The organism is Priestia sp. VA7, assembly GCF_055710015.1.
The window spans coordinates 921,070-1,144,635 of the sequence record NZ_JBVQPN010000001.1 but is presented as its reverse complement, the minus strand read 5'-3'; the positions used below and the strand labels follow the sequence as shown (position 1 = coordinate 1,144,635).

The 223,566-nt window shown below is 38.2% G+C and carries 256 protein-coding genes, 1 tRNA gene, 6 pseudogenes, 3 riboswitches and 1 other annotated feature (1 of these 267 only partly in view); of the genes and pseudogenes, 93 read left to right on the top strand and 170 right to left on the bottom strand.

Annotation, left to right across the window (positions count from 1 at the left end):
- Positions 1-14: 14 nt before the first annotated feature.
- Positions 15-830, bottom strand: a complete 816-nt coding sequence (locus AC0C45_RS06095; protein ID WP_013084377.1) for a DUF2935 domain-containing protein — start codon at positions 828-830, stop codon at positions 15-17.
- A 164-nt stretch (positions 831-994) separates the two neighbouring features.
- Here AC0C45_RS06095 and AC0C45_RS06090 point away from each other — a divergent pair, with 164 nt between their 5' ends.
- Entirely contained in the window at positions 995-1,474 is a 480-nt protein-coding gene (locus AC0C45_RS06090) for a hypothetical protein (RefSeq protein ID WP_016766325.1), read from the top strand.
- Positions 1,475-1,745: 271 nt separating this feature from the next.
- On the opposite strand, the gene AC0C45_RS06085 is transcribed toward AC0C45_RS06090, so the two are convergent.
- Positions 1,746-1,979, bottom strand: coding sequence for a hypothetical protein (locus AC0C45_RS06085; RefSeq protein ID WP_034649827.1), 234 nt, complete (start codon positions 1,977-1,979; stop codon positions 1,746-1,748).
- Positions 1,980-2,197: 218 nt separating this feature from the next.
- Between AC0C45_RS06085 and AC0C45_RS06080 the strand changes: the two genes are divergently transcribed.
- From AC0C45_RS06080 to bioC, 4 genes are all read left to right on the top strand, one after another.
- On the top strand, positions 2,198-2,335 hold the full coding sequence (locus AC0C45_RS06080; protein WP_013084380.1) for a hypothetical protein: 138 nt from the start codon (positions 2,198-2,200) through the stop codon (positions 2,333-2,335).
- A 309-nt stretch (positions 2,336-2,644) separates the two neighbouring features.
- On the top strand, positions 2,645-3,823 hold the full coding sequence (bioF, locus tag AC0C45_RS06075) for an 8-amino-7-oxononanoate synthase (protein WP_047933117.1): 1,179 nt from the start codon (positions 2,645-2,647) through the stop codon (positions 3,821-3,823).
- On the top strand, positions 3,820-4,566 hold the full coding sequence (locus AC0C45_RS06070; protein ID WP_237892753.1) for an alpha/beta fold hydrolase: 747 nt from the start codon (positions 3,820-3,822) through the stop codon (positions 4,564-4,566). The genes bioF and AC0C45_RS06070 overlap by 4 nt, the downstream gene beginning before the upstream one ends.
- Positions 4,559-5,383, top strand: coding sequence for a malonyl-ACP O-methyltransferase BioC (gene bioC, locus AC0C45_RS06065; RefSeq protein WP_047933120.1), 825 nt, complete (start codon positions 4,559-4,561; stop codon positions 5,381-5,383). Before AC0C45_RS06070 ends, bioC begins: the two co-directional genes overlap by 8 nt.
- Before the next feature lie 108 nt (positions 5,384-5,491).
- Here bioC and AC0C45_RS06060 read toward each other — a convergent pair.
- The 4 genes and pseudogenes from AC0C45_RS06060 to AC0C45_RS06045 all read right to left on the bottom strand — a co-directional run.
- A pseudogene (locus tag AC0C45_RS06060) lies at positions 5,492-5,929 on the bottom strand (PTS sugar transporter subunit IIA); the annotation flags it as partial.
- A gap of 123 nt (positions 5,930-6,052) precedes the next feature.
- Positions 6,053-7,444, bottom strand: a pseudogene (locus AC0C45_RS06055) (PTS transporter subunit EIIC); the annotation flags it as partial.
- 32 nt (positions 7,445-7,476) lie between these two features.
- Entirely contained in the window at positions 7,477-8,367 is an 891-nt protein-coding gene (murQ, locus tag AC0C45_RS06050) for an N-acetylmuramic acid 6-phosphate etherase (protein WP_013084385.1), read from the bottom strand.
- 447 nt (positions 8,368-8,814) lie between these two features.
- The gene (locus AC0C45_RS06045) at positions 8,815-9,657 is read right to left on the bottom strand and encodes a TrmB family transcriptional regulator (RefSeq protein WP_047933125.1); all 843 of its coding nucleotides are present in this window, start codon (positions 9,655-9,657) and stop codon (positions 8,815-8,817) included.
- A 157-nt stretch (positions 9,658-9,814) separates the two neighbouring features.
- Here AC0C45_RS06045 and AC0C45_RS06040 point away from each other — a divergent pair, with 157 nt between their 5' ends.
- The 3 genes and pseudogenes from AC0C45_RS06040 (at position 9,815) to AC0C45_RS06030 (ending at position 13,410) form a co-directional block, all read left to right on the top strand.
- On the top strand, positions 9,815-10,762 hold the full coding sequence (locus AC0C45_RS06040) for a DMT family transporter (protein ID WP_171776771.1): 948 nt from the start codon (positions 9,815-9,817) through the stop codon (positions 10,760-10,762).
- A 649-nt stretch (positions 10,763-11,411) separates the two neighbouring features.
- Positions 11,412-12,184: pseudogene (locus tag AC0C45_RS06035) on the top strand (alpha/beta fold hydrolase).
- Between the two features lie 425 nt (positions 12,185-12,609).
- A complete protein-coding gene (locus AC0C45_RS06030; protein ID WP_034649810.1) occupies positions 12,610-13,410 on the top strand; it encodes a DUF2935 domain-containing protein in 801 nt (266 codons plus the stop codon).
- 357 nt (positions 13,411-13,767) lie between these two features.
- Here AC0C45_RS06030 and AC0C45_RS06025 read toward each other — a convergent pair whose 3' ends face one another.
- The 3 genes from AC0C45_RS06025 to AC0C45_RS06015 all read right to left on the bottom strand — a co-directional run bounded on the left by AC0C45_RS06025 (position 13,768) and on the right by AC0C45_RS06015 (position 16,148).
- Positions 13,768-14,970 (bottom strand): iron-containing alcohol dehydrogenase, encoded by a 1,203-nt coding sequence (locus tag AC0C45_RS06025; protein WP_237892755.1) that lies wholly within the window; start codon positions 14,968-14,970, stop codon positions 13,768-13,770.
- Positions 14,971-15,062: 92 nt separating this feature from the next.
- Entirely contained in the window at positions 15,063-15,572 is a 510-nt protein-coding gene (locus tag AC0C45_RS06020; RefSeq protein ID WP_047933132.1) for a GNAT family N-acetyltransferase, read from the bottom strand.
- Positions 15,573-15,806: 234 nt separating this feature from the next.
- Positions 15,807-16,148, bottom strand: coding sequence for a hypothetical protein (locus tag AC0C45_RS06015; protein WP_053215332.1), 342 nt, complete (start codon positions 16,146-16,148; stop codon positions 15,807-15,809).
- A 683-nt stretch (positions 16,149-16,831) separates the two neighbouring features.
- On the opposite strand from AC0C45_RS06015, the gene AC0C45_RS06010 reads away from it, so the two are divergent.
- The gene (locus AC0C45_RS06010; RefSeq protein WP_016766338.1) at positions 16,832-17,023 is read left to right on the top strand and encodes a hypothetical protein; all 192 of its coding nucleotides are present in this window, start codon (positions 16,832-16,834) and stop codon (positions 17,021-17,023) included.
- Positions 17,024-17,423: 400 nt separating this feature from the next.
- On the opposite strand, the gene AC0C45_RS06005 is transcribed toward AC0C45_RS06010, so the two are convergent.
- From AC0C45_RS06005 to AC0C45_RS05995, 3 genes are all read right to left on the bottom strand, one after another.
- Entirely contained in the window at positions 17,424-17,591 is a 168-nt protein-coding gene (locus AC0C45_RS06005) for a hypothetical protein (RefSeq protein ID WP_162837691.1), read from the bottom strand.
- A gap of 196 nt (positions 17,592-17,787) precedes the next feature.
- On the bottom strand, positions 17,788-18,171 hold the full coding sequence (locus tag AC0C45_RS06000; RefSeq protein WP_237892757.1) for a hypothetical protein: 384 nt from the start codon (positions 18,169-18,171) through the stop codon (positions 17,788-17,790).
- A gap of 95 nt (positions 18,172-18,266) precedes the next feature.
- Positions 18,267-18,869, bottom strand: coding sequence for a type 1 glutamine amidotransferase family protein (locus AC0C45_RS05995; RefSeq protein WP_047933133.1), 603 nt, complete (start codon positions 18,867-18,869; stop codon positions 18,267-18,269).
- A 226-nt stretch (positions 18,870-19,095) separates the two neighbouring features.
- Here AC0C45_RS05995 and AC0C45_RS05990 point away from each other — a divergent pair, with 226 nt between their 5' ends.
- Positions 19,096-19,809 (top strand): hypothetical protein, encoded by a 714-nt coding sequence (locus AC0C45_RS05990; protein ID WP_237892759.1) that lies wholly within the window; start codon positions 19,096-19,098, stop codon positions 19,807-19,809.
- A 53-nt stretch (positions 19,810-19,862) separates the two neighbouring features.
- Here the strand turns inward: AC0C45_RS05990 and AC0C45_RS05985 are convergent, their stop codons facing one another.
- Both AC0C45_RS05985 and AC0C45_RS05980 read right to left on the bottom strand, forming a co-directional pair.
- On the bottom strand, positions 19,863-20,009 hold the full coding sequence (locus tag AC0C45_RS05985) for a hypothetical protein (RefSeq protein ID WP_016766343.1): 147 nt from the start codon (positions 20,007-20,009) through the stop codon (positions 19,863-19,865).
- Between the two features lie 43 nt (positions 20,010-20,052).
- The gene (locus AC0C45_RS05980; protein ID WP_257061676.1) at positions 20,053-20,973 is read right to left on the bottom strand and encodes a CPBP family intramembrane glutamic endopeptidase; all 921 of its coding nucleotides are present in this window, start codon (positions 20,971-20,973) and stop codon (positions 20,053-20,055) included.
- Between the two features lie 949 nt (positions 20,974-21,922).
- Between AC0C45_RS05980 and AC0C45_RS05975 the strand changes: the two genes are divergently transcribed.
- Both AC0C45_RS05975 and AC0C45_RS05970 read left to right on the top strand, forming a co-directional pair.
- Positions 21,923-22,141, top strand: coding sequence for a hypothetical protein (locus AC0C45_RS05975; protein WP_237892762.1), 219 nt, complete (start codon positions 21,923-21,925; stop codon positions 22,139-22,141).
- A 238-nt stretch (positions 22,142-22,379) separates the two neighbouring features.
- Entirely contained in the window at positions 22,380-23,492 is a 1,113-nt protein-coding gene (locus AC0C45_RS05970) for a type II asparaginase (RefSeq protein ID WP_237892763.1), read from the top strand.
- A 153-nt stretch (positions 23,493-23,645) separates the two neighbouring features.
- On the opposite strand, the gene AC0C45_RS05965 is transcribed toward AC0C45_RS05970, so the two are convergent.
- The 6 genes from AC0C45_RS05965 to AC0C45_RS05940 all read right to left on the bottom strand — a co-directional run bounded on the left by AC0C45_RS05965 (position 23,646) and on the right by AC0C45_RS05940 (position 27,704).
- A complete protein-coding gene (locus AC0C45_RS05965; protein ID WP_075419237.1) occupies positions 23,646-24,032 on the bottom strand; it encodes a hypothetical protein in 387 nt (128 codons plus the stop codon).
- Positions 24,033-24,337: 305 nt separating this feature from the next.
- A complete protein-coding gene (locus AC0C45_RS05960; RefSeq protein ID WP_472927957.1) occupies positions 24,338-25,201 on the bottom strand; it encodes a DUF4097 family beta strand repeat-containing protein in 864 nt (287 codons plus the stop codon).
- A complete protein-coding gene (locus AC0C45_RS05955; RefSeq protein ID WP_016766351.1) occupies positions 25,191-25,754 on the bottom strand; it encodes an HAAS signaling domain-containing protein in 564 nt (187 codons plus the stop codon). The genes AC0C45_RS05960 and AC0C45_RS05955 overlap by 11 nt, the downstream gene beginning before the upstream one ends.
- The gene (locus AC0C45_RS05950; RefSeq protein ID WP_013084425.1) at positions 25,741-26,070 is read right to left on the bottom strand and encodes a PadR family transcriptional regulator; all 330 of its coding nucleotides are present in this window, start codon (positions 26,068-26,070) and stop codon (positions 25,741-25,743) included. Before AC0C45_RS05950 ends, AC0C45_RS05955 begins: the two co-directional genes overlap by 14 nt.
- 282 nt (positions 26,071-26,352) lie before the next feature.
- Positions 26,353-26,508, bottom strand: coding sequence for a hypothetical protein (locus tag AC0C45_RS05945; RefSeq protein WP_280168643.1), 156 nt, complete (start codon positions 26,506-26,508; stop codon positions 26,353-26,355).
- Positions 26,509-26,801: 293 nt separating this feature from the next.
- Positions 26,802-27,704, bottom strand: a complete 903-nt coding sequence (locus tag AC0C45_RS05940; RefSeq protein ID WP_047933150.1) for a LysR family transcriptional regulator — start codon at positions 27,702-27,704, stop codon at positions 26,802-26,804.
- Positions 27,705-28,081: 377 nt separating this feature from the next.
- On the opposite strand from AC0C45_RS05940, the pseudogene AC0C45_RS05935 reads away from it, so the two are divergent.
- From AC0C45_RS05935 to AC0C45_RS05925, 3 genes and pseudogenes are all read left to right on the top strand, one after another.
- A pseudogene (locus AC0C45_RS05935) lies at positions 28,082-28,395 on the top strand (cyclophilin-like fold protein).
- 81 nt (positions 28,396-28,476) lie between these two features.
- Positions 28,477-29,646, top strand: a complete 1,170-nt coding sequence (locus tag AC0C45_RS05930) for an MFS transporter (protein ID WP_237892769.1) — start codon at positions 28,477-28,479, stop codon at positions 29,644-29,646.
- Positions 29,647-29,886: 240 nt separating this feature from the next.
- Positions 29,887-30,168: a YrhK family protein gene (locus AC0C45_RS05925; RefSeq protein ID WP_472927956.1), complete on the top strand. Its 282-nt coding sequence runs from the start codon at positions 29,887-29,889 to the stop codon at positions 30,166-30,168.
- Between the two features lie 88 nt (positions 30,169-30,256).
- Here the strand turns inward: AC0C45_RS05925 and AC0C45_RS05920 are convergent, their stop codons facing one another.
- On the bottom strand, positions 30,257-30,670 hold the full coding sequence (locus tag AC0C45_RS05920) for a hypothetical protein (protein ID WP_472927955.1): 414 nt from the start codon (positions 30,668-30,670) through the stop codon (positions 30,257-30,259).
- 236 nt (positions 30,671-30,906) lie between these two features.
- On the opposite strand from AC0C45_RS05920, the gene AC0C45_RS05915 reads away from it, so the two are divergent.
- The gene (locus AC0C45_RS05915; RefSeq protein WP_013084432.1) at positions 30,907-31,317 is read left to right on the top strand and encodes a YndM family protein; all 411 of its coding nucleotides are present in this window, start codon (positions 30,907-30,909) and stop codon (positions 31,315-31,317) included.
- Between the two features lie 187 nt (positions 31,318-31,504).
- Positions 31,505-31,639 (top strand): hypothetical protein, encoded by a 135-nt coding sequence (locus tag AC0C45_RS05910; RefSeq protein WP_257061667.1) that lies wholly within the window; start codon positions 31,505-31,507, stop codon positions 31,637-31,639.
- Positions 31,640-31,878: 239 nt separating this feature from the next.
- On the opposite strand, the gene AC0C45_RS05905 is transcribed toward AC0C45_RS05910, so the two are convergent.
- The gene (locus AC0C45_RS05905; protein ID WP_047933599.1) at positions 31,879-33,594 is read right to left on the bottom strand and encodes an NAD-dependent malic enzyme; all 1,716 of its coding nucleotides are present in this window, start codon (positions 33,592-33,594) and stop codon (positions 31,879-31,881) included.
- A 325-nt stretch (positions 33,595-33,919) separates the two neighbouring features.
- On the opposite strand from AC0C45_RS05905, the gene AC0C45_RS05900 reads away from it, so the two are divergent.
- Complete coding sequence (locus tag AC0C45_RS05900) at positions 33,920-35,110, top strand: DHH family phosphoesterase (RefSeq protein ID WP_237892771.1); 1,191 nt, start codon at positions 33,920-33,922, stop codon at positions 35,108-35,110.
- Between the two features lie 364 nt (positions 35,111-35,474).
- Here AC0C45_RS05900 and AC0C45_RS05895 read toward each other — a convergent pair whose 3' ends face one another.
- The 8 genes from AC0C45_RS05895 to AC0C45_RS05860 form a co-directional block, all read right to left on the bottom strand.
- Entirely contained in the window at positions 35,475-35,945 is a 471-nt protein-coding gene (locus AC0C45_RS05895; RefSeq protein ID WP_237892773.1) for a DinB family protein, read from the bottom strand.
- Between the two features lie 261 nt (positions 35,946-36,206).
- The gene (locus AC0C45_RS05890; protein WP_013058439.1) at positions 36,207-36,359 is read right to left on the bottom strand and encodes a YjcZ family sporulation protein; all 153 of its coding nucleotides are present in this window, start codon (positions 36,357-36,359) and stop codon (positions 36,207-36,209) included.
- A gap of 287 nt (positions 36,360-36,646) precedes the next feature.
- The gene (locus AC0C45_RS05885) at positions 36,647-36,754 is read right to left on the bottom strand and encodes a YjcZ family sporulation protein (protein WP_016766356.1); all 108 of its coding nucleotides are present in this window, start codon (positions 36,752-36,754) and stop codon (positions 36,647-36,649) included.
- Between the two features lie 201 nt (positions 36,755-36,955).
- The gene (locus AC0C45_RS05880) at positions 36,956-37,294 is read right to left on the bottom strand and encodes a CotD family spore coat protein (RefSeq protein ID WP_053215337.1); all 339 of its coding nucleotides are present in this window, start codon (positions 37,292-37,294) and stop codon (positions 36,956-36,958) included.
- 186 nt (positions 37,295-37,480) lie between these two features.
- Positions 37,481-37,669 carry a hypothetical protein gene (locus AC0C45_RS05875; protein ID WP_013084436.1) on the bottom strand — a complete coding sequence of 63 codons (189 nt, stop codon included), beginning with the start codon at positions 37,667-37,669 and terminating at the stop codon, positions 37,481-37,483.
- Between the two features lie 130 nt (positions 37,670-37,799).
- Entirely contained in the window at positions 37,800-38,543 is a 744-nt protein-coding gene (locus tag AC0C45_RS05870; protein ID WP_016766358.1) for an HAD family hydrolase, read from the bottom strand.
- A 220-nt stretch (positions 38,544-38,763) separates the two neighbouring features.
- Positions 38,764-38,946, bottom strand: a complete 183-nt coding sequence (locus tag AC0C45_RS05865) for a hypothetical protein (RefSeq protein ID WP_025749972.1) — start codon at positions 38,944-38,946, stop codon at positions 38,764-38,766.
- Between the two features lie 132 nt (positions 38,947-39,078).
- Positions 39,079-39,285 (bottom strand): hypothetical protein, encoded by a 207-nt coding sequence (locus AC0C45_RS05860; protein ID WP_016766360.1) that lies wholly within the window; start codon positions 39,283-39,285, stop codon positions 39,079-39,081.
- A gap of 186 nt (positions 39,286-39,471) precedes the next feature.
- Here AC0C45_RS05860 and AC0C45_RS05855 point away from each other — a divergent pair, with 186 nt between their 5' ends.
- From AC0C45_RS05855 to AC0C45_RS05840, 4 genes are all read left to right on the top strand, one after another.
- Positions 39,472-39,636, top strand: coding sequence for a hypothetical protein (locus AC0C45_RS05855; protein ID WP_016766361.1), 165 nt, complete (start codon positions 39,472-39,474; stop codon positions 39,634-39,636).
- Positions 39,637-39,678: 42 nt separating this feature from the next.
- Positions 39,679-39,885: a hypothetical protein gene (locus AC0C45_RS05850; protein ID WP_016766362.1), complete on the top strand. Its 207-nt coding sequence runs from the start codon at positions 39,679-39,681 to the stop codon at positions 39,883-39,885.
- Positions 39,886-40,227: 342 nt separating this feature from the next.
- Positions 40,228-40,437, top strand: a complete 210-nt coding sequence (locus AC0C45_RS05845) for an alpha/beta-type small acid-soluble spore protein (RefSeq protein ID WP_034649774.1) — start codon at positions 40,228-40,230, stop codon at positions 40,435-40,437.
- A gap of 83 nt (positions 40,438-40,520) precedes the next feature.
- Positions 40,521-40,679 (top strand): hypothetical protein, encoded by a 159-nt coding sequence (locus tag AC0C45_RS05840; RefSeq protein WP_013084443.1) that lies wholly within the window; start codon positions 40,521-40,523, stop codon positions 40,677-40,679.
- Positions 40,680-40,897: 218 nt separating this feature from the next.
- Here the strand turns inward: AC0C45_RS05840 and AC0C45_RS05835 are convergent, their stop codons facing one another.
- Positions 40,898-41,530 carry an esterase/lipase family protein gene (locus tag AC0C45_RS05835; protein WP_047933597.1) on the bottom strand — a complete coding sequence of 211 codons (633 nt, stop codon included), beginning with the start codon at positions 41,528-41,530 and terminating at the stop codon, positions 40,898-40,900.
- 181 nt (positions 41,531-41,711) lie between these two features.
- Here AC0C45_RS05835 and AC0C45_RS05830 point away from each other — a divergent pair, with 181 nt between their 5' ends.
- Positions 41,712-42,074 carry a DMT family transporter gene (locus AC0C45_RS05830; RefSeq protein WP_237892775.1) on the top strand — a complete coding sequence of 121 codons (363 nt, stop codon included), beginning with the start codon at positions 41,712-41,714 and terminating at the stop codon, positions 42,072-42,074.
- Between the two features lie 4 nt (positions 42,075-42,078).
- Positions 42,079-42,489, top strand: coding sequence for a YvaD family protein (locus AC0C45_RS05825; RefSeq protein WP_034649771.1), 411 nt, complete (start codon positions 42,079-42,081; stop codon positions 42,487-42,489).
- A gap of 140 nt (positions 42,490-42,629) precedes the next feature.
- On the opposite strand, the gene AC0C45_RS05820 is transcribed toward AC0C45_RS05825, so the two are convergent.
- The 3 genes from AC0C45_RS05820 to AC0C45_RS05810 form a co-directional block, all read right to left on the bottom strand.
- Complete coding sequence (locus AC0C45_RS05820; RefSeq protein WP_047933595.1) at positions 42,630-44,138, bottom strand: glycoside hydrolase family 32 protein; 1,509 nt, start codon at positions 44,136-44,138, stop codon at positions 42,630-42,632.
- A gap of 54 nt (positions 44,139-44,192) precedes the next feature.
- Positions 44,193-45,902, bottom strand: a complete 1,710-nt coding sequence (locus tag AC0C45_RS05815) for an alpha-glucosidase (RefSeq protein ID WP_257061654.1) — start codon at positions 45,900-45,902, stop codon at positions 44,193-44,195.
- Positions 45,903-46,140: 238 nt separating this feature from the next.
- Positions 46,141-47,133, bottom strand: coding sequence for a LacI family DNA-binding transcriptional regulator (locus tag AC0C45_RS05810; RefSeq protein WP_047933593.1), 993 nt, complete (start codon positions 47,131-47,133; stop codon positions 46,141-46,143).
- A 397-nt stretch (positions 47,134-47,530) separates the two neighbouring features.
- Here AC0C45_RS05810 and AC0C45_RS05805 point away from each other — a divergent pair, with 397 nt between their 5' ends.
- The gene (locus AC0C45_RS05805) at positions 47,531-48,760 is read left to right on the top strand and encodes an MFS transporter (protein WP_047933592.1); all 1,230 of its coding nucleotides are present in this window, start codon (positions 47,531-47,533) and stop codon (positions 48,758-48,760) included.
- A 292-nt stretch (positions 48,761-49,052) separates the two neighbouring features.
- On the opposite strand, the gene AC0C45_RS05800 is transcribed toward AC0C45_RS05805, so the two are convergent.
- Positions 49,053-50,048, bottom strand: a complete 996-nt coding sequence (locus AC0C45_RS05800; RefSeq protein WP_237892779.1) for a DUF3231 family protein — start codon at positions 50,046-50,048, stop codon at positions 49,053-49,055.
- Between the two features lie 215 nt (positions 50,049-50,263).
- Positions 50,264-50,755 carry a general stress protein gene (locus tag AC0C45_RS05795; RefSeq protein ID WP_016765098.1) on the bottom strand — a complete coding sequence of 164 codons (492 nt, stop codon included), beginning with the start codon at positions 50,753-50,755 and terminating at the stop codon, positions 50,264-50,266.
- A gap of 215 nt (positions 50,756-50,970) precedes the next feature.
- On the opposite strand from AC0C45_RS05795, the gene AC0C45_RS05790 reads away from it, so the two are divergent.
- The gene (locus tag AC0C45_RS05790; RefSeq protein ID WP_047933590.1) at positions 50,971-51,198 is read left to right on the top strand and encodes a hypothetical protein; all 228 of its coding nucleotides are present in this window, start codon (positions 50,971-50,973) and stop codon (positions 51,196-51,198) included.
- A 12-nt stretch (positions 51,199-51,210) separates the two neighbouring features.
- Here the strand turns inward: AC0C45_RS05790 and AC0C45_RS05785 are convergent, their stop codons facing one another.
- Positions 51,211-51,597 (bottom strand): hypothetical protein, encoded by a 387-nt coding sequence (locus tag AC0C45_RS05785; RefSeq protein ID WP_034649743.1) that lies wholly within the window; start codon positions 51,595-51,597, stop codon positions 51,211-51,213.
- A gap of 21 nt (positions 51,598-51,618) precedes the next feature.
- The gene (locus tag AC0C45_RS05780; RefSeq protein ID WP_034649740.1) at positions 51,619-51,882 is read right to left on the bottom strand and encodes a DUF1292 domain-containing protein; all 264 of its coding nucleotides are present in this window, start codon (positions 51,880-51,882) and stop codon (positions 51,619-51,621) included.
- 595 nt (positions 51,883-52,477) lie between these two features.
- Here AC0C45_RS05780 and AC0C45_RS05775 point away from each other — a divergent pair.
- The 4 genes from AC0C45_RS05775 to AC0C45_RS05760 all read left to right on the top strand — a co-directional run bounded on the left by AC0C45_RS05775 (position 52,478) and on the right by AC0C45_RS05760 (position 55,598).
- Complete coding sequence (locus tag AC0C45_RS05775; protein ID WP_034649738.1) at positions 52,478-52,687, top strand: alpha/beta-type small acid-soluble spore protein; 210 nt, start codon at positions 52,478-52,480, stop codon at positions 52,685-52,687.
- 331 nt (positions 52,688-53,018) lie between these two features.
- Positions 53,019-53,531 (top strand): DUF3231 family protein, encoded by a 513-nt coding sequence (locus AC0C45_RS05770; protein ID WP_013058453.1) that lies wholly within the window; start codon positions 53,019-53,021, stop codon positions 53,529-53,531.
- A gap of 802 nt (positions 53,532-54,333) precedes the next feature.
- Positions 54,334-55,167: a hypothetical protein gene (locus AC0C45_RS05765; RefSeq protein WP_237892781.1), complete on the top strand. Its 834-nt coding sequence runs from the start codon at positions 54,334-54,336 to the stop codon at positions 55,165-55,167.
- Positions 55,128-55,598 carry a hypothetical protein gene (locus AC0C45_RS05760; RefSeq protein WP_459988365.1) on the top strand — a complete coding sequence of 157 codons (471 nt, stop codon included), beginning with the start codon at positions 55,128-55,130 and terminating at the stop codon, positions 55,596-55,598. The genes AC0C45_RS05765 and AC0C45_RS05760 overlap by 40 nt, the downstream gene beginning before the upstream one ends.
- Positions 55,599-55,796: 198 nt before the next feature.
- Here the strand turns inward: AC0C45_RS05760 and AC0C45_RS05755 are convergent, their stop codons facing one another.
- From AC0C45_RS05755 to AC0C45_RS05720, 8 genes and pseudogenes are all read right to left on the bottom strand, one after another.
- Complete coding sequence (locus AC0C45_RS05755) at positions 55,797-56,327, bottom strand: YfiT family bacillithiol transferase (protein ID WP_171776748.1); 531 nt, start codon at positions 56,325-56,327, stop codon at positions 55,797-55,799.
- A 535-nt stretch (positions 56,328-56,862) separates the two neighbouring features.
- The gene (locus AC0C45_RS05750) at positions 56,863-57,060 is read right to left on the bottom strand and encodes a hypothetical protein (protein WP_472927954.1); all 198 of its coding nucleotides are present in this window, start codon (positions 57,058-57,060) and stop codon (positions 56,863-56,865) included.
- A 50-nt stretch (positions 57,061-57,110) separates the two neighbouring features.
- A complete protein-coding gene (locus AC0C45_RS05745; RefSeq protein ID WP_016765106.1) occupies positions 57,111-57,392 on the bottom strand; it encodes a hypothetical protein in 282 nt (93 codons plus the stop codon).
- A gap of 59 nt (positions 57,393-57,451) precedes the next feature.
- The gene (locus tag AC0C45_RS05740) at positions 57,452-57,637 is read right to left on the bottom strand and encodes a hypothetical protein (protein WP_016765107.1); all 186 of its coding nucleotides are present in this window, start codon (positions 57,635-57,637) and stop codon (positions 57,452-57,454) included.
- Positions 57,638-58,305: 668 nt separating this feature from the next.
- Positions 58,306-58,431 (bottom strand): annotated as a pseudogene (locus tag AC0C45_RS05735) (DUF3267 domain-containing protein); the annotation flags it as partial.
- Between the two features lie 65 nt (positions 58,432-58,496).
- Positions 58,497-58,994: an ankyrin repeat domain-containing protein gene (locus AC0C45_RS05730; RefSeq protein ID WP_472927953.1), complete on the bottom strand. Its 498-nt coding sequence runs from the start codon at positions 58,992-58,994 to the stop codon at positions 58,497-58,499.
- Positions 58,995-59,259: 265 nt separating this feature from the next.
- Positions 59,260-59,829, bottom strand: a complete 570-nt coding sequence (locus AC0C45_RS05725) for an MEDS domain-containing protein (protein ID WP_472927952.1) — start codon at positions 59,827-59,829, stop codon at positions 59,260-59,262.
- Positions 59,830-60,255: 426 nt separating this feature from the next.
- Complete coding sequence (locus tag AC0C45_RS05720) at positions 60,256-60,837, bottom strand: manganese efflux pump (protein ID WP_459992298.1); 582 nt, start codon at positions 60,835-60,837, stop codon at positions 60,256-60,258.
- 119 nt (positions 60,838-60,956) lie between these two features.
- Here AC0C45_RS05720 and AC0C45_RS05715 point away from each other — a divergent pair, with 119 nt between their 5' ends.
- Positions 60,957-61,598 carry a DUF1232 domain-containing protein gene (locus AC0C45_RS05715; protein ID WP_016765110.1) on the top strand — a complete coding sequence of 214 codons (642 nt, stop codon included), beginning with the start codon at positions 60,957-60,959 and terminating at the stop codon, positions 61,596-61,598.
- Between the two features lie 43 nt (positions 61,599-61,641).
- Here the strand turns inward: AC0C45_RS05715 and AC0C45_RS05710 are convergent, their stop codons facing one another.
- Positions 61,642-61,914 carry a DUF3973 domain-containing protein gene (locus tag AC0C45_RS05710; protein WP_047930619.1) on the bottom strand — a complete coding sequence of 91 codons (273 nt, stop codon included), beginning with the start codon at positions 61,912-61,914 and terminating at the stop codon, positions 61,642-61,644.
- Between the two features lie 241 nt (positions 61,915-62,155).
- On the opposite strand from AC0C45_RS05710, the gene AC0C45_RS05705 reads away from it, so the two are divergent.
- Entirely contained in the window at positions 62,156-62,443 is a 288-nt protein-coding gene (locus tag AC0C45_RS05705; RefSeq protein WP_257062538.1) for an SPW repeat domain-containing protein, read from the top strand.
- A gap of 272 nt (positions 62,444-62,715) precedes the next feature.
- On the opposite strand, the gene AC0C45_RS05700 is transcribed toward AC0C45_RS05705, so the two are convergent.
- On the bottom strand, positions 62,716-62,988 hold the full coding sequence (locus tag AC0C45_RS05700; protein WP_034649716.1) for a WGxxGxxG family protein: 273 nt from the start codon (positions 62,986-62,988) through the stop codon (positions 62,716-62,718).
- 435 nt (positions 62,989-63,423) lie between these two features.
- A complete protein-coding gene (locus tag AC0C45_RS05695) occupies positions 63,424-64,689 on the bottom strand; it encodes a molybdopterin molybdotransferase MoeA (protein ID WP_472927951.1) in 1,266 nt (421 codons plus the stop codon).
- Positions 64,690-64,803: 114 nt separating this feature from the next.
- On the opposite strand from AC0C45_RS05695, the gene moaC reads away from it, so the two are divergent.
- Both moaC and AC0C45_RS05685 read left to right on the top strand, forming a co-directional pair.
- The gene (gene moaC, locus AC0C45_RS05690) at positions 64,804-65,292 is read left to right on the top strand and encodes a cyclic pyranopterin monophosphate synthase MoaC (RefSeq protein WP_472927950.1); all 489 of its coding nucleotides are present in this window, start codon (positions 64,804-64,806) and stop codon (positions 65,290-65,292) included.
- 12 nt (positions 65,293-65,304) lie between these two features.
- Complete coding sequence (locus AC0C45_RS05685) at positions 65,305-65,817, top strand: MogA/MoaB family molybdenum cofactor biosynthesis protein (RefSeq protein ID WP_016765113.1); 513 nt, start codon at positions 65,305-65,307, stop codon at positions 65,815-65,817.
- 33 nt (positions 65,818-65,850) lie between these two features.
- On the opposite strand, the gene AC0C45_RS05680 is transcribed toward AC0C45_RS05685, so the two are convergent.
- Positions 65,851-66,513 carry a sulfite oxidase-like oxidoreductase gene (locus tag AC0C45_RS05680; protein ID WP_013084470.1) on the bottom strand — a complete coding sequence of 221 codons (663 nt, stop codon included), beginning with the start codon at positions 66,511-66,513 and terminating at the stop codon, positions 65,851-65,853.
- Between the two features lie 75 nt (positions 66,514-66,588).
- Positions 66,589-66,695, bottom strand: a riboswitch (SAM riboswitch).
- Positions 66,696-66,839: 144 nt separating this feature from the next.
- Positions 66,840-67,208: a hypothetical protein gene (locus AC0C45_RS05675; protein WP_459992293.1), complete on the bottom strand. Its 369-nt coding sequence runs from the start codon at positions 67,206-67,208 to the stop codon at positions 66,840-66,842.
- A gap of 402 nt (positions 67,209-67,610) precedes the next feature.
- Between AC0C45_RS05675 and AC0C45_RS05670 the strand changes: the two genes are divergently transcribed.
- A complete protein-coding gene (locus AC0C45_RS05670; RefSeq protein ID WP_472927949.1) occupies positions 67,611-68,195 on the top strand; it encodes a YjgB family protein in 585 nt (194 codons plus the stop codon).
- A 27-nt stretch (positions 68,196-68,222) separates the two neighbouring features.
- On the opposite strand, the gene AC0C45_RS05665 is transcribed toward AC0C45_RS05670, so the two are convergent.
- The 3 genes from AC0C45_RS05665 to AC0C45_RS05655 all read right to left on the bottom strand — a co-directional run bounded on the left by AC0C45_RS05665 (position 68,223) and on the right by AC0C45_RS05655 (position 70,951).
- A complete protein-coding gene (locus AC0C45_RS05665) occupies positions 68,223-69,065 on the bottom strand; it encodes a GNAT family N-acetyltransferase (protein WP_171776742.1) in 843 nt (280 codons plus the stop codon).
- On the bottom strand, positions 69,062-69,730 hold the full coding sequence (locus AC0C45_RS05660) for a cyclase family protein (protein WP_047930625.1): 669 nt from the start codon (positions 69,728-69,730) through the stop codon (positions 69,062-69,064). The genes AC0C45_RS05665 and AC0C45_RS05660 overlap by 4 nt, the downstream gene beginning before the upstream one ends.
- 93 nt (positions 69,731-69,823) lie before the next feature.
- Positions 69,824-70,951 carry a 2-methylaconitate cis-trans isomerase PrpF family protein gene (locus tag AC0C45_RS05655; protein WP_016765119.1) on the bottom strand — a complete coding sequence of 376 codons (1,128 nt, stop codon included), beginning with the start codon at positions 70,949-70,951 and terminating at the stop codon, positions 69,824-69,826.
- A 184-nt stretch (positions 70,952-71,135) separates the two neighbouring features.
- Between AC0C45_RS05655 and AC0C45_RS05650 the strand changes: the two genes are divergently transcribed.
- The 3 genes from AC0C45_RS05650 to AC0C45_RS05640 all read left to right on the top strand — a co-directional run bounded on the left by AC0C45_RS05650 (position 71,136) and on the right by AC0C45_RS05640 (position 73,838).
- Positions 71,136-71,996 carry a LysR family transcriptional regulator gene (locus AC0C45_RS05650; protein ID WP_025750019.1) on the top strand — a complete coding sequence of 287 codons (861 nt, stop codon included), beginning with the start codon at positions 71,136-71,138 and terminating at the stop codon, positions 71,994-71,996.
- A 296-nt stretch (positions 71,997-72,292) separates the two neighbouring features.
- Positions 72,293-73,609, top strand: a complete 1,317-nt coding sequence (locus AC0C45_RS05645) for a CitMHS family transporter (protein ID WP_047930626.1) — start codon at positions 72,293-72,295, stop codon at positions 73,607-73,609.
- A 67-nt stretch (positions 73,610-73,676) separates the two neighbouring features.
- Positions 73,677-73,838 carry a hypothetical protein gene (locus tag AC0C45_RS05640; protein WP_016765121.1) on the top strand — a complete coding sequence of 54 codons (162 nt, stop codon included), beginning with the start codon at positions 73,677-73,679 and terminating at the stop codon, positions 73,836-73,838.
- 105 nt (positions 73,839-73,943) lie between these two features.
- On the opposite strand, the gene AC0C45_RS05635 is transcribed toward AC0C45_RS05640, so the two are convergent.
- Positions 73,944-74,621, bottom strand: a complete 678-nt coding sequence (locus AC0C45_RS05635) for a hypothetical protein (protein WP_472927948.1) — start codon at positions 74,619-74,621, stop codon at positions 73,944-73,946.
- Positions 74,622-74,778: 157 nt separating this feature from the next.
- Here AC0C45_RS05635 and AC0C45_RS05630 point away from each other — a divergent pair, with 157 nt between their 5' ends.
- Positions 74,779-75,021 (top strand): hypothetical protein, encoded by a 243-nt coding sequence (locus AC0C45_RS05630; RefSeq protein WP_047930627.1) that lies wholly within the window; start codon positions 74,779-74,781, stop codon positions 75,019-75,021.
- A 40-nt stretch (positions 75,022-75,061) separates the two neighbouring features.
- Here the strand turns inward: AC0C45_RS05630 and AC0C45_RS05625 are convergent, their stop codons facing one another.
- From AC0C45_RS05625 to AC0C45_RS05615, 3 genes are all read right to left on the bottom strand, one after another.
- Positions 75,062-75,706 (bottom strand): Bax inhibitor-1/YccA family protein, encoded by a 645-nt coding sequence (locus AC0C45_RS05625; protein ID WP_016765124.1) that lies wholly within the window; start codon positions 75,704-75,706, stop codon positions 75,062-75,064.
- Positions 75,707-75,850: 144 nt separating this feature from the next.
- Positions 75,851-76,432 (bottom strand): ATP-dependent Clp endopeptidase proteolytic subunit ClpP, encoded by a 582-nt coding sequence (clpP, locus tag AC0C45_RS05620; RefSeq protein WP_013084484.1) that lies wholly within the window; start codon positions 76,430-76,432, stop codon positions 75,851-75,853.
- Between the two features lie 29 nt (positions 76,433-76,461).
- On the bottom strand, positions 76,462-77,127 hold the full coding sequence (locus tag AC0C45_RS05615; RefSeq protein ID WP_237892790.1) for a sigma-70 family RNA polymerase sigma factor: 666 nt from the start codon (positions 77,125-77,127) through the stop codon (positions 76,462-76,464).
- A 152-nt stretch (positions 77,128-77,279) separates the two neighbouring features.
- Between AC0C45_RS05615 and AC0C45_RS05610 the strand changes: the two genes are divergently transcribed.
- Positions 77,280-77,819 (top strand): DUF2199 domain-containing protein, encoded by a 540-nt coding sequence (locus tag AC0C45_RS05610; RefSeq protein ID WP_472927947.1) that lies wholly within the window; start codon positions 77,280-77,282, stop codon positions 77,817-77,819.
- Between the two features lie 38 nt (positions 77,820-77,857).
- Here AC0C45_RS05610 and AC0C45_RS05605 read toward each other — a convergent pair whose 3' ends face one another.
- The 3 genes from AC0C45_RS05605 to AC0C45_RS05595 form a co-directional block, all read right to left on the bottom strand.
- Positions 77,858-79,108 (bottom strand): C40 family peptidase, encoded by a 1,251-nt coding sequence (locus AC0C45_RS05605; protein WP_205661810.1) that lies wholly within the window; start codon positions 79,106-79,108, stop codon positions 77,858-77,860.
- A 179-nt stretch (positions 79,109-79,287) separates the two neighbouring features.
- Positions 79,288-80,487 carry an MFS transporter gene (locus AC0C45_RS05600; RefSeq protein ID WP_472927945.1) on the bottom strand — a complete coding sequence of 400 codons (1,200 nt, stop codon included), beginning with the start codon at positions 80,485-80,487 and terminating at the stop codon, positions 79,288-79,290.
- Entirely contained in the window at positions 80,456-80,908 is a 453-nt protein-coding gene (locus AC0C45_RS05595) for a MarR family winged helix-turn-helix transcriptional regulator (protein WP_237892792.1), read from the bottom strand. The genes AC0C45_RS05600 and AC0C45_RS05595 overlap by 32 nt, the downstream gene beginning before the upstream one ends.
- Before the next feature lie 254 nt (positions 80,909-81,162).
- On the opposite strand from AC0C45_RS05595, the gene AC0C45_RS05590 reads away from it, so the two are divergent.
- Positions 81,163-81,591, top strand: coding sequence for a hypothetical protein (locus tag AC0C45_RS05590; protein WP_034649688.1), 429 nt, complete (start codon positions 81,163-81,165; stop codon positions 81,589-81,591).
- 21 nt (positions 81,592-81,612) lie between these two features.
- Here AC0C45_RS05590 and sigH read toward each other — a convergent pair whose 3' ends face one another.
- From sigH to AC0C45_RS05570, 4 genes are all read right to left on the bottom strand, one after another.
- Positions 81,613-82,263 (bottom strand): RNA polymerase sporulation sigma factor SigH, encoded by a 651-nt coding sequence (gene sigH / locus AC0C45_RS05585; RefSeq protein ID WP_013058500.1) that lies wholly within the window; start codon positions 82,261-82,263, stop codon positions 81,613-81,615.
- 384 nt (positions 82,264-82,647) lie between these two features.
- Positions 82,648-82,803, bottom strand: coding sequence for a DUF3934 family protein (locus AC0C45_RS05580; RefSeq protein WP_162837669.1), 156 nt, complete (start codon positions 82,801-82,803; stop codon positions 82,648-82,650).
- Between the two features lie 77 nt (positions 82,804-82,880).
- Positions 82,881-83,081 carry a cold-shock protein gene (locus AC0C45_RS05575; protein WP_013058502.1) on the bottom strand — a complete coding sequence of 67 codons (201 nt, stop codon included), beginning with the start codon at positions 83,079-83,081 and terminating at the stop codon, positions 82,881-82,883.
- A 327-nt stretch (positions 83,082-83,408) separates the two neighbouring features.
- Positions 83,409-83,969: a histidine phosphatase family protein gene (locus AC0C45_RS05570; RefSeq protein ID WP_016765131.1), complete on the bottom strand. Its 561-nt coding sequence runs from the start codon at positions 83,967-83,969 to the stop codon at positions 83,409-83,411.
- A 97-nt stretch (positions 83,970-84,066) separates the two neighbouring features.
- Here AC0C45_RS05570 and AC0C45_RS05565 point away from each other — a divergent pair, with 97 nt between their 5' ends.
- Positions 84,067-84,741 carry a hypothetical protein gene (locus AC0C45_RS05565; RefSeq protein ID WP_034649684.1) on the top strand — a complete coding sequence of 225 codons (675 nt, stop codon included), beginning with the start codon at positions 84,067-84,069 and terminating at the stop codon, positions 84,739-84,741.
- Between the two features lie 40 nt (positions 84,742-84,781).
- Here AC0C45_RS05565 and AC0C45_RS05560 read toward each other — a convergent pair whose 3' ends face one another.
- The 3 genes from AC0C45_RS05560 to AC0C45_RS05550 form a co-directional block, all read right to left on the bottom strand.
- Positions 84,782-84,895 (bottom strand): YjcZ family sporulation protein, encoded by a 114-nt coding sequence (locus AC0C45_RS05560; protein ID WP_013058504.1) that lies wholly within the window; start codon positions 84,893-84,895, stop codon positions 84,782-84,784.
- Positions 84,896-85,257: 362 nt separating this feature from the next.
- Positions 85,258-86,646 carry an amino acid permease gene (locus tag AC0C45_RS05555; protein WP_016765133.1) on the bottom strand — a complete coding sequence of 463 codons (1,389 nt, stop codon included), beginning with the start codon at positions 86,644-86,646 and terminating at the stop codon, positions 85,258-85,260.
- Positions 86,647-86,686: 40 nt separating this feature from the next.
- A complete protein-coding gene (locus AC0C45_RS05550) occupies positions 86,687-88,081 on the bottom strand; it encodes an amino acid permease (protein WP_472927944.1) in 1,395 nt (464 codons plus the stop codon).
- A 532-nt stretch (positions 88,082-88,613) separates the two neighbouring features.
- On the opposite strand from AC0C45_RS05550, the gene pruA reads away from it, so the two are divergent.
- From pruA to AC0C45_RS05535, 3 genes are all read left to right on the top strand, one after another.
- Complete coding sequence (pruA, locus tag AC0C45_RS05545) at positions 88,614-90,182, top strand: L-glutamate gamma-semialdehyde dehydrogenase (protein ID WP_016765135.1); 1,569 nt, start codon at positions 88,614-88,616, stop codon at positions 90,180-90,182.
- A gap of 72 nt (positions 90,183-90,254) precedes the next feature.
- Positions 90,255-91,169, top strand: a complete 915-nt coding sequence (locus AC0C45_RS05540) for a proline dehydrogenase family protein (protein ID WP_047930632.1) — start codon at positions 90,255-90,257, stop codon at positions 91,167-91,169.
- Between the two features lie 172 nt (positions 91,170-91,341).
- The gene (locus tag AC0C45_RS05535) at positions 91,342-92,145 is read left to right on the top strand and encodes a YwqG family protein (protein WP_016765137.1); all 804 of its coding nucleotides are present in this window, start codon (positions 91,342-91,344) and stop codon (positions 92,143-92,145) included.
- A gap of 62 nt (positions 92,146-92,207) precedes the next feature.
- On the opposite strand, the gene AC0C45_RS05530 is transcribed toward AC0C45_RS05535, so the two are convergent.
- On the bottom strand, positions 92,208-92,735 hold the full coding sequence (locus AC0C45_RS05530) for a YcxB family protein (RefSeq protein WP_047930633.1): 528 nt from the start codon (positions 92,733-92,735) through the stop codon (positions 92,208-92,210).
- A gap of 172 nt (positions 92,736-92,907) precedes the next feature.
- On the opposite strand from AC0C45_RS05530, the gene AC0C45_RS05525 reads away from it, so the two are divergent.
- On the top strand, positions 92,908-93,294 hold the full coding sequence (locus AC0C45_RS05525) for a VOC family protein (protein WP_013084500.1): 387 nt from the start codon (positions 92,908-92,910) through the stop codon (positions 93,292-93,294).
- A gap of 26 nt (positions 93,295-93,320) precedes the next feature.
- Here AC0C45_RS05525 and AC0C45_RS05520 read toward each other — a convergent pair whose 3' ends face one another.
- The gene (locus tag AC0C45_RS05520) at positions 93,321-93,473 is read right to left on the bottom strand and encodes a hypothetical protein (RefSeq protein ID WP_257061585.1); all 153 of its coding nucleotides are present in this window, start codon (positions 93,471-93,473) and stop codon (positions 93,321-93,323) included.
- A gap of 189 nt (positions 93,474-93,662) precedes the next feature.
- Between AC0C45_RS05520 and spoIIP the strand changes: the two genes are divergently transcribed.
- Positions 93,663-94,847, top strand: a complete 1,185-nt coding sequence (gene spoIIP, locus AC0C45_RS05515; protein WP_257061582.1) for a stage II sporulation protein P — start codon at positions 93,663-93,665, stop codon at positions 94,845-94,847.
- 24 nt (positions 94,848-94,871) lie between these two features.
- On the opposite strand, the gene AC0C45_RS05510 is transcribed toward spoIIP, so the two are convergent.
- The 7 genes from AC0C45_RS05510 to pgaC all read right to left on the bottom strand — a co-directional run bounded on the left by AC0C45_RS05510 (position 94,872) and on the right by pgaC (position 99,729).
- Complete coding sequence (locus AC0C45_RS05510; RefSeq protein ID WP_016765142.1) at positions 94,872-95,021, bottom strand: hypothetical protein; 150 nt, start codon at positions 95,019-95,021, stop codon at positions 94,872-94,874.
- An 82-nt stretch (positions 95,022-95,103) separates the two neighbouring features.
- Positions 95,104-95,661, bottom strand: coding sequence for an EAL domain-containing protein (locus AC0C45_RS05505; RefSeq protein ID WP_472927943.1), 558 nt, complete (start codon positions 95,659-95,661; stop codon positions 95,104-95,106).
- Positions 95,624-96,391 (bottom strand): diguanylate cyclase domain-containing protein, encoded by a 768-nt coding sequence (locus tag AC0C45_RS05500; RefSeq protein WP_472927942.1) that lies wholly within the window; start codon positions 96,389-96,391, stop codon positions 95,624-95,626. Before AC0C45_RS05500 ends, AC0C45_RS05505 begins: the two co-directional genes overlap by 38 nt.
- An 83-nt stretch (positions 96,392-96,474) precedes the next feature.
- A complete protein-coding gene (locus AC0C45_RS05495; protein WP_233334957.1) occupies positions 96,475-96,810 on the bottom strand; it encodes a PAS domain-containing protein in 336 nt (111 codons plus the stop codon).
- A 380-nt stretch (positions 96,811-97,190) separates the two neighbouring features.
- Entirely contained in the window at positions 97,191-98,057 is an 867-nt protein-coding gene (locus AC0C45_RS05490) for a polysaccharide deacetylase family protein (RefSeq protein ID WP_257061569.1), read from the bottom strand.
- Positions 98,054-98,515 carry a poly-beta-1,6-N-acetyl-D-glucosamine biosynthesis protein PgaD gene (pgaD, locus tag AC0C45_RS05485; protein WP_171776736.1) on the bottom strand — a complete coding sequence of 154 codons (462 nt, stop codon included), beginning with the start codon at positions 98,513-98,515 and terminating at the stop codon, positions 98,054-98,056. Before pgaD ends, AC0C45_RS05490 begins: the two co-directional genes overlap by 4 nt.
- Positions 98,473-99,729, bottom strand: a complete 1,257-nt coding sequence (gene pgaC / locus AC0C45_RS05480; RefSeq protein ID WP_128819963.1) for a poly-beta-1,6-N-acetyl-D-glucosamine synthase — start codon at positions 99,727-99,729, stop codon at positions 98,473-98,475. Before pgaC ends, pgaD begins: the two co-directional genes overlap by 43 nt.
- Before the next feature lie 281 nt (positions 99,730-100,010).
- On the opposite strand from pgaC, the gene AC0C45_RS05475 reads away from it, so the two are divergent.
- From AC0C45_RS05475 to AC0C45_RS05460, 4 genes are all read left to right on the top strand, one after another.
- Entirely contained in the window at positions 100,011-100,529 is a 519-nt protein-coding gene (locus AC0C45_RS05475) for a ferritin (protein WP_257061560.1), read from the top strand.
- A gap of 22 nt (positions 100,530-100,551) precedes the next feature.
- On the top strand, positions 100,552-100,752 hold the full coding sequence (locus AC0C45_RS05470) for a hypothetical protein (RefSeq protein ID WP_237892796.1): 201 nt from the start codon (positions 100,552-100,554) through the stop codon (positions 100,750-100,752).
- Between the two features lie 692 nt (positions 100,753-101,444).
- Positions 101,445-102,170, top strand: a complete 726-nt coding sequence (locus tag AC0C45_RS05465) for an AbrB/MazE/SpoVT family DNA-binding domain-containing protein (RefSeq protein WP_237892797.1) — start codon at positions 101,445-101,447, stop codon at positions 102,168-102,170.
- A 250-nt stretch (positions 102,171-102,420) separates the two neighbouring features.
- On the top strand, positions 102,421-103,155 hold the full coding sequence (locus tag AC0C45_RS05460; RefSeq protein ID WP_047930639.1) for a class I SAM-dependent DNA methyltransferase: 735 nt from the start codon (positions 102,421-102,423) through the stop codon (positions 103,153-103,155).
- A gap of 149 nt (positions 103,156-103,304) precedes the next feature.
- On the opposite strand, the gene AC0C45_RS05455 is transcribed toward AC0C45_RS05460, so the two are convergent.
- From AC0C45_RS05455 to AC0C45_RS05445, 3 genes are all read right to left on the bottom strand, one after another.
- Positions 103,305-103,658 carry a Na-translocating system protein MpsC family protein gene (locus AC0C45_RS05455; RefSeq protein ID WP_047930640.1) on the bottom strand — a complete coding sequence of 118 codons (354 nt, stop codon included), beginning with the start codon at positions 103,656-103,658 and terminating at the stop codon, positions 103,305-103,307.
- Between the two features lie 2 nt (positions 103,659-103,660).
- A complete protein-coding gene (locus AC0C45_RS05450; protein ID WP_013084516.1) occupies positions 103,661-104,083 on the bottom strand; it encodes a phosphate-starvation-inducible protein PsiE in 423 nt (140 codons plus the stop codon).
- 387 nt (positions 104,084-104,470) lie between these two features.
- Entirely contained in the window at positions 104,471-105,481 is a 1,011-nt protein-coding gene (locus tag AC0C45_RS05445; RefSeq protein ID WP_280168649.1) for an aldo/keto reductase, read from the bottom strand.
- Positions 105,482-105,787: 306 nt separating this feature from the next.
- On the opposite strand from AC0C45_RS05445, the gene AC0C45_RS05440 reads away from it, so the two are divergent.
- Both AC0C45_RS05440 and AC0C45_RS05435 read left to right on the top strand, forming a co-directional pair.
- The gene (locus tag AC0C45_RS05440) at positions 105,788-106,033 is read left to right on the top strand and encodes a hypothetical protein (RefSeq protein ID WP_013058531.1); all 246 of its coding nucleotides are present in this window, start codon (positions 105,788-105,790) and stop codon (positions 106,031-106,033) included.
- 125 nt (positions 106,034-106,158) lie between these two features.
- Positions 106,159-106,800, top strand: a complete 642-nt coding sequence (locus AC0C45_RS05435; RefSeq protein WP_047930642.1) for a pyridoxamine 5'-phosphate oxidase family protein — start codon at positions 106,159-106,161, stop codon at positions 106,798-106,800.
- Between the two features lie 11 nt (positions 106,801-106,811).
- Here the strand turns inward: AC0C45_RS05435 and AC0C45_RS05430 are convergent, their stop codons facing one another.
- The 7 genes from AC0C45_RS05430 to AC0C45_RS05400 all read right to left on the bottom strand — a co-directional run bounded on the left by AC0C45_RS05430 (position 106,812) and on the right by AC0C45_RS05400 (position 109,385).
- Entirely contained in the window at positions 106,812-106,979 is a 168-nt protein-coding gene (locus AC0C45_RS05430; RefSeq protein WP_013084520.1) for a hypothetical protein, read from the bottom strand.
- Positions 106,963-107,445 (bottom strand): DinB family protein, encoded by a 483-nt coding sequence (locus AC0C45_RS05425; protein WP_171776732.1) that lies wholly within the window; start codon positions 107,443-107,445, stop codon positions 106,963-106,965. The genes AC0C45_RS05430 and AC0C45_RS05425 overlap by 17 nt, the downstream gene beginning before the upstream one ends.
- Positions 107,446-107,471: 26 nt before the next feature.
- The gene (locus AC0C45_RS05420) at positions 107,472-107,966 is read right to left on the bottom strand and encodes a GNAT family N-acetyltransferase (RefSeq protein WP_280168650.1); all 495 of its coding nucleotides are present in this window, start codon (positions 107,964-107,966) and stop codon (positions 107,472-107,474) included.
- A gap of 64 nt (positions 107,967-108,030) precedes the next feature.
- The gene (locus AC0C45_RS05415) at positions 108,031-108,552 is read right to left on the bottom strand and encodes a hypothetical protein (RefSeq protein WP_280168651.1); all 522 of its coding nucleotides are present in this window, start codon (positions 108,550-108,552) and stop codon (positions 108,031-108,033) included.
- 157 nt (positions 108,553-108,709) lie between these two features.
- Complete coding sequence (locus tag AC0C45_RS05410; RefSeq protein ID WP_257061523.1) at positions 108,710-108,844, bottom strand: hypothetical protein; 135 nt, start codon at positions 108,842-108,844, stop codon at positions 108,710-108,712.
- Positions 108,845-108,993: 149 nt separating this feature from the next.
- Positions 108,994-109,152 (bottom strand): hypothetical protein, encoded by a 159-nt coding sequence (locus AC0C45_RS05405; protein ID WP_162267401.1) that lies wholly within the window; start codon positions 109,150-109,152, stop codon positions 108,994-108,996.
- A gap of 62 nt (positions 109,153-109,214) precedes the next feature.
- Complete coding sequence (locus tag AC0C45_RS05400) at positions 109,215-109,385, bottom strand: hypothetical protein (protein WP_016765159.1); 171 nt, start codon at positions 109,383-109,385, stop codon at positions 109,215-109,217.
- Between the two features lie 185 nt (positions 109,386-109,570).
- Between AC0C45_RS05400 and AC0C45_RS05395 the strand changes: the two genes are divergently transcribed.
- Positions 109,571-109,957: a MerR family transcriptional regulator gene (locus AC0C45_RS05395; RefSeq protein ID WP_034649639.1), complete on the top strand. Its 387-nt coding sequence runs from the start codon at positions 109,571-109,573 to the stop codon at positions 109,955-109,957.
- A gap of 36 nt (positions 109,958-109,993) precedes the next feature.
- On the opposite strand, the gene AC0C45_RS05390 is transcribed toward AC0C45_RS05395, so the two are convergent.
- Positions 109,994-110,956: an aldo/keto reductase gene (locus AC0C45_RS05390; RefSeq protein WP_016765160.1), complete on the bottom strand. Its 963-nt coding sequence runs from the start codon at positions 110,954-110,956 to the stop codon at positions 109,994-109,996.
- A 224-nt stretch (positions 110,957-111,180) separates the two neighbouring features.
- On the bottom strand, positions 111,181-111,861 hold the full coding sequence (locus AC0C45_RS05385) for a CPBP family intramembrane glutamic endopeptidase (RefSeq protein WP_237892801.1): 681 nt from the start codon (positions 111,859-111,861) through the stop codon (positions 111,181-111,183).
- 82 nt (positions 111,862-111,943) lie between these two features.
- Here AC0C45_RS05385 and AC0C45_RS05380 point away from each other — a divergent pair, with 82 nt between their 5' ends.
- Both AC0C45_RS05380 and AC0C45_RS05375 read left to right on the top strand, forming a co-directional pair.
- Positions 111,944-112,687, top strand: coding sequence for a MerR family transcriptional regulator (locus tag AC0C45_RS05380; protein WP_280168653.1), 744 nt, complete (start codon positions 111,944-111,946; stop codon positions 112,685-112,687).
- Positions 112,684-113,928 carry an MFS transporter gene (locus AC0C45_RS05375; RefSeq protein WP_257061510.1) on the top strand — a complete coding sequence of 415 codons (1,245 nt, stop codon included), beginning with the start codon at positions 112,684-112,686 and terminating at the stop codon, positions 113,926-113,928. The genes AC0C45_RS05380 and AC0C45_RS05375 overlap by 4 nt, the downstream gene beginning before the upstream one ends.
- Before the next feature lie 49 nt (positions 113,929-113,977).
- Here the strand turns inward: AC0C45_RS05375 and AC0C45_RS05370 are convergent, their stop codons facing one another.
- Positions 113,978-114,274: a hypothetical protein gene (locus tag AC0C45_RS05370; protein WP_047930649.1), complete on the bottom strand. Its 297-nt coding sequence runs from the start codon at positions 114,272-114,274 to the stop codon at positions 113,978-113,980.
- A gap of 122 nt (positions 114,275-114,396) precedes the next feature.
- Here AC0C45_RS05370 and AC0C45_RS05365 point away from each other — a divergent pair, with 122 nt between their 5' ends.
- Both AC0C45_RS05365 and AC0C45_RS05360 read left to right on the top strand, forming a co-directional pair.
- Positions 114,397-114,585 carry a hypothetical protein gene (locus AC0C45_RS05365; RefSeq protein WP_237892805.1) on the top strand — a complete coding sequence of 63 codons (189 nt, stop codon included), beginning with the start codon at positions 114,397-114,399 and terminating at the stop codon, positions 114,583-114,585.
- 86 nt (positions 114,586-114,671) lie between these two features.
- Complete coding sequence (locus AC0C45_RS05360) at positions 114,672-114,953, top strand: hypothetical protein (protein ID WP_028414975.1); 282 nt, start codon at positions 114,672-114,674, stop codon at positions 114,951-114,953.
- Positions 114,954-115,003: 50 nt separating this feature from the next.
- On the opposite strand, the gene AC0C45_RS05355 is transcribed toward AC0C45_RS05360, so the two are convergent.
- A complete protein-coding gene (locus tag AC0C45_RS05355) occupies positions 115,004-116,479 on the bottom strand; it encodes a glycoside hydrolase family 32 protein (RefSeq protein ID WP_034649623.1) in 1,476 nt (491 codons plus the stop codon).
- 327 nt (positions 116,480-116,806) lie between these two features.
- On the opposite strand from AC0C45_RS05355, the gene AC0C45_RS05350 reads away from it, so the two are divergent.
- Entirely contained in the window at positions 116,807-117,280 is a 474-nt protein-coding gene (locus tag AC0C45_RS05350) for a YtxH domain-containing protein (RefSeq protein ID WP_237892806.1), read from the top strand.
- Positions 117,281-117,323: 43 nt separating this feature from the next.
- Here AC0C45_RS05350 and AC0C45_RS05345 read toward each other — a convergent pair whose 3' ends face one another.
- The 3 genes from AC0C45_RS05345 to AC0C45_RS05335 form a co-directional block, all read right to left on the bottom strand.
- Entirely contained in the window at positions 117,324-117,662 is a 339-nt protein-coding gene (locus AC0C45_RS05345; protein WP_257061499.1) for a hypothetical protein, read from the bottom strand.
- 294 nt (positions 117,663-117,956) lie between these two features.
- Complete coding sequence (locus AC0C45_RS05340; protein WP_016765166.1) at positions 117,957-118,217, bottom strand: hypothetical protein; 261 nt, start codon at positions 118,215-118,217, stop codon at positions 117,957-117,959.
- Between the two features lie 136 nt (positions 118,218-118,353).
- The gene (locus AC0C45_RS05335; RefSeq protein WP_013084537.1) at positions 118,354-118,962 is read right to left on the bottom strand and encodes a hypothetical protein; all 609 of its coding nucleotides are present in this window, start codon (positions 118,960-118,962) and stop codon (positions 118,354-118,356) included.
- Positions 118,963-119,136: 174 nt separating this feature from the next.
- Here AC0C45_RS05335 and AC0C45_RS05330 point away from each other — a divergent pair, with 174 nt between their 5' ends.
- Entirely contained in the window at positions 119,137-119,502 is a 366-nt protein-coding gene (locus AC0C45_RS05330) for a DUF3221 domain-containing protein (RefSeq protein WP_034649615.1), read from the top strand.
- An 11-nt stretch (positions 119,503-119,513) separates the two neighbouring features.
- Here AC0C45_RS05330 and AC0C45_RS05325 read toward each other — a convergent pair whose 3' ends face one another.
- The 7 genes and pseudogenes from AC0C45_RS05325 to AC0C45_RS05295 all read right to left on the bottom strand — a co-directional run bounded on the left by AC0C45_RS05325 (position 119,514) and on the right by AC0C45_RS05295 (position 125,386).
- On the bottom strand, positions 119,514-120,446 hold the full coding sequence (locus AC0C45_RS05325) for a patatin-like phospholipase family protein (RefSeq protein WP_013084539.1): 933 nt from the start codon (positions 120,444-120,446) through the stop codon (positions 119,514-119,516).
- 127 nt (positions 120,447-120,573) lie between these two features.
- Positions 120,574-122,247: pseudogene (locus AC0C45_RS05320) on the bottom strand (ABC transporter permease); the annotation flags it as partial.
- Between the two features lie 15 nt (positions 122,248-122,262).
- Positions 122,263-122,484 (bottom strand): hypothetical protein, encoded by a 222-nt coding sequence (locus AC0C45_RS05315; protein WP_472927941.1) that lies wholly within the window; start codon positions 122,482-122,484, stop codon positions 122,263-122,265.
- A complete protein-coding gene (locus AC0C45_RS05310; RefSeq protein ID WP_047930654.1) occupies positions 122,471-123,238 on the bottom strand; it encodes an ABC transporter ATP-binding protein in 768 nt (255 codons plus the stop codon). The genes AC0C45_RS05315 and AC0C45_RS05310 overlap by 14 nt, the downstream gene beginning before the upstream one ends.
- Positions 123,235-123,591, bottom strand: a complete 357-nt coding sequence (locus AC0C45_RS05305) for a DUF1093 domain-containing protein (protein ID WP_047930655.1) — start codon at positions 123,589-123,591, stop codon at positions 123,235-123,237. Before AC0C45_RS05305 ends, AC0C45_RS05310 begins: the two co-directional genes overlap by 4 nt.
- Before the next feature lie 87 nt (positions 123,592-123,678).
- A complete protein-coding gene (locus tag AC0C45_RS05300) occupies positions 123,679-124,713 on the bottom strand; it encodes a sensor histidine kinase (protein WP_280168656.1) in 1,035 nt (344 codons plus the stop codon).
- Between the two features lies 1 nt (position 124,714).
- Positions 124,715-125,386 (bottom strand): response regulator transcription factor, encoded by a 672-nt coding sequence (locus AC0C45_RS05295; RefSeq protein WP_257061484.1) that lies wholly within the window; start codon positions 125,384-125,386, stop codon positions 124,715-124,717.
- Between the two features lie 323 nt (positions 125,387-125,709).
- On the opposite strand from AC0C45_RS05295, the gene AC0C45_RS05290 reads away from it, so the two are divergent.
- On the top strand, positions 125,710-126,528 hold the full coding sequence (locus tag AC0C45_RS05290) for a squalene/phytoene synthase family protein (RefSeq protein WP_472927940.1): 819 nt from the start codon (positions 125,710-125,712) through the stop codon (positions 126,526-126,528).
- Positions 126,529-126,563: 35 nt separating this feature from the next.
- Here the strand turns inward: AC0C45_RS05290 and AC0C45_RS05285 are convergent, their stop codons facing one another.
- On the bottom strand, positions 126,564-128,513 hold the full coding sequence (locus AC0C45_RS05285; protein ID WP_237892811.1) for an FUSC family protein: 1,950 nt from the start codon (positions 128,511-128,513) through the stop codon (positions 126,564-126,566).
- A gap of 156 nt (positions 128,514-128,669) precedes the next feature.
- A complete protein-coding gene (locus AC0C45_RS05280; RefSeq protein WP_013058561.1) occupies positions 128,670-128,930 on the bottom strand; it encodes a metal-sensitive transcriptional regulator in 261 nt (86 codons plus the stop codon).
- A 289-nt stretch (positions 128,931-129,219) separates the two neighbouring features.
- On the opposite strand from AC0C45_RS05280, the gene AC0C45_RS05275 reads away from it, so the two are divergent.
- A complete protein-coding gene (locus AC0C45_RS05275) occupies positions 129,220-129,594 on the top strand; it encodes a NucA/NucB deoxyribonuclease domain-containing protein (RefSeq protein ID WP_257062535.1) in 375 nt (124 codons plus the stop codon).
- Between the two features lie 35 nt (positions 129,595-129,629).
- Positions 129,630-130,037, top strand: coding sequence for a competence protein ComJ (gene comJ / locus AC0C45_RS05270; RefSeq protein WP_016765176.1), 408 nt, complete (start codon positions 129,630-129,632; stop codon positions 130,035-130,037).
- On the opposite strand, the gene helD is transcribed toward comJ, so the two are convergent.
- From helD to AC0C45_RS05255, 3 genes are all read right to left on the bottom strand, one after another.
- Complete coding sequence (gene helD, locus AC0C45_RS05265) at positions 130,031-132,334, bottom strand: RNA polymerase recycling motor HelD (RefSeq protein ID WP_472927939.1); 2,304 nt, start codon at positions 132,332-132,334, stop codon at positions 130,031-130,033. The genes comJ and helD overlap by 7 nt on opposite strands.
- Before the next feature lie 244 nt (positions 132,335-132,578).
- Complete coding sequence (locus AC0C45_RS05260) at positions 132,579-132,704, bottom strand: hypothetical protein (RefSeq protein WP_016765178.1); 126 nt, start codon at positions 132,702-132,704, stop codon at positions 132,579-132,581.
- Positions 132,705-132,842: 138 nt separating this feature from the next.
- Positions 132,843-133,358 carry an enoyl-CoA hydratase/isomerase family protein gene (locus AC0C45_RS05255; RefSeq protein ID WP_016765179.1) on the bottom strand — a complete coding sequence of 172 codons (516 nt, stop codon included), beginning with the start codon at positions 133,356-133,358 and terminating at the stop codon, positions 132,843-132,845.
- Positions 133,359-133,600: 242 nt separating this feature from the next.
- On the opposite strand from AC0C45_RS05255, the gene AC0C45_RS05250 reads away from it, so the two are divergent.
- The 3 genes from AC0C45_RS05250 to AC0C45_RS05240 all read left to right on the top strand — a co-directional run bounded on the left by AC0C45_RS05250 (position 133,601) and on the right by AC0C45_RS05240 (position 135,252).
- Positions 133,601-133,969: a winged helix-turn-helix transcriptional regulator gene (locus tag AC0C45_RS05250; RefSeq protein WP_016765180.1), complete on the top strand. Its 369-nt coding sequence runs from the start codon at positions 133,601-133,603 to the stop codon at positions 133,967-133,969.
- Between the two features lie 15 nt (positions 133,970-133,984).
- Complete coding sequence (locus AC0C45_RS05245; RefSeq protein ID WP_472927938.1) at positions 133,985-134,584, top strand: CGNR zinc finger domain-containing protein; 600 nt, start codon at positions 133,985-133,987, stop codon at positions 134,582-134,584.
- A gap of 113 nt (positions 134,585-134,697) precedes the next feature.
- Complete coding sequence (locus tag AC0C45_RS05240; protein ID WP_034649590.1) at positions 134,698-135,252, top strand: HPP family protein; 555 nt, start codon at positions 134,698-134,700, stop codon at positions 135,250-135,252.
- Between the two features lie 109 nt (positions 135,253-135,361).
- Here AC0C45_RS05240 and AC0C45_RS05235 read toward each other — a convergent pair whose 3' ends face one another.
- The 8 genes from AC0C45_RS05235 to AC0C45_RS05200 form a co-directional block, all read right to left on the bottom strand.
- Positions 135,362-136,576: a cytochrome P450 gene (locus AC0C45_RS05235; protein WP_034649587.1), complete on the bottom strand. Its 1,215-nt coding sequence runs from the start codon at positions 136,574-136,576 to the stop codon at positions 135,362-135,364.
- A 169-nt stretch (positions 136,577-136,745) separates the two neighbouring features.
- The gene (locus AC0C45_RS05230) at positions 136,746-137,141 is read right to left on the bottom strand and encodes a DoxX family protein (protein ID WP_472927937.1); all 396 of its coding nucleotides are present in this window, start codon (positions 137,139-137,141) and stop codon (positions 136,746-136,748) included.
- A 155-nt stretch (positions 137,142-137,296) separates the two neighbouring features.
- The gene (locus AC0C45_RS05225; RefSeq protein WP_415762388.1) at positions 137,297-138,718 is read right to left on the bottom strand and encodes a glycosyltransferase family 2 protein; all 1,422 of its coding nucleotides are present in this window, start codon (positions 138,716-138,718) and stop codon (positions 137,297-137,299) included.
- A gap of 44 nt (positions 138,719-138,762) precedes the next feature.
- The gene (locus AC0C45_RS05220) at positions 138,763-139,986 is read right to left on the bottom strand and encodes a nucleotide sugar dehydrogenase (RefSeq protein ID WP_047930662.1); all 1,224 of its coding nucleotides are present in this window, start codon (positions 139,984-139,986) and stop codon (positions 138,763-138,765) included.
- Positions 139,979-141,505 (bottom strand): glycosyltransferase family 2 protein, encoded by a 1,527-nt coding sequence (locus AC0C45_RS05215; protein ID WP_280168661.1) that lies wholly within the window; start codon positions 141,503-141,505, stop codon positions 139,979-139,981. The genes AC0C45_RS05220 and AC0C45_RS05215 overlap by 8 nt, the downstream gene beginning before the upstream one ends.
- Positions 141,506-141,507: 2 nt before the next feature.
- Entirely contained in the window at positions 141,508-141,708 is a 201-nt protein-coding gene (locus AC0C45_RS05210; protein WP_013084559.1) for a hypothetical protein, read from the bottom strand.
- Between the two features lie 18 nt (positions 141,709-141,726).
- The gene (locus AC0C45_RS05205; RefSeq protein WP_034649577.1) at positions 141,727-142,074 is read right to left on the bottom strand and encodes a DUF2642 domain-containing protein; all 348 of its coding nucleotides are present in this window, start codon (positions 142,072-142,074) and stop codon (positions 141,727-141,729) included.
- Positions 142,075-142,328: 254 nt separating this feature from the next.
- On the bottom strand, positions 142,329-143,003 hold the full coding sequence (locus tag AC0C45_RS05200; protein ID WP_472927936.1) for a C40 family peptidase: 675 nt from the start codon (positions 143,001-143,003) through the stop codon (positions 142,329-142,331).
- A gap of 185 nt (positions 143,004-143,188) precedes the next feature.
- Between AC0C45_RS05200 and AC0C45_RS05195 the strand changes: the two genes are divergently transcribed.
- A complete protein-coding gene (locus AC0C45_RS05195) occupies positions 143,189-144,478 on the top strand; it encodes a globin-coupled sensor protein (RefSeq protein WP_171776720.1) in 1,290 nt (429 codons plus the stop codon).
- Between the two features lie 40 nt (positions 144,479-144,518).
- Here AC0C45_RS05195 and AC0C45_RS05190 read toward each other — a convergent pair whose 3' ends face one another.
- The 3 genes from AC0C45_RS05190 to AC0C45_RS05180 form a co-directional block, all read right to left on the bottom strand.
- Complete coding sequence (locus AC0C45_RS05190) at positions 144,519-145,052, bottom strand: HTH-type transcriptional regulator Hpr (protein WP_171776719.1); 534 nt, start codon at positions 145,050-145,052, stop codon at positions 144,519-144,521.
- 207 nt (positions 145,053-145,259) lie between these two features.
- Positions 145,260-146,123, bottom strand: a complete 864-nt coding sequence (gene rsiV, locus AC0C45_RS05185; RefSeq protein ID WP_034649569.1) for an anti-sigma-V factor RsiV — start codon at positions 146,121-146,123, stop codon at positions 145,260-145,262.
- A complete protein-coding gene (locus tag AC0C45_RS05180) occupies positions 146,120-146,620 on the bottom strand; it encodes an RNA polymerase sigma factor (RefSeq protein WP_047930827.1) in 501 nt (166 codons plus the stop codon). Before AC0C45_RS05180 ends, rsiV begins: the two co-directional genes overlap by 4 nt.
- A gap of 157 nt (positions 146,621-146,777) precedes the next feature.
- On the opposite strand from AC0C45_RS05180, the gene AC0C45_RS05175 reads away from it, so the two are divergent.
- Positions 146,778-148,187 (top strand): polysaccharide deacetylase family protein, encoded by a 1,410-nt coding sequence (locus tag AC0C45_RS05175; protein ID WP_257061453.1) that lies wholly within the window; start codon positions 146,778-146,780, stop codon positions 148,185-148,187.
- On the opposite strand, the gene AC0C45_RS05170 is transcribed toward AC0C45_RS05175, so the two are convergent.
- Positions 148,143-148,517, bottom strand: a complete 375-nt coding sequence (locus tag AC0C45_RS05170; protein WP_472927935.1) for a GerAB/ArcD/ProY family transporter — start codon at positions 148,515-148,517, stop codon at positions 148,143-148,145. The two genes, AC0C45_RS05175 and AC0C45_RS05170, sit on opposite strands and share 45 nt — an antisense overlap.
- Positions 148,518-148,842: 325 nt before the next feature.
- On the opposite strand from AC0C45_RS05170, the gene AC0C45_RS05165 reads away from it, so the two are divergent.
- Both AC0C45_RS05165 and AC0C45_RS05160 read left to right on the top strand, forming a co-directional pair.
- Positions 148,843-149,076: a YczF family membrane protein gene (locus tag AC0C45_RS05165; RefSeq protein ID WP_095378640.1), complete on the top strand. Its 234-nt coding sequence runs from the start codon at positions 148,843-148,845 to the stop codon at positions 149,074-149,076.
- Positions 149,077-149,243: 167 nt separating this feature from the next.
- Complete coding sequence (locus tag AC0C45_RS05160; RefSeq protein WP_472927934.1) at positions 149,244-150,416, top strand: hypothetical protein; 1,173 nt, start codon at positions 149,244-149,246, stop codon at positions 150,414-150,416.
- A 50-nt stretch (positions 150,417-150,466) separates the two neighbouring features.
- On the opposite strand, the gene AC0C45_RS05155 is transcribed toward AC0C45_RS05160, so the two are convergent.
- The 4 genes from AC0C45_RS05155 to AC0C45_RS05140 form a co-directional block, all read right to left on the bottom strand.
- Positions 150,467-151,900: an amino acid permease gene (locus AC0C45_RS05155; protein ID WP_237892823.1), complete on the bottom strand. Its 1,434-nt coding sequence runs from the start codon at positions 151,898-151,900 to the stop codon at positions 150,467-150,469.
- Between the two features lie 231 nt (positions 151,901-152,131).
- Positions 152,132-153,031: an arginase gene (gene rocF / locus AC0C45_RS05150; RefSeq protein WP_013084571.1), complete on the bottom strand. Its 900-nt coding sequence runs from the start codon at positions 153,029-153,031 to the stop codon at positions 152,132-152,134.
- A 436-nt stretch (positions 153,032-153,467) separates the two neighbouring features.
- Positions 153,468-155,546: a gamma-glutamyltransferase gene (ggt, locus tag AC0C45_RS05145; RefSeq protein ID WP_171776715.1), complete on the bottom strand. Its 2,079-nt coding sequence runs from the start codon at positions 155,544-155,546 to the stop codon at positions 153,468-153,470.
- Positions 155,547-155,956: 410 nt separating this feature from the next.
- On the bottom strand, positions 155,957-156,454 hold the full coding sequence (locus tag AC0C45_RS05140; protein WP_230184466.1) for a tetratricopeptide repeat protein: 498 nt from the start codon (positions 156,452-156,454) through the stop codon (positions 155,957-155,959).
- A gap of 174 nt (positions 156,455-156,628) precedes the next feature.
- Here AC0C45_RS05140 and AC0C45_RS05135 point away from each other — a divergent pair, with 174 nt between their 5' ends.
- A complete protein-coding gene (locus AC0C45_RS05135; RefSeq protein ID WP_016765201.1) occupies positions 156,629-156,715 on the top strand; it encodes a YjcZ family sporulation protein in 87 nt (28 codons plus the stop codon).
- Positions 156,716-156,904: 189 nt separating this feature from the next.
- Here AC0C45_RS05135 and AC0C45_RS05130 read toward each other — a convergent pair whose 3' ends face one another.
- The 4 genes from AC0C45_RS05130 to AC0C45_RS05115 form a co-directional block, all read right to left on the bottom strand.
- On the bottom strand, positions 156,905-156,985 hold the full coding sequence (locus tag AC0C45_RS05130; protein ID WP_016765202.1) for a YjcZ family sporulation protein: 81 nt from the start codon (positions 156,983-156,985) through the stop codon (positions 156,905-156,907).
- Positions 156,986-157,312: 327 nt separating this feature from the next.
- The gene (locus AC0C45_RS05125; RefSeq protein WP_034649551.1) at positions 157,313-158,632 is read right to left on the bottom strand and encodes a TrkH family potassium uptake protein; all 1,320 of its coding nucleotides are present in this window, start codon (positions 158,630-158,632) and stop codon (positions 157,313-157,315) included.
- A gap of 3 nt (positions 158,633-158,635) precedes the next feature.
- The gene (locus tag AC0C45_RS05120; RefSeq protein ID WP_013058591.1) at positions 158,636-159,295 is read right to left on the bottom strand and encodes a potassium channel family protein; all 660 of its coding nucleotides are present in this window, start codon (positions 159,293-159,295) and stop codon (positions 158,636-158,638) included.
- Positions 159,296-159,419: 124 nt separating this feature from the next.
- Positions 159,420-159,564: riboswitch (cyclic di-AMP (ydaO/yuaA leader) on the bottom strand.
- Between the two features lie 115 nt (positions 159,565-159,679).
- On the bottom strand, positions 159,680-160,138 hold the full coding sequence (locus tag AC0C45_RS05115) for a carboxymuconolactone decarboxylase family protein (RefSeq protein ID WP_013084575.1): 459 nt from the start codon (positions 160,136-160,138) through the stop codon (positions 159,680-159,682).
- A 120-nt stretch (positions 160,139-160,258) separates the two neighbouring features.
- Here AC0C45_RS05115 and AC0C45_RS05110 point away from each other — a divergent pair, with 120 nt between their 5' ends.
- Positions 160,259-160,714 carry an Lrp/AsnC family transcriptional regulator gene (locus tag AC0C45_RS05110; RefSeq protein WP_013058593.1) on the top strand — a complete coding sequence of 152 codons (456 nt, stop codon included), beginning with the start codon at positions 160,259-160,261 and terminating at the stop codon, positions 160,712-160,714.
- 279 nt (positions 160,715-160,993) lie between these two features.
- Here the strand turns inward: AC0C45_RS05110 and AC0C45_RS05105 are convergent, their stop codons facing one another.
- Positions 160,994-161,896, bottom strand: coding sequence for a peptidyl-prolyl cis-trans isomerase (locus AC0C45_RS05105; RefSeq protein ID WP_237892824.1), 903 nt, complete (start codon positions 161,894-161,896; stop codon positions 160,994-160,996).
- The gene (locus AC0C45_RS05100) at positions 161,893-163,167 is read right to left on the bottom strand and encodes a S1C family serine protease (protein WP_171776712.1); all 1,275 of its coding nucleotides are present in this window, start codon (positions 163,165-163,167) and stop codon (positions 161,893-161,895) included. Before AC0C45_RS05100 ends, AC0C45_RS05105 begins: the two co-directional genes overlap by 4 nt.
- Positions 163,168-163,389: 222 nt before the next feature.
- On the opposite strand from AC0C45_RS05100, the gene AC0C45_RS05095 reads away from it, so the two are divergent.
- Together AC0C45_RS05095 and AC0C45_RS05090 are read left to right on the top strand one after the other, a co-directional pair.
- Positions 163,390-164,061, top strand: a complete 672-nt coding sequence (locus tag AC0C45_RS05095) for a response regulator transcription factor (protein ID WP_013084578.1) — start codon at positions 163,390-163,392, stop codon at positions 164,059-164,061.
- Entirely contained in the window at positions 164,058-165,407 is a 1,350-nt protein-coding gene (locus AC0C45_RS05090) for a sensor histidine kinase (protein WP_237892826.1), read from the top strand. The genes AC0C45_RS05095 and AC0C45_RS05090 overlap by 4 nt, the downstream gene beginning before the upstream one ends.
- 35 nt (positions 165,408-165,442) lie before the next feature.
- On the opposite strand, the gene cuyA is transcribed toward AC0C45_RS05090, so the two are convergent.
- A complete protein-coding gene (gene cuyA / locus AC0C45_RS05085) occupies positions 165,443-166,435 on the bottom strand; it encodes a D-cysteate sulfo-lyase (protein WP_013084580.1) in 993 nt (330 codons plus the stop codon).
- A 150-nt stretch (positions 166,436-166,585) separates the two neighbouring features.
- Here cuyA and AC0C45_RS05080 point away from each other — a divergent pair, with 150 nt between their 5' ends.
- The 3 genes from AC0C45_RS05080 (at position 166,586) to AC0C45_RS05070 (ending at position 168,798) form a co-directional block, all read left to right on the top strand.
- Positions 166,586-167,104: an acyl-CoA thioesterase gene (locus AC0C45_RS05080; RefSeq protein WP_025750103.1), complete on the top strand. Its 519-nt coding sequence runs from the start codon at positions 166,586-166,588 to the stop codon at positions 167,102-167,104.
- Positions 167,105-167,179: 75 nt separating this feature from the next.
- The gene (locus tag AC0C45_RS05075) at positions 167,180-167,860 is read left to right on the top strand and encodes a GntR family transcriptional regulator (protein WP_016765211.1); all 681 of its coding nucleotides are present in this window, start codon (positions 167,180-167,182) and stop codon (positions 167,858-167,860) included.
- Entirely contained in the window at positions 167,857-168,798 is a 942-nt protein-coding gene (locus tag AC0C45_RS05070) for a DMT family transporter (RefSeq protein WP_237892830.1), read from the top strand. Before AC0C45_RS05075 ends, AC0C45_RS05070 begins: the two co-directional genes overlap by 4 nt.
- A 41-nt stretch (positions 168,799-168,839) precedes the next feature.
- On the opposite strand, the gene AC0C45_RS05065 is transcribed toward AC0C45_RS05070, so the two are convergent.
- The 3 genes from AC0C45_RS05065 to AC0C45_RS05055 form a co-directional block, all read right to left on the bottom strand.
- A complete protein-coding gene (locus tag AC0C45_RS05065; protein WP_013084584.1) occupies positions 168,840-169,418 on the bottom strand; it encodes a suppressor of fused domain protein in 579 nt (192 codons plus the stop codon).
- Between the two features lie 223 nt (positions 169,419-169,641).
- Complete coding sequence (locus AC0C45_RS05060) at positions 169,642-170,742, bottom strand: M24 family metallopeptidase (protein WP_472927931.1); 1,101 nt, start codon at positions 170,740-170,742, stop codon at positions 169,642-169,644.
- A 75-nt stretch (positions 170,743-170,817) separates the two neighbouring features.
- Positions 170,818-171,492 (bottom strand): hypothetical protein, encoded by a 675-nt coding sequence (locus AC0C45_RS05055; protein ID WP_047930678.1) that lies wholly within the window; start codon positions 171,490-171,492, stop codon positions 170,818-170,820.
- Positions 171,493-171,804: 312 nt separating this feature from the next.
- Here AC0C45_RS05055 and AC0C45_RS05050 point away from each other — a divergent pair, with 312 nt between their 5' ends.
- Both AC0C45_RS05050 and AC0C45_RS05045 read left to right on the top strand, forming a co-directional pair.
- Positions 171,805-172,761, top strand: coding sequence for an LCP family protein (locus AC0C45_RS05050; protein WP_370511585.1), 957 nt, complete (start codon positions 171,805-171,807; stop codon positions 172,759-172,761).
- Positions 172,762-172,975: 214 nt separating this feature from the next.
- Entirely contained in the window at positions 172,976-173,341 is a 366-nt protein-coding gene (locus AC0C45_RS05045) for a hypothetical protein (RefSeq protein WP_014458652.1), read from the top strand.
- 28 nt (positions 173,342-173,369) lie between these two features.
- Here the strand turns inward: AC0C45_RS05045 and AC0C45_RS05040 are convergent, their stop codons facing one another.
- The 5 genes from AC0C45_RS05040 to AC0C45_RS05020 form a co-directional block, all read right to left on the bottom strand.
- A complete protein-coding gene (locus tag AC0C45_RS05040) occupies positions 173,370-173,888 on the bottom strand; it encodes an NAD(P)H-dependent oxidoreductase (protein WP_472927930.1) in 519 nt (172 codons plus the stop codon).
- A 140-nt stretch (positions 173,889-174,028) separates the two neighbouring features.
- Positions 174,029-174,775 (bottom strand): YwaF family protein, encoded by a 747-nt coding sequence (locus AC0C45_RS05035; RefSeq protein WP_047930679.1) that lies wholly within the window; start codon positions 174,773-174,775, stop codon positions 174,029-174,031.
- Between the two features lie 331 nt (positions 174,776-175,106).
- Entirely contained in the window at positions 175,107-176,630 is a 1,524-nt protein-coding gene (locus tag AC0C45_RS05030; RefSeq protein WP_237892832.1) for an ABC transporter permease/substrate-binding protein, read from the bottom strand.
- Positions 176,630-177,580 carry an ABC transporter ATP-binding protein gene (locus AC0C45_RS05025; RefSeq protein ID WP_013084593.1) on the bottom strand — a complete coding sequence of 317 codons (951 nt, stop codon included), beginning with the start codon at positions 177,578-177,580 and terminating at the stop codon, positions 176,630-176,632. Before AC0C45_RS05025 ends, AC0C45_RS05030 begins: the two co-directional genes overlap by 1 nt.
- Positions 177,581-177,833: 253 nt before the next feature.
- A tRNA-Thr gene (locus AC0C45_RS05020) sits at positions 177,834-177,906 on the bottom strand.
- A gap of 210 nt (positions 177,907-178,116) precedes the next feature.
- On the opposite strand from AC0C45_RS05020, the gene AC0C45_RS05015 reads away from it, so the two are divergent.
- Positions 178,117-179,169, top strand: a complete 1,053-nt coding sequence (locus AC0C45_RS05015) for an aromatic ring-hydroxylating oxygenase subunit alpha (protein ID WP_034649526.1) — start codon at positions 178,117-178,119, stop codon at positions 179,167-179,169.
- A gap of 34 nt (positions 179,170-179,203) precedes the next feature.
- Here the strand turns inward: AC0C45_RS05015 and AC0C45_RS05010 are convergent, their stop codons facing one another.
- On the bottom strand, positions 179,204-180,727 hold the full coding sequence (locus AC0C45_RS05010) for a DHA2 family efflux MFS transporter permease subunit (RefSeq protein ID WP_171776705.1): 1,524 nt from the start codon (positions 180,725-180,727) through the stop codon (positions 179,204-179,206).
- A gap of 264 nt (positions 180,728-180,991) precedes the next feature.
- Between AC0C45_RS05010 and AC0C45_RS05005 the strand changes: the two genes are divergently transcribed.
- Positions 180,992-181,894 (top strand): TetR/AcrR family transcriptional regulator, encoded by a 903-nt coding sequence (locus AC0C45_RS05005; protein ID WP_034649522.1) that lies wholly within the window; start codon positions 180,992-180,994, stop codon positions 181,892-181,894.
- Positions 181,895-181,972: 78 nt separating this feature from the next.
- Here the strand turns inward: AC0C45_RS05005 and AC0C45_RS05000 are convergent, their stop codons facing one another.
- The 7 genes from AC0C45_RS05000 to AC0C45_RS04970 form a co-directional block, all read right to left on the bottom strand.
- A complete protein-coding gene (locus AC0C45_RS05000; protein WP_257062574.1) occupies positions 181,973-182,107 on the bottom strand; it encodes a hypothetical protein in 135 nt (44 codons plus the stop codon).
- 126 nt (positions 182,108-182,233) lie between these two features.
- Positions 182,234-183,055, bottom strand: coding sequence for a carbohydrate ABC transporter permease (locus AC0C45_RS04995; RefSeq protein WP_013058617.1), 822 nt, complete (start codon positions 183,053-183,055; stop codon positions 182,234-182,236).
- 16 nt (positions 183,056-183,071) lie between these two features.
- Positions 183,072-183,974 carry a carbohydrate ABC transporter permease gene (locus tag AC0C45_RS04990; protein WP_034649519.1) on the bottom strand — a complete coding sequence of 301 codons (903 nt, stop codon included), beginning with the start codon at positions 183,972-183,974 and terminating at the stop codon, positions 183,072-183,074.
- Between the two features lie 23 nt (positions 183,975-183,997).
- Positions 183,998-185,239 (bottom strand): ABC transporter substrate-binding protein, encoded by a 1,242-nt coding sequence (locus AC0C45_RS04985; RefSeq protein ID WP_257061399.1) that lies wholly within the window; start codon positions 185,237-185,239, stop codon positions 183,998-184,000.
- Positions 185,240-185,305: 66 nt separating this feature from the next.
- The gene (locus AC0C45_RS04980) at positions 185,306-187,426 is read right to left on the bottom strand and encodes an amylo-alpha-1,6-glucosidase (RefSeq protein WP_047930683.1); all 2,121 of its coding nucleotides are present in this window, start codon (positions 187,424-187,426) and stop codon (positions 185,306-185,308) included.
- 87 nt (positions 187,427-187,513) lie between these two features.
- Positions 187,514-188,530 (bottom strand): LacI family DNA-binding transcriptional regulator, encoded by a 1,017-nt coding sequence (locus tag AC0C45_RS04975; protein WP_472927929.1) that lies wholly within the window; start codon positions 188,528-188,530, stop codon positions 187,514-187,516.
- Between the two features lie 147 nt (positions 188,531-188,677).
- Complete coding sequence (locus tag AC0C45_RS04970) at positions 188,678-189,952, bottom strand: ATP-binding protein (RefSeq protein ID WP_034649510.1); 1,275 nt, start codon at positions 189,950-189,952, stop codon at positions 188,678-188,680.
- A gap of 271 nt (positions 189,953-190,223) precedes the next feature.
- Between AC0C45_RS04970 and AC0C45_RS04965 the strand changes: the two genes are divergently transcribed.
- Both AC0C45_RS04965 and AC0C45_RS04960 read left to right on the top strand, forming a co-directional pair.
- Complete coding sequence (locus AC0C45_RS04965) at positions 190,224-190,988, top strand: sulfite exporter TauE/SafE family protein (RefSeq protein WP_025750122.1); 765 nt, start codon at positions 190,224-190,226, stop codon at positions 190,986-190,988.
- Positions 190,989-191,220: 232 nt separating this feature from the next.
- Positions 191,221-192,573, top strand: a complete 1,353-nt coding sequence (locus AC0C45_RS04960; RefSeq protein WP_128819920.1) for a cation:dicarboxylate symporter family transporter — start codon at positions 191,221-191,223, stop codon at positions 192,571-192,573.
- 27 nt (positions 192,574-192,600) lie between these two features.
- On the opposite strand, the gene AC0C45_RS04955 is transcribed toward AC0C45_RS04960, so the two are convergent.
- Both AC0C45_RS04955 and AC0C45_RS04950 read right to left on the bottom strand, forming a co-directional pair.
- Entirely contained in the window at positions 192,601-192,996 is a 396-nt protein-coding gene (locus AC0C45_RS04955; protein ID WP_016765232.1) for a hypothetical protein, read from the bottom strand.
- A gap of 70 nt (positions 192,997-193,066) precedes the next feature.
- Positions 193,067-194,038 carry an NAD(P)H-dependent flavin oxidoreductase gene (locus tag AC0C45_RS04950; RefSeq protein WP_016765233.1) on the bottom strand — a complete coding sequence of 324 codons (972 nt, stop codon included), beginning with the start codon at positions 194,036-194,038 and terminating at the stop codon, positions 193,067-193,069.
- Between the two features lie 172 nt (positions 194,039-194,210).
- Between AC0C45_RS04950 and AC0C45_RS04945 the strand changes: the two genes are divergently transcribed.
- The gene (locus tag AC0C45_RS04945; protein WP_047930687.1) at positions 194,211-196,253 is read left to right on the top strand and encodes a catalase; all 2,043 of its coding nucleotides are present in this window, start codon (positions 194,211-194,213) and stop codon (positions 196,251-196,253) included.
- Positions 196,254-196,376: 123 nt separating this feature from the next.
- Entirely contained in the window at positions 196,377-197,090 is a 714-nt protein-coding gene (locus AC0C45_RS04940; RefSeq protein WP_013058628.1) for a YoaK family protein, read from the top strand.
- 27 nt (positions 197,091-197,117) lie between these two features.
- Here the strand turns inward: AC0C45_RS04940 and AC0C45_RS04935 are convergent, their stop codons facing one another.
- Positions 197,118-197,615, bottom strand: coding sequence for a GNAT family N-acetyltransferase (locus AC0C45_RS04935; RefSeq protein ID WP_016765235.1), 498 nt, complete (start codon positions 197,613-197,615; stop codon positions 197,118-197,120).
- 200 nt (positions 197,616-197,815) lie between these two features.
- Here AC0C45_RS04935 and AC0C45_RS04930 point away from each other — a divergent pair, with 200 nt between their 5' ends.
- Positions 197,816-198,397 (top strand): YitT family protein, encoded by a 582-nt coding sequence (locus tag AC0C45_RS04930; RefSeq protein WP_013058630.1) that lies wholly within the window; start codon positions 197,816-197,818, stop codon positions 198,395-198,397.
- A 37-nt stretch (positions 198,398-198,434) separates the two neighbouring features.
- Here AC0C45_RS04930 and AC0C45_RS04925 read toward each other — a convergent pair whose 3' ends face one another.
- From AC0C45_RS04925 to AC0C45_RS04895, 7 genes are all read right to left on the bottom strand, one after another.
- A complete protein-coding gene (locus AC0C45_RS04925; RefSeq protein ID WP_171776701.1) occupies positions 198,435-199,403 on the bottom strand; it encodes an LCP family protein in 969 nt (322 codons plus the stop codon).
- Between the two features lie 87 nt (positions 199,404-199,490).
- Positions 199,491-201,413, bottom strand: coding sequence for a lipoteichoic acid synthase (gene ltaS / locus AC0C45_RS04920; RefSeq protein WP_028415048.1), 1,923 nt, complete (start codon positions 201,411-201,413; stop codon positions 199,491-199,493).
- Between the two features lie 406 nt (positions 201,414-201,819).
- Positions 201,820-202,173, bottom strand: a complete 354-nt coding sequence (locus tag AC0C45_RS04915; protein WP_257061391.1) for a cupin domain-containing protein — start codon at positions 202,171-202,173, stop codon at positions 201,820-201,822.
- Positions 202,174-202,225: 52 nt separating this feature from the next.
- Positions 202,226-203,125, bottom strand: coding sequence for a DMT family transporter (locus tag AC0C45_RS04910; protein WP_049166040.1), 900 nt, complete (start codon positions 203,123-203,125; stop codon positions 202,226-202,228).
- A gap of 151 nt (positions 203,126-203,276) precedes the next feature.
- Positions 203,277-204,404 carry an NADH-dependent flavin oxidoreductase gene (locus AC0C45_RS04905; RefSeq protein ID WP_034649493.1) on the bottom strand — a complete coding sequence of 376 codons (1,128 nt, stop codon included), beginning with the start codon at positions 204,402-204,404 and terminating at the stop codon, positions 203,277-203,279.
- A gap of 195 nt (positions 204,405-204,599) precedes the next feature.
- Entirely contained in the window at positions 204,600-204,785 is a 186-nt protein-coding gene (locus AC0C45_RS04900) for a Fur-regulated basic protein FbpA (protein WP_034649488.1), read from the bottom strand.
- Positions 204,786-204,893: 108 nt separating this feature from the next.
- Positions 204,894-205,769: a DUF4405 domain-containing protein gene (locus AC0C45_RS04895; protein ID WP_257062532.1), complete on the bottom strand. Its 876-nt coding sequence runs from the start codon at positions 205,767-205,769 to the stop codon at positions 204,894-204,896.
- Between the two features lie 246 nt (positions 205,770-206,015).
- Positions 206,016-206,247, top strand: a binding site (T-box leader).
- 67 nt (positions 206,248-206,314) lie between these two features.
- Here AC0C45_RS04895 and AC0C45_RS04890 point away from each other — a divergent pair.
- Complete coding sequence (locus AC0C45_RS04890) at positions 206,315-207,685, top strand: amino acid permease (RefSeq protein WP_237892849.1); 1,371 nt, start codon at positions 206,315-206,317, stop codon at positions 207,683-207,685.
- A gap of 42 nt (positions 207,686-207,727) precedes the next feature.
- On the opposite strand, the gene AC0C45_RS04885 is transcribed toward AC0C45_RS04890, so the two are convergent.
- Positions 207,728-208,954, bottom strand: a complete 1,227-nt coding sequence (locus tag AC0C45_RS04885; RefSeq protein ID WP_047930696.1) for a DUF819 family protein — start codon at positions 208,952-208,954, stop codon at positions 207,728-207,730.
- 223 nt (positions 208,955-209,177) lie between these two features.
- Here AC0C45_RS04885 and AC0C45_RS04880 point away from each other — a divergent pair, with 223 nt between their 5' ends.
- Positions 209,178-209,345, top strand: coding sequence for a hypothetical protein (locus AC0C45_RS04880; RefSeq protein ID WP_162837667.1), 168 nt, complete (start codon positions 209,178-209,180; stop codon positions 209,343-209,345).
- A gap of 42 nt (positions 209,346-209,387) precedes the next feature.
- Here AC0C45_RS04880 and AC0C45_RS04875 read toward each other — a convergent pair whose 3' ends face one another.
- The 3 genes from AC0C45_RS04875 to AC0C45_RS04865 form a co-directional block, all read right to left on the bottom strand.
- A complete protein-coding gene (locus AC0C45_RS04875) occupies positions 209,388-209,954 on the bottom strand; it encodes a TetR/AcrR family transcriptional regulator (RefSeq protein WP_047930697.1) in 567 nt (188 codons plus the stop codon).
- A 113-nt stretch (positions 209,955-210,067) separates the two neighbouring features.
- Positions 210,068-210,712 carry a hypothetical protein gene (locus tag AC0C45_RS04870; protein ID WP_237892851.1) on the bottom strand — a complete coding sequence of 215 codons (645 nt, stop codon included), beginning with the start codon at positions 210,710-210,712 and terminating at the stop codon, positions 210,068-210,070.
- Positions 210,709-211,608 (bottom strand): LysR family transcriptional regulator, encoded by a 900-nt coding sequence (locus AC0C45_RS04865; RefSeq protein ID WP_013084614.1) that lies wholly within the window; start codon positions 211,606-211,608, stop codon positions 210,709-210,711. The genes AC0C45_RS04870 and AC0C45_RS04865 overlap by 4 nt, the downstream gene beginning before the upstream one ends.
- Before the next feature lie 161 nt (positions 211,609-211,769).
- On the opposite strand from AC0C45_RS04865, the gene AC0C45_RS04860 reads away from it, so the two are divergent.
- Positions 211,770-212,519 carry a sulfite exporter TauE/SafE family protein gene (locus AC0C45_RS04860; RefSeq protein WP_237892853.1) on the top strand — a complete coding sequence of 250 codons (750 nt, stop codon included), beginning with the start codon at positions 211,770-211,772 and terminating at the stop codon, positions 212,517-212,519.
- A gap of 21 nt (positions 212,520-212,540) precedes the next feature.
- Here AC0C45_RS04860 and AC0C45_RS04855 read toward each other — a convergent pair whose 3' ends face one another.
- The 3 genes from AC0C45_RS04855 to AC0C45_RS04845 all read right to left on the bottom strand — a co-directional run bounded on the left by AC0C45_RS04855 (position 212,541) and on the right by AC0C45_RS04845 (position 214,788).
- Positions 212,541-213,035 carry a GNAT family N-acetyltransferase gene (locus tag AC0C45_RS04855; RefSeq protein WP_034649476.1) on the bottom strand — a complete coding sequence of 165 codons (495 nt, stop codon included), beginning with the start codon at positions 213,033-213,035 and terminating at the stop codon, positions 212,541-212,543.
- 62 nt (positions 213,036-213,097) lie between these two features.
- Positions 213,098-213,739: an NAD(P)-dependent oxidoreductase gene (locus AC0C45_RS04850; protein ID WP_047930698.1), complete on the bottom strand. Its 642-nt coding sequence runs from the start codon at positions 213,737-213,739 to the stop codon at positions 213,098-213,100.
- Positions 213,740-214,125: 386 nt separating this feature from the next.
- Positions 214,126-214,788, bottom strand: a complete 663-nt coding sequence (locus AC0C45_RS04845) for an MgtC/SapB family protein (protein ID WP_034649473.1) — start codon at positions 214,786-214,788, stop codon at positions 214,126-214,128.
- A gap of 111 nt (positions 214,789-214,899) precedes the next feature.
- Between AC0C45_RS04845 and AC0C45_RS04840 the strand changes: the two genes are divergently transcribed.
- Both AC0C45_RS04840 and AC0C45_RS04835 read left to right on the top strand, forming a co-directional pair.
- Positions 214,900-215,709 (top strand): class I SAM-dependent methyltransferase, encoded by an 810-nt coding sequence (locus AC0C45_RS04840; RefSeq protein WP_237892855.1) that lies wholly within the window; start codon positions 214,900-214,902, stop codon positions 215,707-215,709.
- A gap of 43 nt (positions 215,710-215,752) precedes the next feature.
- The gene (locus tag AC0C45_RS04835) at positions 215,753-216,472 is read left to right on the top strand and encodes a poly-gamma-glutamate hydrolase family protein (RefSeq protein WP_171776696.1); all 720 of its coding nucleotides are present in this window, start codon (positions 215,753-215,755) and stop codon (positions 216,470-216,472) included.
- Between the two features lie 60 nt (positions 216,473-216,532).
- Here AC0C45_RS04835 and AC0C45_RS04830 read toward each other — a convergent pair whose 3' ends face one another.
- Together AC0C45_RS04830 and pdxR are read right to left on the bottom strand one after the other, a co-directional pair.
- Positions 216,533-216,838 carry a hypothetical protein gene (locus tag AC0C45_RS04830; protein WP_441342909.1) on the bottom strand — a complete coding sequence of 102 codons (306 nt, stop codon included), beginning with the start codon at positions 216,836-216,838 and terminating at the stop codon, positions 216,533-216,535.
- 231 nt (positions 216,839-217,069) lie between these two features.
- Positions 217,070-218,473 (bottom strand): MocR-like pyridoxine biosynthesis transcription factor PdxR, encoded by a 1,404-nt coding sequence (pdxR, locus tag AC0C45_RS04825; protein WP_171776695.1) that lies wholly within the window; start codon positions 218,471-218,473, stop codon positions 217,070-217,072.
- Between the two features lie 112 nt (positions 218,474-218,585).
- On the opposite strand from pdxR, the gene AC0C45_RS04820 reads away from it, so the two are divergent.
- Positions 218,586-218,984, top strand: a complete 399-nt coding sequence (locus tag AC0C45_RS04820) for a GNAT family N-acetyltransferase (RefSeq protein WP_034649463.1) — start codon at positions 218,586-218,588, stop codon at positions 218,982-218,984.
- 29 nt (positions 218,985-219,013) lie between these two features.
- Here the strand turns inward: AC0C45_RS04820 and AC0C45_RS04815 are convergent, their stop codons facing one another.
- From AC0C45_RS04815 to AC0C45_RS04800, 4 genes are all read right to left on the bottom strand, one after another.
- A complete protein-coding gene (locus tag AC0C45_RS04815) occupies positions 219,014-219,853 on the bottom strand; it encodes a GNAT family N-acetyltransferase (protein WP_047930702.1) in 840 nt (279 codons plus the stop codon).
- Between the two features lie 240 nt (positions 219,854-220,093).
- Positions 220,094-221,497: an alanine permease AlaP gene (gene alaP, locus AC0C45_RS04810; RefSeq protein WP_013058652.1), complete on the bottom strand. Its 1,404-nt coding sequence runs from the start codon at positions 221,495-221,497 to the stop codon at positions 220,094-220,096.
- A 315-nt stretch (positions 221,498-221,812) separates the two neighbouring features.
- Entirely contained in the window at positions 221,813-221,971 is a 159-nt protein-coding gene (locus AC0C45_RS04805) for a DUF1540 domain-containing protein (RefSeq protein ID WP_016765258.1), read from the bottom strand.
- 100 nt (positions 221,972-222,071) lie between these two features.
- Positions 222,072-222,416 carry a hypothetical protein gene (locus AC0C45_RS04800; RefSeq protein WP_230586511.1) on the bottom strand — a complete coding sequence of 115 codons (345 nt, stop codon included), beginning with the start codon at positions 222,414-222,416 and terminating at the stop codon, positions 222,072-222,074.
- A 63-nt stretch (positions 222,417-222,479) separates the two neighbouring features.
- A riboswitch (SAM riboswitch) is annotated at positions 222,480-222,581 on the bottom strand.
- 121 nt (positions 222,582-222,702) lie between these two features.
- Here AC0C45_RS04800 and AC0C45_RS04795 point away from each other — a divergent pair.
- Positions 222,703-222,999 (top strand): hypothetical protein, encoded by a 297-nt coding sequence (locus tag AC0C45_RS04795; protein WP_016765260.1) that lies wholly within the window; start codon positions 222,703-222,705, stop codon positions 222,997-222,999.
- 6 nt (positions 223,000-223,005) lie between these two features.
- Here the strand turns inward: AC0C45_RS04795 and AC0C45_RS04790 are convergent, their stop codons facing one another.
- Positions 223,006-223,458: a GNAT family N-acetyltransferase gene (locus AC0C45_RS04790; RefSeq protein WP_280168671.1), complete on the bottom strand. Its 453-nt coding sequence runs from the start codon at positions 223,456-223,458 to the stop codon at positions 223,006-223,008.
- Between the two features lie 81 nt (positions 223,459-223,539).
- Positions 223,540-223,566, bottom strand: partial view of a hypothetical protein gene (locus AC0C45_RS04785; protein WP_013084629.1) — the 3' end only. Its footprint extends 414 nt past the window's final position; 27 of the gene's 441 nt are visible here — the last part of the coding sequence; its start codon lies off the right edge, out of view; its stop codon occupies positions 223,540-223,542.

Here is a 223,566-nt window from a genome sequence, read left to right as displayed (position 1 = left end):
TGGTTTACCTTACCTTAAAGATAAGAAATTCTTCGTAATGAGCATTGGTTGGCTTCTTGCTGCAATTCCGGAGCATAGTAACTCAATTTTTTAATAAAATAACAAGTCTCAGGAAAATGATGTATCAGAAACCTTAACGTTTCCTTATTTAATAGCTTGTTCTCCTTGTACTTTTCAGTCATAGCATAAACAAACTGGCTCATCTCAATAGTTGTTTTCCCCACTTCTAAAGCAAATTCTGTTTGTCTTGCAAAACCTGGCTGCTTAAACCGCAAATAACCTTTTAAATGATGATTCTGTACAATGAATGCCTGAAATTTCCCGATATATAAATCTGCTTGTTTAGATATCATAATCTCAATCGGATCAAGCAGGTTTTTAAACAAAACAGCATGTCCAAGCTGATCTTCGAGCCATAAATCCATTAATTCGACTAAGCTAAGGGGAACCGGCTCCTTTCCTTTTACTAGATAAGATAAAAATCTTAAATATTCCTGATTTTCACTTAACGTACCATTAAGATAGGTTGGAGATAAGTTTAGATTTACTGCGTTTTCAATTCGAAGAGCCTGAAGAGACCCTTCAAAATCAAAATATCCTTTGGTAATTGGCCAGGCCTTTCTCGAGAATTCTATTAATGCAGGATCGTTGTGCATAACATCAGGGGATAAATAGTTCAGTTGTTTTAGCAAGTCATCAAACAAATGAATATATTGCTTAGCTGTTCGGACGTATTCGACTTCCTTCACCGATAAGTGATCTCGTACAAAATAAGCATGGTCCTGAATTATTTCTAACCAAAATAAATGTTCCTCCCATAATGAAATCATTACTAGCTCTCCCTTCGGTTTCCTTACTACTACATGTTTATTAGAAGCTTTAGAAGAAATGAACCAAAGTAATAAAAAACAGGATCTCTTATTTCATCACATAAACACTCATAAAAAAGGGAATATATATACATATCCATATTTTTAAAAAGGGAGAATATCAGTTGAAGAAAAAAGATAAATTGCTAATCATTTTAATGACGATTTTACCTTGGCTTAGTATTCCGTTTATTGGTAAAAAAGCGCTAAAAAGATTCCTTCCAGGGAGTCTTTTTATGAGTTTGTATCTTATTGCCGAAGGCAGGTTTGCAGAGAAGAAAAAATGGTGGTGGTTTCCGTACTCAATCAAGCCGAATGTTCTAGCAGAATTACCATTAATATTTGGCCCCTTTTTAGTTGGAGCTTTGTGGATATTAAAATATACTTACGGAAAGTTCAACTTATATCTTTTAGTAAATATACTTATTGATTCTTTTTTTACTTACTTCGGACTAAAATGGTTAAAAAAAATAGGATACGTCTCTTTAGCCCGGTTGACTAGATTTCAATTATCCATTGTTTTTTTAATAAAAACGTTTGTGCTGTATGGGTTTCAGATTGTTTATGAAAAGTGTTGCCACCTATCAAAGAATTCGTCTTTATAAATTTTGCAGTCTAAGATAAAAAAACAAAACAAAATGTCTATAAATGGGAGTATATTAAAGAAGAACATTAATGAAATAGATACTAATTGCTAAGTGGAATTATGATTTTTTAGATACTATGTAGTTGTAGTTACCTCAGGAAGCTAATGAATCCTATGTCTTAAGGCTTAAAAAGAGTGAAAATAAGGTTAAATAAAAAAAGAAGTCACCTTTTGGTAACTTCTTTTTTTTACTATGCATATGTGATTAAAACAAATAACATATAAGTGTTTTATTTTTCACTATCTTCCTCAGCAGGTTTTCGTTTATGTTTCTCACTAATAATTTTTTTGTGCAGTATCCTTACCTCATCCACCATCAGCAGCCTCATATCTTTTACAATATATTTTGCTAATTCTTCATCAGAGATATCATCACCCTCAATATCGAGACGAAATTCCTGCCCTTGTATTCCACCGCCATTAGTAAAATCGACTTCAAAGTCAAAAATGACTCTTTTATCCATGTCTAATCCACCTTACTTTATTTTAATTACCTAATATATATTCGGTTTATGAAAACAAATTCCCGATCTAACTATCTAAGGAAGCATATTGTCTGATAAGTCCTGATAAAAGAACTTTTAAGTTCTAGAATGTTATTTAAAAAGGACAATGGGTTGAATAAGCTCCGCTCTATTAACTCATCTTAACAGTGTAACTATATTTGAAGGGAGATTTAAAAATGAGTCAGAAACGCGATAAAGGCAATAGTCAAAAAGGCAAATCAACTAGCAATACGGTAGATCCAGTAATCGCAGCAGAAGACGTGGAAAAAGCAATTTTTCCAACTAACAAGCCTCCTGGCAATGCAAAACCTTAAATAAAAATTAGAGCTGTATTATTAGCTGCCTATTTGGCAGCTTTTTCATTAAGAAAAGAAGTTAATTAATAAATACGAGTAGTGAACAAGGTATTGATTTTTCAGGTTTTATTTGAGTACTAAAGTAAGGTTGCACGTCTACTCATGAGATTAAAAAATGAACTGTAGGAAGCTATGTGGCGACAATTATCTAGTATCTCCTCTTTAAACTATTTTATCTTGACACTGTTCTAAAGGCGTGATTAGATATAATTGTTAACTTTAAATATAATTAAGTTAACATATATTTATTTCGGTGGTGAAAGTGTATTGAATTGGGAAGAAGATATTAAGAGAGAACTTGCCTATTTAGATGAGATTTTTCAAAAACGGCACCTTGTTACTACAGAATTTGCTGAACAACCATGGCTTACAGTCAATGGCCATAGGATGTTAAACCTTGCCTCTAATAACTATTTAGGCTACGCAGGAGATACGGGGCTGAAGAAAGCAATGAGTGATGCTGTGATGACATATGGAATAGGAGCAACGGCTTCACGCTTAATAGTAGGAAATCACTCTCTTTATGAGAAAGCAGAACGAGCACTTGTTAATTGGAAGAAAGCTGAGGCAGGACTTATTATCAATAGTGGTTATAATGCAAACCTAGGAATCATCTCAGCCTTGGTTCCGCGTAATGGCTTCATCTTCAGCGATAAGTTAAATCATGCAAGTATCATTGATGGGGCCCTGCTGAGCCGTGCAAAGCTGCAACGCTATCGCCATAACGATATGAACCACCTAGAAAATTTATTAAAAAAAGTTCCCTTAGAGTCACGGAAGTTAATTGTAACAGATACTGTTTTCAGCATGGATGGTGACTTCGCCAAGCTCAAGGAGCTTGTTAAATTGAAAGAGCAGTATAACGCCCTACTAATGGTTGATGAGGCTCACGCAAGCGGTATATACGGAAAAAATGGTGAAGGATATACGCATTTTCTTGATCTGCAAGATAAAATTGATATTCAAATGGGAACGTTTAGTAAAGCGCTAGGGTCATTTGGAGCTTATGTTACTGGAAAACAGTGGCTCATAGCTTATTTAAAAAATAAAATGCGAGGATTCATTTATTCAACTGCTCTTCCCCCTGCTATACTCGGTGCAATAACGGCTGCGATTAAAAAGGTACAACAAGACATAGAGCGTCGCACACTTCTTCAAGAAAATGCATTATTTTTTAGAAGAGCACTTACATACGAAGGATTTAACACATGCAAAAGTCAGTCTCAAATCATTCCAATTTTAACGGGAGGAAACAAAAGAACAATGCAGTTTGCAGAGCGTTTACAGAAAGAAGGAATTGCTGCTATTGCAGTTAGGCCCCCTACTGTTCCTGAAAACAAAGCAAGAATTCGTTTTACTGTAACAGCAGATCATACTCGAGAAGATTTAGATTGGGCCATAAAAAAAGTTTCTCTAATTGGAAAAGAAATGAGTGTGATTCAATGAAACAATCCACTATTATAATATTTCCTGGATGGGGAATGGAAAAAGCAGCGTTTCACCCAATCAGAAAATCATTGTCTACTATATGTAACGTTTTATGTACAGACTGGAGAGGTGTAAAAGAACTAAGTGACTTTAGAGAGCGAGCAATCCAATTGCTTACTTCCACTCAAGGTACTGTTTATTTAATGGGTTGGTCATTAGGTTCCCTTGTAACGCTTGAACTTGCAAGTTTATACCCTAACAAGATAGAAGGACTCATATTGATTGGCGGAACTAGTCGCTTTACAAATGACGTGCATAATACATTTGGATGGGAGCAACGCATCGTTGAACGTATGAAAAAACAGCTACAGCGTAATAAAGAAAAAACCCTCACTTCATTTTATAACGCTATGTTCACTAAATCTGAAAAAGAAGAGAAGTTTCATCATCAATTTATAGAATTTGCTCAGCGTAATTATCAAGGAGACAGTACGCACTCCCTCCTTACAGGGCTGGATTATTTACTCCAAAAAGATGTTAGAATGCAACTCGATCAAATTCAAACTCCTTGTTTGTTGATCCATGGAAAAGATGATCAAATATGTTTACCTGAGTCTTCTTCTTTCATAGCTGAAAGAATTGGTGGAAAAGCGCAGCTGTGTATTCTAGAAAAAGCTGGCCATATTCCTTTTTTTACAAAGCCTCAGCACTGTACGCAACTTATAGAAAAATTTCTCGAAAAGGAGCTCATTTATGATTAATAAGCAACTTTTAAAGAAAAGGTTCAATAATCATGCTAAAACTTATGATGCTTATGCCGATGTACAAAAAAGCATGGCACACCAGTTAATAGATCAACTTTCCACCAACTTCTTTAACCAGGAAATAGCTATTCTTGAAATTGGCTGCGGTACGGGTTATTTAACACAATTATTGTGCAAAAAATTTCCTAAGGCTGCTATTACAGCAGTTGATTTGTCATCAGGAATGATTGAGTTAGCAAAGAAAAAAGTAACGGAAGATCGAGTTTCATTCATATGCGGAGATATCGAGGAACTAAGTATAGAAAGGCAGTATGACCTTATTATTTCGAATGCAACATTTCAGTGGTTTAATAGTCTCCATACGACAATCAAAAAATTGTATAAACAACTTAAGCCTGCAGGCAGCCTGCTATTTTCAACCTTTGGTAATGGTACATTTCAAGAGCTTCATTCATGCTACAGTCATGCGAAACAAAAGCTTGGTCTTTTCAGTAACAGTTCACCTGGTCAATCGTTTTTTTCTCTTGAAGAGTTGTCTCAAATTTGTGAACAAGCATTAGTTCCATTGAGAGAGCATCCATTTAAACTATCAAAAATGGCGAAACTAGAGGTTCAATACTTTCCGACCGTTCAGGCATTTTTTACATCAATAAAAAAAATTGGAGCAAGTAACAGTAACGAGGAAAACTACTGTCAACGTCCTTCATTTTTTCGTCAGTTAATCAATTTATATGAAAATAATCATCGTGACGAAAATGGCGTAAAAGTAACCTATCATTGCTTAATGTTTAATATTACAAAAACGAACCAATAGCCAATCCAGCCCTGGTTACTCTCTAGAAGTGATGAATTTCCGCCAGTAAAAAAGGGTACTCTTCTATTTAGAAAAGTACCCTTAAATAATCAATTAGATTTAATTAACTTACTGTTTTTTAGAAACTAACTCAATAATATTTGTTATACCTTGCTCATTGTACCCTGTTTTTAATAACTGTATTTGATTATGTTCAGATAAATTTGTAAAAATGATTGGTGTAACAAGTGATTTAGCACTTTGTTCAATGTAGTTTAGGTCTATTTTTAAAAGCGGGGTTCCTTGTTTAACCTTTTCTCCCTCTTTAATTAGACATGTAAACCCTTTCCCATTTAAGTTCACTGTTTCTAACCCTACGTGAATTAATAACTCTAGACCTTGATCTGTTTTTAGACCTATGGCATGTTTTGTAGGAAAGATGCTAACAACCTCCCCATTGATAGGAGAAACAAGAGTATTATTAGTTGGTTCGATGGCAAAACCGTCTCCCATCATCTTTGAAGAAAAAACGGCATCAGGGACTTCTTCTAGAGGCACAATATATCCGTCAAACGGAAGGTTGAATGCGCTTCCTAAAGTTGTATCGTTCATTTCTTTTTTCTCACCTGTTGCAGCAACTTCAGTTTTTGTCTTCGCTTCAGGTACTTCTTTGTTATTAGAGCCTTCTGTAATAGCCTCTTTTGGTATGCCAAATAAATATGTGCAGATGAACCCTCCAGCATATCCTGCAAGTAAGCCGATGATATATTTCAGCCATAAACCATGAGCAATTAATGGAATTAAAGCTAGGCCAGATGGACCGATAGCAATGGAACCAACATTTCCGAACATTCCAATTACAGCTCCTCCAATTCCTCCACCGATACAAGCAGTAATGAACGGGCGTCCTAATGGAAGAATAACTCCATAAATAAGTGGTTCTCCAATACCTAATATTCCGACAGGAAGAGCCCCTTTAATAATGGTAACAAGTGATTTATTTTTACGACAACGAACCCAAAGTGCTAAAGTTGCACCTACTTGTCCAGCACCAGACATTGCAAGAATCGGAAGCAAGATGGTCATACCGGCTGTGTTAATCATTTCAATATGAATAGGGATTAATACTTGATGCAGACCTAGCATCACCAATGGTAAAAATGCCACTCCTAGTACAAAACCTGCAAAAACCCCTCCACGTTCAAGTGTCCAATCTATTCCACCAATTAAATTACTAGAAATGAGACCTGCAAAAGGCATAATAAAGAAAATCGTTAACAATCCGACAATCAGAAGAGCAATTGTTGGCGTTACAATAATATCGATTGCATCGGGAATAAACCTACGTAAGAATTTTTCTAAAAATGAGAGTAACCATACAGCAATCAAAACCCCAATAACCCCGCCTTGCCCAGCAGTTAGAGGCTGATCAGTAAAGATATTCATAATAGGAAATTCTTCTGTAACTCCCGTTAAAAGGGTGATACCCCCGATAACTCCACCTAGGGCTGGAGTAGCTCCAAACTCTTTTGCTGCGTTAATACCTACATAAATAACTAAATAGCTGAAGATTGCATTTTTAATTACATTAAGAATCGTCACGTATTGTTGCCAAGTATCTTTATCAAGATCTCCCGCGGTTATGCTATTGGCTAAAATAGAGGCAATACCAGCTATTAAACCTGCACCTACGAATGCTGGGATTAAAGGTATGAAAATGCTTCCAACTTTTCGTAAAAAATTTTTGAATGGCGTATTGTTTTTCTTTTTTAGCTCAGACTTCATATCTGTACCTTTTGAAGTCAAATCTTCAGATGAAGGAGCTGCAGAATCTTCTTGAAGTACAATACCAAATTGTTCAGCAACTTTCGTAACTACTCCTGGTCCTAGAATAATTTGATACGTATCATCATTGACAACTCCTACCACTCCTTTCACTTGTTTTATACTTGCTTCATCGATTCTATTATGATCCACTGGAGTGACACGGAGTCTTGTCATACAGTGTGTATAATTCGCTATATTAGAACTGCCTCCAAGAGCTTGAAGCAGTTCTTTAGCTGTTTGATGATGTTTACTCATAGTTGTTTCCATCTCCCTTATAGTTTCGCTACTTAATTCACGATCGCTTGACGGATAAATCCTTGTGTTTGTTCTAAGCGATGTAAAGATTCCTCATATGAAAGGCCTGTCAAAATCATGACTATAGCAAGCTTAGAATTACAATTTGCTTTTGCTAAGTACTCTTCTGCCGTATCATACGTGCATGAAGTTGCTTCCATCACAATTCGTTTTGCGCGTTCTACGAGCTTTTCATTCGTCAGCTGAACGTCTACCATTAGATTTCCATACACTTTTCCGATACCTACCATGGAAGCTGTCGAAAGCATGTTACAAACCAATTTTTGTGCTGTTCCAGCTTTTAAACGAGTCGAACCTGTTAATACTTCAGGACCATTTATTACTTCAATTGCAATGTTTGCTACCTTTCCAATATCAGAACCTTTATTGCAACTAACAGCTACTGTCTGAGCTTCAATTGAGTTCGCATATTCTAATGCTCCAATGACATAAGGTGTACGACCACTTGCTGCAATCCCCACAACGATGTCCGCCTTAGTAAGTCGAATGTTTTGTAAGTCTTCCATGCCTAACTCTTTACTATCTTCTGCTCCTTCTACTGCTTTAATAAAGGCTTTTTCTCCGCCGGCAATTAAACCTATTACTTCATCTGGACTTGTACCAAATGTAGGCGGACACTCAACAGCATCAAGCAAGCCGATGCGTCCACTGGTTCCTGCACCTATATAAATAAGGCGCCCCCCTTGTTTCTTAGCTTCTATAATAGCTTCTACAGCTTTTGCAATAGAAGGAAGTTCTTTTTTTATCGCACTCGCAACTTTTTCATCTTCTTCATTCATGGTTGTAAGAAAATCAAAAATGGACATTTCATCCAGATTCATTGTTTTTTCATTACGAGTCTCAGTAGTTAAATGTTCAAGCATTTCTTATCATCCTATCTTTGTTTTTGTTTGAAATCGTTCTCAAGTACAGAATAACGTGTTTGAAATTTAATTTCAACAATTATTTTAAAATGTTAAAATTTAATTTCAAAAACTATAGTAATATGTGACTTTTAACAAACATCATATGACTAAATCTTAGTAAATAAGACAACTTTCGCTGTATAAAGATCAAGCATTTCTTATACCAATACTGACTCCTTGCCTACTGTAGGAAGGATTCTTTTTTACATACGTTCCTAAATAGGCCATTATGGTAACTAAAGATGTATACGATACATCGCTTAAAAACAGAAAAACCACTGACCTCAATCAGTGGTTTTTCTGTTTATTAAAAAGTAGTCAAATAATGCTTCATCCATCTTGAGTAGTTATCCAAAAATCATATGATAAGTAATTTTATTATTAGTATATATGCATTAATACTGGCTATTTAATCAAACCTAATTTTGCTGCTACGCTATAACCTGATGAGTTAAATTTAAATCGATTACGAAGTTCAATAAGATTCGGTCCAAAGCTTGATTCTAGGATTCCTCGATGTTTTTTCATCATTTCATAGATATACAAGTCGTGAATGATTACTTCTGTAATTGGCATAACTAATCCCGGATGCATCGTCCAGGCAGCACGGCTGTCCTTACCAAGTGATAGTATACCTGCAACTACCTCTCGATCATCAGCGCTTAGAACAATCCATCGTCCCCCATATTCATTGGTTATTTCTTCGCTTGCATCATGCTGATGAACCTGCGCAAAATCAAATACTAAATCTCCATAGGACACAATTAAAATTTCTACGCCTCTTTTGGCTGCTGCTTGTAATTCTTCTTTTAATTCCTGGGCATCTTCTGACCATATTTCCAATAGAATACGCCCTGTAGCTTCTTTTATAGCTTCCTTTGTGCGATTTAATATAGGCTCATACCCTGTAATGTTCCAAATATTTTCTCTGTTTAAAGATACATAAGAATAATTTTCGAGAGCTTCCTCAGCTACTTCCAACGAAGATTCAGCTTTACGTTTTTTCAAGTTGATTAATTCATTAGGAGGTAAGGGTGTGTACAGAGCAGGATTTTCATGACTGACCATGATTTCTCCTCGATCTACTAGTCCTCCCAATACTTCATAAATTTTAGATCTGGGCACTCCAGAATTTAATGAAATAGCATACCCTGAAAGAGGAGATTTTTCTAGTAAAGCTAAATATGCTTTTGCCTCATATTCAGTAAAATTAACATCTTTCAAAATTTTTATTATATCTAGTGTCATGATTGGTCCTCCTTGATAATACCGGGATAGAGTCAATAATTTCAAACTAAGTATACCATTAGTGCCCTTGACAGTTGGGTTTAAAAATTATAATTTAATTTTAGTTGCTACAAAAGTAGCTACGTAATAGTTTTTAATACTGCTTGGAGGTGTACTAATGGATACAATGATAGCGAAACAACAAGAAAGCTTAAAAATAAGAAAGGTTAGAAGAGGAAATGGTTTATACATAAGTGCTTCCGTAATAGCCGTCCTTTTATGGAGTACATCGTTTGTGGGGACAAAAATAGCCTATACCTCTTTTCCACCCCTTACATTAGGAGCAGCTCGTTTTGTTATAGCTGCTGTTATTTTAGGACTTATTCTCTTAATCAGGAAAGATAAAATAAAGCCTTCATTCAAGGATATAGGATTAATGTCTATAAGCGGTGTACTAGGCACTACCCTTTATTTTTCTCTGGAGAACATAGGAGTTGAACTAACAACAGCATCGAATGCCGCTATTATTGTAGCGTCGTATCCTGCTATAACGGTTTTAATGGAATTTCTCTTTTTTAGAAAAAAGACATCATGGGTAAAGGCCATAGGAATTGGAGTAGCGATGATAGGTGTATATCAAATATCCTATAGTCCTGAAACTCAGACAGATGATAAACAATTAATTGGCAATATTATATTAATTGCGGCAGGTTTTATTTTTGCTCTCTATAACTTCACAACTCGTAAAGTTGTCAAAAAATATTCCATGATTACGATCTCTTTTTATCAAACTTTGGCGGGAGCTATTACCTTTATTCCATTAGCCTTTATAGAGAAGTCAAGTTGGCAAACACCAGATATAAGATCATTTCTAACCTTATTGTACCTAGGCGTTTTCTGCTCGGTTATCGCTTTTTTATTATATAATTTTGGATTACGCAAATTATCTTCTAGTTCTGCGATGACGTTAATGAATCTTGTTCCTATTTTTGGTGTGTTATTTTCTGTTCTGCTCCTTAATGAAGTGGTAGGCATAAACCAATTTATTGGTGGAATCATTGTCCTTTTAGGTGTAGTTTTGAGTATGAGAGAACCGAGTAAAAAGCATGTTTTAGAAAACAAGTAAAAAATATGCACTATGTACACAAAAGATTCCTGATTAAGCACCAGAAGCTTTTCTTTATATATATAAGTTATCAATAGCTTGCGCAAACTAAAAAAGACGCTATGATAGAGTCAATTACGACTACAATTCAATGAATGGGAGAAGACCATCTCTTTTGACTGGTAAGAGGTGGTCTTTTTCTATTTTTAAACTGTATATAATATATAGATTTAGTTAGGGTACTCACACTTATACGAAATAAGCCAACAAATACACTTAACATGAATAAAGTATGAAAACTTGATCAAACTATGGAATAAATGGAGAGATGTTCATTCTCAATTTCTCATTATGTAGTATAAGCAACCTATAAAAAGAGCTTCCCTTCGGCAGACCGGGGAAGTTTTTCTCTTTATATGATATATTTCATACATTTTTAGTCATCACCATTCACGTTACTAGAATTCTTATTAGCAAGAATACATGACTTTTTTATAGTGAACGTAGTTTCTTCATAATAAATAATAAAAATTTTGTTGATCTCAAACGGTCGAGAATCAACAAGGGACTATATTGAATTAACTGTAAGATAGTAAAGGATTATATCTTTTGTAAATTAGATTAGACTTAACTAAAAAGTACTCATCAACTGATTTTGGAGTGAAAAATAATGGCTTTTATTGAAACAAACACTAATCACTATTTGTATTATGAAGAGTATGGACAAGGCACCCCTGTCATCTTTATTCATCCCCCTGGACTTGGCTATAAAGTATTCCAATATCAACACGAGTTATCCAAACATATGAGAGTCATCTTTCCAGATTTAAGTGGTCATGGAAGAAGCTCAAAACCTAAACAGCCTGTATCAATTTCTTTTTATGCAAAAGAGTTAGTACGTTTTATGGATTCGCTGCATCTAGACAAGGTGATTATATGTGGTTACTCTGCTGGTTGTCTAATTGCTCAAGAGCTAGCTATTCATTATCGCCATCGAATTGAATTATTAATACTTTCAGGAGCTTATCCTATAGTAAGAGATATACCTGGACGGCTATTACATAAAACAGGAATGTATATGGTAAAAGAACATCCGAATATACTAACAACAAGCCTTGCTATAAGTCATACTCGAGACAAAACATTAAGAAAGAATCTAGTTAGTTACATGAGGAAATCAGACCAGGAATGCTGGTATCAGTATTATAATCATTCATTACACTATAACTGTGTAGACAAGCTTCATCGCTTAACGATGCCTTTATTGTTTATATATGGTGGAAAAAAGGATTGGACTGCTCACTATATGAAAGAGTATAAAAATAAGTGTAAGATGCTGAATTCTTTGTTTTACCCAATCAAGGTCACCAACTGCCTACCAAACAGTGGACTCAGTTTAATGAGTTAATTACAGGATTTGTCTTAAATAGATCTCATTTATAAAACAAAGCGAAAAGCCCTTTCTTTAAGTGTTTTTTAACTATTATAAAATACATAACAAACAGAAAAAACTATTGATCTTAATCAGCGGTTCTTCTGGTTGTTGAAAGGTAGTTATAGTGGTGATCGTTCGTCTAGAGTAATTTGCTTAAAAGATTATAAATTAGAAAGCCTCCTGATACGAAATGAATCAGGAGGCTTTTCCTTTAGCGTGTTGTCCACTTGAAGCAATGGGATTAGAGAATCTCTTTCTACTTTACTCTTATAATCGGAAATGAAAAATGAAATATAACTGTTTTTTATAAAATGTAGTTTGGTTTTGATAAAACATTTACCTTAAATGTGCTAGATTTTCTCTTATATATTAATATAAATAAGTTTTCTTTAATATGTATGGAAAGTGACTATCTTATTAAAGGAGGAAAACAATGAATAGTAGCTTTACTCAAAATGCAATTTTTGAACATACATTTTGGATGCAAATTTTGAAAGACCATTCCCAATTTATCTTAGATGCCTTGGCTGAAAAAGAGCAAGAAGAAATCCAGGCGGCTAAAACTTTCATCCAAACTTTTAATAGTTTGTTAGAAGAAGTTAAAGCAGACCATAACAACCTAGAAAGCATTACAATGAAAGCTAAAGCTCAAACAATAGCACTCAAAGAATTTAAACTTTCCTTATTAAGAAAGCATTTAACAACTGACTTCACGATTCACCTTACACCTACTTTTCTAAACCATATGGTCAATGAGCTGGATGAGTATTTATTAATTCTTAGCTACTTAGAACAACAACAAATTCCACCCATCTTTCATGAGCTTCACCATCATTTGTTATGGATATTAGATGCTGCGGGACATGCTGGAGCTATTTCCGATAGTCTTGATGCAGTAGAAAAGCAACTAAAACAAAAGAGTATGCAATTTTCTACCCATTTTGAACATTTTTATCTGAAGGCTGTAGAATTAACTGGTTATTTAAGAACGAACCTTGAATCCTTTCCAGCATTAAAGAGAATGAACAAAGACGTCAAGTTAGAAATAGAGTTATTTCAAGTATTTCTTCATGAGATCGAAGAATTAGAACTATCGAACGAAATGCTTAGTACATTTTCTGCTTTAATGGCTGATCATATGATGAGGGAAGAATGCTACTATTTAACTAAGTTAGCACAATCAACCAATACTGCAAAACCACCTTGTGACCCTACGTCATCTCATTACAAATAGGTGCCAATTTTACCCTTTATATTTGTGAACGATTTAAACGGAGAAATATATCCGATTTTATAAGAAAAGCTATCCCTTTGATTATTTTACAAAAAGGATAGCTTTGAAATGCTTGACGATGGTTTGAGCATCTGCCACGTGCACTTATTAAAAAGTTAGTATGTATTATTATCCTGATTTCTGGAGTACTTTTACTGATTAACACACAAAGAAGTGAAAGACATAAAAGAAGAATATAAACCATTAAGAGAGCGATGATTAAAAAGCACCTAAAAAGAATCCTTTGCTGATTATAAACTGGCTCCCAATTGTTAGACACAGCCTGACAATTGGGAGCCAGTATTTAATCTTTATCTTTTAATTTAAGCTCTCTACTTCAGAATTCCAATTTCTATCTACATGGTTAAAATAGGCTTGTTCAAGAATTTGCATATAATCAGCCTCGGTAATTAAACGGACGTTACTTGACGATGAGTTGTTTTCCATGGCCAACCTTACAATACTCGGAAAGTCTTCTTTCTTTACACCCACTAAATCTTTTAATTTAGGAATGTTTAATAATTCTGTTAAGTCTATAATTCCTTGAATTAATTTTCCAACAGCTACTTCGTCTGAATCTGAATCTTTAGCAAAGCTCATATACCTTGCTAATTTTGCGTGCAGCTGCTTATTCTCCGTAGAATTAAATCGTAATACGTATGGTAAAAATACTGCGTTAGCAACTCCATGCGGGGTATCATAAAGTCCTCCAAGCGCTTCTGCTAGGCAGTGTACTGAGGCAACATCTGCAGATCCAAAACAAAGGCCAGATAAGAGACTTCCTTCCAGCATATCTTGACGAGCCGCTTCATTTTTACCATCGCGGAAAACGATAGGCAATGCCGAAACAATGGTTCTCATTGCTTGAGCCCCAAGCGCTTGTGAAATAGGATTTGTGACTTTACAGGTATAGCCTTCAATCGCATGAACTAATGCATCAATGCCAGTCGCAGCCGTAACAGAAGGAGGAAGACTTAATGTTAGTTCAGCATCAAGAATCGCCAAGACAGGCCTTAATGTACTATGTTTGAGCGTCATCTTTCGGTGTGTAGCTGCTTCCGTGATAACGGCAGAACGAGTAACTTCTGAGCCTGTACCTGAAGTAGTTGGAATACAAATAACTGGTGCAATGTTTGAATACAGAAGTCGACCGTCTGCATAGTCAGATGGTTCCCCGCCGTTTGGGCCGCACAGTGCGATAGCTTTTCCTGTGTCCATTGCACTTCCGCCACCAATGGCAACAACTGCATCTGCACCAAATTCACAAAATAATTTAGCACCTGCCAAACAATTTGTATCTCGAGGATTCTGTTCAATTGAATCAAATACCGACACTCGATAACCAGAAGCCTCCAAGGCAGTTACAATTGGTGAAACTAATCCCGCACGAACTACACCAGGGTCACTAACGACTAAAATTGATGAACCAATATTTAAAGATGTTAGCATGTCTGGTAATTCTTTAGCTTTGCCCATCCCTACCTCGATTTGAGTAGAACAAAAATAGTTATAGGATTTCATTTCTATCTCTCCCTTTGTCTAAAATTAAATGCCTATCTTAAGAAGTACTAGCTTTTTAATTTCATAATAGCAAATGAATTTTAAAAATAAGCTTACTTATTCCATTCCGAAGCTAGTATACCCATAAAATATGTATCTACGTACTTCCCATCCACATAAGCATGATTTCTTAATTTCCCTTCGGTGACAAAACCAATTTTTTCATATAATGCAATGGCCTGTTTGTTTATTCCTCTTGTAGTTAAATAGATTTTATTTAGACGAAGCTGTTTAAATCCTAAATCAATCATTTGCTCCATAGCCATTCGACCGTACCCATGACCTCTAGATTCTGAAGATAGGAGAATTCCTATACTAGCTCTTCCATGTGCGTAGTCTATATCCTTCAGAAATACCCATCCAACTAACTCTTGTTCATCGCTTTCAATTCCTAAAATTAAATCGCTGTTCAATCTTTTCTTTTCTACTTCTTGTACTACTTCTTCATAAGTTAAAGGTGTTCTGCCTATCATTCGTATTGCCCGTTCATCATTTAACCATTTATGTAAGTATTGAATGTGAGTTGTTTCAAATGGGGTAAGGTGTATTCTTTTTGTACTCATTGATTTATCTACTCCTTCTAAAAAGTTAACCACAAACTATAATTCATTCCATACTTGATTCAATAAATATCGCTAGCGAAAGCAAATATACATTTCTGATTACAATATACTTAACAGTCAAATTGAAATAAGTAGATACATAATTGAATGAAACCATTAATCTGTTTAAATAGAACACTTTTGTATGTAATTCTGGAATCAATAAAAAAACCCTCTCTTACATTTTACGTATACTTAATCTTTGTCTTTAATTAGGGTTAATTTATCGGTTTGAGATATTAAATCAATTATCTTATTTCCTTTTTCATAATAAGTAGAGGCCCCTTCTCGGTTCCTTTCCTTCCACCCTTTTGATTTAATTACTAATTTATATCCTGACGGGATGCCGTTTTCTTCAGAAGCTTTAGACCAATCATATATGTTTACACGTTCTTTTCCTTTTACTAGCTTTGCATTTTTAGGGACAGGAAAACTGAAAAATTTATTAGATGGGATATAGGCAAAGAATGTAACAAAATAAAAAATCGCTGCTCCCATTAGTAGAATTGCTAAAACAGTCGTCACGGCTTTTTTCAACTTATTGCCTTTCTTTCAATGACATTTTTACAATGAGATGGATCTTATTGCATTAAGATTCCTTTTGTTTTAGATTTAAGCACCTTTTTGTACATTCGTCCTATATAGCTTTTTCAAACAGGAATAAAGAATACATTCGCTAATTATAAAGAGAAGAACGCTTATAAACGTAGTCGCTAAAAACTCAAAGATGTTAAGAATAGACATAGCGTGTCCCCACCACCAATATCTAAAATCCGTTCCGAACAAAACGAAATGAATAAAAAGAGAAATTGCCTCAACTTCTCCTACTGATCTATAAGAATTTATAATAAGTATTTTTCAAGTAAAGAAACTAATTATGAAAGATAGAATAATGAATACAGAATAAAGAGAACCAGCCAATAAGGCTTCCTATGGGGAATGCATGGTAACCTCCTTTTATATTGATTATTTTACCATTAATTATAATTAAAGGAAGTTAACTTTTAAGGATTTACACCTTAAAAAATATTTAAATAGAAAAAGAATCCTTTTGTAGCATTGTTGACACATTGTTTCTCAAAAAACAGGATTAATTTTCCTCTAATCTAAAGTTCTTACTTCTGACAAACCCCACTACCCCAATCCGATGTAATATGAAGAAGGATTTTTACTTTTTAAGATAGAATAGTTTCTTAAAGAGTCATAAAGGAGTTGATTTCATGTCTAAACAAATAAAAGATAGAAAAGAAATAAAGCTTTTGGATTCTCAAATTTATTTATGTGATGAAATTAGAAAGTTGTTGAAGAAAAAAGAAAAAAGAAGTCTAGCCTTTGAACAAGAGTATACAGAACATGATATATTACACATTGCTTTAAACAGGTTAATGAGTGAGTTAATCTCTAGACATTAAAAACATCACCTATCATTTTTGATATTTTTCGAGATAGATAAGTTTCATATAAATAATAGACAGAATATTTCATTAATAACTTTACTTTGTAAACGCTTTCGTTTATACTAAGTATAGGTTGGATGGCATGAGTGGCTGTCATAGTATTTAGCGTAGGCGGGGCTAATACGAGGGAACAGGACATAGAAGAAATGTCCTTTTTTGTTTGGGCAACATTTCTTAGAAACTAGGAAATGTTATAAAATACTTTCAAACGCTTTTTTTTACTTAGTGTGCCCTATCCAGTCTGGAAATTGAAAAAGACCACCTCTTCCCAGTTACAAGAGGTAGCATTTTTTAAAATTGAATTAACAGTAGTCGTTAGATAATACTTTATTGCATCTTAAGTAAGTTGCTTAATTTAAGAAACAGTATTTATAGACAACATATTCACCGCTTTTTCTAAGAGTAAAATATCTTCTTCAACCATTCTTTTCATATCATCGAGCTCAAGTTGAATATATTCTTCTTTTAAACGTTCTAATTCCCTGACGAACAGGGATCCCGTATAGTACCTATAATTTGTCACTAAGATTTATCCCCTTTGTATGCTCTTAATAGATGTAATTCCCCTTTATTTAGATTAACAACCGATAAAAGCAAGATTTATAAAAAAAATCCTTCCCTGGTGTAGGCAAAGGATTTTTAACTTTATTGGAATAAGGAGAATAGGTTATTAATGTGGTTAGATTTTCAGTTTCATATACATACAACGTTTTATCGTTCTACTTTGATGTTAAATCAAATTTATCTTCTTTCCCATTCCATTTTATTGTCACATTAAAAGGAGCGTTGCTGCTTTGAGTCGCGCATCCGCTGCAGCTCCCATTTAAATTAATTTCCCCTTCTGTCTCGTCATCCGTACCTGACAATGTGCTTGTTTCCCCTTCTACAATATAAGAAACTTTTCCTACTTTCTCCTTGTCTTTTCCTTTATAGATGATACTGCCTTGCCCGTTTTGAGTATTCTCTCCTTTATTTAAAAGATATAAAGCTTTCCAATGATCTCCTTCACCTTCGAAACGCACACTTTCTTCCTTGCTACCACAGCTGCTCAATACTAATAAAAGAATAGACATGAATCCTAAAAACAACAAATTTCTTTTCAATTTTGAATCCTCCTACACGGTAAAAAAGCAGCCATATATCCTATTGAGTAAATTTTTATTACTATCTGGCCTTTTTTTAAGTAATTTAAAGTGAGTTATTTTTCGATATGTTCTCCTGTTATCGGAATAAAACCATTTTTAAATAAAGCGTACCATTCTTCCAGTTCTTTACTCTTTAAAACATTTAATTTATTTAAAATGTCTTTCGAAAATTCTAATGCACCGCTTCCATTAGCTGTAATTAGACAGCTATCACTAACAGATTGTTTTTCTATATAATTTTCATCCCCTCGATAATTAGGTGCTCCTTCTTTCAAATAAGCTAATGAATTACCTGTATGTTTATTCTGATCAAGAAACCCATAGTTCCCTAAAAAGGTCGTTGCATCACAAATCGCTGCAACCGGAATGTTATGTTCAAAACAAAAGCTCACCAGTTTCTTTACCTGATGATTTTTCTTTTCTCTCCATCCCGTTCCCCCAGGTATAATTAACATCGCAAAGTCAAGTTTAAAAGGAAAGTCTTTTAGGCTGTAATCGGGAAGAACGGTCAATCCTCCCATTGAAGTTTTAGGGTGTTTGTCGATTGCCATTGTCTGAACTTGAAATCCTGTTCCCTGTTTATTTAACTCAGCTGTCACATAACTGGCTTCCCAATCAGCAAAACCATCTGTAATAAAGACCATCACTTTTTTCATACACATACCACCCCTAATTCTTGATTAGAAATATAACTAAGCACATGATCAATCACCTATTTTAATTTACCACTATATATATATAGTGTAAAATAAAACCAATATTAAACTATTACGTTTAAAAACATCTATCTATAATTGAACAATGTTTCCATCTAAATCATGGTTTCTCTTCTTCTGTTAAAGGGAATTAAACCCTAAAAGTGAACCTTAAAAGGAGACCACCATGGTTACAATTGAATCAATCATAATAGGTATTGTTTTTATCCTCATTCAACTATACGCATTAACGATCGTCGAACGTTCTCCAATCGGGGAGAAAAAGCTGCTCTCATTATCAGGCGGTGTAGCTATTGCCTATGTATTTATTTATATCTTACCGACGCTTCACAAGAAACAAGAAGAGTTTGGAGGATCGCTAGCCCTTGATACTGAATTATATTTTCTTGGTCTTCTCGGCTTACTCGTCTATTTTTCTGTGTATTCATTTGCTCAGACAAAAGCAGCCACACACCTAACGGAACTGACCGTGTACATGGTACAGGCTAGTTTTTTTATGGTTTATTCTTTTATCATTTCTTATGTCGTATTTTCAACCGATGTTAAACGAGTTGAATCAGTATTCTACGGACTGGCTATCAGCCTTCATTTTATCGGGTGGTCTTACCATCTTGGAAAAAAACATCCGCGCTTACACAAAACTAGAGGTCGCTATATGCTGGCCGGAGCAACTTTTCTTGGGTCCATTCTGGGCGTCTTCGGACCTTCATCAGGACTGCTTATTGAATCTATGATTGCTTTTAGTTCAGGTGCAATGTTATTCAACGTGATCAGTAAAGAGCTCCCTTTTGAAAAGCATGCGCATTTGCCTACCTTTTTAATCTCATCTCTTATCTACACGGCTACAATGATTTCGTTAAAAGCTTTTTTTAATTGGTAGTTGCGTGCGCGTGTTTTTACAAAATAAAAAGAGCAGCCTTAAAGGCTGCTCTTTTAAAATATGGTTTTTATTACTAGATATACTGCAGCAATCGATGCAAGAACGATAAGTACATTCAAAATACGATGTTGAGTAGCTAAGTGGCCTCGCTTCATTTCTGCACGAGTCAATGGTTTATTTTCATCGTGATTTCCACTCACTCTGTTACATCTCCTATCCTGTTTAGTTATTGGTTCTACTAATTTAAGCAATAAGCTGATCTTTGTCAGCTGCTTCTTCCTTTTTTATCTTCCCTCTACATAAGATATAGAAAACACTAAACATAACAATCGACCAAATAAGATTAGCTCCTGGCTCAGTGTCAGCTACCTTAAACAAACTCGGTATAGATCCGAAAACAGAATCGTCCGTTGTAAGGAACAGAGCGAGAAACATGTTGTTGGCTGCGTGTGCGCCAATGGTAATTTCTAAGCTTTTTGTTTTAATCGCGATATATGTAAGAGCAAAACCAGCTACAATATAATCTAATCCCACCAATATAATGGATTTATTCATTTCAGGATTAGCAAAATGACCTATTGAAAACATTAGTCCAACAATAATCGCAAGTAAAATGGGACGCTTCACTTTCTTACTCACCCATTGAAGAAGAAGTCCTCTAAAGAAAAGCTCCTCCGTTGTTGTTTGAATAGGTACTAACAAAAATGTAATAAGTATTAATAATACATACTCTTTCACACTTACATGGTTCCATGAATAATCCGAATGGTTAAACACAACATCAATTAATTGTGAAATGATTAGTAACAGGCTAAAAGTTCCAAAAGACCATATTACTTTCTTCCAATTCACACGTTTGTTAGCAGTGATTAATGATTTCATTTTTCGTTTGTGAATAAAACGAATGCCGATCCATAAACCAAAAATCCAGCATATGTACATAATATGAGATAACAGAAAATCAAGGTTAGCATTGATTCCCACAGCCACTCCGCTATCAAAATCAACATATGATTTTCCGCTTTCATCAGCTGCAACCATTATCATATCAGCAATAATATAAATAATTGATCCTAACAGCATAAACACAGAAGCAAGGATTGTTGTACTTACATAACGCTTCCAGCTATTTTTTCCTTCTTCCACATTTAAATAGTTTTTCATTTTCTTCTTACTCCCTCAGCCTTCTCTTCTCAATTACACCGTTCTTCTTTACTTTGTTGTTGTCTAGGCAATGTAAAAATCTATTAGGACCCGAAGTCCTGCAATCATTTTAACTACCGCCTGCTTTTCACCTTTAAAGATAAGGAAAGAGACTGACAATATTAAGAAATTACAACTCTACCCATTACCTCTTTATATAATATAAAATTTAGCGTCTTAAAAGCCGTTAAAAAACAGCTTTTTCTAAAAGAAGACTCGACACCAAGTCATTGTTAACCTTTATATCTTGCTCATACGTGCCCGCATACACATAATTTTGAAGAAAATACTTGCTACTCAAGAATATATATCCTAGAACAACTAAAATAAATATTTTTTTCAACATCGTCCTCACCTTTTTATCTAAAGTTTTCCCCGCACGGCTGCTACCACAACCGCTAAGGGCTTATCCATAAACAGCTTTTCATTTTTTAACATTAGCTACCATTCTATCTAACATCGCAAAAATGATATAAGTTACAAATATATTACATTATTATTACAAATGTAACAATTACATTATAACGAAGAAAAAGAGGATAATCAATATGAAGTGTTTAGTAACACAAATAAAATTGCTAGATTACTATAATGCATCTAAATAAATTAAAACATTATGCAAAAGTGCACACGTTTTCTGGTAGCAATATTTAAATATTAAATAAAAGTGTTTTTAACTCTTTTCATCCCATTATGGACTGACATAGTATAGTTTTGAATTTTAATTGAATTTTTGGTTTTATATTCTATAATAGTGAAGGTGAACTAAGCTGGTGAAAAAGGTGGATTTAATATAGTTGAATAAGTTAGCGGTGCAAAGTACTAATGCCACAGCCCAGAAGTTTAGACCGTAACAAAAAAGCATAGAAAACAACTATGCTACAGCACTTTAGAAGAAGGTGGAAATAAAATGATTTTTATACCTATATTATCTTTAATAATTGGTTTGTATCTGTTAGCTTCAGGAATTTTTATAATTATAAGGGATAAAAATATAAAAGGAAAAACTAAAAAAGCTTTAGTTTTTTTAGCAGTAGCATCGGATATAGCAACTGATCCAGTGTCCTCTTCAGGATTCCGAATTATGCTTGGTGCTGTTTTATTACTAGCTGGATTCATTTTATTATAAGAAATACACCTTAATAATTCATTGTTAGAGTAGTTTATTAGAATAGTTCAGTTCCATAAATTTCTTCATTTGCGATATTATTGACTCATTTTACCATACAGCGTGTACCTTTTCTTCTAAATTATTTGTTTGGAGAAAGATATTTCAAATACAGATCTTAATAGCACCTTGGATATTTTAAATTTAAATTACCAATAATACCGTTACATGTCTTTTGCCTAAAAGGAGCTAAGTAACGATGGAACTGAAAAGAATAGTAAGCATCACCTTTTTATCAAGCGTTATCTTATTTTCGGGACCTTTATCATTGGTCAATGCATCTGTAAATGATTCTAAAATGACTGTAAAACATTCAGGGAAAGAAGAGCAGCCTAATATAAAGATTTTGGCCACTGGAGGTACGATTGCAGGCTCTTCTGAAAGCAGCACAGACACAACTGGATATGAATCAGGAGCTCTTAACATTAAAACAATTATCAAAGCTGTTCCTGAGTTGAAAAAAATAGCGAATGTAAGCGGAGAACAGGTCGTAAATATCGGAAGTCAAAATATAGATAACAGTATTTTGTTAAAGTTAGCGAAGCGAATTAATACACTATTAGCTTCTAAGGATGTTGATGGAATTGTCGTGACACACGGATCTGATACGATGGAGGAAACGGCTTATTTTCTAAATTTAGTAGTAAAGAGTGACAAACCTGTGGTTGTAGTTGGTTCAATGAGACCAGCTACCGCTATAAGTGCAGATGGACCGCTAAACTTGTATAATGCAGTGAAAATTGCTTCTACAAAAGACGCACGAAATACCGGCGTTTTAGTAGCGCTTAACGATCGAATTGGTGCAGCTCGTTATATAACAAAAACACATACAACGGCAGTAGATACGTTTAAATCCCCTGAACAAGGATATGTAGGAGAAATAGCTGGAGATAAGGTAATATTTTATAACAAACCAACTCGCAAGCATACAACACAATCAATATTCGATGTATCAAAATTAGATGAGCTTCCTCAAGTAGATATCATATATGGGTATCAAAACGATTCTAGGAACTTTTATGACACAGCCGTAAAAACTGGAGCAAAAGGAATAGTCGTTGCAGGAGCAGGAAATGGACTGCTATCCGATGCTGCCCTAACAGGTGCTAGAGATGCGGTAAAAAAAGGCATAGTTGTTGTTAGATCTAGCCGGGTAGGAAGCGGAGTTGTGACACATGAAGAATCAGATGATAAAGATACGTTTGTTACATCGGATTCATTAAATCCACAAAAAGCCCGTATTCTTTTAATGCTTGCTTTAACGAAAACAAAGGACCCTAAAAAGATTCAAAACTACTTTAATGAGTATTAAATCAAAAACATCTTTCATCCTCTGTTTTGACTAAATTTTTTAAGAACAATTGGTAACGACAGCTTATAAGAAGGACATAAAGAGGTTGAGACATCACTAACATACTTTTGCCTCACCCTCTTTTAAAAATGAAAGAAATTATCAGCAGGTCCCTTATTCATTTCCCCAGTTCTTGCTTTCTATAATTAAATGATGGGATGTGTTGTCTAGTACACGCCATACCAAGGTCTTGCCTTCTATATCTTTTAACTCAATAATGCCCTCTAGCTTATTGGTATTCACATGGACACGCTCCTCATCTATTCTTTGCGCACTTTTTAATCTTGTTCCAAATGTTGCAGGACTTTCTTCCGTTAGTTTTACAATGACATCTATCATACGTTTGTCAGAAACATAGTTTTTGCTGTTCTCGTAGTTCTTATCAGCAGGCTTAATAGCATGTTCTAACCCAGTTTCGTATTGGCGCCAATCAACAATTAAAAAAACCGCAAATACTAAAGACACTGTGAGTAACAAGCCGTACGCAACATATCGTTTCATTTATTTTTGCTCCTTTCGCAGGAATAGGTTGTATCAGAAAATAGTATCGTTTTATTTAAAGAAATATTCCTTTTTTATAGAAAAGATAAAAGAAGATATATTTTTGTAGACCTTCCATGCTCAAATTACAAGAACCAAGAGAGATTTGTATACGGCTCATTTTTAGCTGCCACTATTACTTTACTTCACCATAAGCTAAATTAAAAAAGGTTCCACTCCAATGTTTAATGAGTAAAACCTTTTTTGCTTATCTCAGTCTAGCTGTGCCATTGCTTTTTTATAGAGGAGCTTATGATAACAAACAGTTACTTTATTACTGAAATACTGCCGTTATGAGTGGCTAGTTTAATGATATTCTTTCCTTTTCCAATAACAGCGTCCCTATCATATTTATTCAGAATATCGACTTTTCCATTGTCCACGGAAACATTAAATTGAACGTCACTTGGTTCTTTTTCCGTCGTAATTTTAATCTTTCCATTGTGGGTTTTAAAGTCAATATCTCGATCAAGTTCTTCTGTTTCAAGAGCGATGCTTCCGTTATGCGTTTCGCCTTCTAAATTACCTTCCACGTTACTCAGCGTTATTTTCCCGTTATTTCCTTTTGCTTGAACCGTTTTTGCTGCAGCATTTTTTATGCTTGTAAGTCCATTGCGTACTCTGGTGTTCAAGTTTTGTGAATCAATGTTCTCTAATTCTACACGCCCATTGTTTGCACGAATGGAAACATCTGCTGCACGTACTTTTTTAACAGACACATACCCATTGTTGCTGGAAATCCCCAACGAATTATACTGTTTTTCAGGCAGATAAACGTTGATATATAGGGGTTTTAATACACTAACAATGTCAAAATTGATCCAGCTGCGCTGTTGTTCATTATAGGAGATGAAAAGCGTTGAATTTTTAACGGCAGTAGTGAAGTCTCTTTTTATATTAGGAGATGTTTCTCCTTTTAATGTTACTTTGATATTATCGCCTTTGATAGGGTACACATGAACACGAGTATTATCCGTATCGATGTTTACCTTGGATACTTGATTGCTGTTGATCGTTTTTTCTTTTGAAATAGGTTCAGAATCAATAGCACGATACGTAAGGAGACTTCCTATAACCCCAACAAGGATGAGCATGCCTGCAAGAATGGAGAGTTTCTTTTTATTCAGCACGTTTTAAACCGCCTTTCACAAGTGATACATTGTATTTTAGATAACGTACAAAGCCTTTTATAGCTAGCTTCGTCACAACTAACATACCTAGCATAATAAAATAGCCAATTCCGCAAAATGCTAAAGCCATGAATAAATTAAAGAGAAAAAAGCCGCTCCAATGTACAATAGCCTCACCGAGAACTAGAATAGGAGATAGCAAGAAACATAGACCTATGGCCCAAGCTGATAAAATGAAGCCAGCTAATGCCACGGCGGGCCCAAGAACAATTACTACATTGAAAAAAGCTAAACCAATTACGGCCCAAGTGGCTCTTAAAATATTTTGAGTTGTTGCCTTAGCTGTTGCTTGCTCAACGTGATAATCTGCGAGCAATTCTTTAGCTATTTGATTTGGAGAACCTAGGGACGTTACAATTTCTTCTTCTGTTTTTCCTTCTTCTAAACCGATGGAAAAATGCTCTTCATAATCTTGTAAAATATCTGCCCGTTCTTTTACGGATAATGGTTTTAAGGATTCATTTAATTGCTGTAAAAATTTACTCTTCGACATTGTTCACACCTTCTTTAATTAATTGATTAACCCCTCTTGAAAACTCGTTCCACTCATCGACAAGCTTGTATAAATAATCTCTTCCTTTATCGGTAAGCTGATAATATTTCCTTGAAGGACCTTCTGTAGATTCTTTTAAGTACGTTGTAAAATATTCTTCTTTGGTTAATCGGCGCAGCAAAGGATATACGGACCCTTCTGATATTTCAATTTGATCGGAGATTTTTTGAACTAGTTCATATCCATAGCGGTCTTTTTTATCAAGCAACACAAGGACACAAAGCTCTAAAACTCCTTTTTTAAATTGTACGTTCACTGTTCTTCACCCTTTTCTTTTCACAGTCCACTACTGTTTATTGTATAGTACTGATTCATAATGATTTCCTAATAATTACAATATATCACCAGCTATTGTTTATTGCAAGGTACCGTTTAATATTTTTTTAAATTTTAACCGCTTTTACAGTCGTAAGGTATTTTTTATAAAGCAAGGTTCAACCTTCTTTTTCTAATTAGCTCATAGATGGAATTATTTTTAACGCGGCCAAAAGAAAAAGCAGCCTATAACTATAGACTACACAGTAGCGATCAAGCCAGGCTATTTTTCTTTTGCTTGTTGGATAAATGAAAAGAAAATCGTTATTAAGATAAAATAATTTAGCGGATTTTTGAAAATATCCCCGCCTAATGCCAATTGCAATAAGATCCATAAAGCGAATATCACTAGTATGGCTGGTAGTATAAGCTTGTTCATACATCACTCATCCTTCGTTTAAAATAATAAAGCAATCGTGGCTCTCCATACTTGTTGCATACTCTAACATTAAATCCATAAATAGCTTTAAAAGCATACTGATTGAATGTTTATAAGAATATCACTTTTAAGATAAAATTTAACAGCCGTTATCGCATTTGATAGAAATGTCTTACGTGTATTTGATTTTTTTGTAATAAATTAAAGAAAAAAGAAACCATCATTTTACATTTTTATACAATAAAAAACAGCCAATTTTATGGCTGTTTTAAAGTAGAATGCTATCAAAAATTTCATTTTCTAGGTGATGCAAATTCCTTCTGCAGTTCTTTTAAAAACGCATTCGCCGCAGTTGAAAGAACATGATGCTTTTTCCACACAATATTTAAACCTGATTCAAGTCTTGGCTGTAACGGCCTGAAACAAAGGTTGCTAGTAGTAGATGTATTGACTATTTTATCAAGTGTTATGGCATATCCAACGCCTTCTTCAACCATAATGCCCGCATTATATGCAAGATTGTATGTAGTGACGATGTTTAATTTATGAAAATCTTCGCCAAACCAATCCGCAAATTCATTTTTTGAAAACGTCTGTTTCATGGCCTGTCGTGAACAAATCAGTGGAACGTTTACTAAATCCGCAGCTTGAATGCTTTCTTTGACGGCAAGAGAGCTGTCTTTTTTCATAACGACGCCCCAAACATCTTTGGCAGGCATATTAAGATAATTGTATTTTGAAATATCGGCCGGCTGAATTAAAATACCGAAATCAAGCAGACCCTTGTCTAGCCGTTCCGTTATATCTTCTTCGTTTCCGCTGTAGAGGTGATATCGTATATTGGGATAACGTACCTGTACATCTTTTGCTACTCGTGCAATGTGTTTCATAGCTTCAGTTTCCCCGCCGCCTATATAGACATCACCACCTATTGTTTCTTCCATCGAACTAAATTCCGCCTCTAATTTATCCATCATATTAACGATTTCCTCTGCCCTGTTTCGCAGAAGCATTCCTTCATCTGTCAGAATGATACTGTGACTGCTGCGAATAAATAGTTTTTTACCTAACTCTTGTTCAAGATCTTTTAATTGTCTCGACAAAGTTGGCTGTGTCACATGCAAAAAATCAGCAGCTCTCGTGATGTTTCCTTCTCTTGCAACCGTAAGAAAATAGCGCAAAACTCGAACTTCCATATACCGCTTCTCCTTTCACAAGCTTTAGTATATACATCCCAGAAATGCTTATCAAGCATATCATGATATAAGATATAAGTATTTTCTATATTTAAAAGGAGCCATTAGAATAAATAGCAACGAAGTTCATATCACGAAAGCACCATTTTTAATTATTCAAAATTGAAAGGAGCTTAAAATGAAAAATTTTTATGTCTATCTTCTATCTTAGTAACAAGCCTTGGCCTCTCTGCTTGCAGCAACAATAATTCATCTGCAGCGGACAGAGATCATAATGCAAGTAATCCTTCAAACCAAGCACCAGAACAACCAAAGAAGATTCTATTTCAGCTACAAGAATCAAATTAACGTTTAACGATAAAGAAGTCTTGATTAGGATGTACGATAACTCAGGAAGTATGGCTTTTTTAGCTCAACTGCCTTTAACCATAACTTTTGAAGATTATATAGGTAAAGAAAAAATTAGTATTTTACAAAAGAGATTATCAGCAGATGATGTACAAGCTGGAGATCCATCAAAAAAGGCGACTTTGCTTATTACGCTCCTTGGGGAAATGTAGCTATTTTTTATAAAGGTTTTGAGGATGCCACAAATGACCTTATCATACTAGGTCAGATTGAATCAGGAAAAGAAAACGTTGAAAATATTCATGGTGATTTTACAGTTACCATTGAAAAAGTGACTAAGTAAAAACATGACAATTGGTCTTTAAACAGCCCGCTTTGAAGCAGCTAGAACAGAACACTTTTTAGAAAGAAGGAAATTGATTGTATGTCTAAACAACATAAGCTACTTATATTTGTCTTAACCTTAGGAGCTTTCGGGATTATAAATACCGAAATGGGGGTTATAGGGATACTGCCCTACATTGCGGATCACTTTCATATCAGTGTATCGAAGGCCGGATGGCTGGTAAGTCTTTTTGCACTTACTGTATCAATATCCGGTCCAACTATGCCGTTATTATTTTCAGGAATCAATCGTAAGAAAGCAATGTTGCTTGTACTTGGTATTTTCGTTTTAGGTAACATTATCTCTATATTCACCACTAACTTTGCTGTCGCCATAATTGCGCGTGTGATTCCAGCTATCTTTCATCCAATTTATTTTTCAGCAGCTTTTACAATCGCTGCGAACTCCGTCAGCGAGGAAGACGCTCCAAAAGCTGTTTCCAAAGTCTTTATTGGCGTATCTGCAGGTATGGTACTTGGTGTACCAATCGCAAGCTTTCTTGCAAGCACAGTTTCGTTTCAACTATCAATGGCATTTTTCGCTGTTATTAACGCTATAGTATTTATTGCTACATGGGCATTCTTCCCTTCTATGCCTGTTAAAGAAAGACTTTCCTACGGAGCGCAGCTCAGCGTATTAAAAAACCCCGTTACTTGGCTTTCCATTATGGCCGTCCTTTTACTGAATTCAGCAGTATTTGGAGTATACAGCTATCTTGCTGAGTATCTTAAAACCGTTACGAACATCTCTGGAAAACTAATTAGCTTTATATTAATTCTATTCGGTGTGGCCAATATTATTGGAAACATTATCGCAGGGAAGCTGCTTACGAAGAATGCCATCAAAACGGTAGTAGTTTTTCCTTTTGCATTGGGAGTGGTTTACATCATTTTATTCTTCACCGGACAGTTCACTTGGCCTATGGCTATTATGACTTTAGTTTGGGGAATATTCGCTGGGATAGGAACGAATATTAATCAATATTGGATTTCATCAGCAGCTCCAAAAGCTCCTGATTTCGCAAACGGACTATTTTTATCATCCGTTAACTTAGGAACAACGATTGGTACAGCTGTAGGTGGACTATTTATATCAGGGCTGGGTACAGAATACGTCGTACTAGTGGGGATCTTGTCATTAGTATTGAGCGTAGTATTTATTTTACCAAGAAGCTACATGAATCGTCCTATAAAACAGCTTTCTAAATAAGGCATCAATTCAATTCTTTTTAGGGATTCCTGTGTTTTCTTTTATTGCATCTATGAAGAGCAGAAATCTATTCTAATCAATGCTTACACCATTAATAGATAAAAATGGAGATTTGAGATGGAAAAACACACTAAAGTTACGCTTGTTTCCTTACCATCATATACCTGTTACAAAAGACGTTTTTTTATGACTTGCTAAGGGAATAAAAAAAAGGAAATTCAAGAAAAAGAGGGAGTTACAATGTCAGAAATGGGAAGAAAAGAAGACTACGGGGAGATTGAAATAGGTAAATACGAATTGTTCTTTAAAAAGAGTTATAAAGTTATAAATACGATTAATGACTCCTTGATAGGCATCTGGTTCCTAATTGGCAGTATTTTATTCTTCTATGATTCCTTAAAAAATATAGGGATTTGGTTATTTATTCTTGGAAGCGTGCAATTGCTCATTCGTCCAACGATTAAATTAGTACACGATTTTCACTTACGAAAATATTTAAAGGAAGGTTATCGCAATAAATAATCTTCTTTGTAAACAATTTTTCTTGTGAATTCTATATATCAAAAGAGGGTGTACGCGTTAGCGTACACCCTCTTTTAAATCAAATATATCACCCTAGGTCTAACCCTTTTTCATTCAATTTATGAGAAGTCACAGCAATTACAAACTTTCCATCATCCAAATCTTTTTTATGAGAGGTTAGCTCCTCTGTGGGAATACCTAAATTTGTTGCACGGTCTTCTTCATTTGAGTAATTTTGGACCACAAAAAATTTCTTTAATTTATCTAAAAAAGAATCCGGCTGGGTCCCTCCAGTCATATCTTCCTGAGTGACCTTATCTTGGTCAGCAGCAGATAGCTTATCCACGTTTACATTCGTTCTATAAGCTAGGTTGCCCGCTGCGGTCTCTTGATTAGTTAGAACTGTAATTTCATTATCCTCATACCCTATCATTCTTAATTTCTCAATTCTAGTTAATGTTTCTTCCGGGGACTCATATACACCTATAATACTTTTACTCATAAAACCTTCCTCCTTCATTAAGATCTTTTCTCCTCATTTTTTATGTACCCGCTATTCTACCCTTCTTAACAATGGAGCCGTAGTTAAAGGAGTGAATCAAATGATTTTCCCTTTTTAAGGAATTAGATTAAATAAATGCTAGCTTGCTTAAGGCAAAACGTTTATCTAAAAAAGATTACCTCCCCTAATACTGGGTATATATTCATTAAAAGATAATAAAAGGGAGATGAAAAAAGATGAAACATGTAAAGGCTCTTATTATAAAGTTTGTAATGAGCGCTGTAGTCTTAGGCATAGTATTTACAGGCATTTATAATTACAATTTTAGTGACACTATACTAATCGGTTTAGTCCTCACAGTTGTCGCTTATGCCCTTGGCGATTTGTTAGTATATCGCAATGCTGCTGATGATTCAGACTATAAAAAAAGAAACATTGTCGCTACAATTTCTGATCTTATTTTATCTTTTTTAGTCATCTGGATAATGGGGGCATCCTTTTTTGGAAATACCATAACCGTTATTCAGGCTTCTGTAGTATCAGCTATTGTTATAGCCGTTAGTGAATGGTTCTTCCATAAGTATCTAGATAAACATGTTCTTAACACCGATAACGATAAACATACCGATGCGACATATAATAAATAACTTATTAACAAGAAGAGCAAATATCAAAAATAGACAAATTAGTAAAAAGAAAGACTGGAATAAAAGTATTGTAGTCAAAGGAAGATCCGAACGATGAATTGAGATTCTTGATAGAGAATCAACTTCGTTCGGATTTTTTTATGGGTATGTTGAACGTAGATTTCATATATATATTTGCTTCTAGCTGTTGATTGAAGGGCAAGGCGAAGACTCCTGCGGGAAAAGCGGAACAGATGAGATCCCGCAGGAGCGCAAGCAACGAGGAGGCTCACCGGCCACTCGCGAAAAGCGAAGCCTTGCACGGAAATTAACAGCGCTGTAATAAGTAATTCATACCAAAGCATTCATCCGAGTTGTTCGTCTTTAGATTGAAGTGATTTAGTTATGTCTCAACCTTCTTTTTTAATTCTGAGAGATGTATTTATGGTAGAGAATTCATATATTATATTAAGAAAAAGCCCACTCCCTTTCAGTTGAAAGAGATGGGCTCTTCTTAACGTTGGATGTATATGTTTACATCAACTCGAGAAAGGAATAACCTTGAAAAAATTCACTAAGAGATCAATTCGCTTTTGCCTTACTTATTGGTCGGATAGTCTTGTATTCTGGTTTCCACATAGCTTTTTCTATTAACCTTTCTACATCCTGTTCTTGAAATTTCGATACACCATCTTTAATAGCAGCTTTTGCAACAGCTATAGCCACTGTTTTGGATACGTTTTGAAGATCTTTAATATGAGGAAGTAACGTATCACCTTTGGTTTGAGTTTCGGCCATATGGGCGACTGCATTTGCAGCTTCAGCGAACATCGTCTCTGTAAATTTTTCAGCTTTTACAGCAATTGCGCCCAGACCAAGACCGGGAAATACAAATGCATTATTAGCTTGGCCAATTTCATATGTTGTTCCTCTATACTCCACTGAATCAAAGGGACTTCCTGTTGCAATTAATGCTTTGCCATCTGTCCAATGTATAATATCTTTCGGGATAGCTTCAGCTAACTTAGTAGGGTTAGATAAAGGCATAATCACAGGTCTTTCTACATGGCGAGCCATTTCTCTAATCATTTCTTCCTTAAATGCCCCTGTTACTCCCGATGTTCCAATTAGAATAGTAGGCTTTACTTGTTTGATTACTTCTAACAAAGGTATTTTATTGTCATTATCTTTTTTCCAATTTTTTATTTCTTCTACTTTACGGGCATAAGGCTGCTGGAATGAAGCTAAATCATTTATCTCCTCCGTTAACAGCCCTCTATAATCATAGGCCCAAAACCTATCATATGCTTCCTCTTCTGAAAGACCTTCAAGAACCATCGCACTGTGGATTCGATCAGCGTTTCCAATACCGGCAGAACCTGGTCCAAAGACAACAATACGATGATCTTTTAGGGAGGTCTTTGTAATTTTTAAAGCAGTCAATACAGCCCCTAATGTAATCACACCCGTACCTTGAATATCATCATTAAATGTTAAAAGATGATCTCCATACTCTTCTATAATGCGTCTGGCATTTTTATTCCCTAAGTCCTCCCAATGTAACAATGCTTTTGGGAACTTATTTATTATTTTATTTACAAATTGATCAATAAATTGATTGTAAGCTTCGCCTGTTAAACGCTCATGGCGATTACCTAAATAAAGCGGATCTTTAAGTAATTCTTTATTATTGGTTCCTACGTCTAACACAATGGGAAGAACACGGCTCGGATCAATACCGGCAGCTGCTGTATATACCGCTAATTTACCCACTGCAATGTTAATTCCGCCTACTCCCCAGTCTCCTATTCCAAGAATGCTCTCAGAGTCTGTAACTACGATTAAATCAATATCTTCTGAGCTTAATTCTACATTTTCTATCGCTTTGTCCATTTTGTCCGCTTCGTCAATAGACAAATATAGACCATCAGGACGGTGATATTGATGGCTATATTCTTGAATAGCTTCTCCAACGGTTGGTGTGTAAATAATCGGTAGCATTTCACTTAAATGATCTTTTAATAATCGATAAAACAATACCACATTTCGATTATGCAAATCGTTTAATAAATTATTTTTTTGCAAATCATTTGATGCATTCTTAAACTGTTGATAAGCACGCTGTACTTGTTCTTCTAATGTCAGTACGGTGGGCGGTAATAATCCATCTAACTTGAGTTCTTCTCTTTCTCTTTTTGTAAATGCAGATCCTTTGTTTAGATAAGGTCTCGATAAAATATTTTTCCCTTTTAGTGGTGTTTGAACGAAACTCTTTTGTGCTTCAGCAGAAGATCTCATATGTTATCCCCTTTCTGTTCTTAAAAGAATGTAAAAAACCAATGTTTTCTTATATCATAGATCTCATTATGGGTAACCAAGATGTTTTCTTGTTACATACAATATCTTTAAACGAAGATGCTCTTCCCTAAACATATAATTAAGGCAGTACTCTAGTTTGTATTCAGATAGGTCAAGTGGAAAGAAGCTTTATATGTTATGCTTTTTGGACGTTAACATAGTTACCTAAAGAAAAATTAGTTTTACCATAGTGCTCTTCAGCAAACTAAAGCTTCAGCGGTTAAAAACCTTTCTCTCGTATCATAATAATTTCGAGGTGAAAGATATGTATAAACTGTTATCACATACGGATTTAGATGGAGTTGGATGCGGAGTTTTAGCAAAGTTAGCTTTTGGAGATAGAATAAAAATTCGTTATAACTCTATTGCATCGCTTAACCGTGAAGTAGAATGGTTTTTAGAAAATGAAGAAAGAAATACACATTTATTTATCACGGATTTATCAGTAAACGAAGAGAATGAAAAAAGACTTGAAGAGTTTTATCAAACAGGAGGAAAAGTCCAGCTGCTTGATCATCATAAAACAGCTCTTCATTTCAACGAATATGAATGGGGACACGTTGTCGTAGAAGACAACGAAGGGAGCTTAGCCTCGGGAACGTCCTTGTTTTATGAATACCTTATAGAAAATGAACTTATCCAGACTTCCAATGCGGTTGATGAATTTGTAGAACTAGTAAGGCAGTATGATACTTGGGAATGGGAAAAGAACAACAACCAAGAAGCACACAGGCTAAATGCTCTCTTCTTTTTAATATCTATTGACGAGTTTGAAGAAAAAATGGTTAACAGACTTCAAAACAGTGACCACTTCTTTTTTGACGAGTTTGAACAGAAGATCTTAGATATGGAAGAAGATAAAGTAGAACGTTATATTCGTCGGAAAAGACGAGAATTGGTGCAAACCTTTATAGATGACTATTTGGCAGGGATCGTGTACGCTGAATCGTATCATTCAGAACTTGGAAACGAATTAGGAAAAGAATATCCTCACCTTGATTACATTGCCATGTTAAATATGGGAGGAAAACGAATTAGTCTTCGGACCATTCATGATCATGTGGATGTATCAGAAGTTGCTGGTCACTATGGAGGCGGAGGTCACGCAAAAGCTGCTGGATGTTCGTTAACTAATGAAGCTTATAACCAGTTTGTAACAGATACATTTCATCTGGATCCTGTACGAGAGGATGCAAGAAGAAACCGATATAATTTGAAAGAATCTTCATCTGGTTCTCTCTACGAAACTCAAAATGATGATATGTTCCTTGTTTCTCTTCAGAATGAAGATGAATGGATAATTGAAAATAACAAAGGGCTATCGATTCATACATTTAAAAGCTTTAAGGAAGCAGAAATCTTTTTAAAAAGGAATTATGCCGCCTGGTTAGTAAGAGATGATATCTTTGTAAAGTATTTAATAAGGTATATAAAAAAACTAAAGCACGGAGAATAAGCACCGAAACATATTTTGATTCATCTAATGAATGAAAGACCCAGAAAAGCTATTAAACGAAAATGAAGTAGCTTTCCCCCAGCTCCGCTTGAACGTTCAGGAGCAGGTTTGGATAATATTCCACGCGGAGCATGTTTTCAAGATCCAGAAGTCGCAGCGGCTATCTTCATGGAGATAGCCGCTGGTATAGTTGCTTATAGCTAATTAATTGGCTCGTCTATTCGGAAAGATATTGCAGTGATGTTTGGTCAAATTCACAGATTGCAAACAATGAGCTTTCTATAAATGCCAAAAAATGTTTCTTAGAAAATAGGGACATTATGGTAACTAGTTTTATCTATGATATACATATTATCTAATTGGTTTAATCCCATATCCTAGGTCGATCAACCTCCATGATTCTCAAATACTGTAAGAGTTGTCCAGCGTGTACGGATTCATGATAGCCTATCCGCATCAACATATCCCCTAAAGAACGAATATAACCAACATCTGAACGGTCTATTTTAATATTAGTTAAATCTTCTTCAGAAAAAGGAGTAATCATGTCTAAAAATTGTTGATGGTAGGATGCTGCAAACTCCAATTCATCCTTTATAGATTGTAAGGGTCTTTTTTCAAAAGGAGAATCAAATTCCTTTAAGCTGCCCAAATTTTCGATAGCTAGATGATAATAGTATTCTGACTCCAAGACATGACGAACCATTTCTATGCATGTCATAGCTTCTTTATCCGGCTTCCAATCGAGTTTATCATCAGGAATTGCTTGCCAAACCTTTATACTTCTTCTTCTAATCTCTTTTATATTTAATACTATCGCATCTGTTCCATTCATTTCCATACCTCCTCTTATCATCATTTTACATCATTTCCCCAAAACAAAGAGGTGAATTTTCAACTAAACTTATTTCAAATATTCATGGTTCTTATGCTGAGTATAATAACTTTCATCCTTAAACGCTTAATAACAAGCTGTAAACCATTGGTTAAAACAGCAGGTATTAGTACTAATCACTATACATGTCCCTATTTAACAAATAAAAAAAGCTAGCATAAAGCTAACTTTTTTAAGTTAGAGAGAAAGGCAGGCTAATAATTAGCAACCGCCAAATCCTCCCCAACAAGCACAGCCAATAATGATTAATAAGATAAACAGCACGATAATTAAAGCAAAACCACTGCCACCGCCGTAACCGCAGCCGCCGCCATAACCATAGCCACAACCTCCGCCATAACCGCCAAAGAACATAAACTTCACCTCCTTCTCGTTCATACATTTAGCATATGATGAAAAACGAAATTTGCTCCACAAAGTGGATAGACTACGTTTTATATCACTATAAATAAAAAAATAATAACCTTTTAGTTTCTTTTACATACAATGAAGCATCCTCAGATCCCATATATGAGTTTTACTCCCTCTGCAATAGATTGTTTGTATTCCGCCCAATCAGTTCTATTGCGTATAAAAGCAGCCCCGCACAACCTAGAATAAAAAAGTCTTTCTCACATTAGAGAAAGACTTTTTTATTGTTATTAATAGCCAAATCCGCGGCCGTAACAGCTGCATCCAATAATGACAAGAAGAATAAACAGGACAACTAATAAAGCAAAACCAGAACCTGCTCCACCATAACTAGACATACAAACACCTCTTTTCGTGGTATTTAACTAAAGGAAAAAACTTTAAATATACATGGGTTAAGGTATTATATGTAGACATAGCTCATATCGATTGGATTTTGGTCAAAAATAGGCTACTTTGTTTAACGATAGCTAGATAACATTATAAATTTCACATAGTAAAAACCCTTCATTGTTAAAATGAAGGGGCTTTTTTGGCTATCAGCACCAAGGACGAGGTCTAGGAGGGCAGCTTGGAGCACAAAAATGTTGATGCGTTTCCTGACATACAACGGATTCTGTATGCGGGAATGAGTGCATATATTTATAATTTTTTTGATAAACATTTGTAGTATGACTAGGATGCACCACTGGCACAAACACATCTTGACCAGTAAAAGATGTATTTTGTTTAACTGGGTCATACTGAGCAGGCATAGTTTGAGGAGGTAATTGGCCACATGGTTTAGCTGGAGGATAACCGCAGTTACCTTGCTGAGGATACATAGCCCCTTGATAACCACCATAGTTAGAGTGCTGATAAGGATAGTTGTTTCTCATATTAAAAATCTTCTCCTTTCTATTAGTAGACTCCTCTTACTGTATGTGAAACAACCATAGAATGTTTGGACAAACACCTAAAGAAGACCCTAATTATTTAGGGTCTTTTCTACTAAGAGAAAAAGAAATGTGTATCCTTAGTAACATAGCTATGAGACTAAGAAATAAAAGGTTTTTTAATGCCCATTATTCCTCAAGATTAACATCCATCGCTCCGTTATCAATATTATTTAAAATGGTTTTGTTTTTATCGTCTAATTCATTACGTAAAAGTGAATTACGGGTCGCTTCGTATAAATCGTAGCTTCTTTCATCAACTGGAGAATTATGATCTTCACATATCATTTTTTCTGATTCTTTAGAGTGATCTGCCATATCAGTCACCTCCTCTGTATAGTATGTGAGTTGATTAGAAAAAACATAAGAACTTTATCTGGCTACCGTTGGGTAAGGTTTAATCAACGGTTAGCTGTTTCTATATATTGTGTTTACATATGACCTAATATTAGGTGGACACAACCGTTTCTTGAGCATGCTTTTGAATGATTTCTGGAACTTCCAGCAACGAATTAACGGTTATCAATTTACCTTTTGGCGCAACATCAATTTTAACTTGGTTGTAGCTCCACTCCAGTTCAGAAGGTACGTGAATCGCATGTATTCCAGCTTCTACTGCCGGTCTTATATCGGTTTTTAATGAATTGCCAATCATCCAAGTCTTTTTTGGATCGTACTTAATTTGGTTTAGTATTTCTTTTAATGCAGCTGTATCTTTTTGTTCAGAAATAAATACCCTTTTTTCAAAGTATTTAGCTAGCTCTAGCTGAACAATTTTTCTACCTTGATTTTCCTCGTCTCCACCTGTGTGTAAGTAGAGATCATGTCCTTGTTCTTTAAGCTTATCTAATACTTCATACATATTTGGCAAAGGCTCTATCGGTACTTCAAATACACTTTGACCAATTTTTTTGACTCTTTGGACTCTATCTTCATGGATATCTTGATGATTTTGTTCACTAAAAAATAAATAAGTAGCTACTAATGATTCTGGAAATCGGGAAGAGTGAAGGCCATGCTTTTCGATACTTTTTAAATCTATCTCTAACTGCTTTTGTTTTATTTCTTCCTTAGTCAGATTCTCAAACCATTCCTGCAATTGAGCCACAAAAGCATTTATGGTGTCTCTAAAATATTTATTACAGTGAACAAGCGTATCGTCTAAATTAAAAAGTAGGGTTTGCTTCTGCATTTCGTTAAATCCTTTCTACAATGGATGTACAGACAATATATGAAAAAACACTAACCATTTTTATTACCTATCCACACCTAACACGAAGGTGAATTTCCCAATACGTTAGGCACAAGCAATTGATTACTATACTGAAATGAGAATATTTAGTGGAAAGACCCTTCTAGCGTATAAAATAGAAGGATCTTTTTATAAGGTAAAAAGCTGCAGGATATTCCTGCTAATAAATATAACGTTCAAAATGCTTTCTATTCATGTTCGTTTTGAACGTAGAGGTACTCAGTCCTGAACGATTTATTAGCGGTTGGCTGCCTTCGCCTTCTTTAGGTATATTCATTTCAAGACCTTGTATAGTGAAAGGATCATACATATACGTTGTTCGTTCAGTTTCTGTGTGCGACATTAACTTCACCTCTATTAATAGTCCTCATTTTTTTAAATCATGTTAACTCGTTTACAGCAGGTTCTTTAATGAAAATATCTGCGTTTCATAGGTCTTTTCGCTTAAAAAGACCGCCGTTTTCTACTTTTTTTATTAAGTTGTAATTTCTTGTGGATCTTCGCCTTCAAGGTCAGTGAAGAAATTTTCTAAGGTTTCCCTCGGATCAAGAGCACGCCCATCTTCTTCGACAATACGGTTAAGCGTAGGGTCATTATTGCTATCTTTATTTTTATAGTTGTTATAATCAACTCTTTCTGCAATTCCTGAATTATCAACGCCTTTAAAGTCTTTCTTTGGCATAAAAACACCTCCTAGCCCTATTGTTTGAAAATTTGAAGATAAAATAAGTGGAAGGTTAAGTTATATTTTTATTTCCCGAGAATTAATTAGATACTTGTTGCAAAGAGCCATGTACAACATGCTTAATTGTTTTACGAACTGGGGAAACTAAATCGTCAAAACTTACTTTACTGAGGAGGAATATAAGTGGAAGGAAATCCAAGCACAAGACAGTTTCAGGATGATTTAAAGCAGTATCAAATGCCAGATTCAGTAAAACAACAAAAATCTGGAACTTATCGAGTTGGATTTGAATCAAACACTGGAATTGAAAAAGTACAGAATCAGCAAGAAGGAAAAGAAAAGAAATAAGCTTGATCATTTTATACTTTTACATGACGAGGAGGGCATCCCATGGATCAACAAAAAATGTTAGCAAATGAATTAAGTAACATGCTTACAGAAAATAAGCTGCCGATTACAATTGAAGAAGATATCCATGAAATTTGCAGAGGTTTACAATCAGGTGAAATCAGCGTGAATGATTTGAAGGAAAAAGATCCTTTTGTTGTAAATGCAGTTCAAGAAGCAATGGATAGAATCAATAAACCTAACTCTTAAAATAGATATAAAAAGCAATCCTTTGAGGCAGCTTTTTGAATATTGATCGTTTTCATCAAGCAAAAGACTAACTCTTTATAGAGTTAGTCTTTTGTCCTTCAAATAATATACCCATGGACATGAAAAAAGAATGACAAACGAGTTGTCATTCTCTCTCCTACACATGGCAAGCTTTTAGTTTTTAGTCACAAGGAAATGAAACATCTAATCCCACTTTTTACAGTGTCGGTTGTTTCTAAAAGTTAGTATGTCATCCTAACAAGAAAATATACATCCATTATTTACCACGAATACATCTCTTCCACAATAGGAAACTTAAGAAAAACAAGGAGGTGACACAACATGGCAAACAACAACAGTGGTAGCCGTAACGAATTATTAGTAAACGGTGCTGAACAAGCAATCGATCAAATGAAATATGAAATCGCTAGCGAATTTGGTGTAAACCTTGGTGCTGATACAACTGCACGTGCAAACGGATCAGTAGGTGGCGAAATCACAAAACGTCTTGTACAAATGGCTGAGCAACAACTTGGCGGCGGACGTTTCTAAGACAACTTTATAATTGATGGCTGAAGGAAGAATGGGGCTCCATTCTTCCTTTTTGTACGAATAAAAAAGGAAGGAGAGATCATATGCAGCAACATCAATCAGCTAAAGAAAATGCGGGTTTTACTGAGAAACCAGCAGCTTCTGCAACAAATGCACAAAAAGTAAAACAAGAAATCCAAAGAGACGTAAATGAAGGACAAGGCGCAATGACTTCTCGAGAAGCAGGCGCAATGCGCGATTAAAAATCAATTTGAGCGCTTTTTAATCATCGATTCTTTGTACAAAAACCTAAAAAAGTACCTTGATTAACTGAGGTACTTTTAGCACTCTATTCTATTTCAGCGCGGGAGCTGCTTTGACTTCGATTGTTTCATCGGGTACATGCTGGTGAAACACAAAGGCAAACATTCTGATTCTAAATATATAAAAGTCGATCCTGCCTTGTTCACCTGAAAAATAACTAGTTTGTATTTTGTCCCCCGCCATTCAGCCCTTCTTTTATGTACGCGTTAACCTGACTATTTGAAAGCAATCCAATATGTCCAATGCCATAAAGTTGAATGTTTCTTGCTCCTTGCAGCCTAGAGAGACTATTAGCAACAATTTGATCATTTATGCTGTAGATCGACGTATAAAGAATTTTTTGATTGAGATCTGTACCTGGGAGTGCTATCGAAGAAACTAAACCATTCGCTCCTCCTAACGTCACGACATTTTCAATCTTATTCCCTCCCCCTAGATATTTAATATAATACAGCGTGTTTGCTCCGCCCATACTATGAGCAACAATATCTACCTTCTTAGCTCCCGTCTCTTTCAACACTTGATCAATGTATCGAGCAAGCTGAGGTCCATTATTCAAATTGTTGCCTGTCTTATCTACAAAATCAATAGCGTAAAGATCATTGCGATCCCAACCTTGAGCAATTAAATAGTTTTTGATAGCAATAAAGTTATAGGACGCACCGCTGATTCCATGAACAAGAACAACCGGATTGTGATTTGATTCAGCTTTAGCATTCGAAGGCTGAATTCCTAATGCAGATACAACCAGGGATAAAGCAAGAATTAATGCGACAAACGTTTTCTTCATTTCTTTTCTCCTCCTCACAATATATAAGTAACAACATCTATAGATTATATATAAAAATCCTAATATGGTAAACTTATACTTATAAGGTATTTAAAGTTATATTTATTTGTTATCTATGAGTATTTTTATGACAAAAATCATCACCTAAGCTTTTCTGTAAAAAATAAGGAGGCGAAGAAAGTTGTATTGGATTTATCTATGTTTAGCTATTCTTTTTGAAGTTGCTGGAACTACGACCATGAAATTATCAGAAGGTTTTACCAAAGTTATACCAAGTGTATTGCTTATACTTTTTTACATTTGTAGTTTATACTTTTTGACATTAACGTTAAAAAGTATAGAAGTTTCAATTGCTTACGCTATTTGGTCAGGTATGGGGATTATAATTATTACGCTAATTGGATTTATGTACTTCAATGAAAGTGTAAGTCTGCTAAAGATCGTTGCTATAGCTCTCATCATTATCGGTGTAGTGACATTAAATATGACTGGGGAAAAAGAAGCTAATGCTAGTAAATCCCCTTTAGAAGAACACATTAGATAAAAAGATGAAATATTTAAAACCTTTTTTTCTCGTCACAGATATAGGATTTATTATCTATTGGATTGCTACTTATTTTCAGCTTATACCTCAAAGTGCGGCTTTTAAAGATTATAATAATCGCATAATCATAGCTTGGAATTGGTCGTTCTTCCCTCTAGATATTCTTATTTCATTCACTGGATTATTTAGTCTATATTTATATAAGTTAAATAAGGAATCATGGAAGGGATACGCTTTAATTTCTTTAGTTTTAACATTTTGCTCAGGACTACAAGCCATCGCATATTGGGCATTTATTAAGGATTTCGATTTAACATGGTGGGCTTTTAATTTATACTTGATGATTTACCCTCTATTCTTTATAAAACTATTTATAAAAGATAACAGTAATCAAAAAAAGCACTTTTCCATGTAATAAAGATATTAATGTACATATAAAAGGGACAGATCCCCTTAAGGGGATCTGTTCTTCAAGTTAATCTAGTTACATAAATTGTTGTAATTTCTTTCTTTTACGTTGCTTGGCTACTATCTTTATCCAATTCCTATTAGCCTTTAAAAAATCAGTGGAGAAACGCCCTTGCTTAAGTTCCATTTATTTAAGGTAATCAATTCAATTTCTTGATCTGCAAAGAAACAAATACCTTTTGCATTGTCTGCGGGATAGATTCTGCTCGTCATCACTTTCTCGCCTTCATTAATAAAAACTTCGATGGAAGATTTATCAACAAACAGATGAAGATGCAAGTGATTATCATTTAATCCAACAGGTGCTTTTCTTATTCCCCCATCACCTTCACCTGATTTATCACGATTAAAGATAAACAAACTTTCTAGCCTATCATAAGTTAAGAGCGTTTCCTGGTGAGTGTCATTATCTGTTCTCACTTTTATTCCGAACTGTGAAGCAGCTTTTGCGTTAATTTCCACTTCAAGTTCGTAACAATCACCTGAAATACCTGCAAGTTCTTGTTCTCCGTTAACCGTGATATTTTTATACTGCACGTGATGTTGACGAAGCTGCTTAAGCTCTGGAATTGGTTTACTAATTATATTCCCTTGTTTAGTAGAAAGCTCACGCGGAATAGTCATTGCGCCTGCCCAATTGTGTTTTTGTTCAGGCATGCTGCTTTCCCACATAGCCATCCACGCTATCGTAATGCGTCTGCCATGTTCATCTTCTGCCGTCTGAGGAGCATAAAAGTCAAACCCGTAGTCCAAAAGCTGAAAGTCTTCGTGTTGAAGCAGCCCTGTTTTATAGTCCAATTTCCCTTTTACATATCCAGCTTGATGTAAGTTATGGTAGAGATCCCCTTCTGATTTCATTCCTTGAGGTGACATAACAAGCACGTCTTGTCCATCAAGACTAAAAAGATCTGGACACTCCCACATAAAACCAAGATTTCCTTGGCTTTTGGCCATTACATTCATAAACTCCCAATTCAACAGATCTCTTGAACAATACAAAAGAACTTGCCCTTCATGATCCTTTGTACGTGATCCAAGAACACAATAATAATAGTCGTCTTTCTTCCATACTTTTGGATCTCTAAAATGATAAGGGTGAATATCTCCTTCAGGCGCTGAATCAATAACTGGATTTTGAGGTACTTTATTAAAATGAACGCCGTCTTCGCTTACAGCAAGACACTGAACCTGTCGTAAGTCCGTATCATAGTTATCCCCTGTCCACACATTCCCTGTGTACATTGCATAAAGCTTCCCGTCTTTTTCAATTGCACTTCCTGAAAAACATCCATCCCTATCGTATTCTTCACTCGGAGCAAGAGCGATAGGAAGGTGTTCCCAGTAAGTAAGATCCTTACTTTTTATATGCCCCCAATACATTGGCCCCCACTCGGGAGAGTAAGGATGATGTTGATAAAACAAATGATACTCACCTTTATAAAAGCTGAATCCGTTTGGGTCATTCATCCAGAATGCTGGTGTAGACACATGGTATTGTAGTCGCCAATGATTCTGATCAACAGACTCCTGCTCGTTTAACACAGATTCTATTGCCTTTGAGATTTTTTCTTGATGTTGATTTCTTAATGTTTTCAAAAGATTTCACCCTACCTTTCTATACGTGAATCAGTCAATTGTGATAAAAACAGATTAACATGATAAATCGACTTCACAAACGATGGACTCGTAAGGTCGTAATTTTATCTGGTTTAGGTGTAATTCTAAATAATCATAGTTGGATAAAATAACATTTTTTATATTAAAATCTAAGTTTAGAGTCAACTCTTTATTATCAAAGTTAGCAATCACCGCTATTTTTTTATCGTTCAACTCTCTCGTGTAGGCCATGATTTGCAGGCTATCTTTAAATATGTCTTCGTATTTACCAAAAGCAATAACATCTGAATATGGACTGCTTTTTCTTAAACTAATTAACTTTTTATAGAAATAAAATAAAGAATTACGATCTTTTAAAGCATTCTCGACGTTAATAAAAGAGTAATTAGAATTTATCTCTAGCCACGGTGTACCTTGGCTAAATCCTGCATATTCAGAATGATTCCACTGCATAGGTGTTCGAGAATTATCACGACTGCGTCTCCAAATCGCTGCTAATGCTTCCTCTTTTGAGAAGCCTTCTTTCAGCGCAGAGTAATATTGATCGATTGAAGCCAAGTCATTATAATGCTCAATTGATGGATACTGTACATTTGTCATTCCAATTTCTTGCCCTTGATAGATAAATGGCGTTCCTTTTAAGAAGAAATAGACGGTAGCTAACATTTTAGCTGGAATAGGTCCTATATCTTCTCGTTTAATAAATTTGTTTAAAGAACGAGGCTGGTCATGGTTTTCTAAATAAAGCGCTCCCCACCCTGTGTTGTTATAGAACGTTTGACTGTCAGAAATGGCTTTTTTGAAATCAAGGAGATTCCAATTATACGTTTCATACCATTTTCCTTCTTTTCCTACATCTAAATCGACATGATCGAACTCAAAAAGCATACTAAAATGCCCGTCTTCCCCCGCATAAATAGGCAGTTCTTTGTATGATACCCCAGGTGCTTCTGCCACGGTTAAGATATCATGTGAAGTAAAAGCTTCTTTACTTAGTTCACTTAAAAATTCATGAATGCCTTGTTGATTGGTTTCAATTACATTCATTCCATCATGCGAATCAGCAAAGTCCTGTCGTTTTTTTATAAATGTAATGGCGTCTACTCTAAAGCCACTAATTCCTTTATCTAACCACCATGTGACCATTTTATAAACGGCATTTCGAAGATCAGGGTTTTCCCAATTAAGATCAGGCTGTTTTTTAGAAAATGCATGAAGATAATACTGTCCGGTTTGCTCATCATACTCCCAGCACGAACCGCCAAAAATAGATTTCCAATTGTTAGGCGGAGCCCCGTCTTTTCTTCCGTTTCTCCAAATATACCAATCTCTTTTAGGATGATTTATATCACTTTTTGATTCTATGAACCATTCATGTTCATCCGAAGTATGATTAACTACTAAGTCCATAATAATCTTTATATTTCTTTTTTTAGCTTCATGGATTAATAGATCCATATCTTCCATAGAGCCAAATTCCTCTGCAATTGCTTGATAATCAGAGATGTCATATCCGTTATCGTCCATTGGTGATTGATAAACTGGGCTTAACCAAATAACGTCGATACCTAACTCTTTTAAGTAATCTAATTTTTGAATAACTCCTTTTAAGTCACCAATCCCGTCACCATTAGAGTCATAAAAACTTTTCGGATAAATTTGATATACAACTGCTTCCTTCCACCATTGTCTATTCTTTATTGTAGCGCTTTCTTCATTCATTCTTTCACTTAGTTGAACCATTTCTATCAGCTCCCGTATTTTTATATTAAAATTATGTACTTATTCTTCGTTTATATGGTATCGATACCATATATGATTAAAAAATTTATCCTATTAAAAAGTCTGATATAACCCTTCTCATTTAAGGTAAATTCATTGTATTACATCATGGGAACGGTTTCAATAACTTTTCTGAAAATTTTTCAAAAAAAGGTGAGAACGAATAAATCCAGCTCTCACCTTCATCTGATATCTCCTATTACGTTGAACTTCGAACAACCAGCTCGATTGGAAGTTCAAAAGTTTCCACTTTCACTTCAGAATCATTCAACATATCAATAAGAGTTTCCATTGCTTTAATCCCCATCTGATCAATAGGTTGTCGTATAGTTGTTAGCTTTGGATCTAACATTTGCGCAAGAGGTTGATCATCAAAGCCAATAATAGCCAAATCATTAGGTATTTTTAGACCGCACTCTTTGGCTTCAATCATCATTCCCCCGGCAATTTCATCACTCCCTGTAAATATAGCCGTTGGACGATCCTCCATTGACAGGATTTTTTTAACTACTTGTTTTCCGTCTTCAATACTGTGTTGATTAACAAAGATCCATTTTGGATCCGGCTCAATCCCTGCCTCTTGAAGTGCTTTTTGATAACCTTGATTACGGTCCTTGTCCTTGCCTTCCTCTGCAAACAATCCACCTGTACAGTACCCAATTTTCCGGTGGCCTTTTTCAAGTAAATGCTTTACGCCTATATACGCACCCTTGTATTGATCTAATCGAACAATTGGAACATTTGCGTTGTTTACATATTCATTGCATAACAAAATAGGACCAGATTCAGTAAACGGTTCTATGATACTCCAGTCATTTTCAATAGAGGTCATAATAATTCCGTCAACTTGCTTTGTTTTTAATAAATTTAAAAAGGCCAATTCTTTCTCTTTATCTTCATTACTTTGAAAGATTAATACGTGATAGCCGTTTTTATAAGCAACTTGTTCAATTGAATCGACTAAATAAGAGAAAAATGGATTTACGATTCTTGGTACAATGACACCAATTGTAGTTGTTACCTGTCCTCTTAACTTTCTTGCCGAAGGATTCGGGGTATAGTTAAGCTCTTTCATTGCTTTTAGCACCAGATTTTTTTTCTCTTCTGAAACATATGAATGATTGTTTATAACACGGGAAACGGTTGTTTTTGATAACCCCGATAATTTTGCTACGTCATATATGGTAGGCATTTATTTATCACTCCATCATTAACTGAAATCAGTTTCATACTTATTTTACGTTAAGAAAGAGCCAAAATGCAATGAATGAATTCGTTTGCATCTCTACTATATCGTGTGTTCAATAAGAATATCAGTAAAATCGCTGTGACTCTTTAAAACGGAACCTTTTTATATAAAATGTTTCATGATTAATAAACCAGCATACTTAAAAAGATTTATTTTATAAGCAAGAAACCAGTACCACACTCAAAAAAACACATTATACTTAAAAAAACCTTTTTTAAAGGGAGTTTTTGTTAATTAATTTCTTATTGACATATGAAATCGGTACCATATATAATACAATCAAATCGAAAACGCTTTCTAAATAAAATTTAGATACATAAACAGCAAAGGGGATTTAAATATGCAAAACAATAAACTTTACTGGAAGCTAAGCAGTTTCTTTTTCTTGTTCTTCTTATCTATTGCCTCTATTTTCACTTTTTTTTCTATCTGGTTGGGACAAAGCCTTAACCTTTCCGGAGCACAAACGGGTATTGTTTTTTCTGTAAACGCTGTCTTCACTATGCTTTTCCAACCGCTTTATGGATATATCTCTGATAAATTGGGGTTACGAAAGAATTTATTATACTTCATTTCAATTTTAGTTATTTTATCTGGACCATTTCTCATTTTCATCTATCAACCTCTTTTAAACTGGAATTTTTGGATAGGAGCCCTGACAGGCGGGTCTTATCTTGCCATCACTTTTTTAGCTGGTATCTCAGCTATCGAGTCATATATCGAAAAAGTTGGCAGAAAGCATGAGTTTGAATTCGGTCGTGCAAGACTTTGGGGATCAATAGGGGCAGCCGTGGCAGCTGCTCTTGGGGGACGAATGCTTAGCATTAACCCTGATATCAACTTTTGGATTGCATCGGGATCAGGCATTTTCTTATTACTTGTTATTTTCTTTACAAAAGTAGAAGTATCCACTATCGAAGAAAAGAAGGCAAAGTCCCTTTCTGTGCAAGATTTGGGCAGTTTATTTAAACGAAAAGATTTCTGGGTTTTTATGATTTTTATGCTCGGGACGGGCTGTATTTATAATGTCTTTGACCAGCAATTTCCTGTATATTATGCCTCTCTGTTTCCAACAGAACAATTAGGAAACCAAATATTTGGTTACTTAAATGCAGGTCAGGTCTTTTTAGAATCCGGTATGTTATTAGTTGCTCCATTTATTGTCCGTAAAGTAGGTCCTAAAGGAGGTTTAATTTTAGCGGGAATTATTATGATTTTGCGCGTAATAGGTTCAGGTCTAGTATCAGATCCATACAGCATTTCATTTATTAAGCTTCTTAACGCACCAGAGTTTGCCATTATCATCGTTTCTGTGTTTAAATATCTGGCTACACATTTTGATACAAAATTCTCTTCAATTTTATATTTGGTTGGCTACCAATTCGCGATGCAGCTAGGAGCTGTTATACTCTCTCCTATCGTAGGAAATCTATACGATTCAATTGGTTTTCGTCAAACATACTTAATCATGGGGGTTATTGTCACTACCTTTACTCTATTTGGTGCATTTCTTTTAAGAAACCAGAATCAAGCATCTAAAGATAGGAACGATTCAAAACTTACTGCTTAGAATCAGGAAAAATATAATAAATAGGCTTAAAACTTCAAAAATGTCTTTTAAGGTGTTCCTATTGATTGTGATTCTCATAATTTTGAAAGCCTTTGCTAATTATAGCAAAGGCTTCTTTTTGGTGAGTTTCTTCTGGTTAACGTTATATATGCTAACTAGAAGTGTATAGTAGATACATCCAAAAAACTACCGCTCCTGAACCGCAGCTCTTTCTCTTTATACGTAAATATTTTTACAACATCTGTAGTAGCATGCTCGGAGGATTAAACATTAATTTATTAAGAACGTTTTTCTAATCATCTAACCTTTTACGGTCGTCTGCTTGGGGAGGCTGTTCCATCCACTGATTATCAATCATATCTTTCCCAATACGGCTATAAATCCACAAGCTATCCAAGGCCGCCTTTTCACAGTGTGCTGAAATATCAGCTCTCATACTTGCAATGAGAGCTGCGTTATAATAAGTAACTGCTACACCAAAAAAGAAACCCGTTTGAAGAAGCATAAGCCGATCTGAAAAAGGAGAAATATTGGAATTTGTAACCTCTGTTTCGCATGATTTAGGCAGATGAAGATTGTCTTTGGTTAATAAGGATGAAAACACTTCAATGTGTTTGTTTTTTACTTGCAGGCTTTTTTCTAATAATGCTCGTACGTTTTGATTTTTTGAAACTTGTGAAAAGCCGAGGATCATCGCTTTGGCAATAAATGTTTTGTTTAAATTAAAATAAGCATGTCCACTTTCAATTGTATTTATCGGTCTCTGTTTACCGAATACATCCGTTACATAGTTGTAGTGTTCAATCATTTCCACCTTGTTCGGTGTTATGTAAGTAGGTGGTTGCTGATAAAGTTGCTTTGAAACAAGAAGGTCCTTAGCTTTTTTATAAATCTCCATCGCATCAAGGTTGCATTGATAATAAAAATCTACAATGTCTGGGCGTAAGGAAGTCGCAAATGATAAACTCATTTCATTATGTCCGTGTGTGCTCATCATATAAAGGGATTTAAGACACAAAACATCCGTAAATAGAGGAGGAGCTTCTAAGTTTACGTCTTCTTCTGTAAATCCTTTAGGAATAGGAAACTTCTCTTTCTTAAATAATGCTTTTAAAGCATCTATGTGTTTAAATGAATAGTGAAGAGCCGTTTGAAAAAGGCTATGTATCTCAGGATCTTGAATCGTGTGAAGCATATATTTATTTACACATACAGATAAAGTTTCACGGATATAGTGTATCCATAAATTTGCAATTTCAGGAGATGTTAATCGATTCTTTTTTTGCAATTTTCCGTTCCTCCGTATCAACGCTCATTTTTACTTAGCTTCCCCTCCTTTTAAGCTTTCATACAAGTTAGCTTTCATACTAATATTTCCGTTAAAAAAGAAAAAGCTGCTCAAATGAGCAGCTTTTAAAAAACACATACTTAATGAAAGATGAGGAGTTGGGGTTCCTATGTTCTTAGTTTGCCCACAAACTCGAATTTTATTCTTCTTCCTACCTATTCATGCTTACGATGTTCTCCGTATAATGATTTATCATAAACGGAGTCACCCTTTGCAAAAGGAGAATCTTCTCTACTTCCTAAGAACTGATTTGTTTTTGTCTCTCTATTAGCTTTTACTAGCAATAATACTTTTCCTTTTTGCAGATCATCTGCATAAGGTCCTGCTTCTGTAAGAGGGACACCTAAGTTAATTAAACGCTTTTCTACTCTTGCTTTATCACTACGAATCTCTTTAGGGTGATCTGGTGAAAACATATGTTTAATTTTATCCATAATCGACTCATCCTGGTGATTTTGTGCTGTGGTTTCAACCTTCTTGACGTCAATTCCCTCTCTGCTTTCTACTCTCGAATAGTCCTCTTTATCGATATCTTTGCTGGTTACAAGAGAAAGGTCCTTCTCTTGAAAACCTTGTGTCTTTAAGTTTTGAATAGCGGTTACAATATCTTCTTCATTATCATACGTACCTATCACATTTTTTGTCATGAGCAGTTCCTCCTTCTAGTAAAAAAATGGTTTATATCAATTAATTCGTTTATGGTAATTGTAATACCCTGACCTCTTTTTCTAAAACATTCAAAAAATTGAACAATCATTGTTTAGATAGATAGCCCTTACGGGAACGGCAGCACCAAAAGTTCGCAAAATATTAAAAGCAATTCAACGAAGCTATGGAGCTTCATGAAAGGATCGCTCATTATATGATTGATAATGAAATGTATCCTGCCTATGTTATTAAAGGGCAAGTGTGGATTGACACCCCTATTGATTTCCATACAAGACTTCGCTTTCCACGGGCGGGCGCTAGAAGCAACAAAACATATGAAACCTACATTTACCATCATAATAAAAAGATCCGAACGATGAACCGTTCGGATCTTTTTAAAATACGTTTGTCTCAGCCTCTTTTTAAGAGAAGATTTAATTGAAAAAAATCAAGATTAATGATTGTTTTGTTTATATTCTGCATCAAACGAGTTTTCACCGGCATGGACAGAAAGCAAGGTATCAGCATAGCCAACTAGCCTGTTGACAAGTTCATCTGCAATTGCATAAACAAGAGGATGGGTTTCTCCTTTAAATAGCGCTGGATCATCTAAGATGACTGTAGTGTTGATAAACACATCTCTATTTCCATAAAGGTTATAATGAATCATCGCTTTCCCTGCAGCTCCACCTGTTCTTGGATCTTCATAACCTGGAAGAAATACGTACCATTCTTCTGCCGTAGCAGACCGGAAATTTTTCGTAAAGGTCATTCCATTGATCACTTTTTCAATCCGCATTTTTTGCTCCAAATGAGTTGCATCTACAATTTTCTCCTTCATAACGTACTACTCCTCATCATATTAGCGAAATTCTTCGTCAGCAGGCGTAGCCTCTACAGCAATTTGATAAGCATCTAAAATGGAGTCACGTTCCTCAGAATCAGTCAATCCAACAAGATATTGTTCACCCTTTTCATCTTCAACGCGCATCAACAGTACTTCTCCGTTCGATTGCAGCAAAGCATAAGTCTGATTTCTCATATCAAATAAAGCCTCAACTGCATATTGTTTTTCAATACCTTTTTCATTTTCAATGGTTATAAAATCTCTTTCCCTACTCCTCACTTCTCGTTCACCTCCACTAAAAATCTTCCCGGTTACTTTACCCGTTCTTCTCTGCTTTTATAATTGTATAAAATGAAATTCAATAGCGAAGGCGAATAGGGAGTTTAGCTATGGATATATCTAAAAAAGTAGTTATTTATTCGTCTATTGGAGAATGAAACTTTAAGAAATGATTAAAAAAATGTTTTTACGATATCGTGTTGTGAATGACATTCGTGGCAGTAACAATTAATTTCTAAAGCATCTTCTGTGAGGGTATGTATAGTTTCTTTTCTGCACTTTTTACAGTATTCTTTTTTCTGACGTGTCTTTGACAATACAATCTCTTCCTCTCTTACATTTTTAATTTTATGTTTCGTATAAAAATAACCATTGATACGTCCCTAAAGAGGATTGCAATAGCAATTGCAACCCTCTTCTCACATGGCAACTTTTAGATAACAAGGAAATGAAACATCTAATCCCACTTTTTACAGTGTCGGTTGTTTCTAAAAATTAGTATGTCATTCTGATAAGGAAATAAACACCCATCATTTACCATGTATATACTTCTTGGCCCCTAGGAAACTTAAGAAAAACAAGGAGGTGACACAACATGGCAAACAACAACAGTGGTAGCCGTAACGAATTATTAGTAAACGGTGCTGAACAAGCAATCGATCAAATGAAATATGAAATCGCTAGCGAATTTGGTGTAAACCTTGGTGCTGATACAACTGCACGTGCAAATGGATCAGTAGGTGGCGAAATTACAAAGCGTCTTGTGCAATTAGCTGAGCAACAACTTGGCGGCGGACGTTTCTAAGACAACTTTATAAAGTGATGGCTGAAGGAAGAGTGGATACCCACTCTTCTTTTTATTATGGACATTTTTATTTATCATTACAAGTAGAAAGCCACATAAAACATGACAAAACAAAAAAACTGCCAAAGAAGGCAGCTCTCTGTATAACAAGGGTATTGTGACTGATGCCCTTATAGGCATCTTGAATAGTATACGTAAAATAGTGGATTGTATTCACTGATAAAATTCCTTTTTATATCTAAAAGAATAATAAAACATCATATGGAAACGTTAAGTATGTGCATAGTAAGAAAGGTGGCACATTATTATGAATATGTTAAGGAGGATAACAATGGGTATTTTAAGTGGAAATCCTACAGATGAACCGATGCATTACGGTGAAGTATTTGGAACATGGTCGTTTCTTTCTGCTTCGAAAGGATTAGTAGCTGGTTATCAAACGTTTCTAAATCATGTAGGGGACAAGGATCTACATAAGTTGGTACAAGAAACGATTGAACAATGTCAGCAGGAAATGAAAGGTGTAGAAAAGCTATTAAAAGAAAATGGAGTGGCTTTACCTCCAACTCCGCCTGAACGTCCAGAAGCTTGTTTAGATGATATTCCAGTAGGTGCACGTGTTCAAGACCCCGAAGTTGCTGCGGCTATTTCACTGGATATAGCTGCTGGTCTAGTTGCTTGCAGTCAACTGATTGGCCAATCTATTCGCGAAGATATTGCAGCAATGTTTGGTCAAATTCACATGCAAAAAGTAGCTCTTGGTGGAAAGTTTTTGCGACTTAACAAAGAAAAAGGCTGGTTAGTTCCACCACCTCTTCACAAGTCAAAAAACACGGATTGTTAATCATAAAATTCGTATAAAATGTGAAAATTTCACATTAAGTCAATCCTACAACATGCTATAAGAAGGAACTGCTGATTCATTCCACATTAGCAGTTCTTTCTCAAATAAAGAGCACTAACGAGAGCAAACTACTCAAGATGCAGTAGAGCATTATCAATATAATAACATCTATATTTCAACGACTAGGAAAACTACTGCACAGGAGCAGTAGTTTTTTCCCTTTTTATTATGTTGTATAGAATATAAAAAGGCAGTGGACATAATGTACGTTTATAAACAGTATCAAATTAATTCTGGAATACATAATAATCTTTTAAGAGAAACTACTAACAAAAAACGATAAACCCTTAGTTATCATATATAAAATTATTTTATTCATCTTTCCAATGTTTTTAATCGAACTCTAGGCAGAAAAAAAGACAAATTTAATTAGATGGAGAAGACCTTGGAAATGGTATCATACTTTACTTAGTCTTACAGTCAAATCAGTATTAAACAGGTTAATGATCGGAGCTATAAGAGCATTAGATGAAAAAGTAGAAAAGAGTTCTTGATTCATGAAATAAAAACTAAATTGAAGATATTTCTATATCTTGAACAAATGAGTTAAGACGCCGTGAAGCATCTAACCACCTCTTTATGGAAAAATAAAGAGCTTTTTCTCGTCAAAGAACCCTTCATTTTGATAAAGATTAGGTGTATATCAATGAACTGCATAAAATAAATGAACAAGACCATATTAAATATGGATGATAGGTATAAAAAGTATATTTTTTTCGAATCCATGGGAGATCGATCGTAAATGAATAATTATAAAAATGACAATAGTGCAAGACGCTATATTGCTCATGTCAGTATATTTGGAACGACTCAAATCCATTTAAGAAATCCTTATATTATCGCTTGGCGGTCAGCGGCTTTTCCAGGGTTTGGGCACCTACTACTGTCTAAATACCTTCGCGGCTTTGTGTTGTTCGTATGGGAAGTCGTCATAAATATTAAATCTCATGTAAATTTAGCCATGATTTATTCTTTCCAAGGAAACATTGATATGGCAAAAGACGTGCTTAATACAAGGTGGCTTCTTATTTATATCCCCGTTTATATTTTTGCTATATGGGATAGTTACCGGACAACCGTTGATTTAAATAGAATATACGTGTTAGCTGAACGAGAAAACCATCGGTTCAACACCTTTAGTATAGGAGCCATGGAAATAAACTATTTAGATAAACGGAATCCCATCCTGTCCGTTTTCTGGTCCTTGGTAATGCCAGGTCTAGGACAACTCTATATTCATCGGATCATTGGTGCTTTCTTTGTTATCATTTGGGCAGTTGTTTTCTTTTATTATTCTCACTTGCTTGAAGGAATTTCTCTTCTATTTTTAGGAGAAATAAAACAGGCTACTGCCGTTTTAAATAAAGAATGGCTGTTATTTTTCCCTTCCCTATATGGTTTTGCTACCTTCGACTCCTATATAAATACGGTTGAGAATAATAAACTTGCTGAAAAAGTGCAGAAAAACTTCTTTGAGAAAACGTATCAACATCCAAGTTTTTGTATTGGGACAAGAAAAAAAGGTGGAGTGAAAACATGCAGGTCTTTTCTACATTTGAATACTCCAGTTACATAGAATTAGCTGTTTCAGAGCTAGAAAAAAAAGGGATAAAGAAAGAAGATATATTTATTGTCCCCCTTAATAATCGAACGGAAGATCGCCGGCTTTTTGATAGCCTTCATCGAGCAGATGGAATTTCTCTTATTGATCTAGGAATGGCTCTAGCCACAGCCTTTTCAGTCATTGGTGCAAGCATTGGGTTTAAACTAAGCTGGGGCCCCATCTACTGGGGAATAATTAGTGCTTTTATCGGATTTATCTTAGGACTAGGAATTAAACTATTTATGTTTAAAGTAATCAAGAAAAATCAACGGCTTTTACGCGGCAAACATTCGGAAGTCATACTCATTGTTAATTGTCGTACGGTGGACGCCGGAGTGGTTGAACAAACTTTGTGGAAAAACCTTGCCTTAGGTGTTTCAAAAGTCCGATCTGATGGCTTATAAAAATAAGTCATCACCGTACAATATAATGGCTATATAAGGGATGAATGAATTACTATTCAGGATTAGAGATAACTTCCTTAACACATTGAGGGAGTTTTTCTGTTTTTAAGCTCTGTATACTCTTTAGTTAGTATAATGTCATTTATTAGAACCAAAAAAGCTTTTAAAAAGAGCTTTTTTGGTTCTAACATATGTTAATTAAATGCCATTCCACCAACCTCTTTGATTTCTTAATGTCGTAATATGAGCAACGTGATGCTTTCCATGCCAAGCGTAAGTAGCTATTAATTGTTCAATCGTCACTTCCCCGTTTTCAGGATGGTGGATCATTTTCTTCAAATCTTTTTCATCAAGGGAGTTTAACAATTTATGAAGCCGCTTATGTAAAGCTGAAAAAAGTTGGAGAGAAACTTCTATAGGTAAATCATTATCAGGCAAAGTTGACCAAGCCACTTCATCATATGCTTTAATAGTAGGCGCTTGCTCTGTTAACCCTAATTTAAAACGAGTATAAGCATTCATATGGGAGTCAGCTAAATGATGGACAACTTGACTTAATTTCCAACCGCCTTCTCGATAAGGCGTAGCTAATTGTTCTTTGGTCAGTCCTTCTACAGCATCAGCTAATTGCTTTGGTGCATCTCCAATGTCATGAAGCCACCCTTGAATATCTTCTTTCTGAATATTTTCTTTCACGGTAAATTTCCCAATAGGATATTGATTAAACATATTTCTTCCTCTCTTTCTATTTTTATTAATATCTATTATATCAATTTTAAATATAAATAAATTTAAATATTCAGAATTAAATATAGGTGAAAAATTATAATTTATAAATATGGTATGTACTTTCAGTTACCATCATGTACCTTCTCCGCAGTACAAAGACCTGCCTTTGCTATAATTCATGATAATCCCCCCTAAATTAGGCCGCTTTTAATTAAAACAATAAACATATAGATAAACTTGCCGTAAAATTAAGTTGAGGTGAGTAAATTGAGCAGTGATTATAAAAGCTATTTCTACAAAAAGTTCTTTTTAATATATTTTATTACCGTTTTCTTATTTATTAGTATTGATATTATAGAATCAGGAAGAATTACACTTTTTTCTTTTGAAGACAGCTGGAATTTCATTTTGTATCAAACTGGTTTTTGTTTAATTTCTATTGGCTTTTTTAGCGCATTCATTACAAACTTATTATGGAAAATAAAAAGAGTTAAATAAATACGTCATAGACCCCTACAGAAATAAAAAACGACCTTCAGCGATGAGAAGATCCTTTTTGGATATCTGCTTTAAGCGCTTGTAATCTTGATTGAGAATCATTGGTTTGTCTAATTACTTTTTCCACGATGTATTGATATCCATGTAAAACAACGGCTAAAACCGTAGTCATCCCCCAGTACATGCTTGGCGACATCTTTTTCATTTTAAATGTGACGATAGCATTAGAATCCAATCTTCAAAAAAGAAGCATCTAGCCTTTAAAGAATAAATGCTTCCTCTCCTTTACACCTTATAAATTTCATTAGACGACAGCCAGTCAACGAATTGATGATACGGATAATAGGTAGTCCCTTTCAGCTCTATCTTTGGAGCTCCGGGATATTTAGTTAACAGTTCTTCAATTTCATCTTTGCTTAAGTGAAAGTGATAGTGTAGATCTTTTTCTTTAATCAAATAAGGATATTTTGATTTTCTTTGAGGTTTGCTGAAATTCTTTAAACCATCGCCTATAAAATAACCAAGGGCAGCCAATCCTAACGCTAACCAAAAAAAGTTCATTTCCAAAGTAGGATACCCCCAAACATACTCATAAAATAAATTTGAGACCTTACTCTATAAGATCTCTACAGATGAGCCAGCTTTTCATGAGCTATAAACTTCATAAGTATACCTGCCCCTGAAATATTTAATACGATGCTGCTACCTAAAATAACACCATATAATAACCCAGCTATATGTAATGTTAAAGCTAAAACCAAAAAGACTGTTCCTGTACCGACTAAAAGTAATCCCAAGCTTCGATTGTTCATCTATTTCACCACCAAAAAAGTAGATATAGTTATATTTTAACATAATTATATTTATTTTACTTATTAAAGAGTCTTCCTATTTATATGCTGTATACAACATATAAAGCTAGTCACTCTAATACTAAAAAAGAAGGAGAAGCTAAGCCGCGTTAGTTTCCCCCTCTTTTTGTATCTCCAGTTTTCATTAAGAACCCTGCGGATATAATACAGGCAGCAGATAAAAGTAACCCTGTTAATCCCTGTTTTAAAACAAACCCAAAGATTGTGATAGAAAATGATCCTAAAAAGAACATCAATTTGACTAAAACATTTCTATTGCTCATTTATATAATCGTCTCAACTCTATATACAAATAATATATGAAGTTACTGGCAGTGTTCTCTTTGCCCAGCAATCCAAGCTAACGCTAAAATAGAAACAGTTACAGCTACTGCAGTCAACATAACTATATTAACCTCTTCTTCCTTATAATTACATTATAACATAGCCATAGAGCAGTATTTTAACAGAGATATGTTATATGTTATATGTTATATGTTATAGGAAACTAACTAGTATAAAACCGATGATCAACACAAAAAGAGCACCTAATTATTACAGGTGCTCTTCTTATAGGTAGTAATACAAATAAACCAATCTACTACTATTTTACGTGATAATAACCTCTGCAAAATAATCTGAAGTAAATATACAAACTTCATATAGTGTTTTCGATACCACGTATTCTGGATAAAAGGAGTCCATTCAGAAAAGTTCATGCTTATTTGTGGCAAGTGGCGAAACCAAATGATCATAGGCGCTCCCTCTCCTTCATGTAAACTTCAAATAATTTCATTAACATAAAATCTCCTACTCTATATTAAGCTTTATTATTTAAATACTGAGTAAATAAATGAACTGCATTGTCTTGTTTTTTCTCTATTGCAATCTCTAACGGCGTTTTACCATCATCTTTTTGCATCTTGATATCTGCACCTTTTTCTATAAGAAGTTTAATCATATTTTTATCTCCTAGCAGCGAAGCCTCATGAAGACTAGTCCATCCACCGCTTTGTTTTGCATTTACATCTGCGCCTTTTGTAAGCAACAAGTCTACAGCTTGAATTTGCTTATTTGCTACTGCTGCATGAAGAGGCATGTTTTCATTCGGATTTTTAGCTTTAGCATCAATATCCGCCCCCAATGACAACAATAACTTGGCGCTATCCACTTGCCCAAAATAACAAGCTAAATGTAAAGGCGTCCACCCATCTGAATTAAAAGCGTTAAGTAAAGATGGCTCTTTATTTAATAACGCTTTTATCTCTTCACTCTCTCCATTCACCGCCGCATTTGTTATTTGATCAATATATTCCATTTTACGACCCCTAATATATAGAAATAATTTGATTATATTTCCATTTTATCATAGGTTAGTAGATAAACACGACATACAAACTTAGGTATATAAGTAAGAAGGACGATAAGGAATAGAGATTTTAATTGAAAGTTCACACTAGATATAAAGATAAAAGATATACATCCTCTCTAAAAACAATAAATAAGGAGCCTTAAATAAGGCTCCTTGTTTGTTCTCTATTTACCTTTTACTTTTTAAAAGTAACGCTCAATCACACCATTACTTACACTGCATCTGTCGTTACATATAAATTGGATGGAATAATTTTGTTTTCTAAAATTAAGTATGGATGGCACTTCATTAAAGCAAGTTTAAGAACTTCCGGTACTCTCTCTTCATCATACGCGCATACTAAATGTAATCTGCCTTTATTTACTAATTTGTCGGCTTCATTTTCAAACTCTTCTAAAATAGGTATAATTCCTTCTTGCTGTCCCCATTCGACATGAGCCCATATTTGAAAAGCCGTATTGTTTTTATAAAAAGGATCTAAGTGTTTAGAGAGATGTTCAAAAATGATGGCAGGCTGAAAGCTTCCACTTGAACAGTAATAATCAAAATTATTAATGGTATGTATATATGCTAGTTGGTCTTTAGTCAGAATTCCCTCTAATTTTTTAAAAATCAGCGGAATTAGTCTCTCACTTTCGATAACTAACGTATGTCTCTCTTGTTCAATCCCCGAAACAATATAAGACACAAGATTATCTAAGTAACTTCTCATATCGTCAATATTGTAGTAAATATGAACGCTTTCATTATTCTGTATTAATTGAGCAAACTGATTTTTCAAGTGTGTACGCTCCCTTATATAAAATCAACCTAAATTTTAAGACTCTTAAAATAGTGAATTATCTATTCATTAGAACAATTCTACGCTTTGCATTCTTGTCTGTCAAAACTAGATGTTCCCAGCTTTGTTTTGGGGTGTACAGCTGGTTTTTAGAATAGTGTATCTATATTGATTGCAAACGTGATAACAGTTGCGACAGTTATTCTGGCGCTTTGACTAAATAATCCTATACCCTTCTCAAATACGATTAAAACTTAATAAGAAAGAATGAAGTTTTCTTACCTCTTCATTAAATAAATTCTTATGTAGCATTGATAAGAGTATTAATCATCTATTTTTTAGTTTGTATAACCTATGGAAAACTAGTTACTACAAAACACACACAAAAAAAAACACCACTTGCTTTAGTAAGTGGCGCCTTTTCTTTTAAAATATTTGAGTAAAGGCTACAATTAAAATCGTGATTCCGCTTATTAACGTTCCGCATTGACTCAATGTAAATTTCCCAATTTGAACACTTGCGGCTTTTTGCCCCACCATTACCCCTATCCATACTGTGATAAAACTGCCAAATGCTGATGTAAGCGAAATAGCTAAAGGTGATAACCCAAGCAAACCAGCTCCTAGACCGTTTGTAAGTGCGTTCGCTGAAAGTGCTACACCTAAAACACTGCTTTCTATCCATCCAATAGAGTGTACTTTTACTTGACCCGTACTATCTAATTGATCAATTCCGTTATTTCTCTGGGAGCCGACTAATAAAATAATTCGAATCCCAATTAGCGTTAATAATACGACGGCTACAATAACATGGAAAACTCCTGGTAAGATGGTTGAAATCCACCTACCAAACGTAATTCCCACCATGCTAAAGAGGAAACAAATAGCCGCTATCAGTAAATTAGAAAGCCATTTTATCCTTATCTTTCGAACTCCGTATGATATTCCTACACCGAAGTTATCTATACTCGATGATAATGCAAAACCTAATATGAATAACCATTCCATTTTGTATTCTCCTTTTGTTGATAATGTTGAGGAGATTTGCTTATTTGTTGCATATATTGTTGATAAACCTTCAATAAAATAATCACTGCGCGTTGAAAAATATGAAGAGGTGAATCGCTATGTCTAAGATCCAACATGACCAAAGCCTTGGTTTGTTATTACGGTCTTTATTAAAGGAAAATGCTTTATCTATGCGGAAGCTTAGCTCCCTTACGGGAATTGATACGGCAACTATTTCACGGATTATAAACGGAAAGCAGCAAGCAAATCTACATCATTTAAAGCAGTTTGCACACTATTTAAATACTCCTCTTGGAGCATTGATTGACCCTGCTGGAGCTGCTTCAAACCATACAGAAAATGAACTAGAAACAGGCATTCATTACTCTATTGATAAAATTCAAGAAATACTTAAATCTTTTAATATAGTGGATACAAACTTTACGATTGAACGTGTAGAACAAGAACTAACAAAATATAAACAATATGCACAGACAGACGAAGGACACAGCATGATTTGTAATAACTTTCAAACCAAAATAGAGCAAGTAGGCAGTGTCGGAACCTTTATTGATCAACTAAAGCAAATGTATCTTGAATACTGTAACGAAGAAACGTCAGCTGCCAAACGCTCTATTTTAGGAAGTGCGCTATTGTATTTTATTTTGCCTACCGATATTATCCCAGACTATGTCTTTCCAATCGGCTATTTAGACGATGCAATAGCTGTACAACTAGTGATGAATCAGCTTACAGAATAAAAACTGAATTTTATTAAGCGAACTGGACGCGGCATGCCGCTAGTTATTGTGAAAACGGAACTTTTTCTGAATTATGACGATGAGCAGGTAAATATTCTATGGCTTTCTTTAATTTAGATAATTCCTTTGGCACAATCTTTTTGATGATTTGTTCTTTTTCACATCGTTTGCATGACTCGTGGTTGCATCTATGTGCACATATACCTAAAGGGATTTTCTCTCCTACAAATGGATCTATATAGACTCCATTTTCAAACAGCTTACTCTTAATAAGATTTTCATTTTGCAATCTGCAGCAAGTAACGCAATAGTACATTCGTTTTCCACTCTCTTTCTCATATTTGATTTTGAAACATCTTATGAGAACTCATCAACAGAAGTGCTTGTTCCTATATTAAAAGTTGAAAAAATCTCAACAGGCGTTGATGAATACTCAACACACATCACTTACAAACATATAGTTTAATAATGACATCATAAAGAGTGTCATACATTGAGGAGGGAATGCGGTGAAAATAAGAGGTATTATTAACGCTATAATCGGTATTTAGTTTGTTATTGCCCCGTGGATGCTTGGTTTTTCATACGATGCAGGAGCTACTTCAGCAAGTATTGTATTTGGAATTCTCCAAGTCATCACATCTCTTTTAGGAGCGAATAAACCAGGATGGAATTCATGGCAAAACTGGATTTCCCTTATTAGCGGATTATGGTTTGTTCTTTTTCCTTTTATTTATTCATTAACAGGTGAGGTACTTTGGTCTAGCATTATACTTGGGTTAATGACCGGGCTATTTAGCTTATGGAGCTTGAACTCTAAATTAAAACTAAAAGCTGTAAGTTAAAATACCAATAATATTCCACTATTTACTTAACCTGTGGAAGATGCCGCCACGCATCGATCTATGGGAGAAACGATTCTGCAGCAGAAAAGCTCCCTACAGAAATAGGGAGCTTTTTCTACTTTTTATGTAAAGCCTACACAGATTCAGTCAACGTAATGTACTTTATAGAAAATAACAAAGGTGTCCCTAATTGCTAGAAGACACCTTTATGGACTCTTTAGAAAGCTAATTTTTGACAACCATTATTTATCTCTACTCATGCAAAATAGATACTAACGAACTTTTTCTTCACGGTCATCTCTTCTTTTAAGACCAAACAGACCAGCTAGTCCTAGTAATCCTAGTAATTCCCAAGGTGAATCATTGTCATCATCCACATCAGTTGCTGTAGTGACATTTCGAGTATTTACGTCATCATTATAAGTATTTACGTCATCATTATAATTTGTTCTATCTACGTTATTGTTTTCAGCATTAACCGGCAAGATGAAAGTCATCATAGCTAAAGCTAACGTACATAATAAAACAGACCATTTTTTTCGCATAATTTCTCCTCCTTTCCTTTTGTTAATAGATAAAGTTCCCAACGTTATTAGTTACTATTCGTTAAGTAAATATATCTTTTGAAACTACTCACTAATACCCAAAATAAAGAAGCCTTTGAAATTAGTATGAATATATTTCTTGTCTATTAAGCAAACTAGCCAAGATGCAATGAAGCATCACTCATGGAATCTAATTACATCATAGAAAAAACTACCTTCTCCCTAACTCCAAGGTAGTTTTTTCATTTCCAGGCTGTATATGTTATACAATTATAGTTAACATAAGCGCTCTTTCCAGAACACATCATAAAAACGAGCCCTTAATACTCAAGGACTCGTTCGCCTACTCGCTTTTTCATTTATTTGATACATTATTGATCTACCAGCATTTTGAACACTATTCAGACTAGAACTTGTACATAAAAAATAAACTTTTTATACCCAAAGCGAGCTCGTACCTTCTTTTTCAAGATGCAGCACGTTCACTTCTGTTCCTTTACCATATCCATGCTCTCCTCCTGGAAGAACAATCAGCGCGTTTGCTGCAGCTAATGACGAAATAGCGCCTGACTTGTCCATGCCAACAGGCGTCACAACAAGCTTTCCGCCTTCGTCTGAAATCTCTCCTCGCACCATTCGCGTAAAAGCATTAGGTTCTTTAAAACGTCCGTTTAACACCGCTTTTGTTTTATGTAAATGAGGCAGTGGTGAATGTAAAAAACTGCGAACAATCGGACGAACAAACAGTTCAAACCCGACATAGCAAGCAGAAGGATTTCCTGATAGTCCAAACAGCAGCTGTCCGTTTCGTTCTGCGACTGTTGTGACGCTTCCCGGTCGCATCGCAATTTTGTTAAACAGCACGTTCGCACCAAGCTTTTCATAAATAGCCGGCAAATAATCATAGTCGCCAACGGATACCCCACCGGTTGTCAGTAAAATATCTACTTCTTCAAGCGCTTTTTCTACCGCTTCATAGCAGCGGTCAAAATCGTCTTCAAGCTTCCCTAAATATTTCGGAATTCCCCCGCTTCTTACGATTTGCGCAAGTGCCATATAAGAATTGCTGTTGCGGATTTTTCCTGGTTCTAACGGCTCGTTCACATCAAGCAGTTCACTTCCCGTTGTTAATACGCCAACCACAGGCTGCTTCACCACGGCGACATCCGCATAGCCAAACGTAGCTAAAAAAGCCGTGACGCCCGGATTGATTCGCGTCCCTTTCGAAACAAGCACGTCTCCTTTTTTTGTTTCTTCTCCCTTTAACGCAATGTGCTCCCACTTTGAAGCTGGCCTGCTTAACGCCATATACGTTTTGCCTTCTTTTTCATACGACTTCGTTACTTCAAGCATCACAACCGCATCACATGAATGAGGCGCTTGCGCTCCTGTCATAATGCGCACCGCTTGAAACGGCTTTACTTCTTCTTCAAAAACAGAGCCAGCGCCGATTTCACCTACAACTTCGAACTCTACAGAATGTTCACTTGAGACTTCTACGCAGTCTTGCGCTCGAACCGCAAAGCCGTCATAAAGCGATTTATTAAAATGAGGAACGTTTTGGTCGGCGATAATATCTTCTCCTAAATAGCGTCCATAGCTTTCGGTGATCGATACGCGCTCGATGCTGCCTTTTCTTTTATATGTCATGACTTTTTCAATTGCTTCAGGAATTGAAATAGGTGTTCTGCTTTCTAACATACATTCTTCACTTCCTTTATGTCTGTTCACTTTTGGCACTATGGTGTAAAATCATAGCATATCTCACTATTTCTATCATACAACAAAATTTACTGAAAAAGGATGAAAATACCGATGTCTTCTTTTACACATTTTAATGATCAAGGCCGTGCCAACATGGTCGATATTAGCGAAAAATCTATTACGCGCCGCGTCGCAACAGCTCGTTCAAGCATACTTGTTAACAAAGAAATTCACGAAGCCATTGTAGAACATAAAATTGGAAAAGGCGACGTCCTTGCTGTCGCACAAGTAGCGGGAATCATGGCAGCAAAACGCACGTCTGACATTATTCCGATGTGTCATCCTCTTTTATTAAAAGGCGTAAACCTTTCATTTGACTGGGATACAAGTAATGATCAGTACCGTTTATTAATAGAAGCAACGGTTAAAACGGAAGGCTCAACGGGCGTTGAAATGGAAGCTTTAACCGCTGCTTCTGCCTGCGCTCTAACCGTTTATGATATGTGCAAAGCCATTGATAAAGGCATGATTATCGGCGAAACGTATCTGCTTGAAAAATCTGGCGGCAAAAACGGTGAATATAAACGCATGGAATCATAAAGGAGGTACATAATGAGCGTACACGAACATAAATCTAAAGCAACTCAGCCCGTTCGCTGCAAAGTCATTACGGTATCAGACACACGTACGAAAGAAACCGATAAAAGCGGCGCGCTAATGATCCAGCTTCTGAAAGAACACGACATGCAGATCGCTTCCTATGAAATTGTAAAAGACGACCAAACGTCGATTCAACAAGCCATACTTGCTGGCTGCAGTGATGAGAACATTGACGTTGTTCTCACAAACGGCGGGACGGGCATCACAAAACGAGACGTCACCATTGAAGCCGTTCAAGCGCTGATTCATAAAGAAATCGTTGGGTTTGGCGAGCTGTTTCGCATGCTGAGCTACACCGAAGATATTGGCAGCGCTGCGATTATGAGCCGGGCAATTGCCGGGACGATTAACGAAAAAGCCGTTTTTTCTACACCAGGATCAAGCGGTGCGGTTCGTCTAGCGATGACCAAGCTGATTTTGCCTGAACTTCGCCATGTTGTGTGGGAATTAAACCGCCAGCGCTGACAAAATGCCTATGCACACGCATAGGCATTTTCATTAATCATAGTCTTTATGTACCCACTCATCTTCTGGAATACCTAAATCTTCTCCAGAAAAACGCTCTTCTTTAAACGGATCTCCTCTAAGATGAAAGCCGTTTTGCTCCCAAAAGCCAGGATGATTTTCATCAATAGCTTCAAAGCCTCGAAGCCATTTAACACTTTTCCAAAAGTACAAATGCGGAACAACCAATCGCAGCGGATATCCGTGCTTAGCTGTAAGCGGCTCTCCGTTAAAGGAATGAGCGAGAAGAATATCGTCTCTCAGTAAATCTTTTACTTCAATGTTTGACGTATAGTCATTATCTCCATGCAGCATGATGTATTTACTTTTTAACTCCACGCCAACTGCTTTTAAAAAGTCTGTAAACAGCACGCCCGTAAATTCATTATCAAGCCTTGTCCATCTCGTTACGCAGTGAATATCACATTTCACCGTTATTTGCGGCATGTCCAATATATCTTGATACGAAAGCGTCACTTCTTTGTTTACTAATCCAAACACTCGAAGCGTCCACTCCTCTAAGTTATACTCCGGCACGTCGCCTTCATGTAAAATCGGAAAGCGCTCCGTTACTACCTGACCCGGAGGCACTCGTCCTTCATACTTTGGATCAATTTCCGGTGTTTTCATTCGTTTAATACGGTCTGCTTTGTTCAAATTATCACCTCGTTATTTTTTGTACATAAAAAGCCCTTCCTTAAATAAATAAGGAAGAGCTTTGTTTCAGCTTCTTCCTTATCTCTAAGAGCGATACACTCTTAAGGATTTGGCACCATTCTGTCATAGACAGCGGTTGCCGGGTTTCACAGGGCCAGTCCCTCCACCTCTCTTGATAAGGAAACAAATTGTATTTGTTTTATGTAATAAAGTCAGTATTAAGCTTTTTGTCATAATTGTCAATATTATTTTGCTTTTCCGCCAAAAAACTTTAAAAACAGATAGAGTTATAAGGTTTTAGTCTACTAAAATACCATGTAAAGCCTTTACCCTTCTCCATCAATCATCGTATACTTCCTGGCAAAGCGCTTGTAGTAAATTTGCTCACCCTCTTGTCCATCGTTAAAAACAAGTCGATTATGATCAATATCTTTTTCTTTTAACACGTATCCCTTTTCATTCATCAGTTGAATATATTCATCTAAATGTCCTTTTTTCACCATATAATGAAGAGCATCGTCTGGATCTGTAGTCCTTGCTACACCTTGACTTCCCACTTCTAACTTGAATACAGCTGTTGCTGTTTGAACGGGACGATAATCTCCAAACACTCTTTCCCAATTTAAGAGCAGCAGCGCGCCGAAGATTATGATAAATCCTCCAGCCGCTACGGTGAGCACAAATCGTTTTGACACTACTTTCTCTCCTTTACATTCTTTTTCTTCTATTTAATACAACAGATTTCCCTAAACTTGTTTTTACGCCAAGTCCTAGATACACAGCAGCAATATATACATTTAACAAATAATTGATTTTTTGTATCATACTTATAATTATTATCTAATTTTTTATAAAACATTAGAACCCTCTCTATATTACGTTTTTTTACCTAATAAAGGAACAGAAACCAATCTTTTTACCTATGATAAATGAATCGTTTTTTGCTTTTTACTTTACCTGACGTTTACATTCTAAAAGACGTGTTACATTATATATATCAGTTACCAACTAAACTAAGACTCCTGGACTATTCTGGCCTACCTGTTCTTTTAGGTAGACTGAGGTTGCTAAATCGTTATATATAGGAGGAAAAAATCATGAAAATGAAACAAAGAATATCAAAAGCAGCGGCGGCTGCAACGATTACAGGAATTGCTGCATTTGGATTTGCTCCTGTCGCTCAGTTTGATACACCAGCACATGCAGCTACATCTCAAGAAACAAACAGTCAAAGTCAAACAGCTGTAAAAAACATTAATGAAATTTACAACGCCGCAGTAAAAGGTGAGGTGCCACGCTTAACGGTAGACTTCAAAATTGGCAAAACACTGCGTCAAGACGTTCGCGACCAGTTCGGTCCCCCGCCTGAAGGTTCATCAAACAACTTTGACTACTATCATGCGGAAATGGGTCACCCTGGATACGCATTTGGCTATGATCAAAATAACGTCATTAACGAAATCCGCTATTTTGGTACAAATGTAGAGCGTCAAACAAATCTAGGCTCCATCACGCAAGCTAACTTAAAGAAAGAATTAGGTCAGCCGAACTTTACAGGCAAAGTAAAAGGTGATGGTACTATTCAAACGAAGTACACCTATCACGCCGGCGCCTATGATCTTGAATTCATTTTTGATGATAGCAAAACGTTAAATCACGTTAATTTAGTTAAAAAACCTTAAGTAATAGAAAAAGTAGCAGACAGCCTGCTACTTTTTTTCATGAAGTAAAACTAATGCGGAATCTGCTACGTGTTCATAGCCAATTTCCATGTAAATCTTGTTAGACGTAGGATTTGTCATATCTGTGTATAGACTTGTCGTTTGAAAACCTCTGTCTAGCATAAGCTGAGAAAGCGTGGATACACAGCTTGAGGCATAGCCTTTTTTACGTTCTTTTTGAGGCGTGTATACAAAGTTAATCGTAATGTTATGGGCCGTTGGACGCGTAGCATTGGCAATCGAGACATACTCACCGTTCACTTCCCATAAAAATAGCCGTTCTGCTTTAATAAAAGCTTCTCCTGTTTTGACAGCTTGTTCTTTTGATACAGGGTCTCCAATGACGCCCATAAACTCCCAAATCCATTCTGCCACGAGCGGAAGGTGTTCCAATCTTGCTTTTACGAGCACTCCGTCAGCGTCCGCAGCTTTTTTTACTTTGTCTAACCGATAAATGCGCTGATCCATTTTTAAAGAAGCTTCTTGATTTTTTAAATCTGCTAGTTTTTGAGAAAGATATAAAACCATTTGTTTTTCTCCAACTAAGCCCGGTATGTCGATTTCTTGTAACAGCTCTGCCGCTTCGCTTAGTTCACCCTCCGTTAGCTGCTGTATTTGAGACAGTATGATTTGCTTAGGATGGGTTTGCAGCAACACAAGCGCAGCACGGCTGTCTTTTAAAATAACACCCATAAAATTTGGTTTGCTGTTTTCCTGCAAGCTGTGTAAAATGCCGAGCGCTAAGTTATGAAGAACTTCATTCTTTGATAAAAGTGGCTCTACTTGGTTTTTAAATTCCTGCACTTCTCTATATCTATGTAACTGGATCATTTTCTTTCTACCTCCGCAAATGCTCTTACCGGAAACGTTCCAACTCCTTTTATTTTAGGAGGCACGGCGTAAAATAAAAAGGACTTCGCCGTTAGTTGATCTAAGTGACATAAGTGTTCAGCAATTACAATGTCCGCTCCTAACAGCAGCGTATGAGCTGGTCTTGTTTTTCCTTTTGTATCATCAATATTCATCGAATCAATTCCAACAAGAGCGGGCTGTTGAGACACTAAATAGGCTGCCGCGCTTTCTGTTAAGTATGGATGATTTTCTAAATAATCGTCTGTATCCCAGTAGCGATCCCATCCTGTATGAATTAATACCGCTTTGCCTTTTACATCTACATGTTGAAAATGAGATTCATCAATCGCTTTTAAAGTCGTGTCAACTGAAACGACTATTCCTTCTAACCCGGCTGTTTTATCAATAGCCATTTGAGCTAAATCCGCTCCGTCTTTGTATCTGTGAAACGGCACGTCAATATACGTACCTGTATTCGTGACCATTTCAATTTTACCGATTTGAAATTCAGTGCCTGGTTCATAAAGCTTTCTAGACTCTTCTCGGCTTAAATAGTCGCAAATGATCGGTGCCGGCAAGCCTTTATGTGTGATAACTCCGTCTTCAATGATGTGGCTTAGATCAATATACGTTCTTTTTTTCATACCTCCACCCACTTTTTCGATATTCAGTAAAAATATTCTAACATAAAAAAGCTCTTCCTAGTTTCCTAGAAAGAGCTTTTTTAGAGAACGTTATTAACTTGATAAACATACATCATACGTATGCTTTGTATAAACAAATCCTTCAAAAATAAGACGGGCTGTACGCACTACTTTGATTCCGTTAACCTGTCCATCTTTTAGATCCACACTGGTTTCCATAATTCCCATTGGATGAGCAAGTCGAACGGTATCACCTTTTAATTGAACCATTTCTGACGGAAGCGTGCCTTTTGTATAGATAGCCGCCGTTGTACAAATTGCTCCTGTAATCGCAAGCGTTTGATGCGGTTTTTGCATCGACATCATGCGGATTAATACGTCCATTTGAGAAGCAGCTTTTTCTCTGCCAGTCCCGTCGCGATGGTCCATAGGAGGAGAAATAATCGTCATTTTTGGAACCGCTGGTGATAGTTTAGTTGCTTTGTCTTGAGGTGCAAGCCCCGCTTTTTCCGCTGCAATGGAGCGAATTTCTTCAAATAGCTTCAGCTGTTTGTCCGTGTATTCATGCGGAAGTTCTGCTCCCTTTAGGCCAATATCCGCTGCTTTAACAAATACAAGCGGATTTCCTACATCAACAATTGATGCTTTTATCGTCCCGATGGATGTTTGCAGAAGATCGATAGCGTTCCCGGTTGGAAGCAGTTTTCCAGTAACGGCTCCTTCTCCGTTTTCAAACGAAAGATAAATGGGTGAACCCGTGCCTGGCACTCCAGGAATCATACAGGATCCTTCTGTTTTCACTTTCCCGTTTTCTACTTCTACTTCCGCTACGATTACTTTTTTGGTATTTGTATTATAGATCCGCACTTTAGTCACCGGTTCCACAGCTTGTACAAGTCCTTGTTCGATTGCATAAGGTCCGACCGCTGAAGAGATATTGCCGCAGTTTCCTTTAAAATCAACGAGAGATTCGCTGATGCTAACCTGCGCAAACGTGTAATCTACGTCAGCTTTCTCTAAATCTGATTTTTTTATAATCGCGATTTTACTTGTCAGCGAATTAGCTCCGCCTAGTCCATCAATTTGACGTTGGTCCGGACTTCCCATTATATCTAGCAAAAACGGTTCCCAATCGGATTTGTTCACAGGCATTTCTTCATGATTGATAAAAACCCCTTTACTTGTTCCACCTCTCATAACCGTTACAGGAATGCGCGTCATATTAATCACCTTTCTCCCCTACTAACAAACGCCGAGGCGTTCATCAAACCATTTTATTTTTTTACTATTTAGAACCGGTTCATTTGCCATTTATCGTATAATAGAGGTGGTCATAAGTAAAATACATAAAATTTATTGTCTTTTTAAAAATTTTTTTATAATCTAAATACAAGGGGGAATCGGGATGGATCAAAAAGATTGGATATTAATTAAAACGCTTCACGAAGAAAAGAACATTACGCGAACGGCTGAAAGGCTCTACGTATCGCAGCCTTCTTTAAGCTACCGCCTTAAAAATCTTGAAGAAGAATTTGGCGTGTCGCTTTTCTTCAAAACGAAAAAAGGAATTGAGTTTACATCTGAAGGTGAGCATCTTGTTCGCTATGCGGAAAATATGTGGAAGCAACTGCAGGAAACAAAAGACAGCATGCGTAATATGAGCGAAACCGTTACGGGAACGCTTCGCTTAGGGGTATCGAGTAACTTTGCACAGCATAAGCTTCCTAAAATTTTAAAGCAGTTCTCTCTTCACTACCCAAATGTACAGTTCAGCGTCAATACGGGCTGGAGTACGCAAGTTATGAATCTATTAGACTCTTCGCGTGTGCACGTTGGTATTTTACGAGGCAATTACCCGTGGAACGGAGAAAAATCACTGCTGACGAAAGAACGGCTCTGCTTAATTTCGAAAAAAGAGATTGCGATCGATGATTTGCCGAACCTGCCTTATATTAACTATAAAACCGATACGTCACTAAAAGATCTCATTCAAGACTGGTGGCATGACAAGTTTTCAGAGCCTCCGTTTGTGGCAATGGAAGTTGACCGGCAAGAAACGGCCAAAGAAATGGTCAAAAATGATTTAGGCTTTGCCATTTTACCTGAAATTTGCCTTCACTCCAGCGACAACTTATATACATACGGACTTTCGTACCGAGATGAATCACCTTTGCTTCGAAACACGTGGCTCATGTATGATCCTTCTTACTTGAATCTATCGGTCGTGAAAGCGTTTATTGACTTTTTAAAGCTAAGTGAAAAATAAAGCCAAAGTTAAAAAGTTTGCGTCTTGGAAAAATCTCTCTTTTAGACCAAGCTTTTTTCTAGACTACCATTATAAAAATTTTTTATGAACTTTCTAAAAAAACCTATATTTCCTTTATTTTTAAAAATGTACTAACATGAAAACAAGAAACATCAGCGGGAGTAAAGAGCGGCTTTAAAAATTCTTAATAATCAAACTACGACTCATACATGGGGATGAGAAATGTTAGTCACGTTTTTTTACTCTAAAAGAAAACGCTTTCAGAGAAAAGAGGGAAAATAAAGGAGGTTGTTTGAATGCTAGCAATACTAGGTTTTACAATGATTATTGTCTTTACGTATCTCATTATGTCAAAAAGGATGTCTCCTATCGTAGCTTTAATGGTCATTCCACTTCTTTTTGCGGTGATTGGAGGTTTTGGCAAAGGTGTCGGAGACATGATGCTAGAAGGGTTAAAACAAGTAGCTCCGTCAGCTGCGATGCTGCTGTTCGCCATCTTATATTTCGGGGTTATGATTGATGCCGGACTGTTTGATCCATTAATTAAGCAGCTGTTAAAAATCGTAAAAGGCGATCCGCTTAAAATCGTCATCGGAACGGCTCTTCTATCGCTTTTAGTTGCACTAGACGGAGACGGTACAACCACTTATATGATTACGGTTTCTGCTCTTCTTCCACTTTATAAACGCCTGAATATGAGTCCGTTAGTGTTAACGACAGTTGCGATGCTTTCTCTTAGTATTATGAGCAGCATGACGCCTTGGGGAGGCCCGGCTACTCGTGCGATTGTCGCCCTTCACCTCGATGCATCTGAGTTCTTTATTCCACTTCTTCCAACGTTAATTGGCGGAGCTTTATGGGTTGTCTTTACAGGCTATATTCTTGGAAAAAAAGAGCGCAGACGACTTGGTGCTATTGACATCGAGCAGTTTGAATTAAAAAGCTCGCTTGCGTTTGCTGAAGACGCATCTTTAACTTCTCAAGAAGATATTACACAGCCTAAAAAAATCTGGATTAATTTAGCTTTAACCATTGCACTCATGGTCGTATTGGTTTCTGGCATTTGGTCTGTTTCTGTTTTATTTATGATTGGTTTTGCGCTTGCTCTTATGATTAACTATCCAAAACTTGAGGATCAAAAAGAACGTTTAATGGCTCATGCAGGCAACGCACTAACTGTTGCAGCCCTTGTTTTTGCAGCCGGTATTTTTACAGGAATACTATCCGGCACTAAAATGGTTGACGAAATGGCAAGCCTGTTAATTCATTTAGTTCCTGATTCACTCGGTTCGTTTTTACCGACAATCGTTGCTTTAACAAGCATGCCGTTTACATTCGTGATGAGTAACGACGCTTATTACTTCGGTGTTTTACCAATATTCGCTGAAACAGCTGCTTCTTACGGAATTGATCCGATGGAAATTGCGCGAGCTTCAGTGCTCGGACAACCTGTTCATCTGTTAAGTCCACTCGTTGCGTCTACTTTCTTACTTGTAGGTATGGTAGGTGTTGATCTTGGTGAACATCAGCGCTTTGCATTTAAATGGGCCATTTTAACATCTCTTGTTCTAATTGTCCTTGCTATTGTCACAGGGGCACTTACGCTATTTTAATAGGAATAAAAGCCGTTATGGCTCTTTATTAATAAATTGATAAATGATAGGTGGAGGTACTTCTAAAATGTATGTAATTACGTGTTATGTAAGAAAAGGTGAAATGAGAATGTACGAGTTTGATAGCAAAGAAGAAGCCCTTTCTCAGCTCAAAAACCTGAAAGGCTGCACCATTCTTTCAGAAGTTGTTTATTTTAATGATTCATCGGTTATTCCGGTAGCTATTTAATTATGCACCACTCAACCCTATAGGTACAAACTTGATAAGCTTCCTTTCGCTCAAAAGGAAGCTTCTTTTTTATGTTCTTCTGAGATTTCGGTCCCTTTTCTCTCCTCAACGTTTTGTTACGTCTGGTTCGTTTTGTTTCCTTGCTTTAATCATATCAATAATTTGATTTGTATGTGGAGTTAGCACAGCGCATTTTTGATAGAAAGCTCCTTCTACAACGAGCAGCTCTTCATCCATCCCGCAAAACTTGCAGCGGAGCTCTTGTGGTCCTGCGTAAGAGGTGTGATAAACACTATCGTTAAAGATGGTGTAAAAAGTATCTCTTTGCTGGGCATCGTAAAAGCTATATTGCTGGTTAGCGTCATCACGGTAGTTAACTCCATAGTTCCGGTCGAATTCTTCTTGAGTAAATCTATCCTGTAAAAGTTCATTTTGTACTAGTTCCCTTAAGCAATCCTCTATTTCCTCACCGTTAAATGAACAATCATGTACGTAAACTTCTGGTTCTTCGCTATTGTTCTCTTTTACCATCACTTCACTGCCGCAAACCTTACAGGGATGTTTGGGACTCTGTTGATCAAAGTAAGAGAGCGTTTGGACCTTTTCCACTGCTATTTCATCGCTCACTTTTTTAAACTTAATCATCACATTTTCTGTTTGACTGACGTTTTCGTTATACAACATCACTTCATATTCATCTATATTCTTTCCGTTTTCTTTTCGACTCATATGCTCCATTACTTCATACGAAGAAATAGTAAAAAACTCTTTAAAATTCACCACTAACATGCATCCTTCCAAAAAATTTACGTTCTCTATGTACCTGCTCTATACTACCATTTTTTCAAAGGCTCGCACCACTAAACGAACTTCTTTTAGGTTCGCATATCCTTTTCTTATCTGGCATACATAACACTAACCCTTTTATAAGGAGGATTTCATGAATATGTATATAATCATCAGCATTGGCGTTGTTGCCAGCGCATTTTTATTTCGGAAATATCGAAAGCAAGTTGTTGAAATATATACAATCAGGGAATTTATTCACGCTCAAAACGGCGCGGTCGCTAAAAGCTCCATGTGGCTTGAAAAGTTTTTTAAAGAACCTTACGCTACCGGACCAAACTATGAAAAAACAGAGGATGACGTTAGCGAGGATGGAGATGGGGATGGCGGAGAATAAATAAAAGAAAAAAACCTGTTGTGAGAACAGGTTTTTCTTATTAATCATCGCTTCCTAAAATACCGAAAAAGCGAAGCAAGTTGATGAATAGATTAATAAAGTCTAAATAAAGAGATAGTGCCAGCAGTGGAACAAGCTCTTCCGTGATTTCACCGTGCTTCATTTTATTAAAATCATACAGCACGTAAAGTGAAAAAACGATGGTACCAATCACTGAGAATGCCATGAGTCCAGGCGTTGTTAAGGGACTAAACAGCGAGAAAATGCTGATACAGACTAGTGCTAACAGCGCTACTAATAAAAAGCTGCCTAAAAACCCTAAATCTTTTTTCGTTTTTGCCCCAATCACACCCATCACAGTAAAAATAACGAACGTGCTTCCAAACGCATAAAGCACAACTTGCGCCCCCGCTACTGATGCATAGTAGCTAACAATCGGAAACAGCGTGATGCCTGATATAAATGAAAACGCATATGTAAAACCGTATCCTACGCTTTTTTTCTTTCGTAACATAAATGCCGCAACCAGCATCACAAGTTCAGCAATCGCTAACGGAATAAAATAAGCCGGCGGCACATATTGACCTACGTATAAGCCAACTGTTGAAATAAATAACGAAAAAATAAATGTTACTAATACTTTTTGAAACAGAGACCGCTGCTCTACTCCAATCACTTCTTGCATGTGTAAAACCTTCTTTCTAAAATCTGTTATATTTTATATAATACCTACCTTTTTAAGAAAAATAAAGATAATACTAAGGTCTTTTTTCTTATTTCTATAGAAAGGAAGCATAGACGCTGCCGTCTATGCTTCCTTGGTGTCTCTTTATTTTGGCAACAGAATACCGTCAATAATTCCGTAAGTCTTTGCTTCTTCAGCACTCATAAAATAATCTCGTTCCGTATCGTTTGCCACTTTTTCAACCGGCTGTCCCGTTCGTGTTGATATGATTTCATTAATATGCTGCTTCAATTTTAAAATTCGCCGAGCGCTAATTTCAATTTCAGTCGCCTGCCCTCTAGCCCCTCCTAGCGGCTGATGAATCATAACTTCACTATTTGGAAGTGCATAGCGCTTTCCTTTTGCTCCTGCTAGGAGAAGCAATGCGCCAAAAGAAGCGGCCATGCCCGTGCAAATCGTTTGAACATCCGGCTCGATATACTGCATCGTATCATAAATCGCAAACCCTGCTGAAGTGGAACCTCCGGGGCTGTTAATATAAAGTGAAATATCTTTTTTAGGATCATCTGCCGCAAGAAACAGCAGCTGCGCGACCACGCTGTTGGCAATATGATCATTGATTTCATCACCAATCAAAATAATCCGGTCTTTTAACAGCCTCGAATAAATATCATACGAACGTTCACCGCGGTTGCTTTGTTCAATTACATATGGAATCGTACTCATATATATCCTCCTTATCACACGTAATATGGCTATGCAGCCATGCAGAGAGTGCACTTCAGAGTATACGTTGGTTTTTGAATGACGCTTTTTAAGGAAGGCAAAGCATGAATCAAAAGTGCTGGGTCCTGCGCTTCTAACGTTTTATAAAACAGTTCTGACAGCTCATTACGCTCTTTTTCATCCCAAAAAGAATCTGTAGAAAACGGCTCACCGTCTTTTTCTAACCGCTGCTTAGCACGATGTAAATTGCTTTTTACCGCCGTTTCTGACGTTTGTAAAATCAACGCTATTTCTTTTAGCTGATAGCGAAAGCCTTCTTTTAAGAAAAAGATAACTGCTTGCTTTGGCGTAAACTGACTAAGGAGCAGCTCGACCGAGTGTCCTTTCATATCAAACGCCCGCTTGCCGTCTTGTTGGTCCAAACCTTCTTCTGCGGCTATTACTTCACGCTTTCGTTTTCTCAGCAGATCAATCCAGTGGTGATACGCAATTTTATTTAACAGCGCGGAAGACAGCTTGTGCTCTTCACCTTTATATCGCTGAGCTTTTAAAAACGTTTCTTGGGCAATATCGTCTCCGTCCCACGCATTTTGGGCTAAAAAGCGGCAGTACTGCTGCAATTTTGGGTAATGCTCGTTCCAGCATGCATCGTCAAAGCTTTTTGTTTGTGTTTCGATTTTTTTTGAATGTGACATGATTTTCACTCCTTTTGCACTCTCTATTTACTAAACGATTAAAGGAAGTTCAAAAGATACGGGGAATCAAACTTTTTTACACATTATACGCTTAAGCAGCTATTTTTTTGTATTATAATGAAGATACTTTTATCTGAGGAGTGTAAAATAATATGCGAAGAAGAAAACTATACGACAAGAAGAAAACGAACAAACTTCACTATAAAGACTTAACCTGTGAACACCCTCAGCCTGCTTTGCCTATGAGCTATACAAGTGAAGCTCCTTTTTACTATTATGACGCGTCAGACGATGAAAGACAAAACGACTTTGAACTATATTCAGAGATTTGTATCATGAATCAAGAACATTTTTTCGTAAGAGGCTGTGTTGAAATTCCTGTTTTTAATGAAGAAGAATTTTTCACTTGGAACATATGGGTTTCTTTAAGCGAAGAAAATTTCCGCCGAATGATAGATGTATGGGAAAGTGACAAAAGAGAAAAGGAACCGTCTTATTTCGGCTGGTTTTCAGTTTCAATTCCAGGCTATCCCGAAACGTTAAATTTAAAAACAAATGTGCATACAAGATCTGTTGGAACAAGACCGCTCATCGAGTTAGAGCCAACCGATCACCCTTTAGCCGTCGAGCAGCGGGAAGGGATAACGCTAGAGCGAATCAAAGACATACAAAAACAATTGACTACCTATTAAAAAACCAAGACAGCCCCAGACTGTCTTGGTTTTTACCTTTATGGCATGCGCTTTGCTCCGTAGTATTTAGGCGCCCAGTAGCTGTCTACTTTATAGTTTGTAATTTTCACGCCCTCAGATGTGGACACGTGAACGACATAGTCATTTCCAATATAGATAGATGGAATAAGTGAACTTCCTTCAAAAAAGACGAGATCTCCCGGCTTTAAGTCAGATTGTGAAATGGTTTCTCCTGCATTCCACTGCTGACTCGCATAGCGCGGAATGTCTTTTCCAGCTGCTTCTTTATAAATGTATTGAACAAAACCAGCCGTATCAAAGCCTGTAGAAGGACTTGTCCCACCTTGTGCATAAGGTACTTCTCCTACATATTTAAGAGATTCGGTCACAAATGGGTTGTCTTTTGATAGCGATAAGTCATCGTAGCGCCTTGCTCCTGCGTACTTAGACGTCCAGTAGCTGCTTGTCAGGTAATCCATCGTCACATTTTCGCTGCGCTTGGCATGAATAAACTGATTGCCGCCTGCGTAGATACCGACGTGTGAAATCCCTTCACGATACGTGTCTTTAAAAAAGATAACGTCTCCTGCCTTTAAATCTGCGCGAGCAACTTCTTCTCCAACTTGCCACTGCTGATCGGTTGATCTCGGAAGGTAGACGTCCGATGCGTGTTGAAATACATATGCAACAAATGCGGAACAATCAAAACCGTCCGTTGGCGACTCGCCTCCAAATACATATGGTGTGCCGAGATGTTTTAGCGCTTCTGCAATAACTTCATTATCTTTTGCAATTTCCGGTGCTCCTGTAATTCGCTTTGCTTTGGCAAAATGTGATGACCAATAGGCGCTGCTTGAAATGTTTTTCACCACGACTTTTCCGTCTGAAGAAGATGCATAAATCATCTCATCGTCTCCGATATAAATAGCGGCTACGTTCACTTCACCGTTTTCATTGGTGTCAAAAAATAATACATCGCCCGCTTGCAGCTCGTTTTTATCGACGTCTGTTCCAAGCTCTGACTGTTCTTTCACGGAACGAGGCAGCTTTGTATCGAGCGCTTGTTTAAACACATATTGAACGAAGCCAGAGCTGTCAAACCCTTCGCTTAGCGTCTCTCCTCCAGACGTATAATCCGCTCCTTCATACGTTTTTGCTTTGTCAGCAATCACGTTTTCATCTGTAGCAGCCTGTACTTGCACAGCTTTTTCTGCAGGAAAAGCGCCTTCATAAAAAGTGGCAAGACTAAGCCCTAACGCTGTGACCATAAGAGGTTTCATTACTTTCATATTTGTTCTCCTTTGTTTTTTATTTCATCCAAGAAGTTTTATATGTAAATGGTTCCTCTGTTAAAGTATGGTGCAGATGGATAGGAATTGGCTAGTACCTTTTGACTTAAATATGCTTCCCTTCCAAAGTCCTGTAAAAAATCCAGAAAAAAACTCGGCGCATATTACGCCGAGCTTTTTTATTTCATGCCCACCTGGATATTTGCTGCTTTTTGTTTTTGACGTAAATTTGCAATCCACTTGTAGTAAAGTGTAATCAAAAGAACAAAAATACCAAGTGCAAAGTACAGTTTTGAATATCCTAAAGCACCTGCTGCAATTCCTAATACAAATGAACCAACCGCAATACCGCTATCATAAAACGTAAAGAATGTAGCAGTTGCATATGCGCTTCGGTGAGCAGGCGCCGCTTGAATCGCAAGCGTTTGGAAGCTAGGAAGCAGCGTTCCGTAGCCTAGACCTACTAACGCACCTGAAAACAGCAGCATCCAAGAAGAATGTGTAAGGCTTAAACTAAATAGACCAATCGCAAAGACAATACACGATGGAATAATCACAATGTTTGGGCCAGATTTATCAAATAATCTTCCTGTAAACGGTCGTGAGATCAGCATCGCAGCTGCGAATACGACAAAGAAAAAGCTTGCTGTTTTAATCAATCCAAGCGACTGTGCGTACACAGAAATAAAAGAAATAATGCTTGCATACGAAAAAGAAACGAGAATACCTACAGATGAAATCGGCATGGATTTCTTTTCAAACAAATCGCTCAGTGAAAATGAGTTCTTCACTGACGGAGCAGCGTTTTCTTGAAGATTTTTGACCATCATTCCGCACAGCCAGCCAACGAGCATAATCACTCCAAATACAAGGAAAATAATATTGTATGCCATGTATTGATGAAGCGTTAGTGCTAAAAACGGCCCTGCAACAACGGCTAAGTTCATTGACATTCCGAAGTAGCCAAGCCCTTCTCCTCGTCGTTTAGCGGGAACTAAATCCGCTGCAATCGCTCCGGTGACAGTTGTTGCTAAGCTGAATGAAATTCCTTGAAAGAAGCGCAGTAATAAAAGCACGTTAAAATCGTGGATGAACATATATAAGAAGGAAGAAAGCGCAAAAATGAGGGTACTAAATACAAGCGTTTTTTTCTTTCCAATGTTTTCAATGACTTTCCCTGAAAATGGTCTAACAATAATCGCAGATAATAAAAAGATGGTAACAACAAGCCCTGCCTGCGTACTCGTGCCTTCTAAGGCGTCTAATACATAAATCGGCAGCAGCGTTAGCAATGCATAAAACACGACAAAAATAAAAAAGTTGGTAATCGCAATGCTGATAAAGCTTTTAGTCCAGATTGGCTCCTGCTGGTTCGTCATTCATTTCACCCTTTTCTGTAGATTTACAAATTTTCTTTAATAACGAGATAAGCTGATCTTGTTCGCTGCCGGATAAAGCAATCAGCAAATTTTCTTCTAAACGTTCAATTTCTTGCTGAATTTCCGGAAGCTTTTTCTTCGCTTGAGGAGATAAATAAACGATGCGCTCTCGTTTATCACTGCCTGCTTTTCGAACGATCCATCCGCTTTTTTCAAGCCTTGTTAACGTGCGGGTAACCGTTGGCGCTTCGACATTTAAATACTGCCAAATCTCCGTTTGCGTCATCGAGCCGAATCGCTTTAAACAAAATAATATTGAATACTGTGAGCTGTATAGCCCGTACGCTTTTAACACTTCATTTACTTCTTTAATAGACAATCTCGACTTTTGATGAAGCTCATGAAACACCAAGTTATTCACTTTTTCCCCACCTCACCTTTTATTTTATTTACCTAGGTAACTAATTGTTCTTTTATTAGTATATGTGCTGCTGCTTGATGTGTAAAGGTGGCGAAAAAGGGCAAAAACCAGCTGTTTTCTCTTACTTTATACTAATGATTTACGCTTTCACTTCTGTTTTCTTATTCTTTTGTATCACGAAACTTTTTGTATATATTTACATGCACCTGCAAACTCTGTTAAAGAAGACGAAACAATATGCGGGAGGCTGGTATATGTTTTCACTGCGCGGCGATGCTCATAAAGTCTACCTTAAACTGAAAAAAGCAGCTCATCAAAACCAAAACGCAGAAGAAATTGATGAATTAGCGGAAATGGAAGAAATCCGGCAGCTTTACCTTACGCTCGAAAGCGCTACTTTGCGAAAAGTGTATTACCGAATGACCAAAGAAAAAAACGGCTCCGGCGTCATTCCCATCCTTGTTTCTGCTTTGCCTTGGCTCTTTTTTTTATTTTCACAGCGGCTGCAGCAATTTTTATTTAAAGACGGCAGCTGGCTTTGGATTATTTTTGTGGTGCTGTACGTTTTTATGCTCATTCCAAGCGTGTTTCTTCATTTCCGTGAACAATCGTGGGCTTCTGTTCATATTGAAATTATTCAAGACATTTTAAAAGACCGTGAAAAAGAGCCGAAACCCCTTTGAGGCCCGGCTGTTTTTTACCTATTATGAAATAGCTTGTCTGCTTTCTACGTCTCGACCTAACTTTCTTTTGATACGCTGCAGCGCGTTGTCAATTGACTTGACGTGCGTATTTAATTCTTTCGAAATTTCAGCGTATGAATGGCCGTCCATATACAGCGTCAATGCTTTTCTTTCCAATTCACTAAGTGTTTCCGCAATTTTCAACTCGCGGTCTTCCACTTTTTCTTGATGAATCAGCACCGCTTCCGGATTAGCAATTTGATCGCCAGGAATCATATCCATCAGCGTATAATTTGATTCTTCATCATACAGAGGCTTGTCCAATGAAATGTACGAATTTAACGGACCGTGCTTTTGACGAGTAGCCGTTTTAATTGCCGTAATGATTTGTCTTGTGATACATAACTCCGCAAACCCTTTAAAAGATGTTAGCTTGTCTTCATTAAAGTCGCGAATTGCTTTGTACAGTCCAATCATTCCTTCTTGGACAATATCTTCTTTTTCAGCACCAATCAAAAAGTATTTTCTTGCTTTACCCCTCACAAGATTTTGATACTTGTTGATTAAATACTCCAATGATTTTTCATCTCCGCTGTGAACCATTTCAACCAAAACATGATCTTCTAACATAGCATAATTTTGAACTTTTTCAATTACGATGCCTACGCTCACTCATATCCCCCCGTTACACTTAGTTGAGTTTTGATGTGTTCTAAACTGATGCATGATCTACTTGTTACGACGCTACTGCAATACGGTCCAGAAACGTAAAAAGCGTACAGGTAAACTGTCGCTTTCCTCTCTCACTTTATGCTCCCCTGCATCTTTCTATAATCTATTATAAAGAAGTATAACCGATAAAAATCAAAAAGGTTGTCGAAATATGAAAGTGTTTGCAAAAAAAATCAATTTTTATAGAAAATTCACACAAATCACTTTATTATTTCATATAGTGACAGCAATCTGTCAAAAAAGCAATAAAAAAACAATTCCATATTAAATAAACTTACTCAAGCAGAGTAAGTCGAAATTGCAGATTATACTGCGCATATAGGATTAGTTGCCTTCCGGCTTATCAGCATTTTTTGTTCCCTTGCTTTTATAAGGCTTTGCATTTTTCTTCTTTTTTGCACTCGCCTGCCAGCGGTTCCACCCTTTTTTGCCGGTGCCTCGCCCTGTGCCGCCTTTACCTTTTGCTTTACTCATACGTATTCCTCCGTTACCTGCGTGTTTGTTACAATAAAAAAAGACCCCGTCCAAAGTCGGAGTCTTTTTTGGATTGCATAAAATTATGCTTTTACAACGTTAGCAGCTTGTGCACCGCGTTGACCTTGCTCGATGTCGAAAGTCACTTTTTGACCTTCGTCTAAAGATTTGAATCCGTCGCCTTGAATTGCGCTGAAATGTACGAATACATCTTCTCCGCCTTCAATTTCGATGAAACCGAAACCTTTTTCTGCATTAAACCATTTTACTGTACCTTCAGTCATACTATTTCCTCCAGTGGTGGAATTAATCCACGCATATATTACTACCCTTGCTCAATCGTACTATTTCCAGACAAAAATTTCTATTGAAGAATATTTCTCTTCTTTCAATTTCATACCGAACAAAAATAATTAACCTTAGTGTAACATATCAATTTAGAAATAGCAAGTTTCTGTTCTAAGACAGGCTTTATCCTAATTATGTATCTGCTAAAAGCCTACGGGGCAGCTTTGAGGCTACCAACATTTCTGAATTGTGATGCGGCAGAAGGTTTTTATATTGAGCTAAACTTATCGTCTGCACAAATGCACAAAAAATCTTTTATTTCATCAATTTGTTTTCTGCTCATTCCAAAGCCTTGTAATGGAAACGTTCTTCTTTTCGAGATCGATTTGATATATATCTGGATTTGTTAAACGCGACCATTCATTAAACCCAAACTTCGGATCAAAATATCTGAGGATTAATGTCATCATATTGCCGTGCGTAACAAACAGAGTCGTTTTCTGTTTTTCATTCATTACTTCTTTAAACAGCTCTAAAGCACGTACCGTGGCTTCTTTCGTCGATTCTCCTCCGTCTACCTTGAAGTCTATGTCATCAAAAGTTCTTTTCAATACTTCTATCCAGTTGAAAAGAGGCTGTCCGCTTAAACGCCTTTCTTCTAGCCTTGTATCTATATGAAGAGGGAGACCAGTATCTTTTGCATAAGGTTCAATTGTTTGAACGGCTCGTTTGTACGGACTTGAAATAATTTTATCAATGGGATAACTCAGCTTGTTCAAATAACCTATTAACTGCTGGGCCTGCTGTATGCCTTGTTCCGTCAATGATGCTTTTGCTTCTTGCCCTTCTGCTTCACAATGCCTAACTAATAACAAAGTTTTCATTCATCTTCCCTCCACGCACAGAAAAATATCCATTAATTACAAAATAAGATAATAATAGTATATAATGATACGTGATTTATAGCTAAGGAGGAACCACATGATTCATGAACGATCACTTTTAATAAAAGGACTCACCTTTTTACTAGCTGTTTTTATTTTAAACATCCCTTTTCCTAACTCAACGCCGCTCAGTCATTCTATCTTTTCTTTTTTAGGTCTTCCCCTCTATGGAGATGAAGAAACAAGGACGGGAATTCAATATGCTAGCAATGCGTGGGGAATCATACTTTTACTTGGTCTTTTTGCCCTTTACAAAAGTTTAAATCGTCATCGTTTAAAACTAACGATGTTAGCTGCATTTATTGTCATATCAGGTCCTGGTCATATGGTTGAAGCGATGCAAAAGACCGTATTACCAGGTATGTATGCCGTTTCTTACGATGTGGAAAACAGCAATTGTACATACAAGAGAAATAAAAAAGAAACCGTATTAACGGGCACCTGTGACCTTTCATTTGAAAATCACAGCTCAAAACCTATTACGTTTGAAGTAGCACTGGATGAACGCTCCTATTTTAAAGAAGATTCCCCTTTTTTACTTATGATGAATAAGCCTAGGCTTCATACTGTTACGTTGGAACCAAAGACGTATCAAACTGTCGAAATCACTTCATCTGTCAAAGCAGCAGATTTCCCTTCTAAAGTCTTTATGAGTGAAGTAAACGGTTTTCATGTAAACATTTATCAAAACGGGAAAAAGCGTTATTTATAAGCATAGAAAAAGCCCTTATAGGGCTTTTTAAATGAGTGAATTACCAGCCAAAGCCTCCGCCGTAGCAGCTGCAGCCGATGATCACTAATAAAATAAATAATACAACTAATAAAGCAAAACCAGATCCATGACCATATCCAGCATTTCCAGACATACGAACACTTCCTTTTCTTTAGTTACTCTTTCCTCAAGAAAAATGCAGCTTGCATTTCGCTTGAGTTGGATTATCTTATGCCTGAACACGCCCTTTTGACTCTGGTTTTTTCTTTTTTTCTTTTTCCTTCTTGCCATGCACCTCATCAATAAAAGAAGAAAACGGCCTAAGAAAAGCGCTGACTTCGCTTCTTCTCCTCTGTTCAAAAGAGATTAAATCAATCCAATCTAAAGACGAACAAATAAGATGCATGAGCTGAAACCTACGTTCACCATTCCAATAAAAAATCCGAACGCGTTACATTCATCGTTCGGATCTTCTTCTTAAACTAAAATGCTTTTCAGCCTCTCTTACAAAATCATTTATTTCACTAGCTTACGTCTTTCGGAAGACCGTACTTCCGTACGCTTACCGATACCTAATACATAGTAGCTCAGCACAACAATAGCTAAAAAGATAATGCCTACAATCAGCGATATGCGCGTTTCATCATTAAACCACATGCCTACAAGCACCATAAGTAAAAACGCGATGGTTACGTAGTTCGTCACAGGAGCAAAAGGCATTTTAAACGGATGTTGGTCCATCGCCGCTCCTTTTGCTTTTCGAAAACGAATTTGACTGATAAGAATTACAAACCACGGAATCATCCCTGGAAGCACGCTCGCACTGTACACGTACACGAAAACGTTTGGCGGTGCAATATAATTTAAGACAACGCCCGCCGCTAAGCCGATCATCACCGCAACGGTACTATAAATAGGCACACCGTTTCGAGAAACCTTTGTAAAAAAGGCCGGAGCCTGACCGTTTACACCTAGCGTGTAAAGCATACGTCCCGCACTGAAAATTCCGCTGTTGCACCCAGACATTGCCGCTGTGATGACAACAAAGTTAATAATGCCCGCCGCTGCTGTAATTCCTACTTTAGCAAACGTAGAAACAAACGGACTGCCGAGTGAATCCAGCTCGTTCCACGGATACACCGTTACAATCACAAAGATGGCGCCGATATAAAAAATTAAAATACGCCAAATTAAGCTTTGAATTGCACTTGTTAACGTTTTTTTAGGATCTTTTGCTTCTCCTGCTGTAATTCCAATAAGCTCTACTCCTTGATAAGCAGCAATAACAAGCGACAAGGCAAAGAAAAAGCCTGACCATCCGCCTGTAAAGAAACCGCCGTTTGCCCACAAATTCGACAGGCCAAGCGCTTCGCCGCCGTTTCCAAGACCGAAGAAAATAAGGCCAAGACCGGCAATAATCATGAGAACAATCGTAACAATTTTAATCATTGCAAACCAAAATTCAAACTCTCCAAACGATTTCACCGAAATTAAATTGGCCCCACCAAGAATGACCATGGCGACAATTCCCGGAACCCACGCCGGTAAATGCGGGAACCAGTACTGCATATAAGCTCCGACTGCAATAATCTCTGCCATGCCCACAATCACCCATTGAAACCAGTTGCTCCAAGCCGTGATATAACCAGCTAACGGATGAATATATTTATGACCGAATGTCGCAAATGAACCCGTACTTGGCTCTAAGTAAAGCATTTCCCCCATTGCACGCATAATAAAGAAAATAAAAACGCCGCAAATAGCATACGCAAGCAGGACGGATGGCCCCGTCCATTTAATGGTGCTTGCTGAACCCATGAATAACCCTACCCCAATCGTTCCTCCAAGAGCAATCATTTGGATATGACGAGATTCAAGCCCTCGTTTTAACTCTTTGTTTGCCAATTTACTTCCCCCTAGCCCCTCGTGATGATTTTCTCTTCTATTAAGAAATTCTTTTATTCCCCTGTCCTGATAGGGAACTATCATCTTTTTTCTTTTTCGTAAAGAAGTACGAACATACCACAAATACAGCAATCAGCAGCGTGAGATAAAACTGAGTGCTAAGGGAATCAATAAATGCCATCGCAATAAAGATACTTGTGATCGCCGCAATCGTTCCATACGTTAAATAAGGAAACAGCCACATTCTGATTTTTAATGCTTCCGGCTTTTCTTTTTCGTATTTCTTTCTCATGCGAAGCTGTGAAAAAGCAATAACAAGGTACACAAGAAGCGCTACGCCTCCCGATGCGTTTACTAAAAATAAAAAGATTTTATCAGGTGAAAGATAGTTAAAACCAACGCTGATGTAAGAAATCACGGTACATCCTACAATGGCATTAAACGGAATGCCTTTTTTATTCACTTTCAAAAACATGCGCGGCGCGTCTCCTTTTTGCGCCATTGAGTAAAGCATACGAGAACTCGTGTATAGACCTGAATTTAAGCAAGACAAAACAGCAGTCAGTACGATAAAGTTCATAATTTGAGCCGCTGCCGGAACGTTTACCAGCTCTAATATCGAAACAAACGGACTTTTCATCAAGCTTGAAGAATCCCACGGAAGAATAGTCACTAAGATTAAAATGGACCCAAGATAAAAAATTAAAATACGATAAATAACGGTATTTGTTGCGATGGTGATCGCTCGCTCAGGCTGAGCCGATTCTCCAGCGGCTGTTGCGACAATTTCTGTCCCCATAAAAGAAAACATGACAATCGCCACTCCTAAAAAGACGGAGCTGATTCCATTTGGAAGAAATCCTCCTCTATGAAGAAGATTCGATGCTCCCGGAGACTCTACTCCCGGTATTAAACCGAGGATGATCGCTCCTCCTAAAAGTAAAAACAGCACTAAACTAACTACTTTAATAAGCGAAAACCAGTATTCAAATTCACCAAATGATTTAACAGAGTATAAGTTCGTTAACGTTAGTAAAAACGTCAGGATCAGACTCACGCCCCAAGACGGTAAAGACGGAAACCAATATTGAATAATTGTTGAACCCGCAATCGCTTCAACTGCAATAACAATTACCCAGAAAAACCAGTACAGCCAGCCGATTGTGTAACCGGCCCACGGCCCAAGCGCTTCTCTGGCATATGTGGCGAACGAGCCGCTTGAAGGATTAGCCGTAGACATTTCCCCCAGCATTCGCATAACTAAAATCACCAGCAAACCGGCAAACGCGTACGAAAAAATGGAACCAGGACCCGCTGCGTTAATGAGCGATCCACTTCCAATGAACAAACCGGCACCAATGATTCCTCCTAAAGAAATCATGGTTATGTGTCGAATTTTTAATTCTTTTTTTAACTCAGGCGGTTGATGACTCATGTTAAAATCCTCCTTATAGGAACCGTCATTTAAAGAATTACACGTTCTTCGCATCGCGCGTTAAATATGTAAGCCCTTACAACAATATGGACAAATAACTGCTGTTTTTCTACCCTCCTTCTATCTGTACATTCAAATGAAGCCTTCACTTGACGAAAAAGATAGCTTCATTCGACAAAAATTACTTTTCGAATTATATGATAATTTATATTGAACAACTTTGTCTATTGTTTTTTTGAAAGGAAGATCATTTTAATTTACTACCGATAAACTCTTTCCCCTATCGTAATTCTTTACTTCAAAACATCTTTTCTTATACTTTACCGACAACCCTTTCTTTTCGTTTTGTTCAAAATCACTATAAAAACCATAGATTCATTGTACATTTAAACAAAAGTGTTTATTTTTAAATTTTTTTGAACATTTTTGTTAAAAAACTATGTACAAAACGATAATAAGGTGATTATAATACAGGTATAGGGTGTTGGAATATTAATTATGTTGCAAATTTTCTAAAAAAGGGGTAATAAAAATGAACACAATGAATATCAACGAAATCAAACAATACAAACACGAGCCTTTCACAGACTTTACGATTGCACAAAACAAAGATGCATTTGAATCTGCATTAGAACTTGTACAATCAGAGCTTGGCAAGGACTATCCTCTTGTAATTGGCGGAGAATTAATTACAACAGAAGATCAAATTCAGTCCATTAACCCAGCAAATAAAACAGAAGTTATCGGCCGCGTGTCAAAAGCAGATCAAGACTTGGCTGAAAAAGCAATGCAAGCAGCACTTTCTACCTTTAATACGTGGAAAAAAGAAGCGCCGGAAGCACGAGCAGATATTCTTTTCCGCGCAGCGGACATTATTCGCCGCCGCAAGCATGAATTTTCAGCTTACCTTGTGAAAGAAGCCGGAAAACCGTGGAAAGAAGCAGATGCTGATACAGCAGAAGCAATTGACTTCCTTGAATACTACGCTCGCCAAATGGTGCAGCTAAAAGACGGTGCGCCTGTGGAGAGCCGCGACGGTGAAGAAAATAAATTTAACTACATTCCGCTTGGTGTCGGCGTTATTATTTCACCTTTTAACTTCCCGTTAGCAATCATGGCGGGAACAGCAGCAGCAGCAATCGTAGCAGGAAATACGGTTCTATTAAAACCTGCTAACAACACACCGGTTATCGCAGCAAAATTTGTAGAAGTAATGAAAGAAGCTGGTCTTCCAGACGGCGTACTGAACTACGTGCCGGGAAGCGGAAGCGAAATTGGCGACTATTTAGTAGATCACCCAAAAACACGCTTCGTTTCATTTACAGGTTCGCGTGAAGTAGGCTGCCGCATCTATGAACGCGCGGCAAAAGTACAGCCTGGTCAAATCTGGCTAAAACGCGTTATTGCTGAAATGGGCGGTAAAGATACGGTCGTTGTAGATAAAGATGCTGATTTAGATTTAGCTGCTTCTTCTATTGTGTATTCAGCATTTGGCTTCTCTGGACAAAAGTGTTCAGCAGGCTCTCGTGCAGTTGTTCACCAAGACGTATACGATATCGTTCTTGAAAAAGCAGTTGAGCTGACAAAAACATTAACAATGGGAAGTCCTGAAGATGTGAACACGTATATGGGACCTGTTATTGACCAGGCTTCTTTCAACAAAATTACAAAGTACATTGAAATCGGTAAAGAAGAAGGCCGTTTAATGACGGGCGGAGAAGCAGATGATTCAAAAGGCTACTTCATTCAGCCTACGATTATTGCAGATGTAGATGAAAAAGCACGTTTAATGCAAGAAGAAATCTTCGGCCCAGTCGTAGCATTCTGCAAAGCGCGCGACTTCGATCATATGATGGAAATTGCTAATAATACAGACTACGGTTTAACAGGTGCCCTTCTTTCAAATACGCCTGAGCACATCGAACGGGCAAAAGAAGAGTTCCACGTCGGAAACCTTTACTTCAACCGCGGTTGTACAGGTGCCATCGTTGGGTACCAGCCGTTTGGCGGATTTAACATGTCAGGAACAGATTCAAAAGCTGGCGGTCCTGATTACTTGATTCTGCACCTGCAAGCAAAAACAACAAGCACGACGCTTTAATACTCAGTAGAGCAGCCTTAGGCTGCTCTATCTTAAAACAACAAGGGATTTTTTCTATAGGGGGAGATATTTATGTTAGCAGAGGTATCTAAAAATGTGTTTCTTCACGCTTCCCAAAATAAAGCGCTAAACAAAGCGGCGAAAAAATGGGGTCTTCGCTTTGGTGCAGCTCAAGTGGTAGCTGGCGACACGATTGAACATGCGATCAAAAAAGTACGGGAACTGAATGAAAAAGGACTTGTTTGTACGCTTGATCATTTAGGGGAATTTGTTTCAAGCAAAGAAGAGGCTATCGAAGCGACTCAATATAATGTCAGAACGCTGGAAGCTATGGGGCAAGCCGGTGTAACGTGCAACTTATCTGTCAAAATGACGCAGCTCGGTTTAGATATTGACCGCAGTTTTTGCGTTGAGAACATGCGCCGCATTCTTGAAACAGCGAAAAAATACGATAACTTCGTCCGAATCGACATGGAAGACTACGCTCACTGTCAAATGACGCTGGATATTTTACGAGAGCTTCGCGAGACGTTTGATAATGTTGGAACGGTTATTCAAGCTTACCTGTTCCGCGCTGAACAAGACGTAAAAGAGCTAAAAGGCATTCCTCTTCGATTGGTAAAAGGCGCGTATCAAGAATCACCAACCGTGGCGTTTCAAGACAAAGCCCAAATTGACGAAAACTATATGCGAATTATTGAAGAACATTTGCTCAGCGGAACATACACGGCTATTGCATCTCACGACCACAATATTATTGCAAAAGTAAAAGAGTTCGCTCACAAAAACAACATCCCGCGCACGCAGTTTGAATTTCAAATGCTGTACGGATTCCGCACAGACATGCAGCTTAGCCTTGCAAAAGAAGGCTATACAATGCGCGTATACGTTCCATTTGGCAACGACTGGTTTGGCTACTTTATGCGCCGCTTAGCGGAAAGACCGCAAAACGTCGCATTTGCTTTAAAAGGATTCTTTTCTAAATAAGCAGGCATTTAGTAAGTTTCTTAATGAAAACGCTATCATTTCTTTGCGCCCTTTGTAGATGCTTCTGCAAAGGGATTTTTTATACGATTTCTCTTCCCTTTCAGTATGTATTAAGGTAAAATAAAAATACGAACAAACGTTCTTTTTATTTCAAACAAAAAGGAGAGTACATATGAATCCTCTATCAAAATTAGAACTGCCTCCTAAGCTAGAACCTTACCGAAAAGAAATCGAAAAAACATGTAAGCCTTACATCCACATCAATACGGTTATGAACAGTCCAAAATTATATGAAAGCAAGTTTGGCGGCAACCCTTACCTTCCTCTAGAAGCAAATCATCCTCTTGATTCTCAAGGTAAGCCGATGCTCCTGATGGCACAAATCAATTTTTCTGAAGTACCTTCCTATGAAAATATGCCCATTCAAGGCATGCTTCAATTTTTCATTTGCGGAGCTAATAACGAAAGCACGGGCGATATGTACGGTCTTGATTTTGACCATCCTACGGCTCAAAAAGACTTTCGCGTCGTTTTTTATGAAGACGTAACCACAGATAAAAAAAAGCTAACAACCGATTTTACGTATCTTGAAGACATTGACCGGGATATGTTCCCTATTCCTCAAGAAGTAGGCTTACAGTTTGAAATAAAAATCGAACCCGTTTCCCCCACTGACTATCGATATAATGATATAGAATCAGATTTATTTGAAGATGAAGAAACTGAAGAAATCTACTGGGATGAGCTTACGGGCGAGTATCATAAAATGGGCGGATACGCTTTTTTCACTCAAAGCGATCCTCGAGACTACGATGAAGCGCTGCGAGCATACGATGTTCTGCTTCTTCAATTCGCCATGGACGACGAAGCGGATATTATGTTTGGTGATGCGGGTGTGGCCAATTTCTTTATTAAAGAAAAAGACCTTCGCAACCGTAACTTTAGAGATGTTTTATACAACTGGGACTGCTGTTAACAAAACGCCCTCTTAGAAAAGTATCTAGGAGGGCGTTTTTCCACATTATTATTATTTACTACTCAGCCTGTTTTTTCGTCTCTTGCAGCATTCAGCGTTTCTTTAAACTGCTGTAGCGCTTTTGCATCTGCAAATGTGCTTGTAGGAATAACGTATCCGCTCATTGCGCTAACAAGAATAAAGATATGTTCATCGGTTTCTCTAATTTGAGTGATGCTTGACCAAGGAGTCTTCACTTCTCCTTTTGAGCTTTTCTCTACCAAGCCATCTTCCGTAACCATCATAGTATGCTTACCCGTCAGACTGCTGTTATCTCCTTCATTTATTACCTTTACAATGTTCTTTTTAATACTTCCGTAAAAGTACTTCGGATAAAATAGAAACCACAGCACCGCAAGCAGTGCAAACGCTACGAACATGCTAAGTAAAAATTCTCCTTCAACCCACGAAACAAGCAAAGGAATAAGAAGAAAAATAAGCGACATCCATCGCTGAACTCTCAGCACTTTTTGTACTCTTTCCGAATATTGAGCGTGATGCATGTTAAAAGCTACGTAATCATCTTTAGTTAACGTATAGTGATATTCCATATTAATCTCCAATTCTCTTAAATAACAACAAAATAAAATATACTTCATTTGGTTTTATATGTATATAAAATAATAAGTTTTTCTTATGAAAAGCATCAACTTTTTATCATTTATTTACAGTGATACATCACGTAAACTTAACTAGTACTCTACTATTTAAGGAGGAATGTTTATGACTTTTACACTGACGCATATTGATCATGTTCAGCTAGCTGCACCACCGAATTCAGAAAGCGAAGCACGACACTTTTTCGGAACCGTTCTTGGCTTAACAGAAGTCGAAAAACCCGAAAGTCTAAAAAAGCGCGGCGGCGTGTGGTTTGAATTTGGTTCTTATCAGCTGCATATTGGTGTTGAACCTGCCTTTTCACCCGCAAAAAAAGCGCATCCAGGCTTTCATGTCAAAAACCTCCCTGCGTTCAAAGATCATCTGGCTAGCTTCGGTATTTCTTTTATAGAAGACAAAAACATTACCGGTGTCGAAAGAATTTACGTGGATGATCCTTTTGGCAACCGAATGGAGTTCTTAGAGAAAGTGAACCTCCCTTTTTCTAACTGAATGTTCGACAAAACAAGAGCTCTTATTTAAGAGCTCTTGTTTTCTTTTAGCCCTTCTTTTTGCTTTTCTTTCCACAGCATGTATAGCAACATCCCCAGCACACAAAATGCCACACCAAAAATTGCTAAAGGAAATAAAAATGTATTAATAAAATGATGATAAATCCATGAGTCGTTCATCTAACCAGCTCCAATACGCACCGTTTTTTCACAGTATGCCCTACTATAAGCTTTTTTATGTTGTGTTAAATATCATGGTTTCTATCATATTTCTATTTCTTTTTAATAGAGTAAATAGTAGATACATAACATTCTCCTCTTAGAGTTTTCATCCGCTGATTTCAAATTTTATTAGAGGAGGTTTACTCTATGAAAAACAAGTTTACTGAAAAGCCTAAAAAGCTTTTTTGGATCCTTTCTTATAAATCATTAATTATCGCTATACTATTTGTTCTTTTAACATCAGCCGCTATTTTTACCGTCACGTATTCAACTCTTCAGCATACGCTGCGCTCAAACGTTGTCTATCAAGCACTATCAAATTATAAAGCCCAAAGCTTGTTCTACTTCATGCATACGGAAAACCATCATTTCTCTCATGCCTTTGAAGAAGACTTCTCCCCGCCTCCTCTCTCTTCTGTCGCTCTGCAGCTGGCGACGAATATTCGCGTGGCAGATACAAGAAGTCTATTTGGATCAGAACTGCCCGGCTTTTCTATTTTTGATTCTCATATTCTATTAGCCGGTGAAGGAACGGATTATACCACGATTCCCCATGAATCGGCTCCTCCTCTCGAAAGCATTTCAGGCGAGCGTGATTTGGATCCTGCTGAAAGCAAAACGTACGAAGAAAGCAAAAAACAGTCTCAAGTACAGGCCAAGCAAAGTACGGGAGACAGAAAAGTTGTGTACATCTACCACACGCACAGCTGGGAATCTTATTTCCCTTTACTTGGTATGCAAGGTGAAGCGAATGAAAATAAAGCCGTTGATAACAAAACCAACATTACGCTCGTTGGTCAAATGCTAGGAATGGAATTAAAAGCAGACGGAATCGGTTCGGAAGTAGATACAACTAATATGACGCAAAAGCTGAATGAAAAAGGCTGGGGTACAGGACGAGCCTATATGATGTCTCGCAACGTCGTGGAAACGGCTCTTCAGCAAAACAAAGACGTCGATTATTTAATTGATATTCATCGAGACTCACTGCGCCAAGAAAAAACAACGGCTGCTATTAACGGCACATCGTACGCTAAAATGATGATTGTATTAGGTGAAGCGAATCCGAAATTTGATGAAAACGTGAAAATGGCCAAAGCGATCCATGAAAAACTAGAGGAAAAATATCCAGGCCTTAGCCGCGGAGTATTAAGCAAAAAGAAAACAAGCGGCAATAACGGGCTATATAATCAAGACTTATCCGACCGCTCCATTTTAATTGAAGTAGGGGGCGTCGATAACAATATGGAAGAACTCACAAATACCGTCAAAGCTTTTTCTGATGTGTTCAGCGAGTATTACTGGCAAGCTGAAAAAGTGAATGCGCAGTAAACAAAAACTAGCTACCCCAGGTAGCTAGTTTTTGTTTTTATGAGAGTCACGCTTCTCCTCTTTTTCACAGGCAAAGCACACAAGCTTCCCTTCAACAACCACACCGTTTAAAAATCCCTCTAAACAGTACACGTTCTTTTGACATACTGTGCAGATTCCAACGTACTCTTTCACAAATTCCTCACTCCTTCCATACGATTAAAAACCATAAAAAAAGCTCTATTAAAGAGCTTCTTTCTGTACATAGGATTTTCCTTCATTTCAACAAACGGCTCATTTCCTCGGGAGAAAGCGGCTTATCGAATAGATAGCCTTGACCGATATGACAGCCTTGCTCCGTCACAAACTGCAGCTGTTCTTCGTTTTCGATTCTTTCTGCAGTTAGATCAAAGTTAAGTTTCTTTCCCATTTGAATAATCGTTTCCACGAGCACTTTTCCAACTTCGTCTAAGTCGTCAATAAATGATTTATCAATTTTTAACGTATTAATCGGTAAGTGTTTGAGATAGCTAAGGGATGAATAGCACGTTCCGAAATCATCCATCGCCACTTTTACGCCTAGACTCCGCAGACGGTTTAACACTTTTTTTGATTCTTGACTGTTTTGAATAACGCTTTCAGTGATTTCAAGTTCCAGAAAGCGCGGCTCAAGGCCCGTTCTTTTCAAAATTTGTTCCATCTCCGCTACGAATCGTGAGGACTTCAGCTGAATAGGTGATACGTTCACTCCTATTTTACTCGCTAGTGAATTCAGCTCCGTCCATGCTTTCATCTGCTTACACGCTTCTTCTAACACCCACTTGCCAACCGGCACCCACTTCTTCTAAAATAGGCAAAAATTCATTTGGATAGACGGTACTAAACTTTGCGCTATTCCAGCGAATAAGCGCTTCTGCCCCTATGACATCAGACGTTTTCAAATCGATTAACGGCTGATAAACGAGCTGAAACTCATCCCTTTCTAGCGCATACTTTAACTCATTCTCCATGCTGATTATTTTAATTATTCGTTCATTAGATGAAGACGAACTCATTTCATATGTGTTTCGTCCATTCCGTTTTGCTACATACATCGCAATATCTGCTTGCTTGATCAGCCGGTCGATTAATTCATCTGCGTCTTTTGGAATAATATGCTGCTGACATTCCTTTGAAAATAGGCTGATGCCAACGCTTGTAGAGGTTAACACTTTATCACCGTCTATATAAAAAGGAAGCGACATTTCTTTTACAATCTGCTCGGTCATTTCTTCAATTTCCTCAACAGTTTTTAGTGAATGCAGCACTAAAATGAACTCATCGCCCCCGTGCCTCGAGATAAAATCAGAGGAAGGAATATATTTTCTTAACCTTTCTGCTACGCGCCTCAGCAGCACATCGCGGTGATGATGGCCATGCGTATCATTTATTGATTTAAAGCGGTCTAAATCCAAAAATAAAATGGCCAGCAGTTCAGGAGATTCTCGATTTAGAAGCAGTTTTTTCAGCTGCTTGTTTAACCAGTAGCGATTAGGCAAATTGGTTAACGGATCATAATAAGCCATTTGCTTAATTTTCTCTTCATATGCTTTTCGTTTTGTAATATCATTGCGAATCGATACGTACTGATACGGCTTACCCCGCTCATCTAAAAAGGAACAATGGTTGTATCCACCCAGTAGGACGAACCGTCTTTTGCCTTATTTTTTATTTCTCCGTGCCATACCTTACCGGACCTGATCGTGCTCCATAACTCTTTAAAAAACAAGCTTGAATGATGTTTCGAATTAATAATACGATGATCCTGACCGAGAAGCTCATGTCTTTCGTACTTAGAAATTTCACAGAATTTATCGTTCACGTGATTGATGAATCCGCGACTATCCGTAATTGCTACAATCGATGATTCATTTAACGCAAGTTCAATATCATTTAGTTTTTTCAGCGCTTCTTTAAATTTATATTCAAAATGCCTATTTTCCATAGCCTATACACCTTTATCAAAATTTTAACGATAAAACAAAACCCATGACGAAATGATAGAGAGGAATCGTGAATAATGAATACAAATTAACCAGTAACGGACAACGGATTGGTTTGTCTGATTACCTTACATTATTAAAATAGCAAACCTAGGATCGCTGTTTTCCTCTTTTCACCTTCACAAACTTCTTACAAGAAGTTCGTAAAAAAATTGATAGATTGTTTCGTTTATCCATGTCTTTTATTACAACTTTTCTATGGTACCATTAAAATGATTTTTATAGAAATGAAAGTGTACTTTCTTCACTTAATCGACATACCTTTTGATGGTGAACAAAAAAAAAGCCTCTGCTTTAGACAGAGGCTTTTTACATTTTCTTCTTACGTGCTCGTACGTGTCAGCCAAGGAAGAATAAGGTTTTGAAAGGTTTTGTTGTATACAACAATTCGATTCAGATAATAAGGATCGTTATCTTTTGTAATAAGGTGGGGAGCTAGGATAGCTGCTTGGTGAAAACCAGCATCTTTTACAATCTTAGCTACGTCATCATTTGTATTGCCGTATGGATATGCAAAGTAAACCGGGTCTATTCCTAAATGGTTCTTAATCGTTTCTTTGCTTTTTCGTAAATCTTCAGCAAACGCGCTGTATTTAGCAGGCGTCAGAAATAAAGGCTTGTCTTCTTCTAAACGGTGCATATCATATGTATGCGAACCGATTGTCGCAAGGCCGCTGTCTTTCATTTCTTTTAGCTGACTCCACGAAGCCATGTTTAAATTTTGAAAATCCGTTGCCCCCACTTGTCCTGCGATTACATATAGCGTAAACGGAATGTTTTCCTTTTTTAAAATAGGAAACGCGTTTTGATAAACAGTACGGTCGATATCATCGAATGAAATCCATACGCAGCGTTTTGGAAACGTGCCTTTTTGCTGATACGCTTCAATATCTTTTGGCGTAACAAACGTAGTGTCAAGTTCCTTCAGCTTTTTTAACTGATGTTCAAAATCATTGCTGTAGACGCTGTACTCTGTCAGTTCGCCAGACTTTGTAACTGAGCTGACAACTCGATTAAACCAATTATGCTTGCGCACGCGATGATAATTTAAGCCTAAGCATCCGTTCGTCTCAAGCGCTGGCTCCACGGTCGTTGTTGCTTTCGCCTTGTCTTCCCAGTTCACTACTTTAAAGAAAATAAAGCCAACTACCGCTGCCGCAATCAAAAGAAAGAATATATATTTCTTCATGCGTGCTTCCTCTCTTCAGTATGTTTTAACGGATTAACATCAAACTCGATGTACTGTGCACGCTGAAGCTCTTGAATTTGATCCTTAGATAAAAGCTCAAGACGCTCTAAATCTTTAATACTCGTATACGCCGGCTCTTTTCGTCGGTTTAAGCTTCCAAATCTCTTTTTGTTGTAGGATCTCCATAAAAACAGAGCCAGGAAAAAGAAGCAAAAAATAGCAAGTCCAATTATTAAAAACGTTCGAATTTCGCCGTTCGTCGTTTTGAACGCAATTTTTAATACCCCGCTGTAACGGTCATTTACGCCGATAACAGCTGAAAGAAAAAACCAAAGAACAATGGCACAATAGAGCCAAAAAACAGATGAAACAATGATGCTTACCACTAATCGAGCAAGAGGCTGTTTGGCTTGAATCATGATTTGCTCTTCGTTAAGCCGCGGTCTGGACTGCTCCATGTAGCATAGCCTCCTTTCACTCTAGATCTGATAGCACGAGGAAATGCGCCCACTACCACAATCGTATTCACAATCCAATAAAGCGCTGGGTACCATGCAGCCCATACGTAATACCGCTTCACGTTATCGTATTTCGAATCAATTTTCAGCGCAATAAACAGTTGAATTAAGCTCATAAACACAAGGGAAAATGACGTAAACGTAAACCAAAACAGCATGTCTTGGGGGCTGCTCGCCGTAACAAGCAGCATGATAGTCACAAACAGCCATGCGAATGACCAAAGGGTACTGATCCACTGCTCTAGGTATACAATCCAAATTCTGCGCTGCTTCCATTTTAATAACACTTTCCAATGGCGAAGCATTACCTCTTGTCCGCCTTGAGCCCAGCGTACTCGCTGGTTCCAAATTCCTTTTAAGGTTTCGGGCACAAGCATCCAGCACAATGCCCGCGGTTCATAGCGGATATCCCAAAAGCGCTGCTGCAGCTTCCAGCTCACGGCGATATCTTCCGTAATCATGTCACGATCCCACAGCCCAACGTCTACAAGTGCTTTCTTTCGAAAAGCTACTACTACGCCTGAGACCGTCATTACTTTTCCTAAAATTCGCTGTGTTCGTTTAATAGAACCGATAATAGAAGAATACTCAACTAGCTGAATGCGGCTCAGCAGCGTATTGCGGTTTCGAATGCGCGGATTTCCGGTAACGGCTCCCAGCCGTTCCCCTTTATGAAGAAAATGGTGGATTAGATAATATGGAGCGTCTTGATCTAAAATAGCGTCGGAATCTAAGCAGATTAAAAACTCAGCTTTAGATGCGTGCGCACCTAAATGCAACGCGTTGGCTTTTCCTTTATTTTCATAAAGCTGAATCACACGAACTTCAGGGTGATTTCTGCTGATTTCTTTTAAAATATCAGCTGTTCCATCCGTACTGCCATCGTTAATAAGGATGATTTCTTTAGACGGATAATCTAACGCCAAAAGGTGCTTAAGCGTTTCTTCAATCGTCTCTTCCTCGTTATAGCAAGGCACTAAAAAGCTCACTAACGGCCAGTCAATTGTTGAAAAATCAACTTTAGGATCTCGGTCGCGATAGCGTATGTAAATAAGCGTGCCTGCAATCCAAAATAAAGACATAATAAATGGGTACCAGAAAACAAAGCTCGCAAGCTTTTCAAATCCAGGTATTAATACGTGTTGCATATTCATTTTTCTGACTCCTTCACACCAATTAAAATTGCACAGAGTGACAATTTTATCACTAAATTGGTTAAATAGAACATAGTAATTTTAACCATCTAAAAAAAGATACTTTTAAACTATTTTTATTCCTATATTATACAACTCTTATATGTAAGTAAGAAGCACCAATAAAGGATGGGCAAGTTACCTACTTAAAGACGTGATATATAGTATCTTTGTAGATTAAAAGCGTGATGATTGCAGGTAGTATACGAAAAAAAACTTTTCCCTAAGGAGGAATAACAACTATGAACGAACAAATTCAAAAGCTGCTCAATAACTTAATTCAACTTGAACACGTCTCTTCGACTTTATACCTAGCTATGTCTAACTATATGAATCGATTAAACTATAAAGGAATGGGCAGTTGGCTGCGTCTGCAGTCTGAAGAAGAACGCACTCATATGCTAAAACTCATTGACTACTTAGTTGACCGCGGCGGAACGGTAGAATTAAGCTCTTTGCCTGCTCAGCCAAGTGAGTTTAGGACACCGTTAGAAACGTTTCAAAAAGTATTGGAGCATGAGAAGTTCGTCACGAATTCTTATCGTCAAGCGTTTCAATTTATCAACCAAGCGAATGACCCTCAAACGTTAGTCATCGTGCAGGACTTTTTACGAGAACAAGTCGACGAAGAAGCTCAAGCTCAAACGATTGTAGACCGTTTAAAAATCGCCCAAAATAACCCTGCAGCTATCTTTATACTCGATCAAGAACTAGGACAGCGAAAAGCTGCACCAGCGGGTGGAGCAGCTGCGCAAGGTTAAAAGCGCAGAAGAGCGTAGAACAATGTGCAGAACCAATAACACGACGCCCCTTTCCTTGTTTCGAGTTGGTATTCATCACGGCTATTATGGATATCCGCCCAATGTGTATGACGCCATTCAAAGGCTTATGAATCAATATATGCATCAGCTTCACTATCATCAGCCTCAATACGTTCACGTCTACTCCGTGCATCCTTCTCTTATTCACTACTACCTTCACTAAGTTAAGGAAAATAGAGAATTTTGCTTCATGAAAAAATTCACCGTTTCTCCACCCTAATTCAGGAATTCCAATCAAAAATTTGGATATTTATGCTAATATAGATTTTGTTACTCATATAAAGAAACAATTAAGGTAAAAATCGAACGGGTCTGAACTGGTTTTTATTATCTCTTGCCTTAGGACCGCTTGCTACCTTCATCTTACTGCTGGTTGAAAAACGATAAAAATTGGTTCAAAGCTCATTGCTTTGAGCTTTTTTCTTTATTTTCCAACTATGACTGCTCTCCAAAACAAGTGAAAAAAGCACCGCTTGAAATTTTTTTCTAGACTTAATATGCATAAATCTATTCATCATTGGGCGTAAATCTGGCTGCATTTTGTTAATAAAAAACCTACTCTTTAGAAAAGGAAGGAAGCTCCTTTTTAAACCTTTGTTTCTGACAATAAAATCAAAAGAAAGAAAAACGCTTTTATTCTATGCTTTTCTAATTAACAGATTAACTGTTTTCTTCAGATAATTACCTTTTACATGGGACAGCTGTGCATCTACTGAATGAGGTCAAACTTCCTGTATTTCTCAATCTGTAGGATGAATAAATACTCATTTGCTTCATTTGACAAAGAAATAAATGCTGTGTAATTTAAGTAACATACCCCATCTAAACTGTTTTTAGAAAGGATTAAGTAGCAAGATGCGTACAAAAAAAGAAGAGTGTATAATTGACGAAATGGGAAGAGTATCCCTTCCTTCTTTGTTTATGCAACTAACAAAACTCGAGACGAACGACAAAGTTTTTTTACGGAGCTGTGATGATTGGATTATTATCGATCATCATGATGGAAATGGCCCGGTTCCTTCTCGTATCTTCATTCGAACAATTGACCACATGAGTAGAATAGTCATTCCAAAATCCCTGCGAGATGACTATGAACTTAAGCCCTTTGACTATGTAGAACTATACGTGGTAGAACAGCAAATTGTGATGAAAAAAAGAGACGAAAAATCGATAGCGCTTTCACAAAAACCTGCGGCGCCTCCCCCTTATTATGCAACATTAACCGGACGGCAGATTCAGCTCACTTCTGAACTTTTAACGTCAGTCGAATTGGATGCCAACATGGAGGTTCAATTTTTTATTAACCAGGAAAATAACATTGTGATTCAAAAATATGAAATGAGTTTTGGTAAGAAAACGACTTTAACATTTACGGCTCAATCTCGAAAAATTGATGACCGTTTTCGACTTACTATTCCTAAAAAGCTGCGAGATGATTTCTCTATTCACTCAGGTACGATGTTAAAAATAAAGAAGAGTAATAAGCAGCTCATTTTAGAAAAAGTGGAGAATGAAAAAGAGATTAGCAGCGTATTATCTCAGCAAATAGACGCAGCAATTGTTGAAAAATTATCGAAATAAGAACGACGCAAAAAACAAATGGTTCCCTACGACTTCATAGCAAAAGCTAAGAGTTACGCATAGATTCACCCTTTCTATACTCAACTCTTAGCTTTTAGACTTATCTTCCGTAAACGTGTACAAGCCGGTTACTCCACATAATAGCACTACTTCCAAAATAAAAAACCATTTCCATATCTATCAAAATATTTGTAAATAATTTCAATATATGTGTATAATGAGGTACTTTGCATAGAGGAGGCTGATTTAGTTGAAGATCTCAACAGGAGCTGAATTTTACGATAACGCCGAGACGTTTTTGGCCTATACAAAACGCCGGCAGCAAAAAGAAAATGCCAACGATACGATTGAAAAACCGGCCATTTTACAGCTTCTAGGTGATGTTACAGATGCAAACGTTTTAGATTTAGGGTGCGGAAACGCTGGATTTGGTGCGGAGCTTCTTGAACAGGGATGTTTCTCTTATACCGGAGTAGACGGCTCTATCAATATGATAAACGCGGCTCAGCAACAGCTTTTAAACTATCCAAATGCAAGAGTGCTCCATGAATCGATGGAGCATTATACTCCACCACGCACCGAATACGATTTGGTTACTGCAAGACTGTCTCTCCACTACATGGAAGACTTAGCCTCCATTTTCGCTAAAGTGAATCAAGCACTCAAACCTGAAGGAAGATTTATTTTTTCTGTGGAACATCCAGTCATTACTTCCACTTTGCAGCCTTCTGCTCTGCGCACAAACTGGACCGTGGATAACTACTTCTCAATGGGATTCCGTCAGCAGCACTGGATGGGCGGATACGTTCAAAAGTATCATCGCACGCTTGAAGAGTACTTTTCTTTGATGCAGCAAAGCGGATTCACCGTTACAAATTTAAAAGAAGCATGTCCTCAAAAAGAACATTTCGACAGCGCTGAAACTTACGAGCGTCGAATGCGTATTCCTTTGTTTTTACTAATGAGCGGTGTGAAGAACAGATAAGCGCCTAGATGAAAAGAGCATCAAAGCCTTTGTTAAGGAAACAAAGGCTTTGATGCTCTTTTACACTTACTCTTCACAACAGCAATATACGCTATGTCTATGTTGTTTGGCGTCACTAAATCCCTCTTTCTTTCAAAAAACTATTTTAGTTAATCGTCCAACTTTCTATCAAAAACAAAAGTAGTCATCGCAACATCTTCTTCAATATTAATGTCTGAAAAAACTCTTACAATTTTTGCATGAACAAGTTTTTCAAACTTATCTCGTATCTCGGAGCAATCATAAATTTTTTTCACTAGCTCTGTACGTGCCTCATGAACCATTCTTTTGCCTTCAGGAGAAGTTATCATAAATTTTTCTACATTCGTAAGATTGCCTTTCATTTCACTAACAGCCCACGCATCTACAAAGCGAGTAGTAATTTCTCTCGGTCCATTTCCAACCTGCTCCTTACGGATTTCGCGCACTAAATTACTAAATTCATGCTCCTTATTTCTACTCATATTCAAATTCTCCTTTCATTATCTTCTAATCTTTTTTTCGTTAACATTAAGTAACTAATCGTTAAAGCAATAATTCCTAGCGATAAAAATAAACTTCCAATTTGATAATTGTTATTCACAATAATAAATCGTATTGTAGCAGTAATTCCAATGTATAAAAGATAACTCAACGGAAAATGGCAGCTTTCCTTAAAGTAGGTCATAATCATCGAAACAAAAGCAAAATATAAAAAGAAAACCAATACTTTTCCAAGGATTTTATGAACGTTATTATTTCCTGTTAAGGCATCATTCATAATATAAAAAAGCTCTCTCAATAAAAAATAAACGAGTATAAACCCTAGGACAATCAGCGAGACGTTTAAAATAAATTGATATGTTGTAATTAGATACTGCCTTTTTTTACGTAAAAATAGTTCCAACACCTTTGTATCCCTTCCTTTTATCTAACTTCCTTACATTGATTCTATTCATGTTAGCAAAACGCTCAAAAACTATTAGCCTGTTTTAGAGCTTGTTGCTTTATTAGTTATCTCCAACATATCCACTCCTCCACAAAAAAAACCCATCATAAAGAGATTTGTGCATAGCTGTACAAATTTCTTTATGATGGGTTAACGACTCAGCATTTTTCAATACTTGTTATCCAGCCCTTCATATATCTACATATAGTCAAGTCACCAAAGATAAAAAAACATATATAATGAATTTCTATCAATAAGCTTCTTTACAATTAATTATAGCGCAATACGTCAAAACTTCAAATAAAGATTTACTTAGCGTTTACACTGATATAGTTTTTAACTACTTCTTCATTTAACATTGATTGGCAGCGGAGCATAAGAAGCTACAAGCTGCTGTTCACGCATTTCTTCCCAGAAGGCTGCCGGAATTACTGTATTTAATGCCGCTTTGTCTTCAGTAATACGCTCTGGACGACTGGCGCCAGGAATAACAGCAGCAACCGCTGGATTAGCCAGTGAGAACTGTACAGCAGCAGCCTTAATGCTGATCTGATGACGATCTGCAATCGCTTTGATTTTTTCTACTTTTTCCATAATGTCTGAAGATGCTTTTTGATATTCAAAGTGTGTACCTCCAGCAAGAACGCCTGAGCTGTATGGTCCGCCGACAACAATGTCCATATTATGCTTTACAGCTTCGGGCATTACTCGCTGCAGCGCACGCTCATGATCTAATAACGTGTAACGGCCAGCTAGCAACGAGACATCCGGCTTTGCTTCTTCCAGCTCCAGCATGATTTCAATTGGCTCTACTCGGTTTACTCCAAGTCCCCATCCTTTAATAACTCCTTCTTCACGCAAACGTGTAAGCACACGAAATGCGCCTGTTCGAGCAGACTCAAATTGTCCTACCCACTCATCTCCATAAAAATCTTGCGCAACATCATGAATATACACAAAGTCTAAGCGATCTGTTTTTAAACGATTTAAGCTTTGCTCGATCGAACGAAGAGTGGCATCTGCGCTGTAGTCATTGATAATTTTATTTTTACGGCCAAATTCAAAAAGCCCGCCTTTTTCTCCCATATCACGTGAAGATGTGTCTTCTAGTTCATCTGAAATAACGCGACCTACTTTCGTACTTAGCACATACTCATCGCGATTTCTTTTTGATAGTGCTTCACCAAGGCGCATCTCGGCTAAGCCAGCTCCGTAAAGAGGAGCTGCATCAAAGTAACGGATGCCGCTTTCCCAAGCTGCATCGACCGTCGCAATGGCCTCTTCTTCTGGAATATTACGATACATATTGCCCAGAGGTGCCGTTCCAAAACCTAGTTTTCCTTGCAGTATCTCTCTCATATTCATAAAACCTCCTGAAATTTTTATAATTCTATTTTAGAAATTGATCAGTATGAAGGTAAACTCAACGACTGATCTATTCATTAAATGTCATATTATCTCCTGACAAAATTTATTATGAAGCATATACACAATAAAAAAAAGTACGCACTTCAAAGTAATATGGGAACTAAAAAGTAACCTACTAAGGAGTAAATGAGCTTTTCAGACTCTCCTTTTATTTATGTACTTTCTACTTCTTACTCATGCAAACAAACATTTTGCATACAATAAGCAGAAAGCTACTTTATAAATGAGGTGAGATTCTTGAGAGATGAATACTTCAAAAAAATTGAAGATAAGCTCGATAAGCTTGATGAAATGGACGATTCCACAATGAAAGAAGAACAAAAAGATGAATATTTTCAAAGTCTGCTAGATGATATGGATGATTTGTTGAAAGACATGCGCCAGCGAGAAAAAGACTCGAATCATCTCGTCAGCGAACATATGAAGACGGTTAATGACATATTTGATAACGCAATCAAAAATTTAAAAAAAGACCGAAGCTAGCGTTATAGCACTTCTACTCCATTTTAATATACTGATTTTTCTGTTTTTTAAATATAAAAATATAGTATTTCACATGTAAAAATGGTATTTTCAGTATACGCAAAAAGTAGGAGTGAAAAAAAGGAATGGAAAACAGTCATTTTAAAGAACAAGTAAAAACGAAGGAAGAGCTTCGCCATATAGTCGGCGCGCCTAACAAATTGGCGCATCAAAAAATAATTTCTTATTTAGATCGACACTGCCGGGAATTTATTAAACATTCTCCTTTTGTTATCATCGCTACAGCTGATTATAAAGGTATTTGCGACAGTTCTCCGCGAGGCGATCACCCTGGTTTTGTACAAGTTGTCGATGAGAAAAGGCTATTGATTCCAGAGAGGCGTGGCAATCAAAAAGTAGATTCATTGGAAAATATTTTATCTAATCCTCAAATAGGGCTGCTTTTTTTGATTCCAGGCATAGAAGAAACACTGCGAATTAACGGCAAAGCTTGCATTGTAAAAGAAAAAGCGCTGCTTGAAACAATGGCGGTTCAAAACGAAACTCCGCTGCTCGCTATGGGCGTCGAAGTACAAGAATGCTTTCTCCACTGCAGCAAAGCATTCAAGCGATCAAAGCTGTGGAATCCAGAATCTTGGGAAAGAGTCGAAACGCTTCCTTCCGCAGCTCAAATAGTCGCAGAACACGCAGACTTTTCCACTTTAGAAAGTCGTACCAATCCCGAAGAAAGCAAAACTCAGCACCTCTATGAAAAAAAGCCGCTGTAATGCGGCTTTTGTCATTTTACCATCAGAAACAGTATACCTCCGGCAATGATCAGAACTGGTAACAAAGCAAGAAGCACGCCTTTTTTCGAACTTCCTATGTATTCATGATCACCATAGGCGCGGCCTGCTCTAAAATCTACTTTCACCTGAGATTCTTCTTTTTTATGTTCTTTTTTCATCCTCTTTGCCTCCTAGCGGCATTTGAGCGTCAATTTGCTTAATGTGATGCTTTAAATGAGCAATATAATCTTTAGTCAACCACTGGAGCGAAACGAACTTTCCATCTTTTAATTCGAATTGATACATATGCTTTTCTGTTGGTATATGCAAAAGAACGGAAGCAATTTGCTTATTTAAGCTGTGCCATAGGGCAACTATTTCTTCCATGGGCATATCTTGATAGTGCTGCAGTTCTACCCATTCATCTTGTTTGTAAGGCGTCAGGATCAAAGGTGTTTTTTCATGCTGCACGTTGACAAACCGCTGCAAATTGTGAAGGGCTGAGTCACATAAGTGCCCCACAATTTCTTTCGGTGACCACTTCTTAGGAGCAAGACGGTTTGACGCCGCTGCTTCAGAGAATACTTCAAGCTTTTTAGGAAGCTTTATCATCCATTCATTTAACTCAACAACCGTCGACTTCATGTTCATTTCCCCTTTAAGCACGTTTTTTAAAAAACCTTCCCCATATAATATTCATCGACTAATTTTCCATCTACAACGAGCGAACATATTTTTTTCCCTTCTATTTTAAAACCCATCTTTTTATACAGCGAAATGGCCGTTTCATTGTGGGTCATAACGGTTAGCTCTACTCGTTTGATGCCGATACGCGCCGCCCAGTTCTCCATTTCTTCAAACAATGAAGTACCAATCCCCTGGTTTCCATAGGAACGCAGTACGCCAACAGCTAAGTATGCGCTGTGTTTTTTTCGATTAACGCTTCCGCCAATCACAGATAAATGTCCGACAAGCTGTCCGTCTTGTTCCGCCACTAAAATGGTCGAGTTCGGCATCTTTAAAAAAGTTGTAATCATTTTTTTCTGCTGTTCGAGCGTAATCACACGCTCATTTTCCTCGTACAGCATATATGCTGTTTCTCGATCAAGCTCTTTATTTAACGCTAAAAAAGCGGCTGCATCAGAAGCTAAAATTTCTCGAATCACGTTTACCCCTGCTTTCGTGAATAGTAGTTAACTAGAAAAAAACGCTAAAAAACGGATGATATCCTTACACACGTGCTGAACGTTTTCCAAGAAACGCCGTGAAGATAAAACATACACTAAAAGCGACCGCTGAAACGAAAAAGCCAAGCATCCACCCTAAAGCTCGCATAAACGTATCTTCATTGGGATACAGGGGCTTAACGCTTACCCACTGGATCACCATAATTAATGCCAATATTAAATAAAAGCTGCTTCCCGTTAAAGCCATTTTAAGACGGTTATTAAATGATCCTGTCCAAGCTGTACTAAAGGCGCTCCACGTGAAAATACTTACAATTGTCGCTAAAAACATAAGAACAAGATGCAAATAAGGGATATTAGTAAAGATAGGAAGGAAGAGTAAACATATCGTAGTCCCAAAATATAAAGCATTAACGCCAAACAAATAGCCTCCGCTTAGCCAATGGTTTTGAAACCACTTTTTCTTGCTAAGACCTTCTATCATTCCGCTGGGCACCCACAGCGTACGCGAAAAAATAATCATCGCCAGCACAAGTACAGTGCCGGCTAAAAAGAATATTAACACCTTTTTATCAGCCTTTCTATTCAAAATAAATATGGTTAATTATACTATTAATAACAGAATTAAACTATTGTTTTCTTTACTAATAAAGAGGCTTAGACATAACAAAATTACTCCAACCTAAAGACCAACAGATGGGATAAATAAGCTGGACTGCTTGTTACACCGCTGTTAATTTCCGTGCAAGGCTTCGCTTTCCGCGGGCGGCCGGTGAGCCTCCTCGTCGCTTGCGCTCCCGCGGGGTCTCACCTGTTCCGCTTTTCCCGCAGGAGTCTTCGCCTTGTCCTCCAATCACCAGCTAGAAACTACTATATACATGACACCTACGTTCACCATACTAATAAAAAAACCAAACGAAGTTGATTCTGCATTAAGAATCTCAACTCATTATTCAGATCTTCTTTCAACGAAAATACTTTTGTCACAGCTTTTTTTTACGCTTATTTACATTCTTCCTCCGGTAAACGGATTGATTTCCCCTGTTAAATCACGTCCTGCTTTCTTTTCTTCGTCTGCGATGCGCTTGCCAATCGCAATTTTATTCCAAATTAGTGGCACCCAAATACACGCTCCGAACAAAATTATCCAAAAAAGTTCTCCCATTTCTTCCACCCTTTCATTTTCTGCTCTTATTTTGAAGACAATAAGAAACGCGTACACGCTTTTTACTCTTTGTTTGAATCACTCATGCCGTATGAAAAGAAATAAACCAGGATTGATAAAGCCATTCCGTACACGGTCCAAGCCGCTAGTAAAATGGCATACTGATGATTGATAAAAAAGACTCCGCTCGAAATCAGCAGCAGGATAAAACTAATCCATTTTACTTTTTTCATTACTCTATCCCCTTTACTTAACTTTTTACAGTAAGTTTCTTATTATCTACTTGTTATTACGGAAAAACTGTATAAAAGTTCCATATTTTTAAAATAAACCGAAAATAATTTGATAAAACGTTCAACTATCGATTATCATATACCTTAAAGTAAGCTTTAGGATTCATAAGTGGGAGTGAACAATCTTGTCTTATAGCATGAAAGAAATGAATGAAAAAACCGGGCTTTCCGCACCGACTTTACGCTACTATGAAAAAGAAGGGATCCTTCCTTTTGTAGAGCGTGATGAAAATGGAAAACGCCTCTATAATGATACGAATATTGAATGGATCCGTTTTATCTTAGCTCTGCGCTCAACGGGCATGCCTCTTGCAGAAATCAAGCGCTATGTAGAGCTCTATAAACAAGGCGAAAGCACAATTAAAGAACGAAAAAACATGATGCTTCAGCACAAAGAAGCGGTCGAAGAAGAAATGGCCAAAACTTTTAAATACCTTGAACAAATCAACTATAAGCTTGCTTTGTACGACTCACTAGAAGCAGAATTAACGCAAAAGGAAATTAAAATTTAAACACAAAAGTCCGCAGGTGCACCTGCGGACTTTTTATTAATACAGTGAATTCACGGTATTCAACAACTCTTCTGACCATGTCCAATCGCTGATTTCAACCGCATCTGTTACGTGATGCAATTTACTAGCTCCGATAATGCTTGATGTTACAGCGGGCTGATTCAATACCCATGAAAGAGCAAACTGAGACAAGCTTACTTCATTTTTTTCTGCTAACTTGCGATACTGCTCCACCAGCTGAAAGTTTTGGTCTGTAAAGTAGTTTCGCAGCAGCTTTTCACCATGCGCAGCGCGACTTTCTGGCGGCACGTCATTTGGTGTTTTATATTTGCCTGAAAGCATGCCTCGTGCTAACGGACTGTATACCATGACGCCTACACCTTCAGATTGACTAAACGGCAGCAGCTCTTGTTCAATTTCACGAGAGAGAAGATTATACTGAGGCTGAACGGAAATGAATTTTTCAAGATTCATTTTGTCACTAATATGATGAGACTTTGCGATTTGCCAAGCGGCATAATTGGAGCAGCCAATATAACGAACTTTGCCTTGACGAACTAAATCATCTAGCGCGCGAAGCGTTTCTTCCATAGGTGTATTCGGATCAAAAAGATGGACTTGATAAAGATCAATGTAGTCTGTCTGCAGTCGTCGCAGCTGATTATCCACTTCTCTCATAATATGTGTGCGTGAAAGGCCTTTATCATTTTGGCCTTTTCCTACGGCAATGCCGACTTTTGTTGCAAGCACAACATCATCTCGTTTTCCTTTCAACGCGCGTCCAATAATTTCTTCAGATTCCCCTGTGCCATATCTAAACTCTTCGTCTTGCCCTTTTCCGTAATAGTTAGCCGTGTCAATGAAGCTAATTCCGTTGTCAATGGCGCTATGTAAAATAGCTGCCGACGCTTTTTCGTCAATCCATCGTCCAAACGCCATAGTACCTAGACATAAATTTGATACTTCCAGACCTGTTGTTCCAAGCTTTCGATATTGCATCGATACCCTCTCCTTTTTATGGCTGTCTCTACTCTCTCTTATCATACACCTTAACGTCCACTTTAAGGCAAGCCTTAAGCGTGCGTGCATATACAAAAAACGGCTAGGAACAGGCAGTGCTTCTAGCCGTTTTCGGGTTCATTTCCGCTTTTTTTTGCAATTCGCTTCTTCAGTAGACATAATATGGTAAGATAAATCATAGCTTACTCGTTATCGAAACTACATTAAGCTGCCGCTGTTAAAATAACGGCGATTCCATTAAAACAAGCATGAATGATCATACTTGGAAGCAGCGACTTTGTTTGTTCGTACACCCATGCAAACACGAGACCTGATAAAAAATTAACGGGCAAGGTATTGTACGTTGGAATATGCACCAGCATAAAGATAAACGAGCTTCCTACTAATCCAACGACAATCCCTCCTTTACGTTTTAGCCACGTATAAAAAAATCCTCGGTAGATAATCTCTTCATAAAAAGGTGAGATCACAGCGGCTGAAACAAAAGCAAGTATAAATGAAAACAGCGACAGGTCTTGCTGTAAACTGGCTGTTTTTTTATTTTCATACGTCATACCAAACCATTCCATTAGCACAACAATTGCCACACTTCCTAAGATCAGCACAAAAAGCCAAAAAAGAATGCGCGGCCAGTGCCGTTTTGAAAACGATTGAAAACCAATTTTTCTATCACCAGCCTGAACCATCAGCCCATACAGAGCTGATAAAAACACAGCTGCCATAACAAACCCAGTAGCTGTTCCAGCATAAAGTTCATTTTTAAACAGGGAATGTAAAGCATCCTGCAATATGCCTTCAATTAAGATAGGCACCCCAACAAATGTGACGACCAGCATAATTACGAATGATTTTATTGTCCATAATTCTTGATTTTTTTGTTTCAATTTACTTCGCCTCCCTTTTACATATATTCAGTGTAAAAGGTGACGTAACGTTACCTGCAAGCATTTTTTGGAGGGGTTAAAAATGATTTATTTTTCTACTGGGCAAGCCGCTAAAAAATTAGGCCTCACGGTGCGTACGCTTCGTTACTACGATCAAATTGGCTTGCTTCATCCATCGTCAAAATCAGAAAATGGAAAACGCTCCTACTCAGAAACGGATTTAGTCACACTAGAGAAAATTACTTTGTTAAAAAACTTAGCCGTTCCTTTGCGAGATATTGAACTTATTCTTCACAAAGTGAGTATCGATGAACTTCTAGCCATTCATCAGCAAAAACTTCAGCAAAAAGCGAGGGAAATTCAACAAGCTTTAGAACATACTCACACGCTTCGCAACAGTATAAAAATAGAAGGTGAATTAAACTGGAAGCAGCTCCTTCCTTTAGTTGACAATGAAACTAATGCCAAGAGCAGCTGGAATGATCTGCTTTCGGTTTCAATAGAAGAAAGTGAGATTCTGCAGCATGATTTGCCTAAAATGGAGAATGCGAGTGCCGATAAATGGATTAACATCATAAAACGAGTTCAGCTTTGCTTAAAGCATCAGCGTGCACCTCAATCTGAAGATGGACAGCTAATTGCAGCTGATATACTGCTTTTATCGAGTAAGCTATTTGGCCCTCATACGGCTTTAGAAAAAGCCTTTTGGGATGTTCGCAAATCTCCTGAGGCATCAAGTTCACTTAATCTCTACCCTATTGACAGCGAAGTCCTTCAATTTATTGAAGATGCGATTATTTTTCACGAACAACATACAAAGGAATGAAGGTATTGAAAAAAGAAAAGCTGTTTGCTAATTCTTCTTATAAAAAATTTTTTATTTCAAGCACTGCAGCAAGCTTCGGAGATTTATTTGATATGTTTGCGGTGATGACGCTTTTTACATACGTGTGGCACGCAAATTCCCTCTGGATTACGCTTATTCCTGTCGCGTACGCTTTACCTAGCATCCTGCTAAGTCAAGCAGCAGGAAATTTAGCGGACCGCTATGATAAAGTACAGCTGATGTTTCTGTCTGAACTAGTCCGTCTTCTGTTCACATGTCTGTTATTTTTCACAAATGAACCGCTTTTGGCACTTGGGGTGCTGATGCTGCGCTCTATGAGTTCTGTTATGAAAGTGCCCGCACAGCTCTCTTACGTTCGAGAAGTGGTCAAAGAAGATCAGCTGATGCAGGCCTCTACTTTACAAAACATTATGTTTCAAGTTGCCAAAGTTGTGGGGCCGTTTCTTGGAGCCGCCGCGCTGACGATTACAACGCCAAAAGCATGCATTTTAGTTAATGCCGCAGCTTGTATGATTTCTATTGGCGTGCTGTTTTCACTTAAAAAAGCAGGTAAAAACATTCAAGGGCAAGCTGCTCGTTCTTCCCATCAAGCGAAAGAAACGTACTCAAACGGCTGGAAAATCGTTTTTCAGCACTCACTCCTTTTACGCGTCGTTATTTTGTTTCACCTTTCGTATTTTGTAGTGATGCTTGTTGACGCTCAAATTAGCATCTTTCTACGAGATGTGCTGCCTCACCATCCGGAAATGCTCGGCTGGCTGCTTTCTGGAATCGGACTGGGGGCGCTAGCAACAGGAGTGTATCTTAATAGAAAAAAACAGGTTCACCATCCATTTAGACTGTTATCACTTGGACTGCTTCTATTTGGAGGGGCTTTATTTTTCATTAGCTGCTTTAATCCAGCCGTTATGTCACGCTATTTCATTTTGATTGCTGCACCTATTGGAGGAGGCGGAGTTGGGCTTAATTTACTGCTGTTTAACTATATCGTTCAAACATACAGCGACAAGGAACACCTCGGAAAAGTGTACGGATTCATCAACACCTTAACGAGTGCCGTTTTACTTATTGCTCCTCTTCTTGGAGGCATGCTCGTAAAGCTTGCAGGTGCTCAGACGACTTTTTTAGCGGCGGCAATCATCATCGTAAGCGTTGGATTTGTGAGTATGCTGATGCCTCTGCGTGATAAACAGGAAAGAAACGTTCAGATTGACGCATAAAAAACAGCTTGAGGTTATAGCTCAAGCTGTTTTTATAGACTCCTATTCATCAACCAGCGGCTACATAAATCAAAGCAGCTAATATGTTCGGTACTGCAATAGCTCCAAATCGTTTTGCATCTTCAACTCGGCTCACCTTGCGCGTCTTTTTGGATGAAAAGAATGTGCCTGTACTTCCTAGCACGATACTGTCAATAAGGTATGCCAAAGCTAAAACCAGTGATACTGCTCCCATTGTGCCTGACACAAAATAGAGATAGCTCCACTTTTCTGTAAAAGCAGCAAGGGCAAGGGCAAGAACAATCCCTACCGTCACGATACCTGCTATAAATCCTTTTTTAATCATTGCATCCCTCTTCCCTTCCTGCCCCTTAAATTTTACCATATACTTCTTTTTTGTAAGATATCTTACATTTCATTCTACTATACTCGCACCTTATGGTAAAATTAGTAAGAGAGGTGGTACATATGAAAAAACGTCAAGGAATCACGCTGCTTTTATTTATACTCGGAGCAGCCTCTATTTCTTTTGGGATGGCTTTAAAAAATATCTTTCCTTATTCCCCTGCAACCGGGTGGATTTTAGGAACACTGCTTTTGTTAGGAAACTCGTTTTATACGAGAAGATACTTACATAGAAGGTCAATTAGGAAGTAAATATACGCCCTGAGCCGTATATACAAACCTTCATTCGGTTATGGTAAAATAGATAAGCAAAAACTGGATGTAAGGAGATTTTGAGTTTGAAAACAGGATTAATATCTGGCATTATATCTTTAATTATTGTGATTATTATTTCTATTACAGCAGGCAACTGGCAGTATATTTACTATATTTCAGGCCCTCTTGGCATATTACTTACGGCAATTGCACTCGTAACCTTACTGGACACATTTCGATTTGAAACGAGAGGACCTTACTTTACCCCGGTCCGGCAGCGAGAGGATACCGAATGGATGAAACGTTTTATTATTGCAGCTGTCCCTCATTTAGTTGCTTCATGTATTTGTATCTTATTTTTATAGAAACCAAAAAGCCAATGAATGATCTTCATTGGCTTTTCTTTTTTATTATGTTAAATACCGCGCGACATACCGTAATAATCAATACGGTAATCCACAGCCCCTTCTGCAAATACATTTACAGCTGATTTGGAATCTTTTTTCGGGAATACCCGGGAAGTGAAGACAATTTTGCCGCCGTTTATATAAATTTCGACGATGCTTTTGTCGACAAATACACGAACATCGACTTCATTTGACGCTGTCCATTTTTCAGAGCGAACCACACCGTATTCCGTTGCATATTGATGGTGGAATGAAGAACGGTCGAGTCGCACTTCTTGCTTTTCTGTATCAAACACGAGGCGAAGCTCTTCTTCTTTACTATTAAATAGCTCTAAACCAAACTGTTTGGCCCCTATCTCGCGGAACGTCATATTGATTTCATATGCATTGTTTGTTGCTTCATCAATGATCACTTCTTCATTTTTTAGCGTTCCTCTAAAATGAACTGCTTGATCTCGAAGCTTATGTAACTCTTCTACAGGCTTTTGAACAAGTTCATTTCCTTCAAGCGAAAGTTCACGAGGAAGCGTTAAGGCATGGGCCCATCCGTATTCGTCTGACGGATAGTCAACGTCCGGGTTTCCAATCCATGCAAATAGTAAGCGACGTCCGCTTTCATCTTGGAACGTTTGCGGTGCATAAAAGTCAAACCCTTTATCAATTTCACGGTAATACTCCATTTCAAACGTTAAACTTTCCACATCAAATGTTCCCACCGCGTAAATTACATTGTAAATATTATAAAAATTGTGGCCATCCGCTTTGATTCCTTGCGGCGAAAAGACAAACACATCTTTTCCATCCAGTTTAAAGTAATCCGGGCACTCCCACATATAGCCAAAGTCAGGAAGCGATGTTTTAACTTCGCCTTTAAATGACCACTGAAGCGCATCGCTTGATTCATACACAATTAACGCGCCCGTTTCGTTTTCACGCTGAGCGCCCAGCAGCATATAATATGTATCATTTTCTTTCCATACTTTCGGATCACGCACATGTCCTGTATACCCATCAGGAACGCCTTGTACCGCTGGATTATGCGTGTATTTTTCCACACTTCCATCCCTGTTTAGCATCGCGATACATTGATTAGCTGAACGTGAGCCGTCTTCGTATTTTACATTCCCCGTATAAAACAGCAGCCCTTGACCATCTTTTTCAATCGCGCCGCCTGAGTATGCGCCGTGCGATTCATATTCTTCCGTTGGCGTTAACGCAACCGGAAGGCGTTCCCACGTTACTAAATCCGTAGATTTCACATGAGCCCAGTGCTTCATTCCATGCATCGCACCGTACGGATACCACTGATAAAACACATGATATTCACCGTTTAATTGAATCAATCCGTTTGGATCATTCATCAGCCCGTACTGTGGATGAATATGATAAATCGGCTGCCAGGTGTCTTTGATTGCTTTGTCTTTTAATGCTTCTAACTCTCCAGATTTTGCTTCTAAAATCGTTCTGTACTTCGATTCAGCCATTTCTTCAATCCCTCCAGCATCTAAAAAAAGAGAACGTATTCTCCTTGCCCTCTATGATATAAAATTTTAAGTGAAAATGCTACCAAAGAACGAATGTTGTCGTTTTCTTGTGTCGGATTTTATAGATAAGTTTTTTTCTGTTTTTATAGCAGAAAAGAAGGTTTTTCTGTCAGGTGGTTGAATACTATATACAATCAAATTTCACCAGCCTGTACGAGCGTCCGACGGCACTTGCACATTTTTTTAGCGAATCATTTGCGTTTTACAGGAAGTATTCAACAAAATGGTAAACCCTTCATATTACATATTATAAAAGGAGGAAATGTCATGACAAAAGAAAACGTAAAAGAAACAGTGGGTAAAGAAACAAAAGGTGGAAGCAAAGAGTTATTAGTCGGCACGTTAGTAGGCAGCGTAGTCGGTGTCACAACAGCTTTACTAGTAGCGCCAAAGTCAGGAAAAGAGCTGCGTGCTTCTATTCAAGACGGAGCGAATCAAGCACTTGCTAAAACAGGTCAAGTGAAAGAAACGGTATATGCAAAAGGCCAAGACCTCAAACAGCGCACGGCCCGCCTTTCACAAAAAGTCTCCGAACAATCTTCGCAAGTTGTCAACAAAGTGAAATCTCTGCGCACTGTTAAAGAACAGCCGCTTGCAGAAACGGCTGCAGCAGAAGAGCTTGAAACGACAGAAATCGTTCGAGATCCTGTTCTTGAAGCTGAAGCGGTGCAAGAAGAATTAAATACAATTACGCAAGAAGTAAGTGATTTAGAACAATCTGTCGATGAAACAAGACGTTAATAACAAGCTGTAGAGATATCTCTACAGCTTTTATGTATATTCGCTACCCTTCCTTCCACCCTTCAAAAAAATAGCCTGCGTACGGACACAGCTCTGATTCCGCCAGTTCTTCATAACGCTGTCCGCTGTAATACTTCGCCAGCACAATCTTAGGCTTAAAAGCCGCTACCCCTTCACTGTCTTCTTTCCCCGCTCCGCTTTCTCTCATCAAACAAAAAATATCCATTCCCGCAAACTCTCCGTACCCTTGATAGCACGACTCATAATAAACTTTACCAGGTGTCACCAAATAGCACTCCTGCTGCCACGACGGCTGTTTACTGTAGACACTCGCAATACTTATTCCACTCACTGCACACTTCCAGCTGCAAAGTCCAACCATACAACGCCTCCAACGACTTGATAGTCTATTCATCTACAACTTTTGATAAAATCAAACATTCTTTAAAATGTACAGAATTCTCTCTTCAGCCTAAAAGCCACACTACCGTATTCTCAGTCAGTCCCCTTGAATTTCCCCAAAAAGGTCCACCTATGCGGAAGTTGGCAACCCGCAAGGGAGGGCAACTTCCGCATAGGTCTAGCACTTTATACTTGGCTGCCCTTTAGCCAAGTATAAAGTGCTACATCGATAGAAATAAAAAAGGTCTGATAAATCGACCATTTCTGGTGATTATCAGACCTCAAGTTTTTCTGCATTTGAGCGGCTTATTTGCTGTTCAAGCGATTTAGCCAGCAGTACGATTTCATGATCTACATATTTTGTTTTGATTTCTTCGATTTCCATTAATGTTTTAGAAAAGCTTTCTGCATTATTTCCCTGTCTGTGCTGCACATCTTTAAAGAAATCCAGCAATGCCTCGTTAGACTGCGTTGGACGGCTAAAATCAATCGTGTACATTTTGTACCCCAGTGTTAAATTTGTTGTAGTTGTCATAATTATTTCCCCCATTCTTCCTATAGTGATATATCTTCTATTCTTTACCCTTTAATTCCTTCTTTTTAACCTAAATTAATTATTTTTTTCAAAAAAACTTCCCATTATAAGAAAAAACATCCTTATAACAAGGATGTTAGAGTATTCTTCCCTTCGGTACAATTCCAGATGCAAAGTCATCTTTGAACTTAAAGCTAGCAGAATTGTTTTCCGTTAGAAAATGTATTTCCCATTTAAAGACCGGATATTCGGGCTTGTACATTTCGACTTTCTGATCGGGATTTTCTTCTAATCTTGCAATTACTCGTTTGAATCCTTCATATGCAATCCACCAATCGCTTCCAGTTTCATCGGTAATAAAACAAATAGAACCGTCAATTAAATGAAGGTTTTGCTTGATATCATCAGCATTTGTAAAATACGCATTTCCAAACGTTTGAAGACAATGATCGCAATAACCTGCTTTGCCTCCATCTTTATAAATCCAGTGCGCGATTGGCTCACTGCAGTCTTTACACGTATTCGTCACTTCTTGGAGAAATGTTTTTCCGCTCCACTGTTCCTTTTCATCTTCAAAAACGGTCCATACTAAATAACTTTCCGTTTGCTCTGAAATAAAAAGGCGAAACGGCTCGTCTCGATGCCAAAAGTGAATATTTTGTTCATCTGATTCTTCAAAGTCAATGACAAAATTATCTCGTTCTAATATATGTCGAATAACATTGGTTAAAAAGGTAACATCCATATAAGGACCTCCCGTACTAAGCGTGACTTCTAGTAAAAATAGCGTTTATGAGTTAAAACATATCATGCGTGCTGAAATAACGTCAACGATTACCTCTTGCTTTCTCCGAAAACTGGAAAAGAAATGGTCAAACGCGTTATAATGGTAGTCATGTTGAAACGGAAAGGAGATTTTATGAAGTTTACCGTTCAATCAACTGCACTTTTTCTTCTCTTTTTTATTTGTTTAAGCGGCTGTTCTGATAACGCCGAGCAGTCAAAAAAGCCAGCCGGCTATTTAGTTCAAGGGCGCATTTTAGAAGTGAAACGGGATGAAATTCTTATTGCAAACGTCATTCCGCGAGATACTGCGCTTGACTATACAACAAAAGAAATACTTGGTTCTAGCGATGTACAGCCTATTTATGTAAAAGTTTCGGATGATCAAACATACAAAAAAGGACAGCTCGTTAAAGCATGGCTCAAAAAAGACAAAAGCGTTCAGTATTCCGTTCCGGCAAAAGGCGAAGCTGTTGAAGTCAACATTTTAAAACAGCCGTAGAAAAGCTCCTGTTACGGGAGCTTTCTTCTTGTCAGCTGCCGTCCGGTCCGATTCATTTTATGCTGTTCAAAATCCCACTTTTCTAAAAAGCGCTTTGCCGATATATAACCAGATTCATATAAAAATTCAATTTCTTCTTCCTTTAAGGCAAAATCCGTTGCCGTAATCACCCCCGTTGGAATTTGTACGGTTCGTTCTTTGGTCTCCGCGTTCAAATACCGCAAATCGTGAGCTTGCAGCATCGTTGTAAACATGCTTTTAAATAAATGGACAGGTGTTGGAATAATAGCAGCTGTATCAATTTCTTCTTTTACAAATCGAAAACCAAACGTTGGGAAACGCGGATGCTCCGTATCAAACAGCCAAATCGGAAAATTGCTTAAAAGCGCTCCATCGACAATGTAGGACCTCTTGAACCCTTTGGATTTCCAAATGACGGGACGAAAGAAAAAAGGAATGGACGCACTCATCATCACAGCTTGTGAAATCTTCATATCGCTTGGCTGCATTCCGTATCGGGGCAAATCGTCAGGGAGCACAAGCATCTGTCCGTTCGAAATATCTGAGGCAATAATTTTCAGCTTATCTGCCGGCAAATCCGCAAACGTTTCGATTCCTTTTTCACGCAGCAGACCATACACCCATTTTTCCAAATAATCATTTTTATAAAAGCCTAAATGAACCATCAGTTCAATCAAGTTTCCAATCAGAGGAATTCGGTTAATGATCGTTTTCCCGCGAAACTTAGCATAGTCCATGTTTTGAAGCTCTCTGCGAATTTCCCCGCTTTTATAGCCGCTCGCCAAAAGTGCCGCAATCAACGCTCCGGCTGACGTACCTGCTAGACGCTGCCATTCTACATTGCTTTCTTCCATCGCTTCAATCGCACCCGTAAATGCAATTCCTCGAACGCCTCCCCCTTCAAACACAGCATCTGCTTTCACATCTTTCCCCTCCTATACAACTCTCTAGTTTTTATATACCCTTTTTTATATTCAGGTTTTCGCTACTCCATACCTTTTATTTTTTCAACAAAAAAAGACTGTTTCTTTGATCGAAACAGTCTTTTCTTTACAGTCGCTTTATTACCATTCGATAGTAATTCATTGTCAGCCAGTAAAAAATGAAATAAATAACCCCGTATACTGCATCCGCTATTAAAACAGGAACGATCAGACTTTCACCGGTTAGATTCGTAATGACCTTCAGCGCAAATAGACTGTGCAAGATGCCAATTACTAAAGGCAAACCAAACGTAAACAGCTGCTGCTTCCGAACGGCGCTCATCATTTGAGACACTGAAAACCCAAGCTTGCGCAGAACTTCAAATCTTTTGCGCTCTTGTTCGGCTTCGGAGATTTGCTTAAAATAAATAATACTGCCCGTTGCCATCAAAAAGACGAGTCCTAAAAACCCTCCAATAAAAATAAACAATCCTTTACTCATTAGCCCTGCCTGAAACACATCATAGTATGAAGTACGGCTTTCTCCAGCTTCTTTTGTAATCTGATGATAGTTCTTAGTAAGTTCATTTTGTTTGTTTCCATCATCCGTATTAAATACGTACACCGCCTGCTTTTTTCCAGCCTTTGAAAGTTTGATAAACGTGTCGTGATTGACTACAAACTGATAGCCGGCACTCTCAGAATCAAGGATAAGCGAAGGTTCTGATTTAATAACTTTTAAAGCAAGCTGTTCTGATTTGTTCAGCGGCACAGCTGCCGTTTTACCTGTACTCGGTTTAAATACTTTTCCTTTTGCCATCGAATCAAACACAACGGTTTCGTTTGCGTTTAACGCAGGAATCGCAACGCCATTTTTCCGCACTTCCTCTTCATCTAAAAAGCTGATTCGCTCACCATCTCCATAGTAACCAGATGTAATAAATCGAAAGTCCGATAAATCAGCAGAGTGCTTCACGATATGATAGACATACTGATTTGATTGGATATCTAACTCACGCAGTACATCCATAAAACCTTCCGCTGCGTTTTTGCTGTGCAGCGTATAGTCATAAGGCTGCATGCTTCTGGCGTCGGCTTTTGTGTTATAGTACGAGGAATACGTCACACCAACTGCTACGAGTGTAGTAGCCGATAGGATCGTAATTAATGTTAACACTCGTGCATTTGCTTTAATTCGATACATCATAGTAGAAACGCTTAGCATATTTGCAAACGAATAATATCGGCTTGCATGCTCTCGGTAAAGCCCCATCAGCCACTCAATTGTGGCTTTAAAAAGTAAAAATGTACCGAAAATGACCGAGAACAGTACAACGGCTACAATTAGAAAAAACTTAGGTGTCACAATATTTCCCAATGAAAGGTAGTATCCGTAGCCAACGAGTAAGATACCCAGTCCTCCCACTACAATTGAGCGTTTCGAATTCATTTTATTTACGCGTTCACTTTTGCTTTCTGCTTGAAACAGATCTAATAGGGTATAGCGGTACATAATAAAATAGCCTTGAAACGATATAAAAATGGTAACAATCAAAAACACTACGGCTGTTTTTAAAACCGCTTGAAAAGAAAATGTGAGCGTAATCGAAAGCGACAGTCCCATAAGCTTTAGTAAAAACAGCACAAACAGCCTTGAAAACACGGTACCTAGTAAAATACCGACCACCAGAGAAAAAATCCCCAGCAGCATATTCTCATAAAAAATCATTTTTCCAATCGTACGTTTTTCAATGCCGACTAAATGATACAGCCCGAGCTCTCTCTTACGCTGCCCGATAAAAAATGAGTTTGTGTATCAAATAAAGACAACAATAAAGGTAAGCAGAACGTAGTTTGAAGCATTAAAAATGCCCTGCAGCCTCAGCTCTTCTCCAATAACCTTTGAAATCGATTGGTCGTACTGAAGCGTAGCAAACACATAGTACACAATAATACTAAAAATCATTGAAAAGAAATAAAGGCTGTACCGGCTAATATTTTTGCGCATATTCTTTTTAACAAGATCAAATACGGTCATAGCCTTCACCGCCTAATGCGCCTTGAATGTTCATAATTCGTTTAAAAAATGCTTGTCTCGTTTGTCCGCCTTTAAACAGCTCCGTGTAAATTTGTCCGTCTTTAATAAACAGCACGCGGCTGCAGTAGCTTGAAGCCAGCGGATCATGCGTCACCATAATAATCGTGGCACGGTCTTCTTGATTTAATTGCGACAGCTTTTCAAGCAGGCTTGAAGCAGCTTTGGAATCAAGAGCTCCGGTAGGTTCATCGGCGAAAATAACGGCTGGATTCGTAATCATTGCTCTCGCTGCTGCAACGCGCTGTTTTTGTCCGCCAGAAATCTCATACGGATACTTATCGGCCAGCTCATAGATGCCTAGTCGCGTTGCGGTGTCTTTAAGCTTCGCTTCCATCTCTTTCTTAGACATTTTTATAACCGTAAGCGGAAGAAGAATATTTTCTTTTACCGTTAACGTATCCAATAAATTATAATCTTGAAAAATAAACCCTAAATGATTGCGTCTGAAAGCAGACAGTTTCTTATCTTTCATGAGCGCCACGTTTTCTCCTTGAATCCATATTTCGCCATCGGTGGGACGGTCAATCGTTGAAAGAATGTTCATCAGCGTCGTTTTTCCCGCTCCAGATGGTCCCATAATACCGACAAACTCTCCTTCTTCGATTGTAAAATCAATTCCTTTTAGCGCTTCGTATACATTTCCTCTTGATCCAAACGTTTTGGTTACATTTTTTCCTTCAAGAACAACGCTCACTTTTCCTCCTCCTTTCGTTCTTTTGTAGGCCACATGCTTTTCACTCGCTGCGGCAGCTCATTCTTTGTTATAACGTCATATTTCCGAACTTCATTGCCTCGAACGAAAAGGTCAATAACCGTTCCTTCTTTTAACTGTTTAATCGTTGTAAATGTTTGAAACGTTGTTTGTCCTTTTTCGTTTATCACTGAAATTGTATATTGAACTCGTCCATACTCATCCACTTTTTTTGCTTCTTTTGGGATAATCCCGTATTGATGCTCCGTTGCGGCTTTTTGATAAATCTTTATTCCTCCTATACCTGCCCCTACAACCAAAAGCAGAGCTAAGAGGCTAATCCACTTTCGCTTCATGTACGTTCCCTCCTTGTGTATAGCTCTATCTTACTTTGAAACAAGGAAAGATTCGTTTGAAGCAGATGACAATCTCAGCGTGCAATCTTACATTTTTGAAAGGTTATCAAAAGAATTCGGTTTGTAGAAGGTCAGAATCACCGTGGTTCCTTCGTGTAAAAGTGAATTCACCTCTATTCGATGGCCAAGAGCATCTGTAATTTTTTTTGAAAAATACAGCCCTAGCCCCGTAGCTCCCTTCGTTTTTCTTCCCGCAGTTCCTGTGAATCCTTTTTCAAAAACCCGGGGAAGATCTTGAGTTGGAATCCCTTTTCCTTGATCAGCGATAAATAACTTTACGTACTTTGGCGTTTCTTCACTAAAAAAAGAAAGCTTTCCTTCTAGAGGGCTATATTTAATGGCGTTAGACAGCACTTGCCTCACAACAAACTGCATCCACTTTGAATCAGTGTACACCAGTATGTCTAGATTTTTTTCATCAATATGCAGTTTCTTATCAATACACCATTTTGAGAAGTACGCAACGTTTGGAAAAACAAGTTCGCTTAGCGACACTGCCTGCACCTGATAATCTTTTTCTAAGTACTGCAGGCGTGCAGAATATAAATTCTGATCTACTAATCCGTCAATTTTCATCCACTCATCTTCAATATCCTTTAGCCAAGGCCATTTATAAAGCTCTGTACGATGAGCATTAATAAGCAGCTTCATCGCAGTAAGCGGCGTCTTGATCTCATGAACCCAAGTCGTTACATATTCCTGCTGCTCTCGCTGCTGTACGTGAAGAGCTTGAGTTTGTCTGCGATATACACGATCTATATGCTGCAGCAAACTCAGCATGTCTTCTTCTGCTTTTGTTCGAACATATGGCTGCATTTCTTGTAAATCGTACGCATCATTCCGCAGCATTAAGGTCAACTTTTTCAGAAATCTTCTTTCTTTTATTCCTCTCCATAAAAGAAACAGAATCAGCAGACACAGCGTTAGTAGATTCAAATACCAAAACGAAGTGGACGACACCTTAATATCATACTCAAGCAGCAGCAGAGCATCAATTACACTCAGCCATATAAGAACAAATAAAATCCAGCTTAGTCTTTCTCTTAAAAAACTTTTCCACATCTTAATTCACCAAATATCCTTGGCCTTTTTTGGTCACAATTTTATCATTCAGCCCGATTTCTTCCAGCTTGGTGCGAATGCGTGTGATATTGACAGAAAGCGTATTGTCACTTACAAATTTCTCATCTTCCCATAACCTTCGCATAAGCTCTTCTCGCGATACAATCTTGCCTCGTTCTTCCAAAAGAAGCCGTAAAATAAAAAATTCATTTTTCGTTAAATGAATTTCTTGATCTTTGTAATGCAAACTTCCTTTTTTTAAGTCTAGTACCGCGCCGTTCCACTCGATAACGTCTGAAATCGTGTCTCCATATGAATACGTTCTGCGCAGAAGCGCCTGCACTTTAGCAACAAGAACATCCAAGTTAAACGGCTTTTGAATATAGTCATCCGCGCCAACATTCATTGCCATAACAATATCCATTGGGTGTTCACGAGAGGAAAGAAAGACGATAGGAGCTTTTGAAACTGTACGTATTTGCTGACACCAGTAAAACCCGTCATATACAGGCAAATTCACATCTAAAATAACAAGCTCTGGGCTTTCTGCAATAAATACTTCCATTACCTTTTGAAAGTCTTCTACTCCAGCCACTTCAAATGACCACTGTTCAAATTTCTCTTTCACTAATTCATATATTTTATCATCGTCTTCTAAAATTAAAATTTTCATGCATTCACCTCTATATTGTCCTATATTATGTATAACCCACTGTTGAATACTTTCTTAAAAGCTCATCTAATTCATTAGCATGACAGCAATTTTCTTAAAAATAAACCATTTATTTCTGTAAAACGAAGAATGAACGAGTATTATCGTAGTGTAAACTTGTATATGTTACAAGTTTCCCTGTACAAATACTACAAAATAATGACAATATCGTTAATAAGTAATCTTTAAACTCCATTAAATGCTCATTTTTTGTTACTATAGTATATAAGATGAAAACTTAAACTAATTTGACATGTGGATATGTAAAAAGGAGCTAGTTATCAATGAGTGTACCCAACAAATTACGCGACAACGCAATGGTGATGTTAAAAGAGACAAGCCGAACATTTTTTATTCCAATTAGCCACTTGCCGGCAGAATTGCAGGATGCAGTAGGATCTGCTTACTTATGTATGAGGGCAATTGATGAAATTGAAGATCACCCTGAGCTAGAAGCCGGTGTAAAAAGCCGCTTGCTTTACGCCATTAGTGACCTGTTAAAAAAGTCTTTTAACGAAGACGAGTACATGGCATTAGTAGGTCCTTATCAAGCTGATTTACCTGACGTAACGCTTCAGCTCGGCAACTGGATTGCGCTTTGTCCGACTGGAGTTGCAGATCAAGTATTAGATGCAACTTCTATTATGGCCAAAGGAATGGCCGATTGGGTAGAAAAAGGCTGGCATATTCAAAATGAAGCGGATTTAGATGACTATACGTTCTACGTAGCTGGTCTAGTAGGTGTGATGCTTAATGACATTTGGAAATGGTATGACGGCACGGAAACAGATAAAGAATTAGCTATTGCGTTTGGACGCGGCTTGCAGTCTGTTAATATCCTGCGTAATACCTCGGAAGATTCAGAGCGCGGAGTCAGCTTCTTTCCTAACAATTGGAGCAGAGAAGATATGTTTGCCTACGCTCGCCGCAATCTTTCACTAGGAAAGAAATATTTAGAAGATGTCAAATCGCTTCCAATCCTTCATTTCTGTAAAATTCCGTTAGCGCTTGCTGATGGAACATTAAACGCCTTGATGAAAGGAAAAGAAAAAATGACGCGTGACGATGTAAATAAAACGGTAAATGAAGTTGTGGATATGTAAAAACAAAAGCACGGAGCCCCTGGGTTCCGTGCTTTTTATATTTCCACCTGCAGACTTTCATATAAAGCGACTATTTCCCCTTGAATAATAGGATAGTGTTTCAGGGTCGGAACACTTGAAAGCTTTGGCGCTCGTTTTTGCTCAGCTGCTGCAGCTAGCTGAGCAAATGTTTCCTGAAGCTCTCGTTTCTCCGTTTCTGACAGCTCATATCCTTCAAACGACGCAAGAAGCATATAACCTAACTGCTGTGTAGCGACAACTGCAGGCCACAACCCTTCTAGTTTGACGGCCGTTTTAGAATATTCTCCAATCACATTATCGTACAGCGCCCGAAGATTAACGAGTTCTCCTTGAAGCTTATTTCTTTCTCGTTTAATTCTTTCTTCATCTTGTTCGGTGCTTAGCATTTCTAAAAACTGTCCTTCTTTTCGTATCACATCTCCCAGCAAATATGGCAAACGAAGTGAAGAAGCTCGTTTAAAAATTAATACCGTGCCTACTACTCCAATAACAGAACCAATGACAATATCAATCACTCGAGCAGACGTAAAGTAGCTAATCGCTTTATCCGGATGACCGCTTTCAGCAATTAAAAGAGCATTTGGTGTGATAAAGAGCGTGCCGAGCGCGTAGTTTTTGACAATTACAATTTCAATCGTTGACTGAAGCACGAAGACAATGAGCGCAATGACGATTCCCGTTGGTTCAAGCATCAAAATTCCGGTTCCAATTAAAATACCTAAAATAGTTCCGACAGAGCGCTGAATACCTCGCTGAACCGTTGCACGAACGGTTGCTCCAAGCATTACTCCCGCGCACGTAAGCGGAATCCAGTAAGACCTTGGAATATTTGTCGTATAGGCAACGGCTGCGGCGATGATCATAATAATTCCGTAGCGCAAAGCATTTTTAAGCACATACGAACGTTTGTGAAAAGCAGCTTTTAACCGTGTTTTTACGCTGCCTTGTGAAAATTGAATATACTCTGTTTCTTTTAATTCTTTCATTTGAAGAACGTCATTTACATCCAATAGCAATGTACGTAGCTCTTCTTTGATGGACAGCTCTTCAATTTCTTCTCGAACGTCTCGAATTTTTTTATGTTTTTTTAACGTGGCCATTTCGGATGCGAACGTTTCAATCACCGCCTGTGCTTTTTTAGAAACAGCTGGATTAAAATCGTTCGCAGCGGCCATCACAAAGATAAATAGCCCTTCGGCTTTTTGATTTAATAAAAACAGACGATGCGCAAACGATGATTTTTTTCGATTAATTTTCGCTTGTTTCATCGCTGTTTCCGCTGCTCGAAGCTCGACAACCGTTTTATGCTGCTCGGCGTGAAACGATTCCGTACCAAGAGACCCGACAAATGAAGCTAGCTGCCTATACGCTTTCGCCACAGCGGCAGTTTCAGGTCCGCGCGGGTTAATAAGCCAGCCGCTCATGCTAATACACCAAGATAGTGTCCCTCCTAAAAAAACGAGTCCTGCGTGCAAAAAAACAGCCTGCAAATTCGGCGCTGGAATGCTCGTGCTCACAGCAAATGAAAGGACAAAAAACATGGCAGAAGGTCCTGGAATTTTTAATGCTCCGAAAACATAAACCGATACAGCTCCAATAACACCAAATAAAATAGTTTTCATCCAAGCTACGTCAGCAAATAACGAGCCGAGTGTAAAGCACAGTGTAACGCCAAGCAAAGCTAAAAATAACTTAACGCCACGCTGCGCATAAGGCTCATCTTTTGTATACAAATATGTAAAGCCGCCAATGCTTGCAATGAGTCCGTACTGCAAATGATCAAACAAAATCCCTATCAAAATCGGCAGGCTTGAAGACAAGCCTGAGCTGATTCCTCTTACCCACGGAGAAGAAGCGTGGTTAAAGCGAAAAGCGGCTTTGATTCCCGGCGCTTTTGGAGAAGCCTCAATTTTATGATGAATTTCTGTATGATTATATGCTGGTGACTTTTTGTCATCACTCACCTTGACCTCCTCCTTTCTCTCCATATATCTTTCCTGTTCTTAAAACGAGATAAACCTAAAAAACCGCTGTTCCTATCCGTATTGTGTTTAGGAACAGCGGTTTTTATCCTTATGAGCAGCGTACAATAAAAGCAAAAAGCAGATGAAACGAATGTCTCATCTGCTTTTTACTAACAGCTCTACTGCTTCTTTTACTAAGTTTTCGGTATTCTCGCCTTTTTCAATACTTTCTCTTACACATTGTTCAAGATTGGTGCTGACAATAACACCCATCGTGCGATCAATTGCGCTTCTGGCTGCTGAGAGCTGTGTCACAATGTCACGGCAGTCTTTTCCTTGTTCCATCATATTTAAAACACCTTTTAACTGACCTTCAATACGTTTCAAACGATTTTTAACTTGCTTATCATATTCCATCATACTACTACCTCCGCTCATGCATGATTGCGCTTCTTGCTTTTAAGCTGTACGCAAGAAGTAAATGTATACACAACTTTATACCTATTAGGGTATGATGTCAAGTAAAGGAAGTTTAACATAAATGTTAATACTTGTTTACACCGTATTTATTGTCTTGTAATCTAAACTTAGCAATCTGAGAGTATAGTTAAGCTGTAAAAACGACTTACACTGGAGGTTTGAGATGGCTACATACGGGAAAAAATTAATAGCAAGTCTATTCATCATGGCATGTATTTTAGGGTTTATGGGACATGCAGCTTTTTTAGCTCCTGAAAAAACGGAAGCTGAAGTAAATTATGATGCGACACTTTATTTTCCGTTAGACCGATATCCTGAAACGGGTGATCATATTCGTGACGCGATTGCCGCTGGGCACTCTTCCGTTTGCACAATTGATCGCGACGGTGCTGAAGCGAACCGAGAAGAATCCCTGAAAGGATATCCGACAAAAACAGGTTATGACCGTGATGAATGGCCAATGGCTATGTGCGAAGAAGGCGGAGCAGGAGCTGACATTCGCTATATTTCACCTTCTGATAACCGTGGAGCCGGCTCATGGGTTGGAAATCAGTTAGAACAGTATCCAGATGGTACAAGCGTACAATTTATCGTTCAATAATAGCAGAACAAGCTTTACTTTGAAGAGGTGAAATCATGAAAACAAAATGGAAAGAACAAGAGCTAACCATGTCTTATCATCAGTTTACGCTGTTTCAAAAAGGACAGCCAAAGCCCCATCACGACTGGAGCGATGAAGATATTCAAAAAGGATATGTCGCAGACGATAAAGCTATTTCATTTGAAGCCGTATCAAACACAAGAGCCATTATTGAAGTATGGGTAAACGAAACTCCAGACGCATCAAAAGCTGAAAAGACCACTCGCCTTCCTTTTCACGTCGAAAGCGATGGGATCGAAATCAAAAGCGTCCTATCTGAAACCTTAAGCTATGACATTCCAAACGGGTATTATTACGTCACATGCCTGACTATTCCTCTTCAAGAAAAAACAAACTCAGGCCTTTATTTAGTGAAGTATTTGCTGCATTTTGAAGGTCAATAAGTTTCTTTATCTGATATAAACGGGCTGATTTCACCAAGTGAGAACAAGTGCAGCTCATGCATCGCTCTTGTGCATGCTGTATAAAATAAATTTCGCTCATATTCATCCTGGTAACATTCACTCGATGCATTGTAAATGATGACGGCATCAAATTCAATTCCTTTTGCTAAGTAAGCTGGCAGAACAAGCATGCCTTTTTCAAATGAACTTGTTTCTTTTGTCAGCAGCCTTGCAGACATCGCTTCAGGCAGTGCTTGGAATGCCTGAAGACTTTCCTCAGCTGTTTTGGCAATAATGGCAATCGTTTTATAGTTTTGCTGCTTCAATTCATTAATTTTGTGTATGATTGCCTCATGAAGGTCTTGGACGTTATGTGCAGCCGTAACGGTTGGCTTCGCACCGTCTCGATTAAACGGCTCGATTAAATGACCATTTGCCACCATATCTCTTGAAAACTCGACAATTTGACGTGTTGATCGGTAGCTTCTCGTAAGAGTCAGCGTTTCTGCTTCTTTCTCTTCGTACAGTTCGCTTGAAAGAATGGTCGGTGCGTTCAAGGCATGCGCATAGATCGCTTGATTCAAGTCTCCAAGCAGCGTCATTCTGGCATGCGGAAACAGCTCTTTTAAAAATGCCAGCTGAAACGGTGAATAGTCTTGTGCTTCATCAATAAACAAATAGCGAATGACAGGATTGGCTTTGCGTCCTTCAAGTTGATCTTTTATATATAAGTAAGGCGTTACGTCTTCATAAGACAGCTTCATGTTCATGACACTTTGCACCGTGTTTTTAGCAGTGTCTTCCCATCCCTCTACATGTAGAAAAAGGTGACTCCTTTCAAACAGCTGCATATAGATACGTCGAATGTCGATAAATTTAAGCTGCTTGATCGCCTGCTTAATAAATTTCATTTTCTTAGCTACAACGGCTTTGGCTAAATACGCTTGTTCCCGGTCGAAATCATCAAATGAGCTTTCCGTATAGCCTTCCTTTTTCTGCAGATGCTGATAGGCCTCTACATAATCTTCTTTTTCTAAGAGCTGAATTTCTTCTTGAACCCAATCTTTTTTGCGCTCAAGTTTTTCAAGCTGATTAATGAGCTTAAGCGCCCACTCAGCTACGAGCTGCATCCTGTTGGGTATGGAAATTACTGTATCAAGCGAATAGAAATAAGACAGCAAACGCCGAGCGGATAAAACAATTTCGCCGCGGAACTTAATGTTTTTAAAAATGATGTCTTTAGTAGACAGTTCTTCGATATACGCATCTACCTGCTTTTTAAATTCACGGCTTGCCTTGTAGCGAATTTCCTGCATTTTTTGCTTTTTTGCTGCGGCATCTTTTTCCGTTAGCAAATATTCGATTTGAACGAATAAGTCCTCCACTTCAAACTCGTTTCCTAACCGGCCATCGGCATATTGCTGAAACGTTGTTTGTTTCATATTGTCTTCTCCAAGCTCCGGAAGAACGGTTGAGACGTAGCTGTTAAAAAGCGGATTTGGTGAAAACAGCATCATGTTTTCTGCAGTCAGCTGCTTTCGGTGACGATAGAGAAGATAAGCCACGCGCTGAAGAGCCGCAGACGTTTTACCGCTCCCTGCTACTCCTTGAACGATCAGCACTTTATTTTTTTCATTCCGAATAATTTGGTTTTGTTCTTTTTGAATGGTCGCTACAATACTTTTCATTTGACTGCTTGCATTATGTCCGAGCACTTCTTGAAGCAGCTCGTCTCGAATAGTAATTCCTGTATCAAACATGCTTTTAATTACGCTATTTTCGATAATAAACTGACGCTTTAGCTTCATCTCGCCTTTAATCGCTTCACCTGGCGTTTCGTACTGCGCTTTTCCCGGTGAATAATCATAATAAAGACTCGAAATAGGCGCACGCCAATCATAAATTAAAAACTCTTCATCTTTTTGATCCATTAAAGAGCCCACGCCCACATAAATAGCTTCTGCTTCTTTTTCACCATTTTCTATAAAATCAAAACGCCCAAAATAAGGGGATTGCGTTAGTTTTTTTAATGTTTTTAATTGATCATACGCTTGTCTATGGGTAATTTCACGTTCAGCTAAAAGTTCTGCCTGCTGCTTAATGCTCGTAAATGTCTCAATCACGTCATCTGGCTCATCCATATTAACCGTAACATCGTCCCAAAACGTGCTTCGCAAATCGACAATTTCGCCTTTTACGTTTCCTACGCTTTTACCTATTTTTTCAGCTTTTTGGCTGATTTCTTCTACTACCCAATCAACTCGCTGCTGTTCTTCTGTTAAATTTTTGTCTTTCACTTATCCACACCCCTTACACACGTTACCCGATAACAAAACTTGTTACCGGGTAAAAGCGATCGTTGTTTATTTTTTTCAGAGTCTACATACTTCCCTACTGAGTTCGTAAATCCCTGCTATGTAACCATATTATGTCTTAATTTCCACCGTTAGTATACTGAAAAATAATGAACTCCACAACAAAAAGGGCTGAGAAAGTCTCAAGCCCCTTATCTGTATAGGTCGTTCCTCTACTTATTAGCTATTACTGTTTCCAAAAAGTTAGCAGATGAATGATGGCTGACACCACTTCTACCCCTTGAAACGCCAGTAAACCTGCTGCTGCCGCTGTAAACAATCCGACTACCGCTTCTTTAAAAATGAATGGCATTGATACCAGCTCCTTTGCTTATTTAAAATAAGTAGATTTGTTATCATTCTACTCCTTTTTTCAGAATTTTCAATACCTTTTTATCAACAAAATAAAATAAAACGCTTTCACTTTATAAAAATAAAGTGAAAGCGTTTTTTAAGCTTCCTTTTCTAATGCGTTCAGCGTAAGTGAATATTCTAATCCTTTTCCTTTTTGCACAATGTGCTGCACTTTGCCCATGTTGCACGCTTCTTGCGCACTAACGGTCATGCCGTTTGTTAACTTGAGCTGCACAGGTTCTTCCGCAATTCGTACGTCGCATGCTAAAGCTAACTCATATCCTCCGCCAAACGTAAAGTTTGTAAGAAGCGCAATCGTTTGTTTGGAGCTGCATGAAATACGCTGAAAAATCGCTCGAGCTGTTACTGCATGAATTGGCTGATAAAGCCTTCCTGTTTCTTCACGTAGGAAAGAGGCTGTTCTATGATCTCCGTTCATTTTATAGTACTCTCCCATAAATACAATAGATCCAACCGACCCATCGTGCTGCAGCTCATTCATCGTTTCTTGCAGTTCATACATGACTTCACTGTTCAAACGATTAAGCATTGACTGATTCATTCGTACAACCGCCACATGATTTCTTTTTTCTACTTTGATAAACCTTTTCATCGTTCCTCCGCCCTTTCCCCTGTTGTTATTTATAAATAAAGCGCTTTCAAAATACTTCGCTTTTTAATAGAAAAGTTATTTTCATAGTTTCATCATACAACAAACTCATAATTATTTCCATTACTTTTTTAATTTTCCGTCAATAATTCCATGAATCATTTGCATGTTTTTATCGAATAAGACGTGCTATAGTATAAACAGCACAAATGCAGCTGAACTCACTGATAAAAGGAGTAATCACTATGAAATACGACTTAACGAGATGGGAGCCTCACGGCTATTCTTGCCCTGTGGAAGCAGCCGTTGATGTAGTCGGAGGTAAATGGAAAAGCGTCATTTTGTATCAATTATCGAAGGAACGCCGGCGCTTTAATGAACTGCGCAGACTCATTCCTGGCGTGACGCAGCGAATGCTCACGCTGCAGCTTCGCGAACTCGAGCGCGACGGAATTATCCACCGCGAAGTCTATAAACAAGTTCCGCCTAAAGTAGAATATTATTTAACACCCTTTGGAGAAACGCTCATCCCTATTATCGAGCTGATGTTTAAATGGGGATATGATCATACCGATAAAATTGCTGAAGCGAGAATTCAAGCAGAAAAAGAGTAAGGAATGAGAAACGATATGAATAAAAGAAAAAAATTCTCTTTAATCTCCCCTTTTCTTTCGCTCAATTTAGTAAATACTGAAACCGTCAGTCATGGCCGTCGTCACGAGTTACTAAGTGAAGACCAAGATTTATTAGACTGGCTTCATATAATGTGTGAAGAGATCCCTTCTCTTGATAAAACAATATTGACTATGTCTCAAAGTGAATTAACAGAAGTGTTACATCTTATATATGATTTTCGATTGTGTTTAAGAAACAACTTTGAATCAATAGCAGATGGAAATTCCATTGATAATAAGTGGATATTATCTTTAGAAAGAAATATTGAAAAAGCTCCTTATGTTTTTAAAATTCATGCACAGCAATTGGTACAAATCCCAACCGGGAGCATCGTAAATAAACTCTTTTCCTTACTATCATTAGATGCTTTGCAGTTAATCAGTGAAGGCCAACTAAACAAAATAAGAAGATGTAGCAACCTTGACTGTGTATTGTTATTTATTGATACAACTGGAAGACGTAAATGGTGCTCGATGAAAATCTGCGGGAACAGGCAAAAAGCGGCGCGTTTTCAAGATAAAAAGGATAGGGGTGAAAAAAAGCTTGAATTCTAATCATGAATTCAAGCTTTTTTCACCTCGTAAAAAATAACCATTAAAATCATTATTGACAGGTTAATTTATAAAGAGTTAAAATGATTGAAAAATAAAGGAGTTTTTATATAAAGATGAATAGTTCACCTAAAGCGTCGGCAAAAGAAGACATTTCATATACGCAATCATATTTTTCTAAAATGATAACGACCGCGAGAAGCCCTTTAAAAATTGACGTAAAAGATGCAGTTACAGGCTTAGTCGGTGGAACGGTTAGTATTTTACTTCTAGCTATACTGACTCAGCTTACATCAAGCCCTTGGCTTATGGCCCCTTTTGGAGCCAGCTGTGTATTAGCATTTGGACTTTGGAACGCTCCTCTATCGCAGCCCAGAAATATTATTGGAGGGCATTTAGTAGCGACTTTGGTGGGGTTAACCATCTATCATTTATTCGGTAATAACCCTTACACTTTAGGGATAGGAGTCGGCCTAGCCATTTTCTTTATGATGCTTACAAAAACAACTCACCCACCCGCAGGAGCAGACCCCATTGTTGTGATCTTGGGCGCTTCTTCTTGGAATTATATTATCAATCCCGTTTTAATAGGATCGATTGTAATTGTAATCGTTGCCCTTCTTATAAATAACGTACGAAGTAACAGGTCGTATCCTACCTACTGGATATAAAAAATTTGCTGATAAGAATTCAAAAATTTATAAGAATAGTCGCTAGAGTGAATCTACATAAAAAAAGACTTCCCACAGGTCAGTGAAATTGACCTGTGGGAAGTCTTCTTTATACGTTTTTACGAATCAATAATTCTTTTAACCCATACACAAACGTGCTTTCAATTGGCTTTAACTCAAATGACGGGCTCCAGTCCATCTGCGGATAGCGGTCAATCAGCTCGGCCAGCATAATTTTTGCTTCTATTCGAGCAAGGGGTGCTCCTAAGCAAAAATGAATGCCTCTTCCAAATGCCATGTGCACATTTGGCTTTCGATCGATTTTAAATACATCCGGATCTTCAAAATACTCCGCGTCTCGATGCGCAGATCCCATCCATGGAACGACGTGTTCGCCCGCTTTTAGTTTCTTGCCTGCAAGAGTCACATCTTCTTTTACGATTCGGTGAAGAGCCTGAACGGGTGAACGATAGCGAAGAACTTCTTCAATCGCAGAAGGCAAAAGTTCTTTCTCTCGTTTGAGTCGTTCAAAAGAAGCTTTATCTTCCATTAAACAATAAATCGTATTTGAAATTAAATTTGTGGTTGTTTCGTTTCCAGCAATCAGTAGCAAAATAGAAAAACCGACGATCTCTTCATCCGTTAGCTGTTTCCCTTCTTCTTTTGCCTGAAGAAGCAGGGAGATAATATCATCTCCTGGACGCGTGCGTTTTTCTTCAATGATTCGATAAAAGTAAGTTTCTAGCTCATCATTTGCTTTCATTTTCTCTTGCTGGAGTTTTTCGAGCGTTTCACGTTCGTTATTAGAAGGACCGGCTACGATAATATCCGACCAATCTTTAAACTGACGCTGATCTTCTATCGGCACCCCTAAAATATCGGCAATTACCATAACCGGAAGCGGATAGGACAGATGCTCGACTATATCAATATCTTCAAGATGCTCAACTTCTTGTAATAATTCATTTGTAATACGCGCAATTTTAGGCTCCCATGCTTTCATTGCTTTAGGCGTAAAAGCTTTATTAACAAGCGCTCTCATTTCAGCATGCTTAGGCGGATCAATATTAATTAGGCTCGTTCCTAGAGCAGTTTGTCTTTGGTTTTGTGGAGGTCTTCGATCAGAAGAAAAAATATTCTTTTGTTCTAGCACTTCTTTGACCCCGTCATAGTGAAAAACATCCCATACCTGCCTTTTTTCATCCCATTGCACAGGCTCGGTGTTTCTCATCTCTTCATACCATGAAAAAGGATTAAAGCGTTCTTCTTTTGTTTGAATCGTATTCACTTGACGGACAATTCCGTTTTCTCTTTCTGTTTTCATGTTAAAACCTCCCCGTATCGTTCAAATAGAATGACTATCTAGTCATCTATGACCAAATAGTACCATATATACGAATTTCCTTAAAAATGATAGCTGTATATTTTAATAAAAATGAATCGATAGAAGGATATATTTTACAAAAAAGGGTAGGCGCATAGCGCCTACCTTTTTAAGAATAATGTTCTTCTGGTTTTTGTAATCGGTTGTCTAACGCGTACGCGCCGCTTCCTGCTAGAATCATATGAATCGAAACGACAAAAAGGGCAACCTCAAGCTCATAGCCGCCTGTAAAACCAGCACCGCTTTTCGCTGTAAAAATAGCACCGATCATCACAATCGCAAACAAGACACCGATTAAACGCGTTTGAAATCCAAGAATCATAGCGGCTCCCCCTACGAATTCAATAACCGCAACCGCATAAGCGAAAAACGCAGGAATGCCCATGCTGTGGAAAAAACCGACCGTATTATCAATACCGCTTTGGAATTTGCCAAGACCATGAATAAAAAACGTTAGCCCTAACATAAGACGAAGTAAAAACGTTCCAAGCTGATAGCTTTTCATTTCTTTTCCTCCTTTTTTACTTTTGTCTGCACATGTAACAATTTTAGTTACAACTGTGAACAAATTCAAGGGGTTAGAACAGAAAAACAAGATATCAGCAAATTTCTTTATCTCCTTTTAAACGTTTCTTTTGAAAGTAAGGCAATACTCCCTGCTCAGTCAGGCTGAAGATAAGAGAGAAAAGCAAAAATATGGTCATGAATAATGAGTTCTGCTGTAGGAGAATGGTTCTTTAATGGCAGGTGCTCAGAATATCGAAACCGATTGAATTTATTTACATCAACATGGTGAACGGCCTGCACATGAAAATCTTCTATTATCGCTTTTACTTGAGCAAAAGGCGGCATCACAAGAGATTCGGTTCCGATTTTTTGCAGGCACTCTCTGCTTATGGCATGAGGAACAGCTGTCATCGAGCTCATTAATAAATCTTTTCTTCCTACCGTTTCATTTAACACGTACTTCCACCCCTGTACAACATGCGTGAGCTTCGCTTCATCTTCACATACGTTTAAAGCTACATCAACGCCGCTCGCTACCGCTGAAGCAAACGGATACAACTCTTGAGCTGAAAGAACAAAATCCCCGTCTATAAAAAGAAGAATATCTCCCGTTGCTGCAAGGGCCCCCGCAGCTCTTCCGCAATCGTGCCCTAACCGCCCATCGTAGACGAGGGTTTTGACACCCTGTTCTTTGGCATACGCCTCCGACTGATCAGTGGAACCGTTAATCACGACAATGATTTCTAACGGCTCAAGTTTTCTTGCTTCTGCAATCACTTGTTTGATTGTTTGTTCTTCGTTGCAAACCGGAACAATAACAGACAGCTGTTTGCCTCCATAAAAAGAAGATAATTTCCCCCAGCCGTGCTCAACAACTGGAATGGGCTGCGCAAGCATATCCACTCGCCTTTTATGATTTGACGCCAGCGTATAGTATGTTTGAAGAAGCTGCTGGTAGGATTGAATTCGCTCTTTGCTGCGCAGCGGGCGATCAAATGGACGAAAGCTTCCTTTCCCCTGTGTTTCAATCGACATAGACATACTTACGCGGTACTGTGTTAAAAATGTCACAAATAACGAAAGAGGCGGCAGCTCCCAGTAGTTCTTCAACACGTTTAACAACACCCCGTAAGGCGCTTTTAAATAAGCGTTGGCTTGGTGAGGCTTCCCAATCGCATGATGCATAACCGTACTCCACATCAGCTCGCTGCGGTTAAAGGCATTCATTTTCATTTTCCCCCACTTGTTTAGCACCACATCGCTATGTTCAAATAACAGCGGCTGAACAAAACGCTCGAGCTCGGAAGCTGAAAGAATAATGTCTCCGTCTACAAACAAGACGGCATCTCCTTTGGCAGTCTTTGCCCCTTCCATTCTCGCTTCATGTGGAGACATACGCTTTTCTATTACTTTTACCGTGCACCCTTCTTCTTTCGCTATTTTTACTGAAGCATCTGTACAGCCATTTGCGACCACAATAATCTCAAGCACGTTCACTTTTTTAATTTGCTTAAGCACGTTTTTTAGCGTTTCTTCTTCATTGTAAACGGGCAGAACGACAGAAAGAGTTTTCATTGATATCCCCCCTAAAAAAAGAACCACTGAACAATTCAGCGGCTTCATTCATTTAAAATACCTCTTGTATCCACAACTTTTTTTGCGTATTTTACAATCGACCAATCGATTTGACTGTGATCGGTTAACACAAGTACAACATCGCTTTTTTTAACTTCTTCTTTTGTCAGCGGGACAGAGAAATACACTTGCTTATTTAATATAGCGGAGTCAATGTAAGGGTCATGATACGTCAGCTCATATCCTTTTGCTAAAAGACCTTCACATACCGTCAGCGCCGGCGATTCACGCATATCATTTACGTCTTTTTTATACGCCATGCCTACAACAAACACGCGTTTCTCATTTGCTGCGAGCTGCTTTTCAACACGTCTAATTACTTTATTTGGCATTTCTTCATTAATATGATGAGCAGCTTCAATAAGTTCGCTTGTTAACCCATTTTGCTTTAGTTTCCATAAAAAATAAAGCGGATCAACGGGTATGCAGTGTCCTCCAATTCCGGGACCTGGATAATACGGTGTGAACCCAAACGGCTTAGTAGATGCCGCCTGTAAGACCTCATGAAAATCAATCCCTAATTCCTCACACAGTTCATTTGTTTCATTCACCAACGAAATATTGACAAGGCGCTGAATGTTTTCAAACAGCTTGCACATTTCCGCTACTTTTGGAGAAGAAACAGGTACGACTTGCTGAAAAATACTTTCATAAAACGTCTGCACGTGATAAAGGCAGTCTTTGCTGTAGCCGCTAATCACTTTTGGAATATACTCAATGTCGTACGACTTGTTTGCTGGATCGACTCGCTCTGGAGAATAAGCTAAATAAAAATCAACTCCTGCTTGCAAATCAGACTCCTTTAAAATAGGTAAAACGACTTCTTCAAGCGTGCCTGGATAGGTAGAGCTTTCATAAATAACGGTTTGTCCTTTTACCATATATTCTTTCAAAAACGTAGATGCGCTAATAACGGGTCCTAAGTCCGGATTATGATTCTCTGTAATAGGAGTTGGCACGGTCACCACTACATAATCGCATGCTTGAAATGCGGAAATACCTTTTTTTAATTCATATGCTTGAAAGTTTTTCTCTCTTTGAATCACATCATTACGTACGTCTGGAATATAGCTTTTTCCTTGTTTTAGCGCTTCAATTTTTGGAACGTCAATATCAAGTCCAATCACGGTGTAGTTTTTCTTAGCAAACAAAAGAGCAAGCGGCAGTCCTACATACCCTAGACCAATAACGGCAACTTTTTTATTCATTCTTCAACACCTCAAACAAAAGATCATGTCTTCGTATGTCCGGAAGAAATTCGCCTCTTTCGCTAGTTTGGCTAATATAGTACGCCATGGCCTCTACATAATCTCCTAGAATTCGCTGAGTTGATGCTGCTAGACCTTTGACTTTCATATGCTCTTTTCGAATCCGGTTCGTTCGCGCCACATCTACAAAATGAACAGGATGAACCGTAAAGCCGTACATGATACTTTTTAATTGAAATAAAGGTGGAATGATAAGAGAATCATAGCCCACTTTCTCCATTACATCCCGTTTAATTACATGCGGAATCGCCGTTGTTGTATTAATCGTTAAATCAGGACGTTTACAGACAAGGTTCAGAAAATATTTCGCAGCACTTACCGAGTGAATAGGATGCACTTCGTCAAGCAGACATTCTAAATTATTAAGCGCTACATCAATGCCTTGGTCAGCTGCTTCTAAAAACCGCCGTAAATCTTCCGCGGAAATCACAATGTCTCCATCTATGAACAAGCAAATCTCACCGCTGCTGTACATCGCACCGATTGCTCGAGGTACGTTATGCCCAAGCCGCTGCTTGTAATGAAGAACAGTAGCACCCTCTTCAATTGCTCGCTTAACCGTCACTTCGTCTGCCCCGTTGGCAACCACAATGATTTCTTCCACTCCGGCTTTTTTTACTTCTTTAATAACGTTTGCAATCGTTTCTTTTTCTTCACCTACTGGAATAACAGCACTGTACTTAACGCCTGCTTTCCGCTTCACGCTTGGTGTATAAGAGGAAACAACGTCTCGATTTCGATCGCCGTCTGTTAGTCCGCCTCTTATGCCTTTTTCTTCGATAAGATGAGCTAACGCTTTAATGTGATCTCCAATAATATAATTAGTGGAAATAGGAAAAGGTGAATTGGTAGGAATTGTTTTGTGAGTAGTTCTAATCTTATTGGTATAAATAACGTCTGAAGAACACGGTGCAACGATTGACATTCCTTTTAAAAGAGCAATCGTATGAGCAAGAGGCGGGTGAGCTAAGTTCTCGTATCCAATTTTAGCTGCTGATGTTTTCTTGATAGCATGGGGAATAGCTGTTAATGCTTGAATGGATAAATCTTCACGCTGCAAGCATAAGTTCAGCATGTATTTCGCAACGGAAACCGGATGCGGACGCACCTTTCGCTTCATAGTCCATGAAAGGTTGTTCAACGCTATATCATGACCGGTTTCTATAGCCTTCGTATATTTCATCAGCTCCTCATGAGGAACCGCTATATCTCCGTCCAAAAAAAGCAAAATATCTCCTTTTGCTTTTTTAGCCCCCATGGCTCTTCCGATATTAATGCCAAGAGCTTCCTCATAATAAATGACGCGGCAGCCTGCATCCTCGGCTATTGCCTTAGTTGCGTCACTAGAGCCATTTACTACGACAATAATTTCAAACGGCTTTATTTTTTGAGCTTCTTTAAGCACAGGTAATAATGAATCTTCTTCGTTACAGGCTGGAATAATCACTGATACTTTCAAACTCACTCAACTCCGCTGAAAATTCGAACATACGTGATGGCTACTAGTGGAATGGTTACGTCCGTTGGCTCACCATATGAGCTTGATGTACGTACAACAGCCGCTGCATCCGTAACAGCAAGCAGTGTTCCATTAATAACGTCAATAGCTGTGATGATTTGCACAAATGAGCCAACATTTTCTCGTAATGTATCTTGAAACATACTTTTCTCTCCTTTCGTTTAAGCGCCTTGAATAGTAACAATGCTTGTAAATGGAAGTAATACTGTTGATGTTGGAGACTCTACTAATTCTAAATAATCATCTCCTACAAATGTCACGACACCTTCTAGTGGACCAGCCGTTGTTTCAATCACAACTTCTTTTCCGATATACTGCTCGGCAATTTCTTTAAAAGGTGATTCTTGAGATTCTTTAATAATACTTATTACGTATTCTTTGAACGTGTCAGAATAAACGACTTCTTCTACTGCTTTCTTTGTGTTTTCCTGAATAAATTCAGCAAATCGATTTGAAAACAACAGGTGTTTTATCTTTTCTATATAGCGACGGTAACAACAAAAAAACATAAAGTTTGTTCCTCCTTTTTATACTGTTATCCCTTCAAATTACCTACAACAATTGACGCAACCTGAGAGATTACTTTATCAATATATACAAGCTTTATCAGAAAGGTGACAGAACTTTTATTATATTTCCATGCAAATACGCACATGACTAGCCCGTTTTGCATATGATTACTTCCTACTTGCTCCTACCTACTGAAACCTAAACAAAAAAAAGACAAAGCTCCTAAGCTTTGTCTTATCTATTAAATGAAGAATCAGTTGGCTGCAATACGCTTTGCTCCTATATAGCGCTCTTTCCAATAGCTTGAATTTTTATCGCTAATTGTCACGCCTTTAGAAGACGATGCGTTAATAAATTTTCCGTCTCCAAGATAAATGCCTGCATGAGAAGGGCCTTCTTTGTACGTTTCAAAGAACACAAGATATCCTACCTGCGGTTCACTTACATTTTCACCTGATTTATAGATATCTTCAACCGTTCTGGGAATATCAACGCCTACGCTTTCTTTATATACATACTGAAGATATCCGCTGCAGTCAAATCCTGAAGGTGTAGTGCCGCCCCATTTGTACGGCGTGCCCATTAAGGATTTTGCTTTGCTGATTACTTTATCCGTATTCACTTCTGATTCGCCTTCTACAACGCCGCCTTTACCTAATGCATTGTATGTATTCTCTCCAACAACTCCATCTGCTTCTAGGTTATGTTTCTCTTGAAAAGCCATAACCGCTTTTTTTGTTTCATAATTAAAATAACGCGATACTTCGCCTTTTAAAAATCCTTTGTCTTTTAACACCGTTTTAACTTGTTCAACATCATCATTTGTCATCCCCTGTTTTAAAACCGTGTCGCCAAACGCAGCATGTCCCATTGCCGGACTTGCAAATAAAGCTCCTCCTACAAGAAGCGCCGATAGCATTTTTTTCATTTCGTTTCCTCCCCGAATCATGTTTTAAGCACCGTACAACCATACCATCTGCGGATAACAATTCAATTAATAGAAGATAACAATTTGATAACAATCTTCTTAAACACCCTCAACTCTTGGATGTAAAACGCCGAAATATAAGAAGAAGAGAAAAACAACTATTCTAGCAAATAAAGGTGGTAAACATGAATTGGTTTAAACGAAACAAAGCGCACGCCGAAGCAGCCGCTGTCGAATCCATCACTGTAAAGCTTCATGTATCGGACCCGATGATAAAAAAGCAGATTAACATGATTTCCTTAACAGCAGAGGATCTCGAACGGATTGCCGGATTTCAAGTTCACGCGCTAAATGCCATCGAAGAGATCGTGAACGATTTTTACAAAGCTATTGGCGAACAGGCCCATTTGGTTGCGATTATCGAAAAGCACAGCAGCGTCCATGCATTAAAACAAACGTTAAAACGGCATATTTTAGAAATGTTTGATGGACAAATAGACGATGCTTTTGTGGTAAAACGTCAAAAAATTTCCAAGATGCACGTTAAAATTGGACTTGAGCCAAACTGGTATTTGTGCGCATTTCAAAATTTATTTACGTCGCTTCTTTCAGTATGTGAACGTAGGATGGAATCAAAAGAAGAATGTCTGGCTTTTATTGCAAGTATGACAAAGCTTATTAGTCTAGAACAGCAAATTGTGTTAAAAGCCTATGAGCTTGAATATGACGAGCAGCGGGCTGGACTTCAGACTCAAAAAGAGAAAATTCAGCTAGAAATCTCTCGTACATCATCTATCCTTTCTTTGCTATCTGAAGAAACGAAGACATTTATGAATCAAATGCACAACCAGTCCTCTGACGTCGTATCTTATGCAAACAAAAGCTCTGAACTAGCAGAAGTCATTGAGAAGGAATCCGTTACGAGTCAAGCAAAATTAAAAGAAGAACAAAACATGCTGGGAAGCATACAAAAAAATACGTCGCTCATTCAAAACAAAATGAAAACGCTCGAACATACATCACAGCAAATTCATCAAATCGTTTCGATTGTTACTTCTATTGCGGAGCAAACGAATTTATTAGCATTAAACGCTTCGATTGAGTCTGCTCGAGCGGGCGAGCATGGAAAAGGATTTGCAGTGGTGGCACAGGAAGTACGGAAGCTTGCAGAAGAAACGAAGAAATCTATTGCTAATATTTCCACTTTTATCGGAGACATTCAAAAACAAATCGAAAGTGTCTCGGCGCTAGGCGGAGAAGTCGCTACATTAACAAAAGATACGGCTGACAATATGAACAACATTACTTCTTTTTTCACGAACGTTCTTAGCATAACAACGGAGAACAAACAGCAAACCGTGCTAACCAAAAAAGAGCTTGAAAAAATAGCCGATGTAATGAAGCAGCTGTCTCTGCGTATTGAGAAGATGGCCCATTCCTCAGAAGAACTTGAACGGTTAACTGAAAAAAGTTGATATGCAAAAAAGCCTTCTCAGCTTGCACAAGAAGGCTTTTTTATTTTTTCAAGCTAGCAGCGGGCTCTTGAGAAGAACGCTCGATAAACTGGACAAAATCCTCTCCGTATATGCTTCGAATCAGAGCCGTCAGCTCAACAAAGTCAGGCAGCTCTCCGTAAACATCTCGCAGCGGCATCGCTCCTTGAAACAAAGGATTTTCAAGAGGATTATAATCCTCGAGCGTTTTTAAAAACATCTTTTTTCCTTCTTCTGTGAGCTGTACGTATGTATTCCGCTTATCTTTCTCATTTTTAGAAAGGGTAAGATAGCCCCGCAAGTGCAATTTTTTTGCAAAGTTAAAAGCTGTGGATAAATGCATGACGCCTAGCTTTGAAATGTCAGTCATCGATGCCATTTCCAGCTGATAAGCAATCCCCAAAATGTGATGCTCATTAATGCTCAGATCGTACGGCTTAACCCACTGTTCCCAATCCTTCTCAGTAGACTTCCAAAGAGCTTTGCTTACTTGCATCACAAGCTGGTTAAACAGCATGGCATCTTTAATCGTATCTTGATTTAACGTGCGTTTCACCTCTTCACTTCCTCTCTAGAAATGCAACCGTTCACATCATTTTCCCCTAAGACTTTATAAACAAAAAGAATGAAAATATATACAAAATATTATACATGATTGCTTATATATTTCAACTTATTTTGCATAAAAATAAATTTAAACGTTTCTTTATGTAAAAAAAAAAAAAAAAAACAGGTGTGAACGCTGAACGTTCACACCTGTTTTTTAATGAATATACCGTTTACCAACCAGAAGGTTTGAAATAACGTCCGTTGGAATTTCAAACTCAATGTTTCCCATATATCCTGGGGCGACTTTGTATTTATCAAATACAATTCTAAGCTTGTGATCTTTTGTAATGTAGAAACTTTGATTTTCAGCAATCTCTTTAAAAGGATCCATATCTTCTTCAGTCAGCCAGTAGATTTTGCCTTCTTCATGTTTCATTTGACCTTTCATTTGCTGTTTAATATTTTCACTAATGACCTTTATATAGCTTTTATCTTTGAACAAACTTGGAAGCGTAACGAGCACTTCATGTTTTTTATCAATCGTGTCGTACTGATTGATGCTCGACGTTGAAGCTCTCGATTCTTCCACATATCGATGAACCACAAGCAAATCATCGGTATCCGTCATAATATCATAGCCGCTGCTGACAGCCACGTTTCCTTTCTCTCCTTTTTGTAATGTTTTCATCTCTTTTTTAAACTGTTCATACAGCTGCTCATTTTCTTTTATATACTTTTCATTCAAGCTTGTTTGAAGACCTTTGTTTTCCAAGCCTGAAATCGATGGTGTTTTCACGTCAATACGAGAATGCTTTTCTTCTTGCTTTAGTTCATCAAATGTGATCACTTCTACTACTTTTCCAAGCACAGGAATTTTTGCCATTGCATTTGCCGCATCTGGACTCACATTCACTGTTGTGATAAAAATCATCGCTGCTGCCGCAATCGCGCTCGGCCAAATATAGGATTTCTTTTTACGTGGATGTGAAGAAAGTGCCTTTGCAACAACATCATCTAATTCCTCTGGAATAGGAATGTCATGATACTGCTTCTTTAACTTTTCTATTTTATCATTCATTGTTCTAAGTCCTCCTCCGTCATCGTAATCCGCAACAGGTTCAACCCTCTGTATAGCCTTGTCTTTACCGTATTTACATTTTCCTCAATGATTTCCGCAATTTCGTCCATTTTTAAATCTTCGAAAAACCGCAGAATAATAATGGTTTTATATTTAACCGGCAGCTGATCCATTGCTTGCTTTAAATCGATATCTTCATACTGATCTTCACGTCCGCTGCTCAAGTACTCAAGCGCTTCATCGTCCATAAGCGTTAAACGTTTATGCTTGCGCAGGAAATCGATTGCTGTTCGTACAACAATTTTATAAAGCCAGCTTTTAATCGATTGAATATCCTTGATACTGTCTATTGAAATGAGTGCTTTTTTAATCGATTCTTGCATAATATCAAGCGCATCTTCTTGATTTTTTACATAGCTGAAAGCAAGCCGGTAAAAATCCGCTTTATGCTCGGTTATGCACGCTACGAGCATCTGATGTGCATCATGTTTTTTCATCATCTTTCATACCCTTCTATTTTCTCTTGCTGAAGTACATCTATAAGGTAGACGGAATAAGTAGAAAAATAGTTTGATTTTTTTAAAAAAAGTAAAACTAAATGATGGTCTCATGCGTCTATTAGGTAGATATATACAAAAAGGGGAATATTACTACATGAAAACCATGGGCTACAAACGTATTTTGACACTGCTTGGATGCTGTATTTTGTTTCTTGGTACAGCAGGGTATATCGTCAAAGCAAACAGTACAGAGAAAAAAACGGCAAGTATTCAAACAGATCAAACCTATCCAAACGTTGAAATTCAAACGCTAGTTAAGGACCTTACCGACGGAGGCTACGCCATTAGCTACCCTTCCTTTGGTAAAAAAGAAATCGATCAATACATTCAAGCTTACGTAACAGATCAAGTGGCACACTATGAAAAAAAGCTGAAGAAGCTGTCAAAAAAGAAAAAATCTGAATTAACGATTACATATAAAATCGTCCATTACAGCAAGCAAACGCTAAGCATTGTCTTTGATGAATATGAATCGGTAAATGGAGAGAAAGGAACGTCTTCTCTCAAAACCTTTACCTTCGACCTGCCTGCTCAAAAACAAATGACGTTAAAGAATTTATTTAAAGAAGATGCAAACTATTTAGATCGCCTGTCGGCTATTTCATATGCTGAATTAAAAAAACAAATGAAAACAGCTTATTTTGACCCTGACCTTCAAAGAGGAACTCAGGCAGCTAATCAAAATTTCAGTCAGTTTGCGCTGCTTGAAAACAGTATTGTGATCTATTTTAAGCCTTATCAGCTAGGTGCTGAACAAATGAAAACCAAAACAATCGCTATCCAAAAAGATTTATTTAAAGACATGCTGAGCGATGCTTACAAAGACGAAGCAGTAAATAAAAATAAAGTCAAAGAAACGCCTCCAAAACATATCGTTAACGAAATGCCACAGCAAGGAGCACCTATTGATCCAACTAAAAAAGTCGTTGCGATGACCTTTGATGACGGACCTAACCCTTCATCTACCAATGTGATCTTAGATGGATTAAAAGAAATGAACGGGCACGCTACCTTTTTTGTGTTAGGAAGTCGCGTTCAATATTATCCTGAAACAATCGAACGTATGGTCAAGGAAGGCAACGAAGTCGGAAATCACTCTTGGGATCATCCTCAGCTCACACGTTTGAACGAAGCACAGGTCAAACACCAAATAGGCGATACCCAAGCGCTCATCAAACAAGTGAGCGGCTATGAACCACTGCATGTACGCCCTCCTTATGGAGCCGTGAACGCAAATGTAAGACGTTATATCGGAAATGTTGGTGTGACTCTATGGGATATCGATCCCGAAGACTGGAGATACAGAAACGTTCCTCACTCCGTTCAAGCGGTTATGAGCCAAGTCGGAGACGGAAAAGTTATTTTAATGCATGATATTTATCAAACAAGTGCCGAAGCAGCGGTTGAAATTATGAAGCAGCTTCACGCACAAGGGTATCAGCTTGTTACGATTTCACAGCTAGAACAAGTAAAAAAAGAGCGGGAGCAGCTGCATGTGCAGTAGCAGATAGCAGGCGAACGCGCTGCAGTCATTAGGATGGCTGCAGCGCGTTTGTTTTTTTATGCGATGTTTAATAAATGCTATACAGAGCAGCATAAACGGAATCACTACATGAAAAGGGATAAAAAGCAACACTGGCATAATCGTTAGCCCTTCTTTTAAATGCTCTTGAAAATTACTTGCAATCGTCAAAGAAAAAAATAAAATTACCGTGCCCACAGGATATGTCAGCGCAGAAGGTCGTTTCACCTTAAACAGTGTGGAAAGTCCAACAATCACGGCGTAAAAAAAGGCGCTGATTTTAACAAATGCTCCGATGACTAATGCACTCATAAAAAACACGTCCAGCCGTTCTAGCTATTACTTCAAATCCTTTGTGCACCGTATAAATAATTAACAGCATCAGCATCACATTCATTACAAATAAAGGCCTGTCGCTTGTTCCTCTGACGCCGAACCTTCTGTTTCCTTTTTATTGTCTTTGCTTTTTTGATTTTTAAATAAAGAAGGCACGATTAAAAACACCTTTTTTAGTTTTTTCCAAATAAATACTTTTTATGCAATTTTTAATAGAGTAATCAAAGCGTAAGACAAAAAAATAACAAAAACTAGCGGTAGAATGTTTTTAAGAAAAAAACAAAAACGGAGAGTGAAACGTATGAAAATCGTTTGGATATCAGCTTTGCTGTTAGGATGCTTAATGGGATTTTCTATCGGAGTGGATATGGTGCAAGGATTTAGTTTTTCCATGACCTTGCAAAATGCCTACAGTCCGTTTCGTGTTATGGAGTTCGCTGAACTATTTGTCCTTTTTTTCCTTTTGTTCTGTTTTGTAGCTGAAGTATTTTATCGTTCATTTAAAGTGAAAAAAGCAAAACAGCGACAAAAATAAAACTCCGTAAAAAACACATATTTCTCCTTTTTACCACCTATTCTCCTTCTCATTTAAATGTTATAATTTTCATAATTGGAAAAACTTTTACACGCCTTTCTACATAGAAAGCTGTACGCTTAAACTACAAAATAAACATTGACTTTGAACTAAAAGGTGAAGAAATGATGAAAAAAAAATTAGCCGTTATTAGTACAGCTTGCTTACTTATTCTTGCAAGTGATCCCATCCCTTCTTATGCTACTCCTGATTCCCCGGATTCCTCTTCCGACGTTTTGGACCAGTCAACAGACGTGGATACAACTGAAGATGTAAAAGCTATTTTTGACTCTCTCTATCAAGAAGGCTATTCGCTTGGAGAAGAAGATGGATACGCAGAGAAAAAATTTGAACAGTTTGATCAAACAACAGGACTGAACAAATCTTCTGAAGAATTCACGTGGTTTATGATGGGGTATACGGTAGGATATAAAAAAGGACAGCAGCAAAAAGAGGAAGAACTCAAGACTGAACAAGAAAATGAAATGGCTGCCGGCGAAGAGGAAGGCTATCAGCAAGGCGTCCTTGATTACAAACATGCTACTATTCAGTCAGAAATCTACCCTTTCCCTTCTAAGTCATCCGACTGGAATAAAGGGTATGTTCAAGGCTACAAAAAAGCTATTTCTTTAATGGACTTATCTGTTAAAGCAAAAAAAGAAGGCTATGACCAAGGTCTTGAAAATGATTCAATGAGTGTTCCGAGCATGTATGATGATGAGGATGTCACACGTCAGGCTTTTACAGAAGGCTTTGAAACCGCTCAAGCCGAAGTGCTGAAGCAGCAAAAAAAGCAGGTTGAAAAGCAGGGCTACGTACAAGGCTATCACGACCTTTCATTAGAAGTACCTGCAGAAGCAGAAGGCGAATTGCAAACAGCCTTTGAGCAAGGATATGAAAAAGGACAGAAACAAAAGCAAAAAGACGTAAAAGCGGACGGATACGACTCAGCTTTCACTTATCAGACCTATAGAGCGCCTAAAAGTCTTCAGGACAAGCCCGAGCTAGAAAAATGGTACAAAGCAGGTTTTTATTCGAATAAAGATGTGAAATCTTTACAGCAAAAAGCTTATAAAGACGGCTGGAAACTTGGAAAAGAAATGAGCGTTCCGAAAAAATACAAGCAAAATAAAGCTGCGGTGGCAATGTACAAGAAATATTTTGAACAAGGTCAAAAAAAGCAGGATAAAACAGTGAGTCATATCCTGCTCGGCAGCGGTATTGTTCTTACACTGGTTGCCCTTATCACACTATGGAGGCTCCGCCGACGTAAAAATGAAGAGACAACACTAGATAGCTAAAGACAAGTACATAAAAAACCCGGAAAATCGTGATTTTCCGGGTTTTTATGTTAAATAATCATTCGTTTATTTTCCGCAAGCTGAACTTCTTGCTCGTGTTTTGACTGATTTTGTTTTCGAATTTTCAAATAATAATAAACATAGCAGCCTATAAAGAAAATACCTCCGCAGTATAACGCCATTCGCTGCTCGGGATCAAACGCAAGACTGATCATAACAATACAGTTCGTAATAAGCGCTACGATAGGAAGAACCGGATAAAGAGGTGTTCTAAATTTCAGATCTTCTACTTTTCCACCTTTAGCCACGTAAGCACGACGAAATGCAAGCAGTGAAGCGGTAATCGCAATCCAGCCAATTTGAGCGCCGAGTCCAGCAAGTGAAATCAGCCATACAAAAACGGTTTTAGCTGCCACTACGCTTGAAAGCAGCGAAAAACATGAAATCACAAGCGTAATTAATAGTGCATTAAACGGAACTCCTCTTTTGTTGACTTTTCCAAGCGCAGGACTTGCCATTCCTTCTCTTGAAAGAGAATAAAGCATACGTGTAGCCGCGTAAAATCCAGAGTTTGCGACTGAAAGAAGAGCTGTTAAAATGATAAAGTTCATAATATCCGCCGCGTAAGGTACACCTACACTGTCTAACACAACAACAAACGGGCTTTCTACGACGCCTGCTTTTTCACGAGGAATCATGCTTGCTAGTATAAACACGGATAAAACGAAAAAGAAAAGCGTACGCCAAACCGTTTGCTTGATCGCTTTTGGAATTGTTTTTTCCGGATTTTCACTTTCTCCTGCCGCAATTCCAATCAATTCTGTTCCTTGAAACGAAAAGTTCACCGTAATCATTGTAATTAGCAAAGCCGTTACACCATTTGGAAACAGCCCTTCGGCAAAGAAGTTTGATAGAAGCGGTGCTTCCTGTCCGCTTTTCATATCAATGAGTCCAAACATTGCCGCTCCGCCTACAACAATAAACATAATGATGGCGAAAATTTTAACGCTTGAAAACCAAAATTCTGTTTCACCAAATGCTTTAGCTGAAAGTGCATTTAGTGAAAAAATTAACGCTCCAAAAATGGCGCACCATAACCAAACGGGCGAGTCTGGGAACCACCTTTGCATTAATTGTCCGGCAGCTAAGAACTCAAGTGCCACCGTTACTGCCCATCCTAGCCAGTACAGCCATCCAATCGCAAAACCGGTTGCAGGGCCGATAAATTTAGTGGAGTATGTTTGAAACGATCCTGCAACTGGCATAGCAACGGATAATTCTCCAAGACACAGCATCGTTAGATACATAATGATCCCTCCTACTAAGTAGGAAATCATTGCTCCCATCGGACCTGCTTCATTGATGGTATAACCTGAACCAAGGAAAAAACCGGTACCAATACATCCTCCTAGTGATATCATAAAAAGATGCCTTGTTTTCATCGTTCTTTTTAATTCTCCTGGCTGTCCCTGTGGAATATTCATCCCATTTCCTCCCTTTGCTGCATAAAAATGAAATCGCTTTCATTTTTTTAGGTTTATTTTGTTTTTATAGCCGCTTACTAGGTAGCTCTTCATGGCTGAAGTCCATGAATGCCGGATGTTTTTAAAATGGCGCCAGCCCCGTAGCGAGGATGGCAGCCGATTAGCCCTGCATGACCGTTTATTGGATCATAACAGATTTTCTTCTACACGATACCTGTAAGTAGCTCTTTCTTATAAAAGCTTATCACCAAACAATGAACTCATTAACGCAACCGCTACTTCTGCAGTTTTGTTATGCTGATCTAAAATGGGGTTCACCTCTACAAATTCAGCAGATGTAACTATGTCTGCTTCCGCTAGCATTTCCATTGCTAAATGACTTTCTCGGTAGCTGATGCCGCCTTTTACAGGTGTACCTACGCCTGGTGCATCATCCGGATCTAAGCCGTCTAAGTCCAGCGACAGGTGCACGCCGTCTGTGCCGCTTAAATAATCAATCGTTTCTTTCATCACTTGCGTCATACCTAAACGATCAATTTCATGCATGGTATACACTTTAATTCCTTTTTCTTTAATTAACTCTTTTTCACCATCATCCAATGAGCGTGCACCGATAATAACGAGATTTTCAGGTTTAATTTTTGGGGTATACCCTCCAATATTTAGAAGTACAGGATGTCCAATACCAAGGCTCACCGCTAATGGCATGCCGTGAATGTTGCCTGATGGAGATGTTTCAGCTGTGTTTAAATCACCATGAGCATCATACCAAATAACGCCTAAATTTTCTGAACCTTTTGCGACTCCTGCAAGTGTTCCAATCGCAATGCTGTGGTCTCCGCCTAATATTAACGGAAAGCGGTCTTGCTCTCTCACTTCTTCAACTCGTGCAGCAAGCTGTTCATTTCCGCTGGCTACAGCCGCTAAGTTTTTCAAATTCGTATTTTTATCTACGTCTGCCCGCTCTTTAATTTCTACTTTAATATCGCCTTCATCGTGTACGGTATAGCCAAGAGCTTCTAAGCGTGTATTCATGCCTGCATAGCGGATCGCGCTCGGCCCCATGTCTACACCCCTTCTTGTTTGTCCGTAATCCATGGGTACACCGATAATTGAAATGTCTTTTTTCATTTTCTATACCTCCGTTGCATTTTATTCTGTGTGAAGTAAACATAGGTGTTTATTTAACTATGTATTTTTTCATTGATACAGCCCCTCATCTATTTCTTATGCAAAAATGATGCCAACTTTGTTTGTAGCATTCTATCAGTCTTTTTATCACGGGTTTTCTTACACATGCCAAAAAAACTGTCGATTTCTACAACTTTTTGGCAAACCACGCAAATTTTTTTGTCGTTTCGTTTAAAATCGCCAATTTTATTTGCTTTCATAAAAAAGAGATTGCGACATAACAAATTCCATTCAACAGCTAGAAGTAACTACACACAGAAAACCTAAGTTTGTCATACCAATAAAAAAATCCGAACGAGTTGGATTCTTCATCAAGAATCTCAATTCATCGTTCGGATTTTTCTTCACCTAAAATACTTTTGTCCCAGTCTCTTTTTTAATTTGTAATAACATCTCCGTCTTCATCATCGCCTGTATCGTCTTCACCAGGATCTTTTTCTAATGAGACCACTTTCTTTTCGTCATCCCATTTCACTTTGTAGCCAAGTGATTTGGCTACTTTGATAACTGATAAATAAGAGTGATGATTTGGTTTATACAGCTTTAAGTCACTCGAATCAACGACGCCTAAACCTAACAGCAGGCGATCGGATTGAACGTAAGGCTTTCCATCAATCAGCTTCACTTGCTTATCAGTAAATGGATAAACGGCACGGTTGACTTCAACTGTAAACTCTCCTTTTTTCTCTTCTTTAATTGGTTTTGGCTGTTTGGATACATATTTAATTGCGTCTACTCCTAATACCGTGCCCTGGCGCGTATTATCAGCGCCTCCGTACATTTTCCCCGTTTCATAGTCATAGATAACCGCTTGAACGTTTCCAATATGCTCAGGCTTTTCCTCAAACGCATGTCCTTTAGCCATCATTTCAAGAATTGTATCTTGGCTAAAGCCAGGTTCCCATCTTACGGTTGGATAGCCGCCTGAATAAATACGAGGTGTTAAAATCGCTTTTTGAATCGGCATCTTATGGTCAATAACATTCATAATCGTTTCTGCTACAGACGCTATAATGGTTGGGCCTCCCGGTGAACCAATTGCCATGAACGGCTTTCCGTCTTTTAACAGCATCGTTGGAGACATGCTGCTTCGAGGACGTTTTTTAGGCTCAACCTGGTTCACGCCTCCCGGAGTGGCATCAAAATCCGTCATTTCATTGTTGAGCATAAATCCGTAGTCAGGAACCATAATTCCTGAACCAAAAACTTGTTCAATGGTAGTCGTGTAAGAAACCATGTTTCCCCATTTGTCTACAACAGAGAAATGAGTCGTTTGGCCGATTGGATTTTCTTCCTTTACTGTTGCTTTATTTGGATTTTCTTTTCCTTCATATTTCCAAGGGTCTCCTTCTTTGACATTAGGCGTTGCTTTGTTTGGATTAATTAATTTGCGACGTTCTTTAATATAATCTTCATCTAACAGTCCTTTTTTCGGCACTTCGTAAAAGTCTTCATCTGCCATATACGCCGCGCGGTCCGCGAAAGCTAAGTGCATCGCTTCCGTTAAATGCTGCAAATACTGAGGCGTATTGGAACCCATTTTTTCTACATCATAACCTTCCATTAGCTTTAAAATCTGCTGAACGGTTAATCCGCCGGAGCTAGGAGGAGCCGCACTAACCACATCGTAGCCTCGGTAAGTTGTTTTAATCGGCTCACGTTCTTTTACAACGTAATTTTTCAAATCATCCATGGTCATGCTTCCATCGCGTTTTTGAACTTCTTTAACAAGCGCTTTTCCAATTTCTCCTTTATAAAGAGCGTCTGACCCTTCTTTTTGAATAAGCTTTAATGTTTTAGCAAGATCCGGCTGAACAAGCTTATCTCCTTCTTTTAACGGCTTGCCATTCGGCACAAATACATTACCGGCCGTTTGGTATCTTTCAAGCTTGTCCGCATTTTCATCAATGTACTGAGCCATCGACCAATTTACTTTGATTCCTTGTTCTGCTTGAGTAATAGCTGGTTTAATAACATCTGATAAGTCCATTGTTCCATAATCTTTAAGGGCTGTTTCTACCCCTTTTAGCGTACCAGGAACTCCAACTGCTTTTCCTGTTATGTGACGCTTACTGAAAGGGATGACTTTTCCTTTTGAATCTAAAAACAGCTTAGGCGTGACATCAGCTGGTGCCATTTCACGGCTGTCTAGCATCGTAATTTTATCTTTCTTTTTTTCATAAATCATCATAAAGCCGCCGCCGCCGATACCTGACATCATCGGTTCCACAACGTTGAGAGATAATTGAATGGCAGCTGCCGCGTCTACAGCGTTTCCGCCTTCAGCTAAAACTTTCTTTCCTGCTTCAGCAGCCAGCGGGTGAGATGCCGCTACAATTCCTTGTGTAGCACCTCGTTTCATTGAATGGTCGACACCCGGAACTTCAGCAGCAGCTGGTGTGACAACTAAACTTAAACTAAATAATGCAATAACCAACATTTTCATAACCTTCACCTGGGTCTCCTCCTTCAAATACCTTATTTCACATCGTCTGAAACGATGGATTCCACAAGGAATAAATTTGTTTATTATGATATTTCTTACATATGTGTATAAATAAAAAGCAAAGTAAATCAGACCTTTGCTTTTTTTAGTTAGTCGCATGTTTAACTTTTCTCTCTATCCATTTACAATTATCTATATTTTCTAACAATTTATCCATAGGCTGATAGTTTCTTACTATTTTTGGAATTATGTAGACTGAACGCTCTAATAATGTAGAAAATCTAGCAGTTAAGAAGTCGTTGGACTTACATGCACTTCTTAAAATTTCTATAAATATTCCTATTGTTATATAAAAAGCAATTCTTTATGAAAAACAGCATATGTTTCCTAAAAACCAAAAATAAAACAGGACTTTTGATTCACCGTCCTGTTTGCAGCATGTTTTCGACTTTTTTAATATCCGCGTGAGTAGGATTGATTTCCCGGGCATAGGCGATTTGTTCTTTCGCTTTTTCCATTTCTTTTAATTGAATATAGGTTTTTGCGAGTTCGAGCGGCAGCATAACCCCTTCAAAACCAAGATCTTGTGCCCGCTGCAAGTAAGACAGCGATTTTTCGTAATTCCCTCCAAACATAAGCGGAGTTTCCCGGTATTTTATTCCTCGAACGAAGTGCGCCAAGCTTGAAGATGGATTTAATGTTAATGCCTGATGAAGAGCTCTGTCCATTTCTAAATTTAATACCATTTTTTCAAAAATAATTGATTCTTCGATTTGCTTTGCTAAACAAACCGCTAAGTAACAGTACAAATCAGATGCTTGAGGTTTTTTCTTCATTTCTTGTTGAATTTCGCGCTTGATCTCTTTCCACTTACCCTCTTCTAGCTGATTCATGACGTATTCTACATGTATTCCCACCACTTTGCCCTCCTTTTCCTCTTTATCATAAAGGATTTTTGCACAAATGAAAAAAATAAGTGTTCTTCATTTTTCTCAAAAGATCGTTACCGTTAAAAAACAGGCAAATTTCTCAATCACTTAACCCAATTAGTACATAGGATATAGAGAATTTTATTAAAGGAGGTTACACATATGGGCGCAAAAGGCGGTTTTGGTTTTTCATTTATCGTTGTTTTATTTATTCTATTAGTAATCGTAGGATGTTCTTGCTACTACTAATTTTTAGAGGGGATGAACATCATTCATCCTCTCCTATTTCAAAAAAAACCATGCTTTCGCATGGCTACATACCGATTAGATGAATGAGTAGAGGAACTCATTGTTCGGCAATATTGAAGAAATTTTTGGTTTTTACTTCCGCCTAGTATGCCCTTTTTGACGGGGGCTATGCGCAAATAAAGTTAACGTTTAAAAGCGAAAGCCAGACGCACCTACAATAACAAGTAAAACAAATAACACAACGATTAACGCAAAATTTTGTTTTCCCACGTACCATCCCTCACTTCCTGTTATCTGCTTTTAGTGTATGCAACAGCTTGGCAAAATGTTTAGGACAGGGGTGCGGATTTTTTTAACGAGAAAAACCTTCAAATTTCGCCAAAAAAGTGAATCATATTTTTGTTTCTTTCGTTATATATAGTAAGAGATTTTTTTACTATAAAAAAGGGGGGGCCATTAATGCGCCGACATTCTAAATTGCCCATTGTTCTTGTCTTTGCCTTCTTTTTATTCATCGCAACAGTTTTGTGCGTAACCTCTTATATGTCTTGAACGTATAAATAATATAAAAAAAACGCCTCATCGAAGGCGGTTTTTCTACCCTAGCATTATATCTTCATTTGGATAACGAACGGCTTCACGCTTTTGCTTAGATAATGAAAACGCAAGCGTTAATGGCCCCACTTTTCCTAAAAACATGATAAAGATAATAATCACGCGTCCAAAGTACGAAAGTTCAGGAGTTGCTCCCATCGATAAACCTACTGTTCCAAACGCAGAAACAACTTCAAACATAATTTTTACAAACGGCAGGTTTTCCGAAATATTTAATAGGAAAATGGCCCCAAATACAAACATAATTGAAATCATCGTGATGGCTAGTGCCTTAAACACGTGAAGAGGAAGAAGTCGTCTCTTTAATAGCACAATATCTTCCCGGCTTCGTAAAAATGCCCATACAGAAAAAACAATCACCACAAACGTTGTTAGTTTAATACCGCCTCCTGTTGACGCACTTCCTGCACCAATAAACATTAATAAGACCATTAAAAAGACCGTTGCGTCATGCAGGTGAGCTAAATCAATTGTATTAAATCCCGCGGTTCTTGTCGTTACCGCTTGAAAATAAGAAGCCCATACTTTGTCTCCTAACGATAAATTTCCGAGCGTATGCGAATTGCTGTACTCTAAGAAAAAAATAAAAAGCATGGCAGTCACATTAATCGCAAACGTGCTGATAATCATAATTTTTGAATGCAACGTTAGTTTTCTATACGATTTTTTCACCCACATATCAGCAAGAACGGTAAACCCTAACCCACCAATGATGAACAAAAAAGAAATCGTTATGTTAATAATAGGATCTCCAACATACTGCACTAAGTTATCAGAAAGTAGTCCAAACCCTGCGTTATTAAAAGCCGAAATTGAATGAAACAAGCTAAAGAACAGCCCCTTAGACCATCCGAACTCCGGAACCCAGCGTATCGCTAGAAAGATAAGTGCAACAAACTCAATTAAAAATGAAAAGATAAACAGCCTTTTAACTAGCAGGACAACTCCACCGACGCTCGTTTGATTTAGTGCCTGCTGAACGAGCATACGCTCTTTAAATCCAATTTTTTTACCTAGCATCATAAAAATCAACACGGCAAATGACATAATGCCAAGACCGCCTATTTGAATTAACAGCATAATAATGATTTGACCGATGACGGTAAAACGAGTACCTGTATCTACGACGGCTAAGCCGGTTACTGTCATAGCGGAAGTAGACGTAAAAAGGGCATCTACCCACCGGATTGGCTCAGTAGTAGAAACAGGCATCATCAATAGAAGAGCACCCATAATAATTCCTCCGCCAAAAATGGAGACAAGCAGCTGCGGAGGAGTGAGTTTAATGATTTGTTTTTTCATAAGTTAAACTCCTTCTTCTTCAAAACGGTTCAAATCGCGGTTATGTCCGATGACAATCAGCATATCTCCTTGTTCAATTATTTCATGTGCGGTAGGCGAGATCACCATTTCCCCGTCTTTTCGCTGAAAGCCGATAATATTGCAGCCATACTTGGCACGAATGTTTAAATCAAACAGCGTTTTATTATGAAGTTTCTTAGAGGCGACAATTTCGACGATACTATAATCCTTTGACAATTCAATATAATCAATGATTTTTTCTGACACCACGTGATGAGCAATACGCTTAGCAATATCGCGCTCAGGGTGAATGACTTTATCCGCTCCTATTTTTTCGAGCACTTTTTGATGATACATATTCACTGCTTTTACCCATACTTGCTTAACGCCCATATCTTTTAAAAGCATCGTTGCCAGCACGCTTGCTTCGATATCATCTCCAAACGAAATAAGAGCATGATCAACATTGCGAATACCTAGCCCCTTTAAGCTAGCTTCATCAATCGCGTTTGCTTGCACAACATATGTAGCTGAGTTGCTAAATTTATTTACTACCTCCTGATTGCGGTCAATAGCGAGCACATCCACATCCAGATTAGCAAACTCTTCAACCAAACTGCCTCCAAAACGACCTAATCCCAATACAGCAAACTGTTTTTTCATAATGTATTTATTCCTTTCTTCAACTGCTGTGTGTTCTCTTAGCTTATACTTTTTCTAAAAAATTACATCTTTTTCTTAAAAAAAGCGCAAAAAAACACAGGAAGGCTCCTGTGTTTTTCCACACTCTTCCCCCTCAAAACGCTTGCGAAGTTAGCTGTCGGGTTCGGGTTTTAAGAGTAACCCTACCTTTTTAAGGATTCACCCCGGAGCACAATATGTGCGTACATAATGGGTCCTCCGCTCCGTAATGGATTAAGCGATTTTTATTCAAATATCTATGATCTATTTTTTAGAATAATCGATTCGATTCATGATACGTTTCACTTTACGAAAGCTATCTTACTCCTGTGGATTTTGTCTGTCAAGATATTTTTAGCGAAGACCTCACTTGCCCTGCAAGCTGCAAAAATCATATAAATCTAAACTGACAATCATTTTGTGAAATTGATCAAATAAATTAATAACAGCTAAAAGCTCTAACAGCTGCGTATCACTGTAAAATTTCTTTAATTGATTCATATCAGCATCCGTCAACTCCCTTGGACGCACCCGGTATACATCAATAAATCGAAACAGCAGTCGATCTTTTTCTTCCAGCTCTTTTTCTCTTAACACTTTTTGATTAAGCGTCTCATCGCCTACATATGACATGCTCATACACGTCTCACAGCCGTTAACACCTGCTAGATAAAGCCTTATTTTTTCCTTAGTCTCTTTTTCTACTATATCGCTGTTCCAAAGCGTGTCGTAAAGCTCATCATACAATCTTTTTACATGCGGAATTAAATTCAATGCTTTTTCAAAATTTGTTCCCTCTTCGTTTGCTAACAAAACTCTTGCCATTTTTCACTCACTCCTTTTTAATTATTATAGTAAGAAAAATGGAAATTTCAGATTACAGATAAAACATCTTAGCTACTATTACTAATCAAATGAAATGTTAATGAGAAAGAAGGTTTTCAATTGAAAATTGATGAAATTGATTTATCGATTTTGCAGGCGCTGCAGCAAAACAGCCGCCTTTCCTTACGAGAGCTAGGAAAACAAATTAACTTGTCTCCTCCTTCGGTGGCAGAGCGAGTACGACAGCTAGAGAGCTTTGGCGTTATAAAAGGGTATACGATTGATATTGATTATGAAAAGCTGCATTTGCCCGTGTCGTGTTTTATTGAAGTAACGATGAAAAACGGAGAGCACGAGCGTTTTAAACGATTTATTTCTCAGTATCCCTACGCTTTATTCTGTGAACGCATCGCCGGGCAAGCCTGCTTTATTACAAAGCTTCAGCTTCCTCACCTGCACGTACTCGAACAATTTATTAACGAAATTACACCTTATGCCAAAACGATTTCACACATCGCCCTTTCTCACGTGGAGATGGCTCCTGCATTATTGAGTCATTTAAAAGATGAAAAGTGATTGAAACGTAACGAAAAAATCCGAACGATTGGATTGATCGTTCGGATTTTCTTTCCACTAAACTACTTTTGTCCCAGCCTCTTTTATTCGTCCAACAGCATAAAAAATAACCCTCCAAAGCTGGAGGGTATAAATTTTCCGAATAATGAAAGTTTTACAACTTCATTTTATCAGGTGACGACATTTCTGTCTACTTAAAAATGTAAAAGAGCTCTCTAGTACTAGAGAGCTCTTTTACTTGCTTGTTTTGGAGAAACAATCAATCTATATAAAAGGGAACTACCTAAGGCTGAAAGTCACGTGAAACCTTGGCAGTTCATCCTGGATATACCGGTTGATATGATTCAAAACAAGTTCTTTCATCATTTCTTCTTTGACTTCTGATTCCGTTTTTTTATCTTTTTGTTTTAAAATAAGAATATAATAGACTTTACCCATTTTAATGGGCTTACTACTCTCTCCGATGTGCTGTTTTTTTAAAACATCTATAAAAGAGGGAGATAGACTTGAAAGCTTTAGATTATCAGCATTCTCTATTTTGCTGACTGTCTGGACATCAGCATATTTTTTTTGAACGTCCTGAAGAGATGTTCCTTTTTGCAGTTCAGCCGCAGCGGCAGCGGCATCATATAAAGTAGAAAAAGCCAGCTGCGTAAAAGATACGCGCGTTAGATCGTTTTCAATACGTTTATAGTAAGCAGTTAGTTCATCAGACGTAATTTGTTTGCGGAAATATTCTTCTAATTTAAACTGATTCGTTAGCTGGTTGGTTACATCACTAGAACGAATATTTAACACTTCATAACCTTGTTTTCTTGTATCCTCGTTATATGAGCGTTTAATTTGCTTCCACATATCCTCGACTTGTTTTTGTACTTTATCGCTTGTCTTTAGATGTGAAATTAAGATTTTTTGCATAACAAGCTGCCGCAATAACTCTTTGCGGTAGCTTGTATCATTTAGCGGAGCATCTGGATTTAAGAACCCTTCAACGGCTAAAAAACGGTTGAATTCAGCTCCTGTCACCTTGCCTCCCTCATACGCTGCCAGTTCTTTGGTAGAAGATAACTGACTAATTTCTACAGAAGGAAACATCGTGTTTGAATGCTTCCCTCCGCAGCCGGTTAAAAATCCGAAGGCTGTTAATACTGCTAGTAGCAGCTTTAACGGTGTTGGACTCATCCATTGTTATCCTGCTGCTCTGAAAGCTTCAGAGAAATAGTTTGTTTTTTTCCATTTCGATACACGTCTAATTTTACCGTGTCTCCTACTTTACGTTTTGTGTATAGATATTGACGTAAATCACTGGATGTTTTGACTTCATTTCCATCGATGGCAACAATCACGTCTTTTGATTGTAAACCTGCATCAGAAGCAGAAGAGAATGGTTCAACCGTCGTTACGACAACTCCTTCAGACGTATCGCTGGTTAGGCCTAGCTGGTTTTGTTTTGTTGCAGCTGAAAGCTGACCTACATCTTGAAGACCTACCCCCATATATGGACGCGTTATTTTTCCGTTTTTCATCAGCTGTTCAATCGTCGGCTGCACTTCATCGCTTGGAAGAGCAAAGCCGATGCCTTCTACATTGTCTTCTGAAATTTTCATACTGTTGATACCGACTACTTCACCGGAAGAATTGATTAAGGCACCGCCGCTGTTTCCTGGATTAATCGCCGCATCCGTTTGAATTGCATCTACGTTCCAATTTTCTGAAATAGGGACAGAGCGTTTTGCTGCGCTCACGATACCTTGTGTGACCGTACGAGAAAATTGTTCACCAAGAGGATTTCCGATTGCAAGCACCGTTTCACCTGCTACTAAATCCGATGATTTCCCGAACTTCGCCACTTGTTCAACATTTTTGTCAGACATCTCAAGCACCGCTAAATCCGTTAGCGCATCAGCTCCGACAATCTTAGCTTTTTCTTTTTGTCCGTTTGAAAGTGACACTTCTACTTCGCTTGCGCCGTCAATAACGTGGTTATTGGTCACAACGTATGCTTTTCCATTTTCTTTTTTGAAAATAACACCGGAACCCGTTCCTGCTTCTTGCGTTTGGGTATCTCCAGAAAATGGATTTGTTTGCTGTTGAATATTGTTCACGCCTACAACAGCAGCTGATACTTTATTTACAACTGAAACAAGATCTGACTGATTCACGGTTGTGCTTACTGTTCGAGGCGTTGTGCTCGTTGTTGTTGCGGTTTGAGTCTGCGTTGTTTGATTCGCTGTTTGCGTATCAGCTGAATCCATTAACCCCAGCTGCGGAGCACCGTATAGCACAATTCCTCCACCTAGCACTGCTCCGGCGATAGAAGATGCAATCACTGGAAATAAGCGTCTTCTTGGAGGCTGTGATGATGACGCAGGCTGATACTGATCGTAGCGCTGCTGGCGGTTTTCATATTCTTCTTTTTGTTCTTGCTCTCTTTCATAATCACGTGGATCCATGAAAAACACTCCTTTTAACGTAGCAAATTTTATGTTATCTATACTATAAAATAAAAGTTTGGGATAAGTATCAAAACAATGTGTGAAATTGTGAAAAATTTCTTTATAACAGCAAACACGTAGTATAATAGCGGGTACATAGACCTTTTGAGAAACGCACACATATGGCGTAATATGCTTTATTTACCTTAATTTTCATATATTCAGAGGAAGGTGTCAAATTTGAGCTTTACACTATATTTAGTAGAGGATGAACAAAATTTAAACGAAGTTTTAACCCTTTACCTTCAAAAAGAAGGCTGGGATGTTCGCTCATTTTTTAACGGCACGGACGCCAAAGAAATGATTACAACCCCTCCGCATCTGTGGATTTTAGATATTATGCTGCCTGATATTGACGGGTATCAGCTCATTCGCGAAATCAAGCAGCAAACGCCACATGTGCCTGTTATTTTCATCTCAGCCCGCGATGCCGATATTGACCGGGTTCTTGGGCTTGAAATGGGCAGCGACGACTATTTATCAAAGCCTTTTTTGCCTCGTGAACTAGTTATTCGAGCAAACAAACTGCTAAACCGCGTATATGGTTCCAATCAAAAGAAAACCGATACCATTACGCTGACTCCTTATGAAATCGATTTACATACCCGTACAGTCAGTGAAAATGGAAAGCCGATTGATTTAACGTCTAAAGAATTTGATTTTCTCGTCACTATCTCAAAAGACCTTGGACAGGCTTTTTCACGGGAGCAGCTGCTGAATCTCATTTGGGGAGAAGATTATTTCGGCACAGACCGAGTGGTGGATGATTTAGTAAGGCGCGTGCGTAAAAAAATGCCGCAAGCACGAATTGAAACGATTTACGGATACGGATACCGGATGATGAAAGCATGAAAAACAAGTCGCTTGCATTTCAAATTTGGCTCGTCATCTCCGGTATTTTACTGCTTATTTCAATTTTGCTCGCTATTTTATTCCCAACGACGCTCAGGCAGTTCTTCACGAATGAAATTTATACCACTATTGAAAATGAACAGCATATTTTAAAAGAATACGGACTGCCCAGCCGCTCAGGTGAATACTACTTTAGCAATGAAGACAGTGAACCAACACTTGGAAATCGAACCGTGGATCATATTTTATTGCCTGAACATGCGGATATCTCTTATTTTTCATCACGGGTGTTGCCTCAAGACTTTTTGAGAAAAGCACAGGAAGATGCAATCAGCCAGCGAAAAATCGTCGCTCGCTATGAAAAAGATCTTGGCAACCGGACGCTTTTTTATGTAATTCGAAAAGTAAGCGTAAACGGACAGCCTGCTTTTTTGCTTTCATTTTCGTGGGATACGTATCGCAACGCGCTCACTTCTACTCTGTTTAAACAGCTGCTTCTTGTAATTTCAATTGTATTTCTATTCAGCTGGCTTCCATCTATTTGGCTATCAAGATATTTAAGCAAGCCGCTTGTATCGCTTGAAAAAGATGTGAAAAAAATTGCCGAACAAAATTGGCATGAGCCCGTTGCAGTCAACCGTTCCGATGAAATTGGCAAGCTAGGCGCCTCCATCGAGCAAATGCGCAAAAGGCTCGTATCTAAAGATGAAGCACAGCAAACGCTGCTTCAAAATATTTCACACGATTTAAAAACACCGGTTATGGTGATTCAAAGCTACGCTCAGTCGATTCAAGACGGCATTTATCCAAAAGGTGATTTATCTCAAACGGTAAAAGTTATTGAAGATGAATCCAAAAATCTTGAGAAAAAAATCCGCGATTTGCTTTACTTAACCAAGCTTGACTATATGTCCACTCATCAGCTTGCACAAGATGACTTTGATTTTACTGCACTTCTTCATGAAGTAGTGGATCGCTTGCGGTGGAGGCGCCCTGAAATACAGTGGGAATTTGACGACGAAAACGCAACGATTAAAGGAGATAAAGAACTGTGGACAAAAGTTCTTGAAAATGTACTCGACAATCAGCTGCGCTATGCCGAGACGAAGGTTTCACTTTCACTTGCTAAACACCAAATGAACGTTCAATGTACAATCAGCAACGATGGTCCGCCGATTGATCAAAGCGTGCTTCAACACTTGTTTGAACCGTTTAAAAAAGGAGCAAACGGTGAATTCGGTATCGGCTTAAGTATCGTAAAGCGTATTGTTACGATGCACGATGCAGCCATTACGGCTGAAAACACAGACACCGGAGTAACGTTTTCACTTACTATTCCTATATAAACTAAAAAAGCAAGGGATTCGAATCCCTTGCTTTTTTATGAAAAAATTGATGTATAGGCATAAAGAGCCGGTGAACCGCCTGAGTGGACAAACACCACATTTTCATCCTTATTAAAATAACCTTTTCGAATTAAATCAATTAGACCAGCCATCGCTTTTCCCGTATACACAGGATCCAATAAAATCCCTTCCGTACTGGCCACAAGTTTGACTGCTTCCACCATCTCTTCTGTCGGAACAGCATACCCTGGACCTACGTATTCATCCATACATACAATCTCTTCTTTTTTAAAAGGCGTTTTACTATGTAAATGATCATAAAGTTCACTCGTCAGCTTGGCAACTTTTACTTCTTGCTCTTCTTTAGCACGACTGACATTCATTCCAATAACAGATACGTCACTTTGAAGACCTTGAAAGCCTGCCACTAATCCTGCATGCATACCTCCGCTGCCGCTTGTACAAACTACGTGGTTAAGCTTTATTTGCTGCTCATAGCTTTGCATAAGCAGCTCTTGTGCACAGGCAGCGTATCCGGTTGCACCGATAACATTCGAACCTCCTACTGGAATTAAATACGGTTTATGACCTTTTTCAATTAGCTCTCGCTCTACTGTTTTCATTTCGGCTGTCAAATCAGAACCTTCAGCGACAAACCGCATGTCATGAGCGCCTAATAAATGATAAAGAAAATAGTTTCCTGTGGGCTGATCGCTTGCTTTATTTTCGCCTTCTTCTAATACGAGCACGCATTTCATTTGTTCTTTTACAGCCGCAGCGAGCGTCAAACGACAATGATTGGATTGTATCGCACCGCACGTTACAAGCACGTCTGCTCCTTGCGCTTTTGCATCAGCTACTAAATATTCAAGCTTGCGCGTCTTATTTCCGCCCCCTGTCAGTCCAAGCATATCATCTCGCTTCATATAAATTGAAGGTCCATTTAACTGCTGAGATAAAACCGATAGCTTTTCTAAAGGTGTAGGGGAATCCGTATATTTTCTTCTAGAAAATTGAGTTAAGTTCATGCTCTCATCCTCTCTTTCATATTTGTTCTATTTTACCATATAGAAGCTTTTGAAGAGCTTTTTACGAAAGGGCTTTCTATAACTTGTATACATAAGAACAAGTAGTCAACATACATTAAACCATATAAACAGTTTGAAGGAGTGTTTTCAATGAGTGAAAAAGCAGTACTTTGCAGCGTCTCACGAGTAGTCAAATCACAGCACATTTTTCCAAATGACCTAAACAATCACCACACCCTTTTTGGGGGAAAAATTGTCGCTGACATGGACATGACGGCCTCTCTTTCAGCAGCTAAACATTCCCGAAAGACGTGTGTTACGGCTTCCATTGATCACGTTGATTTTATCGAACCAGTCACCGAAGAAGATTTTATTTCATATGAAGCATTCGTTGTTGTTACAGGAAAAAGCTCCATGATTATTTTTGTTAAAGTGATTGCCGAAAATTTGTTAACGGGCATTAAGCGTATTGCAGCTACTTCTTTTCTCACCTTTGTTGCATTAGAAAACGGGAAACCTGCCCCCGTTCCTCAAGTTATTGCTCAAACTGAAGAAGAAAAAAGTCTTCAAAAAGTAGCTCTTGAACGAAAAGAGTCCAAAAAAACGCAGGTTGAGCACAGCAAAGCGATTGCGAGCATTTTATCTAAATCTTTGCGCAGCAGTAATTAAGCTCTTCATCTAAAAAGCAGCTGTCTGCTTTTTAGACGAAGTTTTTTTAGTTTTCACATTGTTATTTAATGTAATATGCGATATATTGGTTTTATGAAAAATAACATTCAACCTCTCAAACGACTTTCTTTAAGGGAAGAAGTCTATCAAACACTTAAACACAATATTGTCATGCTTGAATTTCAGCCGGAACAAAAGCTTCAGGATAAAGAACTGGCTGAGCAGTTTGGAGTTAGCCGCACTCCTGTTCGAGAAGCATTAAAAAGGCTTGAAGATGAAGGCCTTGTTCAAACGACACCTGGTTCTTCTACAAAAGTGGCTCCATTAAACCTTGAGGAGGCAAAACAATCTTTTATTGTCGTGGCAGCTCTTCATGCACTTGCTGCTAAGCTGGCTTGTACTTCGTTACAAGAAGAAGATATGGGCGAACTAATCAAACACAATCAATCTCTAGAACATGCAATCAAAACAAGAAATGTCCTTAAAGCGATCGAAGCGGATGAAGCATTTCATTTCGTCTTTTTAAAACGGGCGAACAATATAGAGCTAGAACGTGTCGTAAAACAAACAAGCGCCAAAATTCAGCGTCTGGAAATCGCTCGTTTTTCGTCTCTTGCTAGCCTTGCTTCGGTTGATCAGCACAAAGAAATCATAAACGCTTGCGGTCAAAAAGATGCCGCACTGACATCGCAGCTTGTCGAAACGAACTGGCTGACGCTAGGTGAAGCGCTGACAAGTGAGGAGGAATCCAAGTGAAGCCTCTTTTATTAGGCATTGCTGCATCATTCTTTTTTGCTTTTACATTCGTTTTAAATCGAGCGATGGATTTATCCGGAGGCAGCTGGGCGTGGAGCTCGTCGCTGCGCTATTTTTTTATGGTACCTCTTTTGCTTATGCTCGTTTATTTTTGGGGTGGTATTAAACCAGTGGTGGCAGAAATAAAAGCCCAGCCTCAAAAATGGCTGCTTTGGAGCACGGTTGGATTTGGGTTATTTTACGCTCCTCTTTGTTTTGCTTCAGCCTACGGTCCCGGCTGGCTTATTGCAGGAACTTGGCAAATCACAATTTTATCGGGGTCTCTCCTAGCTCCTTTGTTTTACAAGGAAGGAAAGAAGCCAGGAGGCATTCCTTTCAAGCAGCTAGGTTTTTCGTTTATTATTTTAATAGGAGTTGTGCTCATGCAGCTTGAGCATGCGACTGAACTGTCGGCCGCTACTGCCTTGCTTTGTACCATTCCCATTTTAATTGCCTCTTTTGCGTACCCGCTTGGCAACCGTAAAATGATGGAAGTGTCGTCACTTAATACGTTTCAGCGCGTGCTTGGAATGACGCTTTCAAGCCTGCCGTTTTGGATTATTCTTTCTGTCTATGCCTGCGTGACCGATGGACTGCCAAAAACCACTCAGATTTATCAAAGCAGTTTAGTTGCCTTACTTTCAGGAGTATGTGCAACAGTTTTATTTTTTGCAGCAACCGACCTTGTTAAAAAAGATTCTCAAAAGCTAGGTGCAGTTGAAGCTACACAATCGATGGAAGTTTTATTTGCCCTGCTAGGAGAGGTCTTCCTTCTATCAAGTCCTTTGCCATCGATTCTTTCTTGGGTTGGAATGGGAGTTATCATAGCAGGCATGGTCCTTCACAGCTACCAAACAAGTCATAAAAAAGCTATACCGCAAAAAGAATTGACCTACTAATTAATAACAAAAAAGAGCGTCTTAGTCGGCGCTCTTTTTGTTTATACAACAGACCTTCTTTCTAAATTGAAGACATTCACCTGCTCAGCATCAAAGCGGCTTAGCAACGAATCTACTCCGTACTCAAGTGCAAAAGCACGTTCATTTTCTGAAATCGGAACGGCCTGCAGGAACGTTACTTTTTTATCAGATAGTTCAATCGTTGAAAAATTATCCCATAAAAACGGCGGAATAAGCAAAATGTGCTGCATATGAAAGCTGTCATCAAGAACTGCAATAACATCTTTATAAATAGCTCCTGGGAAGATGGACACATGAGATTTCATCATATGGAAAATACAGTTTGCTAAAATAGCAGAATAAATACCGAATTCCTCATGACAAGCCCCAACGATTTCAATTCGAAGCGGGATCCCTCCAACTGTATAGCCTGTCGGACATTGATGTCCCCCGAGCGTTGCATACGCGGTTACGTCTTGACGCGGATGGTTTTCACACGCCACAACGTGAATACCATGCTTTTTTCTTTCATCTGAATAATCTTCAATTCGATCCTTTTGACCAAATACATCTATTGCTTTATGTATAATTAATTCTTCATCTTTTGTAAAATTACTCATAAAAAACCTCCTTGCTTGCGACCTTAAAAAGCTCCCTACTGTACAGCATATACTACTGCACTCGCTTACGATATAGTTTTTAGAAAATGTGATAGAAATGTTATCGTTTCGTAACATACTATGATATTGTATCAAGAAGCAAACGAGAAACCTTAACCAATTTTTTCTTTTCCCATAAAAAATAGAGCCTGCACCATGGCAGCCTCTATTTTTTATGACATTATTATGAAATAATTTGTAATTCTTTTGGGTACTTCGTTAACGTTTCGTATCCATCTTTTGTAATGATTACATCATCTTCGATACGCACGCCTCCAAGTCCTGGAATATAGATACCCGGTTCAATTGTATATACCATGCCTTCTTGAAGCACATCATCATTGTTACGGCTCATTGAAGGAAACTCATGCACGCTAATACCAAGACCATGACCAAGACGATGCAAGAAATACTCTCCATATCCTGCTTCTGTAATAATATTGCGTGCTACCATGTCCAAGTCGCCAATTCGAGTACCGGGCTTGGAAGCTTCAAGTGCTGCCTGCTCAGCGTGCTGTACCGTTTCATAGATTTCTTTTTGCTTATCATTAATAGACTTGTAAGCAACTGTACGTGTAATATCTGAACAGTATCCGTCTAGCACTACACCTAAATCGAACAGAACCATATCTCCTGGCTTTAACGTGCGAAGACCTGGGTTCCCATGCGCTTCTCCCGTTTTTTCACCAAATAAAACCATCGTTGAAAACGACATCTCACGAATTCCTTTTCGCTTTAGCTCGTATTCAATTTTAGCGAGAACATCCATTTCCGTAATGCCTTCTTTTAAAGCAGCTACGCCTACTTCTACACCAAAATCAGCTAAGGCAGCTGCCTTTTGCAGAATCTCAACTTCACGCTCATCTTTAATTAAACGCAGCTGATTTAACTTCTCTTCTGCTCCGACTAGCTCAGCATTTGGATATAGGCTAAGCAGTTCTTCGGCTCTCGCATACAGCAGCTGTTCTTTCTCTACAGCAACCTTTTTCACATCCATTACGTTTCGTTTATGTAAAGCTTCTTTAATAAGTTCCCAAGGATTTTGATGGTCTTCATATCCAATCACATCAAACTTCCAGCCGGCTTCTTTTGCTTGTCCCACTTCCATTGATGGACAAACAAGCATCGGCTCTGCTTCGTTAAACACAAATAAGCCAAGTAAACGCTCATGCGGATCCGTATGAAATCCAGTTAAATAAAATACGTTTTCGGTTGACGAAATAAAGGCCGTTTCTACATTCTTTTCTTTTAGCCACGATACGACTTTTTGTAAACGTGCTTCCATTAAAAAAACCCCTTTCATTGTGCAATATTACTATTATAACATAGTTATTTAGCAATATTGTACAATGAATAGAGGTTAAGACAAAGCCGCGTGAAGAGTAGTAAGCTGCTCTTTAATCGCTTTTCGCTGAATACTTACTTTCATCAGCCAGCCATTTTCTCCGTATCTATAAATAAATTCGTACGTACCTTTAGGAAAATATTCTTTTATCAGCATGTCCCGATTTTCAACAAATCCCGGATCGCCAATAAAATAGGTACCTTCTTCAAGCGGAAGTTCATGAACTTTTTTTTCTAGCTGCTTCTCTTCGTCTTCATCATCATCTATAACAATGTGCAGACCGTATTCATCACGCACAACATCAAATTCACCGTTTTGTTCAAGCCCGAGCACAGGCACCACTTGTCCATTTACCGTTAGCAGCTGCTTCGTTCCTTCAATGACCTGGGACCAGTGATCATCGTATAAAGTAGAAGAATAAAAAATATAGCCCTGAGATTTATATAATAAAAGAAGCTGTTCAAAATGATTTTTCACTTGTTCTTTATCAAATAGAATAACAAAATGCTTTCGATAGAAAAAACTTGTAAAAGGCAGAATAGACGATTGATTAAGCTCTTTAATTATTTCAGCACTATCTTTACCTGAAATAATAGCTCCGGTCAATTCCCCCGCGCCATAAGGTTTCCAATGACTTAACGCCGCTTCTGGAATCAGCACAAGGTTCGAAGATGACACATATATACTCATTCGCTTCACTCCTTTTTTCTGCATTTAGACCTATATTTGATTCTCCGCAAACAGAGACTTTCCTCTTATTCCATTCTTAAAAGACAGAAATTTTTCCCCAACTATGATAGATTATAACAAATATCCTCGAAAAAAATAACCTTTATTTCCTCTTTCTTCTATTTGTACACTTTTCTTATTTTAGCTGTCTTCGCAGATTTACTAGTGAACGTACTTGCTAATCTAATTCCTTAGTGTTAATTTTATTATGTCGTTTTATAATTTTTTGCATAATTGGTTTCAAACAAAAAAGTATTAATATTTTTGAATGCGATGGTGAGACATTTGGAAGAACGTACAGAACGTAAACAACATAAAAGAAAAAAGCAAAGAAAAAAGAAACGCTTTAGAAAGCTACTTCTTTTCTTTCTCATTCTTGTAATCGCCGCTGGTGCGTATGTGTATTATCAATACCAACAAGGGTTAGCAGAAGCAGACGGAGCTTTTGGGAAAGATGGACAATTTGATTTTAATGGTGCAAGTGCCAATTTAGATAGCATGAATGTGCTGCTTCTTGGAATTGACTCTCGAGGTGAAGAACATTCGCGTGCCGATACAATCATGATTGCTCATTATGACAAAGACAGCAATCAGCCTAAAATTGTTTCTTTGATGCGTGATTCATATGTGGATATTCCTGGACATGGCAAAAACAAATTAAATTCAGCCTATGCATTTGGCGGGCCAGAATTAATGCGTAAGACAATTAAAGAAAATTTCGGCGTAGATGTAAACTATTATGCCGTTGTTGATTTTAAAGGCTTTTCTAAAGTTGCCGATACGATTGCCCCTGAGGGAATTACGGTTACCGTGCCGCACGAAATGTCATCAGGAATTGGCATGACGCTAAAACCTGGAAAACAAACTCTTCGCGGAGATAAATTACTAGGATACGTGCGATTCCGACATGATAGCCAAAGTGATTTCGGGCGCGTGAAGCGTCAACAAGAAGTGATCGGTAAATTAATGGATGAAGCTCTTCAAGTAAAGACGCTGGCGAAAGCTCCTAAGCTATGGGGCGTCATTGATCCATATGTGGATACAAATATTCCGCCAAAAACATTTATTGTGATAGGAAAAGATTTTTTAGTTGGAAATCAGCCAGATTTAAAATCTCTTCGTTTACCGGTTGAAGGTTCCTATTCAAATGAACGAATATCCGGTATTGGTGCTGTTTTAAGCATCGACCTTGAAGAAAACAAACAAGCGTTACAGTCATTTTTAAATTAGGAAAAGGTGTCCATTGGCGGACACCTTTTTTTATACTATTCAAAAAAACTTCTGTTTTTCCTCCCTATCCTTCAAAAAAATTTGAGCTTCGACAAAAAATGAAGCCATTTTCCAGGAAACAGCTATTTCTTTGAAGTTCTATTTTTCCTGTTACATGCGTATATGAAAAGAGAAGGACTTCTTTTTTATATTTTTGATTCAAGGAGATGAACGTATGAAATTATATGGTTTTCAATCTGAAGAAGAGCGTTCCTTTCTTCATTCTACCTATAAAGTAAACCCATTGCTTTCTCATACTGGAGATGTCAAAATTAGCTTTCTATCTTTTCAAGAAAATGATTATACCCCTCGTCAAGAAGCTACGATTCCACAGCTTCTATTAGTCGTTCACGGGGAAGGCTGGGTAGCTGGGGATAACGGCCTGAAAATTTATATCAAACAAGGTGAATCCGCATTTTGGAGAGCGGGAGAATCATTTGAAGTCGGGAGTCTAACGGCTATGACAGGATTACTCATTGAAGGATTAGATATCGCTCCTCAAAAGCTGCTTACTTCTTTTTCACGAACAAATGTAAATTAAAAAGCCGCGTTAACGCGGCTTTTTTTTATTATCTTAGTAATCGAGCGTAGCTTTCAGCACTATCTTGAATAACTTTGTCACTCAGGTCACCGCCTGCTCCTTGAAATAAAAATGGCGTTTGGAACTTCATACCTGTTAAATTTGCCGTAGCTTGAAACGGAAGAAGCAGATGATTCATTGGGTAACGGTTGTATCCCCCTTCTTGATAAGCTTCCGCAGGGCCTCCTGTCGAAGTAGCTACGACAAACTCTTTTCCCTGAAGTTTAGTACCTTTGCTTCCATAAGCCCATCCGTATGTTAAGACAACATCTTGCCACTCTTTCAAGAGTGCCGGTGAGCTGTACCAGTAAAATGGAAATTGAAAAACAATACGATCGAATTGAAGAGCTAACTCCTGCTCTTTTTCTACATCAATTTTGAAATCGGGATAGTTTGCGTATAAATCATGAACGTACACATTCTCTTCTTTTTTTACTCGCTCTGCCCACGCTTTATTAATGCGAGAAGATGCTAAGTTTGGATGCGCTAAAATAACAAGTGTTTTCATTTTACTACTCTCCTTCTAATGTCTGTGCTTGCTTTGTTCTTTTCTATTTTTCACGCTTGCCTCTCACGGCTTGCTCAGTTATTCTTTCCTTTTCCTTCAGCAAATCCAAGTTAGTTTACACTTATAAACTACCAGTATTATCATTCTGCTTCAATAAAATTGACTTTGCTTTTATCACCTTTACTTTTTTTATGTATCCAAAACGGCAGATAAAGGACAAGAAAGCTAAGAATTATCATTCCTTCAATCCATACTAAATACCAAGGATGAGGTCCAAGAACATCCAGCAAGGAAGCGTGTTCTGGCTTTTTCATCATGTATAAATAATTCGCCCCGAGTAAACGATTCATGACATAGATAAAACCTCCGTACAGATTAACAAATACTACGCTTACCCACAAAGAACGAAACGTCGGCTCATATCTGCAAACAGCAATTAGCATACAGCAAGCAAGTACCACACCGCCATGCGATACATAAAACTGCACATAGCGAAACTGGGCATACGCATAGCCGCCAAGGTCTGGGGTAATCATCGCTTGAACAGAGCTGCTGATTCCTGCGAAGTACACAAAATAAAAAAGAAACCTGCTTTTGGTTATCAGCATAACAGCAGCCAGCAGCACGACTATATCACTGAGCTGAAGAGGCAAGGAAGTTTCAGCAGACCACTGATGGCAGCTGATTTCCCAAGCTTGGTAGGCTGTTTCTGAAGCAATTAGAATGAGTGAAAGCAAAATGAACACAAACCTCTTTTTTCGCAGCTGCTTTCGACATAAAAAAATAAATGCTCCTATAATCACGATAATAGCTAAAGTTACAAGATGTTCAACTGAAAAAAGCTGAAAGGAATGTTGTACAGGATGACACGTAAAAAATGAATTCATAAAAACGCCTCCCTTCCATCAGAAAACAAATTCGGTACCTTTAGCTTGTTCATAAGACCTCATTTTCATTAATGCTTCTCTCGCATTAAAAGGAGATTGAGACATAACGAAATCACGCCAATCTAAAGACGGCCGAATGGTGTAAATAATCGAGTATGGATCACTTCTTGCACCGCAGTTGATTTCCATGCAAGGCTTCGCTTTCCGCGGGAGTCTTCGCGTTGCCCTCCAATCAACTGCTAGAACCAACTAAAATAAAAAGATCCGAACGATTCATCATTCGGATCTTCTTTCAACTAACATACTGTTATCCTAGCTTTTTTCTTCGTTTTTACTCTCTAATTAATCCTTTTTTCACTAAGAATTGATGAGCAACTTCTTCAGCCGTTTTTCCTTTCGCATTTACTTGATAGTTCATTTCACGCATTTCCTCATCACTGATTTTACCGCCCAGTTGATTTAAGATTTTTTTCAGTTCAGGGTGCTCTTTTAGCGTATCTTCACGAAGTACAGGCGCTCCTTGATACGGCGGGAAGAGCTGCTGATCGTCTTTTAAGACTTTCAAACCAAACTGTTTAATTTCAGGGTCCGTTGCGTAAGCATCAAGCATGTTAATATCGCCTTTTTCTACAGCGCGATAGCGAAGCTTCGGCTCCATGGTTTTAATATTCGGGAAGGTAAGGCCATATTCTTTTTGGATGCCTACATAGCCGTCTTCACGATCTTTAAACTCAAGCGTAAATCCTGCTTTTACTTTATCTGTTGCATTTGCCAAATCTGAAATAGTTGTTAGATTATTTTCTTTGGCAAATTCTTTTGTCACGGTCAATGTGTACGTATTATTAAACTTCATTGGATCTAAATAGACAAGACCGAATTTCTTTTGAAACTCTTCTTTTGCCTGCTTGTACACCTCTGTTTCATCTTTGCTGTCCGGCTGTTCCTTTAGATGCGTCACAATGGCTGTACCTGTATATTCAGGGTACAAATCAATTTCCATGTTACGCAGAGCCTCAAATACAAATACCGTTTTCCCAAGCGACGAACGAAGATTTACTTTCATATCGGTTTGATCTTCAATTAATTCTTTGTACATATTAATTAAAATGTCTTGTTCTGCACCAATTTTCCCTCCGATAACAAGGTCTGGTTTTGTTGCGCTCATCGCTGCAAACGGAGAAACAAGAATGAGTATTAATACGATGATCATAATAAACGAGCGTTTTTTGGACCCTTCTTTAGCTGAGTGTTCAATCGTTCGCAGAATTCCATCAAAAATAAGCGCTAATAATGCTGCTGGAATGGCTCCTAATAAAATCAAACTATTATCGCTTCGGTCAATACCAAGCAAAATTAAGCTTCCGAGCCCGCCCGCTCCGATAAGAGCCACGATTGTCGCTGTGCCAATAATGAGTACCATCGCTGTGCGAATTCCGGCCATAATGACAGGAAGTGCTAGAGGAAGTTCTACTTTAATTAATCGTCTCCATGAGTTCATCCCCATGGCTTTGGATGCTTCAATTAAAGATGGGTCCACTTCTTTAATTCCGGTATATGTATTTCGTACAATAGGAAGAAGCGAATATAAAAACAGTGCAATAACCGCGGGAAAGGTTCCAATTCCGACAAGAGGAATCAGTAACCCTAATAAAGCGAGTGAAGGAATGGTTTGCAGTACGGCTGTTACGCCAATGATTGGTTCAGCAATGCGGTCATGCCTCGTTAAGTACAGTCCGAGTGGCACTGAAATTAATACGGCGATAACAAGAGCTAGTACTGAAATTTGAATGTGTTCAAGAAGAGCTTGAAACAGTGCATCTCCTCGTTGATCTAATAATGTGCTTAGTGCATTCATTACAGCGTTCCTCCTTCTTTCGTTTTATCAGAAAGAAACGCTAATAGAGTTTTGCGCGTTACGACGCCAATTCGTTTGCTCCCTTTTTTTACGGCTATTGCTTCATGGTCGTAAAGGGCGTCCATGGCCTGCTGAACAGTGGCGGTTGAAGCTAGCTCTTCAGTAGGTTCTACGTCCGGCTGTTCACTTTCTTTGACAAACATATCCAATGTCTCAAATAAAGCATTCCCTTGATTTCCAATAAATGTTTTTACAAATTCATTTTTAGGCTTTTGAATGAATTCCTCCGGGGTTCCAACTTGAACAATTTCCCCGTCTTTCATCAGGCAGATACGATCTCCAAGCGTCATCGCTTCGCTCATATCGTGCGTAACAAACACAAATGTTTTTTTGATTTTTTCTTTTAAGCTAATAACATCTTGCTGAAGCTGTTCGCGGCTTAACGGATCGAGGGCACTAAAGGGTTCGTCCATTAAAATAACGGGGGGATCAGCTGCGAGGGCACGTGCTACACCTACACGTTGCTGCTGGCCACCTGAGAGCTCAGACGGCTTTCGGTTTCGATACTGCTTTGGGTCTAGTCCTACCAAAGTAAGCAGTTCATCAATGCGCGTTTTGATTTTATTTTTCTTCCAATGCTTCATCTCGGGTACAATGGCTATATTTTCAGCAATGGTCATATGAGGAAAAAGAGCAATCTGCTGCAGGACATAACCAATGTTCCAGCGTAGCTTATGTATGTTGTGGTCCGATACGAGCTTATCTTTTATGTATAGTTCTCCTTCGGTAATATCATGAAGACGGTTAATCATTTTTAAGGTGGTTGTTTTCCCACACCCACTCGGACCAATTAAAACGAAAAACTCTCCTTCTTTAATTTCTAGATTAATATTTTTCACGGCGGTCGTACCGTCTGGATATTGCTTTGACACATTCTTAAACGTAATCAAATTATCGTTCACCCTCCCTGTTGAAATTTAATCCCTAGTTTCGTGTACCCAATATTCAGAGGCAATAAACATTCTTTTAAGAATATTTCTAAATATGATTCATAAGACCTAGGGGAAAAGATACGCATATTTTCTCATAACCTCCTAATAAGGCTATCAAACTGTTAAAGTTTTCACAAGGCGGGAAAGAATAATTTTAAAGCCGACACAAATAAAAAAACCTTCTTTCAACAAGAAAGAAGGTTTTTTAGTATGCTAGCGACAGGGATCGAACCTGCGACCTCTTGCTTACCATGCAAGTGCTCTACCTACTGAGCTACACCAGCGTCTTGGAAAATTATATCACGTTTAAATTCATTTAGGAAGCGCTTTTTTAAATTTTTTTATTGGTATATTCTCTAATTTGCTTCTTCTGAAATCCGCACTTTCTACAAAGTTCCATATTTTATGTTAGAACTCCTTACATAAATTGTGTGAATTTTCTTTTTTTATATTACCCTTAGTAAAAGAGCTTACAAAAGAAGGGAAGAAAATAGATGGAACAACAACCAACCATGACCAAATCAAAAACGGCAACTCCCTACCCAAGAGACTGCACGTTCAGCCTGGAAGATTGGACGACACTCGCTAAGTATTGGTACCCCGTCGCACGCTGCAGTGATGTAACAGAGAAACCAACGTCCGTAAAACTGCTAGATGTAAATCTAGTTCTATACCGTACCACACACAAAGTAGTAGCGGCTCGTGATTTATGCGTTCACCGAGGCACCCCCCTTAGTATGGGCTGGGTGGAAGATGATGAAATTGTCTGTCCTTACCACGGCTTCCGCTATGCAACGGACGGCGCATGCACGTCGATTCCAGCTCACCCTGATGCCAACATTTCTCCCCGCCTGTGTATGGCTGTCTATCCAGTTATTGAACGATTTGGATTAGTGTGGACTTCCCTGACAGGTGAACAAGATAACCTGCCTTACTTCGATGCGTGGGAGGCCCCTGATTTTCAGCAAATTGTTTGTCCCAGCTTTGATATCATGGGTTCGGCTGGTCGTCAAATGGAAGGCTTTTTAGACGTAGCTCATTTTGCTTGGGTGCACACGGACACATTTGGTGATCGAAACAACGCCTTTGTGCCTAAATATAAAGTAAGCGATACAGATTATGGGCTTCATGTAGAATATACGAGCACCGTGAGCAATTATTCCAAAGAACAGCAGCATTTAAATCCACCTGATTTTAAATGGCTTCGCGTCTTTGATGTTTATCCGCCGTTTACAGCTACGCTAAAAGTATACTTCCCAGAAGGCGCAGAGCTGTGGATTATGAATGCAGTCTCTCCTATTTCAGCCCGCGAAACACGTTTATTCGCACCAATCGCTCGAAACTTTGACAAAGATTCTCCCGTTGAAGGTGTGTATGACTTTAACCTTCGCGTCTTTGACGAAGACCGTGAAATGGTTGAAAACCAAAAGCCTGAAGACTTGCCTTTAGACCTGCAGATGGAAGCGCATATTATGGCTGATCAAACGTCCATCGGCTACCGGAAATTATTAAAGAAAATGGGCTTAAGCTTTAGATATACAAGCTAAAGAAATCCCCGCTGTCTCAGCGGGGATTTCTTTTTTATTTAGCAAACTGCTCGCGTCCTGCTTTTTCCTTTATCACTTCATCTTCACTTGCCGGCGTGGCGCGTTTCATAAACACTGAAAGAATTAAGGCAACCACCACTAGTACTACTGAGACGGCAAACGCATCGTTAATTCCTTGTACCATTGCCTGCATCCCAATTTGTTCTTTCATTTGAGCTGCCCCGGCTGCCGTTGCATTCGCTGCTCCTGCTCCGCTCATTGCATCTTGAGCAAGCTCTTTTGCGTGCGTAGCTGTACGATTTGACATCACCGTTACTAAAAGAGCCGAACCAATAGCTCCCGATACTTGTTGAAGCGTGTTATTCATCGCAGTACCATGCGGATTAAAGCGCTGCGGCAGCTGATTTAATCCGTTTGTCATAACTGGCATCATCACCATAGACATTCCGAACATGCGAAGCGTGTAAAGCGTAATGAGCGTTGTATATGTCGTATCAAGCTCTAAGTTACTGAAGAAATACGTCGTGACGGCTGTAATCGTTAGACCCGTTACAGCCAGTGCACGCGCTCCGAATTTATCAAATAATTTTCCGGTAATCGGAGACATCACACCCATTAGCAGCGCACCCGGAAGCATTAGTAATCCTGAGTGAAACGGAGAAATGCCTCGCACGGTCTGAACATATATTGGCATTAACAGCATGGCTGAGAATAACGCCATTGTGATTACCATTGAAATCGTTGACGATAAAGCAAACATTGGATATTTAAAAATACGGAATTCAAGCATAGGTGTTTTTAGCTTGAACTGACGCGTAATAAATAAAATCAGCGCCACAGCTCCTACGATAATGGTGCCGTATACTTCCACAGAATCCCAGCCTTTATCTCCTGCTGAGCTAAATCCGTATAGAAGTCCTCCAAATCCAATTGTAGATAACAAAAGAGATAAAAAATCCAAATTGATTTCCACTTTTTCTTTTTTGTCTTTTAATAGGAAGAAAGCACCTATTAATACAATTGCCGCGATTGGCGTAACAAGGTGGAACAGCATTCTCCACTCATAGTGTTCAATCAGCCACCCTGATAAGGTAGGACCAATTGCCGGAGCAAAAATCATAACTAAACCGAAGATCCCCATCGCAGCTCCGCGTTTTTCTAATGGGAAACTTGTGAGCAATACGTTCATTAAAAGCGGCATCATAATGGCTGCGCCTGATGCTTGAATAATACGAGCGGTTAACAAGACCGAAAATACGGGCGAAGCACCGGCAAGTATTGTTCCTGCTGTAAATAAAGTCATAGCCGTTAAAAATAAGCCTCTGACAGAATAACGCTGAATTAAAAAAGCGGTAGTTGGAATCATAATACCATTCACTAACATATAACCAGTAGAAAGCCACTGGACAGTTGACGTTGTCACATCTAAGTCTTTCATAATAGACGGCAGCGCCACGTTTAATAACGTTTCATTCAACAATGAGATAAAAGCGCCAATTAACAAAATAGCAATTATGCCATAAGGCGGCTTTTCCATTTGATTTATCGATTGACTCATTATTGTACCTCCTTATACTTTAAGTTCATTTTTTTAGACACACGTTCTACATAGAGTATATTATACTGTGAGTTCAATTTATGCAAGCGAAAAATCTTGCGTTCATGTCCTTTATTTTATCGACTTTTTTAGTCCTTTAATCCTTTTATATCAATACATTGTCGTGATATCGCCTTTTTTTTGAAAAGAACATTTGTGTAAACGCTTTAAATCATGTATCATAAAGTTGGACCATGAGTCTAATTTTATATTTAGGTGATAATAATGAACAACCGAAAACAGCAAGTTGTAAAAAATGCACACCATCTCTTCGTTGAAAAAGGATTTCAAGCTACATCTATTCAAGACATCATTGATTATAGCGGCATTTCAAAAGGAACATTCTACAACTATTTTTCTTCAAAAAATGAATTATTAATCGCTGTTTTTACCTGGCTTCATACAACAATTGAACAAGAGCGAAATCAGCTGCTGGTTGGTAAAAGCCTGACCGATGTAGATGTGTTTGTTAAACAGATTGATGCACAGATGAAAAACCATCATAAACATAAATTTTTTACATTACTTGAAGAAGTATTTGTTTCCAATGATCCCGATTTAAAAGCATACATAAAAAACACCCAGTTTATTGAAGTAAACTGGGTTTACAAACGGTTCATTGATTTATTTGGACAAGAAAAGAAACCGTACCTGCTAGATTGTGCAATTATGTTTCTTGGCATGCTTCATCGCAACTTTCACTATAATTTTATGGTTAACGGCACAAATACTGACCCCCATGAGATCATAAGCTACAGTGTCAAGCGCCTGCTTCCTCTTGTAGAGGAAGTAGCAAATTCAGGAGACATTTTGCTCGATCCGCAAACGATTAAAGAATGGCTTCCATCTTGCCCGAATACTAAACATCAAATAGAACAGGACATTTCTGCAGCACTTATCGATTTAAAAAAACAGTTGCACAAACAATTTACGGATGAATTCGAACGTCAAAAATGCACAGAGCTTATTAGTTTTATTGAAGAAGAGCTGTTTAAACAGCCAAATCCCCGCAAGTTTGTTGTGGATAGTGCTCTTCATTCGTTAAAGCAGCTGTCTGTTAACAACAGTAAAACGACCCTGGAGGAACTGCAAACGATGATTGATCAGTATGTGAGTGAACGTCATTAAAAAGAGATTAAGACGTAACTAAATCCATCCAATTTAAAGACGAATAAATTGAATAAAGGAGTTAGTATAAGTTACTTGTTACACCGCTGTTGATTTCCGTACAAGACTTGGCTTTCTGCGGTCGGCCGGTGAGCCTCCTCGTCGCGTACGCTTCTGCGGGGCCTTACCTGTTCCGCTTTTCCCGCAGGAGTCTTCGCCTTGCCCTTTCATCAACCGCTAAAAGCGACTAAACATATGAAATTCACGTTCATCATAATAACAAAAAACGAACGATTAATATTTTTTAATTAATCGTTCGTTTATAATTCTAACTAAAATATTTTTATCCCAGCCTCTTTTTTATTTTCCTCCAGTAAACGAGATTCCTTTAATAAAATATTTATTAAAAAACGCATAAATGAGTAAAATGGGAAGTGTAAAAACCATGGAAGCTGCCATAATATAGTTCCAATAACTGATATACTGACCTTTAAATGTGTTAAGCCCTAAAGTTAATGTAAACATATTTTCATCAGACATCACAATTAAAGGCTTCATAAAATCATTCCAAAATCCCATAAATACAAAAATCGTTTGTGCTGCTAAGGCAGGTTTTGCAAGTGGAAGGACTATTTTGAAGAATGTTCCAAACTTCGATAACCCATCCAACTCCGCTGCTTCTTCAAGCTCTTTTGGGAAATTAATAAAAAATTGACGCATCATAAATATAAAAGTCGCATTTACCATTCCGGGTACAATCATTCCCTGATAGGTATTTAACCAGCCTAACTCTTTCAAAATTAAAAAATTAGGGATCATGGTTACTTGTCCAGGAATCATAAGCACAGCTAAAATAATAATAAATAAACTTTTCTTTCCCGGGAAACTGAGGCGTGCAAGGGCATAACCAGCCATTGAGTTAAATAGCAAATTCAGTGCTGTTCCTACTACAGCAATAAATAAGCTATTAAACATCCAGCGCGGGAACAGCTTTTGTTCCACAAAAATTTGTTTATAGTTGTCTAGCGTAAAGTGTTTTGGAATAAAGTTCACCGTACCTGACACAATTTCTTCAAGCGTTTTAAAAGAAGCTGACAGCGCCCAAATAAAGGGAATTAGCGTAATCAGTGCGTATATGCTTAAAATAGCATATAAAATGAGGACCCCCGTTTTTTTCTTCATCTTTTTCTTCCCCCCCTTAGTACATACTTTCTTCTTTTGAAAACTTTCGCTGAATAACCGTTGCCACCAAAATCACGAGCGCCAACATAAAGGCTAGTGCTGCAGCATATCCCATGGTTCCTAAATTTTTAAATGCATATTGATAAATAAGAAGAACAACAGTTAGAGTCGAGTTATTAGGTCCCCCTGAACCTCCTGAAAAAATAAACGATTGATCAAACAGCTGAAACGTGCCAATTAGTCCCATGATCACCACGAAAGATGTAACCGGACGCAGATTCGGAACTGTAATATGCCAAAATCGTTGAAACACATTAGCACCGTCTAACTGAGCTGCTTCATACAGCGAATCGGGTACGTCCTGCAAAGCTGCCAAATAAATAACCATAAAAAATGGAGCTGTTGCCCAAATGTTCATAATCATAATGGCAATCAAAGCGACCTGCGGATCTCCAAGCCAATTGTAAGTTGGAAGACCGATAAACTTTAAAAACTCATTCACAATCCCATTTTGATTGTACATCCACATAAAAATAAGCGTTAATACGGCCGATGATGTAAGCGTTGGTAAAAAATAAATAATACGAAAAACTTTTTCTGCTTTTAGCCCTGCATTTAATGTGGCAGCCAGTATAAGTGCCAATGCGGTTTGTACCGGCACAACAATTACTACATACTTCACCGTATTCCAAAGAGCAATTTTAGCCTTGTCATCTTCCAGAACCTTCATGTAGTTCTCAAGCCCTCGAAAATGGAACTCAGTCCCACCCAGTAATTGAACTTTATGTAAAGATAAAAAGATGGCGTAAAAAATAGGTGCAATAACAAATAACAAAAGCACAAACAGTGTAGGTGACATAAAAGCATATCCTTGCCCAACATCACGAGGTTTGTACGTTCGTATTTTTCTGTTTTTCATTTCCTCCACTCCCCCGCCTAGTCTTATTCATAAATACTAATCTCTTGGTTTGCCTGCTTTTGTGCTTTTTTCAAAGCTGTTTCTAAATCACTTTGTCCCAAAAAGGCGCTTAAAAACTGGTTATTAAAGTTATTCATGATAATAGGTAAATACGGACCGTCTTGCCAGACAGTAGCATAAGCAGCTCCTTTTACTAATGGACCTCGTTTTTTGTCTTCAGCAAAACCAAGTTTATCCGCTACGGATTTTCTTGTTGGCAATGCGTACCCCTTACTTGCCCAAGTTTCCATTCCTTCTTTACCAGTTAAGTACTGAATGAGCTCCCAAGACGCTTTTTTCTTCTTCGAGTCAGCATTCATTACATACGCCACCGTAAATGCCATCGTATTTTTATGACCGTTTATTGTCGGAACTTCTGCTGTACCGTAATCAAGTTTTGGGAAGGACTCTTGTAGAAACGGAATCATCCAATTCCCTTCAATTACCATAGCCACTTTTTGTTGTGCAAACATGTCCGTACCTGAGTTTGCGCCTACATCAGAGGGTTGTACAGACGTTTTATCTTTTAAATGCTGATCAATGAGCGGCTGAAGAGCGTCAACGACTTCTTTCGTAGCAAAATTTGCCTTATTGTTCTTTACCACGTCTCCTCCGTTTGCCTGCGCCATATAAAAGACACGTGCTAATTCCGGCGTGACCCCAAACGCTTGAATCCCTTTCTTTTTAAATACTTTTGAAACTTCTTCAAACTCATCCCATGTTTTTGGTACTTCTACTCCTGCTTCTTTAAATAGCTTTTTGTTGTAAAATAAGCCTAATGTGGAGTAATCTTTTGGAAAACCATATGTCTCTCCATTTTTTTGAAACGCTTTCAATAATGGTTTCTCAAAATCTTGAACATCAAAATCAGACTTTACATAAGAATTCAAAGGTTCTAAAACTCCTGTATTAATAAGACCAGGCGCTTCAAGTGCATCCAGATAAAAAACATCTGGACCGTTTCCACCGATTAAACGTGTTTTTAAAATATCCATGTATTGATCAGTGATTACTTCATGCTTCACATGAATGGAAGGATGAAGATTTTCAAAGTCTTGAATAGTTTGATTAAGCAGCTTTGTTTCTGTTGGGTTGCCTCCCCAGCCGGCCAACACAATTTCGACCCGATCAGTTTCCCCAGAAACTTCTTGTACGTTTGAACATCCAGTTAAAACTGCTCCGGTCACTGCCAGCAGCAGACATAAAGCAAGTATCCACTTCTTCATCGGTTGTCTCCTTTCATTTCATTGACCTGCGGCTTATTAAGTGACGCCTAATAAGCCGCAGTCGAATTAACCTACATGAGCTCTTACTTTACATTGAGATAGAAGCTCGTATTTTGTCGTATTTTCCTTCACGTAAATAATAGTTTCGCTTCCTTCTTTTTTAACCGTTAATGATAGTTTTCCACTGCCAATCACAAGGTTTTCTACAGAGAGTTCATTCATATCGTCTATGAGCACAGGATTTATCTGTATCGTACCTGCTGTACTATCAGGAAACAGTCTCAGCATCGCCTGCACGAAAGCTAAAGGCGTGCCGGCTGCCCAAGCCTGAGGTGAACAAGCAACGGGATATTTAACAGGCTTATCAAGTTTACTTGAATAGCCGCAGAATAATTCTGGAAGGCGGTCGTATTCAAAATGGCCAGCAGCATCAACCAGCCCTTTTATAATTTTATTGGCTTCTGTTTGCTTGTTCGCTTTACTCAAACCAAGAACAATTAAACTATTATCATGCGGCCAAATGCTCCCGTCATGATAACTCATTGGATTATAGCCTGCTTCCCCTTCTGCCATTGTGCGGATACCGTATCCCGAAAACATAGATTCTGATACTAGCCTTTCTGCTACTTTGTTCAGCTTCTCCTCATCCATCATCTCGGCTAAAAGTACATGACCTGGATTTGACGTAACTGTTCCTACTTGATGTTTATGTTCATCGAGTGCAATTGCGTAGAATGATACGTCATCCATCCAAAAGGCTTCATTAAACTTTTTACGCAGCTGCTTTGCTTCTTCACGTAAATTATTTGCTTCATTTGTTTTGTTTAACTGATCATATAAAGAAGCAATACCCATTTTTGCTTGATATACATAGCCTTGTACTTCCACTAAAGCAATGGGAGTTTTTGCATATTCACCGCTGCGATGGACAACAGAATCTCCTGAGTCTTTCCAACCTTGGTTAGCAATTCCTTTACTTGACTCTTGATGATATTCAAGAAATAAATCGCCGTCTCGATCCCCATATTCGTTGATCCATGTCAAAGCTCCATCAATAGTCATTTGCATTTCTTGTACAAACTCCAAGTCTCCCGTCCACTTTACATATTCCGTTAATAAAATTAAAAACAATGGCGTCGCGTCAATTGTTCCATAATACGGCGTAAAAGGGATTTGGTTTGTGTTAGCAAGTTCCCCGTAACGTATTTCATGCATAATTTTACCCGGCTGTTCATCACGCCATGGATCATTTGCCGTTCCTTGATACGCTGCCATCGTACGCAGCGTTCCTTTTGCTACTTCGGGATTAAAAGCCAGCATTTGAAGCGCTGCAATTAGACTATCCCTTCCAAATGGCACGCCAAACCAAGGCAACCCTGCTACTGGAAAGACACCGAATCCTACGTCCGTTAGCAGTACGCGCAGGTCGTTAAGTCCTCTTGTAATAAGACGCTGCATTGTCGGATGATCGGTTGTTACTTTTGTAGAAGATTTTTCCCATTTTTTATATGACTGGCGTAGTAAACTAAATGCTTCACCGGCTGATAAAATATCCTCATTGGTGTCTTCGCCCATTTGCGGCTGAACCATTAATGTAATTTCTTCTTCTTCTTGATGATTGAGTTCAACAGAAAATGTAATCTCTCCTTGCTCATCCACATATGAAGCTTTTTTATCCCAAAGAATCCGTGTAGCCCGCTTGATATCATCTGCTCCTTTGTATGTATATGTTAGGCTGCTTTCTCCTTTTATTTGCCCCGTTCGTTTTCCGACATTTCCAGTTTGAAAACCTCTTACGATGAACATATCGTTAAAATCGACATCTGCTTGCATACTTAATGTAAAAGCAATTTTTTTAGGAAAATAGCTTTTTAACTTTATTTTTTCGTAGAAAACCCCTCCATATATAAAGCGTTTTCTTTCTATTTCTAAAGACTCTCGCCATAGTACAAGCTCTCCTTCTTTTTCCATATGCGGATTAGTAAGAAGAATTGTGGCTAATAGATTCTCCTCTGCACTTGAGGTCAATAATACAGGATCTGCATCATTAATTTTCAAATGAAACTTGCTCAAAAAACGCGTATCTTTCATATATAATCCTAAACCATACTGATGGTTTTCGTTGATATTTCCTGCTGAATCAGTCAGTAAAAATAAGTCATTTTCTTTAATAACACGGTAATCCATTTTCATCCCCCTAAGTTTTACCGAAACGTTTTGGAAAAACGTCGCACAAAACCGAAACGTTTCGGTTTTTACATTATATAAAAACCACTAGTTGTGGTTTTTAGCTGTTGATTCTCGAATGATCAGCTTTGTATCAAGATAACGCTTCATATTTGTTTCTTTTCCTTCTAACATCTCAATTAGTAAATCTGCAGCTTGATAGCCAATTTGATATACTTCCTGTCCTACAGTCGTCAAATTTGGAGACAAGTAAGAGGCAAGGACAATATTATCGTATCCGACAATCGAAATATCTTTCGGTACTTGAAGGCCAAGTTCTTTGCATGCTTTTAGTGCTCCAAGTGCCATTAAATCACTTGCACAAAAAATAGCAGTGACCTCTTTATGCCGATTTATAAGCTCCCGGGCAGCTTTCTCTGCTTTCTTTTCTTCAAAATTCCCGCTTACAACCCACTCAGAACGAAACGACAAACCGCATTTTTTGAGCGCTTCTCTGTATCCGTTGAGACGTTCTTGGCTGACAAATGCGTCTTCATGTCCGTTAATCATCCCGATATGCTGATGACCAAGACTCGCTAAGTGTTCAACTGCTTTTTTAGCTCCCAAGGCATTATCAGTCGTGACATAGCCCACTGAATTAGAATGAACGGGAATATCAACTAAAACACAAGGGATATCGCTTTCTACTACTTCTTTTAAATAAGGATCTTCTTTCTTAATACCTTGAATAATTGCCCCGTCTACCCTTCGCTCTCGACAAAGCTGGGTATATGTTTTTTCTCGTTGCATCATCGTGTTTGTATTGAATAAAATCAAATCATACCCTAAAGTAGATGCTCGCTCATTTACACCGCACAGCACTTCAAATGTAAAATTATCTTTTACGCTTTCTCTACTGATGCCTGAAACCAATAGTCCAATAGTCTTTGACTTTTGCATAACCAGTCCTCGAGCTAACGTATTAGGGCTGTAGTTCAGCTCTTTTGCTACGGCTGCAATCTTTTGCCGTGTTTTTTCATTTACATCTGAATAACCATTTAAAGCCCGAGACACCGTTGTTACAGATACGCCAGCAACTCGCGCTATATCTTTAATCGTTGTCACCTAAAATTCCTCCAAAACGTTTCGGATAACTTTAAATAGATTATAACGCTTTCATTTATTGAATTCAATACTTTTTTTAATAATCAGTTTACTCTTATCTATCTCTAAAACTTTTGCGTATAAAAAAAGCAGCCCTAAGGCTGCTCTTTATTCACAAAGTGGAAATTCAAGTGAAAAACACGTTTCTTTTCCTTTTACGCTAGACACACTCACTTTGCCCTTCATATAATGAATAATGCTAAAAGATACCATCGTTCCAAGCCCGGTACCTTTTTCTTTTGTTGTAAAATACGGTTCGCCTAGCCGGTTGATTTGTTCTTGCGTCATGCCGCAGCCCGTATCAATAATATCCACGATAACAGCTCCGCCTTCTTTTCCTACTTTAATAGTTAACGTGCCTCCGTTTTGCATCGCTTCAATACTATTTTTAAATAAATTGATTAAACACTGCTGAAGCTTTCTTCTTTCTCCCATTACGAAGCACTTCACTTCTTCATCAAATGTAAAATCAATCGCGACTCCATTCATATTGGCAAGAGGAGTCATAATATGGGTGACGTGATGAATCTCTTCTGAAATATTCATTTTTTCATTTCGTTCTGGTGCAGAATTGGCAAACAGCAAGTAATCATCAATGATTTCTTTTGCGCGGTCTAGTTCGTTAATCGCAATTGAAATGTAGCGTTTTTTAGCAGGTTCTTTTTCATCTTCTTGCAGCATTTGCATAAATCCTCTGCTTGCCGTTAGAGGATTTCGCACCTCATGAGAGATGCTGGCAGCTAAATGACTGACAATTTCTAGTTTCTCTGCTTTCATCAGGCGTTGCAGCACTAGTAAATTTGCCCGTATCGCTTCCCACAGTATGGTAATTACAAACATGCCTGCTACATCTAAAATCGCGAATTGAACCCACACGCTAATAGGAATGCTCGTTACGTGCAAGACAAAAATAGATACAAGCATAGCTAATAAAGAACCGATTATACTAAGACAGGTGCTTACGATAATTCTATTTTTTAATGAGAAATTTAAGAAGTATTTTGTTATGAAAAATAAAGGAATGGATAAAATCGGAAGAGCGATTAATGTTGATAAAAACCCTACATCGTACCCGCCAATTAGCAAGCGCAGCAGTAAAATAAAGACAAAAAGCAAGCTTCCAAGCGGCCAGCCCCCATATAACGTTCCTAAAATATAAGGAATTCTTCGTAGATCCATTCGATAGTCATCCGGGACATAAGCTCCGTTAACGGGAAACAAAAGGCAAAAGGTAATGGCTAAAATCGGAAATACCGCGATATAACGATCTTTCCACCAATGAATTTTTTTAGCATACTTGATTAAATAAAACATCTGCACTAAAAACAGCGCCAATAAAATAAATAAAAAATTAATTAACAAATCTTTCGTGACAAAACTCATGCATTCACCGGTCTTTCAAATGAGATAAAAATAAACTCTTTTATTGCATTTACATTTGTAACACAAATTAGAGCGTAATCATAGATAAATAAACGTATTCTATTTACTTTTTTATAACTTCCTATGACTTTATCGTCCGTTCCCTAAAATAGTGAAGGCTAAGAAAACCTTTTCAACTTCACTAAAAATATTCAGAATTTTATTTACATATGAGCTACAATGCTCTATAATCAGATCAATGTACTTGGTTTTGAGAGTAGGAGGACGAAATATGGAACTATCAATTACCCTAATGGGATTATTCGTTGGAACCCTTGTAGGCTTAACGGGGGTTGGAGGTGCCGCTTTATTAACACCTTTACTGATTGTACTCGGCATCAACCCTTCCATTGCTGTAGGAACAGATCTTGTCTACAATTCTATCACAAAATTATTCGGAGTCGCTCAGCACTACAAACAGCGAACCATTAACTTTAAATTAGCAAAATATTTAGCCTTTGGAAGTATTCCGAGCGCTGTGCTGGCTATTGTCACACTTCATGCATTTCCATCTTTTCACGAGCATCAAGAAACGATTATTAAGCACGCTCTTGGATATGTCATGACGCTGGTTGCCATTTCAATTATCTTTCGCGTCTTTTTTGATAAATTAATTCGCCCAAATCGGTTTCAGGAAATGGACTTAAATCAGAAAAAAGGATTAACAATCGGAATTGGCGTAGTCTTTGGATTCATTGTCGGACTAACATCGATTGGTTCGGGCTCATTATTTGCGATTGCGATGCTGTACTTATTTAAGCTAAAAACATCTGAGCTGGTTGGAACGGATATTGCACATGCGTTTCTTCTCGTTACGGTGGCTGGTATTTTAAATGCAAGCTTTGGAAGCGTGGATTACATGTTGACTGCTAACCTATTAACTGGATCTATTCCAGGTGTGTTAATCGGAAGCCGTTTATCAACGAAAGTGCCTTCAAGACCGCTTCAAGCCATCATGGCAACCATCATTCTAATTAGCGGAATTAAATTAATTTAACAAATAAAAGCACATGCCTTTGCATGTGCTTTTTATTAGTTTTTTTAAAGATTTGTATTAAAAATAATAATGTTTTAAACCACTCACTTCCCTTGTTATACACTTCAACTAATATTTTTATTGAATTTTAGTCAAAGAGACCAATGACACCTCAAACAACCTTACGTTAAAATGTAAAAAAACATAACATCTGTTGTGATATCCAAAAAATTGTACGACGAAGGGAGAACACATGACACAAACAGCGGCAAAAAGTAAGCAAAAACCTTTTTATAAAGGTCTTTTCTTTCAAATTATGATGGCAATTGTACTTGGCATAGCCGTAGGATATCTATGGCCAAGCTTTGGAAATGCTGTGAAACCGATTGGAGACGGTTTTATTAAGCTTATCAAAATGCTGATTGCTCCTCTTATTTTTGGAGTAGTCGTTGTTGGAATTGCCAAGGTTGGAAACATTAAAACAGTTGGGCGTATCGGCGGAAAAACCATTCTTTATTTCGAAATTGTCACAACATTCGCTCTATTTATCGGTCTATTAGTAGCAAACGTAATGAACCCCGGCACCGGTATGAATGTTGATCCTTCAAGCTTAAACACAAGCGAAGTGGACGCGAAGACAAACGGCTCCGAACTTCCGAGTGAAGGTGATTTTTTTCTTAATATGATTCCAGACAGTGCAGTTGGTGCTTTTTCAAGCAACTCCATGCTTCAAGTGCTTTTAATTTCTTGTTTGTTTGGCATCGCGCTTGTCCATATAGGTGGAAAAACAGCAGAGACCCTTTTAAATGTATTGGAAAAAGTAAATGATGTGTTGTTTAAAATTATGGGATACATTATGAAATTAACGGCTCTTGCCACCTTTAGTGCCATGGCATTTGCAGTTAGTCAGTACGGTCTTGGAACACTTGCTGCATTCGGAAAGCTATTTATCGCTATGACAATTGCTTGTCTAGCATTTGTTCTTGTTTTAGCTGTTATTTTGCGAATCTATTTAAAATTAAGTTTGTGGAAAGTCATTCTATATATACGAGAAGAAATTATGCTGGCATTTGCTACAGGTTCCACTGAAGCCGTTATGCCGCAGCTCATGGATAAATTCGAACAAGCAGGATGCAACAAAGCAGTCGTTGGCCTTGTTGTACCTACGGGCTATTCATTTAATCTAGACGGTGCTTCCATCTACTTGTCTCTTGCCCTAGTCTTTTTAGCACAAGCAACGGGCGTGGATTTGAGCCTCACTGATCAGCTTTTAATGCTTGGTGTTCTTCTTCTTACGTCTAAAGGAATGGCTGGTATTCCAGGATCAGCTTTTGTTGCTCTCTCTGCTACCGCAGCAGCAACCGGCTCCATTCCAGTAGCAGCCGTTGCTCTGATGCTCGCTCCTGATCGCTTTATGGGGAATTACCGGACTACAGTTAATATTATTGGTTATGCGGTAGCTGCTTTTATTATCGCACGATGGGAAAATTTACTAGATCTACAAAAAGCAAATGATGTGCTGGACGGAAAAATTGCGTATCAGCCCAAAAATGCTGCAATTTCTCTCCCAGAGAGTATTCCAGCCGCCAATGAAAAAGCATTTTAATAAAAAAATTTCCTGTCCGAGACAAGTCTATTTTGCTTGTTTTTCGGGCAGGAATTTAATTGTTACATGAAAGGCCTTTTGCTGAAACTTATTTTCTTCAAGTATTTTATATACCATTTGTTTAATCGTTTCTTGCGTTTTGGCATCTGATGAAACGGAAGGCTCCATATACACATCCAGCTCTACTCTGTCTTTTGAGTAAAGGGAAGAATTCACGCCCCTTGATTCATAGCCCGCTTCAGTTAAACCGCTGCTGATTTTATGCCAAATATCCAGTTTGTCCATTTGTTTAATAACAGGCTTTGCTTCTTCGTACACTTGTGCTTGCTGAGTCTTGGAAACTTCTTCTTTTTTAGTAAAAACTGCATACCCTGAACCTACTACTAAAAACGTCATAATAGCAAATGCTCGCATCCTTTTCATTCTCTCACCTCATTTAGAGATATAGATTATAAATATGCGAATAATTGCTGCAGTATGACGGCTTGTATCTCTACTTCTTTTCTACGATACTCAGCAGTCGTTTAGAACCAGCTTCTGCTTCTTCTATCATACTGTCAAAAAGCTCTTGCACCGTTGGAATACTATCAATCAGTCCAACGACTTGACCTGCCCATCCATAGCCTTCATCGATTTTATTTTCATAAATATACCGGCAGTTTGCCACTCCGCTAATGACGTCTTTTAACTCTTCGTACCTCTCTCCTTGCTGCTCACGCTCAATAATGTCAAGAGTGTAGTGAGACTTCAATACGCGTCCAGGTGCCCCGAACGAACGTTTAATAACTACAGTATCGGTTTCTTTTGCTTCTACAATAGCTTGTTTATACGCATCATGGGCATCTACACATTCTTTTGTCGCGATAAAACGTGTTCCCATTTCTATCCCTTCAGCGCCTAATGATAACGCCGCCAATAATCCTTGTCCGTTTCCAATCCCTCCGCTTGCCAAAACCGGAATTGACACAGCCGCAGCTACTCGAGGAATTAATACCATTGTGCCCAGATCCTCACGTCCGATATGTCCTCCTGCTTCTTGCCCCACTGCCATGACAGCATCTGCTCCTAGCTTCTCAGCTTTTTGAGCTTGACGCACGTTGGCTACAAGCACGAGCGTTTTAATTCCCGTTCCTTTTAATCTCTCAAAAATAGGTGCGGGATTTGCTCCTGTTATGGAAACAACCGGCACGCCTTCTTCTACAGCTACGTCGAGAAGGTCTTTATAAGAACCTTCTGTTTGACCTCCAACAGCAAAATTAACGCCAAAAGGACGCTCAGTTAAAGAACGTACTTTCTTAATTTCAGCTCGTAATTTCTCAGGTGTTCGGAGCGTCATAGCTGTGATTTGTCCAAGCCCGCCTGCATTTGAGACAGCAGCAGCAAGTTCTGCGTACGCTAAATAAGCCAGACCTCCTTGTACAATTGGATATTGAATTCCTAATAAATCTGTTACCCGTGTTTTCATCTATGTATCCCCTCTCCTTTTATTTTCTTATTTATGAATACTTATTCATAATCATAACAAGAAAATAACGGATTTCCTACGAAAAAATTCCAACATTTCTGTTTGCTTCAACTTTTGATAGGGTACACATTTTGTAATGATTATTAACTAAAGATCAAGGAGGAAAACATGTATGACAAAAAAGCACCCTGTAAATGAAAAAAGCAAGCAAGAACAGCTCGAGCAGTTTAAAACAGATGATCGAAACCAAGCGCTCACAACCAATCAAGGGTTAAAGCTTTCCGAAGATGAATTTTCTTTAAAAGCAGGTGAACGTGGTCCAACCCTTATGGAAGACTTTCATTTCCGTGAAAAAATGACGCATTTTGACCACGAGCGCATTCCTGAACGCATCGTTCATGCACGAGGCTTCGCTGCTCACGGAGAATTTGAACTGTATGACTCTCTAAGTGAATATACAAAAGCTAAATTTTTACAGAATCCGTCTGTAAAAACACCTGTATTTGTCCGTTTTTCTACTGTAGCAGGTTCTAAAGGTTCAGCTGAAACGGTGCGCGACGCCCGTGGTTTTGCAACAAAATTTTATACAGAAGAAGGAAACTATGACTTAGTTGGAAATAACATTCCCGTGTTCTTTATCCAAGATGCGATTAAATTTCCGGATTTAATTCACGCTGTTAAGCCTGAGCCACACAACGAAATGCCGCAGGCAGCTTCAGCACACGATACGTTTTGGGATTTTGTCGCTAATAACCAAGAGTCTGCTCACATGGTCATGTGGTCAATGTCAGACCGTGCAATTCCACGCAGTTTGCGTATGATGGAAGGCTTCGGCGTACATACTTTCCGCTTAGTTAATGCAGAAGGAAAAGCTCATTTTGTCAAATTTCACTGGAAGCCTGTGCTCGGAACGCATTCCCTTGTTTGGGACGAGGCTCAAACAATTTCTGGGAAAGACCCAGATTTTCATCGCCGCGATTTATGGGAATCGATTGAAAACGGAGACTATCCTGAATATGAGCTAGGTATTCAAATCATAGATGAGGAAGATGAATTTAAATTCGACTTTGACATTCTCGATCCAACTAAGCTTTGGCCTGAAGAAGACATTCCCGTCAAATTGGTTGGAAAAATGACCTTAAATCGAAATGTAGACAACGTATTTGCCGAAACGGAACAAGTCGCATTCCATCCGGGACATGTGGTACCGGGAATTGATTTTTCCAATGATCCTCTCTTACAAGGAAGATTGTTTTCATACACGGATACCCAGCTTATTCGTCTTGGCGGTCCGAATTTTCACGAACTTCCAATCAACCGTCCAGTATGCCCGTTTCATAACAATCAACGAGACGGTTACGGACGTCAAACGATTAACAAAGGGCCTGTCAGCTATCACAGAAACTCTCTTGCAGCCAATACCCCGGCTCCTGTACCAGAGTCAGGGGGCGGTTATGCTCACTATCAAGAAAAAGTGGAAGGAAGAAAAGTCCGAAGCCGAAGCGAAAGTTTTAAAGACCACTTTTCACAGGCAACGCTATTTTGGAATAGCATGAGCGACACTGAAAAAGAGCATATTATCAGTGCTTTCAGCTTTGAGCTTGGAAAAGTGAAAAGCAAGTCTGTTCAGCAGCAGGTCGTTGATATGTTTGCCAACGTCAGTACAGTGCTAGCTAAACAAGTAGCACAAGCGATTGGTGCAACGCCTCCATCAGGAGAAGACGCGCCAGTGACCAAGTCATCTCCGGCTCTTAGTCAGGAACAGACGATTAAAAAGCCGAATACGCGTAAAGTAGCTGTCATTGTAGCTAATGACTTTAGCGGTGACCTACCACAAGTGTTAAATAGTTTAAAACAACAGGGCATTCAGCCTGAAATTGTAAGCACAACCCTCCAAAACGTGAAAGGAACAGACGGATCAGAACTTGAAGTACAGCACACGTTCTTAACAAGTGATTCTGTTTTATTCGATGCGGTTTATGTTGTCGGAAGCGCGTCGGCTGATGAGAAGTTTCGTAAAGAAGCACTGACATTTGCTCAAGAAGCATTCGAGCATTTTAAACCAATTGGCGCGACGGATGAAGGTGTTAAGTGGCTAAAAGCTGCTGGTTTAGATAGTAGTCCCGGTGTCGTAACTGGAGAAACTACACGCTTTACAGATGAATTTATTGAAGCTATTTCAGCTCACCGCCACTGGAATCGTCACGTTATATAAATTATAAAAAAGATAGGGACCTACCCTATCTTTTTTATATGAAATCACAGTAATTGAAGAAAAGCTTCTCTTTTGCTTATACTAGATAATGCACCTTAGATTTTCAGGAGGCAGAAAGAAGACATGCTCACAAACAAATCATCTTACTTTTTACAATTAACGAAACGATTCAAAAAAGCTGCAACGGCAAATTCAGTTATCCTTGGAATTTTGTTAGCTATTGTGGGAGGTTTTCTTGATGCTTATACGTATATAAGCAGAAACGGAGTATTCGCAAATGCACAAAGTGGAAATATCGTCTTATTAGGTGTAAAGGCAGCGCAAGGTCAATGGACAGAAGCTTTTCTTCATATTCCACCTATTGTAGCCTTTATCCTAGGCGTTGCTGTAACCGAAACATTTAAGCAGCCGCGATTTGTATCTGTACTCCCTGATACTTCTCGTATCGTATTGCTTTTAGAAATTGTCGTACTCATTATCGTTGGTTTTTTACCGTCTAGTGTTCCTAATATGTTGGTTACAGTAACAATTTCATTTGTTGCTGCTCTTCAAGTTTCTTCATTTAGAACTTTGATAAAATGGTCATATAATACAACCATGACAACCGGAAACCTTCGTACTGCTTCTCAAGCAGCATACTATGCTATATTCAAACGCGATGAAAATGCTGCTTATCAGTGCCTTCGTTTTACCGCCATTATCCTCTCTTTTTTGAGCGGGGCATTGTTAGGTTCTATTTCTACTTTCACCCTGGGGACAAAAGCAGTTTGGTTAGCTTCTGCTATTCTTTTTCTCGCTTTTGTCATTTTAAATTCAGAATCTCAAAAAAGCCTTTGAAATCATTGATTTCAAAGGCTTTTTTTATTAAACTGATTTTCTAAATGCCATAACGTGCAAATCTTTTACCGGATAAAAATCGTTATCAGGAAAGCGAACGTAACCTCTTTTAGTGTACAGCTTAATGGCATGTTCCATTGAATGATCTGTATGTAAACCTAAATAAGAACACCCTAGCTCCCGAGATTCTTTTTCACACGCTTCAAGAAGCGCGTTGGCGACTCCTTTTCGGCGATGCGACGGAGCAACTGCCAGCAGACGAATTTCAGCCCATGGAAATGGCTTTAACAATCCTCCGTATACATCCGTATTTGGGGGATAAAACAAAACGCTTCCTGCCATTTCTCCATTGATTTCAGCTACAATGCACTCAAATTTCTTTTCTTCACTCAGGGTATGTAAAATTCCCTTTCGATATCTTTTCCAGTGTGCTTCTGATTTTACAGCTGCATATTGCTCATAAGCAGCAAGCGTCACTGTTTCAATAGATGATGTTTCTTCTTCTCTAGCTTTTCGAACGATCAATTTTTTCTCCTCCATTTACCTTCTTCGTTAATTCTTATTGTCTATGGTGAACCATGTTTATGCAACACATTTGCATCTTAAAACAGCTTCCTTTGCATATATTTAATCCGTTCATTATGGTTTCTAAAGCGGTCTTTGTGCTGAAACTCTGCTTGTCTTCATATACATATAAAGAGATTCATAGACAAGGATGAGACAGCATGTATAAAAAATTGATTGCAATTGGAATTGGCAGTGTGTTTGTTAGTATTGGGATTAACGTTTTTATTCTTCCGCTTCAGCTTGTAACAGGAGGCATTACCGGAATTAGCTTAATCATTAATTATTTACTTGGCTATAAAGTAGGTGTGATGATTTTTTGCTTAAACTTGCCGATTTACCTTCTCGCCTTGGGTTTTAACCGCTCTTATTTTTTAAATGCTATCTATGGCATGGTTCTCTCAGCCGTTATGATTGATTTGCTGTTTCCGCTTCACGGGATTTTTCACCTTCCCATTATCTTAAGCGCTTGCCTTGGAGGTGTTTTTAACGGAATCGGAACCGGCATCATGCTCCGGCAGCACGCAAGTCAAGGCGGGGTCGACTTATTTTCTCTGATACTTGCGAAATGGTTATCTTTAAACCCCGGCATCATCATTTTAGTGATTGACGCATCTATTATTATTTCAGGTATTTTACTGCTTCAAAACGATACAGCTATTTATTCATTATTCATTGTTGTATGCTCTGGTATAGTGACCAGTTTAATTACGTCATTCAAACGCATCATCGTCTATGTATAAGGAAAAAGCCTCGAGACATGCGTCTCGAGGCTTTTCTTTATTTGTCATTTAAGAATTCTTGCAGCGCTTCTTTATTTTTATCTAAATCAATATCAAGCACCATACCAACACCGCTATACGTTTTGTTTTCAAATGATCCGTCTAACGGCAGTCGCAGGCTTTGAACATCTTTCATGTTTCCTGTTACCACATCTTTAGCCAGAAGCATCATGCTTTTTGTATCTAAATTTGTATCGATGTAAGGATCCATTACGCCGAGAAGCTTCGGTATTTTAAACACGCTGTTTAGGCTTGCTACTTCATCTTTAAGCTTTAAAACGACTTCTTGCTGGCGCTGAACGCGTCCAAAATCACTCATGTTATCATGACGAAAACGTACGTAGCCAAGCAGTTGTTCACCGTGTAAAACTTGAGTACCTTTGTGAAGCGTCATACCAATTCCCGAAGACATGTCGTGAGGCACGGTTACTTCAATGCCATCAGGTGCAATCGTATCTACAATTTTTGAAAACCCTTCGAAGTCCACAACTGCATAATAGTTAATATCGATATCAAAATTTTGTTTGATCGTTTTACGCAGCAGCTCAGGACCTCCGAACGCGTAAGCAGCATTCAGCTTTTGCTTGCCGTGTCCTGGAATATCCACGTACATATCCCTCATAAGCGAAATAATTTTCGGGTGTTTGCTTTTAGAATCGTAGTGAGCAATTAAAATAGAGTCTGTACGAGAATGCTTTTCCCCGCGCGAGTCACTTCCTAACAGCAGCATATTTACTTCTCCGTTATTTGGGAGACTGCCTTGAAACTGTTCAAATGTCGTGCCGTCATCCGCAAATTTACCATCGCTTGCCATCGATAGCCCTTGCTTATATTGGAAATAGCTGTATATGCCTCCAACGATAATAAAAAGAAACAACAAGGCAAAGAACACTCTGCCCCATCGAACTCTTCTTCTTCTTTTGCGTCTTGTTCGCTCCACGTTTCTGTCACCAGCTTTCTTTTTCAATGAAGTTCTCATAAAACAAGCAAGTAGCTAAGCTTTTAAAAAGCTCCTCTACTTGCTTGTTTGGATTGTATGGTGTGAAAGCTTACATTATTTTTCTGTTTCTTGGTCTTTTCCATACATGTATTTTGATGGATCGACCGGTTTAAAGTCATCTAATTTATTAAATCGTAATAAATCACCGTATAACACTTTATCAGAAAGTTCTAGCTCTCTTCCGACTTTCTTTTTATAAGCTTTCGCTTCATCTGTTGCTGTGATTCTTTCTCCTGTGTTTGTATCGTAATACTTGCCGTCAATTGACGTGTATTTCGGAGAAACATAATCACCGTTTCTAAATGCTACTACCTGATCATGGTCTTTTGATAATAAATCTGTACCGAATTGAACATACTCTTTACTATCAATTCCCACTAGGTGAAGAAGCGTAGGCACTACATCAATTTCACCGCCGTACGTATGGTTCACTCCACCTTTTACACCTGGTACGTGAAGGAAGAACGGTACGCGTTGAAGCTGAGCGTTTTTATATGGCGTGATTTTCTCGCCAAGAACTTTTTCCATTGCTTTGTTATGATTTTCAGAAATACCGTAGTGGTCACCGTAAATCATAATAACTGAGTTGTCATATAAACCTGAAGCTTTTAGCTCTGTAAAGAATTCTTGCAGTGATTCATCCAAATAACGAGCCGTTTGGAAATAACGGTCTACCGTTCCATCTCCTGTGTTCGCCGGTTCAATACTAGCATCACCTTTATCAAGAACGAATGGGAAATGGTTTGTTAATGTAATCATATGCGCATAGAACGGCTGCTTCAATGACTGCAGCATTGGCATAGATTCTTTGAAGAATGGCTTATCTTTTAATCCATAGTTTACTTTGTTATCACCAGTCATATTGTAATAACTTGCATCAAAGAATTTATCCACACCGAACTGTTTGTAAATTTCATTACGGTTCCAGAACGTTTTATAATCTCCGTGTAACACAGCACTTGTATAGCCGCCCTCTTGATCTAAGATCGCTGGTGCTGCTTGGTACGTGTTGCGGCCTTTTAAGCTAAATGCTGATCCTTGAGGCAAGCCATATAATGACGTATCCATCATAAGCTCTGCATCAGCTGTTTTACCTTGTCCTGTTTGATGGAAGAAGTTATCAAAATACATAAATTCATTTCCATTTGCTAATGAATTTAAAAACGGCGTTACTTCTTGTCCGTTTAACTTGTAATTAATTAGGAATGACTGAAATGATTCTAGATGAATTTTAATAATATTTTTTCCTTTTGCTTTACCTGCATACTCAATATTCGGAGCTGCATAGTGACTTGTACTGAAGTTTTTCACTGTTGTTAAGTCATCACTGCTTGCGAATGCTCGTTGCTTTGAGTTTTGAAACGTTTGAACTGCATCATACACCGTGTAGTTGTATGCTCCTAAATATTTCACTAGGTAGTTGCGATCAAATGTTCTTGTTAATAATTCAGGGCGATCTTTTTCAGCATAGTGCAAGTTAATTGCAAATGCGACAGCTCCTGCCGCTAACACCATGAACGTATAGCGGAATTTAAGACGTGCTTTTGGCCATTCGATTTTTCTAACAAACAATAGCGCAATCAGTAAAATGATATCTACAAAGTAAAAAATATCGTGAGCTTTTACTAAATCAGCGATACTGCCTCCTAAATGACCCACATTGCTTGTTTGCGTTAAAGTAGGCAATGTCACAAAGTCATTGAAGAATCGATAATATAAAATATTGCTGTACAAAATGACCGTCATGATTGTACTAAGGATAAGCGTCCAAACGATGGCTCTTTTTCCTTTTGCAAACAATGCTAACCCTAAAAAGATCAAAGTTGAACTAATTGGATTAATAAACAATAACGTTTTTTGCATTGAGTCACTTATATCTAAGTTGAACTCCACTTTGTAAGACATGTAAGACTTGATCCACATGAATAAAACCGCTATAAAAAAGTAAAACAACGGCTTTGAAAATAGTTTTTTCATTTTCAAATTCCTTTCACTAAAAAGTAGAGATTTCATGTTCAGCTAACCTCAGGAAAGTCCCCTACATTAAATCGTAACGGTTACGTCCTGCAAAAGATTACCTGAAAATGATTCAATTTGTCAAACAATATCATCTTCATCTCTTTTTTTAGTCATCTACAAAATTTACATTTTAACTTGTAATCTCTTATTTTTTATCATGATGTTAATATTACACAATTGTTAATTTGTAAATTTTGTTCTCCCTATATTGCATACATATTAATTTACCACATTTCTGCTCTGCAATAAAAGTATTTTTATTTTATTAGGCATAATATTTCACTTACTGAATGAAAAGGTACTATTGTACTGGACGGTATTCTTCGCTTACTGTTAGGATTAGTAAAAATAGACTTATCTATGCTTAGTCTTTATCTTCATCAACAGCTATGCGGTCTCCTTGTGCAAAAGGCTGTGAAATAACAAGAAACTCAATCTCTTCACTCGAACGATTCATCATTTGATGAAGAATGGACGGAAGCACTTCTATTCCTTCATGTGCTTTTACATCATAAATAATTCCGTCTACTTCTAGAGCAGCTGTTCCTTTTAACACAAAGAAAAATTGCTGTGCTTTCGTGTGATAATGTCTTACCTCTTTCGTATGAGGGGGCATGCGCTCATGAATAATACTTACGTCTTTATTTTTCACTAGGTGCCACCCATCGCATTTTCCTCCCCACACGTAGTGTTCTGCGTTTTGCTTGCTGACTTTCATGACTAGCTCCCCTTTTTCTAATAAATGAAGACCTGCAGATGAAATAGAAATTCTATGTGATCTTTTTAATCCTGCTATTGGAAATATTTTTTTCAGATGAAGGTTTTGGCTTCAAAGTAAAAAGCATTCCTAAAAAGATCAAAACAATGCCTGCAAGCTGCAAAAGCGTAGGGCGAAATCCCGTGAATGCTGTATCTAATAAAATGGCAACGGCTGGATCTAAAAACACCAGAACCGAAATCACCTGAGTTTTTAAATAGCGCAGGCTGTCGAAAAACAAATAATACACTAAACCAGTATGTACAAAGCCTGTTACTAAAATAGATGTCCAGTTGGCCGTTGTTAGGAAATGAAAATCAGTAAAATGAACAAACGGCAATAATAGAAAAATTCCTAAAAAAGTCTGAAGAAATGTAACAGCATAAGCACTCGTATGAATAATGCCTTTACCAAGCAGCGTCGTGCATGCATAAAACAAAGCGGCTAAAAGCGCCCAGAGTATTCCTGAAGACATGAAGCCGTCAATCGTAAGTTGCTCCACTCCAATAATTAGAAGTGTTCCTCCAAAACAAATGAAGATAGACATCACGCCAAGAACCGTTAATTTCTCCTTAAACATAAAGCTCCCCAGAAGCAATACTAAAACGGGTGCAAGATGATAAATAGAAATAGCAACCGTAACGGACATCATTTCAAATGCTTTAAATAGAAACACCCAGTTAAACACAAGAAATATCCCACACAGTAAAATCTGCTTTATTTCTTTGGCATTCCATTTTTCCCTTTTATATTCACCCGTTACGAACCAGCACATTCCGAGAAAAAGTGTTGCACAAATACAGCGAACGAATACTAAGTCAAAAGAAGGCAGTCCAGTTTGTGTGGAGAAAAAGCCAATTGAACCAAAAATACTCATTGAAATCATCATTTTCACCATTGGCCCTGCTTTCATTCTCTCACCTCACTTTCAGAAAACTATTACTATTCAAACATAAAGAAGCCCATTTGTAAATTAATGGTTCAAAAGCGCTGTTCCATGAAAAAGCAAAAAGCGCAAAGACACGGGGTCAGTCCCATCGTCTCTGCGCTTTTCTGTCTTTCTTTTAATCTTCAACCGGGAACCAGCCTGGTGTGTTAATAATGGCTTGCCACAGCGGGTCAGGAATCACAAGCTTTTCCTGATCTTTTTTGCTTAATGTTGTCACAATTTCATTTTCGCGGCCTTCTTTGACTTTTTGAACCCAGTCTGGATCCATAATTAATTCACGGCCAATCGCAAGCAGTGGAATGCCGGTTTCAAGAGCTGCTGCTGCTTCGTCTGCTGTATGAATAAAACCTACGCCCATCACAGGTACGCGGCTTCCTACGCGCTCTTGAATAATCTCAATACGTGAACGAGTATCTTCCACGCCTCGGCGAGGTTTTGACCAGAATTCCATTAGCGATACGTGAAGGTAATCAAGGTCTTTTTCTGCTAGTGCATCAACTAATCTCAGCGTATCAGCCATTGTAATTCCAGGCGTCTCAGGCTCTTCCGGCGAGAAGCGATAGCCTACTAAAAATGGTTCTTTTGCATGTTTAGAAACAGCTTGCTTTACTTCGTCTACGATCGCTAGTGGGAATGTTAAACGTTTTTCTACGCTACCACCCCATTTATCTTCGCGGCGATTAGAATGCGGAGAAAAGAACTGCTGAATTAAATAGTTATTTGCTCCGTGAATTTCAACTCCGTCAAATCCTGCTTCAATGGCGCGGCGCGTCATCTCACCAAAATCGTGGATAATGCCTTCGATTTCTTCATTGGTTAACTCTCTAGGCACCGGTGCTCCTTCTTGTTCTGCGGCAACAGCGCTTGCGCTAACAACCTCTCCATTGGGAACAAGCTCAGGCGGACACATGCGGCCTCCGTGGAAAATTTGAAGAACTGCTTTTGCCCCTTGATCTTTAATTGCTGTTGCTAAGCGGCTCAGGCTAGGAATCATTTCATCGCTGTCTGCAGCAAACTCTCCGTGAAATCCTTTGCCGTTTGGCGTTCCGTATGTACATGCTGTAATGACCATGCTAACACCGTTTGAACGTCGTACATAGTAGTCTACTTCTGCATTTGATACTGTTCCATCTTCATTTGATGAAAAATTTGTCATAGGCGCAAGAATAACGCGGTTATCTAATTTGATGCCATTTGAAAAAGTAAATGGCTGTAAAAGCGGCTCATACTTTTTATTTGTCATTTTGTTTCCCTCCAAAAATGATACGGTCAAAAATATTGGCATATTATAGGTAGAAACTGTTTTTCCTCCCTATAATATGTGTCATTTAAAACTGTAACTTTAAAATATACTGTAATTTTAATATGTACAATTTTGCCTGTCAAAGAATAAGACTTTCTCATATAAAAAAGCACTCATATACTGAGTGCTTTTTTATCATTGCGAAAGAGGTCCCTGATTATACATGAATGCTTTCACTTTTACATATTGAGCTTCTAACTCTTGAAGTGTCAGTTCGTATAGGTGCCGATTTCCTTTTTTATAAATACCAAAATTCAATAGCGCATTAATAAACCAATTTCTCTTATGTTCCGTTTCAGGCTGTGTGTGTTGTTTCACCATTTCCACCACCTAAGTTTATCTCATATTAATTTTGCAAAGCGTTTGCTTTTACACAAATGATTTTACTTCTGCACGATGAAAAAACAGTGAAATAGAAAGCATTTTTATTTAAATTTCTGCAGTCGGACCCGCCATTTTTTTACGTCTTTTTACTTCTGATAATATTTTGCCAATATAATAAATAACACTAATAAAAACCGACATAATAGCAAAATAAGTACCGATTACAACAAAAGGATTCGGACTTTCAAAGCCGCTTTCTTTTCCATTCATCTCTCTTTCCATACCTCGGCCATCGTGATCAAAGTTCGGACGTCCGTGACCAGCAGATGCCGTCGCAGAAGATTTGTTCTCGCTAAATGAATGGTGATCAAAATCCAGCTTCCCACCGCCATTTTGCGGTATATCTGAGGAACTTAAATTCAGTACTTTCGCTATTCCTCCAAACTTTCCAAGAAAACCCGTCTCATTTATTTCGTATATGCCAACGACTAACAGTGCAACGGTTGCAAGCTTAGCTGCTATGCTCAAGCTTTTCTTTGACTTTTTGAATTTCATCATATTTTTACATACATTTATAACCCATTGCCAATGAAGACCTATGTGAGCGGCTACTAAAATTAACACTAAAAACGATACCGAAATATGCGAAATCTTAAACCATTGTTCATTGCCAACATTAATATTCGGAAATACTACTCTTGAAATAAAAATACCGCTTACCATAATAAATGACATTGTAATCAACAGCATGATATTTAAAAAGTAACCAAACTTTGTTCTGCGCGGAAGCTTGCGGTCAAATAATTTAACCGTAACTTTCTTTACCCACTGCCAGTTTAGCAGCACGTGGGTAAAAAAGGCGACGGCAATCGCCAACCCCGCAATTTCATGAAACGTTAACCCTCCCAATACTTGTTTGTTAAAAAACAAAACAAACGTAACGGCCATTAAAAGGTCCAGTCCAAACCGGACGTACATCATCTTTTTCACTCTATTCATTCTCCTCAGCTATGTATTTGTCAAAATAACCTCTTTTTCATATTTCTTAATGTAAGCAGATTTGGTGAAAATCAGGTGAAACGACTGATTTTTTTACCAAAATAACCAGTCTTGAGCTCTATAAAAACCAAAGTTCCATCATTTTATTTTTCAGAAAATAGCTGTTGACAAAGAAAAAAGAAGCACGTATAGTAATGGTTATTCATCAAGAACTTTCAGTTTTTAATCGAAAACACAGCGATTGGGAGTAGTAGAAGCTTATTATTCGGTCAAGAGAGCTACGGGTTGGTGTAACGTAGTCCAATAATACTTTGAACTCGCCCAGGAGTGGTAATTCAGAAAGAATGCAGAAGTATTCTCTAAGTTTTAACGTCTAACCTTCGTTATCAGGTTTTAAGCAGGGTTCTTTAAGAGCCAACAAGAGTGGTACCGCGGTTAGCTAAAGCTTATCGTCTCTTCTCTCATTTGATAATGAGGTAGGAGACGATAAGCTTTTTTTATTTTATAAAAAAGTGGAGGGAAAAGTCATGAAGAAGGACAACCAAGGTTTGCAGCGAACAATGACTTCACGTCATATTATGATGATGGCGCTAGGTGGAGCAATTGGCGCTGGTTTATTTAAAGGAAGCAGCTCAGCTATTGATATGGCAGGACCATCAGTTATCATTGCTTATTTAATTGGCGGAATTATTTTACTATTCATTATGCAAGGTCTTGCTGAAATGGCCGTTCGAAACAGTGACGCACGAACGTTTCGTGATTTAGTTCAGTCGATTTTAGGAAGCTACCCCGCTTATTTTTTAGACTGGATTTACTGGAAAATGTGGGTGTTAAACATTGCAGCTGAAGCCGTTGTAGCAGCTATTTTTATTCAGTACTGGCTTCCTGATTATCCAATTTGGATGCTTGCTTTAGGCGTATCCGTTATTGTCACAGTTATTAACTTGCTTTCGGTTAAAGCATTTGCTGAAACGGAATACTGGTTAGCCTTAATTAAAATTACGGTCATTGTGATCTTTATCATCGCTGGACTTCTGTTACTATTTGTATCATTTGGTCACCATACCGCAGCCGGCTTTTCAAACTTGAGCGATCACGGCGGTTTCTTCCCTAAAGGACCAACTGGGTTAATTACAGCGATGCTAGTGGTCATCTACTCTTACGGTGGAACTGAAATCATCGGAGTGACGCTAGCTGAAACAAAAAATCCTGAAAAAGTAGTACCAAAAGCCGTGCGCAGCACATTAACGCGCATCATTGCTTTTTATCTGTTCCCGTTTTTTATCATCGTGAGCTTAATTCCTTGGAATGAAGTGAATGGCGTTTCTCAAAGCCCTTTTGTGATGGTATTTAAAATGATTGGAATTCCTGGAGCAGACCATATTATGAATGCCGTGATCTTGTTAGCCGTTATTTCTTCAATGAACTCAGGGCTTTACGGTTCATCGCGTATTTTATATACGCAAGCAGTAGACGGTCGAGTGCCGAAGATATTTTCGAAACTTTCTGTTAACAAAGTTCCTGTCTATGCAATCTTAATGTGTACATCATCCCTTTATGTGGGCGTGTTGATTTCCTTATTTGCAGGAAGTAAAACATTTGATTATTTGATGGGATCCTTAGGATATACCGTGTTGTTTATTTGGTTGATTATTGCAACCGCACACTTAAAGTCCCGCAAAGTTCAGCCAGAAGCATCGAGTAGCTACTCTGTTAAATGGTTTCCTTATACGACGTGGGCTGCCCTAATTGCACTAAGCGCTATTTTAATTGGTGTTATCTGCACAACCTCCGTTGTTATTACGACTATTACACTAGCTATCTATTTATTTATTACAGCTACGTATATCTTTAAAGGCCGCTTTTATCGATCATCAGCAGTCAAGCACGCTAAATAAAAAAACGTCTCCTTTGAGTCATCAGAGGAGGCGTTTTTTTATTTAAAATGTTAAGTACCAATAACCAAGTGCAAAACCGATATAGTTACCAATAATATAGCCAAGCGTTCCTACTACCAAGATAGGACCAACCAAACTTCCCCATCCTTTAGCAATCGCCATTGCGCTTGCTGTCGTAGGTCCTCCTACCGTTGCATTGCTCGCCAGTAAAATATGTTCTAAATCAATTTTAAATACTCTTCCTAAAAGCAGTCCCACTATTAAATTACTCATTCCCACAATGAGCACAAATAGAATCAAAAGAGGTGCCTTTTCAACAATTAATGGAATGGACGCCGGCACTCCAATGACAACAAAGAAAATATAAATGAAGTATGTGCCGATTTCTTGGCTTCCGCTAATGTTTTTAAAATAAGAAGGAAACAGATAAATGACAAGAAACGTAAGTGTGGAAAGCAATAAGTATTTTTCGCTCAAAATAGTATGTAATAATGTTTGAACTACCGAAACATTTGGACCGGTTGGAATGATTGTTCCAAACCATTCGGCTAATTTAAACGATGCAACCACTAGAAAAAATGATGTACCAATTGAAGCCGCCACGTCTTTTAGCGAAATTTCTTTTTTTGCCCAATATTTTTCTGCAAGCGTATGGCGATCATTTTCTCCATATTGCCCAGCCTCTACTTCTTGAATATGAGGCGTCTTAAAATGTTTTCTAAAAAACTTCATAGAAGGAACAAACATATACACGGCAAACAGCAAAGCCATGACCATATTATCAGCAACCACCGTCGCGGAAACCATTTGACTTGATGGTTCAAATTTAGCCGTAACGGTAGCAAAGTTAACCCCTCCGCCTACATAAGAAGCGCCGATAGCAGCTGCAATTTTTGCTAGTTCAGGAATATAATCTTTTAATAACAAGAAGCCTGCCGTGCTCCCTATAACCGTTCCTACTGCACAGATTAAGAAAATAAAAAGCAGCTTCCGGCTTTCTTGAAATAATTCTTTCATATTGACTTGAAATAATAATAATGGAATGGCAAGCGGTACTAGATAGGCCCAAACCGCATCATAAACCGGAGACTCTGTTGGAATGATTTTTAAATTTGATAGGATAAGCGCTCCTGCTAGCGCAATAATAGCTCCTGACAGAAAAGAAGCCCACTTATACTTTTGTTCGAGAAAAATACTAACAGAAGCCCAAATCGCTAGAATTCCCCATAGTGCCCACGTATCATCAGCTTGAATAATAGTAAAAATCACAAGCTACTCCTTTCTTTCTCTTTTTCAAGAAATAGAATTTTCAGGAAATACACTTTAGATTTTATCAATATATGCCAAATTCCGTCAATCTATAAAAAAGAGTCGAGAACAAAGTAGTCTAGTTAAAGTGAAACACGAACTATCTATCACAAAGGATGAATAGTTCGTGTTTTTTTATGATTATGGTGAACTTAGGTTTTATGTAGGTAGCTACTTCTAGCTGTTGATTGGAGGACAAGGCGCAGACTCCTGCGGGAAAAACGGTACAGGTGAGACGCCGCAAGAGCACAAGCAGCGAGGAGGCTCAGCGGCCTCCCGCGGAAAGCGAAGCCTTGCACGGAAATCAACAGCAGTGTCACAAGCAGTCCAGCTCATGTATCCCGATTGTTAGTCTTTAGATTAGATTCATTTTGTGATGTCCCAGCCTCACTTTTTATTTACGAACAAGAACTGGAATCTGCTGCTTAATCTGCTGCAAAGGAGCGCTTGTTTTCTCTGTTAACGAACGCAAGATTCCTCCTTCAATCATACAGTTAATAACAACTCCAAGCTCTCCTGCCTGCTTTTCTTCAAATCCGCTCTCTATCATTTTTTCTCTAAAAAGTTTTTCCCAATCTTGAAACGCTGCGTAGCAGACTTCGCGCAGCGGTTCATTAATAAGCGCTGTTTCTCCAGCCAGCAGTCCAACAGGCATACCAGCAATGCTTTCTTCTTGTTCAAACTGCTTGGACAATTCTTCAATAAAATACTGAATAGCCTGCGCTGCGTCAGAAGATTTATTTAGACTTTCTTTAATTTGAACTTGGACGTATTTATTCGTATATTGAACAGCGTGAATCGCCAGTTCTTCTTTCCCTTTTGGAAAATAATAATAAAGAGACCCTTTTGGCGACCCGCTCTCTTTAATAATTTGATTTAATCCTGTTGCATGATAGCCTTGCAGCTGAAAAAGCCGCGATGCTGTTTCTAAAATCTTATCGCGTGCATTTGCTTTCTTCACAAAACGATGCCTCCCCTATATAATAAGTGGTTTCTATAACACTACTTATCATATAAGCAAATGAAATTTTTGTCAAAATAAAGTGAATATTTTACCATTTATTTTTTCTTTTTTTATTTCTTATGACCTAATAATGTTTTTCTTACTTCTTCTGCTAACGGTTGAAGAGGCGTAATAATACGGTCGCTTACCTCCGCCGCCGCTTCTACCATCGAGAGCTGCGCCACTGAAACAACAGTGTTATGCTCTTTTACTAGCTCATGTAAGACATGTTTTACCTTCTGTTTATACTTTTTTAGGTTTCCAGTCATTACTAGTTCAAAAGCACCTTCTATCACAACAGGACGAACCTTTATCTTTACATTTTGATGAAATGCAAATTCGTCTAGGCGCTTCATTGTTCCTTCTACGGTCTCCGGATTTGTAAACACGATAAGCTGCGGTTCTTCTATTTCACATATTCGGTGAAAATAAGGCTCATCGATTTTAATAATTGGAATATCGCTTGTAAATGCTTCTGGTAAAAGAGCAATGTAGTTCGTACACGTAAGTAAAATGGCATCCGCTGAACATTCTTCCATCCACTTTAACTGCTTCTCTACTTTTGCAGCTGCTGACTCCGCTGCAAACTTAGGGTCGGCTGTTACCCGATGTACAAGGCCAGGGTCTACGAAATGCATACAGTTCGCAAACGGCAGCGCTTTTTCTATATAAGAGATGTTCGAATGATGAGCGTGCAGGCAAGCAATTTTCTTCATCGTTTTCCTCCCGTATGATGGTCTTTGAAATACTGAATTAAAAATTCCTGGAACTTTTTCGCAACAGGAGTTAAATATTTATCCTTGTTCCACGCAACCCCAATTACCCTTGAAGCTGTGTCTTCTTTGAGCTTTATTTTTTTAATGCCTCGCAAGTCTACTCCCTTTATTTCAGGAAGCAAGGCAACCCCTAAATGAGCCGCTACAAAACCAATCACCGTTAAAAATTCTTCTCCTTCAAACGTAATATTTGGAACAATCTCGGCCTCTTCAAACAGCTGATCAAAAATTGTTCGGCTTCCATATCCTTTTTTTAACGCGATAAACGATTCATGAGCCAACTCTGAAATCGAAAGCACTTGTTTTGAGGCAAAAGAATGCGTATCAGGGACATATGCGTACAGCTCGTCTTTCCATAAATATTCCCACTGAATTCCTGCCCTAGATTCCGTTACAGAAGACATACAAAAATCAATTTCCCCCGTTTGAAGCTGATCGAGCATGATGTTCGTGGCGTTCTCAAAAATTTGAAACTGAACGTTCGGATACTCTTGTAAAAAAGCATGAACTAGTTTTGGGACGGACGAAGCGCCTAATGATTTTAAAAAAGCAAACGAAATACTGCCGCGGTGAGGATGAATCAAATCTGAAAGCTCACGTTTAGCTTCTTCCATTTCGTTTAATACTTTAGCCGTTCGTTCGTAAAAAAGCCGTCCGTATCGATTTAAAATGACTTGCCTTCCTTTTCGTTCAAATAGCGGCACGCCAAGCTCTGATTCTAATTTAGAAATTGAGCGGCTGAGCGTAGGCTGTGCAATTGATAATTTTTCTGCGGCCTTTGTGAAATGTTCCGTTTGAGCTACAACATTAAAATATTCGAGCTGCTGCCATTCCATTTTTTCACATCCTTTACTTATTACATAATACTATTAATTTCATATAAATTATACATTGGACGTCATAAAAAATTCATGTTTAAATGAAGAACGTAGCACTTGCTAAAAATAAAAATGTTATGTGTCTGCATAGAATAAGTGTTGAAAGAAGGAATTAGTTTATGGATGTTTCAATTGTTTTAACAATGTTAGCCGTCGGACTGATCTTAGGATTTGTCGGAGCAGGTGGATCAGGTTTTATTATTTCAATTTTAACGCTGCTGTACGGCGTATCTGTACACGTTGCACTCGCAACGGCTCTTACCGCAATGATTTTCTCTTCTTTATCTGGCGCTGTCAGTCATTACCGTGAAGGTAACGTATCTTTAAAATCCGGTATCTCTGTTGGTATCCTCGGTGCATTAGGCGCTTGGATTGGGTCTAACCTTTCATCCTTTATCCCAGAAGGCGAGCTAAAGTGGCTAACAGCCGGTATGCTTTTATTATCTGGTGTTTTACTTTGGCTGCGAATGTTTTTATTTTCCCGTCAGCAAAAAGAACGTACTGTTCCAACAGGAGCTAAATTTGTCGTCTACTCTTTACTCATTGGCTTAATTACCGGTGCTCTGTCCGGAATGTTTGGAATTGGATCAACTCCATTTATCCAGCTTGGCCTTATAATGGTGTTAGGCTTGTCGATTCGCCAGTCGGCCGGAACGACAATGCTCGTTATTATTCCGATTGCCATTGGCGGGGGAATGGGCTATTATCAGCAGGGCTTTTTAGATATTCCGCTGTTGATTCAAGTTGTGGTCGGCACAATGGTCGGTTCCTATATTGGAGCAAAGTTTACAAATCGTGTACCTGCTCCTGTATTAAAAACGTCCCTTGTAGCGCTGCCTATTTTCTCTAGCTTCCTACTTGTCATATAAGAAAAAAGCTTGAACTCTTGTTCAAGCTTTTTTTATGTCCATCTGATAAACAAACTGCTTTCCTTGGCTTCCAAAAATATGCCGGTTTGTATCAACAAAGCCGCTTCGTTTATACAGATGCTGTGCAGCCGTGTTTTTATAGTTCACGCCTAGCACCACTTTATTTATAGTCGGAAAGTGACGGTTGATAAAAAAAGGAAGAAGTTTCAATGACTTTTTGCCAACTCCCTTTCCTTGATAATCAGGATGAATGGAATAAGACCTTATTAAAAGCGCGCCGGAGCTCTCGGTATATTCTTTAACGGCTTCCCCTGCGTCGAGCACGAAAAAGCCGGCTAGTTTGTTTACTGCCAAAATCAAAACGGGCGTTCTATCTCTTTCCTGCTTGCACTTAGCTATAGCTTCAGTTGGAAGTGCCGTATAAATGAGCTGCTCTTCAGGCAGCGTATAGCTATGTATAGATGACTCGTAGGCTTCACTATAAAACGTTAGCGCTACATTTACTGTATTATCCATTCTATACCTTACTCCTTTTTCCATAGTATAGCACAAAAAAGCCGCATAAAGCGGCTTTTCCTTTATCTAGCGTCGGATACAACGGTAAAGCGTTCGTTTATATGCTCTCCTCGCTCAATTTCATCAATAACTGCAATGGCGTAATCAGCATAGCTGACATGACTGTTCCCTTCTGAGTTTAAAATAACATGATCTTTCCCTGTTTTATAAGCATCCGTTCGTTTTCCTGAAGGATTAAAAAATGCTGCTGGGCTAATAAACGTCCAATTAATATCACTTGTACTTTCTAAGTCTTTTAAATTTTGAGCTTGATTGTCAGCTGTCGCTTTGTACTCTTTTGGAAAATCAGGCGTATCCGCTAGACGCGTCGTTTTCTCCTCATCAACAAACAAACTGCCTGCTCCTCCTACAACAAGAAGACGAACGTCCGGAGCTTGTTTAAACACATGAATTAACGACTGCCCCGCTTCTACATGCAGATGTTCTTTTCCTTCAGGAGCTCCAAACGCATTCACTACCGCGTCGAAACCTTCAATATCGTTTGCCGTAATATCAAAGATGTCCTTTTCCAGTGTACGAACATCTCGTTCTTCTACTTTGCCCGCATCACGTACGATTGCCGTTACCTCATGCCCGCGATTTAAAGCCTCTTTCACGATAAAACTTCCTGCTTTTCCTGTAGCACCTACGACTCCAATTTTCATTTTATAACCTCCAGTAAAATTCTCTATATTTAGGTAATAGCCTTTTTTTGCTATGCTAAAACACTGCGAAACGATTTAAGCAAGATAGAGAACGAATAAAGAGGCTGAAGCGAAAGTTTTTTAGTTGAAGAAAGATCCGAACGTAGGTTTTATATATGTAGGTACTTCCAGCGGTTGATTGGAGGGTAAGGCGAAGACTCCTGCGGGAAAAGCGGAACAGGTGAGACCCCACAAGGAGGCTCACCTGCCGCCCGCGGAAAGCGAAGTCTTGCACAGAAATCAACTAGGGTGTACTAAACGATCCATACTGGCCTCTTTATCCATTTGTTCGACTTTAGATTAATTTAGTTATGCCTTAATCTCTTTGACAAAAAATAAATAAGTGCTTATTCAATTTCAATAAATAACACGTGAGCCATAGAATGAATTGATTTAATCAATTCTACTTTATTCCCTTTCTTTTTTGCTTTTCCTTTTATTTCAACAAAATAGAGCAGTTCACCTTGATGATGATCCTGGTGAATTTCATAGGATGAAATCATAATATTTTCCCTTTCAATCTTATCAAGGAGCTCATAAATAGCCTCTTGATTCGCTGCACGAAACTTAATTAAAATGGAATGAGTAGAAAGTGATGTAAACATCACGTTCAATATTTCTAAGCCAATCAGCACCAATATAGTTGCACTAATGCCGACTGTATACATACCCGCCCCAATGGTTAAACCAATTCCCGACGTTGCCCATACGCCTGCGGCTGTTGTGAGCCCTCTAATATGCTGCTTTTGGATAATAATCATACCTGCTCCTAAAAAACCAATACCGCTTACTACTTGTGCTGCAACCCGGCTCGGATCAAGGGCCATATGATCTTGATGAAGCACATCTGAAAAGCCATATTTCGAAATTAGCATAATCAGCGTGCTACCGACAGCAACTAAAAAATGAGTGCGAAAGCCCGCTTCTTTTGCTCTAAATTCTCTTTCTAATCCAACCAAAGCTCCTAACAGACCTGATAGAGCTAGACGACTAATAAAAGCTGCGGTCATTTTTCCTCCTCCTTTCCCTTCCTCTTCATTTTTTCATAAACGCACCTATTAACTATTTCTATTTTTGTTATAATTTACTATAACTAATTTTTGAAGTGGAGGCTAATCAAAGTGGATAAAATTATCGATTATTACAGCAGATTTGATGAGTGGGGAAGATTAGAACGGGAGCCTATTGAGTTTCAAGTAAACTGGCATTTTATCGAAAAACACCTTCCTCCCAGCGGACATATCTTAGATAACGGTGCTGGACCTGGAAGATATGCCTTAAAACTAGCAGAAAACGGCTACGAATTAACTCTAACTGATTTGACGCCTCATTTAGTTCAAACAGCTAAGGAAAAGGCTTTAGAACGGCAAGTATACAATGCATTTCGTGATTTTCACGTGGCAGATGCTCGGAATCTTCAATGTTGCCTGGATGAACAATTTCATGCGGCACTAATGCTTGGACCAATGTATCATTTGCAGAAGAAACAAGATCGCATTCAAGCTGTCCGAGAGCTGTATCGAGTCACAAAGCCAGGCGGAACTGTCTTTATTTCGTTTATGCCGCGCGTCCAGCACGTTATTTCTTCTTTAACATCCCCGGAGCGTTTAAAACCAAACAACACGGCAAAAGCGCTTCATGATTTTTATGAATCTGGCTGCTTTGATCATGCCGAAGAAGTCCGGTTTACTCACGCTTATTATGCTGATATTGAGGATATTATTCCTTTTTTAAAGAAGCATGGATTTCAATGCATTGAGCTGATTGCCTCTAACGTTGCTTCGTCCGTTAATTCTGAGGAATGGACTTACTGGAAAGAAAAGTATCCTGAAGAAATGGACAGCATCGTTCAACTGCTTATCCAACAAGCATCAAGTTCTTATCACCTTGGACTTTCTTCTCATTTACTCTATATCGGACGGAAGCACTAATAATCGCCTCTACCTATCATAGGATAGATAGAGGTGATTATTAATGAACCGTTTATTCAAATGGAGTGCGAGCACTTTGCTATGTTTGATGTACTGCTTTTTGATTCCCCTTCCTTCTTATGCAAGCGGTGACTCTTACTCTTCCTATGCAGAACTGCAGCAGTACGAGATTCTCCATCAAGACTATGATATTCGCTATGAACAGCGCTTTAGCTACCTATCCATTATGGCCATTCACGGCGGAGGAATTGAACCGGGCACATCAGAAGTCGCCAAAGAACTCGCCGATCGCTTTTCCGCTTCTTATTATTTATTCGAAGGCATCAAGTCCACTAACAACGGAGTTCTGCACATAACCTCAGAAAATTTTGACGAACCGATTGCTAGAGGAATGGCTCAGCAAAGTATGTCCGTCATGACGATTCACGGCTATAGCGGTAGTCAGCCTATCGTATATGTAGGCGGAAAAAATCAGCTTTATAAAGAGCTGGTAAAGCAATCGCTGCGCAAACACGGCTTTACAGTCCGTGACGCCCCTTCTGATATAGCCGGAACAAGCGAGCAAAATATTGTGAACGATAATCTGCTAAAAGCCGGAGTACAGCTTGAACTCACAGCCGAACTAAGAAAATCATTTTTCGTAAACCACGACTGGTCGAGAAACAACCGCATGAATGTAACGCCGCTTTTCCATACATTTATCACTTCCTTACAAGAAGCATCTTCTTCCTATCAAATTTTCCTTTACTTTCAAGTTCACTAACTTATCAACTCTTGCCTGTTCCTTGATTTCCAGACAAAAAAACCAGCGCAGTCTGTGTAGTCAAACGCGCTGGTTTTTATCTATTTCTCTCGCTAAAATAGACCGCTTAAAGCCTTTTTGCTCAAAAAACTCTTTGATTTCACGTGGACTTTGATAAGAAAGTCTAATCACGTAGTAGTTAATATATTCAATCCAAGCAAACGCGTAAAGGCCAAGAAAAAATACCAGTCCTTTTAATCCGTAGTTTATACAGTGATAGACGAATACACCTAGACCTATCACAAGAAGAATTTTATTCATTTTTTTTAAAAGCAGAAACAACTGAATGTAGCTGGAGGGCAAATGAGAATCTTCTTTTCGTCTCACTCGCCTCCATTTCATAAACCAGTACAAGCTTCCTTGAAACAAGATAAACTCAAGTATAATAAAAGCATACACACCTGAAAACGTTGTTAAATAAAAAGCTAGATGAGAAAACCCATTTAAGTACCCTACCACAGCGCAGCAAACAGTAAAGCTGACATAAGCTCTCCTGTCCATAAGCCAAATAATTTGCGCTTTACTTTCATCGAAATTCCCCCAGCATATCTTTCAATCTTACTGTTCAAACCAAGCTTTAAACAGCAGGTTTACACCTGTTTTTATTTCTTCATCAGACAATCCCGCAAATCCAAGCAATACATAGGGCGTCTTGTTTTCATCGGCACTATAATAATAAATAGACGTTGGATAAATCGTTACTTTTTGCTCGGCAGCTGCTTCAATTAGTTTCTGTTCACTCATTCCGTTTTTTACCTTAAGAAGGATATGCAAGCCAGAATGTTCTCCAACAATATCTACACTTCCTCCCATAATAGTAGTCAAACAATCTAGCAGCAGCGATTGTTTTTTGCGGTATGCTGTTCTCATTTTATTCAAGTGACGTTCCCAGTGTCCTTCTTTCATAAACAGAAAAAGCGTATGCTGATGAAGTCTTGAAACAGGCTGTTTAAAAAGTCCACAGTGCTTCACATATCTTGTAAGAAGCCGGTGGGGCAGCACGGCATAACTTATTCGAAGAGAAGGCATCAATGATTTTGAAAACGTCCCCGTATAAATAACACGATCGTCTTGATCTAATCCTTGAAGTGCCGGAATCGGTTTTCCTTTATAGCGAAATTCTCCGTCATAGTCATCTTCTATAATATAGCCGTTCGCTTCCTTCGCCCACTCTAGTAGTTCAAGCCTTCTTGCTATCGGCATGACCATACCAATAGGAAATTGATGAGATGGCGTAATGTACACCGCATCCGCTTCGCTTTCTTTCAGTTCCTTGACTTTCAAGCCAGAACTATCAAGAGAAACAGGGACGATCGACATGCCTTGTTCTTGAAAAACGTGCCTCGTTCGGTGAAAGCCTGGGTTTTCGAACCCAATTATCTTTTCTTTTCCCAGAATGACAGAAAGCAGCCACATGAGGTACTGTGTACCTGCACCTATTACAATTTGCTCCGCTGTGCAGCGCACTCCCCTTGAGTGGTAAAGGTACGCTGCAATTTCTTGGCGAAGAAGCAGTTCGCCCTGCGGATGTCCGCTATAAAAAAGATGGCTTTCATCATGATAAATAGCTTGAACCGTTAGCTTTTTCCACGTATTATATGGAAATTTTTCTACGTCTATCTTTCCATGGCTAAAATCAAGGGCAGTTGATTTTTGATCTTCTTGTTGCAGAGATACAGAGATAGGAGGCAGTTCTTGAAGCACGACTTCATTTTTTATCTCTTTTACAAATGCTCCTTTCCTGGCTAGTATCTCAATATAGCCCTCTGCTTCTAACTGTATATAAGCTGCTTCAACCGTATTTTGGCTAATGCTTAAATGAAGAGCTAACTTTCGTTTAGAAGGCAGTTTTTCATGAGGCGGAATGGTACCTTTTTGAATTTGTTTTTTTATGTAGGTGTAAAGCTGCATGTATAAGGGATCTGCTTTTCTTTTATCAAGCAAAGGCATTAACTCTAACATAGTGTTCTTTCCTTTCTAACTGATACTATTAAATTCGCTGTTTCTGACACTTACTCTTAGTTCAGTTTCTTCATATACTGAACTATATCTTATAAATCAAGGAGCTGACGCAATGACTATCACTTATAAAACCAACGTCTTAATCCGTGCGGAACAAGCTGCTGAAGTATTTGCACATTCCGGTATTAAACGTCCTGCACAAGATCTTGATCGGATTCAAAGAATGCTTGATCACGCTTCTCTTACTGTTACCGCTTGGAGCGACAGCGAACTCATTGGCATAGCCAGAGCGTTAACAGATTTTAGCTACTGCTGCTATTTATCAGATTTAGCTGTCGTAAAAGACTATCAAAAGCAAGGAATCGGCACACAGCTCATCAAGCACGTTCAATCAGAAATCGGTGAAGAAACCGCGCTTATTTTACTTTCCGCTCCTTCTGCTATGAACTACTATCCAAAAGTCGGATTTCATCAAATTGATAATGGGTTTAAAATTGATAGAATTCGGTAGACGCGAAGAAAGGAGCTTCTCCTTTCTTTTTATCCAAATGCCTGAGCTGCTATAGCAAAAAGATTCCCCTGCCTAGCAGGTAGGGAATTGACACCATACGCCATAACAGGAGGCTCATTTTGAAGCTGAAATCCGTGATTTTCCACAAGTTTTTTTAACGTTTCCTCATGAGAAGACAGGTCAATTCTCAGCTTTTCTTTGTAATTCTTCGCTAGTTCATCAATTATCAGCATTGCTGCTTCAGCGTTTGGAGCAACTACCGGCCCAATCACGATATTGCTCGGGGTACGAACCGCTAAACCATAACCCGTCATTTTATTTTGTTCGTTTTGTAGGACAACTGCTTTTTCAGCTTGCTGAATCCTACTTTTCAAAAATAACTTTCTATTATCTCCAAATGCTTCTTCATCAAGATTTACAACCTCTTTGAAGTCCCTTCTCGCTAAGGATCGTGTATAAAAACCTGAAGCTTTAAATGCTCTGGGTATGTATTCACTGCTTATATATTTACTTACATAGTCCACAGTTTTAAACCCTGCTTTTTTATATAAGTGCTCACCTTCTTTTGTCGCAATTAAGTAGGCATTCACTTCAGGGCAAAGAGTTTGCAAACAGTGCTTCATGAGCTGCCAGGCTAACCCTTGTTTTCGGTAATCTCTTCTCACAATTACCATTCCTATAAAAGCTGACTGATTTTTATACAAAACTACTGCTAAGCTTGATACAATGTTACCTTTCTCATTTCTATGCCCAAATACGTCTCCAGATGAAAAAATCGTATGTAAATCTGCTTCGCTATAATCCCATTTTTCCAACTTAGATAGCACTAGCAAATCCTTTATGTCTTTTTCACTAAATCTTTCTATCATTTCTGCCTATTTCCTCCCAACTTTTCGATGCACTGTACGGCGTTAAAAAGCTTAAAACTAATATACTTATCCACTTTCAATTACCACTTAACGGTTAACGAATTCTCTAACTAAATAGTACAGAATAAATAGAATATTTTCTACATTATTCATACGTACCAATGATCGCTTAAAACAAACTAATCATTTGCACATAAACTAATAAAAAAAGACCTCTTTCCAAGAAAGAGGTTTTTTCTTTTATTTTACTAGCTTTTGCTCAGCTGCAGCTGAACCTTGACTTCGTTTATGGAATCCTTTTGCGTAGTACGCGATAATAAGACCGATAAACCATAATGGTCCGATGACAACTGCAATTCTTGTATCTGGATTATATGCCATCAAAACCACCACTAGCGCTAGGAACGCAAGTGACACATAAGATGTTAACGGAAATAAAGGCATTTTATATTTCAGTTTTGCCTCTTCACCTGTTTTTAACGTTTTGCGATATTTAATTTGAGAAAGTAAAATAATTCCCCATGTCCAAATCGCACCGAATGTTGCAATACTCGTTACCCACGTAAATACTTTGGCAGGCACAATGTAGTTTAACGCTACTCCGACTAATAGCGCACCCGCTGATGCTAAAACAGCTTTTCCCGGTACGCCGCCTTTTGTAAGCTGACCGTATCCTTTTGGTGCTTCTCCATGTTCTGCTAAGTTAAACAGCATACGGCCTGTACTAAAAATACCGCTGTTACAAGAAGAAAGAGCTGCTGTTAGTACAACAAAGTTAATGATACCAGCCGCCGCTGGAATGCCGATTTTTTCAAATGTTAATACAAACGGGCTTCCCTGTGAACCGATTTCTTGCCACGGATAAATCGACATAATGACAAATAACGCTCCGACGTAGAAAATAAGAATACGCCAAAAGACAGAATCAATCGCTCTTGCTAGAGATTTTTCCGGATTTTTCACTTCTCCCGCGGTAACGCCGATCATTTCAATTCCTAAATACGCAAACATAACCATTTGCAGCGACAGCAAAATACCTTTGAATCCGTTCGGGAACAGTCCGCCGTTGTCCCACAAGTTTTTGATACCAGTCGCAACGCCGCCGTTGCCGATTCCAAACACAATCATTAATAATCCAACGGCAATCATTAATACAATCGCTAAAATTTTAATAAGTGCAAACCAAAATTCCAGTTCACCATATGCCTTAACAGCTAAGAAGTTAACCGTTGTCATGATGACAAGCGCCGATAACGCCCAAATCCAGTTTGGTACATCCGGATACCAATACCCCATATAAATACCAACGGCTGTAATTTCAGCCATACATGTTACAACCCATAAAAACCAGTAGTTCCAACCTGTTAAATAACCAGCAAGCGGCCCTAAGTAGTCGCGTGCGTACTTGCTGAATGAACCTGCAACAGGTTTTTGAATCGCCATTTCTCCAAGTGCTCTCATAATAAAAAACATAATCATTCCGCTAAATCCGTACGCCAATAATATTCCTGGCCCTGCTAATTTAATAGCAGATGCAGATCCAAGAAACAGTCCTACCCCTATGGCTGCTCCTAAGGACATCAGCGTCACATGTCTTTCTTCTAACCCGCGTTTCAATTCTTTCCCCTGAGTTTTCCCCTGCATAAACGTCTCCCCTTTTTCCAATCTGTCAAAACGAGATGAACACAGCCTTTTGTTAGCGCTTTCATATAAGTTTGTGCTAAAAGACAGCTAGGCTGTATATTTGTATTCTATCACCTTTCTCTCACTTTTCTTTTGTCGAAAAACAAAAAAATTATCTTATCATTTTGTTTAAACGCACAATTAGACATAGACACTGCTTTTTTAATATGTATTTAGTATTGCACCTAAGTAATAGTATTTTAAAAAAATAGAAAAACGCCGACTCAACTCCGTCAGCGCATCGTTCATTTTATGCTTTTTTATAAAAACTAGCATTTATCTCGCGGGTTCAAAAGTTTTACAGCCAGGTTCTTCCGTTTCAGAAACATGGTGACTACTTTCAGGACTCACAACGTAAATGGACTCTGCACTGCATTTATTTCCGGATTTCCAATACATGCACTCATTCACTTCACATAATACACCTTGGGCCACTGTTATCCCTCCTTTGCTTGTCTTATCTATTTACTACCCGAAATATAACGATTCTAACATTTTCACGTAAAAAAACCGCTTGGTTCTCAAGCGGATCTTTTTATTGCGTGTGTTCAACATACTGTTTTTTAGCTAAATATAACTCACGGCTCAGCGTGATCCGCCGTTCTCTCAAGTGCCTTAATTTAGCCTGAAATTGTTCGTTAGTTGGCTCTTCTTGAATTAAGCGATACGTAAAAGAAATATCTTCATTTAACTGTTTAAAATCTTCCCATATCTCTTGAACTAGGGCGGATTGTTTTTCTTCAAATGAACGATTTTGCTGCGTTTTTAGCACGGCTAAAATTTCTTGCTGCCACGTTTCGTCGTTTATTTCTTTTGCTAATAAGTATAGATCTAAATAATCGTCAATGCATAAAGCCGTTTGTGTATTATTCAATGTCATCACCTTTTCTATACGAAATGTTTCTTCCTAAGAAGAGGATTTCATCATAGAAAAAGTTTCCTCTTCTTATCTGTCAGAGCTAGGCTATGCTGGAATTAGCACCATTCAATAATTGTGGTTGCTGAGGCTTCAAAGGGCCAGTCCCTCCACCTCTCTAGATAAGAATATTTCGTTTTTAAATTATTTCTGACCATTCTAATATGTTTTATAGGTTACGTCAATAGATTTTCAATAAAAAGAAAAAAGAAGTAAAATATGGTATGCTTTCATAAAGGATGGTGAGCACATGAAACGATATATGTTATCTGCTTTTTTGGGAAGCTTGCTGCTGCTTCTCAGCATTGCCTTTTCATCTACTTTCCATATTGCAATTGTCAAAACAACCGGAAGCATCGGAGGGGTTATTTTAGCAGCGGCGGCTTTAATTATGAACGCGCTTGAAGATCCCCCCTCCTCAGACAATACAGGTGGAGGAGCCGTTGAAGTACTAGATAAAGGCGCTGTTTGGGCTACTTATTTACTTTTACTTTCATTACCGAACCTCATCGCATGTATAATATCTTATGTTTTATGGACTCGCTGACATTCACTAACGGTACGGACGTTTCACCACTTGGAAGCTCATTGATATTTGTTTATCTACAAATCCAAGTTCACGATACACATGCTGTGCAAAATTCCCAGCATGAACGCTGAGTCTGATTTCACGGTATCCTTTGATAGACAATTCATCAATTGCTTTTTGCATTAACGGCTTGGCCAAACCTTGCCCGCGGTATTCGGGTACAACATATAATTCGTAGATAAAGCCAATTTCTTCTTTTGAAAAGAAGTCGGTAGATGGGCCGATAAGAACCCAGCCTGCGAGTTTATTTTCTTGTCTTAAAACTAAATAATAACAGCCTTTTTCAAAGGCACTACCAATTAGTTCATTTACGCGTTCAGCTGACGGATGAAACTGCTTCATTGTTCCTTCAAACAGCGCATCAGCAGATTTCGTCCGAATTTCCTGTAATTCTTCTTCAGTAGCTTTTGCAATCATTATAGATCTCTCCTTTCGTGTTCGTTTTCCACATGCGAGGATAAATTCCTGCAAAAAAAGTCTTCGCCTAAGCGAAGACTTTTATTTAAATTCAAAATGTTCTTGATG

Excerpts from the sequence above, each read along its gene's own strand:
- AC0C45_RS06095 (WP_013084377.1), bottom strand. The coding sequence starts at position 830 with ATGATTTCATTATGGGAGGAACATTTATTTTGGTTAGAAATAATTCAG.
- AC0C45_RS06085 (WP_034649827.1), bottom strand. The coding sequence starts at position 1,979 with ATGGATAAAAGAGTCATTTTTGACTTTGAAGTCGATTTTACTAATGGC.
- AC0C45_RS06080 (WP_013084380.1), top strand. The coding sequence starts at position 2,198 with ATGAGTCAGAAACGCGATAAAGGCAATAGTCAAAAAGGCAAATCAACT.
- AC0C45_RS06070 (WP_237892753.1), top strand. The coding sequence starts at position 3,820 with ATGAAACAATCCACTATTATAATATTTCCTGGATGGGGAATGGAAAAA.
- bioC (WP_047933120.1), top strand. The coding sequence starts at position 4,559 with ATGATTAATAAGCAACTTTTAAAGAAAAGGTTCAATAATCATGCTAAA.
- murQ (WP_013084385.1), bottom strand. The coding sequence starts at position 8,367 with ATGCTTGAACATTTAACTACTGAGACTCGTAATGAAAAAACAATGAAT.
- AC0C45_RS06045 (WP_047933125.1), bottom strand. The coding sequence starts at position 9,657 with ATGACACTAGATATAATAAAAATTTTGAAAGATGTTAATTTTACTGAA.
- AC0C45_RS06040 (WP_171776771.1), top strand. The coding sequence starts at position 9,815 with ATGGATACAATGATAGCGAAACAACAAGAAAGCTTAAAAATAAGAAAG.
- AC0C45_RS06030 (WP_034649810.1), top strand. The coding sequence starts at position 12,610 with ATGAATAGTAGCTTTACTCAAAATGCAATTTTTGAACATACATTTTGG.
- AC0C45_RS06025 (WP_237892755.1), bottom strand. The coding sequence starts at position 14,970 with ATGAAATCCTATAACTATTTTTGTTCTACTCAAATCGAGGTAGGGATG.
- AC0C45_RS06020 (WP_047933132.1), bottom strand. The coding sequence starts at position 15,572 with ATGAGTACAAAAAGAATACACCTTACCCCATTTGAAACAACTCACATT.
- AC0C45_RS06010 (WP_016766338.1), top strand. The coding sequence starts at position 16,832 with ATGTCTAAACAAATAAAAGATAGAAAAGAAATAAAGCTTTTGGATTCT.
- AC0C45_RS05995 (WP_047933133.1), bottom strand. The coding sequence starts at position 18,869 with ATGAAAAAAGTGATGGTCTTTATTACAGATGGTTTTGCTGATTGGGAA.
- AC0C45_RS05990 (WP_237892759.1), top strand. The coding sequence starts at position 19,096 with ATGGTTACAATTGAATCAATCATAATAGGTATTGTTTTTATCCTCATT.
- AC0C45_RS05980 (WP_257061676.1), bottom strand. The coding sequence starts at position 20,973 with ATGAAAAACTATTTAAATGTGGAAGAAGGAAAAAATAGCTGGAAGCGT.
- AC0C45_RS05975 (WP_237892762.1), top strand. The coding sequence starts at position 21,923 with ATGATTTTTATACCTATATTATCTTTAATAATTGGTTTGTATCTGTTA.
- AC0C45_RS05970 (WP_237892763.1), top strand. The coding sequence starts at position 22,380 with ATGGAACTGAAAAGAATAGTAAGCATCACCTTTTTATCAAGCGTTATC.
- AC0C45_RS05965 (WP_075419237.1), bottom strand. The coding sequence starts at position 24,032 with ATGAAACGATATGTTGCGTACGGCTTGTTACTCACAGTGTCTTTAGTA.
- AC0C45_RS05955 (WP_016766351.1), bottom strand. The coding sequence starts at position 25,754 with ATGTCGAAGAGTAAATTTTTACAGCAATTAAATGAATCCTTAAAACCA.
- AC0C45_RS05945 (WP_280168643.1), bottom strand. The coding sequence starts at position 26,508 with ATGAACAAGCTTATACTACCAGCCATACTAGTGATATTCGCTTTATGG.
- AC0C45_RS05940 (WP_047933150.1), bottom strand. The coding sequence starts at position 27,704 with ATGGAAGTTCGAGTTTTGCGCTATTTTCTTACGGTTGCAAGAGAAGGA.
- AC0C45_RS05930 (WP_237892769.1), top strand. The coding sequence starts at position 28,477 with ATGTCTAAACAACATAAGCTACTTATATTTGTCTTAACCTTAGGAGCT.
- AC0C45_RS05925 (WP_472927956.1), top strand. The coding sequence starts at position 29,887 with ATGTCAGAAATGGGAAGAAAAGAAGACTACGGGGAGATTGAAATAGGT.
- AC0C45_RS05920 (WP_472927955.1), bottom strand. The coding sequence starts at position 30,670 with ATGAGTAAAAGTATTATAGGTGTATATGAGTCCCCGGAAGAAACATTA.
- AC0C45_RS05915 (WP_013084432.1), top strand. The coding sequence starts at position 30,907 with ATGAAACATGTAAAGGCTCTTATTATAAAGTTTGTAATGAGCGCTGTA.
- AC0C45_RS05905 (WP_047933599.1), bottom strand. The coding sequence starts at position 33,594 with ATGAGATCTTCTGCTGAAGCACAAAAGAGTTTCGTTCAAACACCACTA.
- AC0C45_RS05900 (WP_237892771.1), top strand. The coding sequence starts at position 33,920 with ATGTATAAACTGTTATCACATACGGATTTAGATGGAGTTGGATGCGGA.
- AC0C45_RS05895 (WP_237892773.1), bottom strand. The coding sequence starts at position 35,945 with ATGAATGGAACAGATGCGATAGTATTAAATATAAAAGAGATTAGAAGA.
- AC0C45_RS05890 (WP_013058439.1), bottom strand. The coding sequence starts at position 36,359 with ATGTTCTTTGGCGGTTATGGCGGAGGTTGTGGCTATGGTTATGGCGGC.
- AC0C45_RS05885 (WP_016766356.1), bottom strand. The coding sequence starts at position 36,754 with ATGTCTAGTTATGGTGGAGCAGGTTCTGGTTTTGCTTTATTAGTTGTC.
- AC0C45_RS05880 (WP_053215337.1), bottom strand. The coding sequence starts at position 37,294 with ATGAGAAACAACTATCCTTATCAGCACTCTAACTATGGTGGTTATCAA.
- AC0C45_RS05875 (WP_013084436.1), bottom strand. The coding sequence starts at position 37,669 with ATGGCAGATCACTCTAAAGAATCAGAAAAAATGATATGTGAAGATCAT.
- AC0C45_RS05870 (WP_016766358.1), bottom strand. The coding sequence starts at position 38,543 with ATGCAGAAGCAAACCCTACTTTTTAATTTAGACGATACGCTTGTTCAC.
- AC0C45_RS05865 (WP_025749972.1), bottom strand. The coding sequence starts at position 38,946 with ATGTCGCACACAGAAACTGAACGAACAACGTATATGTATGATCCTTTC.
- AC0C45_RS05860 (WP_016766360.1), bottom strand. The coding sequence starts at position 39,285 with ATGCCAAAGAAAGACTTTAAAGGCGTTGATAATTCAGGAATTGCAGAA.
- AC0C45_RS05850 (WP_016766362.1), top strand. The coding sequence starts at position 39,679 with ATGGATCAACAAAAAATGTTAGCAAATGAATTAAGTAACATGCTTACA.
- AC0C45_RS05845 (WP_034649774.1), top strand. The coding sequence starts at position 40,228 with ATGGCAAACAACAACAGTGGTAGCCGTAACGAATTATTAGTAAACGGT.
- AC0C45_RS05840 (WP_013084443.1), top strand. The coding sequence starts at position 40,521 with ATGCAGCAACATCAATCAGCTAAAGAAAATGCGGGTTTTACTGAGAAA.
- AC0C45_RS05835 (WP_047933597.1), bottom strand. The coding sequence starts at position 41,530 with ATGAAGAAAACGTTTGTCGCATTAATTCTTGCTTTATCCCTGGTTGTA.
- AC0C45_RS05825 (WP_034649771.1), top strand. The coding sequence starts at position 42,079 with ATGAAATATTTAAAACCTTTTTTTCTCGTCACAGATATAGGATTTATT.
- AC0C45_RS05815 (WP_257061654.1), bottom strand. The coding sequence starts at position 45,902 with ATGGTTCAACTAAGTGAAAGAATGAATGAAGAAAGCGCTACAATAAAG.
- AC0C45_RS05810 (WP_047933593.1), bottom strand. The coding sequence starts at position 47,133 with ATGCCTACCATATATGACGTAGCAAAATTATCGGGGTTATCAAAAACA.
- AC0C45_RS05805 (WP_047933592.1), top strand. The coding sequence starts at position 47,531 with ATGCAAAACAATAAACTTTACTGGAAGCTAAGCAGTTTCTTTTTCTTG.
- AC0C45_RS05795 (WP_016765098.1), bottom strand. The coding sequence starts at position 50,755 with ATGACAAAAAATGTGATAGGTACGTATGATAATGAAGAAGATATTGTA.
- AC0C45_RS05790 (WP_047933590.1), top strand. The coding sequence starts at position 50,971 with ATGATTGATAATGAAATGTATCCTGCCTATGTTATTAAAGGGCAAGTG.
- AC0C45_RS05785 (WP_034649743.1), bottom strand. The coding sequence starts at position 51,597 with ATGAAGGAGAAAATTGTAGATGCAACTCATTTGGAGCAAAAAATGCGG.
- AC0C45_RS05775 (WP_034649738.1), top strand. The coding sequence starts at position 52,478 with ATGGCAAACAACAACAGTGGTAGCCGTAACGAATTATTAGTAAACGGT.
- AC0C45_RS05770 (WP_013058453.1), top strand. The coding sequence starts at position 53,019 with ATGGGTATTTTAAGTGGAAATCCTACAGATGAACCGATGCATTACGGT.
- AC0C45_RS05765 (WP_237892781.1), top strand. The coding sequence starts at position 54,334 with ATGAATAATTATAAAAATGACAATAGTGCAAGACGCTATATTGCTCAT.
- AC0C45_RS05760 (WP_459988365.1), top strand. The coding sequence starts at position 55,128 with ATGCAGGTCTTTTCTACATTTGAATACTCCAGTTACATAGAATTAGCT.
- AC0C45_RS05755 (WP_171776748.1), bottom strand. The coding sequence starts at position 56,327 with ATGTTTAATCAATATCCTATTGGGAAATTTACCGTGAAAGAAAATATT.
- AC0C45_RS05740 (WP_016765107.1), bottom strand. The coding sequence starts at position 57,637 with ATGAACAATCGAAGCTTGGGATTACTTTTAGTCGGTACAGGAACAGTC.
- AC0C45_RS05730 (WP_472927953.1), bottom strand. The coding sequence starts at position 58,994 with ATGGAATATATTGATCAAATAACAAATGCGGCGGTGAATGGAGAGAGT.
- AC0C45_RS05720 (WP_459992298.1), bottom strand. The coding sequence starts at position 60,837 with ATGGAATGGTTATTCATATTAGGTTTTGCATTATCATCGAGTATAGAT.
- AC0C45_RS05715 (WP_016765110.1), top strand. The coding sequence starts at position 60,957 with ATGTCTAAGATCCAACATGACCAAAGCCTTGGTTTGTTATTACGGTCT.
- AC0C45_RS05710 (WP_047930619.1), bottom strand. The coding sequence starts at position 61,914 with ATGTACTATTGCGTTACTTGCTGCAGATTGCAAAATGAAAATCTTATT.
- AC0C45_RS05700 (WP_034649716.1), bottom strand. The coding sequence starts at position 62,988 with ATGCGAAAAAAATGGTCTGTTTTATTATGTACGTTAGCTTTAGCTATG.
- AC0C45_RS05695 (WP_472927951.1), bottom strand. The coding sequence starts at position 64,689 with ATGTTAGAAAGCAGAACACCTATTTCAATTCCTGAAGCAATTGAAAAA.
- moaC (WP_472927950.1), top strand. The coding sequence starts at position 64,804 with ATGTCTTCTTTTACACATTTTAATGATCAAGGCCGTGCCAACATGGTC.
- AC0C45_RS05685 (WP_016765113.1), top strand. The coding sequence starts at position 65,305 with ATGAGCGTACACGAACATAAATCTAAAGCAACTCAGCCCGTTCGCTGC.
- AC0C45_RS05670 (WP_472927949.1), top strand. The coding sequence starts at position 67,611 with ATGAAAATGAAACAAAGAATATCAAAAGCAGCGGCGGCTGCAACGATT.
- AC0C45_RS05665 (WP_171776742.1), bottom strand. The coding sequence starts at position 69,065 with ATGATCCAGTTACATAGATATAGAGAAGTGCAGGAATTTAAAAACCAA.
- AC0C45_RS05660 (WP_047930625.1), bottom strand. The coding sequence starts at position 69,730 with ATGAAAAAAAGAACGTATATTGATCTAAGCCACATCATTGAAGACGGA.
- AC0C45_RS05655 (WP_016765119.1), bottom strand. The coding sequence starts at position 70,951 with ATGACGCGCATTCCTGTAACGGTTATGAGAGGTGGAACAAGTAAAGGG.
- AC0C45_RS05650 (WP_025750019.1), top strand. The coding sequence starts at position 71,136 with ATGGATCAAAAAGATTGGATATTAATTAAAACGCTTCACGAAGAAAAG.
- AC0C45_RS05645 (WP_047930626.1), top strand. The coding sequence starts at position 72,293 with ATGCTAGCAATACTAGGTTTTACAATGATTATTGTCTTTACGTATCTC.
- AC0C45_RS05640 (WP_016765121.1), top strand. The coding sequence starts at position 73,677 with ATGTATGTAATTACGTGTTATGTAAGAAAAGGTGAAATGAGAATGTAC.
- AC0C45_RS05630 (WP_047930627.1), top strand. The coding sequence starts at position 74,779 with ATGAATATGTATATAATCATCAGCATTGGCGTTGTTGCCAGCGCATTT.
- AC0C45_RS05625 (WP_016765124.1), bottom strand. The coding sequence starts at position 75,706 with ATGCAAGAAGTGATTGGAGTAGAGCAGCGGTCTCTGTTTCAAAAAGTA.
- clpP (WP_013084484.1), bottom strand. The coding sequence starts at position 76,432 with ATGAGTACGATTCCATATGTAATTGAACAAAGCAACCGCGGTGAACGT.
- AC0C45_RS05615 (WP_237892790.1), bottom strand. The coding sequence starts at position 77,127 with ATGTCACATTCAAAAAAAATCGAAACACAAACAAAAAGCTTTGACGAT.
- AC0C45_RS05610 (WP_472927947.1), top strand. The coding sequence starts at position 77,280 with ATGCGAAGAAGAAAACTATACGACAAGAAGAAAACGAACAAACTTCAC.
- AC0C45_RS05605 (WP_205661810.1), bottom strand. The coding sequence starts at position 79,108 with ATGAAAGTAATGAAACCTCTTATGGTCACAGCGTTAGGGCTTAGTCTT.
- AC0C45_RS05600 (WP_472927945.1), bottom strand. The coding sequence starts at position 80,487 with ATGACGAACCAGCAGGAGCCAATCTGGACTAAAAGCTTTATCAGCATT.
- AC0C45_RS05590 (WP_034649688.1), top strand. The coding sequence starts at position 81,163 with ATGTTTTCACTGCGCGGCGATGCTCATAAAGTCTACCTTAAACTGAAA.
- AC0C45_RS05575 (WP_013058502.1), bottom strand. The coding sequence starts at position 83,081 with ATGACTGAAGGTACAGTAAAATGGTTTAATGCAGAAAAAGGTTTCGGT.
- AC0C45_RS05570 (WP_016765131.1), bottom strand. The coding sequence starts at position 83,969 with ATGAAAACTTTGTTATTAGTTAGGCATTGTGAAGCAGAAGGGCAAGAA.
- AC0C45_RS05565 (WP_034649684.1), top strand. The coding sequence starts at position 84,067 with ATGATTCATGAACGATCACTTTTAATAAAAGGACTCACCTTTTTACTA.
- AC0C45_RS05560 (WP_013058504.1), bottom strand. The coding sequence starts at position 84,895 with ATGTCTGGAAATGCTGGATATGGTCATGGATCTGGTTTTGCTTTATTA.
- AC0C45_RS05550 (WP_472927944.1), bottom strand. The coding sequence starts at position 88,081 with ATGAGTCATCAACCGCCTGAGTTAAAAAAAGAATTAAAAATTCGACAC.
- pruA (WP_016765135.1), top strand. The coding sequence starts at position 88,614 with ATGAACACAATGAATATCAACGAAATCAAACAATACAAACACGAGCCT.
- AC0C45_RS05540 (WP_047930632.1), top strand. The coding sequence starts at position 90,255 with ATGTTAGCAGAGGTATCTAAAAATGTGTTTCTTCACGCTTCCCAAAAT.
- AC0C45_RS05535 (WP_016765137.1), top strand. The coding sequence starts at position 91,342 with ATGAATCCTCTATCAAAATTAGAACTGCCTCCTAAGCTAGAACCTTAC.
- AC0C45_RS05530 (WP_047930633.1), bottom strand. The coding sequence starts at position 92,735 with ATGGAATATCACTATACGTTAACTAAAGATGATTACGTAGCTTTTAAC.
- AC0C45_RS05525 (WP_013084500.1), top strand. The coding sequence starts at position 92,908 with ATGACTTTTACACTGACGCATATTGATCATGTTCAGCTAGCTGCACCA.
- AC0C45_RS05520 (WP_257061585.1), bottom strand. The coding sequence starts at position 93,473 with ATGAACGACTCATGGATTTATCATCATTTTATTAATACATTTTTATTT.
- spoIIP (WP_257061582.1), top strand. The coding sequence starts at position 93,663 with ATGAAAAACAAGTTTACTGAAAAGCCTAAAAAGCTTTTTTGGATCCTT.
- AC0C45_RS05500 (WP_472927942.1), bottom strand. The coding sequence starts at position 96,391 with ATGGCTTATTATGATCCGTTAACCAATTTGCCTAATCGCTACTGGTTA.
- AC0C45_RS05495 (WP_233334957.1), bottom strand. The coding sequence starts at position 96,810 with ATGGAAAATAGGCATTTTGAATATAAATTTAAAGAAGCGCTGAAAAAA.
- AC0C45_RS05490 (WP_257061569.1), bottom strand. The coding sequence starts at position 98,057 with ATGAAGAAATATATATTCTTTCTTTTGATTGCGGCAGCGGTAGTTGGC.
- pgaD (WP_171776736.1), bottom strand. The coding sequence starts at position 98,515 with ATGGAGCAGTCCAGACCGCGGCTTAACGAAGAGCAAATCATGATTCAA.
- pgaC (WP_128819963.1), bottom strand. The coding sequence starts at position 99,729 with ATGAATATGCAACACGTATTAATACCTGGATTTGAAAAGCTTGCGAGC.
- AC0C45_RS05475 (WP_257061560.1), top strand. The coding sequence starts at position 100,011 with ATGAACGAACAAATTCAAAAGCTGCTCAATAACTTAATTCAACTTGAA.
- AC0C45_RS05470 (WP_237892796.1), top strand. The coding sequence starts at position 100,552 with ATGTGCAGAACCAATAACACGACGCCCCTTTCCTTGTTTCGAGTTGGT.
- AC0C45_RS05465 (WP_237892797.1), top strand. The coding sequence starts at position 101,445 with ATGCGTACAAAAAAAGAAGAGTGTATAATTGACGAAATGGGAAGAGTA.
- AC0C45_RS05455 (WP_047930640.1), bottom strand. The coding sequence starts at position 103,658 with ATGAGTAGAAATAAGGAGCATGAATTTAGTAATTTAGTGCGCGAAATC.
- AC0C45_RS05445 (WP_280168649.1), bottom strand. The coding sequence starts at position 105,481 with ATGAGAGAGATACTGCAAGGAAAACTAGGTTTTGGAACGGCACCTCTG.
- AC0C45_RS05435 (WP_047930642.1), top strand. The coding sequence starts at position 106,159 with ATGGAAAACAGTCATTTTAAAGAACAAGTAAAAACGAAGGAAGAGCTT.
- AC0C45_RS05430 (WP_013084520.1), bottom strand. The coding sequence starts at position 106,979 with ATGAAAAAAGAACATAAAAAAGAAGAATCTCAGGTGAAAGTAGATTTT.
- AC0C45_RS05425 (WP_171776732.1), bottom strand. The coding sequence starts at position 107,445 with ATGAAGTCGACGGTTGTTGAGTTAAATGAATGGATGATAAAGCTTCCT.
- AC0C45_RS05405 (WP_162267401.1), bottom strand. The coding sequence starts at position 109,152 with ATGGGAGAACTTTTTTGGATAATTTTGTTCGGAGCGTGTATTTGGGTG.
- AC0C45_RS05400 (WP_016765159.1), bottom strand. The coding sequence starts at position 109,385 with ATGAAAAAAGTAAAATGGATTAGTTTTATCCTGCTGCTGATTTCGAGC.
- AC0C45_RS05390 (WP_016765160.1), bottom strand. The coding sequence starts at position 110,956 with ATGCAATATCGAAAGCTTGGAACAACAGGTCTGGAAGTATCAAATTTA.
- AC0C45_RS05380 (WP_280168653.1), top strand. The coding sequence starts at position 111,944 with ATGATTTATTTTTCTACTGGGCAAGCCGCTAAAAAATTAGGCCTCACG.
- AC0C45_RS05375 (WP_257061510.1), top strand. The coding sequence starts at position 112,684 with ATGAAGGTATTGAAAAAAGAAAAGCTGTTTGCTAATTCTTCTTATAAA.
- AC0C45_RS05370 (WP_047930649.1), bottom strand. The coding sequence starts at position 114,274 with ATGATTAAAAAAGGATTTATAGCAGGTATCGTGACGGTAGGGATTGTT.
- AC0C45_RS05365 (WP_237892805.1), top strand. The coding sequence starts at position 114,397 with ATGAAAAAACGTCAAGGAATCACGCTGCTTTTATTTATACTCGGAGCA.
- AC0C45_RS05355 (WP_034649623.1), bottom strand. The coding sequence starts at position 116,479 with ATGGCTGAATCGAAGTACAGAACGATTTTAGAAGCAAAATCTGGAGAG.
- AC0C45_RS05350 (WP_237892806.1), top strand. The coding sequence starts at position 116,807 with ATGACAAAAGAAAACGTAAAAGAAACAGTGGGTAAAGAAACAAAAGGT.
- AC0C45_RS05345 (WP_257061499.1), bottom strand. The coding sequence starts at position 117,662 with ATGGTTGGACTTTGCAGCTGGAAGTGTGCAGTGAGTGGAATAAGTATT.
- AC0C45_RS05340 (WP_016765166.1), bottom strand. The coding sequence starts at position 118,217 with ATGACAACTACAACAAATTTAACACTGGGGTACAAAATGTACACGATT.
- AC0C45_RS05335 (WP_013084537.1), bottom strand. The coding sequence starts at position 118,962 with ATGGATGTTACCTTTTTAACCAATGTTATTCGACATATATTAGAACGA.
- AC0C45_RS05330 (WP_034649615.1), top strand. The coding sequence starts at position 119,137 with ATGAAGTTTACCGTTCAATCAACTGCACTTTTTCTTCTCTTTTTTATT.
- AC0C45_RS05315 (WP_472927941.1), bottom strand. The coding sequence starts at position 122,484 with ATGACCGTATTTGATCTTGTTAAAAAGAATATGCGCAAAAATATTAGC.
- AC0C45_RS05305 (WP_047930655.1), bottom strand. The coding sequence starts at position 123,591 with ATGAAGCGAAAGTGGATTAGCCTCTTAGCTCTGCTTTTGGTTGTAGGG.
- AC0C45_RS05300 (WP_280168656.1), bottom strand. The coding sequence starts at position 124,713 with ATGTGGAAAAGTTTTTTAAGAGAAAGACTAAGCTGGATTTTATTTGTT.
- AC0C45_RS05295 (WP_257061484.1), bottom strand. The coding sequence starts at position 125,386 with ATGAAAATTTTAATTTTAGAAGACGATGATAAAATATATGAATTAGTG.
- AC0C45_RS05290 (WP_472927940.1), top strand. The coding sequence starts at position 125,710 with ATGAGTGTACCCAACAAATTACGCGACAACGCAATGGTGATGTTAAAA.
- AC0C45_RS05280 (WP_013058561.1), bottom strand. The coding sequence starts at position 128,930 with ATGGAATATGATAAGCAAGTTAAAAATCGTTTGAAACGTATTGAAGGT.
- AC0C45_RS05275 (WP_257062535.1), top strand. The coding sequence starts at position 129,220 with ATGGGACATGCAGCTTTTTTAGCTCCTGAAAAAACGGAAGCTGAAGTA.
- comJ (WP_016765176.1), top strand. The coding sequence starts at position 129,630 with ATGAAAACAAAATGGAAAGAACAAGAGCTAACCATGTCTTATCATCAG.
- AC0C45_RS05260 (WP_016765178.1), bottom strand. The coding sequence starts at position 132,704 with ATGCCATTCATTTTTAAAGAAGCGGTAGTCGGATTGTTTACAGCGGCA.
- AC0C45_RS05255 (WP_016765179.1), bottom strand. The coding sequence starts at position 133,358 with ATGAAAAGGTTTATCAAAGTAGAAAAAAGAAATCATGTGGCGGTTGTA.
- AC0C45_RS05250 (WP_016765180.1), top strand. The coding sequence starts at position 133,601 with ATGAAATACGACTTAACGAGATGGGAGCCTCACGGCTATTCTTGCCCT.
- AC0C45_RS05245 (WP_472927938.1), top strand. The coding sequence starts at position 133,985 with ATGAATAAAAGAAAAAAATTCTCTTTAATCTCCCCTTTTCTTTCGCTC.
- AC0C45_RS05240 (WP_034649590.1), top strand. The coding sequence starts at position 134,698 with ATGAATAGTTCACCTAAAGCGTCGGCAAAAGAAGACATTTCATATACG.
- AC0C45_RS05235 (WP_034649587.1), bottom strand. The coding sequence starts at position 136,576 with ATGAAAACAGAAAGAGAAAACGGAATTGTCCGTCAAGTGAATACGATT.
- AC0C45_RS05230 (WP_472927937.1), bottom strand. The coding sequence starts at position 137,141 with ATGAAAAGCTATCAGCTTGGAACGTTTTTACTTCGTCTTATGTTAGGG.
- AC0C45_RS05225 (WP_415762388.1), bottom strand. The coding sequence starts at position 138,718 with ATGAAAACTCTTTCTGTCGTTCTGCCCGTTTACAATGAAGAAGAAACG.
- AC0C45_RS05220 (WP_047930662.1), bottom strand. The coding sequence starts at position 139,986 with ATGAATAAAAAAGTTGCCGTTATTGGTCTAGGGTATGTAGGACTGCCG.
- AC0C45_RS05210 (WP_013084559.1), bottom strand. The coding sequence starts at position 141,708 with ATGTTTCAAGATACATTACGAGAAAATGTTGGCTCATTTGTGCAAATC.
- AC0C45_RS05205 (WP_034649577.1), bottom strand. The coding sequence starts at position 142,074 with ATGTTTTTTTGTTGTTACCGTCGCTATATAGAAAAGATAAAACACCTG.
- AC0C45_RS05200 (WP_472927936.1), bottom strand. The coding sequence starts at position 143,003 with ATGAAAAAAATGCTATCGGCGCTTCTTGTAGGAGGAGCTTTATTTGCA.
- AC0C45_RS05195 (WP_171776720.1), top strand. The coding sequence starts at position 143,189 with ATGAATTGGTTTAAACGAAACAAAGCGCACGCCGAAGCAGCCGCTGTC.
- rsiV (WP_034649569.1), bottom strand. The coding sequence starts at position 146,123 with ATGAATGATAAAATAGAAAAGTTAAAGAAGCAGTATCATGACATTCCT.
- AC0C45_RS05180 (WP_047930827.1), bottom strand. The coding sequence starts at position 146,620 with ATGAAAAAACATGATGCACATCAGATGCTCGTAGCGTGCATAACCGAG.
- AC0C45_RS05175 (WP_257061453.1), top strand. The coding sequence starts at position 146,778 with ATGAAAACCATGGGCTACAAACGTATTTTGACACTGCTTGGATGCTGT.
- AC0C45_RS05170 (WP_472927935.1), bottom strand. The coding sequence starts at position 148,517 with ATGAGTGCATTAGTCATCGGAGCATTTGTTAAAATCAGCGCCTTTTTT.
- AC0C45_RS05165 (WP_095378640.1), top strand. The coding sequence starts at position 148,843 with ATGAAAATCGTTTGGATATCAGCTTTGCTGTTAGGATGCTTAATGGGA.
- AC0C45_RS05160 (WP_472927934.1), top strand. The coding sequence starts at position 149,244 with ATGAAAAAAAAATTAGCCGTTATTAGTACAGCTTGCTTACTTATTCTT.
- AC0C45_RS05155 (WP_237892823.1), bottom strand. The coding sequence starts at position 151,900 with ATGAATATTCCACAGGGACAGCCAGGAGAATTAAAAAGAACGATGAAA.
- rocF (WP_013084571.1), bottom strand. The coding sequence starts at position 153,031 with ATGAAAAAAGACATTTCAATTATCGGTGTACCCATGGATTACGGACAA.
- AC0C45_RS05135 (WP_016765201.1), top strand. The coding sequence starts at position 156,629 with ATGGGCGCAAAAGGCGGTTTTGGTTTTTCATTTATCGTTGTTTTATTT.
- AC0C45_RS05125 (WP_034649551.1), bottom strand. The coding sequence starts at position 158,632 with ATGAAAAAACAAATCATTAAACTCACTCCTCCGCAGCTGCTTGTCTCC.
- AC0C45_RS05120 (WP_013058591.1), bottom strand. The coding sequence starts at position 159,295 with ATGAAAAAACAGTTTGCTGTATTGGGATTAGGTCGTTTTGGAGGCAGT.
- AC0C45_RS05115 (WP_013084575.1), bottom strand. The coding sequence starts at position 160,138 with ATGGCAAGAGTTTTGTTAGCAAACGAAGAGGGAACAAATTTTGAAAAA.
- AC0C45_RS05105 (WP_237892824.1), bottom strand. The coding sequence starts at position 161,896 with ATGAGTCCAACACCGTTAAAGCTGCTACTAGCAGTATTAACAGCCTTC.
- AC0C45_RS05100 (WP_171776712.1), bottom strand. The coding sequence starts at position 163,167 with ATGGATCCACGTGATTATGAAAGAGAGCAAGAACAAAAAGAAGAATAT.
- AC0C45_RS05090 (WP_237892826.1), top strand. The coding sequence starts at position 164,058 with ATGAAAAACAAGTCGCTTGCATTTCAAATTTGGCTCGTCATCTCCGGT.
- cuyA (WP_013084580.1), bottom strand. The coding sequence starts at position 166,435 with ATGAACTTAACTCAATTTTCTAGAAGAAAATATACGGATTCCCCTACA.
- AC0C45_RS05080 (WP_025750103.1), top strand. The coding sequence starts at position 166,586 with ATGAGTGAAAAAGCAGTACTTTGCAGCGTCTCACGAGTAGTCAAATCA.
- AC0C45_RS05075 (WP_016765211.1), top strand. The coding sequence starts at position 167,180 with ATGCGATATATTGGTTTTATGAAAAATAACATTCAACCTCTCAAACGA.
- AC0C45_RS05065 (WP_013084584.1), bottom strand. The coding sequence starts at position 169,418 with ATGAGTAATTTTACAAAAGATGAAGAATTAATTATACATAAAGCAATA.
- AC0C45_RS05060 (WP_472927931.1), bottom strand. The coding sequence starts at position 170,742 with ATGGAAGCACGTTTACAAAAAGTCGTATCGTGGCTAAAAGAAAAGAAT.
- AC0C45_RS05055 (WP_047930678.1), bottom strand. The coding sequence starts at position 171,492 with ATGAGTATATATGTGTCATCTTCGAACCTTGTGCTGATTCCAGAAGCG.
- AC0C45_RS05050 (WP_370511585.1), top strand. The coding sequence starts at position 171,805 with ATGGTGAGACATTTGGAAGAACGTACAGAACGTAAACAACATAAAAGA.
- AC0C45_RS05045 (WP_014458652.1), top strand. The coding sequence starts at position 172,976 with ATGAAATTATATGGTTTTCAATCTGAAGAAGAGCGTTCCTTTCTTCAT.
- AC0C45_RS05040 (WP_472927930.1), bottom strand. The coding sequence starts at position 173,888 with ATGAAAACACTTGTTATTTTAGCGCATCCAAACTTAGCATCTTCTCGC.
- AC0C45_RS05035 (WP_047930679.1), bottom strand. The coding sequence starts at position 174,775 with ATGAATTCATTTTTTACGTGTCATCCTGTACAACATTCCTTTCAGCTT.
- AC0C45_RS05030 (WP_237892832.1), bottom strand. The coding sequence starts at position 176,630 with ATGAATGCACTAAGCACATTATTAGATCAACGAGGAGATGCACTGTTT.
- AC0C45_RS05015 (WP_034649526.1), top strand. The coding sequence starts at position 178,117 with ATGGAACAACAACCAACCATGACCAAATCAAAAACGGCAACTCCCTAC.
- AC0C45_RS05010 (WP_171776705.1), bottom strand. The coding sequence starts at position 180,727 with ATGAGTCAATCGATAAATCAAATGGAAAAGCCGCCTTATGGCATAATT.
- AC0C45_RS05005 (WP_034649522.1), top strand. The coding sequence starts at position 180,992 with ATGAACAACCGAAAACAGCAAGTTGTAAAAAATGCACACCATCTCTTC.
- AC0C45_RS04995 (WP_013058617.1), bottom strand. The coding sequence starts at position 183,055 with ATGAAGAAAAAAACGGGGGTCCTCATTTTATATGCTATTTTAAGCATA.
- AC0C45_RS04990 (WP_034649519.1), bottom strand. The coding sequence starts at position 183,974 with ATGAAAAACAGAAAAATACGAACGTACAAACCTCGTGATGTTGGGCAA.
- AC0C45_RS04985 (WP_257061399.1), bottom strand. The coding sequence starts at position 185,239 with ATGAAGAAGTGGATACTTGCTTTATGTCTGCTGCTGGCAGTGACCGGA.
- AC0C45_RS04980 (WP_047930683.1), bottom strand. The coding sequence starts at position 187,426 with ATGGATTACCGTGTTATTAAAGAAAATGACTTATTTTTACTGACTGAT.
- AC0C45_RS04970 (WP_034649510.1), bottom strand. The coding sequence starts at position 189,952 with ATGAGTTTTGTCACGAAAGATTTGTTAATTAATTTTTTATTTATTTTA.
- AC0C45_RS04965 (WP_025750122.1), top strand. The coding sequence starts at position 190,224 with ATGGAACTATCAATTACCCTAATGGGATTATTCGTTGGAACCCTTGTA.
- AC0C45_RS04960 (WP_128819920.1), top strand. The coding sequence starts at position 191,221 with ATGACACAAACAGCGGCAAAAAGTAAGCAAAAACCTTTTTATAAAGGT.
- AC0C45_RS04955 (WP_016765232.1), bottom strand. The coding sequence starts at position 192,996 with ATGAAAAGGATGCGAGCATTTGCTATTATGACGTTTTTAGTAGTAGGT.
- AC0C45_RS04950 (WP_016765233.1), bottom strand. The coding sequence starts at position 194,038 with ATGAAAACACGGGTAACAGATTTATTAGGAATTCAATATCCAATTGTA.
- AC0C45_RS04945 (WP_047930687.1), top strand. The coding sequence starts at position 194,211 with ATGACAAAAAAGCACCCTGTAAATGAAAAAAGCAAGCAAGAACAGCTC.
- AC0C45_RS04940 (WP_013058628.1), top strand. The coding sequence starts at position 196,377 with ATGCTCACAAACAAATCATCTTACTTTTTACAATTAACGAAACGATTC.
- AC0C45_RS04930 (WP_013058630.1), top strand. The coding sequence starts at position 197,816 with ATGTATAAAAAATTGATTGCAATTGGAATTGGCAGTGTGTTTGTTAGT.
- ltaS (WP_028415048.1), bottom strand. The coding sequence starts at position 201,413 with ATGAAAAAACTATTTTCAAAGCCGTTGTTTTACTTTTTTATAGCGGTT.
- AC0C45_RS04915 (WP_257061391.1), bottom strand. The coding sequence starts at position 202,173 with ATGAAAGTCAGCAAGCAAAACGCAGAACACTACGTGTGGGGAGGAAAA.
- AC0C45_RS04910 (WP_049166040.1), bottom strand. The coding sequence starts at position 203,125 with ATGAAAGCAGGGCCAATGGTGAAAATGATGATTTCAATGAGTATTTTT.
- AC0C45_RS04905 (WP_034649493.1), bottom strand. The coding sequence starts at position 204,404 with ATGACAAATAAAAAGTATGAGCCGCTTTTACAGCCATTTACTTTTTCA.
- AC0C45_RS04900 (WP_034649488.1), bottom strand. The coding sequence starts at position 204,785 with ATGGTGAAACAACACACACAGCCTGAAACGGAACATAAGAGAAATTGG.
- AC0C45_RS04895 (WP_257062532.1), bottom strand. The coding sequence starts at position 205,769 with ATGATGTACGTCCGGTTTGGACTGGACCTTTTAATGGCCGTTACGTTT.
- AC0C45_RS04890 (WP_237892849.1), top strand. The coding sequence starts at position 206,315 with ATGAAGAAGGACAACCAAGGTTTGCAGCGAACAATGACTTCACGTCAT.
- AC0C45_RS04870 (WP_237892851.1), bottom strand. The coding sequence starts at position 210,712 with ATGAAGAAAATTGCTTGCCTGCACGCTCATCATTCGAACATCTCTTAT.
- AC0C45_RS04865 (WP_013084614.1), bottom strand. The coding sequence starts at position 211,608 with ATGGAATGGCAGCAGCTCGAATATTTTAATGTTGTAGCTCAAACGGAA.
- AC0C45_RS04860 (WP_237892853.1), top strand. The coding sequence starts at position 211,770 with ATGGATGTTTCAATTGTTTTAACAATGTTAGCCGTCGGACTGATCTTA.
- AC0C45_RS04855 (WP_034649476.1), bottom strand. The coding sequence starts at position 213,035 with ATGGATAATACAGTAAATGTAGCGCTAACGTTTTATAGTGAAGCCTAC.
- AC0C45_RS04850 (WP_047930698.1), bottom strand. The coding sequence starts at position 213,739 with ATGAAAATTGGAGTCGTAGGTGCTACAGGAAAAGCAGGAAGTTTTATC.
- AC0C45_RS04845 (WP_034649473.1), bottom strand. The coding sequence starts at position 214,788 with ATGACCGCAGCTTTTATTAGTCGTCTAGCTCTATCAGGTCTGTTAGGA.
- AC0C45_RS04835 (WP_171776696.1), top strand. The coding sequence starts at position 215,753 with ATGAACCGTTTATTCAAATGGAGTGCGAGCACTTTGCTATGTTTGATG.
- pdxR (WP_171776695.1), bottom strand. The coding sequence starts at position 218,473 with ATGTTAGAGTTAATGCCTTTGCTTGATAAAAGAAAAGCAGATCCCTTA.
- AC0C45_RS04820 (WP_034649463.1), top strand. The coding sequence starts at position 218,586 with ATGACTATCACTTATAAAACCAACGTCTTAATCCGTGCGGAACAAGCT.
- AC0C45_RS04815 (WP_047930702.1), bottom strand. The coding sequence starts at position 219,853 with ATGATAGAAAGATTTAGTGAAAAAGACATAAAGGATTTGCTAGTGCTA.
- alaP (WP_013058652.1), bottom strand. The coding sequence starts at position 221,497 with ATGCAGGGGAAAACTCAGGGGAAAGAATTGAAACGCGGGTTAGAAGAA.
- AC0C45_RS04800 (WP_230586511.1), bottom strand. The coding sequence starts at position 222,416 with ATGACATTGAATAATACACAAACGGCTTTATGCATTGACGATTATTTA.
- AC0C45_RS04795 (WP_016765260.1), top strand. The coding sequence starts at position 222,703 with ATGAAACGATATATGTTATCTGCTTTTTTGGGAAGCTTGCTGCTGCTT.
- AC0C45_RS04790 (WP_280168671.1), bottom strand. The coding sequence starts at position 223,458 with ATGATTGCAAAAGCTACTGAAGAAGAATTACAGGAAATTCGGACGAAA.